The organism is Spirilliplanes yamanashiensis (assembly GCF_016863475.1).
GTDB classification, from domain to species: Bacteria; Actinomycetota; Actinomycetes; order Mycobacteriales; family Micromonosporaceae; genus Spirilliplanes; species Spirilliplanes yamanashiensis.
Genome location: NZ_BOOY01000026.1, coordinates 112,326 through 338,087, shown reverse-complemented (window position 1 = coordinate 338,087; position 225,762 = coordinate 112,326). Strand labels below are relative to the sequence as shown.

216 protein-coding genes, 1 tRNA gene and 2 pseudogenes (2 of these 219 running past the window's edge) are annotated in these 225,762 nt (G+C 73.7%); 75 read left to right on the top strand and 144 right to left on the bottom strand.

Going from position 1 to position 225,762, the window contains the following annotated elements:
- The 4 genes from ilvA to Sya03_RS18445 form a co-directional block, all read right to left on the bottom strand.
- Window positions 1-456 carry the beginning of a threonine ammonia-lyase gene (ilvA, locus tag Sya03_RS18460; RefSeq protein ID WP_203939543.1) on the bottom strand. 783 nt of this gene lie to the left of the window's left edge, so the window shows 456 of its 1,239 coding nt (coding positions 1-456); its start codon is at window positions 454-456; its stop codon lies beyond the left edge, outside the window.
- Window positions 453-1,214 (bottom strand): DUF4328 domain-containing protein, encoded by a 762-nt coding sequence (locus Sya03_RS18455; RefSeq protein WP_203939542.1) that lies wholly within the window; start codon window positions 1,212-1,214, stop codon window positions 453-455. Before Sya03_RS18455 ends, ilvA begins: the two co-directional genes overlap by 4 nt.
- Before the next feature lie 73 nt (window positions 1,215-1,287).
- On the bottom strand, window positions 1,288-2,673 hold the full coding sequence (locus Sya03_RS18450) for an amidase (protein WP_203939541.1): 1,386 nt from the start codon (window positions 2,671-2,673) through the stop codon (window positions 1,288-1,290).
- A 15-nt stretch (window positions 2,674-2,688) separates the two neighbouring features.
- Window positions 2,689-3,831 carry a cystathionine gamma-synthase gene (locus tag Sya03_RS18445; protein ID WP_203939540.1) on the bottom strand — a complete coding sequence of 381 codons (1,143 nt, stop codon included), beginning with the start codon at window positions 3,829-3,831 and terminating at the stop codon, window positions 2,689-2,691.
- 22 nt (window positions 3,832-3,853) lie between these two features.
- Here Sya03_RS18445 and Sya03_RS18440 point away from each other — a divergent pair, with 22 nt between their 5' ends.
- The 3 genes from Sya03_RS18440 (at window position 3,854) to Sya03_RS18430 (ending at window position 7,687) form a co-directional block, all read left to right on the top strand.
- On the top strand, window positions 3,854-4,273 hold the full coding sequence (locus tag Sya03_RS18440; RefSeq protein ID WP_203939539.1) for an HIT family protein: 420 nt from the start codon (window positions 3,854-3,856) through the stop codon (window positions 4,271-4,273).
- A 50-nt stretch (window positions 4,274-4,323) separates the two neighbouring features.
- Window positions 4,324-4,983, top strand: a complete 660-nt coding sequence (gene msrA / locus Sya03_RS18435) for a peptide-methionine (S)-S-oxide reductase MsrA (RefSeq protein WP_203939538.1) — start codon at window positions 4,324-4,326, stop codon at window positions 4,981-4,983.
- Between the two features lie 154 nt (window positions 4,984-5,137).
- Window positions 5,138-7,687 (top strand): chitinase C-terminal domain-containing protein, encoded by a 2,550-nt coding sequence (locus tag Sya03_RS18430; protein WP_239107645.1) that lies wholly within the window; start codon window positions 5,138-5,140, stop codon window positions 7,685-7,687.
- Window positions 7,688-7,766: 79 nt separating this feature from the next.
- Here the strand turns inward: Sya03_RS18430 and Sya03_RS18425 are convergent, their stop codons facing one another.
- The gene (locus Sya03_RS18425) at window positions 7,767-8,432 is read right to left on the bottom strand and encodes a type 1 glutamine amidotransferase domain-containing protein (RefSeq protein ID WP_203939537.1); all 666 of its coding nucleotides are present in this window, start codon (window positions 8,430-8,432) and stop codon (window positions 7,767-7,769) included.
- Between the two features lie 208 nt (window positions 8,433-8,640).
- Here Sya03_RS18425 and Sya03_RS18420 point away from each other — a divergent pair, with 208 nt between their 5' ends.
- The 5 genes from Sya03_RS18420 (at window position 8,641) to Sya03_RS18400 (ending at window position 13,098) form a co-directional block, all read left to right on the top strand.
- Window positions 8,641-8,961: a hypothetical protein gene (locus tag Sya03_RS18420; protein ID WP_203939536.1), complete on the top strand. Its 321-nt coding sequence runs from the start codon at window positions 8,641-8,643 to the stop codon at window positions 8,959-8,961.
- An 83-nt stretch (window positions 8,962-9,044) separates the two neighbouring features.
- Window positions 9,045-10,478: a CYTH and CHAD domain-containing protein gene (locus Sya03_RS18415; RefSeq protein ID WP_203939535.1), complete on the top strand. Its 1,434-nt coding sequence runs from the start codon at window positions 9,045-9,047 to the stop codon at window positions 10,476-10,478.
- A 29-nt stretch (window positions 10,479-10,507) separates the two neighbouring features.
- Entirely contained in the window at window positions 10,508-11,422 is a 915-nt protein-coding gene (gene ppk2 / locus Sya03_RS18410) for a polyphosphate kinase 2 (protein WP_203939534.1), read from the top strand.
- A 261-nt stretch (window positions 11,423-11,683) separates the two neighbouring features.
- A complete protein-coding gene (locus tag Sya03_RS18405) occupies window positions 11,684-12,583 on the top strand; it encodes a ribonuclease Z (protein WP_203939533.1) in 900 nt (299 codons plus the stop codon).
- Entirely contained in the window at window positions 12,580-13,098 is a 519-nt protein-coding gene (locus Sya03_RS18400; protein WP_203939532.1) for a GNAT family N-acetyltransferase, read from the top strand. Before Sya03_RS18405 ends, Sya03_RS18400 begins: the two co-directional genes overlap by 4 nt.
- 209 nt (window positions 13,099-13,307) lie before the next feature.
- On the opposite strand, the gene Sya03_RS18395 is transcribed toward Sya03_RS18400, so the two are convergent.
- A complete protein-coding gene (locus tag Sya03_RS18395; RefSeq protein WP_203939531.1) occupies window positions 13,308-13,508 on the bottom strand; it encodes a hypothetical protein in 201 nt (66 codons plus the stop codon).
- Window positions 13,509-13,705: 197 nt separating this feature from the next.
- Between Sya03_RS18395 and Sya03_RS18390 the strand changes: the two genes are divergently transcribed.
- Window positions 13,706-14,593, top strand: a complete 888-nt coding sequence (locus Sya03_RS18390; protein WP_239107644.1) for a S1C family serine protease — start codon at window positions 13,706-13,708, stop codon at window positions 14,591-14,593.
- 215 nt (window positions 14,594-14,808) lie between these two features.
- Here Sya03_RS18390 and Sya03_RS18385 read toward each other — a convergent pair whose 3' ends face one another.
- Entirely contained in the window at window positions 14,809-16,185 is a 1,377-nt protein-coding gene (locus Sya03_RS18385) for a cystathionine beta-synthase (protein ID WP_203939529.1), read from the bottom strand.
- 20 nt (window positions 16,186-16,205) lie between these two features.
- Window positions 16,206-16,562, bottom strand: coding sequence for a YkvA family protein (locus Sya03_RS18380; protein ID WP_203939528.1), 357 nt, complete (start codon window positions 16,560-16,562; stop codon window positions 16,206-16,208).
- A gap of 52 nt (window positions 16,563-16,614) precedes the next feature.
- On the opposite strand from Sya03_RS18380, the gene Sya03_RS18375 reads away from it, so the two are divergent.
- From Sya03_RS18375 to Sya03_RS18360, 4 genes are all read left to right on the top strand, one after another.
- On the top strand, window positions 16,615-17,025 hold the full coding sequence (locus Sya03_RS18375) for a PPOX class F420-dependent oxidoreductase (protein ID WP_239107643.1): 411 nt from the start codon (window positions 16,615-16,617) through the stop codon (window positions 17,023-17,025).
- A gap of 115 nt (window positions 17,026-17,140) precedes the next feature.
- Window positions 17,141-18,289, top strand: coding sequence for an SGNH/GDSL hydrolase family protein (locus Sya03_RS18370; protein ID WP_203939526.1), 1,149 nt, complete (start codon window positions 17,141-17,143; stop codon window positions 18,287-18,289).
- A gap of 58 nt (window positions 18,290-18,347) precedes the next feature.
- The gene (locus Sya03_RS18365; RefSeq protein ID WP_203939525.1) at window positions 18,348-19,151 is read left to right on the top strand and encodes an SGNH/GDSL hydrolase family protein; all 804 of its coding nucleotides are present in this window, start codon (window positions 18,348-18,350) and stop codon (window positions 19,149-19,151) included.
- A gap of 33 nt (window positions 19,152-19,184) precedes the next feature.
- Complete coding sequence (locus tag Sya03_RS18360; protein WP_203939524.1) at window positions 19,185-20,429, top strand: acetyl-CoA C-acetyltransferase; 1,245 nt, start codon at window positions 19,185-19,187, stop codon at window positions 20,427-20,429.
- On the opposite strand, the gene Sya03_RS18355 is transcribed toward Sya03_RS18360, so the two are convergent.
- The 17 genes from Sya03_RS18355 to eno form a co-directional block, all read right to left on the bottom strand.
- Window positions 20,426-20,737: a hypothetical protein gene (locus Sya03_RS18355; protein ID WP_203939523.1), complete on the bottom strand. Its 312-nt coding sequence runs from the start codon at window positions 20,735-20,737 to the stop codon at window positions 20,426-20,428. The genes Sya03_RS18360 and Sya03_RS18355 overlap by 4 nt on opposite strands.
- A 96-nt stretch (window positions 20,738-20,833) precedes the next feature.
- Window positions 20,834-21,664, bottom strand: coding sequence for a Bax inhibitor-1/YccA family protein (locus Sya03_RS18350; protein ID WP_203939522.1), 831 nt, complete (start codon window positions 21,662-21,664; stop codon window positions 20,834-20,836).
- 108 nt (window positions 21,665-21,772) lie between these two features.
- Window positions 21,773-21,853 (bottom strand) — tRNA-Leu (locus Sya03_RS18345).
- A 74-nt stretch (window positions 21,854-21,927) separates the two neighbouring features.
- Window positions 21,928-23,262, bottom strand: a complete 1,335-nt coding sequence (locus Sya03_RS18340; RefSeq protein ID WP_203939521.1) for an NAD(P)/FAD-dependent oxidoreductase — start codon at window positions 23,260-23,262, stop codon at window positions 21,928-21,930.
- Between the two features lie 130 nt (window positions 23,263-23,392).
- Window positions 23,393-23,947, bottom strand: a complete 555-nt coding sequence (locus Sya03_RS18335; protein ID WP_239107641.1) for a hypothetical protein — start codon at window positions 23,945-23,947, stop codon at window positions 23,393-23,395.
- Complete coding sequence (locus tag Sya03_RS18330) at window positions 23,944-25,302, bottom strand: DUF58 domain-containing protein (RefSeq protein WP_370872144.1); 1,359 nt, start codon at window positions 25,300-25,302, stop codon at window positions 23,944-23,946. Before Sya03_RS18330 ends, Sya03_RS18335 begins: the two co-directional genes overlap by 4 nt.
- A 2-nt stretch (window positions 25,303-25,304) precedes the next feature.
- Window positions 25,305-26,318: an AAA family ATPase gene (locus Sya03_RS18325; RefSeq protein WP_370871959.1), complete on the bottom strand. Its 1,014-nt coding sequence runs from the start codon at window positions 26,316-26,318 to the stop codon at window positions 25,305-25,307.
- Between the two features lie 14 nt (window positions 26,319-26,332).
- Window positions 26,333-26,935, bottom strand: coding sequence for a hypothetical protein (locus Sya03_RS18320; protein WP_203939518.1), 603 nt, complete (start codon window positions 26,933-26,935; stop codon window positions 26,333-26,335).
- Window positions 26,932-27,639: a DUF4129 domain-containing protein gene (locus Sya03_RS18315; RefSeq protein ID WP_203939517.1), complete on the bottom strand. Its 708-nt coding sequence runs from the start codon at window positions 27,637-27,639 to the stop codon at window positions 26,932-26,934. The genes Sya03_RS18320 and Sya03_RS18315 overlap by 4 nt, the downstream gene beginning before the upstream one ends.
- Window positions 27,640-27,647: 8 nt before the next feature.
- Window positions 27,648-28,385: a uracil-DNA glycosylase gene (locus tag Sya03_RS18310; RefSeq protein ID WP_203939516.1), complete on the bottom strand. Its 738-nt coding sequence runs from the start codon at window positions 28,383-28,385 to the stop codon at window positions 27,648-27,650.
- Window positions 28,386-28,448: 63 nt separating this feature from the next.
- Window positions 28,449-28,901 (bottom strand): LppU/SCO3897 family protein, encoded by a 453-nt coding sequence (locus Sya03_RS18305; protein ID WP_203939515.1) that lies wholly within the window; start codon window positions 28,899-28,901, stop codon window positions 28,449-28,451.
- An 89-nt stretch (window positions 28,902-28,990) separates the two neighbouring features.
- Entirely contained in the window at window positions 28,991-29,245 is a 255-nt protein-coding gene (locus Sya03_RS18300) for a hypothetical protein (RefSeq protein ID WP_203939514.1), read from the bottom strand.
- Window positions 29,246-29,290: 45 nt separating this feature from the next.
- The gene (locus Sya03_RS18295; RefSeq protein WP_203939513.1) at window positions 29,291-30,202 is read right to left on the bottom strand and encodes a Ppx/GppA phosphatase family protein; all 912 of its coding nucleotides are present in this window, start codon (window positions 30,200-30,202) and stop codon (window positions 29,291-29,293) included.
- A 10-nt stretch (window positions 30,203-30,212) separates the two neighbouring features.
- Window positions 30,213-30,716: an amino-acid N-acetyltransferase gene (locus Sya03_RS18290; protein ID WP_239107640.1), complete on the bottom strand. Its 504-nt coding sequence runs from the start codon at window positions 30,714-30,716 to the stop codon at window positions 30,213-30,215.
- Window positions 30,701-31,195 carry a DUF501 domain-containing protein gene (locus tag Sya03_RS18285; protein WP_370871957.1) on the bottom strand — a complete coding sequence of 165 codons (495 nt, stop codon included), beginning with the start codon at window positions 31,193-31,195 and terminating at the stop codon, window positions 30,701-30,703. Before Sya03_RS18285 ends, Sya03_RS18290 begins: the two co-directional genes overlap by 16 nt.
- Window positions 31,192-31,821 carry a septum formation initiator family protein gene (locus tag Sya03_RS18280; RefSeq protein ID WP_203939512.1) on the bottom strand — a complete coding sequence of 210 codons (630 nt, stop codon included), beginning with the start codon at window positions 31,819-31,821 and terminating at the stop codon, window positions 31,192-31,194. The genes Sya03_RS18285 and Sya03_RS18280 overlap by 4 nt, the downstream gene beginning before the upstream one ends.
- Before the next feature lie 134 nt (window positions 31,822-31,955).
- Entirely contained in the window at window positions 31,956-33,239 is a 1,284-nt protein-coding gene (gene eno / locus Sya03_RS18275; protein WP_203939511.1) for a phosphopyruvate hydratase, read from the bottom strand.
- A 152-nt stretch (window positions 33,240-33,391) separates the two neighbouring features.
- Here eno and Sya03_RS18270 point away from each other — a divergent pair, with 152 nt between their 5' ends.
- Window positions 33,392-33,994, top strand: a complete 603-nt coding sequence (locus Sya03_RS18270) for a PilZ domain-containing protein (protein WP_203939510.1) — start codon at window positions 33,392-33,394, stop codon at window positions 33,992-33,994.
- On the opposite strand, the gene Sya03_RS18265 is transcribed toward Sya03_RS18270, so the two are convergent.
- From Sya03_RS18265 to mfd, 5 genes are all read right to left on the bottom strand, one after another.
- Window positions 33,988-34,821: an alpha/beta fold hydrolase gene (locus tag Sya03_RS18265; protein WP_203939509.1), complete on the bottom strand. Its 834-nt coding sequence runs from the start codon at window positions 34,819-34,821 to the stop codon at window positions 33,988-33,990. The two genes, Sya03_RS18270 and Sya03_RS18265, sit on opposite strands and share 7 nt — an antisense overlap.
- A 57-nt stretch (window positions 34,822-34,878) precedes the next feature.
- Window positions 34,879-36,495, bottom strand: a complete 1,617-nt coding sequence (locus tag Sya03_RS18260) for a DUF885 domain-containing protein (protein WP_203939508.1) — start codon at window positions 36,493-36,495, stop codon at window positions 34,879-34,881.
- A gap of 123 nt (window positions 36,496-36,618) precedes the next feature.
- Entirely contained in the window at window positions 36,619-37,587 is a 969-nt protein-coding gene (locus tag Sya03_RS18255; RefSeq protein ID WP_203939507.1) for a nucleoside triphosphate pyrophosphohydrolase, read from the bottom strand.
- Window positions 37,584-38,330: a hypothetical protein gene (locus tag Sya03_RS18250; protein ID WP_203939506.1), complete on the bottom strand. Its 747-nt coding sequence runs from the start codon at window positions 38,328-38,330 to the stop codon at window positions 37,584-37,586. The genes Sya03_RS18255 and Sya03_RS18250 overlap by 4 nt, the downstream gene beginning before the upstream one ends.
- A 56-nt stretch (window positions 38,331-38,386) precedes the next feature.
- On the bottom strand, window positions 38,387-41,992 hold the full coding sequence (gene mfd, locus Sya03_RS18245) for a transcription-repair coupling factor (protein ID WP_203939505.1): 3,606 nt from the start codon (window positions 41,990-41,992) through the stop codon (window positions 38,387-38,389).
- A 259-nt stretch (window positions 41,993-42,251) separates the two neighbouring features.
- Between mfd and Sya03_RS18240 the strand changes: the two genes are divergently transcribed.
- The 4 genes from Sya03_RS18240 to Sya03_RS18225 all read left to right on the top strand — a co-directional run bounded on the left by Sya03_RS18240 (window position 42,252) and on the right by Sya03_RS18225 (window position 49,789).
- On the top strand, window positions 42,252-44,861 hold the full coding sequence (locus Sya03_RS18240; protein ID WP_239107639.1) for a glycosyltransferase family 2 protein: 2,610 nt from the start codon (window positions 42,252-42,254) through the stop codon (window positions 44,859-44,861).
- Window positions 44,858-46,810 (top strand): radical copper oxidase GlxA, encoded by a 1,953-nt coding sequence (gene glxA, locus Sya03_RS18235; RefSeq protein ID WP_203939504.1) that lies wholly within the window; start codon window positions 44,858-44,860, stop codon window positions 46,808-46,810. Before Sya03_RS18240 ends, glxA begins: the two co-directional genes overlap by 4 nt.
- Window position 46,811: 1 nt before the next feature.
- Window positions 46,812-47,897: a glycoside hydrolase family 6 protein gene (locus Sya03_RS18230; RefSeq protein WP_239107638.1), complete on the top strand. Its 1,086-nt coding sequence runs from the start codon at window positions 46,812-46,814 to the stop codon at window positions 47,895-47,897.
- 119 nt (window positions 47,898-48,016) lie between these two features.
- A complete protein-coding gene (locus Sya03_RS18225; protein WP_203939503.1) occupies window positions 48,017-49,789 on the top strand; it encodes a hydrogenase maturation protein in 1,773 nt (590 codons plus the stop codon).
- Window positions 49,790-49,794: 5 nt separating this feature from the next.
- Here Sya03_RS18225 and Sya03_RS18220 read toward each other — a convergent pair whose 3' ends face one another.
- The gene (locus tag Sya03_RS18220; RefSeq protein WP_203939502.1) at window positions 49,795-50,952 is read right to left on the bottom strand and encodes a glycoside hydrolase family 6 protein; all 1,158 of its coding nucleotides are present in this window, start codon (window positions 50,950-50,952) and stop codon (window positions 49,795-49,797) included.
- Between the two features lie 185 nt (window positions 50,953-51,137).
- On the bottom strand, window positions 51,138-52,730 hold the full coding sequence (locus Sya03_RS18215) for a lysyl oxidase family protein (RefSeq protein WP_203939501.1): 1,593 nt from the start codon (window positions 52,728-52,730) through the stop codon (window positions 51,138-51,140).
- A 271-nt stretch (window positions 52,731-53,001) separates the two neighbouring features.
- Between Sya03_RS18215 and ppc the strand changes: the two genes are divergently transcribed.
- The 5 genes from ppc to Sya03_RS18190 all read left to right on the top strand — a co-directional run bounded on the left by ppc (window position 53,002) and on the right by Sya03_RS18190 (window position 58,875).
- The gene (ppc, locus tag Sya03_RS18210; protein WP_203939500.1) at window positions 53,002-55,788 is read left to right on the top strand and encodes a phosphoenolpyruvate carboxylase; all 2,787 of its coding nucleotides are present in this window, start codon (window positions 53,002-53,004) and stop codon (window positions 55,786-55,788) included.
- 106 nt (window positions 55,789-55,894) lie between these two features.
- Entirely contained in the window at window positions 55,895-56,191 is a 297-nt protein-coding gene (locus Sya03_RS18205) for a hypothetical protein (protein ID WP_203939499.1), read from the top strand.
- Between the two features lie 21 nt (window positions 56,192-56,212).
- The gene (locus Sya03_RS18200; RefSeq protein ID WP_203939498.1) at window positions 56,213-56,908 is read left to right on the top strand and encodes a hypothetical protein; all 696 of its coding nucleotides are present in this window, start codon (window positions 56,213-56,215) and stop codon (window positions 56,906-56,908) included.
- A gap of 110 nt (window positions 56,909-57,018) precedes the next feature.
- Window positions 57,019-57,867, top strand: coding sequence for a chitosanase (locus Sya03_RS18195; protein WP_275411456.1), 849 nt, complete (start codon window positions 57,019-57,021; stop codon window positions 57,865-57,867).
- A gap of 48 nt (window positions 57,868-57,915) precedes the next feature.
- A complete protein-coding gene (locus tag Sya03_RS18190; protein WP_203939497.1) occupies window positions 57,916-58,875 on the top strand; it encodes a DNA polymerase domain-containing protein in 960 nt (319 codons plus the stop codon).
- Window positions 58,876-58,887: 12 nt separating this feature from the next.
- On the opposite strand, the gene Sya03_RS18185 is transcribed toward Sya03_RS18190, so the two are convergent.
- The 6 genes from Sya03_RS18185 to Sya03_RS18160 form a co-directional block, all read right to left on the bottom strand.
- The gene (locus Sya03_RS18185) at window positions 58,888-59,793 is read right to left on the bottom strand and encodes a hypothetical protein (protein ID WP_203939496.1); all 906 of its coding nucleotides are present in this window, start codon (window positions 59,791-59,793) and stop codon (window positions 58,888-58,890) included.
- Window positions 59,794-59,889: 96 nt separating this feature from the next.
- Window positions 59,890-60,609: an ABC transporter permease gene (locus Sya03_RS18180; RefSeq protein ID WP_203939495.1), complete on the bottom strand. Its 720-nt coding sequence runs from the start codon at window positions 60,607-60,609 to the stop codon at window positions 59,890-59,892.
- 4 nt (window positions 60,610-60,613) lie between these two features.
- Entirely contained in the window at window positions 60,614-61,528 is a 915-nt protein-coding gene (locus Sya03_RS18175) for an ABC transporter ATP-binding protein (RefSeq protein WP_239107637.1), read from the bottom strand.
- Window positions 61,525-62,388 (bottom strand): ABC transporter permease, encoded by an 864-nt coding sequence (locus tag Sya03_RS18170; protein ID WP_203939494.1) that lies wholly within the window; start codon window positions 62,386-62,388, stop codon window positions 61,525-61,527. Before Sya03_RS18170 ends, Sya03_RS18175 begins: the two co-directional genes overlap by 4 nt.
- Window positions 62,381-63,304 (bottom strand): ABC transporter ATP-binding protein, encoded by a 924-nt coding sequence (locus Sya03_RS18165; protein ID WP_203939493.1) that lies wholly within the window; start codon window positions 63,302-63,304, stop codon window positions 62,381-62,383. Before Sya03_RS18165 ends, Sya03_RS18170 begins: the two co-directional genes overlap by 8 nt.
- Before the next feature lie 36 nt (window positions 63,305-63,340).
- Window positions 63,341-64,624, bottom strand: coding sequence for a glycoside hydrolase family 26 protein (locus Sya03_RS18160; RefSeq protein ID WP_239107636.1), 1,284 nt, complete (start codon window positions 64,622-64,624; stop codon window positions 63,341-63,343).
- A 193-nt stretch (window positions 64,625-64,817) separates the two neighbouring features.
- Between Sya03_RS18160 and cysC the strand changes: the two genes are divergently transcribed.
- Window positions 64,818-66,338: an adenylyl-sulfate kinase gene (cysC, locus tag Sya03_RS18155; RefSeq protein ID WP_203939492.1), complete on the top strand. Its 1,521-nt coding sequence runs from the start codon at window positions 64,818-64,820 to the stop codon at window positions 66,336-66,338.
- A 5-nt stretch (window positions 66,339-66,343) separates the two neighbouring features.
- On the opposite strand, the gene Sya03_RS18150 is transcribed toward cysC, so the two are convergent.
- Entirely contained in the window at window positions 66,344-67,768 is a 1,425-nt protein-coding gene (locus tag Sya03_RS18150) for a lactonase family protein (RefSeq protein WP_203939491.1), read from the bottom strand.
- A 192-nt stretch (window positions 67,769-67,960) separates the two neighbouring features.
- Here Sya03_RS18150 and Sya03_RS18145 point away from each other — a divergent pair, with 192 nt between their 5' ends.
- The 7 genes from Sya03_RS18145 (at window position 67,961) to Sya03_RS18115 (ending at window position 76,687) form a co-directional block, all read left to right on the top strand.
- A complete protein-coding gene (locus tag Sya03_RS18145) occupies window positions 67,961-69,733 on the top strand; it encodes a tyrosine-protein kinase domain-containing protein (protein ID WP_239107635.1) in 1,773 nt (590 codons plus the stop codon).
- Window positions 69,730-71,115, top strand: a complete 1,386-nt coding sequence (locus tag Sya03_RS18140; RefSeq protein WP_203939489.1) for an O-antigen ligase family protein — start codon at window positions 69,730-69,732, stop codon at window positions 71,113-71,115. Before Sya03_RS18145 ends, Sya03_RS18140 begins: the two co-directional genes overlap by 4 nt.
- The gene (locus Sya03_RS18135) at window positions 71,112-72,356 is read left to right on the top strand and encodes a hypothetical protein (protein WP_203939488.1); all 1,245 of its coding nucleotides are present in this window, start codon (window positions 71,112-71,114) and stop codon (window positions 72,354-72,356) included. Before Sya03_RS18140 ends, Sya03_RS18135 begins: the two co-directional genes overlap by 4 nt.
- Window positions 72,353-73,231 (top strand): sulfotransferase family protein, encoded by an 879-nt coding sequence (locus tag Sya03_RS18130; protein ID WP_203939487.1) that lies wholly within the window; start codon window positions 72,353-72,355, stop codon window positions 73,229-73,231. Before Sya03_RS18135 ends, Sya03_RS18130 begins: the two co-directional genes overlap by 4 nt.
- Window positions 73,228-74,838 carry a lipopolysaccharide biosynthesis protein gene (locus Sya03_RS18125; RefSeq protein WP_239107634.1) on the top strand — a complete coding sequence of 537 codons (1,611 nt, stop codon included), beginning with the start codon at window positions 73,228-73,230 and terminating at the stop codon, window positions 74,836-74,838. Before Sya03_RS18130 ends, Sya03_RS18125 begins: the two co-directional genes overlap by 4 nt.
- Window positions 74,835-75,575, top strand: coding sequence for a methyltransferase domain-containing protein (locus Sya03_RS18120; RefSeq protein WP_203939486.1), 741 nt, complete (start codon window positions 74,835-74,837; stop codon window positions 75,573-75,575). Before Sya03_RS18125 ends, Sya03_RS18120 begins: the two co-directional genes overlap by 4 nt.
- Before the next feature lie 92 nt (window positions 75,576-75,667).
- Window positions 75,668-76,687 (top strand): glycosyl hydrolase, encoded by a 1,020-nt coding sequence (locus Sya03_RS18115; protein ID WP_203939485.1) that lies wholly within the window; start codon window positions 75,668-75,670, stop codon window positions 76,685-76,687.
- A gap of 6 nt (window positions 76,688-76,693) precedes the next feature.
- Here the strand turns inward: Sya03_RS18115 and Sya03_RS18110 are convergent, their stop codons facing one another.
- Window positions 76,694-77,482: a WecB/TagA/CpsF family glycosyltransferase gene (locus Sya03_RS18110; RefSeq protein ID WP_203939484.1), complete on the bottom strand. Its 789-nt coding sequence runs from the start codon at window positions 77,480-77,482 to the stop codon at window positions 76,694-76,696.
- A gap of 62 nt (window positions 77,483-77,544) precedes the next feature.
- Between Sya03_RS18110 and Sya03_RS18105 the strand changes: the two genes are divergently transcribed.
- From Sya03_RS18105 to galT, 4 genes are read left to right on the top strand one after another with little or no spacing between them, the layout of a single operon-like run.
- Window positions 77,545-78,480 carry a sulfotransferase gene (locus Sya03_RS18105; protein ID WP_203939483.1) on the top strand — a complete coding sequence of 312 codons (936 nt, stop codon included), beginning with the start codon at window positions 77,545-77,547 and terminating at the stop codon, window positions 78,478-78,480.
- 1 nt (window position 78,481) lies between these two features.
- Entirely contained in the window at window positions 78,482-79,402 is a 921-nt protein-coding gene (locus Sya03_RS18100; protein WP_203939482.1) for a glycosyltransferase family 2 protein, read from the top strand.
- Window positions 79,403-79,459: 57 nt separating this feature from the next.
- Window positions 79,460-80,236 (top strand): DeoR/GlpR family DNA-binding transcription regulator, encoded by a 777-nt coding sequence (locus Sya03_RS18095; RefSeq protein ID WP_203939481.1) that lies wholly within the window; start codon window positions 79,460-79,462, stop codon window positions 80,234-80,236.
- Window positions 80,233-81,309 carry a galactose-1-phosphate uridylyltransferase gene (gene galT, locus Sya03_RS18090; protein WP_203939480.1) on the top strand — a complete coding sequence of 359 codons (1,077 nt, stop codon included), beginning with the start codon at window positions 80,233-80,235 and terminating at the stop codon, window positions 81,307-81,309. The genes Sya03_RS18095 and galT overlap by 4 nt, the downstream gene beginning before the upstream one ends.
- A 676-nt stretch (window positions 81,310-81,985) precedes the next feature.
- Here the strand turns inward: galT and Sya03_RS18085 are convergent.
- Window positions 81,986-83,203 carry an NADP-dependent isocitrate dehydrogenase gene (locus Sya03_RS18085; protein WP_203939479.1) on the bottom strand — a complete coding sequence of 406 codons (1,218 nt, stop codon included), beginning with the start codon at window positions 83,201-83,203 and terminating at the stop codon, window positions 81,986-81,988.
- 102 nt (window positions 83,204-83,305) lie between these two features.
- Between Sya03_RS18085 and Sya03_RS18080 the strand changes: the two genes are divergently transcribed.
- Window positions 83,306-83,938 carry an MBL fold metallo-hydrolase gene (locus Sya03_RS18080; RefSeq protein ID WP_203939478.1) on the top strand — a complete coding sequence of 211 codons (633 nt, stop codon included), beginning with the start codon at window positions 83,306-83,308 and terminating at the stop codon, window positions 83,936-83,938.
- A gap of 44 nt (window positions 83,939-83,982) precedes the next feature.
- On the opposite strand, the gene mdh is transcribed toward Sya03_RS18080, so the two are convergent.
- Window positions 83,983-84,933 (bottom strand): malate dehydrogenase, encoded by a 951-nt coding sequence (mdh, locus tag Sya03_RS18075; protein ID WP_203939477.1) that lies wholly within the window; start codon window positions 84,931-84,933, stop codon window positions 83,983-83,985.
- A gap of 142 nt (window positions 84,934-85,075) precedes the next feature.
- On the opposite strand from mdh, the gene Sya03_RS18070 reads away from it, so the two are divergent.
- The gene (locus tag Sya03_RS18070; protein ID WP_203939476.1) at window positions 85,076-86,623 is read left to right on the top strand and encodes a peptide ABC transporter substrate-binding protein; all 1,548 of its coding nucleotides are present in this window, start codon (window positions 85,076-85,078) and stop codon (window positions 86,621-86,623) included.
- Here Sya03_RS18070 and Sya03_RS18065 read toward each other — a convergent pair.
- The 3 genes from Sya03_RS18065 to purN are packed head-to-tail and all read right to left on the bottom strand — an operon-like array spanning window position 86,620 to window position 89,377.
- Entirely contained in the window at window positions 86,620-87,213 is a 594-nt protein-coding gene (locus Sya03_RS18065) for a pentapeptide repeat-containing protein (protein ID WP_203939475.1), read from the bottom strand. The genes Sya03_RS18070 and Sya03_RS18065 overlap by 4 nt on opposite strands.
- Entirely contained in the window at window positions 87,213-88,763 is a 1,551-nt protein-coding gene (gene purH / locus Sya03_RS18060; RefSeq protein ID WP_203939474.1) for a bifunctional phosphoribosylaminoimidazolecarboxamide formyltransferase/IMP cyclohydrolase, read from the bottom strand. Before purH ends, Sya03_RS18065 begins: the two co-directional genes overlap by 1 nt.
- Window positions 88,760-89,377 carry a phosphoribosylglycinamide formyltransferase gene (gene purN / locus Sya03_RS18055; protein WP_203939473.1) on the bottom strand — a complete coding sequence of 206 codons (618 nt, stop codon included), beginning with the start codon at window positions 89,375-89,377 and terminating at the stop codon, window positions 88,760-88,762. Before purN ends, purH begins: the two co-directional genes overlap by 4 nt.
- 164 nt (window positions 89,378-89,541) lie before the next feature.
- Between purN and Sya03_RS18050 the strand changes: the two genes are divergently transcribed.
- The gene (locus Sya03_RS18050) at window positions 89,542-89,820 is read left to right on the top strand and encodes a DUF4190 domain-containing protein (RefSeq protein ID WP_203939472.1); all 279 of its coding nucleotides are present in this window, start codon (window positions 89,542-89,544) and stop codon (window positions 89,818-89,820) included.
- A gap of 63 nt (window positions 89,821-89,883) precedes the next feature.
- Here Sya03_RS18050 and Sya03_RS18045 read toward each other — a convergent pair whose 3' ends face one another.
- The 6 genes from Sya03_RS18045 to icmB all read right to left on the bottom strand — a co-directional run bounded on the left by Sya03_RS18045 (window position 89,884) and on the right by icmB (window position 95,619).
- Entirely contained in the window at window positions 89,884-90,459 is a 576-nt protein-coding gene (locus Sya03_RS18045) for a hypothetical protein (RefSeq protein ID WP_203939471.1), read from the bottom strand.
- Window positions 90,460-90,551: 92 nt separating this feature from the next.
- A complete protein-coding gene (locus Sya03_RS18040) occupies window positions 90,552-91,994 on the bottom strand; it encodes a cell division protein PerM (protein WP_203939470.1) in 1,443 nt (480 codons plus the stop codon).
- 105 nt (window positions 91,995-92,099) lie between these two features.
- Window positions 92,100-92,981, bottom strand: coding sequence for a succinate--CoA ligase subunit alpha (gene sucD / locus Sya03_RS18035; protein ID WP_203939469.1), 882 nt, complete (start codon window positions 92,979-92,981; stop codon window positions 92,100-92,102).
- A gap of 4 nt (window positions 92,982-92,985) precedes the next feature.
- Complete coding sequence (sucC, locus tag Sya03_RS18030) at window positions 92,986-94,164, bottom strand: ADP-forming succinate--CoA ligase subunit beta (protein ID WP_203939468.1); 1,179 nt, start codon at window positions 94,162-94,164, stop codon at window positions 92,986-92,988.
- A 197-nt stretch (window positions 94,165-94,361) separates the two neighbouring features.
- Window positions 94,362-94,943, bottom strand: coding sequence for a hypothetical protein (locus tag Sya03_RS18025; RefSeq protein ID WP_203939467.1), 582 nt, complete (start codon window positions 94,941-94,943; stop codon window positions 94,362-94,364).
- A 271-nt stretch (window positions 94,944-95,214) separates the two neighbouring features.
- Window positions 95,215-95,619: a coenzyme B12-dependent isobutyryl CoA mutase small subunit gene (gene icmB, locus Sya03_RS18020; RefSeq protein WP_203939466.1), complete on the bottom strand. Its 405-nt coding sequence runs from the start codon at window positions 95,617-95,619 to the stop codon at window positions 95,215-95,217.
- Between the two features lie 437 nt (window positions 95,620-96,056).
- Between icmB and Sya03_RS18015 the strand changes: the two genes are divergently transcribed.
- Both Sya03_RS18015 and Sya03_RS18010 read left to right on the top strand, forming a co-directional pair.
- The gene (locus tag Sya03_RS18015) at window positions 96,057-96,773 is read left to right on the top strand and encodes a M23 family metallopeptidase (RefSeq protein ID WP_203939465.1); all 717 of its coding nucleotides are present in this window, start codon (window positions 96,057-96,059) and stop codon (window positions 96,771-96,773) included.
- Between the two features lie 147 nt (window positions 96,774-96,920).
- Entirely contained in the window at window positions 96,921-97,733 is an 813-nt protein-coding gene (locus Sya03_RS18010; RefSeq protein ID WP_203939464.1) for a M23 family metallopeptidase, read from the top strand.
- A 16-nt stretch (window positions 97,734-97,749) separates the two neighbouring features.
- Here the strand turns inward: Sya03_RS18010 and Sya03_RS18005 are convergent, their stop codons facing one another.
- Complete coding sequence (locus tag Sya03_RS18005) at window positions 97,750-98,229, bottom strand: cupin domain-containing protein (protein ID WP_239107633.1); 480 nt, start codon at window positions 98,227-98,229, stop codon at window positions 97,750-97,752.
- A 28-nt stretch (window positions 98,230-98,257) separates the two neighbouring features.
- On the opposite strand from Sya03_RS18005, the gene Sya03_RS18000 reads away from it, so the two are divergent.
- Entirely contained in the window at window positions 98,258-98,722 is a 465-nt protein-coding gene (locus Sya03_RS18000; RefSeq protein ID WP_203939463.1) for a MarR family winged helix-turn-helix transcriptional regulator, read from the top strand.
- On the opposite strand, the gene pcrA is transcribed toward Sya03_RS18000, so the two are convergent.
- The gene (pcrA, locus tag Sya03_RS17995) at window positions 98,719-101,082 is read right to left on the bottom strand and encodes a DNA helicase PcrA (protein ID WP_203939462.1); all 2,364 of its coding nucleotides are present in this window, start codon (window positions 101,080-101,082) and stop codon (window positions 98,719-98,721) included. The two genes, Sya03_RS18000 and pcrA, sit on opposite strands and share 4 nt — an antisense overlap.
- Window positions 101,083-101,228: 146 nt before the next feature.
- On the opposite strand from pcrA, the gene Sya03_RS17990 reads away from it, so the two are divergent.
- Both Sya03_RS17990 and Sya03_RS17985 read left to right on the top strand, forming a co-directional pair.
- Window positions 101,229-103,058 (top strand): bifunctional metallophosphatase/5'-nucleotidase, encoded by a 1,830-nt coding sequence (locus Sya03_RS17990; protein WP_203939461.1) that lies wholly within the window; start codon window positions 101,229-101,231, stop codon window positions 103,056-103,058.
- A 204-nt stretch (window positions 103,059-103,262) separates the two neighbouring features.
- Window positions 103,263-103,553: a chorismate mutase gene (locus Sya03_RS17985; RefSeq protein WP_203939460.1), complete on the top strand. Its 291-nt coding sequence runs from the start codon at window positions 103,263-103,265 to the stop codon at window positions 103,551-103,553.
- Between the two features lie 45 nt (window positions 103,554-103,598).
- Here the strand turns inward: Sya03_RS17985 and Sya03_RS17980 are convergent, their stop codons facing one another.
- The 8 genes from Sya03_RS17980 to Sya03_RS17945 all read right to left on the bottom strand — a co-directional run bounded on the left by Sya03_RS17980 (window position 103,599) and on the right by Sya03_RS17945 (window position 112,974).
- Window positions 103,599-104,609 (bottom strand): ABC transporter ATP-binding protein, encoded by a 1,011-nt coding sequence (locus Sya03_RS17980; RefSeq protein WP_203939459.1) that lies wholly within the window; start codon window positions 104,607-104,609, stop codon window positions 103,599-103,601.
- On the bottom strand, window positions 104,606-105,637 hold the full coding sequence (locus tag Sya03_RS17975) for an ABC transporter ATP-binding protein (RefSeq protein ID WP_203939458.1): 1,032 nt from the start codon (window positions 105,635-105,637) through the stop codon (window positions 104,606-104,608). The genes Sya03_RS17980 and Sya03_RS17975 overlap by 4 nt, the downstream gene beginning before the upstream one ends.
- Before the next feature lie 7 nt (window positions 105,638-105,644).
- Window positions 105,645-106,586: an ABC transporter permease gene (locus tag Sya03_RS17970; RefSeq protein WP_203939457.1), complete on the bottom strand. Its 942-nt coding sequence runs from the start codon at window positions 106,584-106,586 to the stop codon at window positions 105,645-105,647.
- Window positions 106,579-107,505, bottom strand: a complete 927-nt coding sequence (locus tag Sya03_RS17965) for an ABC transporter permease (RefSeq protein WP_203939456.1) — start codon at window positions 107,503-107,505, stop codon at window positions 106,579-106,581. The genes Sya03_RS17970 and Sya03_RS17965 overlap by 8 nt, the downstream gene beginning before the upstream one ends.
- A gap of 128 nt (window positions 107,506-107,633) precedes the next feature.
- Window positions 107,634-109,241, bottom strand: a complete 1,608-nt coding sequence (locus tag Sya03_RS17960) for a peptide ABC transporter substrate-binding protein (RefSeq protein WP_203939455.1) — start codon at window positions 109,239-109,241, stop codon at window positions 107,634-107,636.
- Window positions 109,242-109,587: 346 nt separating this feature from the next.
- Window positions 109,588-110,751 carry a thioester domain-containing protein gene (locus tag Sya03_RS17955; protein ID WP_203939454.1) on the bottom strand — a complete coding sequence of 388 codons (1,164 nt, stop codon included), beginning with the start codon at window positions 110,749-110,751 and terminating at the stop codon, window positions 109,588-109,590.
- Between the two features lie 265 nt (window positions 110,752-111,016).
- The gene (locus Sya03_RS17950) at window positions 111,017-111,685 is read right to left on the bottom strand and encodes a response regulator (protein ID WP_203939453.1); all 669 of its coding nucleotides are present in this window, start codon (window positions 111,683-111,685) and stop codon (window positions 111,017-111,019) included.
- A complete protein-coding gene (locus Sya03_RS17945) occupies window positions 111,682-112,974 on the bottom strand; it encodes an ATP-binding protein (protein ID WP_239107665.1) in 1,293 nt (430 codons plus the stop codon). Before Sya03_RS17945 ends, Sya03_RS17950 begins: the two co-directional genes overlap by 4 nt.
- 125 nt (window positions 112,975-113,099) lie before the next feature.
- On the opposite strand from Sya03_RS17945, the gene Sya03_RS17940 reads away from it, so the two are divergent.
- The 3 genes from Sya03_RS17940 to Sya03_RS17930 all read left to right on the top strand — a co-directional run bounded on the left by Sya03_RS17940 (window position 113,100) and on the right by Sya03_RS17930 (window position 116,564).
- A complete protein-coding gene (locus Sya03_RS17940; protein WP_203939452.1) occupies window positions 113,100-114,866 on the top strand; it encodes a PspC domain-containing protein in 1,767 nt (588 codons plus the stop codon).
- Window positions 114,863-115,231 (top strand): hypothetical protein, encoded by a 369-nt coding sequence (locus Sya03_RS17935; protein WP_239107632.1) that lies wholly within the window; start codon window positions 114,863-114,865, stop codon window positions 115,229-115,231. The genes Sya03_RS17940 and Sya03_RS17935 overlap by 4 nt, the downstream gene beginning before the upstream one ends.
- A 97-nt stretch (window positions 115,232-115,328) precedes the next feature.
- A complete protein-coding gene (locus tag Sya03_RS17930) occupies window positions 115,329-116,564 on the top strand; it encodes a phosphatidylserine decarboxylase (RefSeq protein WP_203939451.1) in 1,236 nt (411 codons plus the stop codon).
- A 124-nt stretch (window positions 116,565-116,688) separates the two neighbouring features.
- On the opposite strand, the gene Sya03_RS17925 is transcribed toward Sya03_RS17930, so the two are convergent.
- From Sya03_RS17925 to Sya03_RS17915, 3 genes are all read right to left on the bottom strand, one after another.
- Window positions 116,689-117,672: a CDP-alcohol phosphatidyltransferase family protein gene (locus Sya03_RS17925; RefSeq protein ID WP_370871953.1), complete on the bottom strand. Its 984-nt coding sequence runs from the start codon at window positions 117,670-117,672 to the stop codon at window positions 116,689-116,691.
- A gap of 225 nt (window positions 117,673-117,897) precedes the next feature.
- Window positions 117,898-118,899: an NUDIX hydrolase gene (locus Sya03_RS17920; RefSeq protein WP_203939450.1), complete on the bottom strand. Its 1,002-nt coding sequence runs from the start codon at window positions 118,897-118,899 to the stop codon at window positions 117,898-117,900.
- Window positions 118,900-119,030: 131 nt separating this feature from the next.
- The gene (locus Sya03_RS17915; RefSeq protein WP_203939449.1) at window positions 119,031-119,975 is read right to left on the bottom strand and encodes an NUDIX domain-containing protein; all 945 of its coding nucleotides are present in this window, start codon (window positions 119,973-119,975) and stop codon (window positions 119,031-119,033) included.
- 204 nt (window positions 119,976-120,179) lie between these two features.
- Here Sya03_RS17915 and Sya03_RS17910 point away from each other — a divergent pair.
- Window positions 120,180-120,440 (top strand): annotated as a pseudogene (locus tag Sya03_RS17910) (PspC domain-containing protein); the annotation flags it as partial.
- A gap of 9 nt (window positions 120,441-120,449) precedes the next feature.
- On the opposite strand, the gene guaA reads toward Sya03_RS17910, so the two are convergent.
- The 3 genes from guaA to Sya03_RS17895 form a co-directional block, all read right to left on the bottom strand.
- Entirely contained in the window at window positions 120,450-121,997 is a 1,548-nt protein-coding gene (gene guaA, locus Sya03_RS17905; protein WP_203939447.1) for a glutamine-hydrolyzing GMP synthase, read from the bottom strand.
- A gap of 30 nt (window positions 121,998-122,027) precedes the next feature.
- Window positions 122,028-124,199, bottom strand: a complete 2,172-nt coding sequence (locus Sya03_RS17900) for a S8 family serine peptidase (RefSeq protein WP_203939446.1) — start codon at window positions 124,197-124,199, stop codon at window positions 122,028-122,030.
- A 165-nt stretch (window positions 124,200-124,364) separates the two neighbouring features.
- Window positions 124,365-126,407: a S8 family serine peptidase gene (locus tag Sya03_RS17895; RefSeq protein ID WP_203939445.1), complete on the bottom strand. Its 2,043-nt coding sequence runs from the start codon at window positions 126,405-126,407 to the stop codon at window positions 124,365-124,367.
- A 180-nt stretch (window positions 126,408-126,587) separates the two neighbouring features.
- Here Sya03_RS17895 and Sya03_RS17890 point away from each other — a divergent pair, with 180 nt between their 5' ends.
- Complete coding sequence (locus tag Sya03_RS17890) at window positions 126,588-127,694, top strand: LCP family protein (RefSeq protein WP_239107631.1); 1,107 nt, start codon at window positions 126,588-126,590, stop codon at window positions 127,692-127,694.
- Here Sya03_RS17890 and Sya03_RS17885 read toward each other — a convergent pair.
- Window positions 127,691-129,115 carry a M1 family metallopeptidase gene (locus tag Sya03_RS17885; protein ID WP_370871952.1) on the bottom strand — a complete coding sequence of 475 codons (1,425 nt, stop codon included), beginning with the start codon at window positions 129,113-129,115 and terminating at the stop codon, window positions 127,691-127,693. The two genes, Sya03_RS17890 and Sya03_RS17885, sit on opposite strands and share 4 nt — an antisense overlap.
- 26 nt (window positions 129,116-129,141) lie before the next feature.
- On the opposite strand from Sya03_RS17885, the gene Sya03_RS31990 reads away from it, so the two are divergent.
- Window positions 129,142-129,360, top strand: a complete 219-nt coding sequence (locus Sya03_RS31990) for a YMGG-like glycine zipper-containing protein (protein WP_503167682.1) — start codon at window positions 129,142-129,144, stop codon at window positions 129,358-129,360.
- A 444-nt stretch (window positions 129,361-129,804) separates the two neighbouring features.
- On the opposite strand, the gene Sya03_RS17875 is transcribed toward Sya03_RS31990, so the two are convergent.
- A complete protein-coding gene (locus Sya03_RS17875; protein ID WP_203939443.1) occupies window positions 129,805-130,923 on the bottom strand; it encodes a GuaB3 family IMP dehydrogenase-related protein in 1,119 nt (372 codons plus the stop codon).
- A 13-nt stretch (window positions 130,924-130,936) separates the two neighbouring features.
- Window positions 130,937-132,466 carry an IMP dehydrogenase gene (guaB, locus tag Sya03_RS17870; protein ID WP_203939442.1) on the bottom strand — a complete coding sequence of 510 codons (1,530 nt, stop codon included), beginning with the start codon at window positions 132,464-132,466 and terminating at the stop codon, window positions 130,937-130,939.
- A gap of 137 nt (window positions 132,467-132,603) precedes the next feature.
- On the opposite strand from guaB, the gene Sya03_RS17865 reads away from it, so the two are divergent.
- Entirely contained in the window at window positions 132,604-133,017 is a 414-nt protein-coding gene (locus tag Sya03_RS17865; protein ID WP_203939441.1) for a DUF5319 domain-containing protein, read from the top strand.
- Window positions 133,018-133,060: 43 nt separating this feature from the next.
- Here Sya03_RS17865 and Sya03_RS17860 read toward each other — a convergent pair whose 3' ends face one another.
- Window positions 133,061-133,867, bottom strand: coding sequence for a response regulator transcription factor (locus Sya03_RS17860; protein WP_203939440.1), 807 nt, complete (start codon window positions 133,865-133,867; stop codon window positions 133,061-133,063).
- Window positions 133,868-134,125: 258 nt separating this feature from the next.
- Between Sya03_RS17860 and Sya03_RS17855 the strand changes: the two genes are divergently transcribed.
- On the top strand, window positions 134,126-134,512 hold the full coding sequence (locus Sya03_RS17855) for a WhiB family transcriptional regulator (RefSeq protein ID WP_203939439.1): 387 nt from the start codon (window positions 134,126-134,128) through the stop codon (window positions 134,510-134,512).
- A gap of 190 nt (window positions 134,513-134,702) precedes the next feature.
- Here the strand turns inward: Sya03_RS17855 and Sya03_RS17850 are convergent, their stop codons facing one another.
- From Sya03_RS17850 to groES, 4 genes are all read right to left on the bottom strand, one after another.
- The gene (locus Sya03_RS17850) at window positions 134,703-136,331 is read right to left on the bottom strand and encodes an FG-GAP and VCBS repeat-containing protein (protein WP_203939438.1); all 1,629 of its coding nucleotides are present in this window, start codon (window positions 136,329-136,331) and stop codon (window positions 134,703-134,705) included.
- Between the two features lie 48 nt (window positions 136,332-136,379).
- Window positions 136,380-137,924 (bottom strand): molybdopterin-dependent oxidoreductase, encoded by a 1,545-nt coding sequence (locus Sya03_RS17845; RefSeq protein WP_203939437.1) that lies wholly within the window; start codon window positions 137,922-137,924, stop codon window positions 136,380-136,382.
- Between the two features lie 258 nt (window positions 137,925-138,182).
- Entirely contained in the window at window positions 138,183-139,838 is a 1,656-nt protein-coding gene (gene groL, locus Sya03_RS17840) for a chaperonin GroEL (protein WP_203939436.1), read from the bottom strand.
- Between the two features lie 70 nt (window positions 139,839-139,908).
- Window positions 139,909-140,217, bottom strand: coding sequence for a co-chaperone GroES (gene groES / locus Sya03_RS17835; RefSeq protein ID WP_503167681.1), 309 nt, complete (start codon window positions 140,215-140,217; stop codon window positions 139,909-139,911).
- 180 nt (window positions 140,218-140,397) lie between these two features.
- On the opposite strand from groES, the gene Sya03_RS17830 reads away from it, so the two are divergent.
- The 7 genes from Sya03_RS17830 (at window position 140,398) to Sya03_RS17800 (ending at window position 147,803) form a co-directional block, all read left to right on the top strand.
- Entirely contained in the window at window positions 140,398-141,561 is a 1,164-nt protein-coding gene (locus Sya03_RS17830; RefSeq protein ID WP_239107630.1) for a THUMP-like domain-containing protein, read from the top strand.
- A gap of 10 nt (window positions 141,562-141,571) precedes the next feature.
- Window positions 141,572-142,060, top strand: a complete 489-nt coding sequence (gene ybaK, locus Sya03_RS17825) for a Cys-tRNA(Pro) deacylase (protein ID WP_203939433.1) — start codon at window positions 141,572-141,574, stop codon at window positions 142,058-142,060.
- Between the two features lie 134 nt (window positions 142,061-142,194).
- Window positions 142,195-143,271, top strand: a complete 1,077-nt coding sequence (locus Sya03_RS17820) for a sugar ABC transporter substrate-binding protein (RefSeq protein WP_203939432.1) — start codon at window positions 142,195-142,197, stop codon at window positions 143,269-143,271.
- 14 nt (window positions 143,272-143,285) lie between these two features.
- Window positions 143,286-144,077 (top strand): ATP-binding cassette domain-containing protein, encoded by a 792-nt coding sequence (locus Sya03_RS17815; protein WP_203939431.1) that lies wholly within the window; start codon window positions 143,286-143,288, stop codon window positions 144,075-144,077.
- Window positions 144,074-145,315, top strand: a complete 1,242-nt coding sequence (locus Sya03_RS17810) for a sugar ABC transporter permease (RefSeq protein WP_203939430.1) — start codon at window positions 144,074-144,076, stop codon at window positions 145,313-145,315. The genes Sya03_RS17815 and Sya03_RS17810 overlap by 4 nt, the downstream gene beginning before the upstream one ends.
- Window positions 145,316-146,521 carry an ROK family protein gene (locus tag Sya03_RS17805; protein ID WP_203939429.1) on the top strand — a complete coding sequence of 402 codons (1,206 nt, stop codon included), beginning with the start codon at window positions 145,316-145,318 and terminating at the stop codon, window positions 146,519-146,521.
- A gap of 196 nt (window positions 146,522-146,717) precedes the next feature.
- A complete protein-coding gene (locus tag Sya03_RS17800) occupies window positions 146,718-147,803 on the top strand; it encodes a sugar ABC transporter substrate-binding protein (protein WP_203939428.1) in 1,086 nt (361 codons plus the stop codon).
- Here Sya03_RS17800 and Sya03_RS17795 read toward each other — a convergent pair.
- Window positions 147,800-148,813: a LacI family DNA-binding transcriptional regulator gene (locus tag Sya03_RS17795; protein ID WP_239107629.1), complete on the bottom strand. Its 1,014-nt coding sequence runs from the start codon at window positions 148,811-148,813 to the stop codon at window positions 147,800-147,802. The genes Sya03_RS17800 and Sya03_RS17795 overlap by 4 nt on opposite strands.
- A 53-nt stretch (window positions 148,814-148,866) precedes the next feature.
- The gene (locus Sya03_RS17790) at window positions 148,867-151,293 is read right to left on the bottom strand and encodes a glycoside hydrolase family 3 N-terminal domain-containing protein (protein WP_306890662.1); all 2,427 of its coding nucleotides are present in this window, start codon (window positions 151,291-151,293) and stop codon (window positions 148,867-148,869) included.
- A gap of 269 nt (window positions 151,294-151,562) precedes the next feature.
- Between Sya03_RS17790 and Sya03_RS17785 the strand changes: the two genes are divergently transcribed.
- The 4 genes from Sya03_RS17785 to xylA are packed head-to-tail and all read left to right on the top strand — an operon-like array spanning window position 151,563 to window position 155,926.
- Window positions 151,563-152,903 (top strand): extracellular solute-binding protein, encoded by a 1,341-nt coding sequence (locus Sya03_RS17785; protein ID WP_203939426.1) that lies wholly within the window; start codon window positions 151,563-151,565, stop codon window positions 152,901-152,903.
- Window positions 152,900-153,826 carry a carbohydrate ABC transporter permease gene (locus Sya03_RS17780; protein ID WP_203939425.1) on the top strand — a complete coding sequence of 309 codons (927 nt, stop codon included), beginning with the start codon at window positions 152,900-152,902 and terminating at the stop codon, window positions 153,824-153,826. The genes Sya03_RS17785 and Sya03_RS17780 overlap by 4 nt, the downstream gene beginning before the upstream one ends.
- Before the next feature lies 1 nt (window position 153,827).
- Window positions 153,828-154,724, top strand: a complete 897-nt coding sequence (locus tag Sya03_RS17775) for a carbohydrate ABC transporter permease (protein ID WP_203939424.1) — start codon at window positions 153,828-153,830, stop codon at window positions 154,722-154,724.
- A gap of 14 nt (window positions 154,725-154,738) precedes the next feature.
- A complete protein-coding gene (gene xylA / locus Sya03_RS17770) occupies window positions 154,739-155,926 on the top strand; it encodes a xylose isomerase (RefSeq protein WP_203939423.1) in 1,188 nt (395 codons plus the stop codon).
- Here the strand turns inward: xylA and Sya03_RS17765 are convergent.
- From Sya03_RS17765 to tsaB, 6 genes are read right to left on the bottom strand one after another with little or no spacing between them, the layout of a single operon-like run.
- Entirely contained in the window at window positions 155,913-157,658 is a 1,746-nt protein-coding gene (locus Sya03_RS17765) for an ABC transporter ATP-binding protein (RefSeq protein ID WP_203939422.1), read from the bottom strand. The two genes, xylA and Sya03_RS17765, sit on opposite strands and share 14 nt — an antisense overlap.
- A gap of 1 nt (window position 157,659) precedes the next feature.
- Window positions 157,660-159,369 (bottom strand): ABC transporter transmembrane domain-containing protein, encoded by a 1,710-nt coding sequence (locus Sya03_RS17760; protein WP_203939421.1) that lies wholly within the window; start codon window positions 159,367-159,369, stop codon window positions 157,660-157,662.
- Between the two features lie 49 nt (window positions 159,370-159,418).
- On the bottom strand, window positions 159,419-159,673 hold the full coding sequence (locus Sya03_RS17755) for a hypothetical protein (RefSeq protein WP_203939420.1): 255 nt from the start codon (window positions 159,671-159,673) through the stop codon (window positions 159,419-159,421).
- Window positions 159,670-160,716 carry a tRNA (adenosine(37)-N6)-threonylcarbamoyltransferase complex transferase subunit TsaD gene (gene tsaD / locus Sya03_RS17750; RefSeq protein ID WP_203939419.1) on the bottom strand — a complete coding sequence of 349 codons (1,047 nt, stop codon included), beginning with the start codon at window positions 160,714-160,716 and terminating at the stop codon, window positions 159,670-159,672. The genes Sya03_RS17755 and tsaD overlap by 4 nt, the downstream gene beginning before the upstream one ends.
- Window positions 160,709-161,137 (bottom strand): ribosomal protein S18-alanine N-acetyltransferase, encoded by a 429-nt coding sequence (gene rimI / locus Sya03_RS17745; RefSeq protein WP_203939418.1) that lies wholly within the window; start codon window positions 161,135-161,137, stop codon window positions 160,709-160,711. Before rimI ends, tsaD begins: the two co-directional genes overlap by 8 nt.
- Entirely contained in the window at window positions 161,137-161,793 is a 657-nt protein-coding gene (gene tsaB, locus Sya03_RS17740; protein WP_203939417.1) for a tRNA (adenosine(37)-N6)-threonylcarbamoyltransferase complex dimerization subunit type 1 TsaB, read from the bottom strand. The genes rimI and tsaB overlap by 1 nt, the downstream gene beginning before the upstream one ends.
- A 239-nt stretch (window positions 161,794-162,032) precedes the next feature.
- On the opposite strand from tsaB, the gene Sya03_RS17735 reads away from it, so the two are divergent.
- Window positions 162,033-162,698: a calcium-binding protein gene (locus Sya03_RS17735; RefSeq protein ID WP_203939416.1), complete on the top strand. Its 666-nt coding sequence runs from the start codon at window positions 162,033-162,035 to the stop codon at window positions 162,696-162,698.
- Here Sya03_RS17735 and ung read toward each other — a convergent pair.
- From ung to Sya03_RS17705, 6 genes are read right to left on the bottom strand one after another with little or no spacing between them, the layout of a single operon-like run.
- Window positions 162,695-163,372: a uracil-DNA glycosylase gene (gene ung / locus Sya03_RS17730; protein ID WP_203939415.1), complete on the bottom strand. Its 678-nt coding sequence runs from the start codon at window positions 163,370-163,372 to the stop codon at window positions 162,695-162,697. The two genes, Sya03_RS17735 and ung, sit on opposite strands and share 4 nt — an antisense overlap.
- Window positions 163,369-163,842, bottom strand: a complete 474-nt coding sequence (tsaE, locus tag Sya03_RS17725) for a tRNA (adenosine(37)-N6)-threonylcarbamoyltransferase complex ATPase subunit type 1 TsaE (protein WP_203939414.1) — start codon at window positions 163,840-163,842, stop codon at window positions 163,369-163,371. Before tsaE ends, ung begins: the two co-directional genes overlap by 4 nt.
- Window positions 163,839-164,900, bottom strand: a complete 1,062-nt coding sequence (locus Sya03_RS17720) for an alpha/beta fold hydrolase (RefSeq protein WP_203939413.1) — start codon at window positions 164,898-164,900, stop codon at window positions 163,839-163,841. The genes tsaE and Sya03_RS17720 overlap by 4 nt, the downstream gene beginning before the upstream one ends.
- Window positions 164,897-166,015 carry an alanine racemase gene (gene alr, locus Sya03_RS17715; RefSeq protein WP_203939412.1) on the bottom strand — a complete coding sequence of 373 codons (1,119 nt, stop codon included), beginning with the start codon at window positions 166,013-166,015 and terminating at the stop codon, window positions 164,897-164,899. Before alr ends, Sya03_RS17720 begins: the two co-directional genes overlap by 4 nt.
- Window positions 166,016-166,057: 42 nt before the next feature.
- The gene (locus tag Sya03_RS17710; protein ID WP_203939411.1) at window positions 166,058-167,503 is read right to left on the bottom strand and encodes an NAD(P)H-hydrate dehydratase; all 1,446 of its coding nucleotides are present in this window, start codon (window positions 167,501-167,503) and stop codon (window positions 166,058-166,060) included.
- Window positions 167,504-167,512: 9 nt separating this feature from the next.
- The gene (locus tag Sya03_RS17705) at window positions 167,513-167,881 is read right to left on the bottom strand and encodes a holo-ACP synthase (protein ID WP_203939410.1); all 369 of its coding nucleotides are present in this window, start codon (window positions 167,879-167,881) and stop codon (window positions 167,513-167,515) included.
- Between the two features lie 157 nt (window positions 167,882-168,038).
- Here Sya03_RS17705 and Sya03_RS17700 point away from each other — a divergent pair, with 157 nt between their 5' ends.
- Window positions 168,039-168,329, top strand: coding sequence for a hypothetical protein (locus tag Sya03_RS17700; protein ID WP_203939409.1), 291 nt, complete (start codon window positions 168,039-168,041; stop codon window positions 168,327-168,329).
- A 169-nt stretch (window positions 168,330-168,498) separates the two neighbouring features.
- Window positions 168,499-170,217, top strand: a complete 1,719-nt coding sequence (locus tag Sya03_RS17695) for an alpha/beta hydrolase (RefSeq protein WP_203939408.1) — start codon at window positions 168,499-168,501, stop codon at window positions 170,215-170,217.
- On the opposite strand, the gene glmS is transcribed toward Sya03_RS17695, so the two are convergent.
- Complete coding sequence (glmS, locus tag Sya03_RS17690; RefSeq protein ID WP_203939407.1) at window positions 170,204-172,090, bottom strand: glutamine--fructose-6-phosphate transaminase (isomerizing); 1,887 nt, start codon at window positions 172,088-172,090, stop codon at window positions 170,204-170,206. The genes Sya03_RS17695 and glmS overlap by 14 nt on opposite strands.
- Window positions 172,091-172,288: 198 nt before the next feature.
- On the opposite strand from glmS, the gene Sya03_RS17685 reads away from it, so the two are divergent.
- Together Sya03_RS17685 and Sya03_RS17680 are read left to right on the top strand one after the other, a co-directional pair.
- Window positions 172,289-173,962: an MmpS family transport accessory protein gene (locus Sya03_RS17685; protein WP_203939406.1), complete on the top strand. Its 1,674-nt coding sequence runs from the start codon at window positions 172,289-172,291 to the stop codon at window positions 173,960-173,962.
- An 11-nt stretch (window positions 173,963-173,973) separates the two neighbouring features.
- Window positions 173,974-175,152 (top strand): pyridoxal phosphate-dependent aminotransferase, encoded by a 1,179-nt coding sequence (locus Sya03_RS17680; protein WP_203939405.1) that lies wholly within the window; start codon window positions 173,974-173,976, stop codon window positions 175,150-175,152.
- A 216-nt stretch (window positions 175,153-175,368) separates the two neighbouring features.
- On the opposite strand, the gene Sya03_RS17675 is transcribed toward Sya03_RS17680, so the two are convergent.
- The 4 genes from Sya03_RS17675 to rplM all read right to left on the bottom strand — a co-directional run bounded on the left by Sya03_RS17675 (window position 175,369) and on the right by rplM (window position 178,976).
- Window positions 175,369-176,340 (bottom strand): methyltransferase, encoded by a 972-nt coding sequence (locus tag Sya03_RS17675; protein ID WP_203939404.1) that lies wholly within the window; start codon window positions 176,338-176,340, stop codon window positions 175,369-175,371.
- Between the two features lie 122 nt (window positions 176,341-176,462).
- Window positions 176,463-177,815: a phosphoglucosamine mutase gene (gene glmM, locus Sya03_RS17670; protein ID WP_203939403.1), complete on the bottom strand. Its 1,353-nt coding sequence runs from the start codon at window positions 177,813-177,815 to the stop codon at window positions 176,463-176,465.
- Between the two features lie 172 nt (window positions 177,816-177,987).
- Window positions 177,988-178,515 (bottom strand): 30S ribosomal protein S9, encoded by a 528-nt coding sequence (rpsI, locus tag Sya03_RS17665; RefSeq protein ID WP_370871950.1) that lies wholly within the window; start codon window positions 178,513-178,515, stop codon window positions 177,988-177,990.
- A 17-nt stretch (window positions 178,516-178,532) separates the two neighbouring features.
- A complete protein-coding gene (rplM, locus tag Sya03_RS17660; protein ID WP_203939402.1) occupies window positions 178,533-178,976 on the bottom strand; it encodes a 50S ribosomal protein L13 in 444 nt (147 codons plus the stop codon).
- Between the two features lie 663 nt (window positions 178,977-179,639).
- Here rplM and Sya03_RS17655 point away from each other — a divergent pair.
- Entirely contained in the window at window positions 179,640-180,764 is a 1,125-nt protein-coding gene (locus Sya03_RS17655) for a uroporphyrinogen-III synthase (protein WP_203939401.1), read from the top strand.
- 4 nt (window positions 180,765-180,768) lie between these two features.
- Here the strand turns inward: Sya03_RS17655 and Sya03_RS17650 are convergent, their stop codons facing one another.
- The 4 genes from Sya03_RS17650 to Sya03_RS17635 are packed head-to-tail and all read right to left on the bottom strand — an operon-like array spanning window position 180,769 to window position 185,473.
- Entirely contained in the window at window positions 180,769-181,389 is a 621-nt protein-coding gene (locus Sya03_RS17650) for a GTP-binding protein (protein WP_203939400.1), read from the bottom strand.
- Window positions 181,370-181,732 carry a DUF742 domain-containing protein gene (locus tag Sya03_RS17645; protein ID WP_203939399.1) on the bottom strand — a complete coding sequence of 121 codons (363 nt, stop codon included), beginning with the start codon at window positions 181,730-181,732 and terminating at the stop codon, window positions 181,370-181,372. The genes Sya03_RS17650 and Sya03_RS17645 overlap by 20 nt, the downstream gene beginning before the upstream one ends.
- 43 nt (window positions 181,733-181,775) lie before the next feature.
- Complete coding sequence (locus tag Sya03_RS17640) at window positions 181,776-182,171, bottom strand: roadblock/LC7 domain-containing protein (RefSeq protein ID WP_203939569.1); 396 nt, start codon at window positions 182,169-182,171, stop codon at window positions 181,776-181,778.
- An 8-nt stretch (window positions 182,172-182,179) separates the two neighbouring features.
- The gene (locus Sya03_RS17635; RefSeq protein WP_239107627.1) at window positions 182,180-185,473 is read right to left on the bottom strand and encodes a sensor histidine kinase; all 3,294 of its coding nucleotides are present in this window, start codon (window positions 185,471-185,473) and stop codon (window positions 182,180-182,182) included.
- A 419-nt stretch (window positions 185,474-185,892) separates the two neighbouring features.
- Here Sya03_RS17635 and Sya03_RS17630 point away from each other — a divergent pair, with 419 nt between their 5' ends.
- Window positions 185,893-187,059, top strand: coding sequence for an ABC transporter substrate-binding protein (locus tag Sya03_RS17630; protein WP_203939397.1), 1,167 nt, complete (start codon window positions 185,893-185,895; stop codon window positions 187,057-187,059).
- A gap of 42 nt (window positions 187,060-187,101) precedes the next feature.
- Here Sya03_RS17630 and Sya03_RS17625 read toward each other — a convergent pair whose 3' ends face one another.
- Both Sya03_RS17625 and Sya03_RS17620 read right to left on the bottom strand, forming a co-directional pair.
- The gene (locus Sya03_RS17625) at window positions 187,102-187,929 is read right to left on the bottom strand and encodes an ABC transporter permease (protein WP_203939396.1); all 828 of its coding nucleotides are present in this window, start codon (window positions 187,927-187,929) and stop codon (window positions 187,102-187,104) included.
- A gap of 66 nt (window positions 187,930-187,995) precedes the next feature.
- Window positions 187,996-189,063 carry an ABC transporter substrate-binding protein gene (locus Sya03_RS17620; RefSeq protein ID WP_203939395.1) on the bottom strand — a complete coding sequence of 356 codons (1,068 nt, stop codon included), beginning with the start codon at window positions 189,061-189,063 and terminating at the stop codon, window positions 187,996-187,998.
- Window positions 189,064-189,249: 186 nt separating this feature from the next.
- Between Sya03_RS17620 and Sya03_RS17615 the strand changes: the two genes are divergently transcribed.
- The 3 genes from Sya03_RS17615 to Sya03_RS17605 are packed head-to-tail and all read left to right on the top strand — an operon-like array spanning window position 189,250 to window position 192,852.
- Window positions 189,250-190,026 carry an ABC transporter ATP-binding protein gene (locus tag Sya03_RS17615; protein ID WP_203939394.1) on the top strand — a complete coding sequence of 259 codons (777 nt, stop codon included), beginning with the start codon at window positions 189,250-189,252 and terminating at the stop codon, window positions 190,024-190,026.
- Window positions 190,027-190,043: 17 nt separating this feature from the next.
- Window positions 190,044-190,988, top strand: coding sequence for an LLM class F420-dependent oxidoreductase (locus Sya03_RS17610; protein ID WP_203939393.1), 945 nt, complete (start codon window positions 190,044-190,046; stop codon window positions 190,986-190,988).
- A 52-nt stretch (window positions 190,989-191,040) separates the two neighbouring features.
- The gene (locus tag Sya03_RS17605) at window positions 191,041-192,852 is read left to right on the top strand and encodes a DMT family transporter (protein WP_203939392.1); all 1,812 of its coding nucleotides are present in this window, start codon (window positions 191,041-191,043) and stop codon (window positions 192,850-192,852) included.
- Here Sya03_RS17605 and thiC read toward each other — a convergent pair.
- The 7 genes from thiC to thiE are packed head-to-tail and all read right to left on the bottom strand — an operon-like array spanning window position 192,830 to window position 198,363.
- Entirely contained in the window at window positions 192,830-194,422 is a 1,593-nt protein-coding gene (gene thiC / locus Sya03_RS17600; RefSeq protein ID WP_203939391.1) for a phosphomethylpyrimidine synthase ThiC, read from the bottom strand. The two genes, Sya03_RS17605 and thiC, sit on opposite strands and share 23 nt — an antisense overlap.
- A complete protein-coding gene (gene thiD / locus Sya03_RS17595) occupies window positions 194,419-195,180 on the bottom strand; it encodes a bifunctional hydroxymethylpyrimidine kinase/phosphomethylpyrimidine kinase (protein WP_203939390.1) in 762 nt (253 codons plus the stop codon). The genes thiC and thiD overlap by 4 nt, the downstream gene beginning before the upstream one ends.
- The gene (locus Sya03_RS17590) at window positions 195,177-195,785 is read right to left on the bottom strand and encodes a thiamine phosphate synthase (RefSeq protein ID WP_203939389.1); all 609 of its coding nucleotides are present in this window, start codon (window positions 195,783-195,785) and stop codon (window positions 195,177-195,179) included. Before Sya03_RS17590 ends, thiD begins: the two co-directional genes overlap by 4 nt.
- A complete protein-coding gene (locus Sya03_RS17585; RefSeq protein ID WP_203939388.1) occupies window positions 195,782-196,534 on the bottom strand; it encodes a thiazole synthase in 753 nt (250 codons plus the stop codon). The genes Sya03_RS17590 and Sya03_RS17585 overlap by 4 nt, the downstream gene beginning before the upstream one ends.
- Entirely contained in the window at window positions 196,527-196,715 is a 189-nt protein-coding gene (gene thiS, locus Sya03_RS17580) for a sulfur carrier protein ThiS (RefSeq protein WP_203939387.1), read from the bottom strand. Before thiS ends, Sya03_RS17585 begins: the two co-directional genes overlap by 8 nt.
- Window positions 196,712-197,728, bottom strand: coding sequence for an FAD-dependent oxidoreductase (locus Sya03_RS17575; RefSeq protein ID WP_239107626.1), 1,017 nt, complete (start codon window positions 197,726-197,728; stop codon window positions 196,712-196,714). The genes thiS and Sya03_RS17575 overlap by 4 nt, the downstream gene beginning before the upstream one ends.
- Entirely contained in the window at window positions 197,725-198,363 is a 639-nt protein-coding gene (gene thiE / locus Sya03_RS17570) for a thiamine phosphate synthase (protein ID WP_203939386.1), read from the bottom strand. The genes Sya03_RS17575 and thiE overlap by 4 nt, the downstream gene beginning before the upstream one ends.
- A 212-nt stretch (window positions 198,364-198,575) precedes the next feature.
- Here thiE and Sya03_RS17565 point away from each other — a divergent pair, with 212 nt between their 5' ends.
- Together Sya03_RS17565 and Sya03_RS17560 are read left to right on the top strand one after the other, a co-directional pair.
- Window positions 198,576-199,328, top strand: coding sequence for an alpha/beta fold hydrolase (locus Sya03_RS17565; protein ID WP_203939385.1), 753 nt, complete (start codon window positions 198,576-198,578; stop codon window positions 199,326-199,328).
- A gap of 63 nt (window positions 199,329-199,391) precedes the next feature.
- A complete protein-coding gene (locus tag Sya03_RS17560) occupies window positions 199,392-199,952 on the top strand; it encodes a dihydrofolate reductase family protein (RefSeq protein ID WP_203939384.1) in 561 nt (186 codons plus the stop codon).
- A 9-nt stretch (window positions 199,953-199,961) separates the two neighbouring features.
- Here Sya03_RS17560 and Sya03_RS17555 read toward each other — a convergent pair whose 3' ends face one another.
- The gene (locus Sya03_RS17555; RefSeq protein WP_203939383.1) at window positions 199,962-201,587 is read right to left on the bottom strand and encodes an ABC-F family ATP-binding cassette domain-containing protein; all 1,626 of its coding nucleotides are present in this window, start codon (window positions 201,585-201,587) and stop codon (window positions 199,962-199,964) included.
- 34 nt (window positions 201,588-201,621) lie between these two features.
- Window positions 201,622-202,227 (bottom strand): class I SAM-dependent methyltransferase, encoded by a 606-nt coding sequence (locus Sya03_RS17550; RefSeq protein ID WP_203939382.1) that lies wholly within the window; start codon window positions 202,225-202,227, stop codon window positions 201,622-201,624.
- 89 nt (window positions 202,228-202,316) lie between these two features.
- Between Sya03_RS17550 and Sya03_RS17545 the strand changes: the two genes are divergently transcribed.
- Window positions 202,317-203,411, top strand: coding sequence for a hypothetical protein (locus tag Sya03_RS17545; RefSeq protein ID WP_203939381.1), 1,095 nt, complete (start codon window positions 202,317-202,319; stop codon window positions 203,409-203,411).
- Between the two features lie 95 nt (window positions 203,412-203,506).
- On the opposite strand, the gene truA is transcribed toward Sya03_RS17545, so the two are convergent.
- The 35 genes and pseudogenes from truA to fusA form a co-directional block, all read right to left on the bottom strand.
- A complete protein-coding gene (gene truA, locus Sya03_RS17540) occupies window positions 203,507-204,334 on the bottom strand; it encodes a tRNA pseudouridine(38-40) synthase TruA (protein ID WP_203939380.1) in 828 nt (275 codons plus the stop codon).
- A gap of 72 nt (window positions 204,335-204,406) precedes the next feature.
- Window positions 204,407-205,021, bottom strand: coding sequence for a 50S ribosomal protein L17 (gene rplQ / locus Sya03_RS17535; protein WP_203939379.1), 615 nt, complete (start codon window positions 205,019-205,021; stop codon window positions 204,407-204,409).
- A gap of 33 nt (window positions 205,022-205,054) precedes the next feature.
- Window positions 205,055-206,077: a DNA-directed RNA polymerase subunit alpha gene (locus tag Sya03_RS17530; RefSeq protein WP_203939378.1), complete on the bottom strand. Its 1,023-nt coding sequence runs from the start codon at window positions 206,075-206,077 to the stop codon at window positions 205,055-205,057.
- Between the two features lie 96 nt (window positions 206,078-206,173).
- Window positions 206,174-206,800 carry a 30S ribosomal protein S4 gene (gene rpsD / locus Sya03_RS17525; protein WP_203939377.1) on the bottom strand — a complete coding sequence of 209 codons (627 nt, stop codon included), beginning with the start codon at window positions 206,798-206,800 and terminating at the stop codon, window positions 206,174-206,176.
- A 13-nt stretch (window positions 206,801-206,813) separates the two neighbouring features.
- Window positions 206,814-207,221, bottom strand: a complete 408-nt coding sequence (rpsK, locus tag Sya03_RS17520; RefSeq protein WP_014440747.1) for a 30S ribosomal protein S11 — start codon at window positions 207,219-207,221, stop codon at window positions 206,814-206,816.
- A 17-nt stretch (window positions 207,222-207,238) separates the two neighbouring features.
- Entirely contained in the window at window positions 207,239-207,619 is a 381-nt protein-coding gene (gene rpsM / locus Sya03_RS17515) for a 30S ribosomal protein S13 (protein ID WP_203939376.1), read from the bottom strand.
- Between the two features lie 175 nt (window positions 207,620-207,794).
- Window positions 207,795-207,908 (bottom strand): 50S ribosomal protein L36, encoded by a 114-nt coding sequence (gene rpmJ, locus Sya03_RS17510; RefSeq protein ID WP_073834917.1) that lies wholly within the window; start codon window positions 207,906-207,908, stop codon window positions 207,795-207,797.
- A 77-nt stretch (window positions 207,909-207,985) separates the two neighbouring features.
- Entirely contained in the window at window positions 207,986-208,207 is a 222-nt protein-coding gene (gene infA, locus Sya03_RS17505; protein ID WP_007073013.1) for a translation initiation factor IF-1, read from the bottom strand.
- A 568-nt stretch (window positions 208,208-208,775) separates the two neighbouring features.
- A pseudogene (locus tag Sya03_RS31725) lies at window positions 208,776-209,279 on the bottom strand (DUF1707 SHOCT-like domain-containing protein); the annotation flags it as partial.
- 57 nt (window positions 209,280-209,336) lie between these two features.
- Window positions 209,337-210,188: a type I methionyl aminopeptidase gene (gene map / locus Sya03_RS17495; RefSeq protein ID WP_203939375.1), complete on the bottom strand. Its 852-nt coding sequence runs from the start codon at window positions 210,186-210,188 to the stop codon at window positions 209,337-209,339.
- A gap of 27 nt (window positions 210,189-210,215) precedes the next feature.
- Window positions 210,216-210,869 (bottom strand): adenylate kinase, encoded by a 654-nt coding sequence (locus Sya03_RS17490; RefSeq protein ID WP_203939374.1) that lies wholly within the window; start codon window positions 210,867-210,869, stop codon window positions 210,216-210,218.
- 62 nt (window positions 210,870-210,931) lie between these two features.
- The gene (gene secY, locus Sya03_RS17485; RefSeq protein WP_203939373.1) at window positions 210,932-212,275 is read right to left on the bottom strand and encodes a preprotein translocase subunit SecY; all 1,344 of its coding nucleotides are present in this window, start codon (window positions 212,273-212,275) and stop codon (window positions 210,932-210,934) included.
- Window positions 212,276-212,526: 251 nt separating this feature from the next.
- Entirely contained in the window at window positions 212,527-212,970 is a 444-nt protein-coding gene (rplO, locus tag Sya03_RS17480; protein ID WP_203939372.1) for a 50S ribosomal protein L15, read from the bottom strand.
- Complete coding sequence (rpmD, locus tag Sya03_RS17475; protein WP_203939371.1) at window positions 212,970-213,152, bottom strand: 50S ribosomal protein L30; 183 nt, start codon at window positions 213,150-213,152, stop codon at window positions 212,970-212,972. Before rpmD ends, rplO begins: the two co-directional genes overlap by 1 nt.
- Window positions 213,152-213,772 (bottom strand): 30S ribosomal protein S5, encoded by a 621-nt coding sequence (gene rpsE, locus Sya03_RS17470; protein ID WP_203939370.1) that lies wholly within the window; start codon window positions 213,770-213,772, stop codon window positions 213,152-213,154. Before rpsE ends, rpmD begins: the two co-directional genes overlap by 1 nt.
- A gap of 12 nt (window positions 213,773-213,784) precedes the next feature.
- Window positions 213,785-214,180: a 50S ribosomal protein L18 gene (gene rplR / locus Sya03_RS17465; protein WP_203939369.1), complete on the bottom strand. Its 396-nt coding sequence runs from the start codon at window positions 214,178-214,180 to the stop codon at window positions 213,785-213,787.
- Window positions 214,177-214,716 carry a 50S ribosomal protein L6 gene (gene rplF / locus Sya03_RS17460; protein WP_203939368.1) on the bottom strand — a complete coding sequence of 180 codons (540 nt, stop codon included), beginning with the start codon at window positions 214,714-214,716 and terminating at the stop codon, window positions 214,177-214,179. Before rplF ends, rplR begins: the two co-directional genes overlap by 4 nt.
- Window positions 214,717-214,733: 17 nt before the next feature.
- Window positions 214,734-215,141 carry a 30S ribosomal protein S8 gene (rpsH, locus tag Sya03_RS17455; protein ID WP_203939367.1) on the bottom strand — a complete coding sequence of 136 codons (408 nt, stop codon included), beginning with the start codon at window positions 215,139-215,141 and terminating at the stop codon, window positions 214,734-214,736.
- A 60-nt stretch (window positions 215,142-215,201) separates the two neighbouring features.
- Window positions 215,202-215,387: a type Z 30S ribosomal protein S14 gene (locus Sya03_RS17450; RefSeq protein WP_007073023.1), complete on the bottom strand. Its 186-nt coding sequence runs from the start codon at window positions 215,385-215,387 to the stop codon at window positions 215,202-215,204.
- 2 nt (window positions 215,388-215,389) lie between these two features.
- Complete coding sequence (gene rplE / locus Sya03_RS17445) at window positions 215,390-215,953, bottom strand: 50S ribosomal protein L5 (protein WP_203939366.1); 564 nt, start codon at window positions 215,951-215,953, stop codon at window positions 215,390-215,392.
- Complete coding sequence (gene rplX, locus Sya03_RS17440; protein ID WP_203939567.1) at window positions 215,953-216,273, bottom strand: 50S ribosomal protein L24; 321 nt, start codon at window positions 216,271-216,273, stop codon at window positions 215,953-215,955. Before rplX ends, rplE begins: the two co-directional genes overlap by 1 nt.
- Window positions 216,270-216,638 (bottom strand): 50S ribosomal protein L14, encoded by a 369-nt coding sequence (gene rplN / locus Sya03_RS17435; protein WP_015619002.1) that lies wholly within the window; start codon window positions 216,636-216,638, stop codon window positions 216,270-216,272. The genes rplX and rplN overlap by 4 nt, the downstream gene beginning before the upstream one ends.
- An 88-nt stretch (window positions 216,639-216,726) precedes the next feature.
- Entirely contained in the window at window positions 216,727-217,002 is a 276-nt protein-coding gene (gene rpsQ / locus Sya03_RS17430) for a 30S ribosomal protein S17 (RefSeq protein ID WP_203939365.1), read from the bottom strand.
- Window positions 217,002-217,235 carry a 50S ribosomal protein L29 gene (gene rpmC, locus Sya03_RS17425; protein ID WP_203939364.1) on the bottom strand — a complete coding sequence of 78 codons (234 nt, stop codon included), beginning with the start codon at window positions 217,233-217,235 and terminating at the stop codon, window positions 217,002-217,004. Before rpmC ends, rpsQ begins: the two co-directional genes overlap by 1 nt.
- Window positions 217,235-217,660 carry a 50S ribosomal protein L16 gene (gene rplP / locus Sya03_RS17420; RefSeq protein WP_203939363.1) on the bottom strand — a complete coding sequence of 142 codons (426 nt, stop codon included), beginning with the start codon at window positions 217,658-217,660 and terminating at the stop codon, window positions 217,235-217,237. The genes rpmC and rplP overlap by 1 nt, the downstream gene beginning before the upstream one ends.
- A gap of 3 nt (window positions 217,661-217,663) precedes the next feature.
- Window positions 217,664-218,524 carry a 30S ribosomal protein S3 gene (gene rpsC / locus Sya03_RS17415; RefSeq protein WP_203939362.1) on the bottom strand — a complete coding sequence of 287 codons (861 nt, stop codon included), beginning with the start codon at window positions 218,522-218,524 and terminating at the stop codon, window positions 217,664-217,666.
- Complete coding sequence (gene rplV, locus Sya03_RS17410) at window positions 218,524-218,982, bottom strand: 50S ribosomal protein L22 (RefSeq protein ID WP_203939361.1); 459 nt, start codon at window positions 218,980-218,982, stop codon at window positions 218,524-218,526. The genes rpsC and rplV overlap by 1 nt, the downstream gene beginning before the upstream one ends.
- 38 nt (window positions 218,983-219,020) lie before the next feature.
- Window positions 219,021-219,302, bottom strand: coding sequence for a 30S ribosomal protein S19 (rpsS, locus tag Sya03_RS17405; protein ID WP_203939360.1), 282 nt, complete (start codon window positions 219,300-219,302; stop codon window positions 219,021-219,023).
- A gap of 15 nt (window positions 219,303-219,317) precedes the next feature.
- A complete protein-coding gene (gene rplB, locus Sya03_RS17400) occupies window positions 219,318-220,157 on the bottom strand; it encodes a 50S ribosomal protein L2 (protein ID WP_203939359.1) in 840 nt (279 codons plus the stop codon).
- 11 nt (window positions 220,158-220,168) lie between these two features.
- Entirely contained in the window at window positions 220,169-220,471 is a 303-nt protein-coding gene (gene rplW, locus Sya03_RS17395; RefSeq protein WP_203939358.1) for a 50S ribosomal protein L23, read from the bottom strand.
- Entirely contained in the window at window positions 220,468-221,094 is a 627-nt protein-coding gene (gene rplD / locus Sya03_RS17390; protein ID WP_203939357.1) for a 50S ribosomal protein L4, read from the bottom strand. The genes rplW and rplD overlap by 4 nt, the downstream gene beginning before the upstream one ends.
- Window positions 221,091-221,753, bottom strand: coding sequence for a 50S ribosomal protein L3 (gene rplC, locus Sya03_RS17385; protein ID WP_203939356.1), 663 nt, complete (start codon window positions 221,751-221,753; stop codon window positions 221,091-221,093). Before rplC ends, rplD begins: the two co-directional genes overlap by 4 nt.
- 11 nt (window positions 221,754-221,764) lie before the next feature.
- Window positions 221,765-222,073 (bottom strand): 30S ribosomal protein S10, encoded by a 309-nt coding sequence (rpsJ, locus tag Sya03_RS17380; protein ID WP_007073037.1) that lies wholly within the window; start codon window positions 222,071-222,073, stop codon window positions 221,765-221,767.
- Window positions 222,074-222,426: 353 nt separating this feature from the next.
- A complete protein-coding gene (gene tuf / locus Sya03_RS17375) occupies window positions 222,427-223,620 on the bottom strand; it encodes an elongation factor Tu (protein WP_203939355.1) in 1,194 nt (397 codons plus the stop codon).
- Window positions 223,621-223,805: 185 nt separating this feature from the next.
- Window positions 223,806-225,762, bottom strand: partial view of an elongation factor G gene (gene fusA, locus Sya03_RS17370; RefSeq protein WP_203939354.1) — the 3' portion only. 140 nt of this gene lie beyond the right edge of the window; the window shows 1,957 of its 2,097 coding nt (coding positions 141-2,097); its start codon lies off the right edge, out of view; the stop codon is at window positions 223,806-223,808.

Below are 225,762 nucleotides of genomic sequence, written 5' to 3'. Positions count from 1 at the left end.
GATCAGCGTCGCGCCGGTGCGCTCGGCGAACGCCTGCGCCGCCACCAGCGCGTCGTCGACGGTGCTGCCCGCGTACTCGATCTCGGCGCCGTAGCCGCGGGTGGCCGCGACCTTCGGCAGCGGCGCCCCCTCCGGCATGAAGACGGTGGCCCGCGCCCCGAGCAGGCCGGCGGCGAGCGCCACCCCCTGGGCGTGGTTGCCGGCGCTGGCGGCGACCACGCCGCGGGCGCGCTCGGCGTCGGTGAGCCGCGAGATGCGCAGGTACGCGCCGCGGACCTTGTACGACCCGGCCCGCTGGAGGTTCTCCAGCTTCAGCCAGGCGGGGACGTCGTCGAGCACGGCGGACAGCGGCCGGGACCGCTCCATCGGCGTGACGCGCACGACCCCGGTGAGGACCTCCCGTGCCGCCTCGATGTCGGCGAGGGTCAGCAGGTCGGCCGGTACGGCTTCAGTCATGCCCCGATCGTCGCACCCGGCGGGGGCGGCGGCGGCACGGTCGTGCCGGGTGTCAGCAGCGGGACCGCCCCGGCGGTGTGGGCGTCCTGCGCGGCGCTGATCCGCCGCACCATGACGGCCAGGCAGGCGCCGGCGGCGGCGTAGAGCCCCAGCGCGACGGCCGCGCCGAGCACGGCGCCGCGGTAGGCGTGCGCGGTGGGCTCGCCGGCCGCCGCGGCGGCCACGGACTCGACGGGCTGGGCAAGCAGCCACGCCGCCCACCACCACTTCAGCAGGGCGGGGGTGGTGGCGCTCTGGAAGGTGGTGCGGGCCGCGCCGGCGACCGCCCGGTACGGCACGAACAGGTTGGCGATCGGCACCAGCCAGCCGGCGATCGCCCAGCCGCCGCCGATCGGGGTGTCGGCGTACCGGTACTGGTGCTCCGCGTTGGTGACCACCCGGTACGTCCACACGATCACGAGGACGCCGGTGACGAGCATGACGACGAGGACCGGCAGGGCCGCCAGCCCCTCGGCGAACAGGAACGTGTCGAGGGTGCCGGGGCCGGCGCCGGACGACGCGGCGATCCACACCGCGAGTGTCCCGGCGAACGACACCGCCTGCAGCGCGACGGCCACCGCCAGGGCGGCGGCGACGACGGTGCCGAGCGTGCGCACCGGGTACGCCGCGCGGGCAGGCGTGTAGGAGACGGGCGCGGCGCAGCGCGGGCACGCCCACGCGCCCACGGGCAGCGTGGAGCCGCAGGACCGGCAGAACATGGTGTGGAACCCCCGTGGTCGTGAATGCTCACGGGAATGTAGGCGATGGGCGCGCCCGCGCGCAGTCCCGTCGTTACAGCGCCGCCGACACCCGCGGCCAGCCGGGGGCGTGCCGCGGCCACGGGTTGGCCATCTCGAACTGGCCGGCGACGCCGAGCAGGGTCAGCTCCGAGCCGGGGGGCCCGGTCAGCTGCACGGCGAGCGGCAGGCCGTCCGGGCGGATGCCGACGGGCACCACGATCGACGGCAGGCCGGCGATGTTCCACGGCGCCGCGTACGGGGCGTAGCGCATCGAGCCGAGCAGGTTGGTCCGCCACGAGCCGCCGGCCCAGCCCTCGGCGCGCGGCGGGGTGGCGGCCAGCGCGGGGGTGAGCAGCAGGTCGACGGCGCGGTCGGTGAAGAACCCGATCGAGCGCTCGCGCCAGCCGGCCCGGTCGCTCTCGCGGACCATGCCGCGGTTCCACGCCCACCGGCCGGCCCGGATGTGCCGGCGGGTGCGGGGCTGCAGGGCGCGGACGTCGAGCTGGGCGGACTCGCGGTAGGCGGCGGCGAACCAGGTGGCGAGCCCGGCGAGGCCGAGCTTCGCCGGGTAGACGGGGTCGGCGGTGATCGCGCTGTGCCCGGCGCCGACGAGCAGCTTGGCCGCGGTGGCGACGGCCTGCCGGTTCGGCTCGTCCGGGCGGATGCCGTTGACCGGCGAGCGCAGCGACACGGCGACCCGCAGCCCCGACGGCGGCACCAGCTTCTCCGGCCGCCGGCCGGCCAGCACGGCGAAGCCGATGGCGGCGTCGGCGACGGTGGTGGCGAGCATGCCGTGCTCGGTCAGGTCGAACCAGTTCTCCACGCCCAGCTTGCACGGCACGACGCCGCGGCCCGGCTTGAGCCCGACGAGCCCGCAGCAGGCGGCCGGGATGCGGATGGAGCCGAGCCCGTCGTTGCCGTGCGCCAGCGGCACCAGCCCGGCGGCGACCGCGGCGGCGGCGCCCCCGGACGAACCGCCGGGCGTGCGGTCGGTGTCCCACGGGTTGCGGGTGGGGCCGTCCGGGTCGTCGGTGACCGCCCACAGGCCCATCTCGGGCATGCGGGTGGTGCCGAGCACGACGGCGCCGGCGCCGCGCAGCCGCCGCACCACCTCGTCGTCCTCCTCGGCGACGGCGGTGGCGGCCGCGGCGGAGCCGTTGAGGATCGGCAGGCCGGCCACGGCGGTGTTCTCCTTGACCGCGACCGGCACCCCGGCGAGCGGCAGGTTCGCCAGGTCGTCCTGCTCGTCGACCTTCTCGGCCTCCACGATGGCCTCGCCGCCGCGCACGGTGCGGAACGCCGCCAGCTCGGCGTCGAAGACCCCGATGTGCTCGAGGTGGTCGGCGACGACGGACGTGGCGGAGACGTCGCCGCGGCGCACCCCGCGGGCGATCTGCTTGGCCGTCGCGCCCACCCAGGTCGACACGAGGTCTGCCACGGTTACCTCCCGAGCTCAGCCCAGCGCCTGCTCCAGGTCGGCGAGCAGGTCGTCCACGGACTCGATGCCGACAGACAGTCGCACGAGATCGGCGGGCACTTCAAGCGGCGAGCCCGCGGCGCTCAGGTGTGTCATCTGCCCGGGGTGCTCGATGAGCGACTCGACCCCGCCGAGCGACTCGGCGAGGGTGAACACCTTGGTGCTGTTGCAGATGCGCACGGCCTGCTCGGGGCCGCCCGCGGCGCGGAACGAGATCATGCCGCCGTACGCCGACATCTGCTTCGCGGCGGTCTCGTGGCCGGGGTGCGACTCCAGGCCCGGGTACAGCACCTGCGCCACGGCCTCGTGCTGCGCCAGGTACTCCACGACCCGCTCGGCATTGCGGCAGTGCCGGTCCATCCGCACGCCGAGGGTGCGGATGCCGCGCAGGGTCAGCCACGCGTCGAACGGGCCGTTGACGGCGCCCATCGCGTTCTGGTGGAAGGCCAGGTCCTCGCCGATGCCGGCGGCCGCGGCGATCAGCGCGCCGCCGACCACGTCGGAGTGCCCGCCCAGGTATTTGGTGGTGGAGTGGACCACCACGTCGGCGCCGTGCGCGATCGGCTGCTGCAGGTACGGCGACGCGAACGTGTTGTCGACGACGAGCATGCCGTCGTACTCGTGCGCGAGGGTGGCCAGCGCGGCGATGTCGGCGATGCCGAGCAGCGGGTTGGTGGGCGTCTCGGCCCAGATCAGCCGGGTGTGGTCGGGGCGGAACGCCGCCCGCACGGCGTCGAGGTCGCCCAGCGGCGCGGCCGTCCAGTCGATGCCCCACTTCTCGGCGACCTTGCTGAACAGCCGGAACGTGCCGCCGTACGCGTCGTCCGGGATGAGGACGTGGTCGCCCGGCCGGCACAGCGCCCGCAGCAGGGTGTCCTCGGCGGCCAGGCCGCTGGCGAACGTGAGGGCCCGCTGCCCGCCCTCCAGCGCCCGCAGGCACTCCTGCAGCGCGTCGCGGGTCGGGTTGCCGGAGCGGCTGTACTCGTAGCCCTCCCGGGGCGCCCCGACGGCGTCCTGCGCGTACGTGCTGGTCTGGTAGATCGGCGGCACGACCGAGCCGGTACGCGCCTCCGGTTCCTGACCGGCGTGGATGGCGAGTGTGTCGAAGCCGTACGTCATGGTTCGAGGCTAGTCTCCCCCGATGGCTGGTTGCTTGTTCTGCGGCGTGGTGGCGGGCGGGGTGCCCGCCTTCCGGGTGGCGGACACCCCGGACGGGGTCGCCTTCCTCGACATCCGCCCGGTCTTCAAGGGCCACGTGCTGGTGGTGCCGCGCCCGCACGTCGACGACCTGCCCGGCCTGCCGGGCGAGCTGCTGCCGGGGTTCTTCGCCCTGGTCCGGCGGCTGGCGGCGGCGGTACCGGACGCCCTGGGCGCCCAGGGCACGTTCGTGGCGATGAACAACGTGGTGTCGCAGTCGGTGCCGCACCTGCACGCCCACGTCGTCCCCCGGACGAAGGGCGACGGGCTGCGCGGGTTCTTCTGGCCGCGCACGCGCTACGCCGACGACGCCGAGGCCACCGGGTACGCGGAACGCATCGCGGCGGTCCTGGCCGGCGGGTAAGACTTGGACCGCGGCCGGTGTTGCAACCAGCGGACGAAGGGAAGAGTCGCATGTTCTTGCGCAACAAGAAGGTCGAGCTGGTCACCGTCGACAACGCGCTGCCCGGCCGCAGCGTCGAGATGCCCGTCGCCGACCGGCACACCGTCCTGGGCACCCCGCTGCGGGGCCCCTGGCCGGCCGGCCACCAGGTCGCCGTGTTCGGGATGGGCTGCTTCTGGGGCGCCGAGCGCATCTTCTGGCGCCTGCCGGGGGTCTACTCGACCTCGGTGGGCTACGCGGGCGGCGTCTCGCCGAACCCGACGTACGAGGAGGTCTGCTCGGGCGGCACCGGCCACGCCGAGGTGGTCCAGGTCGTCCACGACCCGGCGAAGGTCTCCTACGAGCAGCTGCTGAAGGCGTTCTGGGAGAACCACGACCCGACCCAGGGCATGCGCCAGGGCAACGACGTGGGCACTCAGTACCGCTCGGCGATCTACACGACGACCGACGAGCAGCAGCGGGTGGCGCAGCAGAGCCGCGAGCTGTTCCAGCCGGTGGCGACCCAGGCCGGCTACGGCGCGATCACCACCGAGATCGCCAAGCTCGGCACGTACTTCTACGCCGAGGACTACCACCAGCAGTACCTGTCCGACGCGAAGAACCCGGGCGGCTACTGCAACCACGGCCCGAACGGCCTGACCTGCCCGATCGGGGTGGCGCGCACGGCCTGACGGTCCGCTGCCGAGCGCGGCCCGCGTCCCGTCCGGGGTGCGGGCCGCCGACTTTTGGTCGGCAGGGCTCTTTACTGTTAGGAATGTTTACTTCATATTGTTGATCAGGCGCTACCGCAGCACCTTCTGCCCCCTCCGCCACGGGAGCCTCCTGATGAACAAACGCACCACTTTGTCCTTGTCGGCCGCCGCGGTGGTCGCCGCCGCCCTCGTCGCCATACCGTTCACCGCGTCCGCGGAGACCGAGCAGCCCGACTGCCGGCCCGACGGCCTCGCCGCCACCGCCGGGGTCGCCACCCCGTACTGCCTGGCGTACGACACCGACGGCCGCGAGAAGCTGGGCGCCGACCACGGCCGCCGCATCATCGGCTACTTCACCGGCTGGCGCACCGGCGCCAACGGCCAGGCGAAGTACCTCGCCTCGAACATCCCGTGGGACAAGGTCACCCACATCAACTACGCGTTCGCGCACGTCGACGCGCAGAACAAGGTCTCCGTGGGCGCCGACAACGCCACCAACCCGGCGACCGGCATGAGCTTCCCCGGCGTCCCCGGCGCCGAGCTCGACCCGAGCCTGCCGTACAAGGGTCACTTCAACCTGCTGACCAAGTACAAGAAGCAGCACCCCGACGTGAAGACGCTGATCTCCGTCGGCGGCTGGGCCGAGACCGGCGGCTACCTGGACGGCGAGAACCGCGTCGCCAGCGGCGGCTTCTACACGATGACGACCAACTCGGACGGTTCCGTCAACCAGGCCGGCATCGACACGTTCGCCACGTCCGCCGTCGACTTCATCCGCAAGTACGGCTTCAACGGCGTCGACATCGACTACGAGTACCCGACGTCGATGAAGGACGCCGGCCACCCGGACGACTTCGCGATCAGCAACGCCCGCCGCGCCGGCCTCAACCGCAGCTACAACGCGCTGATGAAGACCCTGCGCGACAAGCTGAACGCCGCGTCGGCCCAGGACGGCAAGTACTACATGCTCACCGTGGCGGCGCCCTCCTCGGGCTACCTGCTGCGCGGCATGGAGAACTTCGCCAGCCTGCAGTACCTCGACTACGTCAACATCATGTCGTACGACCTGCACGGCGCCTGGAACGAGTACGTCGGCCCGAACGCGTCGCTGTTCGACGACGGCAAGGACGCCGAGCTCGCCCAGGCCGGCGTCTACACCGCCGCCCAGTTCGGCGGCATCGGCTACCTGAACACCGACTGGGCCGCCAAGTACTTCCGCGGCGCCATGGCCGCGGGCCGCATCAACATCGGCGTGCCGTACTACACCCGCGGCCACCGCAACGTCACCGGCGGCACCAACGGCCTGTGGGGCAAGGCCCGGTCCACCGGCACCTGCCCGAAGGGCACGACGGCCTGCGGCGACGGCGCGGTCGGCATCGACAACATCTGGCACGACGTCGAGAACGGCAAGGAGGTCGGCGCCGGCTCCGGTCCGCTGTGGCACGCCAAGAACCTGGAGAAGGGCATCGCCGGCAGCTACCTCGGCGAGTACAACCTCAGCGCGTCGAACCTCACCGGCACGTACACCCGGCACTACAACTCCACGCTGGTCGCGCCGTGGCTGTGGAACGACTCCAAGAAGGTCTTCCTGTCCACCGAGGACGAGCAGTCGCTCGGCGCCAAGGCCGACTACGTCGTCAACCAGGGCCTCGGCGGCGTCATGATCTGGGAGCTCGCGGGCGACTACGACTTCTACGCCGACCGCAACGGCGGCAAGGGCGAGTACTACATCGGCGACACGCTGACCACGCTGCTCTACGACAAGTTCAAGTCGGCGTCGAAGCCGGGCGCGCTCAAGGCCACCCAGGCCATGCCGGCCGACATCCTGGACGTCAAGGTGGACCTCGTCGAGTACGCGCTGGGCGACAGCAACTACCCGATCAACCCGAAGATGCGGATCACGAACAAGTCGACCACCACGATCCCCGGTGGCGCCGAGTTCCAGTTCGACTACCCGGTCGCCGCGCCCGCCAACATGTCGGACCAGTCCGGCAGCGGCCTGAAGATCATCCGCAGCGACCACACCGGCAACAACGTCGGCGGCCTGAAGGGCACGTTCCACCGGGCGTCGTTCACCATCCCGGGCTGGCAGAGCATCGCGCCGGGCGGCACGATCGACATCACCGTCGTGTACCAGCTGCCCATCGGCGGCCCGTCGAACTACACGGTGACCTTCGGCGGCAAGTCGTACGCGCTCAGCACCGACAACCCGCGCGGCGCCGGCGGCGGGGTCGTCCCGACCAGCCCCACCGCGAGCGTGTCGACCAGCACGTCGGCCAGCGCCTCGGCGTCGCCCAGCCCGTCCACCGGCACCTGCGCGGCGGCGGCGTGGGACCGCACCAAGGTCTACACCGGCACCAACCTGGTGTCGTACGGCGGCCGCACCTGGAAGGCCCAGTGGTGGACGCAGGGCGACCAGCCCGGCACCAACGCCGTCTGGCTCGACCAGGGCGCCTGCGCGGGCGAGCCCAGCCCGAGCGTGAGCGTGAGCGTCTCCCCCAGCGCCAGCGTCACCCCGAGCACCCCCACCACGTGCTCCGGCCCGGCGTGGGACCGCGGCAAGGTCTACACCGGCGCCAGCGGCGAGGTGACCCACAAGGGCCACCGGTGGACCGCCCGCTGGTGGACGCAGGGCGACGAGCCCGGCACCAACGAGGTCTGGCGCGACCTGGGCGCCTGCTGACCCCGTAGCAGTCCGGCGACACACCGCCGGGGCGGACGCACGACGCGGCCGCCCCGGCGGTTGCCGTTCGGGGGCCCGGTCAGGCCAGGGCGCGCAGCATCTCCTCGGCCACGCCCGCCGACGACGCCGGGTTCTGGCCGGTCACCAGGTTGCGGTCGACGACGACGTGCGGCGCCCACGGCTCCGCCACGACCACGTCGGCGCCCAGACCGGCCAGCCGGTCCTGCAGCAGCCACGGCGCCCGGGGCGCGAGCCCGCCCTGGGTCTCCTCCGCGTTGGAGAAGCCGGTCAGCCGGTACCCCGCGAACGGCGACGCGCCGTCCGCACCGGTGGCCAGCAGCGCGGCCGGGCCGTGGCACACCACGCCCAGCGGGCGGCCGGACGCCAGCGCCTCGCCGAGCAGCCGGCCGGACTCCGCGTCGGTGGCGAGGTCCTCCATCGGGCCGTGCCCGCCCGGGTAGTACACGGCCGCGTAGTCGCCGAGCCGGACGTCGGCCAGCGCGATCGGCCGGCGCAGCTCGGTCATCGCCTCGACGGCCGTGGCGACCGTGTCGTCGGTGAGGCTGCCGTCGTCCACGGTCGGCACGACGCCACCGGGGGTGGCGACGACGACCTCGTGCCCGGCGGCGGTGAACGCCTCGTACGGGACGGTCACCTCCTCCGCCCAGAAGCCGGTGGGGTGCCTGGTGCCGTCGGCGAGGGTCCAGTGGTCGGCGCCGGTCAGCACGAAAAGAATTCTCGACATGCCCCGACGGTATGCCGCCGGACGCGCGGTGCCGACCGCCGTCGCCGCGCGGCTCGTGCGAGCAGCCCGGAGCCGGTCCGGCAACCTCTCCGACGGGTGATCCACCTTCAGGGGATTTCGGCTCCCGGAGATCGACAACCGCCGACCCGCCCGCCCAGACTTGACGAAGCGATGGCAGGTGAAAGGGGCGGGAACGGGGAGGTCTGCGATGGCGAGATTCAACAATCCGGACGAGCGTGACGCCTGGGCACTGGCGGAGTCGCTCATCGATCGGGGCCGCGCGATGATGCGCAAGGCCGAGGGCGCGCTCGAGACGTTCATGGTCGGCAAGGAGCTGAACCGGCAGCGGTGCATCCGCCGCGGCATCGGCGACACCGACGCCGAGATCCGCTGGGCGGAGACGGCGAACGCGAAGAAGGCGCTGGCCGACAACAACTTCCACGTGACCCAGGCGATGATGTACTACGGCGCCGCCGCGGCCCACTACTCGCGGGCCCTCTACCTGCGCAGTCACGGCGGGCAGGGCTGACAGCGCGGTCGCGGCCGGTGGCCGCGGCCGCGCGCCCGCCGGTGGGGCGGATAACCGCCGCCGCGCCGGGGAAAGGTCCCGGTATGGAGACCGCCATCGAATCCGAGCGCAAGTACGACGTCCCGGCCGACTTCGCGCTGCCCGCCGTCGACGGCACGGGCGAGCCGGCGACGCACGAGCTGGAGGCCACCTACTTCGACACCCCGGACCTGCGGCTGGCGGCCCACCGCATCACGCTGCGCCGGCGCACCGGCGGCACCGACGCCGGGTGGCACCTCAAGACGCCCGGCGACGGCGCGGCCCGGGTCGAGCACCGGCTGCCGCTCGACCGGTCGGCGGACGGGGTGCCGGCGGAGCTGCTGGCGCCGGTGCGCGCGGTGGTGCGGCGCCAGGAGGTGGCGCCGGTGGCGCGGCTGCGCACCCGGCGCGTCGAGACGCCCGTCCGGGACGCGGCGGGCCGCACGCTGGCGCTGATCGCCGACGACACGGTGGACGCGGAGGCGTACGGCGAGGCCCAGCACTGGCGCGAGGTCGAGGTCGAGCTGGTCGAGGGCGGGCCGGAGGTGCTGGAGGCGGTCGAGCGGGCGCTGCTGGCGGCCGGCGCCACCCCCGCCGCCGGGCCGTCGAAGCTGGGCCGGGTGCTCGGCGGGCGCGTCCCGGCTCCGGACCGCCCCGCGCTGTCCGCGCGCGGCACGGTGGCGCAGGTCCAGCGGTACGCGCGGGAGCAGCGCGCCGCCCTGGTGGCGAACGACCCGGGCGCACGGGCGGGCGACGAGGACGCCGTGCACGACATGCGGGTGGCGATCCGGCGGCTGCGCAGCACCCTGAAGACGTTCCGGTCGGTGTGGCCCGCCGACCGCGCGGGCCGGCTGCGCGACGAGCTGAAGTGGCTCGCCGGGCCCCTGGGCGCGGTGCGCGACGCCCAGGTGATGCGCGGGCGGATGGACCGGCTCACGGGCGACTTCCCGGCCGCGCACGACCGGCTCACCCACGGCCTCGCCGACGACCTCGACCGGGGCCGCCGGGAGCTGACGGAGGCCCTGGAGGGCGACCGCTACCTGACGCTGCTCGACGAGCTGGACGCCGCCGTCGACGGCCCGCCCGCCGTGGGCGCCGGCCGGGTGCGGCGCCGGGCCCGCAAGGCGCTGGTCCGCGCCGACGAGCTGCTCGCCGAGGCCGACGAGCGCACCGGCGACGACCGGGACCCGCACCTGCACGAGGCGCGGAAGGCGTACAAGCGGGCCCGGTACGCGGCCGAGGTGTTCGGCAAGCCGGGCCGGCGGCTGGCCAAGGCGCTCACCGGGCTGCAGGACGTGCTCGGCGAGCACCAGGACGCGGTGATCACCGGCCAGCTGCTGCGCGAGCACGCGGGCCGGGCGCACGAGGCCGGCGAGAACGGCTTCGACTACGGGGTGCTGCACGAGCGGCAGCGGCGGGCCGGCGAGCGGGCGCTGGAGGGACTGGCGGCGGCCCGGCGCGCCGCATCCCGCCGCAGGATCCGGCGTTTCCTCGGATGATGTGCGCGCCGGCCGGGTAGTCCCCTCCCATGACGGACACCCCCACCGCGCTGCCCAACCTCGGCGACTACCGGGTGGAGGCCGACGACGACGACGACCCGGTCCTCTTCAACGCCGACGGCTCGCCCGTGGACACCTGGCGCGAGGACTACCCGTACGACGAGCGGCTCTCCCGCGACGAGTACGACCAGCAGAAGCGGCTGCTCCAGATCGAGCTGCTGAAGCTCCAGAAGCACATCCAGGCGAACGGCCAGCGCCTGATGATCTTCTTCGAGGGGCGGGACGCGGCCGGCAAGGGCGGCACGATCAAGCGGTTCATGGAGCACCTCAACCCGCGCGGCGCGTCGGTGGTGGCGCTGGAGAAGCCCACCGACCGCGAGTCGTGCCAGTGGTACTTCCAGCGCTACATCAAGCACCTGCCCGCGGCCGGCGAGATCGTGCTGTTCGACCGGTCCTGGTACAACCGGGCCGGCGTCGAGCGGGTCATGGGCTTCTGCGACCGGGTCGAGTACCTGGAGTTCATGCGGCAGGCCCCCGACCTGGAGCGGATGCTGGTGCGCTCGCAGATCCGGCTGGTGAAGTTCTGGTTCTCGGTGTCCCGCGCCGAGCAGCGCACCCGGTTCGCGATCCGGCAGGTCGACCCGGTGCGGCAGTGGAAGCTCTCCCCGATGGACCTGGAGTCCCTCGACCGCTGGGACGACTACACCGAGGCCAAGGAGGCGATGTTCTTCTACACCGACACCGCCGACGCCCCGTGGACGGTGGTCAAGAGCAACGACAAGAAGCGGGCCCGGCTGGAGGCCATGCGCCACGTGCTGAACCTGTACGAGTACGACGACAAGGACGAGGACGTGGTCGGCCGACCCGACCCGAAGATCATCGGTCCCGCCTCGGTTGTGGTGGAAGGCACCGAAATGTCCCCCCGGGTGTTTCCGCGCCTCTAATCCCGTTGTCGACGCCCTGTGGCGGAGCTAAATTGGCCGTACACGTGAAGGGAGGTGGTCCGAAGTTGTATAGCAACGGGACTCGTGAGGTGGCTGTCCGCTAGCCGCTGTCCTCGACAGCTTCGTACGCAATAACGTCGAGACCGTGTGGCAGCGGTGCGGCGAATACCAGACATGCCACCCGACCCCCGGGGTTCCGGCCTAGTCCGACCGGACCACGCCGCTCCGCGGCGCGGAAGACCCCGGGGGTCGCTTCATCTCATGCGCGAACTGATCATCCTCGGCACCGCCAGCCAGGTGCCCACGCGCCACCGCCACCAGAACGGCTACGTCCTGCGCTGGGGCCGCGACACCGTCCTGTTCGACCCGGGCGAGGGCGCCCAGCGCCAGATGCTGCTGGCCGGCGTGTCCGCCACCGAACTGACCCGCATCTGCATCACCCACTTCCACGGCGACCACTGCCTCGGCCTGCCCGGCGTGCTCCAGCGCATCTCCCTGGACCGGGTGCCGCACCAGGTCGACATCTCCTACCCGCTGGGCGGGCGCAAGTTCCTCAAGCGGCTGCGCAAGGCCAGCAGCTTCGTCGACCACGCCCGCATCGGCGCCCTGCCGGTCGTCGACCACACCGCCATCGGGCTCGCCGACGGGCAGCTGCGCGCGCGGCGCCTGCGGCACCCGATCGAGACCTACGGCTACCGGTACGACGAGCGCCCCGCCCGCCGCATGCTGCCCGACCGGCTCGCCGCGCACGGCATCGCCGGGCCCGCCGTCGGCGAACTCCAGCGCGCCGGCCGGCTCGGCGACGTCACCCTCGACGACGTCAGCGTCCCCCGGCCCGGCCAGAGCTTCGCGTTCGTCATGGACACCGGCCTGTGCGACGCCGTGTACGACCTCGCCGCCGGCGCCGACATGCTCGTCATCGAGTCGACGTTCCTCGCCGAGGACGCCGCGCTCGCCGAGCAGGTCGGCCACCTCACCGCGGGCCAGGCCGCCCGGGTCGCCGCCGAGTCGGGGGTACGCACCCTCGTGCTCACCCACTTCTCCCAGCGCTACCCCGACCCGGGCCGGTTCGCCGACGAGGCCCGCGAGCACTTCACCGGCGACCTGGTCGTCGCCGAGGACCTGATGCGCGTCCCGGTTCCGCCGAGGGTCCTCGCGTGAGCGTCGTCCTGCGCCCCGTCGCCACTCACGCCGACCTGATGGCGGTCGGCGCGCTGCACCTGGCGTCGCGCGCGTCCGCGTACGCCGGGCTGATCCCCGCCGGCGCGCTCGCCGCCACCCCGGCCGCGGCGATGGGCGAGTGGTGGGCGGAGCGGTGGCGCTGGGAGGCGGACACGCACCGGCTCACCGTCGCCGACGACGGCGGCACGATCGTGGGCTTCACGTACACCGGCCCCAGCGAGACCCCCGGCGCGGCCGAGCTGTACGGCATCCACGTGGCGCCGGACCGGGTGGGCAGCGGCGTCGGCCGGCTGCTGATGATCTCGGCCCTGGAGCAGCTGCGCGCGCACGGCGAACCGCGGGCGGTGCTGTGGGTGCTCGAGGGCAACGCGCGCGCCCGGCGCTTCTATGAGCGGGGCGGCTGGGTGGACGAGGGCGTCGCCCGCACCGGGCACGTGGGCAGCGCCCCGACGGTGCAGCGGCGCTACGGAAAAGAGCTGGGCGGGAGTACGTGACCGGTGTGAATGCGGGGGAACCTGCTGGTCACGTACTCCCGCCCGCCGTACCCGCCCGAACCGGGGGATGACGCCTGGCCGGAGGCGTCGCAGGTCGGCGGAGGCAAGCCGACCTTCCAGTGTGTGGGCGGGTTTGGGGCGCGGGATGCCGGGTGCTGGCGGGGCACCGCGGAATCAACCGCCGGGATCATTCGTCTGTGTGGCGGGGGTCAGACCCCCGCGCGGCGCCCGGTGGGCCGGGTCCGGTCGCCGAACCACCCGCGGTTCGCCGCGGGGCGCCCCCGCCGGTCGCCACCGGCGGTGCGTTCCTCGCGACCCACCACGTGGTGGACGCTGTTCAGGTCGTGCCGGCTGGTGAGCTCCGCCCACCACCGCGAATCCTCGGCGTCGTCGTGGTCTCCGTTGACCATTCCCTCCCCCTCAGCTCGTCTCATGGAAGTCAACCGCGATGTGCAACTTCCCGGTCGGACGGACTGTGCGACTGCGCGCTTTCGCTGTGGGCGGACGTCACCCGGGCATGCCCGGGGCGCGGGCACGCGTTGCGAGCTGCATGGATACCGAACACACGGACGTGGATGCGCAGGCCCTCGACGCGTACAGCCGTGTCGTGACGGGTGTCGCCGCCTCCCTGCTGCCGAGCGTGGCGGCGCTGTCGGTGCGGGGCCCGCGCGGCGCGGGCGCCGGCTCCGCCGTCACGTTCACCGACGACGGCTTCCTCCTCACCAACGCCCACGTCGTCCAGCACGCCTCCGGCGGCGAGGCCACCTTCGCCGACGGCACGGACGCCCGCTTCGACGTGGTCGGCGCCGACCCCCTGTCGGACCTGGCGGTCGTCCGCGTCCACCACGCCGGCGGCCCGGCCGCCCCGCTCGGCGACGCGGACACCCTCGTCATCGGCCAGCTCGTCGTCGCCGTCGGCAACCCGATGGGCCTGGCCGGCTCCGTCACCGCGGGCGTCGTCTCCGGGCTGGGCCGCAGCCTCCCGGCTCGCGACGGCCGCCACGTGCGCGTCATCGACAGCGTCATCCAGACCGACGCCGCCCTGAACCCGGGCAACTCCGGCGGCGCGCTGGCAAACTCGGCCGGCACGGTGGTCGGCATCAACACGGCCGTCGCCGGCTACGGCCTGGGCCTGGCCGTCCCCATCAACACGACCACCCGCCAGATCATCGGCGACCTCGTCGCCACGGGCCGCGTCCGCCGCGCCTGGCTCGGCGTGGCCGGCGTCCCCGTCCCCCTCCCCCCGCCCCTGGCCACCCGCCTCCACCAGAAGATCGGCCTGCGCGTCGTCGAGGTCGTCCCGGACAGCCCCGCCGGCACCGCCGGCATCTACCTGGGCGACATCCTGGTGACGGCGGGCGGCCACCCCACCCAGGACGTCCAGTCCCTGCAACGCCTCATGCTGGGCCAGACCATCGGCACCCGCCTCCCCCTGACAGTCCTCCGCCGCAACGCCCTGGTGGACGTCATAGCCACCCCCACAGAACTGCAATAAAAAGCCGCCCCACCACACCGACGACAGCGACCACAGAAGGTTTGCAAGGAGCGCGGCGACGCAGCCCACGAGCCGCCCCAGAGTCGGTTTTGCCGCGTTCGTGCCGGGAGCCTGAGGAGACGGCGGCGCAGCCGCTCGTCCCCGGAAGGCTCCCGGCACGAACACCAAGGCGGCAAAACCCCGCCGTAGCGAAGCGAAGGCCAGAGACGTGGAGGCTACGGGTGCGCCGCCCCCACGTGCGCCAGCAGATCCTGCCGGGTCAGGACCCCGGCCGGCTTGCCATCGATGAGGACCATCGCCGCGTCGGCGTGCTCCAGCAACGTCACCGCCTCCCCCACCGGCTGCCCGCCGCCGATCATCGGCAGCGGTTCGGCCATGTGGCGTTCGATGGTGTCGTGGAGGTGGGCCTGGCCGGTGAACAGGGCGTCCAGGAGGGCCTTCTCCGCGATGGATCCGGCGACCTCGCCGGTGACGACCGGGGGTTCGGCCTTGAGGACGGGGAGTTGGCTGACGCCGTACTCGCGCATGTAGTCGATGGCGTCGCGGACGGTCTCGGTGGGGTGGACGTGGACCATCGGGGGGATGGTGCCGTCCTTGGCGCCGAGTGCGTCGGCGACGGTGGGGTGGCCGTCGGCGCCGGTGTCGAGGAAGCCGTAGCGGGCCATCCAGGTGTCGTTGAAGATTTTCGACAGGTAGCCGCGGCCGCCGTCGGGGAGCAGGACGACGACGACGTCGTCGGGGGCGGCGCGGCGGGCGGCGTCGAGGGCGGCGACGACGGCCATGCCGCAGGAGCCGCCGACGAGGAGGCCTTCCTCGCGGGCGAGCCGGCGGGTCATCTCGAAGGACGCCTTGTCGGAGACCTCGATGATCTCGTCGCAGATGTCGCGGTCGTAGGTGGTGGGCCAGAAGTCCTCGCCGACGCCTTCGACGAGGTAGGGCCGGCCGGTGCCGCCGCTGTAGACGCTGCCTTCGGGGTCGGCGCCGATGATGCGGACGTCCGGCTTCTGCTCGCGCAGGTAGCGGCCGACGCCGCTGACGGTGCCGCCGGTGCCGACGCCGGTGACGAAGTGGGTGATGCGCCCGGCGGTCTGCTCCCAGAGTTCGGGGCCGGTGTCCTCGTAGTGGGAGCGGGGGTTGGCGGGGTTGGCGTACTGGTCGGGTTTCCAGGCGCCGGGGATCTCGCGGGCGAGGCGGTCGGAGACGTTGTAGTAGGAACGGGGGTCCTCGGGGGCGACGGCGGTGGGGCAGACGACGACTTCGGCGCCGTAGGCCTTGAGGACGTTGCGCTTGTCCTCGCTGACCTTGTCGGGGCACACGAAGACGCACTTGTAGCCGCGGGTCTGGGCGACGAGGGCGAGGCCGACGCCGGTGTTGCCGCTGGTCGGCTCGACGATGGTGCCGCCGGGCGCGAGCAGGCCGGCCTTCTCGGCGTCCTCGACCATCCGCAGGGCGATGCGGTCCTTGACGGAGCCGCCCGGGTTGACGTATTCGACCTTGGCGAGGACGGTGGCGGCGATGCCCTCCGTGACGGAGTGGAGCCGCACGAGCGGGGTGTTGCCGATCATCTCGACGACGTTGTCGTAGTAGCGCACGCCGCCAGCCTAACGACCCCTCAGGTGACGACGTGCCCGGGAATGACCGCGGCGCGCCGCTGCTCCCACTCGATGAAGCGTTCGGTCTCGGACAGGACGCTGCCGGCGAGCCATGCGACCATGAGGGCGTCGTCGGCGAGGCCGAACAGGGCGAGGAACAGTTCGGGGACGACGTCGACGGGTGAGGCGACGTAGGCGGTGGCCGCGACCATGAGGGCGACGCGCATGCCGCCGTCGTACTCGCCCTTGGCGGTGGCCTTGAGCATGCGCGGCAGGGCGGCGAGCCGCTTGCCGAGCGACGGGCCGCCCCGGGCGCCCGCGAACAGTGCCTTGCCGAGCGCGGAGAACGCCGCCGCTCGTCTGAGTGTCTTCGCCATCTGCCCCGCCTCCTTCTCGCCCATGGTGACCGGTTCGCGCCAGGATGGACTGATGGAGATCAGTGAGGCGCTCGAGGTGGTACGTACCCAGAGCAACGCGGTCCTAGCCACGGCGCGGCGGGACGGACGGCCGGCGATGACGCCGGTGAACGTGGCGGTGGACGAGGCGGACCGGCTGGTGGTGAGCAGCCGGGAGGCGGCGTTCAAGGTGCGCAACCTGCGGCGGGACCCGCGGGCGTGGCTGTGCGTGCTGCCGGACGGCTTCTACGGGCGGTGGGTGCAGGTGGAGGGCGAGGCGGAGATCGTGTCGCTGCCGGAGGCGATGGAGCCGCTGGTGGCGTACTACCGGGCGATCTCGGGTGAGCACCCGGACTGGGACGACTACCGGGCGGCGATGGAGCGGGAGCGGCGGGTGCTGATCCGGATCACGCCGACGGCGGCGGGACCGTCCCGGGCGGGGTGATAATCCGGGCAAAACCGAAGCCCTTCGGTGGATCTCCGGGTGTCGCCGGTACGCGCTAGCCTTCTAGTCCGCACCATCACGAGGGAAACGTCCGACGGTTCTCGGGGGCGAAGTCGTGCAGCGAACGCAGGGCCGGGCAGCAACGGCGCGCCGGGTGGCCAGGGCCGCCGCGGGCGCGACCGGCGTGTCCGTCGCGCTCGCGGCAGCCGGCGCCGGGGTGCTGCTCGGCCAGGCCCACCAGGCGCGGCGCATCATCCCGCAGGCCGAGGCGCCGCCGCCGCGCGGTGACGGCGTCTACGGCCCGCGGTTCCCGGGGCGGCCGATCAGCATGGTCATCCTGGGCGACTCGTCGGCGGCCGGCTACGGGGTGCACCGCCCGCGGGAGACGCCGGGGGCGCTGCTCGCCACGGGCGTGTCCCGCCGCCTGCGCCGCCCGGTGCGGCTGCGCCGGCTGGCCGTGGTGGGCGCGACGTCGGCGGGGCTGCCGTACCAGGTGGAGGCCGCGCTGGAGCACCGGCCGGACGTCGCCGTGATCGTGGTGGGCGGCAACGACGTGACGCACGCGTCGGCCCGCGCGGCCGCGGTGCGGCACCTGGCGGACGCGGTGCGCCGGTTGCGCGCGGCGGGCGCCGAGGTGGTGGTGGGCACCTGCCCCGACATCGGGGCGATCCGGCCGATCAAGCCGCCGCTGCGCTGGCTGGCCCGGCACTGGAGCCGCCAGCTGGCCGCCGCGCAGACCGTCGCGGTGGTCGAGGCGGGCGGCTGGACGGTGTCGCTGGGCGAGCTGCTGAGCGCCCGCTTCGTCGCCGACCCGGTGCGCATGTTCAGCGCCGACCAGTTCCACCCGTCCGCCGAGGGGTACGCCCGGGCGGCCGCGGGCCTGCTGCCGACCGTGATGTCGGCGCTGACGGCCGGCGCGGCGGGCCGGGGCGGCGCGGTGCCGTCGGGCGTGGAGGGGGTGCGCAGCCTGCCGCAGGCGGCGAAGGAGGCCGTGAAGACGGCGGGCACCGAGATCCACGCGGCCCGCGTCGACGGGCGCGACCGCGGCCCGGCGGGGCGCTGGGCGATGCTGCGCCGGCACCCGTGGTTCGAGGGGCGGCTGCGCCCGCCCGCCGCCGTGGGAGTCACCGCCGTCGTCGAGGGCAACGACACCGGCGGCGGCGCCCCGGCGACGCCCGGGGAGGCGCCGCCGCTGCCGGCGCCCGCCGACCACCCGGTCCCGGTGTCCACCGATCCGGACGGCGACGGCGGAACGCATGACTGAGCGGACGACCGGGAAGTATCGGCAAGATGAGCTTCGTACCGATGATCGGGGAGGCGGCATGAGCAACGTGGCGGGACGCATCGGCAGGGCGACGCTGACCACCCTCATCGCGGGAACCGTGGGCGGCGCCGCGCTGCTGGCCGGCGAGGCGATCGCCGCCCGCACCCGCCGCTACGCCAAACCGACGATGGGGCTCGCCCTGCGCACCTCGATGGGCCCGTCGTCGGCGCCGCAGCTGCGGCTGGTGCTGCTGGGTGACGCGGCCGCCCTGGGCGTCGGGGTGGAGTGGCTGGCCGACACGATCGGCGGCCAGCTGGCCCGGCTGCTGGCCGAGGGTGAGGGCGGCGCGCAGCGCCACGTGCTGCTGTCCAGCGTCGGCGTGGCCGGCTCCCGCTCGACGGACCTGGCGACGCAGGTGGCGCGGGCGCTGCTCGGCGAGAAGCCCGACGTGGCGGTCATCCTGATCGGCGCCAACGACGCGACCGGCTTCCGCAGCCCGGAGGACGCGGCGGGCCACCTCGGCGCGGCCGTGCGCCGGCTGCGCGGGGCGGGCGTGCAGGTGGTCGTGGGCACCTGCCCGGACCTGGGCGCGGTGCGCTCGATCGCCGTCCCGCTGCGCCAGCTCACCGGCTGGCAGGGCCGCCGGGTGGCGCGGGCGCAGGCGGACGCGGTGCGCGAGGCCGGCGGCACCGTGGTCGACCTGGCCGAGGAGACGGGCGCGGTGTTCCGGGCGGACGCCGGGACCCTCTGCTACGACGGCTTCCACCCGTCGGCGGACGGCTACCGCGTCTGGGCGCACGCCCTGTACCCGGCGGTGTCGGCGGCGGCCGCGGCGGCCGGAAAGCCCTCGAAGCAGGAGTAGCCCGCGGCCTTACCGGTGAGTAACATCGTCGGCATGCCGGAAGCCGTCATCGTCGCCACCGCCCGCTCCCCCATCGGCCGCGCCGGGAAGGGCTCGCTGCGCGAGCTGCGCCCCGACGACCTCGCCGCGACGATCGTCGACGCCGCGCTCGCCAAGGTGCCGCAGCTCGACCGCACCCTCATCGAGGACCTCTACCTGGGCTGCGGCCTGCCCGGCGGCGAGCAGGGCTTCAACATGGCCCGCGTGGTGGCCACCCTGCTCGGCCTCGACGGCCTGCCCGGCGCCACCGTCACCCGCTACTGCGCGTCCTCGCTGCAGACCACCCGCATGGCGTTCCACGCCATCAAGGCGGGCGAGGGCGACGTGTTCGTCTCCGCCGGCGTCGAGACGGTTTCCCGGTACGCGCGCGGCAACAGCGACGGCCTGCCGCCCGAGGCGGCCGCGCTCGTCGGCGGCGGCTGGCAGAACCCGCGCTTCGCCGAGGCCCGCGCCCGCACCGAGCGGCGCGCCCAGGGCGGCACCACCTGGCACGACCCCCGCGCCGACGGCGAGCTGCCCGACATCTACGTGACGATGGGCCAGACCGCCGAGAACCTCGCCCAGGCGTACGACGTCAGCCGCGAGGACATGGACGCGTTCGGCGTGCGCAGCCAGAACCTTGCCGAGAAGGCCATCGCCGACGGCTTCTGGGAGCGCGAGATCACGCCCGTCACCACCCCGTCCGGCGCGGTGGTGTCGGTGGACGACGGCCCCCGCCCCGGCGTCACCCTGGAGGCCGTCGCCGCCCTCAAGCCCGTCTTCCGCCCCGACGGGCGCGTCACCGCCGGCAACTGCTGCCCGCTCAACGACGGCGCCGCCGCGGTCGTGGTCATGAGCGACACGAAGGCCCGCGAGCTGGGCATCACCCCGCTGGCGCGGATCTTGTCCACCGGCGTCACCGCCCTGTCCCCCGAGATCATGGGCCTCGGGCCGGTCGAGGCCACCCGCCAGGCCCTGGCCCGCGCCGGCATGACCGTCGACGACGTCGACCTGGTCGAGATCAACGAGGCGTTCGCCGCCCAGGTGGTCCCGTCGTACCGCGAGCTCGGCCTGCCGCTCGACAAGGTCAACGTGATGGGCGGCGCGATCGCGGTCGGCCACCCGTTCGGCATGACGGGCGCCCGCATCACCGGCACGCTGCTCAACGCCCTCGACTGGCACGACAAGGCCATCGGCCTGGAGACGATGTGCGTCGGCGGCGGCCAGGGCATGGCCATGGTGCTGGAGCGCCTGAGCTAGAGCAGGCGGCGGGTCTCCAGGACGTCCGCCGCGGCGTCGGCGAGCACGGCCGGGTCCGCGCCGGCCAGCACCAGGTCGGCCGCCATCACGCGGACCTGGTCGGCCAGGTTCTGCGGGCCCAGCCGGGGCACCTCCCGGCGCGGCTCGCCCTCGGCGTCGGCGGCCCGGTCGGCGAGGCGCTGCACCAGGCCGAACACGCGCTCGGCCCGGGTCCCGCCCGACGGCAGGGCCGTCGACCAGCGGGGCAGCTCCCAGTGGGCCACCTGCGCCACCAGCCGGTCCACCGCGGTCGTCAGCTCGTCTGCCACGGCCCGCACCCTAGCAACCGCCGCACCCACCGCCCGGGAACGGCGGAGCGCCCGCCCCGGCACAGCCGGAACGGGCGCTCCTCGGACGCGGAACGGTCAGTCGTCGCCCTGGAAGTAGCTGAGCAGGCGCAGGATCTCCAGGTACAGCCAGACGAGGCTGACGAGGATGCCGAACGCGCAGGTCCAGGCGTACTTCGCGGGCAGGCCCATGCGGACGCCCTCTTCGACCTCGTTGAAGCTGAGGATGAAGCTGAGCGAGGCGACCACGATGCAGATGAGGCTGAAGCCGATGCCGAGGACCCCGCCGTCGCGCAGGCCGGTGTTGAAGCCGAACAGCGAGAGCACCAGGTTGATCAGCATGACGGCGAAGAGGCCGCCCATGACCGCGATGAGGCCGCGGGCGAACTTCGGCGTGGCCCGGATGGCGCGGACCTTGTAGAGCACCGCCATCAGGAAGAACACGCCGAACGTGGCGACGACGGCCTGGAGCACGATGCCGTCGTAGAGCGACTCGAAGAACTTGCTCGCCATGCCGACGAAGACGCCCTCGACGACCGCGTAGGTCAGGACGAGCGCCGGGTTGGCGATGCGCATGAACGAGATGACCAGGCCGAGGACCAGACCCAGGATGGCGGCGCCGAAGAAGGCCGGCCCGGCCACGGCGTCGGGGATCAGGTTCCAGGCGGCCACGGCGGAGATGCCGGTGACGCCGAGCAGGGTGACCGTCTTGACCACGACGTCGTCGATCGTCATGGGCTGGACGGTGGGGGGTGCGGCCGGGAAGCCGCCGTCGGCGGTCGGGTACGGCTGACCGTAACCCGGCTGACCGGTGGCCGGCCCGTACGGGCCCGCCGGGGCGTACCCGGCCATCCGCTCCCGCTCGGCCGCCTGGCCGAGTCGCGAGAGCACCGGGTTCGAAGTCTTCACTGCAAGAGCCTCCCTCAGCAGGGTGAACGCACGTGAACGTGCCCTACCAGCGTACGGGAGTCAGCCGAGCCTGTGGATCCCGGAAGCTGTGAACAGCCTGAGAGGGGGTGCCCGGGGCGGGTCTCGAACCCGCACGCCTTGCGGCAGCCGCTTTTAAGGCGGCCGTGTCTGCCGTTCCACCACCCGGGCGACAGGGTGTCCTGACACCGTAGCGGGCACGGCGAAGCCCGGCGACCACCGGCCGCCGGGCTTCGTCGCGGGCGTCAGACGCCGACCTTCTCCGGGATCTCCGGCGTGACGTGGGTGAACTCGTCGCGCGGGGTGTGCAGCTGGCCGAGCGCGACGACCTCGCGGCGCAGCAGGAACGCCAGCGTCCAGTCGGCGACCACGCGCACCTTGCGGTTGAACGAGGGGATGCGGCTCATGTGGTACGTGCGGTGCATGAGCCAGGCGGGGAAGCCCTTGAGCTTGACGCCGTAGACGTTGGCGACGCCCTTGTACAGGCCGAGGCCCGCGACGCTGCCGACGTACTTGTGGCGATACTCCTTGGGCTGGCCGCCGTGCACGACCATCGCGATGTTGTCGGCCAGGACGGCGGCCTGGCGCACCGCGTGCTGGGCGCTCGGCGAGCACCAGGCGCCCGGCGGCTTGGTCAGGTCGGGCACCTGGGCGCAGTCGCCCGCGCTCCACGCCCCGTCGAGGACCCGGTCGCCGTCGGCGACCTGCAGGGTCGGCAGGCACGTGACGTGGCCGCGGGGGCCGAGCGGCAGGTCGGTGCGCTCCAGCATCGGCGACGGCTTGACGCCGGCCGTCCAGACGACCGTCTCGGACCGGAAGGCGTCGCCGTCGCTGAGCTTGACGAGGCCGCCGACGCAGGACTCGAGGCGGACCTCCAGGCGCAGGTCGATGCCGCGGGCGGCGAGCTGGCGGGCCGCGTACGCGCCCATGCTGGCGCCGACCTCGGGCAGGATGCGGCGGGTGGCCTCGACGAGGACGAACCGAACCTCCTCCTGCCGCAGCTCCGGGTAGTAGCGCAGCGCCGAGCGGACCATGTCCTCCATCTCGGCGAGGGCCTCGATGCCCGCGTAGCCGCCGCCGACGAACACGAACGTCAGCGCGGCCCGCCGGAACGCCTCATCGGGCGTCACGGCCGCCACGTCCAGCTGGTCGAGGATGTGGTTGCGCAGGTAGATGGCCTCGCCGATGGTCTTGAAGCCGATGCCGCGCTCGCGCAAGCCGGGGACCGGCAGGGTGCGCGACACGGAGCCCGGGGCCACCACGATGTGGTCGTAGCGCATCTCGGTGGCGGGGCCCTCGATCGGCTGGATCGTCACCGTCTTGCGGGCGTGCTCGATCCGGGTGACCTCGCCGGAGACGATGCGGCACTTCTTCAGCTCGCGGCGCAGCGGCACGACGGAGTGCCGCGGCGAGATGTTGCCGGCCGCCGCCTCGGGCAGGAACGGCTGATAGGTCATGTGGGGTTGAGGGTCGACGACGACGACCTCGGCGCGTCGAGGGCTGAGCTTCTTCGACAGGCGCAGGGCCGCGTACAACCCGACGTGACCGGCACCCACCACAAGGATCCGCTGCGGACTCACGAGAGGAATCCTTCGCCTGTGACGGCGGCCATGTCGCGCTGCGGGCGGGTTTTGTGACGCAGGACAAGCCGTCCTGTCACGGCCGGTGTCGGGCGCGTTGCCGAGCTGTTTCCGAACTCCCAGCCGCCGCTCAGGGGCGCCTGAGCAGCCACGCGAGCAGCGCGGCGGCCGCCACGGCGACCGCGATGCCGGCCAGGGTGGCGGCCAGGTGGACGCCGCCGCCGATGTCGGCGACGGAGAGCACGATCACGGTGAGGACGGCTGAGGCGAGCGCCACACCGGCGGCCCGGCCGGCCCACAGCGTGACGACGTCCAGCTCGACCGTGGCGTCGTACGGCAGGGCGGCGGCCAGCGCGGCGAAGCTGTGCAGCAGGTACGTCAGCGACGCGATCGCCAGCACCCGCCACAGCTCGATGGGCGCGTCGTACCAGGTGGTGTCGAGGATCCAGCCGGCCAGCACGGCCAGCACGGCGGCGGTGGCGCCCCGGCCGCGCGGGGCGACGGCCGGCCACAGCGCCACGACGGCGAGCAGCGCGAGCAGGCGGGAGGAGACGAGCGAGCCTGGGTACGCGACCACGGCCGCGAGCAGCCCGCACAGGAACACGGCGGCGCGCACGAGCAGCGGGATCAGCGCCGCCCGGGTGGCGACGGTGCGGGCCCGGGCGAGCCGGTCGGCGAGGATCACCGGCCCACCGCCCGGGGCGCGGAGGCGAGCCGGGCGACGTCGCGCAGCACCAGGTCGAGGCTGCCCGCGCCGGCCCACGCCACGACGGGCACGCCGTGCTCGCGCAGCTGGCCGACGGTGTTGTCGCGCTCCATCTTCCACAGCCGGTGCGCGAGCGGCGTCCAGGCGCTGCGCTCGGGCGGGGCGGCCGCTGCGGGCAGCGTGTCGACGGCCACCAGGAACCGGCCGGACTGGGTGAGCCGGGCCAGCATCTCGGCCGAGCGCGGGTCGACCAGCGGGGTCAGCACGACGACGAGGGCGTTCGACGAGATCTGCTGCACGCCGAACACCTGCTCGTAGGACGGCTGGTCGGCGCCGTCGGCGCGGACGTCGAGCAGCCACTCCAGGACGGTCAGGTACTGCCGGCGGCCGGTGGCGCCGCGCAGCCGGCGGGCGGCGGCGCCGTACTCCAGCAGCGAGACCCGGTCGCCGCGGTGCAGGTAGTGCTCGGCGATGGCCGCGGCCGCCCGGACGGTGGTGTCGAGCACGGACGCGGTGCCGTTGACGCCGCCGGAGGTGCCGGCCTCGCCCAGCACGTCGAGCAGCAGCACCACCTCGGCGTCGCGGTCGGACAGCGTGGAGGCGACGTGCAGGGAGCGGGTGCGCAGCGACACCCGCCAGTCGATGCGGCGCAGCCGGTCGCCGGGGGCGAACACGCGCACGCCGGCCAGCTCGCCGCCCTCGCCGGGGCGCCGGGAGCGGTGGTTGCCGACCAGGCCGGCGGCGCGCGGCATGGCCTCGTCGGCGCGGAACGGGTCGGTGACCGGGTAGACGCGCACCCCACGCGGCGGCGTGACGACGGGGCGGCAGGCGAGCAGCCCGCCGCACGCGGCGACCCGGGCGGCCGCCGGGCCCACGTTGTGCCGCCCCCAGCGCCGGGCCGTGCCGGGCAGCTCGACGACGTGGTCGAGGCCGGGGGCGACCGTGACGGCGAACGGGCGGTCGCTGCCGGGCAGGTCGAGCCACGGCGCCACGAGGGTGCGCACGACCACCAGGTCGTAGCCCACCTCGTCGGGGTTGACGACGGTGAGCCCGGCGGTGACGTCGCCGCCCTCGACCACGTACGCGTCGTCGGCCTCGATCACCACCTCGGGAGCCGACACCGGCCGGCGGCGCAGGTGCACGGCCGCGCCCAGCGCGAACGGGGCCGCCAGCAGCACCAGGTCGACCCGGCCGAGGGCGACGCCGAGCACCAGCAGCAGCCCGGTGAGCAGCACCGTCCGGCCGAACGCCCGGGTGGGCGCCCAGCGCGGGGTGTCGTCGTCGGCCGCGGGCTGGTCGCTGTGGACCGGGGGGACCGCCGGGCGCAGGTCCAGGGTCACGCCCGGTCGCCGCCCGGGAAGCCGCCCGCGTACGTCGGCAGCGCCCCGCTGGCGGGGGCCGGCACCGAGCCGAGGACCTCGTTGACCACGAAGGACGGGTCGACGCGGCGCAGCCACATCTCCGGCCGCAGCGTGATGCGGTGGGCGAGCGCGGGCACGGCCACCTCCTTGATGTCCTCGGGCACCACGAAGTCGCGGCCCGCCATGGCGGCGCGGGCGCGGCCGAGCAGCAGCAGCGCCAGCGAGCCGCGCGGCGACGCCCCGACCAGCACCGACGCGTGCTCGCGGGTGGCGGCGGTGAGCTGCACGATGTACCGGCCGATGGAGTCCTCGACGGCGACGGCCTCCAGGGCGGTCTGCATGGCGACCAGCGTGGGCGCGTCGACGACCGGGCTGAGGTGGGCGTCCTCCTGGCGGCGGGCCATCCGGCGGCGCAGCACCTCCCACTCCTCCTCCTGCTCGGGGTAGCCGAACGACACCCGGATCAGGAACCGGTCGAGCTGCGCCTCGGGCAGCGGGTACGTGCCCTCGTACTCGATCGGGTTGGCGGTGGCGAGCACGTGGAACGGCGGGTCCAGCCGGTAGGTGACGCCCTCGACGGAGACTTGCTTCTCCTGCATGGCCTCCAGCAGCGCCGACTGGGTCTTCGGCGGGGTGCGGTTGATCTCGTCGGCGAGCAGCAGGTTCGTGAACACCGGGCCGGCCCGGAACGCGAAGTCGCCCTTGCTCTGGTCGTACAGGAAGGAGCCGGTGACGTCCGCGGGCAGCAGGTCGGGGGTGAACTGGAGGCGCCGGAAGTCCAGGCCGAGGGCCTGGGCGAAGGTGCGGGCCGTCAGCGTCTTGCCGAGGCCGGGCAGGTCCTCCAGCAGCACGTGGCCGCCCGCGAGGATGCCGGCGAGCACCAGCTCGAGCGCGTCGCGCTTGCCGACGACGACGCTGCCGACGCTCTCCAGCACGGCGCGCGCCAGCCGTCCCACCTCGTGCGGGGCGATCGCGTGCTGCTCAGCCACGGACATTCCTCTCGTCACAGCTTCTCCAGGGCCTGCACGTGGGCGGCCCACTCCTTGGCCTTCGGGGGCTTGCGGTGCGGGTCGTCGAGCAGCCGCCACAGTGGCTCGCCGAGCAGCGCGCGGGCGCGCTGCGGGTCGGACGCGCGGGTGAGCCCGTGCCGCTGCCGGAGGCGCTCGTCGGCCAGTTCGGCGAGCACCGGCAGCACGTTACGCGAGAACCGCGCCGCGTCGGCGGGACCCTGCAGGCGGTTCTCCCAGCGGCGTACGGCGGTGCGCAGCGCGTCGCCTGAGGAGAACCGGTAGTGGCCCTCGTTGTCGGCGGGGCTGGTGCGGGCGGCGGCGCGCGGGGCGGGCGGCGGGGCGACGGCGGCGACGATCAGCCACAGCGCGCGCAGCGCCACGAACCCGGCGGCGAGCAGCACCACGGGCAGCCGCACGCCGACCAGCCGCATGCCGCCGACGGCCGCAGCGGTGAGCAGGGCGATGGCCAGGGCGTTCTTGACCCACCAGCCGACGCCGCCGGCGCGCCGCGGCGCGTCCTCCTCGGCCGGCGCCTCCTCGGCCTCGGGCGCGGCGCCGAACAGCAGGTCGAGCCCGCGGTCCTCGTCCGCGCTCATGCCCGGGGGCCCGTCGACAGGTCGGCGCGCAGCCGCTGGAGGGCGTCGCGGGCGTCGGCGCGCATCCGCTCGTCGACCAGGTGGGTGGCGTACCGGGCCTGGCGGTACACCCCGGCCAGGTCGGCGAGCACGCCGGCGGCGACCCGCTGCTCGGCGAGCAGCCGGCCGACGAGGTCGGCGGGCGTGTCGCCGGGGCGGCGCGGGGTGCCGGCCGCGGCGGCGGCCTGTTCGAGGCGGACCCAGCAGGCGATGACGGCGCGGCGCGGGTCGCGGTCGGTGTCGGACAGGTCCTGCAGGCCGGCGTCGAGCGCGGCGACGACGTCGTCGGCGGGCTGGGCGGCGGGCTCCTCGGCGGCCCGGGGGCCGGGCCGGCGGGCGCGGCGGCGCAGCTGGTCGCGCACGAGCGCGGCGACGACGAGCAGCACGACGCCGGCGGCCAGGACGCCGACCACGATCAGGGCGGCGCGGGTGACCCACTCGGGCAGGCCGGCGCCCGGGTCCTCGGGGACCCCGGCCGGGGCCTCCTGGGGCGGCCGGGCGACGTCTTCGAAGCGGTCGCTCTGGTCGGGGCCGATGGTGATCTGCAGGCCGGGCTCGATGCGCTCCAGCTGCGGCGACGAGTGCCCGGCGGCGAACGCGGCGACGCCGAGCAGCACGGCGACGGCGGCCAGCGGCCACCAGCGGCGCAGCGCGGCGAGGTCCATCCGCTGAATCATGCCAGCCCCGCGAGCTCCTTCGCGCGCGCCATGATGTCGTCCAGCATCCCAGGGGTCAGCCGGCCGGTGAACGTGTTCTGCTGGCTGACGTGGTAGCAGCCGAGCAGGTGCGGCAGGCCCGGCGCGCTCCAGAGTGCCCCGTGCCCGAACGCCGGCCGCGGCGACGGCGGGCGCACCCCGTAGACGGCGCGCAGGACGGGCCACCAGGCCGCCCAGGCGAAGCCGCCGAGCGCCACGACCACCTTGAGCGTGGGCGCGATGAGCTGGACCTCGCGGTGCACCCAGGGCGCGCAGGTGTCGCGCTCGGCCGGGGTGGGCTTGTTGTCGGGCGGGGCACAACGCACGGCCGGGAAGATCCGGGTGTGCCGCACCTCGAGGCCGTCGTCGCGGGAGACGCTGGTGGCCTGGTTGGCGAGGCCGGCCCGGTGCAGGGCGGCGAACAGCACGTCGCCGGAGCGGTCGCCGGTGAAGATGCGGCCGGTGCGGTTGCCGCCGTGCGCGGCGGGCGCGAGGCCGAGGATGCCGACGGCGGCGTCGGCGGGGCCCATGCCGGGGATGGGCCGGCCCCAGTACAGCTGGTCGCGGAAGGCGGCGCGGCGCACCGCGGCGACCTCCTCGCGCCACGCGACGAGGCGCGGGCAGGCGAAGCAGTCGGTGATCCGCGCGTCGAGCGCGGCCAGATCCGCGGCGCCGGCCGCGTGCGCCACCACCTCGGCCGGGGTACGCGTCGTCACGCGCCTCAGCACATCACGGGCGGCGGCCCGCCGGCCCCGCGGGGGTGCCGGCGGGCCGGGCCGTCACTTCTTGTTGGGCGCGAGGCAGAGCAGGTACTCCTCCGACGACCAGAGCGTGTACTCCGCCGTCGGGTAGGCGGCGCACAGCTCGCCGTTCGGGTTGGCGTCGATCTTGGCCTTCGACACGTCGTCGACGCGGCCGGCGACCGTGAAGGCGGCCTTGGCGTCGCCGCACGGCACGATCTCCGTGTCCTCGGCCTTCGGCGTGTCGGTCACGCAGGTGCCGGCGGCCGCGTCCTTCAGCGGGTCGGAGTCGAACACGCTGCGCAGGCCGGTCTTGAGGCCGATGACGACGAGCACGACGAGGATCGTGCCGACGATGCCGAGGATGCGGGCCTTGCCGGACTTCTTCTGCTCGCCCGGGTGGCCGGGGATCGGCGGGGGCGGCGGGACCGCACCCTCGGGGCTCGGGCCCTGCTGGGACTCCGCGGGCGGCGGCGCTACCGGGTGCGTCACGGGACTACCTCTCCAGGAAACTCACAGCGAAACGAACGCCGGAACGGTAGCGATCACACCCGTCGCTCCGCTGCCCCGTTACGCAGGTGTTATGTGGACGGCGACGGAGTCGGGTTCGGTGGACGCGTGCAGCGCGCGCCCCGGCCACCCGGCGAGCCCGGTGGAGCGGCGCCCGTCCACACGGAGACGACCACGCCGGCGGCGACGAGGATGACGGCGACCGCCTCGCTGCCGCCGATGCGGGGCGGCAGGCCCTGCGGCTGGCCGCTGTCGTCGAGCAGGTGGGCCGGCGCCGGCGCGGTGAGCGCGTGGCACTTGCGGTGCGGTCCGGCGGCGCTGGGCACCACGGAGGTGGTCAGGTGGCCGGTGGCGCCCAGCCCCGCTGTGCTTTACGAAGTGCCGTCAATCATGGAGTAGGCGATGCCGTCCAGGATGTCGTGCTCGCTGGCCACCACCGCGTCGTGGCCCGAGCGCTCCATGACGACCCGCAGCACCAGGGCGCCCGCCCCGATCACGTCCGCCCGGCCCGGGTGCATGACCGGCAGCGCCAGCCGGTCCGCCACCGGGGCGGCCAGCAGCTCCGCTGTCACCCGGGCCACGTCGGCGTACGAGATGCGGGCGTGGTGGATGCGCACCGGGTCGTACCCGGGCAGGCCCTGAGCCAGTGCCGCCACGGTCGTGACCGACCCGGCGAGGCCGACCAGCGTGGCGGCCGCGCGGCCGTCCACGGCCGCGAGCGCCCGGTCGACGGCCGCCGTGATGTCGGCCTCCGCCGCGGCCACCTCCGCCGCCGTCGGCGGGTCGCCGTGCAGGTGCCGCTCGGTCATCCGCACGCAGCCGACGTCCACGCTCAGCGCCGCGGCGACCGAGTCGGTGCCGGTGACGAACTCGGTCGAGCCGCCGCCGATGTCCACCACCAGGTACGGCGCCGCCGCGGTCAGGCCGCGCACCGCGCCCGCGAACGACAGCCGGGCCTCCTCGTCGCCCGAGATGACCTCCGGGTCCACGCCGAGGATGCCGCGCACCATCGCCCGGAAGTCCGCCGCGTTGGAGGCGTCCCGCGAGGCCGACGTGGCGCACATCCGCACCTTCGTCGCGCCCAGCTCCTCGATCGCCGCCGCGTACGAGCGCAGCGCGCGCTCCGTGCGCTCCAGCGCCGCGTCCGACAGCCGGCCCGTGCGGTCGACGCCCTCGCCGAGCCGGACGATCTCCATCCGCCGGGTCAGGTCCGCCGTGCCGTCGTCGGTCACCAGCAGCCGGATGGAGTTCGTGCCGCAGTCGATCGCCGCCACTCGCGTCATGGCGCGAAAGTTACAGGTGCAGCAGCATGCGGGTGTTGCCGAGGGTGTTGGGCTTGACCCGTTCGAGGTCGAGGAACTCGGCCACACCCTCGTCGTACGAGACGAGCAGCTGCTCGAACACCGCGGGCGGCACCGGCGCCCCGTCGATCTCCGTGAACCCGAACGAGCCGAAGAACCGGGTCTCGAACGTCAGGCAGAACACCCGCTGCACGCCCAGCTCGCGGGCCGTGTCCAGCAGCGCCTCGACGATCCGGTGGCCGATCTTCCGCCCGCGCAGCTCCGGGTCGACGGCCACCGTGCGGATCTCCGCCAGGTCCTCCCACATCACGTGCAGGGCGCCGCAGCCGGCCAGGCGGCCGTCCGGCGTCTCGGCCACCCAGAACTCCTGCACGTCCTCGTACAGGGTCACGGTGGCCTTGGTCAGCATCCGGCGGCCCCCGGTGTACGTGTCGACCAGGCGCCGGATGCCGCGCACGTCGCCGGTGCGGGCACGCCGGATCAGGACGTCACGCACGGCCCGCCGCTCCACCACGCGCCGATCAGCTCGCGCACCTCGTCGCCGAACGGGTTGACGCCGGGCCCCGCCGCCAGCGCGTGCCCGAGGTGCACGTGCAGGCACTTCACCCGGTCGGGCATGCCGCCGGCGGAGATGCCGGCGATCTCCGGCACGTCGCCCAGCCCGGCGCGGCGGGCCAGGTAGTCCTCGTGCGCGGCCGCGTACCGCTTCGCCAGGTCGGGGTCGGTGTCGAGCCGGGCCGCCATCTCGCGCATCAGCCCCTCCGACTCCAGCCGGCTGCACGCGGCGGTCGCCTTCGGGCAGGTCAGGTAGTACGTCGTCGGGAACGGGGTGCCGTTGGGCAGCCGCGGTTCGGTCTCGACCACGTCGGGGTTGCCGCACGGGCAGCGGTGCACGGCACGGGTGCCGCGGGAGGGCCGGCCCAGCTGGGCCTCGACCGCGGCCAGATCGCGGTCGGCGGGTGGTTCCAACGTCACGGAGCTTCCTTGTCGGCGGCCTCGATGCTCGACCACAGCGAGTCGTACCAGCGGTCCGGGGCGGGTGGCACGGGCGGCACCCCCGCGTCGCGGGCGGCGCCTGCCTCGTCGTGCAGCACGATCAGCGGCGTCACGCCCGGCGGCACGTAGTAGAAACGCTTGCGGGCCTGCGAGATGACGTACTCGTCGTCCTGCCACTTGGCGACCTGGGCCGTCTTGTCCGCGATGGCCTTCTGCTGCGCCGCGATCGCCGCCTTGGTCTCGGCGATCTGCGACTCCTGGTCGAGGTAGACCCGGATCGGGTACGTGTAGCCCAGCGCCAGCACCGCCAGCACGACCAGCAGCACAGTGGCCCGGCCGGTGAACCGGCGCGGCTGCGGGGCGGCCGTGCGCTTCGCGGCGCCGCCGACGGCGGCCCGGCGGGCGGCCGCGGGGCGGCTGCCGGAGCGGGCGGCGGGCGCGGCCCGGCCGGTGCCGCGCGCGGGGGTGCGGGCGGGGGTGCGCGGCTCGGCGCGCAGGCCGGCCGGCTCGCGGGTGGTGCTGCGGCCGGTGACCCGGCTGCCCGCCCGGGACTGCCCGGGGCGGCGGGCCGGACCCTGACCGCTGGGTGTGCGGCGCTGCGTCATGCGGCTCCCCCTCCCCCACGCGTCGTCACCGGGCGTGCGTCCCCGTACCGGACACTATGCCCGGTCACGGCGCGTCACAACACACTGAACGCAACGGGCGGACCCGACCGGGTCCGCCCGTTCGTACGCCTGTGTCAGGCCTTGCGGTAGCGCGGGAACGCGCCGGCGCCCGCGTAACGCGCGGCGTCGGCCAGCTCCTCCTCGATGCGCAGCAGCTGGTTGTACTTGGCGACGCGGTCCGAGCGGGCCGGGGCGCCGGTCTTGATCTGGCCGCTGCCGACGGCGACGGCCAGGTCGGCGATGGTGGTGTCCTCGGTCTCGCCGGACCGGTGGCTCATCATCGTCTTGAAGCCGGCCCGGTGCGCCATCTCGACGGCGTCCAGGGTCTCGGTCAGCGAGCCGATCTGGTTCACCTTCACCAGCACCGCGTTGGCGGCGCCCTCGGCGATGCCGCGGGCGATGCGCTGCGGGTTGGTGACGAACAGGTCGTCACCGACGATCTGCAGCTTGCCGCCGAGCTGCGCGCTCATCGCCGACCAGCCGGCCCAGTCGTCCTCGGCCAGCGGGTCCTCGATCGAGACGATCGGGTACGTCTCGGCGAGCTTGGCGTAGTAGTTGATCATCTCCTCGGTCGACTTCGGGGTGCCCTCGAAGACGTACGCGCCGTCCTTGTAGAACTCGGTCGCCGCCACGTCCATCGCCAGCACGATGTCGGTGCCCAGGGTGTAGCCCGTGGTCTCGATCGCCTCGGCGATCAGGTCGAGCGCGGCCGCGTTGGTCGGCAGGCTCGGCGCGAAGCCGCCCTCGTCGCCCAGGCCGGTCGACAGGCCCTTCTTCTTCAGCACCGACTTCAGCGCGTGGTAGACCTCCGCGCCCGAGCGCAGCGCCTCCTTGAAGGTCGGCGCGCCGATCGGGGCGATCATGAACTCCTGCACGTCGACGTTCGAGTCGGCGTGGGCGCCACCGTTGAGGATGTTCATCATCGGCACCGGCAGCAGGTGCGCGTTCGGGCCGCCGACGTAGCGGAACAGGTCCAGCCCGGCGGAGGCGGCGGCGGCCTTGGCGACCGCGAGCGAGACGCCCAGGATGGCGTTCGCGCCCAGCTCCGACTTCTCGGCGGTGCCGTCGATGTCGAGCATGCGCTGGTCGATGAGGCGCTGTTCGCTGGCCTCCCAGCCGATCAGCTCGTCGACGATCTTGTCCTCGATGTTGGCGACGGCCTTCTCGACGCCCTTGCCCAGGTAGCGGCCCTTGTCGCCGTCACGCAGCTCGAGCGCCTCGAAAGCGCCGGTGGAGGCGCCGGACGGCACCGCGGCGCGCGCGATCGTGCCGTCGTCCAGGCCGACCTCGACCTCGACCGTGGGGTTGCCCCGCGAGTCGAGGATCTCCCGGGCGACGATTCCCTCGATGGTGGCCATGCTGGTCTCGCTCCTCTGGTTCGTGGTCCGGCCGCCCTGCGGCGAGCCGACCCCGAGCGTATCGAGCAGGCCCCGCCGGGTCGTGGCCGCCCGGTGAACTTCCCGCCTGCCGAACTCAGACGCCCGCCGCGGCCGCCGATCGGGGGTACGAGATGACCGCACCCGCCCTGCACTCCACCGTCACGCTGAGCACGGCCGACGGCACGACCGTCCGTGCCCGGGTCGAGCTCGTCCAGGACGCCGTGCTGACGCTGCGGGTGTCGGCCGCGCACACCGAGCCGGTCGTCGAGCCCGGCGCGGCCGTGACGCTGCGCTGGTCGGCGGGGCCGCGCGGGCGCTGGACGGCCGACGCCCGGGTCGGCGAGGCCGCCGGGCACCGGCTCACCGTGACCCGGTCCGCCGAGCCCGTGCTGGAACAGGTGCGCCGGTTCGTGCGCGGCGGCGGCGGCGAGAAGGTCTGGGTGCGCCCGGCAGACTCGCCCGAGGCGGTGCCCGGCCACGTGCAGGACCTCGGCGAGCAGGGCCTGCGCGCCCGGTTCGACGGCCGCCAAGCCCAGCCCGGCCAGCAGGTGGTGCTGCTCGTCGAGCTGGACGACGACAGCGTCGAGGTCGCCGCCACCGTGCTCGACAGCCGGGTCGACGAGCAGGTCGAGGTCGTCTTCGGGTTCCAGCCGGACGAGCCCGCCGCCCAGGCGATCCGCCGGCACGTGCTGCGCCGGCAGATGCAGGAACGCGCCCGCACCGCCGGTCACTGAAAGCGGCGCACCAGGTCCCACACCGCGCGCGGGTTCTCCGTCGGCGCGAAGTGCCCCGCGCCCGGCACCACCGCGCACTCGACGTCGGTGACGCCCGCGTCCGCCAGGCCCTTCACGTACGCGTCCGGGTCGCCCGGCTCGTGCTCGCCGCGCACGTACAGCACCGGCGTCGGGGCCGGGCCGTCCTGCGCGCACAGCTCGTTGTCGGCGGCGTCCCAGGTCAGCGCCCGGTACAGGTCGAAGCCGGCGCGCAGGGCCGGGCCCCGGTACGCGGCCACCGCCGCCGCCCGCTCCGCCTCGCCGATCGCCGCCGGGTCCGGCGACAGCACGTCGAAGAAGTGGTCGAAGTACGGCCGTTCGCGCCCCGTCACCAGCTGCTCCGGCAGGTCCGGCACCGCGTGCAGGGCGAAGTGCCACAGGTACGGGTTGCGCAGCACCTCGTCCCACGGGGCGACGCCCGGCAGCACGGTGTTCATGATCACCGCCCGGCCGAGGTCGTGGTAGCGGCGCAGGTAGGCGTACACCACCATGCCGCCGAGGTCGTGCCCGGCCAGCAGCGGCCGGCGCAGCCCCAGCCGCTCGATCAGCAGGCGCACCACCTCGGCGACGGCCCGCTTCGAGCCGTCCGTGGCGCCCGTCGAGCCGCCGATGCCGGGCAGGTCGACCGCCAGCGCGTGGTGGGTCTCCGCGGCCAGCTCCAGCACCGGCGCCCAGCTCTGTGCCGACTGCGGCCAGCCGTGCAGGAACAGCACCGGCGGCGCGGCCGGGTCGCCGGCCTCGATCACGTGCAGCGAGGCATCACCGACGGTGACCTGACGATGCTTCATCCGTGCATCCTGACACCGGCGGCCCGGACCCGCGCGTGAGTGAATGCCGCCCGCGGCTCACACGTCCAGCAGCGCGCGCAGGTGCCGCGGCGCCGGCGAGCCGTGCGCCAGCATCGCGTCGTGCCACGCCCGCGGCGTCGCCCCGAACGGCCGGGACGCCGCGATGGCCGACATCTCCGTCCAGCCCACGAAGTACGTCGACAGCTGCGTCGACGTGAGCAGCGCCCGCCGCCACTTGCCGGCCGCCTCGCCCTCCTCCTGGAAGCCCGGCCCGGTCAGCATCGCCATCGCCTCCGCCTCGGGCAGGTCCGCGCAGTGCACCAGCTGGTCGACGATCGCGTTCAGGCTCATCCGCAGCTGCATCTTCAGCTGGTGCAGCCGGATCGCCGGGCCGCCGAAGCCCAGGTCGGCCATCAGCTCCTCGGCGTACACCGCCCAGCCCTCCACCATCGGGCCCGAGAAGCCCAGCGCCCGCACCCGGGTGCTGCCCCGGAACCGCCGCGAGTGCGCCAGCTGCAGGAAGTGCCCCGGCATCGCCTCGTGCACCGTCAGGTTCCGGATCATGTGGTTGTTGTACTCGCGGTAGAACGACTCCACCCGCTGCGCCGGCCAGTCCGCCGGGGTCGGCGAGATGCAGTAGAACGTCGGCACCGTCGCCGTCTCCAGCGGCCCCGGCGCGTCGCAGTACGCCACCGCCACGCCCCGCGCGAACTCCGGCATCTCCTCGATCACGCACGGGTCGTCCAGCAGCGTCACCACGTCGTGGTCCCGGACGAACGCCGTCGCCTCCGCCATCGTCTCCCGCGCCAGACCCACGATCGACGCGTTGTCCGGGTGGTCGGCCGCCAGCCGCCCCAGCGCCTCACGCACCGTCTCGTCCGTCGCCGGGCCGCCGACCAGCTCCGCCGACACCTCCCGCAGCCGCTCCCCCACCGCCGCCAGGTTCCGCTGCGCCCGCGCCAGCACCTCCGCCGCGGGCAGCTCCGTGTCCAGCGTGTGCCACAGCCGCGCCTCCCACAGCCGCCGCCCCAGCCGCGGGTCCCGCCCCGGATCACCCGCCGACAGCCCGTCGCGCAACCACCCGCCGAACTCGTCCAGCGCCGCCAGCGCCCCCGCCGCCGCCGGCTCCACCTCGCCCTTCAGCGCGGGCGCCTGCGCCACCAGCGCCGGCAACTCGTCCCGGATCAGCGACGCCGTGCCCGCGAACTGCCCCACCGCCGTCTCCGCGTGGATCGTCGGCACGTCCCGCAGCACCGCCCGCGCCGTGGCGAGCGCGTCCGGGATCGCCGCCAGCCGCCCGGCGATGTTCGCCAGCCGCTCCTCCGCGGGCGCGAAGTCGCGGCTCAGCAACGCGTGCAGCAGCGGCCCCGGGTTGTGCTCCAGCGGGTTCCACTCGTGCTCGCGCACCTGGGTGGCCTCGAAGATGCCCCGGTCCACGATCGACGACAGGATGGCGTGGTCCACCCGCTCCTGTGGCCCCAGATCGTCGGTGTCCAGCCCGGCGAGCACGTCGGCGGCGTCGCGCAGCATGGCCACCTGCCCGGCCACGGCGTCCGCGGACAGGTCGGTCAGCTTGTCGTCGTGACGGTGATCGCCCGCGTACGTGGCGACCCCGGGATTGGCGGCGAGAACGGCGTCGACGATGCGCTCCGCGAGCGGCACGAACTCCGGCATGCGATGACGTTACTCCGCCTGTCGAGACGCACCCGCCACGCCGCGCATCAACGGACGGGCCGTCCCGGCCGCGCGGGGCAGCGCGGATGACCGCTTTCGAACAGTCTGGCCTGCCGCACCGGCTCAGCGGTCGCCGGCGCCCTCAGCCTCGCGCACCGCTTCGGCGTACGCCAGGGCGGTGCGGCGCAGGGACTCCTCGGCGTCCTCGCCCACGGCGCGGGCCGCCGCCACCGCGGCCAGCAGCCGGGCGCCCAGGTCGTCGCCGGTGGGCAGGGGGACGGTCAGGCCGGCGCGGTCGGCGCGTTGCAGGATCTTCGCGGCCAGGGCCAGGGCGGGCTGGGACAGGGCGATGCCGTCCATGGCGGAGCCGCGGGCCTTCTCCGCCTTCTTGATGCGTTCCCAGTTCTCGATGATCTCGTCGACGTCGGCGACCTCTTCGCCCGCGAAGACGTGCGGGTTGCGCCGGACCATCTTCTCGACGAGCGTGCCGGCCACGTCGTCGACGTTCCACCGGTGCTCGTCGGGCAGTTCCTCGGCGAGGCGGCTGTGCAGCACCACCTGGAGCAGCACGTCGCCCAGTTCCTCGCGCAGCGCGTCGAGGTCGCCGGAGTCGATGGCGTCGTAGGCCTCGTACGCCTCCTCCAGCAGGTACGTGGCGAGGCTGGCGTGGGTCTGCTGGCGCTTCCACGGGTCGCCGCCGGGCGAGGCTAGCCGGTCGATGACGGCGACCGCGTCGAGCAGGCGGGCGCCGGGCGGGTCCCACGAGCCGTACATGAGTTCCAGTTCGGCCAGGGCGGGTTCGCGGGCGAGCCGCAGGCCGAGGCGGCGGGCCAGGTCCTCGTCGCCGGTCGGGCCGGCCAGCCACACCACGGTGCCGTGGGCGGCGACCGCGTCGAGCAGGGTCTGCTCGTCGGCCGCGCCGACGGTGACGGTGGCGCCGGCGGCGCGCAGCGCGGTGACCGTCTCGCCGTCCGCGGCGGTCAGCACCGGGTGGGCGCGCACCAGGTCCCACGCGGCGGCCGACAGCAGGCCTGCGGGCAGCCGCGGCGAGGTGACCAGCAGGACGATCCGGCCGGCGCCGGGCGGGGTCACGGCAGGTCGACGACGGCCGGTTCGCCGGTCTCGGCGTTGAAGGACAGCACCACCAGCGGGCGGGTCTGGCCCTGCTCGTTGCGGAACGTCACGAGCTGCATCTCGGCGTCGCCGTAGCGCGGGTTGACCCGGGCGTTCGCGGCGGCGGCCGCCTCGCCGAGGGCGTTGCGCAGGCCGATGTTCTCGGCGAGGACCTGCTGGTCCTGCTCGCCGATCGAGCCCTTGAACGCCGCGAAGTCGCCGCCGGTCTGGGCGCCGCCGGCCTTCAGCCGCTCGTACACGTCCATCAGGTCGGCGTCGCTCGGCGCGGCCGGGGTGACGGTGCGGGCGAACGCGTCGAGGTAGCCGCGGTACTCCGCGAACGTGCGCACGTACTCGGTGTCGGCGGGCAGGCCGACGCCCTGCGCGACCTGCTCGACCGGGATCTGCGCCGGCTGCAGGTTGCGCTGCTCGGCGATGCCGCGCAGCACGTCGAGCCCGACGAGGTTGGTGACGATGTCGCGGCGGGTCACCGGCATCTCGACCGGGCCGGGCGCCTGGCCGCCCTGCTCCTGGCCGGTGCGCTCGACCGACGCGGTGAGCTTGTCGCGCGCCTCGGTGTAGATGGCGTCGACACGGTCCTCGGTGATCCGGGTGTCCCCCACGTACGCCGCGACGCCGGGCTCGTTCTGGCAGGCGGCCAGGCCGGTGACGGCGAGGGCGGCGGCGACGGCGGTGACGGCTACTCGGCGGGCACGCTGCATGGTCGTCACTCTCTCACGGGTGCTGTGACGTACGTCGCCGACCCCCGGAAATCCGATCATGCGCTCACCGGTGCGGGGACCTCACCCAGCACGTCCTTCAGCAACTGGGCGCACCACTGCAGCAGGGCGTCGTCGCGCAGCGGTTCGCCGCCGATCCGGCGGGTGCTGGGGCGCGGCACGCTGACCTGGTCGGTCGCCGCCTTGTAGACGCTGTCCGGGTGGTAGCGCTTGAGCCGCATCTGCTTGGAGTCGGGCAGCGGCAGCGGCGCGAACCGGATGTGCTTGCCCTGCATGGACACGTCGGTGAGCCCGTACGCGCGGGCCACCAGCCGGAACCGGGCCACCGCGACCAGGTTCCTCACCGGCTGCGGCGGCTCGCCGTAGCGGTCGGTCATCTCGGCGACGACCTCGTCGAGGCGGGCGGCGTCGCGCGCCTCGGCGAGCTTGCGGTACATCTCCAGGCGCAGCCGCTCGACCGAGATGTACTCGGTGGGCAGGTGCGCGTCGACCGGCAGGTCGATCTTGACCTCGGGCTCCTCCTCGGGGCGCTGGCCCTTGAACTGCTGCACGGCCTCGCCGACCATGCGCACGTACAGGTCGAAGCCGACGCCCTCGATGTGGCCGGACTGCTCGCCGCCGAGCAGGTTGCCGGCGCCGCGGATCTCCAGGTCCTTCATGGCCACGTACATGCCGGCGCCGAGCTCGGTGTGCTGGGCGATGGTGGCGAGCCGCTCGTGGGCCTGCTCGGTGAGCGGCTTCTCGCGCGGGTAGAGGAAGTAGGCGTACGCGCGCTCGCGGCCGCGGCCGACCCGGCCGCGGATCTGGTGCAGCTGGGACAGGCCGAGCAGGTCGGCGCGCTCGACGATGAGGGTGTTGGCGTTCGGGATGTCGATGCCGGACTCGACGATGGTGGTGGAGACCAGCACGTCGAACTCCTTCTCCCAGAAGCCGACCATGACCTTCTCCAGGGCGTCCTCGCCCATCTGGCCGTGGGCGACGGCGACGCGGGCCTCGGGCACCAGCTCGCGCAGCTTGCGGGCGGCCCGGTCGATCGACTCGACCCGGTTGTGCAGGAAGAAGACCTGGCCGTCGCGCAGCAGCTCGCGGTGGATGGCGGCGGCGACCTGCTTGTCGTCGTAGCCGCCGACGAACGTCAGCACCGGGTGCCGCTCCTCGGGCGGGGTGGCGATGGTGGACATCTCGCGGATGCCGGTGATCGCCATCTCCAGGGTGCGCGGGATCGGCGTGGCCGACATGGTCAGCACGTCGACGCTGGCCCGCAGCTGCTTGAGGTGCTCCTTGTGCTCGACGCCGAAGCGCTGCTCCTCGTCGACGATGATCAGCCCGAGGTTCTTGAACCGGGTGGCCTGCGACAGCAGCCGGTGGGTGCCGATGACGATGTCGGCGCTGCCGTCGCCCGCGGCCTCCATGGTGGCGGCCGCCTCCTTCGGCGTCTGGAACCGCGACAGCTGGCGCAGCTGCACCGGGAACTGGCCCATCCGCTCGGTGAACGTGTTGAAGTGCTGCTGGGCGAGCAGCGTGGTGGGCACGAGGATGGCGACCTGCTTGCCGTCCTGCACCGCCTTGAACGCCGCCCGCACCGCGATCTCGGTCTTGCCGTAGCCGACATCGCCGCAGATCAGCCTGTCCATCGGGACGGACTGCTCCATGTCGCGCTTGACCTCCTCGATGGCGGCGAGCTGGTCGGGCGTCTCCGTGTACGGGAAGGCGTCCTCCAGCTCGCGCTGCCACGGGGTGTCGGGGCCGAACGCGTGACCCTGCGACGACTGCCGCGCCGCGTACAGCTGGATGAGGGAGGCGGCGATCTCCTTGACCGCCTTGCGGGCGCGCGACTTGGCCTTCTGCCACTCGGCGCCGCCCATCTTGTGCAGGGTGGGCGCCTCGCCGCCGACGTAGCGGGACAGCTGGTCGAGCTGGTCGGTGGGCACGAACAGCCGGTCGCCCGGCTGGCCGCGCTTGCTCGCCGCGTACTCGATCACCAGGTACTCGCGCTCGGCGCCGTTGACGGTGCGCTGCACCAGCTCGACGTAGCGGCCGATGCCGTGCTGCTCGTGCACGACGTGGTCGCCGGTCTTCAGCTCCAGCGGGTCGATCATGTTGCGCCGCCGGGACGGCATCTTGCGCATGTCCTTCGTGGACGCCCCGCGGCCGCCGCTGATGTCGTTGCCGGTGATGACGGCGACCTTGGCGAGCTCGTCGACGAAGCCGTGGTTGAGCCCGCCGCAGGTGACCACCAGGCGGCCGGGCTCGGGCGGGGTCTCGATGCCGTCGACCAGCGCGGCGCCCAGCCCGGCGTCGCGTAGCAGCTCGACGGAGCGCTGCGCGGTGCCGTGGCCCTCGAACACCAGCGCGACGGACCAGCCGTCGGCGACCCAGCGGCCGAGGTCGTCGACGAGCCGGGCGGTCTCGCCGTGGTAGAGCGGGACGGGCTGCGCCTTGAGCGCGACGGCGTCGCCGAGGTCGGGGCTGACCTCGACCGACGGCTGCTCCAGCCAGGGCTGGTCCGGCTCCTGCGCCGCGGCCTCGGCCAGGCCGAACGGCGACACCGACCACCACGGCTGCCGCAGCTTCGCGGCCTCGGCCCGCACGTCGGCCAGCGAGCGGAACGCGGCGGCGCCCAGGTCGACCGGGGCCTGCCCGCCGACGGCCGCGGCCGCCCAGGACGCCTCGAGGAACTCCTGCGAGGTGCGCAGCAGGTCGTGCGCGCGGGTGCGGATGCGCTCGGGGTCGCACAGCAGCACGTGCGTGCCGGCGGGCATGCAGTCGAGCAGCAGCTCCATCGAGTCGGTGCCGTCGAGCAGGGCGGGCGCCAGCGACTCCATGCCCTCGACGGGGATGCCGCCGGCCAGCTTGTCGAGGATCTCGGCCAGCTCGGGGTGCTCGACGCTGAGGTCGAAGGCGCGGCGCCGGACGTCGTCGGTGAGCAGCAGCTCGCGGCACGGCGGCGCCCAGAGCCGGTCGACGGGGTCGATGGTGCGCTGGTCGGCGACGGCGAAGGTGCGGATCTCCTCGACCTCGTCGCCCCAGAACTCGACCCGGGACGGGTGCTCGTCGGTGGGCGGGAACACGTCGAGGATGCCGCCGCGCACGGCGAACTCGCCGCGCTTGGTCACCAGGTCGACCCGCGCGTACGCCATGCCGGACAGCCGCCGGGCGACGTCCTCCAGCTCGGCGGCGCCGCCGGTGCGCAGCTCGACGGGTTCGAGGTCGCCCAGGCCCTTGAGCTGCGGCTGGAGCACCGACCGCACGGGCGCGACGACGACCTGCAGGGCGCCGCCGGGCGCGTCGTCCGGGTGCGCGAGGCGGCGCAGCACGGCGAGCCGGCGGCCGACGGTGTCGGAGCGGGGCGACAGCCGCTCGTGCGGCAGCGTCTCCCACGACGGGTAGACGGCGACCCGGCCGGGCTCGACCAGGCAGCCCAGCGCGTCGGCCAGGTCGTCGGCCTCGCGCGAGGTGGCCGTGACGGCGAGCACGGGCCGGCCGGCGTCGGCGGCGACCGCGGCCACCACGAACGGGCGCAGCGCCGCCGGGGCGGTCAGGTCGAGCGCGTCGGCGTCGGGGAAGCCGGCCCGCGCCAGATCGCGGGCCCGGGCCAGCCCGCGATCGCGCAGGGCGGCGCTGAGCAGACCGGACAACTGCATGACAAACCCCCACCGGGCACGCGACGAGACCCCCGAAACGCCGGAGGCGGGGGGTGCGGTTCCCAGAGTAGTCCGCGGGTCCGACACCGTTGCCGGATCGGCCCGCGCGCGTTGAGCAGGCGAGATCATCCATCGACATCCGTCCAAATCATAACTTTCCCGGACGAACGCACCGATTGTGCGACGGACGCATCGATACATCGAGAACACTCCACCGTTCCGAGGTGAGAGGACGTCGATGCGCTTCAGGTCTGCGCCCGTGCCCGTCAAACCCGTGCCCGCCCGGCCGTCGCCCGTCGACGGCCCCGCACGGGCCAGAGCCGTGCCGCTGCAACGGCGGCCCGCCACCGGCGGCGGCCGCGTGTACGCCGCCGCGTACGCGCTGGACGGCTACGACTACGACGGCTTCAGCGTGCTCGCCGGCCCCCTGGACCCGGTGCCGACCGGCCCCTACCGGGTCCGCATGCGCCCGCTGGCCCGGCGCCGGCCGTTCCTCACCGCCCTCATCACCCTGTTCGCGTTCGCGTTCGAGGCGACGTTCTTCGCCTGGCTCGTCTCGTCCATCGAGGTCCCCGACCGCGGCATGCAGCCCGCCCTGCACGCCGCCACTCTGACGATGATCGGCGCCACCGCTCTCATCGAGCTGTTCCGGCTCGTCAACGTCGTCACCCTGTGCCTGGCCACCCTGTGGGCGCGCGACCCGGTGCCGGTCAGCCCGCAGGCCGACCTGCGCGTCGCGTTCCTCACCACCATCGTGCCCGGCAAGGAACCCGTCGAGATGGTCGAGCGCACCCTGCGCGCCGCCAAGGAGATCCGGCACACCGGCCCGTACGACGTGTGGCTGCTCGACGAGGGCGACGACACCACCGTCAAGGCCATGTGCGCCCGGGTCGGCGCCCGCCACTTCAGCCGCAAGGGCCGCGAGGAGTACAACACCGCCGGCGGCGCGTACAAGGCCAAGACCAAGCACGGCAACTACAACGCGTGGGTCGCCGAACACGGCGAGGCGTACGACGTCTTCATCTCCGTCGACCCGGACCACGTGCCCGCGCCCAACTTCGGCGAACGCATGCTCGGCTACTTCCGCGACCCCGACGTGGCGTTCGTCGTCGGCCCCCAGATCTACGGCAACTACGACAACGTCGTCACCCGCTGGGCCGAGTCGCAGCAGTACCTGTTCCACTCCCTGCTCCAGCGCGCCGGCAACCGGCACGGCATCGCCATGCTCGTCGGCACCAACAACGCCGTGCGCCTCGACGCGCTGCGCGCCATCGGCGGCCTCCAGGACTCCATCACCGAGGACATGGCGACCAGCCTCGTGGTGCACGGCAACAAGAACCCGGCCACCGGCAAACGCTGGCGCTCGGTGTACACACCGGACGTCCTCGCCGTCGGCGAGGGCCCCTCGTCGTGGACCGACTACTTCAGCCAGCAGCACCGCTGGTCGCGCGGCACCGACGAGGTCGCCGTCACCTCCTTCCACAAGCTCGGCTGGCGGCTCGGCCTGCGCCGCTCCCTGCACTACGCGCTGCTCATGTCGTACTACCCGCTGACCGCGCTGGCCTGGCTGCTCGGCGCCCTCAACGCCGCCTGCTACCTGCTGCTCGGCGCCCAGGGCGTGCAGGTGCCGCTGGAGGTGTGGCTGATGCTCTACGTCGACGCCGCCCTGTTCCAGATCGGCCTGTACGTGTGGAACCGCCGGCACAACACCAGCCCACACGAGGAGGCCGGCTCGTCCGGGCTCACCGGGATGCTGGTGTCCACGCTGTCCACCCCGGTGTACGTGTCATCGTTCGTGCAGGCGGTGCTGCGCAGGACGAGCGGCTTCGTGGTGACGCCGAAGGGCGACTCGACCAGCCCCGACCGGCTGCTTACCTTCCACCGCAGCCTGCGCTGGGCGGGCTTCTACGCCCTGCTGCTCGCGGTGGCCCCGTTCGCCGGCCACGTCAACGGCCCGATGTGGGTGTGGCCGTCGCTCAACCTCGCCATCTGCCTGCTGCCGCCCGCGATCTTCCTGGCCCAGCGGCACCGGCGGCGGCGCGCACCCGCCGCCCTGGCGGAACACACCCGCCTGCTGCCGATCGTGCCGGCCGCCGAGACCCGGGAGATCCCGATCTTCCGCGACCCGGCCCCCGAAACGAACGCGGACCCGGCGGCCGACCCGGCCTCCGACCCGGTGGCCGCGTCGTCGGCCGGGCAGGCGACCGAGCCGGCGACCGGGCCGGTCGTCGTCCGGGCCTTCGAGCCAGGGAGTGAGCCGTGGTCCCCGCCGGTGGTGGATTTCGACCCGGCACCCGCGGCCGAGCCGAAGGCCGAGGCCGAGGTAGAGGCCGAGAAGAAGGCCGAGGCCGAGGCCGTGGCTGAGAAGAAGGCCGAGGCCGAGGCCGTGGCTGAGGAAGAGGTCGAGGCCGAGGAGAAAGCCCAGGTGGAGACGGAGGCCGAAGCCGAGACGCAAGCCGAGGCCGAAGCCGAAGGCAGGGCGAAGCTTGAGGTCCAGGCCGGGCCCGAGGTCCAGGCCCAGCCGGAGGTCCAGGCCGAGGTCCAGGTCGAGGTCGAGGCCGACGTCGAGGCCGAGGTGGAGGTCGAGGCCAAGCCCGAGGTCGAGGCCAAGCCCGAGCCGAACGCCGAGGCCGCCCCGGCGCCACCCCCCGACCCGCAGCCGGAGCCCGAGCCCGGGCCGGAGCGCGAGCCGGAGCCGGAGCCGGAACCCGAGCCCGGACCGGCCCTCAAGGCCGCGCCCACCCCCCGGAGCCCCGAGCCCGGCCCCCCAACCAAGACAGCGCCCGAACCCGAGGCGCAGCCCCAGGCCGAGGCCGAGATCCCCGCCCAGAAGAAGTCCGCGAACGAGCCCGTGGAGTCGCCCGCATGAGGACCCCCCGCCCCCGCCCGACCGTCGCCCGCCGGCTGCTGAGTGCCCTGGCCACGCTGGCCGTGCTCGCGGTGCTCGGTGTCGTGAACCGGCCCATCGTGGCCTACGGCGCCGGCGTCTATCACGAGTTCTCGATCAACCGGCAGTCCTACAAGGAGCGGCACGGCCACTGGGCGATGCTGCCGGTGCCCAAGGGCTTCCAGGTGAACGCTATCCACGCCGCCCTGCTCAGCACGGGCAAGGTGCTCATCATCGCGGGCAGCGGCAACAACCGGGAGGACTTCGAGGCGGGCACGTTCCGCACGGTGCTGTACGACCCGAAGGACGACTCGTTCCGGGAGGTGCCGACGCCGACGGACGTGTTCTGCGCCGGTCACACGTTCCTGCCCAACGGCAATCTGCTGGTGGCGGGCGGCACGAAGTCGTACGAGGTGCTGGAGAAGGACATCACGCACGCCGCCGGCGTCATGAAGATCAAGAACGAGTCGGCGGTCGGGGGGCCGCGCACGTTCCCGAAGGGGACGCGGCTGACGGGCCGGGACGGCCGGGTGTACGCGACCCGCGACGATCTGACCGTGCCCGCCGCGAAGGTGATGAAGCACGGCGCGAAGGTGATGCAGCACGCCGGCGAGGCCGAGGTGTGGGTGGACGCCGTCGAGCCGGGGGACGCGGCGATCGTCCTGCAGCCGGCGCAGTACCGGATCGAGGGGTTGAGGGGCGCCGACGCCCGCAACCTGTACGGGCTGTCCGACAAGATCACCCGCGAGAAGCAGGAGTACGGCGGCGACCGCACGTCGTACGAGTTCGACCCGGTGGCCGAGCGGTACGTGAAGACGGGGCCGATGGTGAAGCACCGCTGGTACCCGACGCTGGCCGAGCTGCCGAGCGGCGACATCCTGGCGGTGTCCGGGCTGGACGAGTTCGGCCGGATGATCCCGGGTGACAACGAGCGCTACCTGAAGGACCAGAAGCGCTGGGTGGACGCCCCGAACCTGACGCGCGTGTTCCCCACGTACCCGGCGCTGCACCTGACCGCCGACGACCGGCTGTTCTTCTCCGGCGCCAACTCCGGGTACGGCTCCGACACCGAGGGGCGTACGCCGGGGCTGTGGGATCTGAAGACGAACCGGTTCCGGGAGGTGCCGGGGCTGCGTGACCCGCGGATGACGGAGACCGCGTCGTCGGTGCTGCTGCCGCCGGCGCAGGACCAGAGGGTGATGATCTTCGGCGGCGGCGAGGTCGGCGAGTCGCCGGTGTCGACGGCGCGCACCGACATCGTGGACCTGACCGAGCGCAACCCGCGGTACGTGCCGGGGCCGGACCTGCCGCACCCGACCCGCTACCTGAGCACCGTGCTGCTGCCGGACGACACCGTGTTCACCACGGGCGGCTCGTCGGGGTACCGCGGCGGGGAGTACCGGGGCAAGCCGCGCAGCGACCTGTTCAACGCGCAGCTGTACCGCCCGGCCCGCAACCGGTTCGAGCCGATGGCCGACTCGACGGTGGGCCGCAACTACCACGCCGAGGCGCTGCTGCTGGCCGACGGCCGGGTCATCACGCTCGGCGGCGACCCGCTCTACGACGAGACCGGCAAGAACCCGGGCACGTTCGAGAAGCGCATCGAGATCTGGAGCCCGCCGTACCTGTTCAAGGGCGACCGCCCGGTGATCACCGGGGGGCCGGAGGCGGTCAAGCGCGGCACCACGGTCACCTTCGCCACGCCGGCGCCCGGCCGGATCCGCGCCGCGCGGCTCATGCGCCCCGGCGCCGTCACCCACGTGACCGATGTGGACCAGCGGTCGGTGGCCCTGGACGTCACGCCCGGGCCCGGCTCGGTCGGCCTGTCCATCCCGAAGAAGAAGGGGCTGGTCCCGTCCGGCTACTACATGCTGTTCCTCGTCGACCACGACGGCGTGCCGTCGGTCGGCCGCTGGGTGCGGGTGCGCTGAGGTGTCCCGTCACGCCGTGCCCGCGCACCGCCGCCGGCGCTCGCCGGTCGCGCTGACCGCCGCCGTCGCGGCGGCGGTCACGGTCGCGCTGATCTACCTCGGGTTCGCCGACGGGGGCACCGGGCCCCCGCCGGTGGCCGCGCCCGACGCCGCCCCGTCGTCCGCCGCGCCCGCGTCGGGCGGGGCGGGGGGCGGCGGGCAGCTGAGCGGGTTCTCGCTGTACACGGAACCGTCCGGGTTCGCCGCCGACCAGGCCCGCGTCTGGGCGGCGCAGGGCCGCGCCGCCGAGGCGGCCGCCGTGCGCCGGATCGCCGAGCAGCCCACCGCCGTGTGGTTCGCCGACGCCGCGCCGGGCTACGCCGAGCGCGCCGCGAAGCTGGCCGCCGACGCCCGCGCGGCGGGCACGGTGCCGGTGCTGACCGCCTACTACATCCCCGGGCGGGACTGCTCCGGGCAGTCGGCGGGCGGCGCGCCGGACGCGGCCGCGTACCGGCAGTGGGTGGCCGGGCTGGCCGGGGCGCTCGCCGGGCACCGGGCGGTGGTGGTGCTGGAGCCCGACGCCGTCGCGCAGACCCTGAAGGGCTGCCTGGACGGCACGGCGGCGGCCGCCCGCTACGCGCTGCTCGCCGAGGCGGTGGCGGCGTTCCGGGCGGCCGGCGAGGTGTACGTCTACCTCGACGCCGGCAACCCGAGCTGGGTGCGCAACCCGGCCCGGATGGCGGCGGCGCTGCGCTCGGCGGGTGTCGCGTCGGCGCACGGGTTCGCGCTGAACGTGGCGAACTTCGAGACGACCGCCGCGAACGTCGCGTACGGCAACCGGCTGTCCACTCTGCTCGGTGGGGCGCCGTTCGTCATCGACACCAGCCGCAACGGCAACGGCCCGGCGGTCATCGGCGCCGACGACGGGCACTGGTGCAACCCGCCGGGGCGGGCGCTGGGCGAGCCGCCCACCACGCGGACGGGGCAGCCGCGCGTCGACGCGTACCTGTGGATCAAGCGGCCGGGCGAGTCCGACGGCGCCTGCGGCGGCGGGGCTCCCCCGGCGGGGCAGTGGTTCCCGTCGTACGCGCTCGACCTGGCGGACTGATGTCCCTCGATCGGCTGCAACTTGCAGGTCAGACGCGTCGCACCGGATGTGCGACCCCCGCACATCGAGATATTGCAGAGTTTGCCGGTCCGACCCATAGAGGGTTTTCAGGAGGAAGTGTGCGCATCCTGCTGCTCGTGTCGGCCTTCAACGGCCTCACCCAGCGCGTCTGGTGCCACCTGCGTGACAGCGGCCACCAGGTCGGCGTCCTGCTGGCGACGGACGAACGCGGCATCGCCGAGGGCGTCCGCGCCGCCGACCCGGAACTGATCATCTGCCCGTACCTGACCCACCGGGTGCCGGCCGAGGTGTGGCAGCGGCACCGCACGATCATCCTGCACCCGGGGCCGGTCGGCGACCGCGGACCGTCCTCGCTGGACTGGGCGATCTCGGAGGGCCTGCCGCAGTGGGGGGTCACCGCGCTGCAGGCCGCCGAGGAGCTGGACGCGGGCCCGGTCTGGGCCACCCGCACCTTCCCGATGCCGGCCGCCCCGCCGCGCAAGTCCGCCCTCTACGGCGGGCCGGTGGCCGACGCGGCGCTGGAGTGCGTCACCGAGGTCGTCGCGAAGGCCGCCGACCCGGCGTTCCGGCCGACGCCGCTGGAGCGGATGCGCACGGCGGTGCTGGGCGCCCGGCTGCGGCCGGCGATGAAGCAGACGGACCGCATGTTCGACTGGTCGGACGACACCGACCGGATCGTCCGCCGGGTCCGCGCCGCCGACGGCGCCCCGGGCGTGCGCACGGAGGTGGCCGGGCTGCCGGTGTTCGCCTACGACGCGCACCCGGGCGCCGTGCACGGCGCGCGGCCCGGCGCGGTGCTGGCCCGCCGGCAGGGCGCCGTGCTGGTCGGCACCGGCGACGGGAGCGTCTGGCTCGGCCACCTGCGCGACGCGGCCGACGGCGGCGTGAAGCTGCCCGCCACCACGCTCCTCGGCCGCCGCCTGGCCGGGGTGCCGAACCTGACCCTGCCGCCCGGCGCGGAGCCGGAGGTGCCGTCGTACCGGCAGATCCGCTACCGGCGCTCCGGCGCGGTCGGTTGGCTCGCGTTCGACTTCTACAACGGCGCCATGTCCACCGCGCACTGCCGGCGGCTGCTGACCGCCCTGCGCCACGCGGCCGCCCAGGACACCCGGGTGCTCGTGCTGCGCGGCGGCACCGACGCGTTCGGCAACGGCATCCACCTGAACGCCATCGACGCCGCGCCGGACCCCGCCGCCGCGGGCTGGGAGAACATCCGGGCCATCAACGAGGTGTGCCGCGAGCTCATCACCTGCCGGCAGGTGCTCATCGCCGGGTACGCGGGCAACGCGGGCGCCGGCGGCGTCATGCTGGGCCTGGGCGCGGACGTCGTCGCCGCCCGCGACGGCATCGTGCTCAACCCGTACTACGACATGGGGCTGTCGGGCTCCGAGCTGCACACGTACACGCTGCCGCAGCGGGTGGGCGCCGAGCGCGCGGCCCGGCTGCTGTCGCGGCGGCTGCCGCTCGGCGTGCAGGGCGCCCGGTCCATCGGGCTGGTCGACGAGGTCGGCCCGCGGCACCCCGACGCGTACGCGGCGTGGCTGGCCGACCTGGCCGACCGCTGGACCGACCCGCCCCGCGCGAAGCGCCAGCGGCTCGCCAAGCAGCGCCGGCTCGCGGGCGAGCGGCTGCCCCTGGACGTCTACGAGCAGCGCGAGCTGGCCGAGATGAGCCGCGACCTGTTCGACGACCGGCAGGGGTTCGCCGCCGCCCGGCAGGCGTTCGTGCACAAGACCCGGGCCACCACCACCCCGGCGAAGCTCGCGTTCGCGGCGCCGGTCGCGGTGGGGAACACCCGGCACGTCGCCCGGCCGCGGCAGGCGCCGGGCGCCGAGGTGCCGCACCTGGTGCGCCCCGCCGTGCCCGCCTGACGGGCCTAGTTGGTCGCCAGGTCCAGGGCGTACTCGGCCCAGAACAGGCCCGCCCGGGGGGCGCCGCCGCAGGCGCCGTCCGACTCGCCCGGCCGCTTCACCCACAGGTACGCGTCCACCCGCGGCTGGCCCGTCCAGGTCGAGGGGGCGTCGCCGAGGGCGCGACCGGGCGGGTTGCACGCGCTGCGGCCGCGGGCGCTGGGGCCGTTGCCGTTGCGGCTGGTGTCGACGACGAAGTGGGCGTCGTCCAGCCGCTTCGACAGCTTGAGCCCGTACGCGATGTTGTCGGCGGTGGTCTCGAAGCCGCCCACGTTGAGGGCGAAGCCGTCGGCGCGTTCCACGCCGGCCGTCCGCAGCGCGTCGGCGAGCACGTCGAGGTCCTGCACCCAGGACGGGTTGCCGGCGTCGATGTAGACCCGGACCCCGGAGTTGACCTTCAGCTGGTCGACGGCGGCGCCGAGCAGCCGGAAGCGTTCCGAGACGGCCCGCTTGGCCGCCGCGTCGTCGGCGGGATCGCCCAGGCAGCCGTCGACGGCCTGCGCCACGGCACCGGGCTCCAGGACGACGACGGCCTCGCGGCCCTCCAGCGCCTCGGCCAGCGCGCCCAGCCAGGCGCTGTACGCGTCGGCGGTGGCGGCGCCGCCGGCGGGCCCGGGGACCTCGTCGCGGCAGTCGCGGCCGGGCAGGTAGTAGGCGACCAGCACCGGCAGCCGGCCGGCCCGCTCGGCGGCGGCGGCCAGGGCGGCGGCGCGGGCCGCGAAGCCGCCGGCGCCGTCGGCGAACCAGACGGCCTGCGGCTGGGCGGCGATCCGGCGCATCGCGGCCGCGTCGGCGATGCGGCCCTCGCGGGTCCACTCGGCGGCCTGCCACGCGGCCCCGGTCTCGGGTTCCAGCCACAGCTGCCGGCCGGCCAGCGGGCTGGCGTCCGGGTCGGCGACGGTCGCGCTCGCCGACGGCCCGGCCGCCGGCGGCGGCACGACGGTGACGGCGGGCGACGGGACGGGCGCCGGGCCGGCCGTGCGGGCGATCAGCTCGGTGACCGGGCGGCCCAGCGCGCCGGTGATCGTCCAGCCCAGCAGCGCCACGGCCACGGCCGTCGCCAGCGCCCCGGTCAGGTAGGGCCAGACGCGGCGGCGCGGCGTCCGGCGCGAGTGCTTGGCCATGCGCTCTCCCGTCACCCAGCGTGGTCATCAACGTGACGATCTTACGCTCAGTATCCGGGATGTCGAGTGCCGCGTGACTCTAATCGCAGGCCGGGCGGGGGTTGACGGACGGTGAGTGATCCTCTACCGGTTACCCAAAGTGGCCCCGGTCGTCGCCGACCGGGGCCACCTCAGCGTTCAGCCGCTCAGCCGGTGATGCCCTCGTGCGGGGGCACCGTCAGCGTGCGGTTCGCCTTCGTGCCGCCGAGCACGACCTTGCGCAGCGACGAGTTGTTCGCCGTGCTCACCTCGGCGAGCTTCTTCTCCGGGTTCGCCAGCACCTCGATGTAGTAGGTGCCGTTCGGCAGGTCCGTCACGTCGAACGACTGGCCCGGCAGGGACTGGCCGTACGTGTCGCCGCCACCCACGTCGAGCACCTGGCGCACCGCCACCGAGGTGTTCTGGCCGCAGGACGTCGACAGGTCGGTGTTGCTCGGGCGCCACTTGGCGTTCGGGATCGTGTAGTCGACCGCGTCGGTGTTGGCCAGGCAGAAGGCCTCCTTGCCGCTGATCACGGCGACCTTCTTGTCGGCCTTGAGCAGCCGGTACTGCGCGAAGTCGGTGAAGTGCCAGTGCATGTGGCCCTCACGCTTGTCCCACTCCATCGTGCCGGCGGCCGTCGAGCCGACCTGCTTGCCGTTGGCGTCGAAGAAGTACTGGTACGCGTCCATCAGCTCGGTGCCGGTGCGCCGGAAACCGTCGACGACCAGCGGCGACGTGCCGCCGTTCCACACCGTGGCGCCGAAGTTGACGTACGTCTTGCCCGCCTCGCTCTCCTTGTCGAGCTCGATGCCCCAGGCCGGCAGCGACTTCAGGTCCGGCTTCGGGCCCTTCGACGGCGCCGCCGCGAAGGTCGTGGGACGCCGCGCCGGCGGGCGCAGGTCGGCGGAGAACGCCGACACCTGACGCTTCGGGTCGCCCTCGGCGGCGTGCTCGTCGTGCTCGCTGGCGACCGCCGGCGGGGCGCCGTCCTTCGCGCGCAGCTTCGCCTGCGTCTCGGCGAGCCCCTCCTCGCCCTCCTCGGCCTCCTCCTGGGTGACCGTCAGGGACATCGACGCCTTCGACGACTTCGCCGGGATCTTGAAGAAGTCGACGTAGTTCTTGTTCACGGCCACGTCGACCGTGTACTCGCCGGCCGGCACGTCGACGTTGGCGCCCCCGCCCCAGCGGCCGACGTTGTCCGTCGGCGAGCTCCAGCCCGCCTGCACGCCCCAGACCGCGCCCAGCCAGAACGGGTTGCCGCCCGCGTCGGCGCAGCCCACCGGGTACGGGTTGTCCGACGGCGCGTCCGGCCGGGTGCGGCCCGTGTCGTACGCGTTCGGGCAGTAGTCCTGGTCGTAGCTCTGCACGACGGCGCCGGCCTTGTTCTTGATCGTCACCTTCGTGAACGACTTCAGGCCGGTGAAATCGGTGACCATGCCGGCGGGCAGCGTCTGCCAAGTCTTCTTGCCGCCCGTCCAGACGGCCCGCTTCGCCACCAGCGGCTTGGAGTACGCGGTGCGGTTGACCCGGATCTCCAGCGGGTCCTTGCCCGCGATGACGTGCGTGCCGAGCTGGAGGTAGAGCCAGGCCTCACCCGACTCGTCGACGTACCGCTCGGCCGTCAGCGCGTTGGTCGCGGCGACGAACGCCAGCGGGGGCGGTGCGGCGGCCGCGTTCGCCACGGTCACGCCGGCGGCGACCAGCCCGGTGGCCGTCACGACGGCGCCCACGGCCAGCAGCCGGGATCGCTTGCTCATGTGTATCTCCCCAGTCGTGTCCCGGCGCCGTGCGGAGCCGGGTCGCGTGGCGACGCGCGGTGGCGCATCGACCGGTGGTGATACAACCCGATCGGCTGTGAGGCGCAGGTAAAGATCAAGCGGCAGAAATTCCGGCAGGGCTGCGTGAGACTTGACTCACCGGGTTCACCCGCCCGCAGCGCCGCACCGATACGATCTGCGGAGTCGGGACAGTGCCGTCCTCCGCCCGCCACTGGTCGCGCCCCGCGGGGCGTGACGCGAAGGAGCGATGGTGACCGACCAGCTCGACACCGACGGCCCCGACGCCGCCCTGCGTGCCGACATCCGGCGCATCGGCACCCTGCTCGGCCAGACCCTGGCCCGGCAGGAGGGCCGGCCCCTGCTCGACCTCGTCGAGGAGATCCGCGCCCTGGTGCGTTCCGACGCCGAGGCCGCCGCCGGCCGCCTCGCCGCGATGGACGTCACCACCGGCACCAAGCTGGCGCGCGCGTTCTCCACGTACTTCCACCTGGCGAACATGACGGAGCAGGCGCACCGCGCGCGCGAGCTGCGCCGCCGCCGCGCCCAGCACGGCGGCTGGCTCGACCAGGCCGCCAAGCTGATCGCCGAGCGCGGGGTGCCCGCCGACGAGATCGCCGACGCCGCCCGCCGGCTCGCCATCCGGCCCGTCTTCACCGCGCACCCCACCGAGGCGTCGCGCCGCTCCATCCTCAGCAAGCTGCGGTCCATCGCCGACGAGCTGGACGCCGAGGCCGCCGCCGCGGTGCTCTACGGCGCCACCGACTCCGGCCCCGCGACGCGCCGCCTGGCCGAGCTGATCGACCTGCTGTGGCAGACCGACGAGCTGCGCCTCGACCGGCCCGACCCCACCGACGAGGCCCGCAACGCCATCTACTACCTGCGCGAGCTGTACGCCGACGCCGCCCCGCAGGTGCTCGACGACCTCGCCGAGACGCTGCGCAGCCTCGGCGTCGAGACCGCCCCCACGACCCGGCCGCTCACGTTCGGCACCTGGATCGGCGGCGACCGCGACGGCAACCCGTTCGTCACCCCCGCCGTCACCCGCGACGTGCTGATCATCCAGCACGAGCACGGCATCCAGGCCACCGAGGCCGCCATGGACGCCCTCATCAACGAGGTGTCCGTGTCCCGCCGGCTGCGCGGCGTGTCCCTCGACCTGTCCGCCAGCCTCGCCAAGGACCTCGACGCCCTGCCCGAGGTGGCGCCCCGGTTCCGGCGCACCAACGCCGAGGAGCCGTACCGGCTCAAGGCCCGCTGCGTGAAGGCGAAGCTCGCCAACACCCGCGCCCGGCTGCGCCACGGCACCGCCCACGTGCCCGGCCGCGACTACCGCGGCACCGACGACCTCATCGCCGACCTGGAGCTGATGCGCGCCTCGCTGGCCCGCAACTCCGGCCAGCTCACGGCCGTCGGCAAGGTGGCGTCGGCGCTGCGCACCATCAGCGCGTTCGGCCTGCACCTCGCCACCATGGACGTGCGCGAGCACGCCGAGGCCCACCACGCCGTCCTGGCCCAGCTGTACGACCGCGTCGGCGAGACGGACGACTACGCCGCGCTCGACCGCCCGGCGCGCACCAAGCTGCTCGCCGACGAGCTGACCGGCCGCCGGCCGCTGGCCGCGCTCGGCACCGAGCTCACCGACGGCAACCGCAAGACGTTCGACGTCTTCCACACCATCCGCGACGCCCAGGACCGGTTCGGCCACGAGGTCATCGAGTCGTACATCATCTCGATGACCCTCGGCGTCGACGACGTCCTCGCCGCCGCCATCCTGGCCCGCGAGGCCGGCCTCATCGACCTGCACGGCGGCAAGGCGCGCATCGGCATCGTCCCGCTGCTGGAGACCCCGGCCGAGCTCGACGCCGGCGGCGAGCTGCTCGACGAGATGCTGTCGCTGCCCGCGTACCGCGCCATCGTGCGCGCCCGCGGCGACGTGCAGGAGGTCATGCTCGGCTACTCCGACTCCAACAAGATGGCCGGCATCACCACCAGCCAGTGGTCCATCCACCGCGCCCAGCGCGCCCTGCGCGACGTCGCCGCCCGCCACGGCGTGCGGCTGCGCCTGTTCCACGGCCGCGGCGGCACCGTCGGCCGCGGCGGCGGCCCCACCCACGAGGCGATCCTGGCCCAGCCGTACGGCACGCTCGACGGCGCCATCAAGGTCACCGAGCAGGGCGAGGTCATCAGCGACAAGTACACGCTGCCGGCGCTGGCCCGGGAGAACCTGGAGCTGACCGTCGCCGCGGTGCTGCAGGCCACCCTCCTGCACACCGAGCCCCGCGTCGACGAGGACTCGCTGGCCCGCTGGGACGCCGCCATGGACACCGCCTCCGACGCGGCGTACCGGGCGTACCGGGGCCTGGTGGAGAACCCGGACCTGCCCGCGTACTTCTGGGCCTCCACCCCGACGGAGCTGCTCGGCGCCCTCAACATCGGCTCCCGCCCGGCCAAGCGCCCCAACGCCGACGCCGGCCTCGACGGCCTGCGCGCCATCCCGTGGGTGTTCGGCTGGACCCAGTCCCGCCAGATCGTCCCCGGCTGGTTCGGCGTCGGCTCCGGCCTGGCAGCGGCCCGCGAGGCCGGCCTGTCGCCCGTGCTCGCCGAGATGCACGGCAACTGGCACTTCTTCCGCACGTTCATCTCGAACGTGGAGATGATGCTGGCCAAGACCGACCTGTCGATCGCCCGCCGCTACGTCGACACCCTGGTCCCCTCCGACCTCCAGCCGATCTTCACCACGATCGAGCAGGAGTACGAGCGCACCGTCGCCGAGGTCCTGGCCGTCACCGAGTCGTCGGCGCTGCTCGCCGGCAACGCGGTGCTGGGCCGCACCCTCGGCGTCCGCGACACCTACCTGGAGCCGCTGCACCACCTCCAGGTCGCCCTGCTGCGCCAGTACCGCGACTCGGCCTCCAGCAACCAGGTCATCGCGACCGCCCCGGGCGCCCGCCGGCCCCCGTCGGACTCCACCGCCCTGGAACGCGCCCTGCTGACCACCGTCAACGGCATCGCGGCCGGCATGCGCAACACGGGCTGACGCCCGCACCCGCACCACCGGGGCCCGCGCCGATCCGGCGCGGGCCCCGCGTGTTCTCCGGCGCGGCCCGGCGGCGCGGGCGGAGTGCGGCGGTTACGGTCGACGGATGTCCGCCTGGGTCGTCGCCGCCGGGGTCGCCGGGGCGCTGGCGGGCGCGCTGATCACCTACGCCGCCTGCCGGTGGGCGTGGCACCGGCCGCTGGCCGAGGCCCGGGCCGATGCGCGCCGGGGCGGGCAGGAGCTGCACGACGAACGCCTGGAGCGGGAGACCGTCGAGGTGCAGTGGCGCGACTTCGCGGACAAGGCGTTCCGGCTGGACGACCTGGCCCGCGACCGGGACTGGCGGGACGTGCTGTGGGGCGCGCTCCCGGCCCACGAGGCCCGGCGCCGCTCCCGCCGTTGACGACGGGCTTACCGTCGGAAGATGACGCATGACGGTCCACTGTCCTGGCTGGTGCCTCAGCTGGCGGCGATCGAGGACTGGTCGGCGGTGCTCGCCGACCGGTCCCGGCGGGACGAGCATCTCGACGCCGCACTCAGCGTGCTGGACGCCCTGCACCGCGGCGCGGCGGCGTTTCTGCCGATGGTGCGGAGCCTGCCGCTGCCCGCGGGGCGGCCGGACGACGGGATGGAGTTGCGGCTGCGGCTGCTCGGCGAGACGGTCGACGAGGCGTTGCGACGGAACGGGTTGTCGTGGCCGCCGCCGTTCGACGTGCCGCCGCCGGCGGTGACGCGGGACCTGCTGTGGTTCCTGCGGTTGGCGGACGAGCGGCCGGCGTCCCACCTGCTGTTCCACCAGCGGGTGGAGGTCGGGTTGCAGACGATCGTGACGCGGACCGCGAACCTGCGCGACGACGTGGCGCTGGGCCTGGCCGACGTGGTGACGGCGCCGGTGGCAGGCGGGGCCGGCAGGAGCCGGGTCTCCGGGCTGCTCACCGGGCTGACCCTGCTGATCACGCTGCTGCAGGGGCCGGGTGCCGTGCTGGACTTCCCCGCGGACGCGGCCGAGCTGGGCCGGGCCGTGGCCGTGGTCGGCGGGGGCGTCGCGGAGATCACCGGCGAGACGTTCGAGGCGGTCGAGCGGTGGTACGACCGGTGGGACGACGCCGACACCCTGTGATTGTTTCGCCGGTTCTCGCGAATGGCGCACGGCTGACACATTGACTCTCATCGCTCCGTAGGGCTTTATCTGTTAGATAAATTAACTAACAGACTTACGGAGGAGCTCGCGTGAGAAGACCGCGTACCTGGGCCGGCGTCGCCATCGCGGCGGCCGCCGTCGCCGTCCCCCTGGTCCTGCACGGCAGCGCCGACGCCGCCCCCACTCCCGCCCCGGCCCCCGCGGCGCAGCGGGCCGTCGCCGTGGCCGCCGTGGACCTGTACGACGCGCGCAAGAAGGACATCGCCATGCGGCTGGTGTCCAGCGCCGAGAACTCGTCCACCGACTGGAAGGCCCAGTACTCCTACATCGAGGACATCGGCGACGGCCGCGGCTACACCGCCGGCATCATCGGGTTCTGCTCCGGCACCGGCGACATGCTCGACCTGGTCGAGTTGTACACGGCCCGCAAGCCCGGCAACGTCCTCGCCCGGTTCCTGCCCGCCCTGCGCCGCGTCGACGGCACCGACTCGCACGCCGGGCTCGGCGGTTACCCCGCCGCGTGGCGGACCGCCGCCCGCGACACCGTCTTCCAGCAGGCGCAGAACGACGAGCGGGACCGGGTGTACTTCAACCCGTCGGTGAACCGGGCGAAGTCGGACGGGCTGCGCGCGCTCGGGCAGTTCATCTACTACGACGCCATCGTCATGCACGGGTCGGGGTCGTGGACGCCGAGCTTCGACAGCATCCGCCGCGAGGCGATGCGCAAGGCGAAGACGCCGGCGCAGGGCGGCAACGAGACGACGTACCTGCACGCGTTCCTCGACGCCCGGGTGCGGGCGATGAAGATGGAGGACGCGCACGACAACACGACCCGGGTCGACACCGCGCAGCGGGTCTTCCTGAACGCCGGCAACCTAGACCTGAACACCCCGCTGAAGTGGAAGGTGTACGGCCAGACGTTCGAGATCAAGGGCTGAGCCTTCTCGCGGCGCATGGGCGCGGGCACCGCCGGGTACGCCCGGAGGGTGCCCGCGCCGACGCTGACCGAGGACGAGGCCGCCGAGCTCGACGACCTGCCCGGCGGCGGCGTCTGGACGGTCTTCGGCCGCCGGGTGCGGGTCACGAACCTCGACAAGGTGCTGTTCCCGGCGCGGCCCGGCGAGCCGCCGGTCACCAAGCGGGACCTGCTGCGCTACACCGCGCAGATCGCGCCGGTGTCGGTGCCGTACCTGGCCGGGCGGGCACTGAACCTGCACCGCTACCCGGACGGCGTGGCCGCCGGCGGCTTCTGGCACAAGGAGCTGCCCGGGCACGCCCCGGACTGGCTGGCCCGGTGGCGCAACCCCGAGGCGGACCCCGGGGAGACGCAGACGTACCTGGTCGCCGACGAGCCGGCCGCGCTCGTGTGGGCGGCGAACTTCGGCGCCCTGGAGTGGCACCCGTGGACGTCGCGCACCGATCACCCGCACCGGCCCACGTACGCGCTCATCGACCTCGACCCGGGCGCCAGCACCACGTGGGACGACCTGCTGGTGCTCGCCCGGCTGCACCGCACCGCCCTGGAGCACCTCGGCGTCACCGCCCGGGCCAAGGTGACCGGCCGGCGCGGCATCCAGATCTGGGTGCCGGTGGTGCCCGGGCCGGCCTTCGCCGCCACCCGCGCATGGGTGGAGCGGCTGTCGCGGGCGGTGGGCGCGGTGGTGCCCGAGCTGGTCAGCTGGAAGTGGCAGAAGCGCGACCGCGGCGGCCTGGCCCGCCTGGACTACACGCAGAACGCGATCAACCGCACCCTCGTCGCCCCGTACAGCCCGCGGCCCGCGCCCGGGGCGCCGGTGTCCGCCCCGATCGACTGGGACGAACTCGACGACCCGGGCCTGCGCCCAGACGGCTTCACCGTCCGTGACCTGCCGCGCCGCCTCGCCGAACGGGGCGACCTGTTCCGCGACGTGCTCGACCACCCGCAGCGGCTGCCGGCGCTGACCTGACGGCCCGCGGCTCTACACCCCCGCGGCGGACGTGGGCTCGCCGTCGGACCCCCGCTGATCGGCCAGTTCCCGGTACGCGCGCAGCACCGCCTCGAGGTGACCGGCGAGTTCCGCGCCGGAGTCCTGCGAGCCGGGTGAATCCACAGATGCCAGTCTGCCGATCGCCTCGTCCACCCGTCGGGTCAGGTCGCGGACCTCCTCGTCCCGCACGAACTCCTCGCCCGCCACCGCCACCGCCCGCAGCCCGCCCACCCGGCGCTCGATGTCGTCGTCCAGACCCGCCAGCGCCACGTCGGCCGCGGCCAGGCGAGCGGACAGGTCCCGCACCTGCGGGTCCGCCGGCGACCGGCGCCCGACGTGCCCGGCCACGTCGCCGCGGAGCTCCCGCAGTTCCTGCCGTTGTTCCAGCGCCCCGGCCAGATCCAGCAGTGCGTGCGTCAGCAGCCACTCGGCGGCCGCGACGTCGATCAGATCGCCGAGCAGCGGCCACGTCGCCGACGCGCGCTGGCCGAGTTCGACGGCGTCGCTGAACACCTCGCGGTCGGCGTCGTGGACGAGAACATGATGCTGCTCTGGGCGGGCCTGCAACTGCGGAGCGGCGATGACGCCCGGGCGCACCGCCACCCCGCGCGCGAAGCCGACCAGCACCAGGACGAGGCCCAGCAGGCCGACGAGGAGCCCCTGCTGGAAGCCGGCACAATTCAACCCGAAGCCGCCCACGATGACGACGACACCGAGGCCCCGCACCTGCCTGGCCGTGGCGGGAACGGCCGGCGCGTCCGCCGGAGAGATCTCGACGACCTTGCCCCAGACGAAGGTCTCGGCTCGCCCGCCCGCCACGGTCAGCGGGAGGGCGGACACGATGACCGTGTCGTCATCGTGGGCGATGTACAACGCCGGTGCATCCGTTGCTGCCACGTCTCCCCCGTCCACGGCGGCCCCCATGATGCGGCGGATGGCACGTCGGTCCCTCGCCACCACGCCGGGAAGCCACCCCATCGAGGGGCCGCGCCGTCAGCTGGTCTCCCCCGCCACCGACAGGCTGCGCAGCCGGTTGACCGCCAGCACCCCCGCGCCGGCCGTGATGATCGCCGCCATGATCAGCGACGAGGTCAGCGAGACGTTCGGGGTGAGCAGGTCGGTGGGGGCCAGCCGGTCGGTCACCGTGATGACGTACTGCTCGACGGAGAACACCCGGGTGCCGCTGACCCACGTGCCGAGCAGGCCCTCCCAGACCAGCACGTACACCAGGCCGAGCAGGACCGGCCGGCTGGTCAGCAGGCTGAGCAGCAGGAACAGCGCCGAGTACGCGAGCGCGCCGAGCGCCGCCCCGGCCACCAGGCCGAGCCCCAGGCGGACGCCGGAGGCGAGGTAGCCGGCCACGAACAGCGGGACGGCCGCGGTGACCACGGTGACGCCGACCGCCACGACGTACTTCGACAGCAGGATCTCGGCGCGCGACAGCGGCTTGGTGAGGATGTGCACGACGGTGCCGTCGTCGATCTCGGAGCCGAGGACGCCGGTGCCGACGATGAGGGCGGTGATGGGCAGCAGGACGGCCAGGCCGAGGCCGACGAGCAGGGGCTGGCCCCAGTCGCGGGCGGGCACGTCGTTGGCGCGCATGAGCAGGGCGAGGCCGACCAGCAGCAGTGGCAGCGGCAGCAGGACGAGCACGCGCCGGCGGCCGAACAGGCCCCGGGCGGTGATCGACGCGATCGTCGGGTTGTAGACCATCTTCTCAGGCCTCCAGCAGGTATTCGAAGACGCTCTCGAGGGACTCGTCCGACGGGATGAGGCGGCGCAGGCGGATGCCCTCGCCGAGCGCGATGCGGGGCAGCGCGCGGGTGAAGCTGCCGTAGTCGCCGGCGCGGACGGTGAGGCCGGTGCCGGGGTCGATCTCGACGCCGGTGACGGACGCCTGGCCCATGAGGGCGACGGCGAGGCGGCGGTCGTCGGAGGACTGCACGGCGAAGACGTGCGGGCGGTTCGTCATGAGCCGCCGGATGCTGCGGTAGTCGCCGGAGGCGGCGAGGCGGCCGGCGACGATGACCTGGACGGTGCCGCTGACCTGCTCTACCTCCTCCAGGATGTGCGAGCTGAACAGGATCGTCCGGCCGGCGGCGCCGAGGTCGTGCAGCAGCGTCATCATGTGCATGCGCTGGCGCGGGTCGAGGCCGTTGAACGGCTCGTCGAGCAGCAGCACCTGCGGGTCGTGCACGAGGGCGGCGGCGACGCGGGTGCGCTGGCGCATGCCCTTGGAGTAGGTGCCGATGCGGCGGTCCTGGGCGTCGGTCATCTCGACCAGTTCCAGGGCGCGGCGGGCCGCGGACGCCGGGTCGGGCAGCCGGTGCAGCTTGGCGCTGGCGAGCACGAACTCCCACGCGGTGAGGAACGTGTGCACGGCCTCCCGCTCGCTGACCAGCCCGAGGTGGCGGTACAGGGACGGGTTGCGCCAGGCGGGGGCGCCGTCGACGGTGACGGTGCCCTTCGACGGGGCGAGGAAGCCGGCCATCATGTGCAGCACGGTGGTCTTGCCGGCGCCGTTGGGGCCGAGCAGGCCGGTGACGCCCGGGGCGAGCGTCATGCTGACGTCGTTGACGGCCACCACGTTGCCGTACCAGCGGGACACGCTGGTGAGGTCCACTGTGGTCACAGCGAGGCCACCTTCCGGTACCGGGTGAGCAGGAGCAGCAGGCAGGTGGCGACGACGGTGACCAGCTCGATCAGGTACACCGGGCCGAAGCGGCCCACGTCGATGCCGGTGCCGGGGCCGGGCAGCAGCCACGAGCCGACGCCGCTGACCAGCGTCATGGGGCTGGCCAGGCCGGCCAGCTCCTGCGAGTTGTTGGTGTCGAGGAAGGCGAGCACGCCGACGACCGGCGTGGTCATGAGGAACACGGCGACGATGCCGCCGGCGGCGAACGCCCGCTTGCCGGTCAGCGACGCGACGAGCAGCGCGATCGCGGCGAACAGCACGGCCCAGATGAGGCTGTAGCCCCAGCCGGGCAGCAGGTCGCCGAGCTCGTCGAGGACGCCGCGGAAGCCGGTCTTGGTGGTGAACGCGCCGCCCAGGAAGATGATGAACTGCGGCCCGGCGAGCAGCAGCCACGCCGCGGTGACCAGCGCGGCCACCTTGGCGGCCACGTAGTCGAAGGCCCGCAGCGGGCGGCTGAAGTACAGCGGCAGCACCCCGGCGCGCAGGTCGCGGGAGACCAGCTCGGGCGCGACGATCGCGACGAAGAAGATGATCAGCCAGCTGAGCGTGTCGGCGAACTGCTGGTAGTCCAGCGGCAGCACGCCGATCTGGGAGCGCACCGCGGCGATGATGACCGCGACGAGCGAGACGATGCCGACGGCGAGCCAGGGGAAGATCTTCGCCTTGGCGCTGCGGCCGAGGCCGAACGCGGCGCGCAGGCCGTGCACGTACAGGGCGCCGAACACGGCCCCGCGGCCGAGCCGGGGGCCCGCGTACCGCTGGTAGCCGATGTCGTGGATGACCGACGGATCAGACATCTGCGGCCTCCAGTGCCGGGGCGGTGGCGAACAGCTCGGCCACCCGGTGGCGGCGCTGCTCGAGGCGGTGCAGGGGCAGGTCGAGCTCGGCCACCGCGCGCAGGATGCGGTCGTACGCGGCGTCGTCGGCCAGCGGCACGAGCAGCAGCCGGCCGTCGCGCGACGCCTCGAGGCCCAGGCCGGCCAGGTGCGCGGCGAGGGCGTCCGTCCCCTCGGAGACCTCGACGGCGAGCACGTCGGAGGCGGTCGTCATGGACGAGATGCGGTCGGCGCGCAGCAGCCGGCCGCCGTCGATGGCGATGAGCTGGTCGCAGATGCGCTCGACCTCGCCGAGCAGGTGGGAGCAGACGACGACGCTGATGCCGAACTCGGTGCCGATGCGGTGCACCAGGGCCAGCATGGCGTCCCGGCCGGCCGGGTCGAGGCCGTTGGTGGGCTCGTCGAGCAGCAGCAGGTCGGGGTCGTGCACCAGCGCCTGGGCGAGCTTGACCCGCTGCTTCATGCCGGTGGAGTAGCCGCCGATCTGCCGGTAGCGCTCCTCGTAGAGGCCGACGTGGCGCAGGGCCTCCGAGGCGCGCTCGCGGGCGGCGGTGCGCGGCAGCCCGCTCATCCGGCCGAGGTGGGTGACGAACTCGGCCGCGGACACGTCCGGCGGCAGGCTGTCGTGCTCCGGCATGTACCCCACCCGGGCGCGCACTGCGTCAGTGTCGCGGGTGGGGTCGATGCCGAGCACGGACACGGTGCCGGCGGTGGGCGCCAGCAGGCCGAGGAGGATCTTCAGGAGCGTGGACTTGCCGGCGCCGTTGGCGCCGACGAGCCCGATCACACCCGGTTCGACGTCGACGGTGAGGTCGGCCAGGGCCGTGACCTTCCCCCCGTACGTCTTGGTCAGCGACTCTGTCGCGATGAGGCTCACGGGGCCTACCGTATGGCCCCGGCGCACCTCAGTTCATCAGGGGAAAACCCCGGGCGTGCCTGATCCGTGCTCCACCTGGAAGACGGGCAGGTCCCCCAACCTCCGGTAGGCCTCCAGGGCGTCGGGCGTGCTGTCGACGCGGGAGTCCATGCCCTTCTGGTTGTGCGGGGTGTCGAAGCCGACGAGCGCCTTGATCCGGGGGAACTCGGTGATCTGCCGGCCGACGTTGCGGTAGAACTCGGCCTTGTGCCGGGGGTTCTTCGGCGAGTACCAGACGCCCCACTCGGCCACCATCAGGGGCTTGTCGGGGTGCCGCTCGACGGCCCAGTCGTAGAAGCCGGGCCAGTCGGGCTTGCTGGAGGCGCGCCGGTTCATCAGCTCGGTGAAGTCGCCGTGGCCGTAGCCGGGGTCGCTGTAGGCGTAGGTGTCCCAGCCGATCCAGTCGACGACGTCGTCGCCGGGGTACATGTCGTCGAACCACTCCTGGGTGGTGTGCGGCACGTACGCCATGTGCACGACGACGCTGACGATGTTGCTCGCGCCGCCGGCCCGCAGCCGCTGCACGACGTGGCGGTACATGGCGGCGAAGTCGCGGGCGGTCCAGCCGGAGCCGGCCCGCTCGTTGACGTTGTCCTCGGCCTCGTGGTGCACGGTGAAGAAGAACGGCTCGGGGAAGTTCTTCCGGATGTGCGCGGCGAGCCGGTCGAGGTAGGCGTCGGTGGCCCGGTCGCCGGCGGCGATCTCGGCCCAGGTGGCGCCGGCGGGCTTCCAGTTGAGGAACAGGATGCGCTCGCGGCCGGGCTCCCGGGCGATGCGGATCTCCTCGGGCGTGGGGAAGACCCGGCCGCGCCCGCGGTGATACGCGTGGTAGATGTCCTGGTGGCGGCCGGTCTTGCGCTCGAATTCGGCGAGCGCGGGCGCGCCGCGCTTCTCGGTGAACGCGCCCGGCGCGACGCCCCACAGCACGCCGCACGTCGGCACCAGCTTGGCGCCGGTGCGGCAGCGGCCGCCGGGCTCGGGGCCGGGGTCGGCGTCGGGCCGGGCGCCGGGCCGCTGGTCCGCGCCGGGGGCGGCGCCGGGGGTGACGCCGGCCGGTGTGGACGGTGCGGGCAGCGGCGCCCTGCTCGCGGTGGCGGCGGGCGGGCTGCCGGGGATCGGCCGGCCCCAGCCGACCGTGGGGCCGTCGGGGCCGCGGCGGGCCTCGGTGGCCGCGCGGTCCTGGGCGAACGAGGCGAACACCAGGACCGAGCCGGACACCAGCAGCGTCACGGCGAGGGTGATGACGGCGACGGGGTGCGGTTGGGGGGCGCGGCGTCTCATGCTTCCTTCCCTGGCCGGCGGAACAGCATACAATCGTCCAGTATTGGGATGGAAAGCCCGATTGTCACCTTCGGTCCGTTCCCGCCGCACATCCTGTCCGTCTCGGAGAGATCGCCCGAGCCGCGCTCGACCCGGAGTGGGCGGGCTGCGAAACTGTGTCTCTGGTCCGGGTGTGTGGGGGTTGGTTGCTGTCATGAGTGGGTCGCTGTTGCCCGAGGACGTGCTGCGCGACGCGCCGTCGTACACCCCGCGCGCGCATGAGCTGACCGACCTCGAGTTGATCCTCTCCGGCGCGTACGCCCCCCTCACCGGCTTCCTCGGCCGGGCCGACCTCACCGAGCTGCGCCGCCGCGGCCGGCTCGCGGACGGCACGTCGTGGCCCGCGCCGGTGACCCTCGAGGTGCCCGCCGAGCTCGCGGCCGGCCTCGACCCGCAGGACGCCGCCCGGCGCACGGTCGTGCTCGCCGACCCCGAGGGCGCCCCGATCGCGGCCCTCGACGTCACCGACGTCTGGCCCACCCGCGACGGCGTGGCGGGCGTCGCCGGGCCGGTGCGCCGCATCGGCGACGGCGGCCACGGCCCCTTCATGCGGCTGCGGCGCACGCCGGAGGAGGTCCGCGCGCTGCTGCCCCCGGGCCGGGTGCTCGGCGTGGTCGCCGACCGGCCGCTGCACCGCCCGCAGCTCGCCCAGATCGCGCACGCCGCCCGCACGCTGGCCGCGCACCTGCTCATCCTCGTGCCGGTCAGCGAGCCCGGCCCCGACGGCCTGCCGCCCGAGGCCCTGGTGCGCGCCGTGTTCGCCGCCCGCGACCGGATGCCCCCGGCCACCATCGTCGCCGTGCCGCTCACCGCGCGCGGCGACGAGATCCGCGACGCCCTGCTGCGCGCCCGGGTGGCCGGCGCGTACGGCGTCACCCACCTGCTGTCCACCGGCGACGCGCTGTCCGGCGCCGGGGTCAAGCTGCTGGTCCCCCGCGAGCTGGCCTACGACAACCGCGACGGCCAGTGGCGCTGGCGCGACGACATCCCGGAGCGCTCCCGCCGGGTCGCGCTCACCACCGCCGAGATCGACGACCTGCTCGACCGCGGCTTCCCGCTGCCCGAGTGGCACACCCCGCCCGCCGTGGCCAAGGAGCTGGTCCGGGTCCGCCCGCCGCGCCGGCACCGCGGCCTGGTCGTGTTCTTCACCGGCCTGTCCGGCTCCGGCAAGTCGACCATCGCCCGCAACCTCGCCGACATGCTGCGCGAGACCGGCGACCGCACCATCACGCTGCTCGACGGCGACGTGGTGCGCCGCGAGCTGTCCGCCGGGCTCGGCTTCAGCCGCGCCGACCGCGACCGCAACGTGCGCCGGATCGGCTGGGTGGCCGCGGAGGTCGGCCGGCACCGGGGCATGGCGGTGGCCTGCCCGATCGCCCCGTACGCGGCGGCGCGCAAGGCCGCCCGCCGGATGGCCGCCACCGCCGGGGCCGGGTTCGTGCTGGTCCACGTCGCCACCCCGATCGAGGTGTGCGAGCAGCGCGACCGCAAGGGTTTGTACGCCAAGGCGCGCGCCGGGCAGCTGCGCGGCATGACCGGCGTCGACGACCCCTACGAGGCGCCCACCGACGCCGAGCTGGTGGTGGACACCTCCACGATGGCCGTCGACGAGGCCGTGGACGCGGTGTACCAGTACCTGATCGAGTCCGGCTGGGTGGAGCCCCGGCTGGCCTGACGGGCTCAGTGGTTGACGTTCAGCGCGGTGACCCAGCCCGCGCCCTGGCCGCTGTAGTTGCCGCCGACGACGTACACGTCGCGCCCGTCGTGGCTCGCGGTCAGGCCCAGCGGCTGTGACAGCCCCGAGCCGGTCGTGCAGCCGGCGACGGCGGCCGCGATGCAGCCGTCCGTTCCGGGCCGCTGGGTGAGCAGCCCCGTGCCGGGGTCGCGCCGGAACATGGCGACGGCGCCGCTGGTGAACGCCGACACGAACACCGACCGCCCGTCCGGGCTGACGGCCACGCCGGTGGGCGCCGCCAGCGCCAGGGTGCTCGTGCACCCGGCCACCGCGGTGCTGCCGCTGTTGTAGTGGCAGCCGATGGCGGTGAGCACGCCGGTCGCGGGGTCGCGGCCGAACGCGGCCAGGGTGTTGCCGTCGTAGCCGGCCGCGTAGACCGTCGTGCCGTCGGCGGCGACCTGCACGTGGTACGTCCCCAGCAGGCCGGTCGCGGCGGTGCACCCGGCGATCGCCGTGCTGGCGCTGTTGTACACGCAGGCGTTCGGCGCGGCGGGCTGGGTCACGGCGCCGGTGCCCGGGTTGCGGACGAAGGCGCTGATCGCGTTGCTGCCGTACCCGGCGACGTACACGCCGGTGCCGTCGAGGGTGGCGTGCAGGAAGTAGGGGTTGCGCAGCCCCCGGGCGGTGGCGCAGCCGGAAATCGGGGCGGAGGTGTCGGTGACACAGCCGGCGGTGCCCGCGAGCTGGGTGAGGGCGCCGGTGGTGGCGTCGCGGGCGAACACCGCGAGCGAGCTGGCGTCGTACGAGGCCACGTAGACGTGCGCGCCGTCCGGGCTGATCGTGATGCCGTTCGCCCCGTTGAGGCCGACGGCGGCGCTGCACCCGGTGATCGACCCGCTGGTGACGCACCGGTTCGGGGCCGCCAGCTGGGTCAGCACGCCGGTGGTGGGGTGGCGGCTGAACGCCGCCACGGCGTCGCTGGTGTAGCCGGTGGCGTACACGTGCTTGCCGTCCGGGCTGACGGCGAGGTCGAAGACGCCGCCGCCGAGGCCGACGACGGTGGTGCAGCCGGTGATGGATCCGTTGGTGACGCAGGCGTTCGGTGAGGCGAGCTGGGTGAGTGCGCCCCCGGCGGGCTCCCGGGTGAACGCGGCGACGGCCGACAGGGCCTTCGACGCCGTGTAGACGTGGGCGCCGTCGGGGCTGACGGCGACGTGTTCGCCCTGGGTGACGCCGATGGCGGCGGTGCAGCCGCCGGAGCCGTCGCGGCTGAAGCACGGGGCGGTCTGCATCAGCCCGAACGACGCCCGGGCGGCGAAGGCGGCGGACGTCGCCGCCCCGGTCGACCGGAACGCCGCGCCGCTGGTGGGGGCGGTAGCGACCAGCGCGACGAGGGCGGCCGCCAGCGCGGTGACGACCGTCGTCGTCAACCGTCGCCGATGGCTCTCCCGCCTGTCCACCTACACCTCCGGTCGTGCCGTATCGGCGACCGAAGCGCCGACATGAGGCGTCCGGGCAGTTACGAACCGGCGCACGAGGCGTTGACATCCCCGGAGGGCGATCCGCCCATTCCGCCAGTCTTCGCCGAAAGGGCATGTCTCACCATGGATGCGACTCGTCCGGTGTCCACCGACCTGTCCCAGTACCTGGGGATGCTCCGCCGGCACTGGTGGATCCTCGTCCTCGCCGTCGGCATCGGCGCCGCCGGCGCCGTCGCCTTCACCGGCACGCAGCCGAAGGTGTACCGCTCGGCGGCGTCGGTGCTGGTGTCCCCCGCGGGCACCGACACCAACGCCTCCGGCGGGCGCACCAAGGGCGACATCAACCTCGACACCGAGGCGCAGCTGGTGCGCTCGACGGCGGTCGCCAACGGCGCCAAGCAGCTGCTGCGCTCCCCGCTCACCGCGGACGAGCTGGCCAAGCCCGTGTCCGTCGAGGTGCCCGCGAACACGACCGTGCTGGTCATCGCGTACACCGGCGACTCCCCGCAGGGCGCCCAGGCCGCGGCGCACGCGTTCGCCGAGGCGTACCTGCGCAACCGCGAGTCCAGCGCCCGGGCCATCCTCGACCGGGACGCGGCCGCCCTGCAGGCGAAGATCAAGCAGCTCAACGCCCTGCTGACGAACATCAACGCGCAGATCGCCCGCACCGACGGCGACAGCCCGCTGCGGCCGAACCTGGAGAGCCAGCGGCGCACCGCGCAGAACCAGCTGGACTCCAACTACGCCAAGCTGAACGAGCTGACCACGGCCACCATCACGCCCGGCCAGATCATCAGCGACGCCCGGATGCCCGACAAGCCGAGCAGCCCGAACCCGACGCTGAACCTGGCCACCGGCGTGATGGCCGGCCTGCTGCTGGGGCTGGCGCTGGCGCTGCTGCGCGAGCGGCTCGACCGGCGCATCCGCACCGTCGCCGACGTGCGCCAGCGCGGCCGGGTGCCCGTGCTGGCCGCCCTCGACGAGCGCACCGCGCCGCGCTTCGACGACGTGCTCCAGCCGTACGGGCCGGGCGGGCGCATCTTCAACCGCCTGCGCAACGAGGTGCTCGCCAGCCTCGGCCACGGCGACCAGATCATCGTGGTGACCGGCGCGAGCCGCGGCACCGCCACCACCCTCGTCGCCGCGAACCTCGCCACCGCCCTGGCCCGCACCGGCAGCGACGTCGTGCTGATCGGCGCGCACCTGCCGGACAGCATGATCGACGCGGCGCCGCTGGCCCGGATGCTCGGCGTCAGCGCCACCCCCGGCCTGTCCGACCTGCTCGCGGGGCGGGTCAGCCTGGGCGAGGCCGTGCAGCAGGCGCCGCGGGTGCCGTCGCTGCGGGTCATCACCACGGGTGGCGCCGCCACCGCGGCCGGGCTCATGCAGTCGCAGCGGCTGCGCGACACCCTGGGCACGCTGCGCCGGCAGTGCAACTTCATCGTCATCGAGGCCCCGTCGACCAGCTCCGGCGCCGACGCGCAGAGCCTCGCCAGCCTGGCCGACGCCGCCATCCTCGCCGTCGAGCTGCGCCGCGCCCGCCGCCCGTTCCTGCTGGACGCGGCGGAGCAGCTGCGCCGGGTCGGCACCCCGCTGCTGGGCGCGGTCGTGCTGCCGCGGCTGGGCGCCGGGCGCACCGAGGAGCCCGCGCCCGCCCCGGCGGTCGAGCTGACCGCCGACGACGCGGACCCGAAGCCGCTGCACGAGCCGCTGGACGACGCCGAGCGCACCCAGCCGCTGCGGCTGCCCTCCTCGGCCGACGCCGCGAAGGCGAACGGCTCGAAGAAGGGCACCGTCACGCCGCCGCGCCCGCCGGGCCAGAAGGGCGGCAGCGAGGACGCGACCGCCGTGATGAACCTGAGCGACCTGGCCGCGGCCGCGAACGACCGCAAGAAGCAGCGCGACAAGCGATGACCCTCGTCGCCTCCGCCGGGCGGCGACGCGCACGGGCCGGCCTGCACAGCGAGCAGCCGGCCGCGCCGCCGGCCCTGCCCGCCTGGCCGCTCGTCTGGCTGCTCGCCGCGTACCCGGCGTGGTGGCTGCTCGGCCTCGGCGTGCTGATCTTCCCGATCGCCGCCGTGCCCATGATCGTGCTGCTCGTCCGGGTGCGGGCGGGCGGCCGGCGGGTCACGCTGCCGCCCGGCTTCGGGTGGTGGGCGCTGTTCCTGCTCGCCGTCGTCGTCAGCATCGGCGCGCTCGGCGCCGACCCCGCCGGCACGGTGCCCGGCACGGCGGCCAGCCGCATCGTCGCGGTGGCCTACCGGCTGGGGATGTACCTGGCGCTGACCGTGCTGCTCGTCTACGCCGGCAACCTGCGGCGCGCCGAGCTGCCGGTGGCGAAGCTGACCCGGCTGCTCGGCTGGCTGTTCGTCGTCACCGTGGCGGGCGGCGTGCTCGGCATGGTCGCCGGCCGGTTCGAGATCACCTCGCCGGTGGAGCTGCTGCTGCCGCAGGGCGTCCGGACCAAGGGCTTCGTGCAGTCGCTGGTGCACCCGTACGCGGCGCAGATCATGGACGTGGGCGGCGGCCCGGCGCCCCGCCCGGCCGCGCCGTGGGGCTACACCAACACCTGGGGCAACAACTTCTGCCTGCTCGTCGGCTTCCTGATCGCGGCGGTGTGGGGGCAGCTGACCCGCACCCGCACGAAGCTGCTCGGCCTGGCCGTGCTCGTCGTGTCGGTCGCGCCGATGATCTACTCGCTGAACCGCGGCCTGTGGATCGGCCTCGCCGTGGCGGCCTGCTTCGTGGCCGTCCGGTACGCGGTGATGGGCCGGCTGTGGATGATCGCCGGCCTGGTCGTCGCCGGCCTGGCGATGGGCACGGCGCTGCTGGTCACGCCGCTCGGCGGGGTCGTGTCGGACCGGATGGCCAACGGCAAGTCCAACGGCGTGCGCTCGTTCCTCATCGAGCGGGCACTCGACGGCATCGGCGAGTCGCCGGTGATCGGGTTCGGCTCCACCCGGGCCACGATCGGCGGCCGGCAGTCGATCACCGTCGGCGAGAGCGCGGACTGCGAGCGCTGCGGCAACTTCACCGTCGGCGGCAACGGCCAGTTCTGGCAGGTGCTGTACGCGCACGGGATCGTCGGCACCGTCGGCTACCTCGGCTTCTTCCTGTCCGCGCTGTGGCGGTTCCGGCGTGACCGATCTCCGGCCGGCATCGCCGCGTCCGCGGCGATCGTCACGTCGTTCTCCTCGATGTTCGTCTACAACTCCCTGGTCACCCCGCTGGCCTTCATGTTCCTGGCGTACGCGCTCCTCTGGCGCAACGCGACCCAACCGGAGGAGGACGCATGAGTCCGGTCAGAACTGCCCCCGCGGCACTGACCACGTCGGACGCCGCCCTGCGCGCGCAGTACCTGCGCGAGGTGCTCGACCTGCTGTACCCGCCGCCGTGCGCCACCGACGGCACGGCGGGCGAGATGGTCACCGAGTACCTGGTGGTGCCCGACACGCACCGGCCGCGGCTGCTGGTGCCGACCCGGTCGAAGCGGATCTCCGCGGCGGCCGTGCGCCGGTACGCCGAGCCGCAGTCCCGGGTGGCCCGGTTCAAGCGCGACGCCGTCGTGGCGGCGCTGCGCACCGGCGCGTCGTCCGTGCTGATGCGCGACCGGATCCGGATCACCGGCCCGGCCGGCGGGACGATCGACGGCTACCTGCGCGAGCAGCTCGGCCGGGACCTGGCGGTCAGCGTCCACATCGGGCCCGCCCGGGCCAACCGCAAGCCGGTGCTGCAGCTCATCTCCCCCGACGGCGACACGTTCGGCTTCGCCAAGCTCGGCACCGGCCCGCTCACCCACGAGCTGGTCCGCGCGGAGACGGCGGCGCTGACCGCGCTCGGCCACGTCGACCTGCGCCGGGTCACCACGCCGGGGGTGCTGCACGCCGGGCAGTGGCGCGGCCTGCAGGTGCTGGTGCAATCGGCGCTGCCGGTGTGGCGGCCGCGCGCCGTGCTGCACCCGGAGCGCCTGGCCGCCGCGATGCTGGAGGTCGCCGGGGCGTGCGGCTGGTCCCGCGGCCGGCTCGCCACCAGCCCGTACTGGGCGCAGCTGCGCTCGCGGCTGGCCGCCGTCGCCGACCGGTCGGAGGGCGCGGAGCTGGCCCGGGCCGCCGCACAGCTCGTCGAGCGGGCCGGCGACGTCGAGCTGCGGTACGGCGCCTGGCACGGCGACTGGGCCCCGTGGAACATGGCGAACCTCGTCGACACCGTGCTCGTCTGGGACTGGGAGCGCTTCACCCGCGGCGTGCCGGCCGGCTTCGACGCCGTGCACTACGAGCTGCAGAAGCGCATCCAGACCACCGCCGACGCGGGCGAGGCCGTCGCCGCCACCCTGCGCCGCGCGCCCGAGCTGCTCAAGCCGTTCGACGTGCCGCGGGCCGGGTACCGGCTCACCGCGCTGCTCTACCTCGTCGACCTGGCCACCCGCTACCTCGCGGACCGGCAGGCGGAGGCGGGCGCCCGGCTGGGCGTGCTGGGCACCTGGCTGCTGCCCGTACTCATCAACGAAGTCGCGTCGCTCGAGGGGGAGGCCGCATGAAGGTCGACGTCCGCAAGGTCCCCGGCCCGGTCAAGCGGGTCGTCCACCTGGGGTCCCGGTCGTACGGGCGGCTGACCGCCCCGGCCCGGATGACCCCGTCGTTCCTCATCTGCGGCGGCCAGCGCTGCGGCACCACGTCGCTGTACCGGGCGCTCGCCCAGCACCCGGTGGTGCTCAAGGCGGTGCTGCACAAGGGCGTGCACTACTTCGACACGTCGTACGACCGCGGCATGGGGTGGTACAGGGCGCACTTCCCGCTGCAGCGCACGGCCACGAAGGTGGGCCAGCGCTACGGGGTGCCGGCGCAGACGTTCGAGTCGAGCCCGTACTACATGTACCACCCGCAGGCGTCCGGCCGGATCGCCCGCGACCTGCCGGACGCCAAGGTGCTCGTGCTGGTGCGCGACCCGGTGGAGCGGGCGTACTCGCAGCACCACCACGAGGTGGCGCGCGGGTTCGAGCGGGAGACGTCGTTCCGGGCCGCGCTGGCGCTGGAGGCGGCCCGGCTGCACAAGCAGGAGGAGCGGCTGGCCGCGGACCCGCGGCACTACAGCTTCGCCCACCAGCACCACGCCTACCGCGGCCGCGGCGAGTACGCCCGCTACCTGTCCGCGATGGCCGGGCACCTGGGCCGCGAGCGCATCCACGTGGTGGAGAGCGAGCGGTTCTTCGCCGAGCCGGAGGCCGTGTACGACGAGGTGTGCGCGTTCCTGGGGCTGCCGGTGCTGGAGCGGCCGGCGTTCGAGCGGCACAACGCCCGCCCGCGCCAGGCCGACATGGACGACGACCTGCGCCGGGAGCTGACGGAGCACTTCGCGCCGCACGACGAGCGGCTGGCCACCTGGCTGGGACACCCCCCGATCTGGCGCCGGTGACGCGGGCGATCGGCCGCGCCACCGTTCCGCCGGTCCCGGCCGCGTCCCCGGCCGATCCTCCGGCGCCCGCGGCGGACCGCGGCGTCGCGCGCGGCGGCCTCGCCAACCTGGTCGGCGCGGGTTTCGCCGGGGCGACCGGGGTGGTCGTCACCTGGCTGGTGGCGCGCGGGCTGGGCGCCGAGCACGCCGGGGCGTTCTTCGCATCGACCGCCGCGTTCGTGCTGGTAGGCGGGGTCGCCAAGCTGGGCACGCAGACCGGGCTGGTCTACTGGCCGGCCCGGCTGCGCGCCACCGGCCGCTCCGCCCTGCTCGGCGCCGCGCTGCGCACCGGGCTGGTGCCGGTCGCGGTGGCGGCCACGGTGCTGGGCGCTGCGATGTTCGCCGCGGCCGAGCCGCTGGCCCGGCTGACCGCGGGCGGGGCGTCGGCCGCGGTGCTCGGTGAGCACACGGCGGGCCTGCGCGCGCTGGCCGTGTTCCTGCCGGTCGCCGCGCTGGCGGACGCGCTGCTCACGGCGACCCGCGGCTACCGGGCCATGCGCCCGACCGTGGCGTACGAGCGGTTCCTGCGCTCGGCGCTGCAGCTGGCCGCCGTCGGCGCGCTGGCGGCGATGGCACTGTGGACCCCGACCGTGGTCGATTTGTCCGCGTTCGCGTTCGCCTGGGCCGCCCCGTACGTGCCCGTCGCCGCGCTCGCCGCGGTCGCCCTGCGCCGCATCCACCGGGTGGGCAGCGCCGGCGCCGGGCGCAGCCGCCGCGTCGAGCGCGACGCGCTGCGCCGCGAGTTCTGGCGCTTCACCGGCCCGCGCGCCGTCGCCAGCGTCGCCCAGCTCGCCCTGCAGCGCATCGACGTGCTGCTCGTCGCCGCGCTCGGCGGGCTCGCCGCGGCCGCCGTGTACGCCGTCGCCGGCCGGTTCGTCGTGCTCGTCCAGTTCGCCAACCAGGGCATCTCGCAGTCCGTGCAGCCCCGCCTCGCCGAGGCGCTCGCCGTCGGCGACACCGCCGCGGCGAACCGGCTCTACCGCACCGCCACCGGCTGGCTGGTGCTCGCCACCTGGCCCGTGCTGCTGCTGGTGCTCACGTTCGCCCCGGTCTACCTGGCCGTGTTCGGCGACGCCTACGTGGCCGGCGCGCCCGTGGTGGCCGTGCTCGCCTGCGCGATGCTCGTCGCCACCGGCTGCGGCATGGTCGACATGGTCCTCGCCATGGGCGGGCGCACCAGCTGGAACCTGTGGAACGTGCTGCTCGCGCTGGCCGTCACGGTCGTCCTCGACGTGCTGCTCATCCCCCGGCACGGCGCGCTCGGCGCCGCGATCGGCCTGGCCGTCGCCATGACCGTCAACAACCTCGTGCCGCTGGCCCAGGTGCACCGCGCGATCGGGCTGCACCCGTTCGGCCGCGGCACCCTGACCGCCGCCGGCCTCGCCCTGGCCTGCTTCGGCGCGCTGCCCGCCGCCGCCGTCGCCGTGGCCGGGGTGGGCGCCGGCCCGCTCGCCGTCTCCCTCGCCCTGGGCGCGCCGCTGTACGCCGCCGCCGCCTGGTGGCTGCGCGGGCCGCTCGCCCTCGCCGACTTCACCCGACGAAACCACAACCCGAGGAGAACAACGTGACGACGGAGTACACCGAGGTGTTCCAGGACGTCGACGCGGTCGAGAAGTACGAGACGATCACGTACGCGCCGGGCAGCTACGCCTCCGACATCAACCGCCGCCAGAAGGCGTGGCTGCGGGCCCTGGTGCAGCGCCGGTTCGGCGACCGCAAGCCCGTCCAGCACGACTTCGCGTGCGGCACCGGCCGGGCGATCCGCGCCCTGCACGGCGCCGTCCGCGACGCGCACGGCTACGACACCTCCGCCGAGATGATGGCGAAGGCCGACGAGGTGGGCTCCCGGGCCCACTGGCACCAGGTCGACCCGGACGGCCCCGTGCCGGCCCCGGTCGACGCGGGCCACCCCGCGGTGGTGACGATGTTCCGGCTGCTGCTCAACGTGGACGACGCCGTCCGCGACCGGGCCATCGCGTTCGCCGCCAAGGCCCTGCCGGACGCCCGGGCCGGCCTGCTCGTCGTGGAGAACCACGGCAACGCGGGCAGCCTGCGCCACCTGCGGGCCCGCAAGCACGACAGCAACCGCTGGTTCGCCGAGCTGTCGCACGCCGACGTCGAGGCCCTGCTGCACCGGCACGGCTTCGAGGTCATCGAGCGCCGCGGCTTCTCGATGGTCACCCAGAGCTGGTACGACCGCCGCTGGCTCAAGCCGCTCGCCAAGGCGTTCGACACCGTCGGCGTGCACCTGTTCGGCCGCTGGGCCGTCGACGTGGTCTACGTGGCCCGCCGCGTCGCCCACTGACCCGGACCGCTCCCGGGTGCGCCCCGTGCGCGCCCGGGAGCGTGGCGGACGTCCCCCGAGCCCGAGGCGCGGGGGACGTCGTTGTACCGGGCGTGAAGCCGATCGTCCGCATTGCTCTCGCCGCCCTCGCCACCACCGCGCTCACGCTCGCCGGGTGCAGCAGCTCGCCCGAGCCGCGGCCGGAGCCGTCGCCCAGCCCGTCGCCCGACCTCACCTCCAGCCCCGACGGCATCGCCGTGAACCCGGGGCCGTTCCGGGCCGGGCCGGTGGCCGCGCCGGCGCGGGGCGCGTACTTCGGGGCGTGGGTGAAGCCGGTGGAGCTGACGCAGCCGGGGCGGCTCGAGGCGATCGACGCCGTCGAGGCCAACCTGGGGCGGCGGCTGGCGATCCTGAACACGTACAAGCGGTTCGAGCAGCCCGTCGGCACCGAGTCGGACATGGAGTTCCTGCGCCGCGGCACGACGCTGATGGTGAGCTGGGCGACCGGCGACACCCGGTCCATCGTGGACGGTCAGCACGACGACAAGATCCGGGCCCAGGCGCGGGCGATCCGCGCGGCCGGCAACCCGATGATGGTGCGCATCCGGTGGGAGATGGACCGGCCGAACCTGCGGGCGGAGATGTGGTCGGGGCCGGACTACATCGCGTCGTGGAAGTACATCCGGCGGATCTTCGCCGAGGAGCGGGTCACGAACGTGAGCTGGGTGTGGTGCCCGACCGCCGAGGGCTTCATGCGCGGCGACGCGCCCGCCTTCTACCCGGGCGACGACCAGGTCGACTGGACGTGCGTCGACGTGTACGCCGGCAACTCGTTCAAGCCGATCGGCGAGCTGATGAAGCCGTTCCTGGAGTTCGCCGCGCAGCACCCGAAGCCGATCGTGGTCGGCGAGTTCGGGGTCGCGAAGGCGTGGGGCTCGGCGGGCCGGGCGCAGTGGATCACCGACGCGGTGCGCACGTTCAAGGCGAACCCGCAGATCAAGGCCGTCGTGTACTTCGAGTCGAACCCGGACGGGAACGGGCCGAAGCAGCAGTTCCGGCTGGTCGACGACCCGCCCGCGTGGCAGGCGTTCGAGGCGCTGACCCGCGACCCGTACTTCGCGGTCACCCCCTAGCCGGCGTCAGCGGCGCGCCGTCGCCTGTGCCAGGAGGCGCAGCGCGTACGGCGCGTCGTGGCGCAGGTAGCGCTTGGCGAGGCGGCCGGGCTCGGTGCCGAGCCGGTGCGCCCACTCCAGGCCGCTGCGCTGCATCCACGCGGGGGCCCGGTCGCAGTCGCCGGCGACGAAGTTGACGGCCGCCCCGCACCCGATGAACCAGCTGCGCGGCAGCAGTTCGCGCAGCCGGGTGACGACCCACTCCTGCTTGGGGAAGCCGAGCCCGACGTAGACCATGTCGGGGCGCGCCTTGACGACCTTGGCGCAGACGGCGGCGAAGGTGGCGGGGTCGCGCTCGAAGCCGTGCTCGGGGCTGAGGCAGCCGGCGATGCGCAGGCCGGGGCTGGCGGCGGCGAGGCGCCCGGCGGCGCGGGTGGCGCCGTCGAGCTCGCCGGTGACCGGGTCGGGCAGGTTGCCGCCGAGCACGAAGACGGACCGGCCGTCGCGGCCGAGGCCCTCGGACAGCGACCAGATGAGGCTGGAGCCGGCGACCCGCTCGGGCAGCGGGGTGCCGGACAGCTTGCTGGCCCACACGAGCGGCATGCCGTCGGCGACGACGAGGTCGGCTTCGGCCAGGTAGGCGCGAACCTGCTCGTCGTGCCGGGCCTGGCGCAGGATGTCGACGTTCGGGGTGATGATCCGGCCGCCGTCGCCGCGCTCGATGGCGCGCCGGACGATGGCCACCACCTCGTCCTCCGTCACCCGGTCGAAGCCCGTCCCGTCCAGTTCGATCCGGCTGAAAGCGTCGATCGTCACCACAGCACCTCCCGCGCCCGTTGCCTCGTTATACGTCCGAAAACGAGCGAAGGGTGGAGAAAGTGGCACGTGTGCTCTTTCTGGGCGGATTGGGACGAAGTGGTACCACCCTCGTGGAGCGGCTCCTCGGCGAGCTGCCCGGCGTCCGCGCCCTCGGCGAGGTCGTCCACCTGTGGCAACGCGACATCGTCGACGACGAGCGGTGCGGCTGCGGCGAGCGCTTCTCGGCCTGCTCGTTCTGGGCCGCGGTGGGCGACCGCGCCTTCGGCGGCTGGGCCAACGTCGACGTCGAGCGGGTGCACGCGCTGCAGGCCGCCGTCGAGCGCACCCGGCACATCCCCCGGCTCGCCGGGGGCCGGCCGCCCGCCGACGTGGCCCGCTACGCCGAGTTCTACACCCGGGTGTACGACGCCGCGGCCGCCGTGTCCGGCTGCGAGGTGCTCGTCGACTCGTCGAAGCACAGCGCGCTCGCGCACTGCCTGCGCTGGGCGTCCGACCTGGACCTGCGGGTGGTGCACGTGGTGCGCGACGCCCGCGGGGTGGCGTACTCGTGGACCAAGACCGTCGCCCGGCCCGAGGCCGACAACGCCGACGAGATGACCCGCTACACGCCCGGGCACTCGGCGCTGCTGTGGACCGCGCACAACGCCGCGTTCGGCCTGCTCGCCCGCCGCGGCGTGCCCGTGCAGCGGCTGCGCTACGAGCAGTTCCTGGCCGAGCCCCGGCAGGCGCTGACCGAGCTGGCGGCGTTCGCCGGGCTCCGGGTCACCGAGCCGGACCTGGCCTTCCTCGGCGACGGGCACGCCGACCTGACCCCCGGGCACAGCGCGGCCGGCAACCCGATGCGGTTCACCGTCGGCCGCATCCGGCTGCGCCGCGACGACGCCTGGGTGTCGGCCCTCCCGCCCCGCCAGCGTGCCCTCGTCGGCACGGTCTGCGCGCCGATGCTGCGCGCCTACGGCTACCCCCTCACGCAGCGCACGACCCAGGAGGCATGAGATGAACTGGCCGACCGTCGGCGTGGTGATCCCCACGCGCAACCGTCCCGAGCTGGTCCGGCGCGCGATCGCCGGGGTGCGGGCCTCGAAGTACCCGGGCGAGGTCCGCGTCGTGGTCGTCTACGACCAGGCCGAGCCCGACTACGCCCTGGCCACCAGCGACGACCCGCCGGTGCTGGTGCTCAGCAACTGGCGCGCGCCGGGGCTGGCGGGCGCCCGCAACTCCGGCATCCTGTCGCTGGACACAGAGCTGGTCGCGTTCTGCGACGACGACGACGTGTGGGCGCCGGACAAGCTGCGCCGGCAGGTCGCCGCGCTGCTCGCCGAGCCGGACGCCGAGTTCGTCACCTGCGCGATCGAGGTCGAGTTCGAGGGGCAGACCACCCCGCGGCTGGCCGGGGCCGCCCGGGTCACCGTGGACGAGCTGGCCCGCTCGCGGATGGCGATGCTGCACTCGTCGACGTTCCTGATCCGCCGCGAGGCGCTGCTGCCCACCGGCGACGGGATCGGGCTGGTCGCCGAGGACGCCCCGGGCAGCCAGAACGAGGACTGGGACCTGCTGCTGCGCGCCGCCCGCCGGCACGACATCGTGCACGTCGACGAGCCGCTGGTGCGGGTGCTGTGGGGCCGGACCTCGCATTACGCCTACGAGTACGCGACCAAGATCTCGTCGCTGCGCTGGATGATGGCCCGGCACCCCGAGATCAGCGGCTGCCGCCCGGGCGCCGCGCGGGTGTACGGCCAGCTCGCCTGCTGGTCGGCGGCCAGCGGCAACCGCAACCAGGCCTGGTCGTACACGAAGGAGGCGGTGCGGGCGAACTGGAAGGAGCCCCGGGCCGCCATCGCCATCGCCGCGATGACCGGCGCGGTCAAGGTCGAGAATGTGCTGACCGCCCTGCACAAGCGGGGACGAGGCATTTAAGTTCGGGCCTGCGGTCCGCTAGTGTTCAACTGTGTTCATCTACGTGCGGACCGCCTGATGCTCGCCCCCCAGCGTCAGGCTGCCATTCTGGACCGGGTCCGGGCCTCCGGGGGCGTCCGGGTCAGTGAACTCGCCACCGAGTACGGCGTCTCGGACATGACCATCCGCCGCGACCTCGAGACGCTCGCCGAGCGCGGGCTGCTCGCCAAGGTGCACGGCGGCGCCACGACGGTCAGCCCCGGTTCGGCGCACGAGCCCGGCTTCGCCGCCAAGAGCGTGCAGCAGCGGGCGGAGAAGTCCGCCATCGCCGCCCGCGCGGCGGGCCTGGTCTCCCCCGGCGACGCGATCGCCCTGTCGGCCGGCACCACCACCGCCGAGCTGGCCCAGCGGCTCGTCGACGTGCCGTCGCTGACCGTCGTCACCAACTCCATCCCGGTCGCCGACGTGTTCTACCGGGCCGGGCGCCCGGACCAGACGGTCGTGCTCACCGGCGGCACGCGCACCCCGTCCGACGCCCTCGTCGGGCCCGTCGCCGTGGCCGCGATCGGTTCCCTGCACCTCGACGTGCTGTTCCTCGGTGTGCACGGGATGAGCGAACGGGCGGGATACACCACCCCGAACCTGATGGAGTCGGACACCAACCGGGCGCTGCTGGGCGCCTGCGAACGACTCGTCGTCCTCGCCGACCACACGAAGTGGGGAACCGTGGGTATCTCCTCGATCGCCGCTCTCGGCGAGGCGGACGTCGTCATCACGGACACGGGACTCGACGCGACGGCGCTGGCACTGCTCTCCGAGGAGGTCGACGAGGTCATGGTGGTGGAGCCCGCATGATCCGCACGCCCATCCGGCTGGCCGACGGCCGGGAGCTCATCTACTTCGACGAGCACGAGGCCGACCGCTCGGCCGCCGACAAGCGCGAGCTGCCCCCTCCCCCGCCGGCGTCGCAGCTGCGCCACGACCCGCTGGTGGACGAGTGGGTGGCCATCGCGGCGCACCGCCAGACCCGCACGTTCCTGCCGCCGTCGGACCGGTGCCCGCTGTGCCCGTCCACGCCCGGCTTCGCCAGCGAGATCCCGTCGAGCGACTACGACGTGGTGGTGTTCGAGAACCAGTTCCCGTCGTTCAGCGACCGGGTGGTGCCCGACGAGGTCGACCACATCACCGAGCTGGTCCGCGTCGAGCCGGCCGTCGGGCGGTGTGAGGTCGTGTGCTTCACGGCCGACCACGACAGCTCGTTCGCGGCGCTCACCCCCGCCCGGGTGCGCACGGTGGTGGACGTCCTCGCCGACCGCACGGCCGAGATGTCGGGCCTGCCCGGCGTCGCGCAGGTGTTCCCGTTCGAGAACCGCGGCGTCGAGATCGGCGTGACCCTGCACCACCCGCACGGCCAGATCTACGCGTACCCGGAGGTGCCGCCGCGCACCCGCACGATGCTGCAGGCGGCCCGCCGCCACCACGAGCGCACCGGCGGCCGCAACCTCTACGCCGACGTGCTGGCGGCCGAGCGCGCCGACGGCGCCCGGGTCGTCGCGGCCAACGAGCACTGGACGGCGTACGTGCCGGCCGCCGCGCGGTGGCCGTTCGAGGTGCACCTGGCCCCGCACCGGCAGGTGGCCGACATCCCGGCCCTGCACGACGCGGAGCGCGACGCGTTCGGCCCGCTCTACCTCGACGTGCTGCGCCGCTTCGACGCGCTGTTCGGCAAGCCGATGCCGTACATCTCGGCGTGGCACCAGGCCGTGGTCGGCGCCGGGCGCGAGCTGGGCTACCTGCACCTGCAGCTGTTCAGCATCCGGCGCGCCGCCGACAAGCTGAAGTACCTGGCGGGCTCCGAGTCGGCGATGCAGTTCTTCATCAACGACATCGTGCCGGAGAAGGCGGCGGAGAAGCTGCGCGCGGCCTGACCTCACCCACCCCCGGGGAAAGGGGTGTGGGGGGCCCGGGACAGGGCCCCCCACAGGGAAGGGACGGCAGGCTGTGCTGCGACAGCCACGGGAGGCACCGACGGGCGCCCGGGACAAGGCGGCCACGACCGGTGGATCTCCACCGTGTGCGCGGCCTTGCGGCCGCGTACAGACAGCTCAACGATATGCCGCAGCGCCGGTTACGGTCCCTAAACATGCGGTTCGGTGCATACATCCGGTTCGCCGGTCAGCCGAGCGGCGCCCCGGCGTGGCACCGCGACGACGTGCGTGACACAGTCCGGACCGTCCACGATGTGCAGCAGCATCCCCGTCGGCTCCGCCAGGTAGCCCGGCGGCGCCGCGTCGTGCATCCGCAGCTGGCTCTGCCGCCACGTGCTCGGCGCCACCGTCAGCAGCGTCGACCACGCCGGCCTCGCCGGGCACCGCCGAGTCCAGCGCCACGATCGTGGCCTCCGGGTACTCCACGGCGTACCGGGTCGCGTGCCCGCCGCCCAGCCGCCCGGTGCCGCCGAACGCCGCCACCAGCGCCGCCGCGTCGTCGTGGTTGCCCGGGGTGACGTGCGGGTCGCTGAGGTGGGCGATCAAGATGGCCCGACCGTAGACGCACGGCGGCCCGCCGGCACGGTCGCCGGCGGGCCTCGCGGGTGCTACGGGATCAGGCGCCGAGCTTGCGCGCCAGGTTCTCGTCGAGGGCGTTCATGAACTCGTCCGTGGTCAGCCACGGGGCGTCACGCGAGATGAGCAGCGCCAGGTCCTTCGTCATCTGGCCACCCTGGACGGTGTCGATGATGACCTGCTCCAGCGTGTCCGCGAACTCGCCGACGGCCGGGGTGCCGTCCAGCTTGCCGCGGTGCGCCAGGCCGCGCGTCCAGGCGAAGATCGACGCGATCGGGTTCGTCGACGTCTTCTCGCCCTTCTGCCACTGCCGGTAGTGCCGGGTGACGGTGCCGTGCGCGGCCTCCGCCTCGACGGTCTTGCCGTCCGGCGTCATGAGCACCGAGGTCATCAGGCCCAGCGAGCCGAAGCCCTGCGCGACCGTGTCGGACTGCACGTCACCGTCGTAGTTCTTGCACGCCCAGACGAAGCCGCCCTCCCACTTCAGCGCGGCGGCGACCATGTCGTCGATGAGGCGGTGCTCGTAGGTGATGCCGGCGGCCTTGAACTCCTCGGCGAACTCCGCCTCGAACACCTCGGCGAACAGGTCCTTGAACCGGCCGTCGTACGCCTTGAGGATGGTGTTCTTCGTGGACAGGTACACCGGGAACTTGCGGGCCAGGCCGTACCGGAACGACGCCCGCGCGAAGTCGCGGATCGAGTCGTCGTAGTTGTACATCGCCATCGCGACCCCGCCCCCGGGGTACTCGGTGACGACGTGCTCGATCGGCTGGGAGCCGTCGGCGGGGGTGAACGTGACCGTCAGCGTGCCCGGGCCGGGCACCACGAAGTCGGTCGCCTTGTACTGGTCGCCGTGGGCGTGGCGGCCGATCACGATCGGCTTGGTCCAGCCCGGCACCAGCCGCGGCACGTTCTCCATGATGATCGGCTCACGGAAGACGACGCCGCCGAGGATGTTGCGGATCGTGCCGTTCGGCGACCGCCACATCTTCTTCAGGCCGAACTCCTCGACCCGCGCCTCGTCCGGCGTGATCGTGGCGCACTTGACGCCCACGCCGTGCCGCTTGATGGCGTTCGCCGCGTCGATGGTCACCTGGTCGTCGGTCTCGTCCCGGTACTGGACCGAGAGGTCGTAGTACTCCAGCTCGACGTCGAGGTACGGCAGGATCAGCTGCTCGCGGATCTGCTTCCAGATGATCCGCGTCATCTCGTCGCCGTCGAGCTCCACGACCGGATTGTTGACCTTGATCTTCGCCATCGGCCGGCGCTCCTCTCACAGGATTCATGCTCAAGCAGTACGAGCGTACTGCAAGACGGGGCGCGACCACGATGCGGGTCGCCTCCCTGGCATCATCGGCCGATGCCGGTGAGCCGCAACTTCGGACCCCTCAGTGTCACCGCTCTGCAGGACGCCGAGGGCCCGTTCTTCGAGCCCCGCGAAACCGCGATCCCGGCGGCGTCGCCCGCCCAGTGGGCCGCGGCCGACGCGTTCGACCCCGGCTCGGTGGACGAGCACGGGCGATGGCGGCTGCACTTCCGCTGCTTCGCCGTCCGGCACGGCGACGGCCCGGTCACCCTGGTCGACGCGGGCATCGGGCCGGCGGACGCCCCCGCGAGCGCCTGGGCGCCCACCCCGGGGCGGCTGCCCGCCGAACTGGCCGCCGCCGGCATCACACCCGGTGACGTGACCACCGTGCTCCTCACCCACCTGCACACCGACCACGGCGACACCACGATCGCCCCCGGCGTCCGGGTGCTCGCCACGCCGGGCCACACGCCCGGCCACCAGTCCGTGCTCGTCGGCGACGGCCTGCTCGTCACCGGCGACCTGTTCGTGCACGCCGTGCAGCTGCTGCACCCCGAGCTGACGTACGGCCACGACATGGACCCGGCGACGGCGGCGGCCACCCGCCGGGACCGGCTCGCCGCCGCCCGTGACGCCGGACTGACCCTCGCCACGCCGCACCTCGGGGCGCCGTTCGTGCGCGCATGAGAAAGGGCCCGGCGGTGCCGGGCCCTTTCTCACGGTTCCGCGACTCAGAGGTCGGCGACGTCCGCCTGCTTGGCGCGCACCGCCTCGGCGGCCTCCTTGAGGCCCGCCAGCTCGGACTCGGTCAGGTCGGTCTCGACGACCCGGCGCACGCCGCCCGCGCCGATCTCCGCCTCGACGCCCAGGTAGACGCCCGAGATGCCGTACTCGCCGTCGACCCAGGCGCACACCGGCATGACCGCGCCGGAGTCCTCGGCGACCGCGCGGGCCATCCGGGCCGCCGCGGCGGACGGGGCGTAGTAGGCCGAGCCGGTCTTCAGCAGCGCCACGACCTCGGCGCCGCCGTTGCGCGTGCGCACGACCAGCTCCTCGATCTTCTCGGCCGGCAGCAGCTCGGCGAGCGGCTTGCCGTTGACGGTGCAGCGCGACGGCACCGGCACCATCGTGTCGCCGTGCGAGCCCAGCGTCAGGGTCTGCACCGACGCGACCGGCACGGCCAGCGTCTCGGCGACGAAGTGGGTGAAGCGGGCGGTGTCCAGCATGCCCGCCTGGCCGAGGACCCGGTTCCTCGGGAACTGCGTGGCGATCTGGGCCAGCGCGGTCATCTCGTCGAGCGGGTTCGACACGACGATGACGACGGCGTTCGGGGCGTACTTCGCGACGTTCTCCGACACCTGACGGACGATCTTCGCGTTGACGCCGAGCAGGTCCATCCGGCTCATGCCGGGCTTGCGGGGCAGGCCCGCCGTGATGACGACGATGTCCGAGCCCTCGATGGCCTCGTAGCCCTCGCCGTTCGGGCCGGTCGTGGCGCCCACGACCTTGGTCTCGAAGCCCTCGACGGGGCGGGACTGGTTGAGGTCGAGAGCGAGGCCCTCGGGCTTGCCCTCGACGATGTCGGTGAGCACGACGGTCTCGAAGATGTCGTACTCGGCCAGGCGCTGCGCGGTCGTGGAGCCGTAGAAACCGGCACCGACGACGGTGACCTTCTTGCCCATAGTCGTCTCACTCCGTAGGCGGGGCTGCTTTGTCCGGACCGTATCAGCCAGGTTACGGCTGTCCGGCCGAAGGTCGGCCCGGGGTGTGCGAGCCCACCCGCATCCCCTACGGTGGGCCGGATCACGTCAGGGGGTTGGGCCAGTGAGAGTCGTGCACGCCGTCGTCGCGGTGCTGGCCCTCGGCGGCTGCGCCCTCACCGGCCCGGGCGGCGACCCGGCCGACGTCTCGGTGGCGATCGGCGGGCCCGCCGAGCTGCTGCCGTCGGCCGCCGGCGACCGCGACTCCGCGCAGGTGCTGGCCGCGCTGTTCACGCCGCTGGTGCGCTACGACGACCAGCGCCGGCCGGTGCCCGCCGCCGCGTCCGCCGTCACCTCGAAGGACAACCGCACCTGGCGCATCACCCTCGCGGACGGCTACACGTTCCACGACGGCAGCCCGGTCACCGCCGCCGACTACGTGACCGCCTGGAACTACGCCGCGTACGGCCCGAACCGGCAGCGCAACGCCTACCTGCTCGACCGCGTCCAGGGCTTCGCCGACATGCAGGGCGACGCCCCGCCCGCCACCACCCTGTACGGGCTCAAGGCCGCCGACGAGCGCACCGTGGAGGTGCGGCTCGCGCTGCCGTTCCCCGACTTCCCGGCGATGCTCGGCCACCCGGCGTTCCTGCCGCTGCCCGCCGCCGCCTGGGAGTCGCCGGGCCGGCTGCGTCCCGGCTTCGCCGGCGCCGTCGTCGGCCAGGGCCCGTACCGGCTGGCCGGCGGCGACGGCGACGACGGGCTCCGCGTCGAGCGCTACGACGCGCACCCGGCGCCCGGCCGGGTCGGCAGCATCGAGTTCCGGGTGTACCCGTCCAGCGGCCGCGCCTACCGCGACCTGCTCGACGGCGACCTCGACGTCGACGCCGCCCTGCCGCCCGGCGAGCTGGCCGGCGCCGCCGAGCGCCTCGGCGACCGGTACGCGGTCGTCCCGACGTCCACGATGACGTTCCTGGCCGCGCCCGGCCTGGCCGACCCGCGCGCCCGCCAGGCCGTCTCGATGGCCCTCGACCGCGACGCCCTCGTCGCCGCCCACGCCCCCGGCAGCGAGCAGCCGGCCCGCTCGTTCGTGCCGCCGCTGGTGCCCGGCCACCGCGCCGACGCGTGCGGCGCGCCCTGCCGGCACGACCCGGGCGCCGCCCGCGCCCTCTACGCCGCGGCGAACGGCCCCGCCGAGCTCACCGTCGCCCACACCGCCGACGGCGGGCACGCGGACTGGGTGACGGCGGCGTGCGCCCAGCTCACCGCCGCGCTGGCGGTCACCTGCACCCCGGCGCCGTACGACACGCTCGACGCCCTGCTCGACGAGGTGCGCCGCGGCGCCCCGGTGAGCCTGTTCCGCATGTCGTGGTCGATGGACTACCCGTCGATGGAGAGCTACCTGACGCCGCTGTTCACCGCGGCCGGGTCCTCCAACTACGGCGGCTACCAGAGCGGCGACGTCGACACCCTCGCCCAGAAGGCCACCACCGCGAGGAACGCGGCCACCGCCACGGCGCTGCACCAGCAGATCGAGGACGTGCTGGTGCGCGACATGCCGGCGATCCCGCTGCGCTGGGGGCAGCGCGCCGTCGGCCACTCCGAGCGGGTCACCGGCGTGACCCTGGACGTGTACGAGGTCGTCGACGTGACCCGGCTCGAGCTGCGCTAGGCCTCGACGACCGCGCCGTACGCCGTCGCCACCTGCGCCGCCTGGGCCAGGTCGATGCGCACCCCGGCGAGGTTGGCCTCGCGCAGGTTCACCCCGTCCAGGTCGGCGCCCCGCAGGTCCGCCCCGGCGAGCAGGGCGTCGCGCAGCCGGGCCTCCGACAGGTCCGCCCCGCGCAGGTCCGCCTTGGTCAGGTCGGCGGCGAACAGGTCGGCGTGGGCGAGCCGCAGCGGCCCGAACCGCACGCCGCTCAGGTTCGCGCCGCGCAGCAGCACCCACGACCAGTCGCCGCCGTCGACCCGCAGCGGGCGCAGCTCGCAGTCGACGAACTCGGTGCCGGTCAGCTTGCAGTCGGTCAGCGCCGCGTCGAAGAACGAGCAGCGGCGCAGCGTCGACTGGACGATCGCGCACCGGACGAGCTCGGCGGCGTTGAACCGCACGTTGCCGAACTCGCAGCCGGAGAACGTGCACCCCGTCAGGCGGGACTCCGTCCAGTCGACGTCGGTGAAGACGCACTGCTCGTAGTGCGTGCGCTCCACCTCGTCGAGGGCCCAGTCCTCCCCCGAGAAGAGCTGGCCCTCGACGGTGCGCATCAGTGGAAGAAGTGCCGGGTGCCGGTGAAGTACATCGTCACGCCGGCCTCCTGGGCGGCGGCGATGACCTCGTCGTCGCGGATGGACCCGCCGGGCTGCACGATCGCGGCGACGCCGGCCGCCATCAGCACCTGGGCGCCGTCGGCGAACGGGAAGAACGCGTCCGACGCGGCCACCGAGCCGGCGACGCGGTCGGCGCCCGCGCGGGTGACGGCGAGGTGGGCGGAGTCGACCCGGTTGACCTGGCCCATGCCGACGCCGACGGTGGCGCCGTCGCTGGCCAGCAGGATCGCGTTGCTCTTCACCGAGCGGATCGCCCGCCAGGCGAACGCCAGGTCCTCCATGATGTCGGCCTCGGCGGGCTCGCCCGCGACCAGGCGCCACGTCTTCGGGTCGTCGCCGTCGGCGTCCACCCGGTCGGCGTGCTGGGCGAGCATGCCGCCGCTGACCTGCCGGTACTCGATCTCCGCGGGCTGCCACGGCGGGGCGATCAGCAGCCGGATGTTCTTCTTCTGCTGCAGGATCTCCAGCGCCTCCTCCTCGAACCCCGGCGCCACCAGGACCTCGGTGAAGACCTCCGCGACCTGCTTGGCCATGGCCGCGCTCACGATGCGGTTGACGGCGATGACGCCGCCGTACGCCGACACGGGGTCGCAGGCGTGCGCCTTGCGGTGCGCGTCCGCCACGTCCAGGCCGACGGCGATGCCGCACGGGTTGGCGTGCTTGATGATCGCCACGCACGGCTCGGTGAAGTCGTTGGCCGAGCGCCACGCCGCGTCCGCGTCGACGTAGTTGTTGTACGACATCTCCTTGCCGTGCAGCTGCTCCGCCTGGGCGAGCCCGGGGTGCGCCGCCGCGTCCGTGTACAGGGCCGCGGCCTGGTGCGGGTTCTCGCCGTAGCGCAGCACCGCGGCGCGGCGCAGCGCGAACCCGGCGAACGCGTCGTCGCCGGCCAGCTCGCGGGCCGTCCACGCGGCGACCGCCACGTCGTACTCGGCGATGTCGCCGAAGGCGCGGGCCGCGAGGGCCATGCGCTGCGCCAGCGTGAAACCGCCGCCGGCGAGGGCCTCCACCACCAGGGGGTACGCCTCCGGGTCGGTCACGACCGCCACGGAGGGGTGGTTCTTGGCCGCGGCGCGGACCATGGCGGGGCCGCCGATGTCGATCTGCTCGACGCACTCGTCGGCGGTCGCGCCGGACGCCACCGTCTCCGTGAACGGGTACAGGTTGGACACCAGCAGGTCGAACGGCTCGACGCCCAGGTCGGCGAGCTGCTCGGCGTGCGCCGGCAGCCGCAGGTCGGCCAGCAGGCCCGCGTGCACCTTGGGGTGCAGCGTCTTCACCCGGCCGTCGAGGCACTCGGGGAACCCGGTCAGCTGCTCGACGCGGGTCACCGGCACACCGGCCGCCTCGATCGCCGACGCCGTGGAACCGGTCGACACGACCTGGACGCCCGCCGCGTGCAGCGCCTGCGCCAGCTCGGCCAGGCCCGTCTTGTCGTACACGCTGACCAGGGCCCGCTTGACCGGGCGCCGCCCCTCGTCGCTCATGGAATGGTGACCTTTCTGTCCGTGATGGTCCAGCCCTCGCGGACCAGCCGGCCGACCTGCTCCACGAGCTGGCGGCGCTCGGCGTCCTTGATCCGCTCGGTCAGCGTCTCCTCGGTGTCGTCGTCGAGCACCGGGACGCTGCACTGCGCGATGATCGGGCCCGTGTCGACACCCGCGTCGACGAAGAAGAGGGTCGCGCCGGCGATCTTCACCCCGTACGCGAGCGCGTCGCGCGGCCCGTGGATGCCGGGGAAGGCCGGCAGCAGCGCGTTGTGCGTGTTGATGTAGCGGTCGCCGAAGGCGGTCAGGAAGTGCTTGCCGACCAGCTTGAGGAACCCGGCCGAGATGACCAGGTCGGGCTGGTGCTGGGCGACGTGCGCGGTCAGCGCCGCGTCCCACTCGTCGCGGGTCGGGTAGTCCTTGACCACGTCCACGAACGTGGGGACCCCGGCGCGCGCGGCCCGCTCGGCCCCGAGCGTGCCCTCCCGGTCGGCCCCGACGGCCACCACGCGGGCGCCGTACGCCGGGTCGGCGGTCGCGTCGAGCAGGGCCTGCAGGTTGCTCCCGGAGCCGGAGACGAGCACGACGAGCCGGGCTGGGGCGGGGGCAATCACCCGTGCACCCTATCGGGCGGCGCGTTCGGGCCAGGTTCCGGCCCGTGACCGGCCCGTACGGCGCGTACGGGCTGATCAAACCCGCCTCGGCACGGTACGCTGCCGGTCGCTGCGCGCGCCGGAGTACCCCGGCCGCCCATCAACCGACCGAGGATTGTGACTCTATGACGCCACCCCCTTACGGCCAGCAGCCCTACGGCCAGCCGGCCCCTGCCGCCAACGACAAGACCACGCTGTGGGGCGTGCTCGGCATCGTGTTCGCCCTGTGCTGCACGCCGCTGGGCATCGTGTTCGCGATCCTGTCGCTGCTCGAGGCCAAGAAGGCGGGCAAGCAGCCCACCCTCGCCTACGTGGCGTTCGGCCTGGTCGCCGTCGGCATCGTGCTGAACATCATCGGCTTCGCCAGCGGCTGGTACGACTTCTCGGCGTCGACCGCCCCGTAAGTCACCCCGCACGGCACCGGAGGGCGTCCCGCAGCACGCGGGGCGCCCTTCGCGCGTCCACGGCTAGTCCAGCGAGTCCCCGCACAGCTCGCCGAGGTCGAGCAGCCAGCCGGAGTTCTCGGGGGTCAGCCCGGCCAGGTCGGGGCTGTCGACGACGTGCCGCTGCACCTTGGCGGCGTAGGCGTTCAGCGCGCGGCGGACCCTGGTGTCCCGGGCGTCGGCCGCGGTGGCCCGCAGCGTCCGGACGAACCTCGGCGCCACCCGGTGCACCCGGTCGAGGTACTCCCGCGGCAGCGGCTCGCCCTCGGGTCGCGCCGTGCCCTCGTCGAACAGGACGTCGAAGAACGGTCCGCCCGCGGCGGCGACCCGGCGGCAGGCGGCCGCCGTCGACAGCCCGCGCGGCCGCGGGGCGGCCATGGTCGCGGTCGGCCTCACGCGCGCGGGCGGCGCAGTGACCGCCGCGGCCGACGGGACCGCCGACGGAGCCGCCGTGGCCGGGGTGGGGTCCGCGGCGGTCGTCACCGGCGCCGCCGACGGCGCCGACGGCGCGCCGGGCGGCGGGCCGGCGGCCGGGCCGCAGGCCGCGAGCAGCGCGGCGCACGCGGAGACGACGAGCGCGGGGGTGACCGGCCTTCGCATGCGGGGACCGTACTGACGGCGACCGGCCGGCGGGGCGCGGCGCCGCCGCCGATGGCCGGACGACCGGCCCGGGGTGCCCGAAGGCACGCGGCTCAGGTGCGCGGGGCGCCGAAGGTGCGGGCCGCGGCGGCGCCGAGCAGCGCGCCGAGCGCGATGACCACCGCCGCGAACGCGGCCGTCTGCCACGGCACCGGGCCCATCTCGCTGAGCCGGCCACCGGCGAGCGGCCCCGACGACAGCCACGCGGCCACGCCGAGGATCGCGCCGCCGGAGACGCCCGCGACGGCGGCGGCGCCGAGCAGCAGCGACCAGCGGGCCGGTTCGGGCGTCACCCGGCCGTTCGGGGTGGTGCGGGGGCGCTGGAGGCGGCGGCCGAGCAGCCAGCCGGCGACGGCGGCCGCGAGCACCGGGACGGCCAGCAGGGCGGCGCCCGGGCCGCCGACGGGGCCGTCGGGCAGGCCGGCGACGAGTGGCACGGCGGGCAGCGGCCCGACCGCGACGTCGGTCAGGGAGATCTCGGTGCCGGCGCCGACGGCGAAGCCGGGGCCGAGCAGGTACGCCGTGGCCCACACCGCCGCGTTGGGCGCGAACGCGAGGCTGACCAGGGTGATGCCGGCCTGCCCGGCGACGCCGGTGCGGTACGCGCCGATGAGGTCGGCGGCCTGCCCGCCGCCCAGGGCGGTGGACAGGCCGAGCGTGGCGGCGCCGGCGGCGACGAGCAGCAGGGCGGCGACGGTGCCGGTGCGCAGGCCGTGGCGCAGCACGGGGCGGGTGCGGCGGGCGACGGCGCGCACGGCGTGGGTGCCGCGCATGGCACCGGCGAAGCCGAACACGGCCCCGAACCCGGCCAGGGTGACGGCGGCTCGGCCCGCGCCGGCGTTGCCGACCAGCACGGCGGCGAGCGCGCCGAGCGCGGCGTACGCGGCGCCGACGGCGGCGGCGACGAGCGCGGCGTCGCGGACCCGGCCGCTGCGCCGGGCGCCGACGGCCCGGGTGACGTGGATGCCGGCGCGCACGAGCCGCCAGGCGATGAGGGCGGTGAGCAGCAGCGGGGCGATGCCGAGCGGGCCGAGCGGGGTGGTCAGCGGCACGCCGTGGCCGAGCAGCCACCCGGCCAGCCCGGCGCGGGCGGCGCCCAGCGGCGAGCCGGTGTCCTCGGCGAGCTGGGCCAGGCCCATGACGACGGTGACGGGCAGCCAGGACAGCACGGCGGCCCAGAGGGTGGCGAACGCGGCGGCCACGACGACGGGCGCCCGCCCGCCGGCCCGGCCGCCCTGCTCGCGCTGGCGGGGCACGACGACGGTCTCGCGGTCGTCACCGGCGTCGTGGTCGTCACCGGCGGCGGGGCGCTCGCCGGGGCGGCCGAGCTGGACGGTCTCCCGGCTCAGCGACACGGTCTCCCGCTCGGGCGCGGCGGGCCGCACCCCGACCCGGACGGTGGGCCGTTGGCCGGGGTCGAGGGGGACCGTCTCGCGCGCCTCGTCGGCGGAGGACGGTCGGTCCTCCGCGTCGGGTCGGTCAGGCGTGACAGGCATCGCGACCTACTTTGGCACGGACGGCCGCCCCGGGCGACGGCGAATCGCGCAACGACAGCGCCCCGCCGGCCAACGGGGACCGGCGGGGCGCTGATGAAACCATGGTCAGCTCATGACCTCGCGCATGAGGCGCGCGGTCTCGCTGGGGGTCTTGCCGACCTTGACGCCGGCGGCCTCCAGGGCCTCCTTCTTGGCGTCGGCGGTGCCGGCCGAGCCGGAGATGATGGCGCCGGCGTGGCCCATCGTCTTGCCGGGCGGCGCGGTGAAGCCGGCGATGTAGCCGACGACCGGCTTGGTGACGTTCGCCTTGATGAACTCGGCGGCCCGCTCCTCGGCGTCGCCGCCGATCTCACCGATCATGACGATGGCGTCGGTGTCGGGGTCGTCCTGGAACGCCTTGAGGGCGTCGATGTGGGTGGTGCCGATGACCGGGTCGCCGCCGATGCCCACGCAGGTGGAGAAGCCGAAGTCGCGCAGCTCATACATGAGCTGGTAGGTCAGCGTGCCGCTCTTGCTGACCAGGCCGATGCGGCCCTGCGGGGTGATGTCGGCCGGGATGATGCCGGCGTTGGACGCCCCGGGCGAGGCGATGCCGGGGCAGTTCGGCCCGATGATCCGGGTCTTGTTGCCGGCCGCCAGGTTGTGCGCCCAGAACGCGGCGGTGTCGTGCACCGGCACGCCCTCGGTGATGACGACCGCCAGGTCGATGCCGGCGTCGATCGCCTCGACGACCGCGCTCCTGGTGAACTGCGGCGGCACGAAGATGACCGTCACGTCGGCGCCGGTCTCCTTCATGGCGTCCGCGACGGACGCGAAGACCGGCAGCGAGGTGCCGTCGAAGTCGACGGTGGTGCCCGCCTTGCGCGGGTTGACGCCGCCCACGACGTTGGTGCCGGCCGCCAGCATGCGGCGGGTGTGCTTGGAACCCTCCGAGCCGGTCATGCCCTGCACGATGACCTTGGAGTCCTTGGTCAGCCAGATCGCCATGTCGTCACTTCCCCGCAGCCGCGAGCTCCGCGGCGCGCTCGGCCGCACCGTCCATCGTGTCCACCCGCTCGACGAGCGGGTTGTTCGCGCCGTCCAGGATGGCGCGGCCGGCCTCGGCGTTGTTGCCGTCGAGGCGGACGACGAGCGGCTTGGTGACCTGCTCGCCGCGCTCGCCCAGCAGGGCGAGGGCCTGGATGATGCCGTTGGCGACCTCGTCGCAGGCGGTGATGCCGCCGAAGACGTTCACGAAGACCGACTTGACCGACGGGTCCGACAGCACGATCTCGAGTCCGTTGGCCATGACGGCCGCGCTGGCGCCGCCGCCGATGTCGAGGAAGTTGGCCGGCTTGACGCCGCCGTGGCCCTCGCCGGCGTACGCGACGACGTCGAGCGTCGACATGACCAGGCCCGCGCCGTTGCCGATGATGCCGACCTCGCCGTCGAGCTTGACGTAGTTGAGGTCCTTCTCCTTGGCGGCCTGCTCCAGCGGGTCCACCGCCGACTGGTCGACGAGGGCCTCGTGGTCGGGGTGCCGGAACCCGGCGTTCTCGTCGAGGGTGACCTTGGCGTCCAGGCAGAGCACCTGGCCGCTGCCGACCTTGGCGAGCGGGTTGACCTCGACGAGCGTGGCGTCCTCGGCGACGAACGCCTGCCACAGCTGCTTGGCGATGTCGGCGACCTGGCCCGCGACCTCGGCCGGGAACTGCCCGCCGGTCACGATCTCCTGCGCCTTGGCGTCGTCGACGCCGACGTTCGGGTCGATGGCGACCTTGGCCACCTTCTCCGGCGTCTCGACGGCGACGGCCTCGATGTCCATGCCGCCGGCCACCGACGCGATGCACAGGAAGGTGCGGTTCGCGCGGTCCAGCAGGAAGGAGAGGTAGTACTCCTCGGTGATGTCGGCCGTCTCGGCGAGCATCACCTTGTGCACGGTGTGGCCCTTGATGTCCATCCCGAGGATGTCCGCGGCGCGGGCCTCGGCCTCGTCGGGCCCGTCGGCCAGCTTGACGCCGCCGGCCTTGCCGCGGCCGCCGACCTTCACCTGCGCCTTGACGACGACCCGCCCACCGAGCCGGTCGGCGATCGCGCGCGCTTCCGCAGGGGTCTCGGCGACGCCGCCGCCCAGCACGGGAAGCCCGTGCCGTTCGAAGAGGTCGCGCCCCTGGTACTCGTACAGGTCCACGTAAGCCCTTCCGCTCGCGACTGCGGGGGCCGCACGGCGCCCGGGGTCGACGATCTTCGTCGCGGCGGGGCTGCCTGGCCTCGCCGCCAGTGGTGAGAAAAGAGGTTGCCCGCCGCCGTACAGACGGCTTTCCGCGAGCGTAGCGAGCCGGGCGCCGCGACACGCGGGGCGGGTGGACGGTGTGCAGCACGCCACCGTCAGCGCACGGGCACCCGGCCGGCGGCGAACCAGGCGACGGCCCGCATGATCTCGTCCTCGGAGCGGTCGGCGGTGCGCAGGCTGACGAGCAGCCCGGTGCCGAACACGCCCTTGCTCATGGCGGCGTCCAGCCCGCCGAACCCGCCCAGGTGCTGGCCGGCGCGCGGGTCGTGGGGGCGCACGCACAGGTAGCGCTCGGGCAGCCAGGTGCGCCGGTACACCTCGGCGACGGCGGCCCAGGGCAGCCAGATGCCGCCGCTGCGGAACGGCCGGGTGCGGATCCACAGGCCGTCGGGCCCGACGGCGAGCGCGGGACCGGCCCGGTGCTGCACCGCGAACTGCAGCCCGGTGAAGAACAGGCCGGACAGCAGCAGGCAGCCGACGATCCCCATGACGCCGGCGAAGCCCGGGTCGAACAGCACGGTCAGGAACACCGCCAGCAGCGAGCCCACGACCAGGAACGTGCCGAGGGTGAGCCCGCCGAGCAGCAGCGCCCGCTTGGTGGCGCTGGGCTGGACGACGAACGGCTGGTCCGCGGGGATCCGCGGGACCACCGCGTAGGGCGGGGGGATGACCGTCACGGGCCGACAGGGTACGGATCACGGGGCGGGCGCGCAGCCCCTCGGCGATCCCGCCGGGTTCTTCCGCGAAACTTCCGCCGGACCGGCGTAACCGCCCGCGCGGGCCGTCGTTGAGTCAGGTGTCGGAGCGCTGAGCGCACCGGCGGGAAACGGCCGATGCCCTGTCGGTCGAGGGGTGGCGGCGGGGCATCGTGCATGAGAGGCCGGACGTGTGAGGGGTGCGTCCGGCCTCTCCCCTTTTCCTTTTCCGGGGAATGCGCATTGACGTCGGTCAGCTGACCGACGTCGCCACATTCGCGCGCACCCAGTCGACGATCGACGCGGTGGTGGCGCCGGGCGTGAAGATGTGCGCGACACCCAGCTCGCGCAGTTCCGCGATGTCGGATTCGGGGATGATGCCGCCGCCGAACAGCACGATGTCGTCGGCGCCGCGTTCGGCGAGCAGTTCGGACACGCGCTTGAACAGCGTCATGTGGGCGCCGGACAGCACGGACAGCCCCACGGCGTCGGCGTCCTCCTGGATGGCGGTCGCCACGATCTGCTCCGGCGTCTGGTGCAGGCCGGTGTAGACGACCTCCATGCCGGCGTCGCGCAGCGCGCGGGCCACCACCTTCGCGCCCCGGTCGTGCCCGTCGAGGCCCGGTTTGGCCACCACGACCCGGATCCGCTCCGCCATGTCCGCTCCTTTGCGGGTGCCGGGGGTCACCCGGTCGGGTGCGCCCACCTGAACGAACACTAACCCCCACCGGAGTCCGGGGGTAGCCGGACGGCCGGAGCGGCGCGCCAGCAGGCGGAACACCCCTTCCGATCATGGCAAGCACCGAATAGCGTCATTCCCGTCACATGACTTTCCGTTGTGGCCTCGGTAACAGAGCGCCACCAACGAGCGTCTCGGCAATTGGTTACGAATTCGGGCATAGGCCTTCGTAACGCCGAGACTAACTGTCATGGAATTGGCTCGGCGACTTGTGACGCGCCTGACGGTTGGTTACCGTGGCCCACGGCTGTCAACCGGCTTCACACCCGTTTGACATCCCGGCAGCCCTGAATTCACCCCCGGTCCCACCGGTGGCCAGGGCGGCCGACGGCCTTGTCAACGACGGAGGGTTGTGCGTGCGTCAGCGCTTGTCGTCTGAGCCCGACCGGTACCGCGGTCGGCGCCGCGTCCCCACCCCTCCTCGCGGCCGCTACGCGGTCGTCGTCACCTCCGCCTTCGTCGGCGCGGGTGTGGTCGCCCTCGGCGCCGCCAGCGGCATGCCGGACACCAAGGCCGTCGACGCCACCGTCCTCGCCGAGCTGCAGGACTCCTCCGTCAGCGCCGACGCCTTCGCGCAGCGCGCCGAGGACACCGCCGACCGGGCCGCCCGCGGCGCCGAGTCCGCCCCGCAGATCTCCGAGAACGACGTCTGGCTCCTGCCGCTCGACGACTACGTCTTCACCAACCCGTACGGCATGCGGTGGAACAAGCTGCACGGCGGCATCGACCTGAAGGCCCCCGAGGGCACCCCCTTCAAGGCGATCCACGCCGGCAAGGTGGTCTGGGCGGCCTACGACGGCGGCTACGGCAACAAGGTGATCGTCGAGCAGCCCGACGGCACGCAGACGCTCTACGCCCACGCGGGCAGCCTGCGCGTCACGCAGGACCAGCAGGTCAACGCCGGCGACGTGCTCGGCACCGTCGGCAGCACCGGCCACTCGACCGGGCCCCACCTGCACCTCGAGACCCACGTCCAGGGCAAGCCGACCGACCCGGTGCGCCTCCTGCGCCAGCGCGGCGTCGACGTCAAGCTGAAGGTCGAAGCGGTCTACGGCGGCCTCGCCGCCGGCTGATCCACCCGCCCGCACCGGATCGCACCCGGCGCTGCAACCACCCTGCACCGAACCGGGCGAACGCACCCTTTCTGCACCTCAGGGCTCCGCCCTCGGCCGCCGACACGACTCTTGTCGGATCGCCGAGACCCTCAGGAGTTCCCCGCCGTGCGCCACCGCCGAGACACCCACGCACGCGGCCGCCACCGCGCCGAAGGGCTGCCCCGCCACCGCGCCCCGCGGACTCCGATCGTCACCGACCGCGGCCGGTCCACCGCCGTCGCCGCCGCCCTCGTCGCCGGCGTCGGCATCGCCGGCATCTCCGCCGCCGTCGCGGGCGCCTCCCCCTCCGTCGACGCCGCGGACGCCGCCCTGAACACCCAGGCCGCCCTGCCCGCCGGCCTGCCCGCCCCCGCCCTGACCGCCGCGCCTCAGCCGTCGGTCGAGATCGTCGCCGCCACGCCGACCGCCACGCCCACCCCGAGCGCGACCACCGCCCGCGACCGGTTCGCCGGCGCGGCCGCCAAGGTCCGCACCACCGCCAGCCCGACCCCGCCGCCCGTCTGGGTCAACCCGATGGCGCAGGGCTCCGTGACCTCCTGCTACGGCCCGCGCTGGGGCCGGCTGCACGCGGGCGTCGACCTGGCCGCCCCGAGCGGCACGCCGATCGTCGCCGCAGGCGCCGGCACCGTCGTGCAGGCGGGCGCGTGGGCGGGCGGCTACGGCATCTCCGTGCTGATCGACCACGGCAACGGCTACCTCACCCACTACGGCCACATGTCCGTCACCGTGGTCGAGCCGGGCCAGGTCGTGCACGCCGGTCAGCAGATCGGCCTCGAGGGCTCCACCGGTCACTCGACCGGCCCGCACCTGCACTTCGAGGTGCACCAGGGCGTCTGGAAGAACCAGATCGAGCCGACCGCGTGGCTGCTCGCGCACGGCGTCGACGTCGGCGGCTGCGCCACGGCGCCGGCCGCCTGACGCCACCCGCCGCCCGTCAGGCCGGGATCGGGCCCAGCATCTCCACGCCGTTGGCCGCCGCGACCGCCAGCACGGTGGCCATGTCGGCGCTCTCGGCCTCGGTCAGCGCCGCCACCGCCCGGATGAAGCCCTCCATGACCGGGCCCGGGGTGTGCACCACGAACGCGACCGCCTCGGCCGCCGACTCGTTGCGCACGGAGTGCGGTGTGCCGCCGGCGAGCGGCACGACGGCGCCCGGCCCGGCCGCCACCCGGCGCACCGGACCGCCGGGCTCGTCCTCGACGTAGAAGGTGAACTCGCCGCGCAGCACGCGGTAGACCTCGCTCGGCGCGTGCCGGTGCAGCAGCGGCGGCCCTCCGCCGGGCGGCATCCGCACCTCCACGGCGAACAGGTCGTCGTTGGTCTGCGCGCAGGTGGCGACGATGGTGACCTCGTCGCCGCCCAGGTTCAGGACCTCGGGCGTGGAATCGATCGAATCGACAGGTAGCATGTCCATGTCCCGAAAGTAGACAGGAAGCCTGACGATGTCAACGCGGATACCGGCCCTCGGCGGCCAGGCGCGCCCGGAGAACCTGGCCGTGCTGCTGCGCGAGGCGTTCGTCGCGCTCAACGACCTCGTGCTCACCCGGCTCGCCCAGCGCGGCCACGAGCAGGTACGCCCCGCCCACGCCGCCGTCTTCCAGTACCTCGACGACACCGGCACCACCGTGAGCCTGCTCGCCGAGCGGGCCCAGATGACCAAGCAGGCGATGGCCGAACTCGTGCAGCACCTGGAGACCCACGGCTACGTCACCCGGGTGCCCGACCCGGCCGACCGGCGGGCCAAGCTCGTGCTGCCGACGGACCGCGGGCACGACGTCATCGCCGTCGCGCAGGGCTACGCCCCGGACATCGAGCACCGGATCGCCGGGGCCCTCGGCGACGAGCGGGTGGCCGCCCTGCGCGCCGACCTGGCGACGATCCGCCGCCTGGCCGCCGAGGCCGGCTAGAGCTTCTCGATCGGGGCGTGCCGCAGCACCAGCCACATGGTCTGGTCGCCGAAGTCGATCTGGGCGCGCGCGCCCGGCCCGGCCCCCTCGACCGCCAGCACCCGGCCCAGGCCGTAGCGCTGGTGGTTGACCCGGTCGCCCGCCGCGACCTTCGGCACCTGCTTCAGGTCGCTCGCCGTGGCCAGCCGGGACGCGTCCACGCCGATGCGCTCGGCCAGGCGCTGCGCCCGCGGCGTGTTGCCCGCGAACGACGACGACGGGCCGCCCGCCCGGCCGCCCACGCCGCCGCGGCCCGACCAGGACGTGTACGAGCCCTCGGTGCGCTCCCAGCGCACCAGCTCGCCCGGCAGCTCGTCGGTGAAGCGCGACGGCGGGTTGTACTGCGGGGCGCCCCACGCCGACCGGGTGACCGCCCGGGACAGGTAGAGCCGCTGCCGCGCCCGGGTGATGCCCACGTACGCGAGCCGCCGCTCCTCCTCCAGCTCCTTGTTGTCGCCCAGCGCCCGCATGTGCGGGAAGACGCCGTCCTCCAGGCCGGTCAGGAAGACGACCGGGAACTCCAGGCCCTTCGCCGTGTGCAGGGTCATCAGCGTGACCACGCCGGAGTGCTCCGGGTCGTCGGACGGGATCTGGTCGGCGTCGGCGACCAGCGCCACCTGCTCCAGGAACCCGGCCAGGGTGGCGGTCTCGTCGCCGCCCTCGATGCGCTCCGTGTACTCGCGGGCGACGCTCACCAGCTCCTGCAGGTTCTCGACCCGGCCGGCGTCCTGCGGGTCGATGCTCTCCTCCAGCTCGGCCAGGTAGCCCGAGCGCTGCAGCGCCGCCTCCAGGACGGCCTCCGGCGGCGACGTGCGGGCCACCTCGCGCAGGTCCTCCAGCAGCGCCACGAAGTCGCCGATGGCGTTCACGGCGCGGGTGGAGATGCCCGGGGCGTCGGCGGCCCGGCGCAGCGCGGCGCCGAAGCTGATGCGCTCGCGCGACGACAGCGCCTCGACGCACGCCTCCGCGCGGTCGCCGATGCCGCGCCGCGGCGTGTTGAGCACCCGGCGGATGCTGACCGTGTCGTCGTCGTTGACCACCGCGCGCAGGTAGGCGAGCAGGTCGCGGACCTCCTTGCGCTCGTAGAAGCGCACCCCGCCGACCACCTTGTACGGCAGCCCGACCCGGATGAACACCTCCTCGAACACGCGGGACTGGTTGTTCGTGCGGTAGAACACCGCCACGTCGCCGTAGCGCACGTCGTGGTTGTCGTGCAGCCGGTCGATCTCGCGGGCCACCCAGTCGGCCTCGGCGTGCTCGGTGTCGGCCACGTAGCCGACGATCTGCTCGCCGGCGCCCTGGTCGCTCCACAGCCGCTTGGGCTTGCGCGACGAGTTGCGGTCGATGACGGCGTTCGCCGCGGTGAGGATGGTCTGGGTGGAGCGGTAGTTCTGCTCCAGCAGGATCGTGCGGGCGCTCGGGTAGTCGCGCTCGAACTCGAGGATGTTGCGGATCGTGGCGCCGCGGAACGCGTAGATCGACTGGTCGGCGTCGCCGACGACGCACAGCTCGCCGGGCGGCACCTCGGCCGAGGTGTCGGTGCCGACCAGCTCGCGGATCAGCACGTACTGCGCGTGGTTGGTGTCCTGGTACTCGTCGACCAGCACGTGCCGGAACCGCCGCCGGTAGGACTCCGCGACGTGCGGGTGCGACTGGAACAGGTGGACGGTCGCCATGATGATGTCGTCGAAGTCGAGCGCGTGCGCCTCCTTGAGGCGGCGCTGGTAGAGCGTGTACGCCTCGGCGATGGCGCGCTCGTTCGGCCCGGACGCCCGCCCGGCGAACTCGTCGGGGTCGACCAGCTCGTTCTTCAGGTTCGACACCTGGGCGGCCAGGCCGCGCGCCGTGTAGCGCTTCGGGTCGAGGTCGAGCTCGCGGGCCACCAGCTGCATCAGCCGGCGCGAGTCGTCGGCGTCGTAGATGGAGAACGTGGACTTCAGCCCGGCGTGCTCGTGCTCGGCGCGCAGGATGCGCACGCACGCCGAGTGGAACGTGGACACCCACATCAGCCGGGCGCGCGGGCCGACCAGGTGGGCGACGCGCTCCTTCATCTCGCCCGCGGCCTTGTTGGTGAACGTGATCGCGATGATCTCGCCCGGGTGCACGTCGCGCGCGGCCAGCAGGTAGGCGATGCGGTGGGTCAGCACCCGCGTCTTGCCGGAGCCGGCGCCCGCCACGATGAGCAGCGGCGAACCGGCGTGCTCGACCGCGTCGCGCTGCGGGCCGTTGAGGCCCTCGACGAGGGACCGGGGGTCGAGCCGGGGACGCTGCGGGCGCGCGGGGGCCGGCTCGGGCGCTGGGGATTCGAAGAGTGACTGCATCGCGGGTGCGAGTCTATGCCGGGGGTCCGACATCGTCCCGCGACGCCCGTTCGCAATCAATCTGTCACCCCGGTCCGGTGGCGGTCTTCGTGGGCGAGGCGGAAACATGAGGTCGACTCCACCCTCGTCACCTCGGGAGACCGACCATGGACCACAGCCGCCGCCGAACCGGCTGGGCAGTGCTGCGCCATTCCGCCGTACCCGCTCTCGCGCTCGCCGTCGTCGCCACCCTGCCGGCGGCCGCGCCCCGCGAGGATCCGGCCGCACCGGCCGCCGCCGACCCGCTGGCGCCCGTGAGCGTCAGCTACGGCGAGCCGACCGGCCCGGTCGCCACGGGCACGTTCTTCAGCTACAACGACTTCCACGGCGCGATCGACCCGCCCGCCGGCAGCGGCGCGGTCGTCAACGGCGTCCCCGCGGGCGGCGTGGAATACCTCGCCACCTGGCTCAAGCGCCTGCGCGCCGAGGCGGCGACCGCCGGCCGCGACACGATGACCGTCGGCGCCGGCGACCTCATCGGCGCGTCGCCGCTGGTCAGCGCCGCCTTCCACGACGAGCCCACGATCGAGCTGATGGACGAGATCGGGCTGGAGGTCAGCTCGGTCGGCAACCACGAGTTCGACGAGGGCGTCGACGAGCTGATCCGCCTCACCCGCGGCGGCTGCCACCCGACCGACGGCTGCCAGGACGGCGACGGCTTCGGCGGCGCCGACTTCACCTACCTCGCCGCCAACACCATCTCCAAGAAGACGAAGCTGCCGATCCTGCCCCCGATCGACATCCGCTTCCTCGACGGCGAGCCCGTCGGCTTCGTCGGCCTCACCCTGGAGGGCACGCCCGCCATCGTGAACCCGGCCGGCATCCGCGACGTCACGTTCACCGACGAGGTGCAGACGGCGAACCGGTGGAGCAACCTGCTCAAGCTCCTCGGCGTCAAGGCGCAGGTGCTGCTCATCCACGAGGGCGGCCAGCAGTCGCCGCCGCCCGTCACCCCCGGCGTCAGCGACTGCGCCAACTTCTCCGGCCCGATCGTGCCGATCGTCCAGGGCATCAACCCCGAGTTCGGTCTCGTCGTCACCGGCCACACGCACCGCTTCTACTCGTGCGAGCTGCCCAACCGCTCCGGCGTCTCCGCCGTCACCAGCGCCGGCAACAACGGCCAGCTCATCACCCGCTCCGAGGTGAGCATCGACCGGCGCACCAACCGGTTCGTCGACATCGACGCCACCAACGTCGTCGTCGAGAACGGCGTGCCGGACGGCAACGGCGGCTGGGTCCGCGAGGGCAACGGCTGGGCGAAGAACCCCGCCCTGGTCGACGCGAACGCCAAGGCGGTCGCCGACAAGTACCGCGCGGCCGTCGCCCCGATCGCCAACCGGGTCGTCGGCTCGATCAGCGCCAGCATCACCCGGGCCGCGAACGCCGCGGGCGAGTCCGCCCTCGGCGACGTCATCGCCGACGCCCAGCTGGCCTACACCGCCGGCGCCGGCGCCCAGATCGCCCTCATGAACCCGGGCGGCATCCGCGCCGACCTGACCGCCACCGGCAGCCCCGACGACGTCACCTACGGCGAGGCGTTCACCGTGCAGCCGTTCAACAACCTGGTGGTGACGCAGACGTTCACCGGGGAGCAGCTGAAGGACGTGCTGGAGCAGCAGTTCGTCGGCTTCGACGGCCAGGGCCGGCAGGCCATCCTGCAGGTGTCGGGCGGCTTCGCGTACACGTACAGCGCGTCGGCGGCGCCCGGCGCCAAGGTGTCCGCGATGACCCTGAACGGCGCGCCGATCGACCCGGCCGCCACCTACCGGGTCACCACCAACGACTTCCTGGCCAACGGCGGCGACGGCTTCACCAACCTCACCGAGGGCGCCGACCGGGCCACGGCGCCCGGCTTCGACATCGACGCGCTCACCGCGTACCTCGCCGACGGCCCGGTGGAGCCCGGCCCGCAGAACCGCATCACGCTCGCCCCCTGACCGGATTTCCTTGCGCCGCACCTGCGGCGGGGGCATACTCACCTGCGTGACTGGCCAGACGCACCGATTTTTCTACGGCACCGGGAGTCCGGCTGCCGTAGGCGTCTGAACTACAGACCTACCGATGCCCCGGGCTCCTCGAGCCCGGGGCATCGCGCTGTCCGGGCCGGGGCGTCCGGGCCACCTGCACCCGAGGAGCAGACCATGGCCACCGACGTGGCGGAACAGCCCACCGGCGCGGAGAACGCCGACGCCGTCGACGCGATCCGCGGCATCCGCGAACGCATCGACGAGATCGACCGCACGATCATCGACCTGTGGCTGGAGCGTTCCCGCCTGTCGCAGGAGGTGGGCCGCACCCGGATGGCGTCCGGCGGCACCCGGCTCGTGCTGAGCCGCGAGCGGGAGATCGTCGAGCGGTTCCGCGAGGCCCTCGGCGCCGACGGCACCCAGCTCGCGCTGCTCATCCTCCGGGCAGGCCGCGGGCCGCTGTAGGGGGCTCGCGCCCCGCCACAGCGGCCCGTGGGTGGAACGGATCGCCTACTCGACGGCCGAGATCACGTCGCGGACCTCCGCGAAGTGACAGGCGCTCGGGTGCGGCGAGTTCGGCCGCGGCTCCAGCAGCGGCTCCTGCTCGGCGCAGATCGACTGCGCCTTCCAGCACCGCGTGCGGAACCGGCAGCCCGACGGCGGGTTCGCCGGCGACGGCACGTCGCCCTCCAGCACGATCTGGTCGCGCAGCCCGCGCAGCGTCGGGTCCGGCACCGGCACGGCCGAGAGCAGGGCCTGCGTATACGGGTGCGTCGGCTTCTCGTAGATCTCCTCGTCGTTGCCGATCTCCACAATTTTGCCGAGGTACATCACGGCGACCCGGTCGGAGATGTGCCGCACCACCGACAGGTCGTGCGCGATGAAGATGTACGACAGCCCCAGCTCGTCCTGCAGCGCCCCGAGCAGGTTGATGACCTGCGCCTGGATCGACACGTCCAGCGCCGACACCGGCTCGTCGCAGACGATGATCTCCGGCCGCAGCGCCAGCGCCCGGGCGATGCCGATGCGCTGCCGCTGACCGCCCGAGAACTGGTGCGGGTACCGGTTGATGTGCTCCGGGTTGAGGCCCACCGTGTCCAGCAGGTCCTGCACCTTGCGCTGCCGGTCGCCCTTCGGCGCGACGTCCGGGTGGATCTCGAACGGCTCGCCGATGATGTCGCCGACCGTCATGCGCGGGTTCAGCGACGTGTACGGGTCCTGCAGCACCATCTGGATGTTGCGCCGGGCCCGGCGCAGCTCGCCGCCCTTGAGCGTCACCATGTTCTGGTTGCGCACGTTGATCGCGCCGGACGTCGGCTTCTCCAGGCCCACCAGCAGCTTGGCGAGGGTCGACTTGCCGCAGCCGGACTCGCCGACCACGCCGAGCGTCTCGCCGCGGCGCAGCTCGATGTTCACCCCGTCGACGGCGCGCACGGCGCCGACCTGGGTCTGGAAGACGATGCCCTGGGTGATCGGGAAGTGCTTCACCAGGTCCTTGGTCTCGAGCACGATGTCGCTCACGAGCTCACGACCTCCTCCCAGAAGTGGCACCGGGCGGTGCGGTCGGCGGCGACGGTGTACGGCGGCGGGGGCGGATCCTGCCGGCAGACGTCCCGGGCGTAGCCGCACCGGGGGTTGAAGGGGCAGCCCGGCGGGATGTTCGTCAGCGCGGGCGGCAGGCCCTTGATGACGCTGAGCTGCTGGCCCTTCATGTCGAGCCGCGGGATGCTCTCGAGCAGCGCCTTGGCGTACGGGTGCGCCGGCCGGCTGTAGATGTCGTAGACCGGCGCCTCCTCCACCACCTTGCCCGCGTACATGACCGAGATGCGGTCCGCCACGTCGGCGACCACGCCCATGTCGTGGGTGATGAGGATGAGGCCCATGTTGCGCTGCTGCTGCAGCTCCGCCAGCAGGCCCATGATCTGCGCCTGGACGGTGACGTCCAGGGCGGTCGTGGGCTCGTCGGCGATGAGCACCTCCGGGTCGAGCGCCAGCGCCATGGCGATCATGACGCGCTGGCGCATGCCGCCGGAGAACTGGTGCGGGAAGTCGTTCACCCGCGACGCCGCCGCCGGGATCTTCACCTGGTCGAGCAGCTCGATCGACCGCTTCTTCGCGTCCGCGCGGGACATGCCGCGGTGCATCCGGAACAGCTCGCCGAGCTGGAACCCGACCGTGAAGACCGGGTTCAGCGCCGACAGGGCGTCCTGGAAGATCATCGCGATCTGGTTGGCGCGCACCCGCCGGCGCTCGTTCTCCGGCAGTTTGAGCACGTCGACGCCGCGGTAGCGGACCTCGCCCCGGGTGATGAACCCGGGCGGGCTGTCGAGGATGCCCATGATGGCCTGCGCCGTCACCGACTTGCCGCAGCCGGACTCGCCCAGGATCGCGAGGGTCTCGCGGGGGGCCAGCCGGAAGTTCGCCCCGTTGACGGCCTTGGCGACGCCGTACTGGGTGCGGAACTCGACGTGCAGGTCGGTGACCTCGAGCAGGGGGGCGTTGGGGTCGACGCCGGGTACGGCCTCGAACTCAGCCTTGATGTCGGTCATGACGGGGTCACCGCAGCTTCGGGTCGAAGGCGTCGCGAATCGCGTCGCCGAGCATGATGAACGCGAGCACGGTCACGGCCAGGAAGACGGACGGCCAGACCAGCGGGGCGGCGGCGGTGCGCACGTACGGCGACGCCTCCGCGATGGAGATGCCCCACGAGATGGCGTTGCCCTTCAGCCCGACGCCGAGGAACGACAGCGTCGCCTCGCTGGCGATGTTGATGCCGAGCAGGATCGTCAGCACCACCACGAACGGCGCCGCCGAGTTCGGCAGGATGTGCCGCAGCATCAGCCGGCCGGGGCCCGCGCCGAGCATCCGCGCCGCCGCCACGTAGTCCTGGTTCTTCGCCGAGATCACCGACGAGCGCATGATGCGCGCCGCGGTGGTCCAGCCCAGCACGCCGAGCGTCACGGTGACCGCCCAGACCCCGTTGTTCTGCGGGTCGGCCGACAGGCGCTTCGCCAGCACGATCGCGGCCAGCAGGAACGGGATGCCGAGCACGACGTCGATGAACCGGGACAGGATCGCGTCGACCCAGCGGCCGAAGTAGCCGGACGACATGCCGATGACCAGGGCGATCAGCCCCGACAGCAGCGTCGCGACCACGGCGATCTGGATCGAGGCGCGCGCCCCGTGGATCGTCCGGGCGAACGTGTCGCAACCCTGGAAGTTGTACCCGAAGTACGCGCTGCCGCTCGGCCCGTCGTACTGCCGCGACAGCGCGCAGGACCGCGGGTCCGCCGAGGTGAACAGCGTCGGCCAGATCGCCATCAGCAGGATGATCAGCACCAGGACGGACGCCGCCCAGAAGATCCAGTTGCGCCGCAGGTCGCGCCACGCGTCGCCGGCGAGACTGCGGGGCTTGTCGGTCTTGAGCGGACCGCCCGGATCGGTCGGGACGTCGGTGTTCGGCGCCTCGCTGGAGGTGATGACGGAGGGGTCACTCATAGCGGATCCTCGGGTCCAGGGCGGCGTACAGGAGGTCGACGATCAGGTTCGACACCAGGAAGACGATCGTCAGGATGCTGACGAAGCCCACGACGAGCGGGCCGTCCTCCGTGCGGATCCCCCGGAACAGGTTGAACCCGACCCCCGGGATGTTGAACACGCCCTCGGTGACGATCGCGCCCGACATCAGGCCGCCGAGATCGACGCCGATGAGGGTGACCACCGGGATGAGCGAGTTGCGCAACACGTGGACGCCGATGACGCGCCGACGGGACAGGCCCTTGGCGCGGGCGGTGCGCACGTAGTCGGACCGCAGGTTCTCCGCGACCGACGCCCGGGTGACCCGGAGTTCGGTGGCGACCACCAGGCTGCCCAGCACGATCGCCGGTAGCAGCAGTTGGAAGAAGGTCGCGTCGCGTCCGGCCGTGGCCGGGAACCACTGGAACTTGATGCCGAAGATCAGCTGCGCGAGCGGTGCGAGCACCACGATCGGCAGCGCCAGCAGGACCAGCGTGAAGACCAGCGTGCTGGTGTCGAACGGGCCGCCCCGGCGGATGCCGGAGATGACGCCGGTCGTGACGGCGAACGTCGCGCCGATCACGATCGCCATGAGGGCCAGCTTGATCGTGACGGGCCAGGCGTCGGCCATCATGTCGCCGATCTGCCGGCCGGTCAGCGACCGGCCGAAGTCGCCCGTCAGCAGGCCCTGCATGTAGTAGCCGTACTGGACGATGAAGGGTTCGTTGAGGTGGTAGAGCTCGGTCAGTGCCTGCCGCTGGTTCTCGGGCAGGGGTCGCTCGCCGGCCAGGGCCTGAAGGGGGTCGTCCTGGTTGGCGAACATCAGCGCGTACACGATGAAGGTGGCCCCGAAGAACGTCAGGACCATCTGGAGTAGGCGCCGCACGAAATAGCGGAACATTCGGTTCGGCCTCATCCGCGGAAGAAGCGTCGCACGCCTTGTGGGCCTGCGACTACGTCGGGGGAAACGGCAGTGGCGTCACGGTTTCACAAAACCCGTGACGCCACCACCGCTCAAGCGGGTCTAGCTCAGGACGCGACTTCGATCTTGAAGATGTCCACGCGGGCCTGCGCGTCGACCACGACGTTCGTGACCTTCTGCGAGTGGCCGAACACGTTCTGACCGTGCCGCAGCGGGATGACCGGCATCTCCGCGGCGAGGATGTCCTCGGCCTGCTGCCACTTCTGGATGGCCTCCTCCGGCGTACCGGCGGCCGAACCCTCGGCGACGAGCTTGTCGAACTCCTTGTTGCTGTAGCCGTAGTAGTTCGACGAGCCGTTGGTGCCGTACAGCGGGCCCAGGTAGTTCTCCATGAGCGGGTAGTCCATGATCCAGCCGAGGCGGATCAGACCCACCGGCTCCTTCTTCTCGACCTTGGTGAGCAGGTCGGCGAACTTGGGCTCGCCCACGCCGGTGCACTTGATGCCGAGGTTGGCGATCAGCTGGTTGCACATCGCGTCGACCCAGGCCTTGTGGCCACCGTCGGCGTTGTACGTGATCTTGATCTCGGCGGGACCGCCGGCCTTGGTGTACATGTCCTTCGCCGCCGCGGCGTTGAAGGTGCACGCCTCACCGCACGAGTTGTCGCGGTAGCCCGCCACCACCGGGGAGACGAACGACGTCGCCGGGGTCTGCGAACCGAGGAAGATCTGGTCGGTCATCTCCTGGCGGTTCGTCGCCATGGAGATGGCCTTGCGCACCTCGACCTTGGAGAACTCGGGCTGGAACGTCGGGAAGCCCACGAAGGCGAACGACGAGCTCGGGCTCTTCTTGAAGCGGTCACCCAGGTCGGCCGGGGCGGTGCCCAGGCTCTCGATCGGGATCTGCGTCTGGACGTCGACGTTGCCCGCCACCAGGTCGGCGTACTCAGCCTTCTGGTCCTGGTAGATCTTGTAGGTGATGCCGTCGACCTTGACCGGGTCGCCCTTGAACTCGGCGAACTTCTCGACCACGATCTGCGAGTCGTGCTCCCACTTGCCCTTCATCTTGAAGGGGCCGTTGCCGATGGGGGCCTCCTCGAAGCCCTCGGCGAGGACGCCGGGCGAGGAGAACGCCGCGTTGGGCAGCGGGTAGAAGGTGGTGTAGCCCATGACGGACTCCCAGCCGGAGAACGGCGCCGAGAGGGTCACGGTGAAGGTCGTGTCGTCGACCTTCTTCAGACCGCTGAGGGTCTTGGCCTTGGGCTCCGGGGCCTCCTGCGGACCGTCCTCGTCCGGGTCGGTCGACTGCAGGTCGGCGTAGCCCTCGATGCGCTCGAAGAAGTACGCGCCGCCGTTGCCGTTCGGGCCGTACGCGCCGTGGTTCCACGCGTTGATGTAGCTGTCGGCGGTGACCGGCTCGCCGTTGTGGAACGTGAAGCCCGGCTTGAGCTTGACGGTCCACACCTTGTTGTCCGGGGACTCGATGGACTCCGCCGCCACCAGGAACGGGTTGTTCTGCGCGTCGAAGTTCACCAGCGGGTAGTACAGGGCGGCCAGCACCTGCGCACCGCTGGACTCCGTCGTGTTCGACGGCAGCAGGTGCTGCGGCTCGCCGATACCGATGATGACGGTGTTCGACGTGGCTTCGGGCTCATCGGAGCCTCCGCCGCTGCAGCCTGCGACAAACAAAGCGATGGCGGTCGCACCGACCGCCATCTTCAATGGGCTTTTCCCAAGCACGGGAGTGCCTCCTCAAGACGCTCACGAGGGGGTGTGTGAGTGAATGTCACTGTGACACCGCCGAGCCGGTGGCGTACAGGTGCCGTTATCAAGCCGATACTAGCCCGGGATCTGCCCGCCGCAGACCGAAGATCCTTTTTTCGGTGTCCGACCGCCCCCTTGACCTGCCACTCCTTGGTGATCTTCGCGCCCGGAACCGGCGTTCAAGGTCACTTCTGCCGGATGTGATCCGTCCGTTCGGCCAGCCGTGGGTGACGAAGCGGCCCCGGTGCGTGTACGCACCGGGGCCGGATCGTTGCCGGGCGGGCCGGCGTCAGGTCGGTCAGGCGGTGAAGCGGACCTTCCGGCGCCGCACCACGATCAGCGCCGCGACACCCGCGGCGAGCAGCAGCACGCCGCCGATGATGGCGCCGTACAGCGAGGCGCCGGTCTGCGGCAGCTCGCCGCCGTCGCCGCCGCCCTCACCCGGCACGCTGGGCGACGGGGCGGGGGTGGACGGGGCCGGCGAGGTCACCGACGGGCTCGGCGACGGGCTGGTCACCGACGGGGTCGGGCTGGGGGTGGTCTCCGGCTTCGGGGTGAACGCGGCCTTGGCGCCCGCGGTCAGCTCCTCGCCGATCTGGCCGGCCAGGATGAGCTTCTGCCGCTTGGCCTGCTTGCCGCCCTTGAACAGGAAGACCCGGCCGGTCGAGTGGGACGCCTGGGCCTTGGCCGCCACGGTGACCTCGCCGGGCGTGTCCCGGGTCAGCCAGAACTGGCCGCCGTTGGTCACCGAGGTGACCGGGTCGCCCGCGGCGTCGACGGCGGTGCCGCCGGTGACGGTCAGCGGGATGTCACCGCTGGGGCCGGTGACGGTGAACGGGCCGGCCTTCTGTCCCGCCTCGACCGACGCGGCGGACGCCGGGTCGATCTTCAGCTCGGTCTTCGGCTCGGGCTGGTCGGTGGCGTTGGTCTTCAGGAAGCCGTAGACCTTGGCGACGAGCCGGTACTCGTTCTGCCGCAGCCGCCCTTCGCCCTCCCGGCCGTTGCCCGCGAGGTTCGCGTCGTCGCTGAAGTGCCACACCGTGACCTGGGTGGCGAGGTACAGCAGCTCCTTGACGCGCTTCGCGCCCAGCTGCTCGCCCTCGGTCGTCGCGCCGGCGTCCGCGAGGAGCTTGGCGTTGTCGTCGGCCCCCTGGTAGCCGTGCAGCAGCACCCACTGGACCTTGGCGAGGTTCTTGACCTCGGCCTCCGACCAGGTGCCCTCCTCGTAGTCCTTGCCGAGGGCGACCGGGTGGTGCAGGTCGATGCAGTAGGTGACCGCCCGCTCGTTGCCGAGCTTGAGCCACATCGGGTGGATCTGGGTGTAGCCGATCCGGTTGTCGCCGGCCTTCTCCAGCCGGACCTGCCCGTAGGACTTGCCGCCCTCCGGAACCGCGACGACCGGGTCCGCGAGGGCCGGCGTGGCGCCGACCAGACCGATCACGACGCCGGCCAGGACCGCCATCCCGGCACGCCGCAGACCGGCGGACTTTCCTCCCCTGAACACGCTTGTCTTTCCCTCTCCCCAGAGACGCATCGCGCACAGCGAAGCGCGCGATGACATGGACGTGCGTCATCGCGGGGCAGAGGAATGAAGGGTAGAGAGCCCGCTCGCGATCGACGCGACCGGGCATTTTTAGCAGCACAGGTGAGCGCTTGTCACGCCCCAGAAACCACAGGAGTCACACGGGCCCCAGCCCGAATCGCATCGAGCTGCGTGAAAGGGCAGGTCAGACGAGTCGCCGATCCGCGGCCCACCGGGACAATTCGTACCGATTAGACATCTGAAGTTTCCGGAGGACATTCGACACATGGGTCTCGACCGTCTTGATCGAGATGAACAGTTCCCGGGCGATCTCCTTGTACGCGTATCCGCGCGCCAGCAGCCGCAGCACCTCGCGCTCCCGGTTGGTGAGCTGGTCCAGCTCCGGGTCGGCCACCGGCACGTCCGGGCGGGCGGCGAACGCGTCCAGCACGAACCCGGCCAGCCGGGGGCTGAACACCGCGTCGCCGTCGGCCACCCGGCGGATCGCCGCGGCCAGCTCGTCCGGCGAGATGGTCTTCGTGACGTAGCCGCGCGCGCCGGCCCGGATCAGCCCGATCACGTCCTCGGCGGCGTCCGACACCGACAGCGCCAGGAACTTCACGTCGGGGTGGGTGCGCCGCATCGACTCCAGCACGGCCCGGCCGCCGCCGTCGGGCATGTGCACGTCCAGCAGGACGACGTCGGGCAGGGCGGCGGCGATCCGGCTCACCGCCTCGGCGACGGTGCTGGCCTCGCCGACCACGTCGACGTGCCGGCCCAGCTCGGCGCGGACCCCCGCGCGGAACATGGCGTGGTCGTCCACCAGGAACACCCGCAGGGTGCGGGGGGCTTCGCCGGTCGTGGAGTCGGTCATCGCGCGCCGTCCTTCCCGGCCCCGACGCTCTCGCGCGCGACCGCCATCATGAGCCGGACCTCGGTGCCCTCGCCCGGGGTGCTGCGGATCTCGGCGCGACCGCCGTGCCGCTGCATCCGGCCGATGATCGAGCCGCGTACACCGTGCCGGTGGTCGTCGATCGTGTCCGGGTCGAACCCGGCGCCGCGGTCGCGGACGAAGACGCTCAGCTGCTCGTCCTCCACCTCAGCGTAGAGGGACACCGTCTGCACCCCGGCGTGGCGGGCGGCGTTCACCAGCGCCTCGCGGGCCGCGGCGACGAGCGCGACGACCTTGTCGCCGGTCTCCGCGTCGCCCACGACGACCGTCTCGACGGTGATGCCGTACATGTCCTCCACCTCGGCGGCCACGTGCTCCAGCGCGGCGCCGAAGCGCTCCGTGGGCGACGCGGTCGGCCGGTACAGCCAGTTGCGCAGGGTGCGCTCCTGGCCGCGGGCGAGCCGCTGCACCGTCTTGACGTCGGCGGCGTTGCGCTGGATGAGGGCCAGGGTGTGCAGCACCTCGTCGTGCACCATCGCGGCGATCTCGGCGCGCTCCTGCTCGCGGATGCGGCCCTCGCGCTCGGTGCGCAGCTGGCTGAACATGCGCCACAGCACCGGGGCGGCCACCACGGCGACGCCGACCAGGCCGATGAGCGCGAAGATGACGCCGTTGAGGACGGCGGCCGAGTCGCCGCTCGGGGCGTACACGGCCACGACGCCGATGATGCCGACGCTGACCAGGATGCCGCCGCCGATGAAGCGCAGCAGGAACGTGCGCCGGTCGTTCTCCGCCACCACCGCGCCCAGCCACGGCACCTGCGGGACGGTCTCGCTCCACTGCTGGCGGCGGGCCGGGTCGGACTGGTGCCAGATGACGCCCGCGCCGACCGCGATCACCGCGACGAGCCAGCCGGCGGTGCCGGCCACCGAGCCGGAGCCCAGCAGCACCTGCACCAGGATCGCGCCGAGGCCGATCGCCACGAACGGCAGCAGCTCGGCGAGGTCGCGGCGGCGCGGCGGGCCGGCGGCCGGGCCGGCGCCGGGGTGCTGGGCGGGCAGCACCGCCCAGAACGCGGAGTAGAGGAGCAGCCCGAGGCCGTTGAAGCCGAGCAGCACCACGAACGCCACCCGGATCGCGACCACCGGCACGCCCAGGTGGAGCGCGAGCCCGGACGCGACGCCGGCGACGTACCGGTGGTCGCGCACCCGGTGCAGGCGGCGGGGCTGGGTGTCGATGCTGATGGCGGGCTCCTTCCGTGACCGTTCGATCGTCACACGCCGGGGGGCCCGCGGACCACGGGGACGTCCCCGATCGGCGCGGACCGCCGATATCAGGGTTGCGTCAGGGTCGCCGCCTGAGGTCCGTCGGGTCGCCCGGCGGTCAGGATCGAGGCATGACGGACAACCCTGCCGAGTCCCGCGGACCGGCCGCCGCTCCCCCGCCGGCTGACGACCCGGCGGACTCGTCCGGCTTCCCGCCGCCCCCGCCCCCGCCGCCGCAGCCCGGCCCGCCGCCCCCGCCGCCCCCGCCGGGACCGGCCGGCCCGCTCGGCCCGCCGCCGGGCCCGCCCCCCGGCCCGGCCGGTCCGCCGCCGCCGGGCGCCGGCCCCACCTTCGACAGCGGGTACGCGCACAAGGGCGGCCCCACCGGCGGCCCCACCGGCGGCCCGTTCGGCCCCGGCGGACCGTTCGCGGGCTGGGGCGGCGCCACCGGCTTCGCCCGCGAGCAGCTGATCCGCCCGAACCAGGGCCGCTACGTCGCCGGCGTCTGCGCCGCGATCGGCCGCGCCACCAACACCGACCCGGTGCTGTGGCGGGTCATCCTGGCCGTCCTCGGCTTCTTCGGCGGCACCGGCGTCCTGCTCTACCTGGTCGGCTGGCTGTTCATCCCGGCCGAGGGCGACAGCGCGTCGCCGGCCGAGTCGCTGCTCGGCAAGGGCCGCTCCCGGATGCAGCCGGTCGTGGTGGTGCTGCTCGGCGTGCTGACCGCGATGACGTTCGCGTTCATCGTCCGCGACGGCTTCCGGGCCGCGCTGCTCGCCGGGGCGATCCTGGTGGGCGCCGCGTTCCTGCTGCGCCGCAACGCCAACGCGCAGGCGGGCGTCCCCGCCGGCACGGCCGCCGGGTTCGGCCCGCCGCCGCCCGCCGCGCCGCCGGTCGCGGACCCGGCCGCCCCCGCCGCCCCCGGCGCTTTCCCGGCCGGCGACCCGGGCGCACCGCCGCCCCCGCCGCCGGCGTTCACCGCGGCCACGGCCGCCGCGGCCGCCGGGCACCGGCCCGGGGTGACCGAGCCCGTGGACCCGTACCGCGACGCCGCCGAGCCGCCGACGGCCCCGCTGCCGCCCGTGCCGCCCGTGCCGCCCGTGCCGCCCATGCCGCCCGCGCCGCCCACGGGCCCGCTGCCGCCCGGGCCGCCGCCGCCCGGGGCCACCGGGTACCGGCCCCCGTTCGCCCCGCACGGCCCGTACGCGGGGGCGCAGGGGGGCTACCCGCCCGGGCCCGCCGCGCCGCCCCCGCCGCTGCGGCCCACCAGGCCGCCGAAGCCGCCGAAGGAGCGCTCGGTGCTGGGCCGGCTCACGTTCTTCGTGGCCGTCATGGCGATCGGCGCGCTCGTCGCCGTCGACGTCAGCGGCGCGGCCGCCGTGCCGGTCGCCGGCTACCTCGCGGCGGTGCTGTTCGTGGTCGGCGCCGGGCTGCTGGTGGGCGCCTGGTTCGGCCGGGCCCGCGGGCTCATCGCGCTCGGCATCGTCCTGTCCGTGCTGATGATCCCGGCGACGCTCGCCGAGTCGTGGCGCGGCCTGCGCGGCGGCACCATCACCTGGACCCCGCAGGACCAGGCCAGCGTGGCCGACCGGTACTCGTACCCGTTCGGGACGGCGACCCTCGACCTGCGCTCCGTGCCGTTCGCGACGGGCCAGCAGTTGGAGATCGCCGCGGAGATGCACCTCGGCAAGCTGATCGTGCGGGTGCCGCCGAACGTCGACGTCACCGCGAGCGTCGACATGGACGCCGGCGACGCGCAGGTGTTCGGCCAGCGGTGGAAGTTCGGCGACACCCGCAGCGTCAGCGAGATCATCGACAACGGCGGGGACGGTCCGGGCGGCGGCGCCCTGCGCCTCAACCTGTCCCTGAACGCCGGCAACGTGGAGGTGACCCGATGAGGCCGCACCGCACCGACGGGGTGTCCCTGAGCTTCGGCCTGATCTTCCTGGCCGTGGTGGCCTTCTGGGCCGTGACGCGGTTCGTGACGATCGACCTGCCCGCCGTGGGCTGGCTGGTCGCGGGCGGCCTGCTGCTGTTCGGCCTGGTCGGCCTGCTGAGCGCGCTGCGGTCCAGCCGGCGCGACGCGGTGCAGCCGCCCGTGCGGGCCGAGGCGGCGGTGGAGCCCGACCTGGGGCTGCCGCCGGAGATGCACGCCGACATCGTCCGCGAGCTGATGACGGACCCGCGGTCGCGGGTCGACGACGAGCCGGTGCCCGCCGATCGGGCCGCCGACCGGCGAGCCGACGGCGACGCGCGTCCCTGACCGCACGCACCGGGCCTTAAGCTGGCCGGTGGCGGACTCCCGCCACCGGCCGGCGCCGTTTCCTGGCCCGCACATTCTCCCGAGGAGCCCGGACGAGATGACACAGTTCCCGACGGACGGTTCCGTCCCGCTCGGCCCGCGCGCCGCGCGCACGCTCACCACCGAGCTGGCCCGGCACAACGACGCCCGCAACGCGCTGCTCGTCGGCGCCACGCCGGGCTCGGCGGTGCTGGCCGCCGCGGTCGAGGCGCTGCTGCCGGGCGACCGGCTCACCCTCGTGCCGGACGCCGGCACTGGCGTCGGTGACCTGCGCCGGCACGTCGCCGCCCAGGGCAGCTGGGTGGCCGAGCGGGTGCGCGTCGTCGAGTCGCTCGGCGAGGCCGACCCGGCCGACATCGTCGTGCTGGGCGAGGCCCTGGCCGGCACCGCCGACGAGGCGCGCGCCACGCTCGACGGCCTCACCAAGTACCTGACCGAGGGCGCCGTGCTGTCGGTCGCCACCGCCGCGGTGCCCGGGCTGGGCTCCGGCGCGGCCACCGAGCTGTTCCGGCAGGGCGCCATGTTCGGCGTCGGCACCGACCTGGTCGTGCGCAACGCCCCGCCCGTGCGGGTGCACCACCTGCGGTTCACGGCAGCCCCGGCCGCGGCGGCGGAGAACCTGTCCCCCGCCCACCGGCCGTCGAGCGTGCGGCTGACCCCCGCCATGCACATCGACTCCAACGGCGTGGCCGCCGCCGGCATCACGCTCGGCCTGGCCGCGCTGGCCAAGGCGGTGCGCCCGAAGTCCCGGCTGTGGCTGGTCCCGGCCCTGCTGACCGCCCCGGTGGCCGCGTTCTTCCGCGACCCCGAGCGGGACGTCCCGATGGAGCCCGACGCGGTCGTGGCCGCCAGCGACGGCAAGGTGCTGTCCGTCGAGCGGCTGCGCGACGAGCGCTTCGGCGACGGCGAGTTCCTGCGGATCGCCGTGTTCCTGTCCGTGTTCGACGTGCACGTCAACCGCACCCCGGTCGCGGGCCGGGTCGCCGACCACTTCGTCGTCGACGGCGGCTACGTCAACGCCATGAAGCCGGGCGCGGAGCACAACGTCGCCGCGTACACCGTGCTGGACACCGCGCACGGCACCGTCGTCGTCGCCCAGCGCACCGGCCTGATCGCCCGCCGGATCGTGCAGCGCGCCCCCGTCGGCGCCCTGCTGGCCCGCGGTGAGCGCTTCGGGCTGATCCGGTTCGGCAGCCGCACCGACGTCTACCTGCCGGCCGACCGGGCCGAGGCGCTCGTCGCCCCCGGCGACAAGGTGGTCGGCGGCGCGTCGGTCATCGCCCGCTGGCTCTGACCCACCGGTTCCGCCGAGGCCGCGTCCCCAGCCGAGGGCGCGGCCTCGGCCGTTCCGCCCCCGCAAACGGGCGAGGCCGCGGCCCCCTGGTGACGGGGAACGCGGCCTCGGGCCGGACGACGGATCAGGCGGTGCGGCGGCTGCGCAGCCAGAGCACCGGGCCGCTGGCCAGGTACGCCGCGACGAGCAGCACGAAGGTCAGGCGCCAGTCGGCGAACGCGCCCACCAGCGGCACCAGCCACAGCCACGGCGGCATCTTCACCAGCCGGGCGAGCTTGGCGTACGGGAAGCTCGACACCATGGCGACGGCCAGCAGGGCGACCCCGCCGAGCAGCACCAGGCCGGGCACCGGCAGGCCGATGACGACCGACAGCGCGAGCACGGCGGCGGCCATGGTGGTGGGCACGCCGCAGAAGAAGCGGCCGTCCTTCGGCGAGACGTTGAAGCGGGCCAGGCGGATCATCGCGCAGGCGGCGACGAGGCCGCAGGCGACGGCGGCGGCGCCGGTGGGCACCGTGCCGGCCACCGACGCGTACACGACGACCGGCGCGGCCAGGCCGAACGAGCACATGTCGGCCAGCGAGTCCATCTGGGCGCCGAACGGGCTGGACACGCCCAGCTTGCGGGCGAGCGCGCCGTCGAGCCCGTCGAAGATCACGCAGGCGACGAGGAACGCGGCCGCGAGCCGGACGTCGCCGCGCATGGCCAGGAAGATGGCGAGCATGCCGAGGCCGAGGCTGGCCAGCGTGCACCCGTTGACGACGGCGAAGCTGACCCGCCGCGCCACGGTGTGCTCACCGGGCAGCAGGGACGGGCCCGACTCCTCGACGACGGCGCCAGGGGCGCGCAGCGCGGGCGGCGGCTCGATCGCGGGACCGACCAGGCGGCCCTCGATCGCCGGGCGCGGCGCGAGCAGTTCGGAACCCGTGTACAGCACCTCCGAGCGCACCGCCGTGGCGGCGCGGCCGGACTCGGTGCGGCGGCGGCCGACACGGACCGTGAGCGCCTGCCGGGCGATCGAGCCGGAGCGGCGCAGTCGGCCGGCCCAGCGACGACCACCGGGGCGGCTGTCCGTCGATCGCTGCCTGCGCCAAGGGGCTCTCGGCACTGCTCCTCCATCGCTGTCGCGCGGTACTGGCTGGATGTCGGCTGTCACGGATTGTGACGTCCGAGTTTGGGCGGGATATACCTTCGCACAGCGGGACGCTCTTGGCGAGACCCGGCGTGGTGGACCTTCAGATGTAGTGAACCGCGGGCGGGCCCGCTTTAATCCGGCGTTCGCGTCGGCGCCGGCGGCCTTCGACCTCAGCGTACCCGCGCCGATCCATGCGAATCACTGAACCGATGATCCGGCATGCCACCAGGGCACCGCCCAGTGCGCCGCGTCCGTCAGCGGGGTCTCCGCCAGCTCGTCCGCGGTGAACCAGCGCGCGTCCCGGGTCGATCCGCCGGCCGCTTCCGTCACCACTGGTTCTGTCGGCACGTCGACGACAACTCTGAACAGAACGCGGACCACGTGCCAATCGATCGGGTGACCCTCGGGGCCCACCGCGGCCGGGTCGTGGCGGTGCGCGGCGGCCAGCAGGCCGGTGACCCGGCCGAGCTGGCCGGCCTCCTCGTGCAGCTCGCGCAGCAGCCCGACCTCGGGGCGTTCGCCGTGGTCGGTGCCGCCGCCGGGCAGGTGCCACCGGCCGGCGCCGGGGTAGCCGGGCGCGATGAGGGTGAGCAGGATCCGGCCGGCCGGGTCGGTGACCAGCCCGTACGCCCCGAAGCGCTGGCCCCGGGCGACCGGGGGGACGGCGTGCGGCGTGGCGGCGGAGCCGGCGGCGCGCGGCCCGGGCTCGGCGGCACCGGGTTCGGCGGCCAGCTCGGCCGAGCTCGGCCAGGCGCCGGGCGGCCCGGCGACACCGGCGCCGATGACGTCGGCCGTGAACGGCAGCATCGGCAGGTCGGCCAGCTCGTCCGGCGCGAACCAGGCGGCCCGGTCGGTGGTGCCGTCCGGTTCGTCGGTGAGCGCGCCGCCCGTCACGGTCACCTCGTAGACCAGGCGGTCGGCGTGCTCGAGGGCCCCGGGCAGCCGGCACACGTCGGCGAGCGCCGCCATCAGCTGGCCGACCCCGACGGCCAGGCCGGTCTCCTCGCGGAACTCGCGCATGACGCCGTCGGCGGGCGCCTCGCCCTGGTCGAGGCCGCCGCCGGGCAGCGACCACCAGCCGGGGAACGCCGACCGCGCCGACCCGCGGGCGAGCAGCACCCGGCCGCCCGCGTCGCGGCAGACGCCGTAGACGCCGATCCGGCGGGTGCGCCGCAGGGTGGTCTCCGTGGTGTCAGCCATCGCGGCCGACCTTACGGCAGCCACCGGGACGCCCGATCATGCCGCGCCCGGCCGCGCGGCCGCGGTCGGCCTGGCCGCGGTCGCCCGAGGCGGCGCGGGCCGGGTCGGCGCGGCGGGCCGTGCCGGGGCGGTCAGAGCTTGGCCGCGTGCAGGGCCTCGGCCGTGACCTCGGTCAGCTCGTCGGGCTTGAGGGTGGCGAGGTCCTCGTGGGAGAACCAGCGGGCCTCCGACGTCGAGCCGCCCACGTCGCCGACGACGACCGGGGCCGGGTGGTCGACGGCCACCCGGTAGAAGGCGCGCACGCCGTGCCAGTCGATCGGGTAGCCCTCGGGGCCCAGCGAGGCCGCGTCCCGGTGGCTGGCGACGCCCAGCAGGTCGAGCAGGCGCCCGTGCTGGCCGGTCTCCTCGACCAGCTCGCGGATGAGCGCGGTGCCGGGCTGCTCGCCGTAGTCGGTGCCGCCGCCGGGCAGGTGCCAGCACCCGGCGCCGGGGTAGCCGGCCGCGACGCGGGTGAGCAGGACGCGCCCGGCCGGGTCGGTGGCGATGGCGTACGCGGCGAAGCGCTGGGCGCGGTGCAGGCCGTCCGGGCCCTCGTAGGCGTAGAAGGACGGGAAGTCGGGGACCTCCTCCGGCCGCAGGTCGGCGGAGGCGGCGGGGAGCCCGAGCGCGGCCGCGGTGAACGGCCGCAGGCGCAGCGTCTCCGCCTCGGCCAGGGTGTGCCAGCGGGCCAGGTCGGTGGGCTGACCGATGCGGTCGCACAGGGTGCCGCCGCGGACGGTCACCTCGTACACCAGGCGGTCGGTGTGGATGGTGACGCCGCGCTGCGGCAGCGAGCGCATGTCGGCGAGGACGTCGCGCAGCCCGGAGACGGCCACGGACAGGCCGGTCTCGGCGGCGGTCTCGCGGACCACGGTGTGGTTCGGGTCCTCGCCGTGGTCGACCGCGCCGCCCGGCAGGGACCAGACACCGGGGGTGCCGGACCGCGGGGAGGCGCGGACCAGAAGGACGCGGCCTTCGTCGTCGGTCGTCACGGCGTACGCCGCGATCCTGCGGAGGGGTTCCAGCGCGGGGGTCACAGGGCGGAAGTATGACCGGATTATGTTACCTCCAAGAATCGTCTGTCGGATTCCTGACAGGACGATGACGCCAAGTAACCGCTGTTCAGGGAGCATTTCCGCACTCAGGGCAGACGGTCAGTGACGGGGCGTGAGCGGAAGAGTCAGACGTTTGGGACACCCCCTGCGGGCCCCGATTCAGGGTCACGATCGGGGCGGCCACCGATGCCGGCCGGGGTCGCGACGGCGCACCGTGGAGGCATGACACAGCCCACCGCCCCGTACCGCCAGCTCCGCCGCCCCACCACCGACCGCATGATCGGCGGGGTGTGCAGCGGGCTGGGTCGCTACTTCACCGTGGACCCGACCCTCGTGCGCGTGCTGTTCGCCGTCGCCGCCGTGCTCACCGGCGGGCTGGCGCTGCTCGCGTACCCGGTGATGTGGTTCCTGATGCCCGAGGAGCCGGCCGACGCCCCCGCGTGGCCTACGGCCTGATCACTCCCACTCGATCGTGCCCGGGGGCTTGCTCGTCACGTCGAGCACCACGCGGTTGACCTCGGGCACCTCGTTGGTGATGCGCGTCGAGATCTTCGCGACCACGTCGTACGGCAGGCGCGACCAGTCGGCCGTCATGGCGTCCTCGCTGGAGACCGGGCGCAGCACCACGGGGTGCCCGTAGGTGCGGCCGTCGCCCTGCACGCCGACGCTGCGCACGTCCGCGAGCAGCACCACCGGGAACTGCCACACGTCGCCGTCCAGGCCGGCCGCCGTCAGCTCCTCGCGGGCGATCAGGTCGGCCGCGCGCAGCACGTCCAGGCGGTGCCGGTCGACCGCGCCGATGATGCGGATCGCCAGGCCCGGACCGGGGAACGGGTGCCGCTGGACGATCTCCGCCGGCAGGCCCAGCTCGGCGCCCAGCGCGCGCACCTCGTCCTTGAACAGCGTGCGCAGCGGCTCGACCAGCGAGAACTGCAGGTCGTCGGGGAGCCCGCCCACGTTGTGGTGGCTCTTGATGTTCGCGGTGCCGGTGCCGCCGCCGGACTCGACCACGTCCGGGTACAGCGTGCCCTGCACGAGGAACTCGACGTTGCGCTCGGCGTCGACCTCGCGGGCCGCCGCCTCGAAGACCCGGATGAACTCCCGGCCGATGATCTTGCGCTTCTGCTCCGGGTCCTCGACGCCCTTCAGCGCCCCCAGGAACCGCTCCTCCGCCTCTACCACCTTGAGCCGGATGCCCGTCGACGCCACGTAGTCCTTCTCGACCTGCTCGGCCTCGCCCGCGCGCAGCAGGCCGTGGTCGACGAAGACGCAGGTCAGCTGGTCGCCCACCGCCTTGTGCACCAGCGCCGCCGCCACCGCCGAGTCGACGCCGCCGGACAGCCCGCAGATCACCTGCTTGTCGCCGACCTGGGCGCGGATCGTCGCCACCTGGTCGTCGATGATGTTCGTCGGGGTCCAGGTCGGCTCGATGCCCGCGATGTCGTACAGGAACCGCTCCAGCATCGCCTGGCCCTGCGTCGTGTGCGCCACCTCGGGGTGGAACTGCACGCCCGCCCGGCGCGTGGCCGCGCTCTCGAACGCCGCCACCGGCGCGCCCGGCGACGCCGCCGTCACCGCGAAGCCCTCCGGGGCCGCCACCACGCTGTCGCCGTGCGACATCCACACCGGCAGGTCCGCGGGCAGGTCACGCAGCAGGGTGCCGCCGGCCGGGGTCAGCGGGGTACGCCCGTACTCCCGCGCGCCGGTGTGCGCCACCGTGCCGCCGAGCGCCTGGGCCATCGCCTGGAAGCCGTAGCAGATGCCGAAGACCGGGACGTCGCTGTCGAACAGGCCCGCGTCGAGCACCGGGGCGCCCGGCTCGTACACACTCGACGGGCCGCCGCTCAGGATCACCGCGGCCGGGTTCTTCGCCAGCATCTCGGCGACCGGCATCGAGTGCGGCACGATCTCCGAGTACACCCGCGCCTCGCGGACGCGCCGCGCGATCAGCTGGGCGTACTGGGCCCCGAAGTCGACAACCAGGACGGGACGCGGAGTGCTCATGGGCCGCCAGCCTACCGGCGGCCCCCGCGGTCACCGCCTCCAGGTGCGGGTCGCCGAGGAGCGCACGTTGCCGAGCCGGTCGTACGCCCGGACCTTCACCTTCAGGGTCCGCCCGTACTGTGCCGTCTTCACGGTGAACGCGCCCTTCGCACCCGTCGCCGTGCCCGCCACCCGGCCGTTGACGAGCAGCTGCACCCGCGCCACGCCCGCCGGGTCGCCGGCGGCCACGCGCACCCGCACCGACGACTTCACCCGCGAGTTCGACCGCGGTCCCGACACGAACGACGCCGCCGGGCCCGCGTTGTCGAGCGTCACCCGCCGGTACGCGGCCGCGGCGTTGCCCGCACTGTCCACCACCCGCAGCGCCAGCGTCGTCACACCCGACCCGGACGACGCCCAGCGCAGCACGTACGGGGCCGCGTAGTCGCGCGCCACCACCCGGCCGCCCGCCACCAGCTCCACCCGCGCCACCCGCACCGAGTCCGCCGCGTGCGCCGCCACCGACACCGTGCGGCCCACCCGCACGCCCGTCGCCGGCGACGCGAACGCCACCGTCGGGATGCTGTTGTCCACCACGATCGCCGTGCTGATCGGCTGCCCCACCGGGGTGGTGCCGTTGTACGCGGTCAGCGTCAGCGTCGCCGGCCCCTCGTACCCCTGCGTGTCGACCGCCAGCGACCACGGCGCCACCGTGTCCACCGACCGGTCCGTGCCGTCGATCGCCGCGACCACCTTCGTCACGGCCAGGCCGTCGGCGTACCAGGGCTGCACGGTGAACGTGCCGCGCACCGACTGCCCCGCCGCCACGCCGTTGGTCCACGCCGACAGCGTCAGCGCCTCGCGGGCGTCCACCCGGCCCTGCCCCACCCAGCCGCCCGCCACCGGGACCGCCGTCGCGGTCAGCAGGTTGCGGATCTGCGTCGCCGTCGGCTCCGGGTCCAGCGACCGGGCCAGCGCCGCCAGCCCCGCCACGAACGGCGTCGCCGACGACGTCCCGCAGAACCACGCCACCTTCGACTGGTGCGTCTGCGCCAGGTTGCAGCCGGGCGCGGCCACGTCGACCCAGGAGGCGCCGTAGTTCGACCACGGGTACCGCCGGTCGTCGCTCATCGAGGCGCCCACCGACAGCGTCCCCGCCGTGGCGGCCGGGTAGTGCAGCGCCGAGCTGCCGTCGTTGCCGGCGGCGGCGACGACCAGCGAGCCGCGCGCGTTCGCGTACGCCACCGCCTCCGTCAGCGCCTGGCTCGCCATGTCGCCGCCCAGCGACAGGTTGATGATGTCGGCGCGGCGGTCCGCCGCCCACGTGATCGACTTCGCGATCGCGCTGTACGACCCGGACCCGTTCGCGCCGAGCGCCTTCACCGGCAGGATGCGGCAGTACCAGCACACGCCCGCCGACCCGGCGCCGTTGTTCGGGGCGCCGGTGATGACCGTGGCGACCTGCGTGCCGTGGCCGTTGTCGTCGGCCGGGTTGCTGTCGTTGTTGACGAAGTCGTAGCCCGCGAGCACCCGCCCGCTCAGCTCGGACACCTTCGACACGCCGGTGTCCACGACGGCCACCACCACCTCACCGGAGCCCCGCGTCACCGACCACGCCGCCGGCACCCGGGTGCGGTCGAGCCCCCACTGGCTGTTGCGGTACGGGTCGTTGACGGACACGTCGTCGGTGCCCGCCACGTGGTCCGGCTCGACGTAGGCGACGGCGGGGTCGGCGCGCAGCGCGGCGGCGGCCTCGACCGCCCCGGCGGCGGGCACGTCGACGGTGACGGCGCCGATGCCGGCGACCGGCTCGGGGACGGACACGGCGACACCGGTCTCGTCCTCGGCCCGCTCGACGGGCGCGGCGGCGGAGTCGGCCACCTGGGCCCGGTCGGCCCGGTCGCTCGCGCCGGCCTGGTCGGTGGCGTCGTCGGTGAGGCCGACGATCAGCGACACGGGGGCGCCGTCGGCCTGGTCGGCGGCCGTGGCGACGGCCGCGGCAGCCTGCGCCTCGGTCAGCCCGCCCTCGTCGGCGTCGAGGCCCGTGGAGTCCGGGGTGTACGTCGCGTCACCGTAGGCCGGCTGGGCCGCGGCGAAACCGCCGGGCGCGGGAACGGGCACCGGCTCGGCGGCCCGGGCCGGGACGCCCACGCCGGTCACCAGCAGCCCCACCACGAGCGGGACGACCGCACCCCAACCGTGCCGCCGCGTCGCGCCGCCCATCGCCGTCTCCCCCCGGTTCCGGCTGCCCGGGACTCGGGCGCCGGATTACAGGGTCGGCACGGCGCGGTGCACGGACGGATCCCTTCGGGTGCGATCCGGTTTCACGCCGGACGCCGCCCGGCGGGCACGCGTCACCACGCGCCGCCGGACGGGTTTCCGGACGGGTCAGCGCTTCCAGGTGCGGGTGGTCGCGTACCGGACGTTGCCGGCGGCGTCGTACGCCCGGACCTGGACCTTGATCTTCTTGCCGTACTTCTTCGTGTTGATCGAGAACGTGTGCGGCGCTGCCTTGTCGGTGGCCACCTTCTTGCCGTTGATCACCAGCTCGACCCGGTCGACGCCGTACTTGTCGCTCGCCGTCGCCACCACCTTGACGGTGCCCTTGACCTTCGCGCCGTTCTTCGGCCCGCTCTTGATCGCCACGGACGGCCCGACGTTGTCGGCGTAGAACGCGCGGTTGAAGGTGGTGGAGTTGCCGGCCCGGTCGAACACCCGCCACTGCAGGGCGACGGTCTTGTTGAGCTTGCCGGTGTTGTACTTCACCGAGTAGGGCGCGGTGGTGTCCTTGCCGACGTACTTGCCGTCGGCGTAGAGCGCGAGCTCGCGGATGCCGGCGCCGCCGGAGTCGGCGACGCCCGACGCGGTGACGGTGACGACGCCGCGCCGCTTCGACTTGGCCGCCGGGCTGGTGCCGGTGATCACCGGGACGACGTTGTCGATCGTGAGCGGCACGTCGACGGTGGCCGTGGCGCCCGCGTCGTCGGTGGCCAGCAGCTTGACGGTGACCTTGCCGCTGAACGACCCGCTCGGGTACGTGAGCACGAACGGCGCCGCGGTGTCGGCGGCGACGGACTCGAAGCCCGGCGCGCCCGCGAGGGAGCGGATGCGGCTGTCGGCGACGACGCGGATGCCGACGTTGCCGCGGACGGGCGTCGACCCGGCGGGCGACTGCACCCGCGCCGAGAGGGTGGAGGACACCGTCTCGGGCAGGGCGGTCACCGCGGCCGCCGCGTCGACGCGGCCGGTGGCGACGTAGCGGCCGGGCACCGCGACGGTCGTGCTCGTGAGGGCCTGGGTGAGCTGGGCGGGCGTCGCCTCGGGGCTGCGCGACCGGCCGAGGGCCACCACGCCGGCCACCAGGGGCGACGCGAACGACGTGCCGTAGATGGCCGTCCAGGCCTTGTCGGAACGCTGCACCTGGACGGAGCCGGGCGCGGCGACCGTGACCCAGGAGCCGTAGGTCGAGAAGGCGAACCGGCGCTCGTTCTCGTCCGACGCCGCCACCGAGATCACGCCGGGGTAGGCGGCCGGGTACTGGCGCTGGGTGGTGCCCTCGTTGCCGGCGGCCGCGACGACCGGGATGCCGCGATCGATCGCGTAGGCGATCTGCTCCTGCAGGTAGTCCGTGTGCTCGGGACCGCCGAGGGACAGGTTGATGACGTCTGCGCCGTGGTCGACGGCCCAGCGGATGCCCTCGGCGACCGTGAAGTTGCTGCCGCGGCCGCCGGGGCCCAGCACCTTGACCGGCATGATCCGGCAGGTCCAGCAGCCGCCCGCGCCGCCGATGCCCTCGTTGCCGCCCGCGCCGATCTGGTGGGCGACGGTCGTGCCGTGGCTGATGCCGCCCTCCATGAGGTGGGTGTCGGCGGGGTTGCTGTCGTTGCTGTAGGTGTCGTAGCCCGGCACCATCGCGCCGGCGAGCTCCGGCCCGGCGTTGACGCCCGTGTCGATGACGGCGACCGTCACCGAGGAGGAGCCGCTGGTGGCCTCCCAGGCGGCCGGGTACCGCATCGTGCGCGCGCCCCACTGGCGGTAGAACTCGGGGTCGTTGGGGTAGACGTCGGAGGCCCACAGGGGGTGGTCGAGCTCGACGTACGCGACCGCCGGGTCGCGGCGCAGCGCGGCGGCCGTGGCGTCGATCTCCCCCGCCGGCACCTCGACGGTGAACGCGTCCAGGGCGTCCGACCGCTCGGCGACGTCGGCGTCGGCGACCCGCTCCAGGCGCTGCAGCGACGCCGTGCTCGCCACCCCGTCCTTGAGCCGGACGATCAGCGACGCGGGACCGTCGGGCGCCTCCGTGGCCCAGCCGGTGGCGCGGATCGGCTCGGGCGCCTGCTCGGCGGACGCGCTGCGGGCGAACGCCACGCCGCCGCCCGTGACGATGAGACCGAGTGCGGCGGCCAGCGAACGCCGCGTGATGGAACGCATGTGGGCAGTGCCTCCCCGTTGCGCGACGGACCCCCCATGGCCCGCTCGCGGCGCTCACCCTATCGGTGCATCGCCATGCCTCGCTGCCCGGTTCTGGCATCGCCCCGGTCACAGATTCCGGGCCGGGGGCATTGCCGTGCCCCGATGTCCGGGGTGACGATGGGCGATCACGATCGAGGGGTGGCGCGACTGATGCGGGTGAGCCGGCGGGCGGTTCTCGTCGCCGCCGTGGTGGCGGTGGTGGCGCTGGTCGCCGGGGTGGCCGTCGCGCTGCTCGTGCCGGATCGGGCCGGGGCGCCCGCCGGGGCGCCGCCGGACGTGTCCGCCGCGCCGACCGAGGCGGCCGCCACGCCGAGCCCGTCGCCCGGGGCGAACGTCGCCGGGCCGCTCGACATCCTCATCGTGGGGCTGGACACGCGGGTCAGCGTGCCGGACTGGCAGCCGCACGCCGACGCCGTCATGGTGCTGCACGTCGACGAGGGGCTGACGTCGGGCTACCTGTACTCGTTGCCGCGGGACCTGCTCGTGGACGTGCCGGCGTTCCCGGCGGCGGGGTTCGGCGGCGGGCGGCTGAAGCTGACGGAGGCGATGAGCCGGGGCAGCCGGCGGCCGGGCGGCAACCGGCCCGACGCGGCGCAGGGGTTCGAGCTGCTGGAGAAGGCGGTGCTGCGCTACACCGGGCTGCGGCGGTTCGACGCCGGGGCGGCGCTGACGTTCGCCGGGCTGAGCCGGCTGACGGACGCCGTCGGCGGGATCGAGGTGACCGTCGACCAGCGGGTGGTGTCGCAGCACCGGCGGCCGGACGGCAAGATGCGCACGCTGCGGGCCGGCGGGGGCGGCTACCTGGGGCCGCAGATGGTGTACGAGCCGGGGCGGCGGCGCATGGTGGGGTGGCAGGCCATCGACTACGCGCGGCAGCGGTACACGGCCGGCGGCGACTACACCCGGCAGCGGCACCAGCGGCAGATCATCGCGGCGCTGCTGGCGAAGGCGGCCGCCGACGGCATCCCGGCCAGCCCGGAGCGGCTCGCGGACGTGCTGGCGGCCCTGCGGGAGACGGTGCTGTTCGAGGGCGGGCGCAACACGGCGGTGGACTACGCGTACGCCCTGCGCAACCTCACGCCGCAGGCGCTGACGCTGGTGTCGTTGCCGGGCGCGTCCGTGATCCGCAACGGCGGCTACCGCGGCGAGCAGCTGAAACCGGCCGGGACGGCGTTCCTGAAGGCGGCGGCCGCGGGCGACGGGGCGGCGCACCTGCGCGCCAACCCCGGCCTGCGGCACGGCTAGCGCGGGACGGGCGGCGCCGTGGTGCCGAACAGCCACGCGTCGAACATCGTGCGCAGCGACTCCCCGGACACCCGCTCGGCGAGCGTCACGAACTCGGCGGTGGCGGCGTTGCCGTTGCGCTTCTCCGCCGTCCACGCCTTGAGGATCGCGAAGAAGTCCTCGTCGCCGACGGTGCGCCGCAGCGCGTGCACCGTCATGCCGCCACGCTGGTAGACGGCCGGGCCGAACAGGTTGGCCTGGCCCGGGTCGCCGGTCGGCACCGACCAGTCGAAGCCGGCGTAGGTGTCGGTGAACCGCTGCTGCGCCGTCGCCTCGCCCTCGTGCTCGGACCACAGCCACTCCGCGTACGTGGCGAAGCCCTCGTTGAGCCAGATGTCCTTCCACTGCCGCACGGAGACGCTGTCGCCGAACCACTGGTGCGCCAGCTCGTGCGCCACCACGGACAGGTTTTCGCCGCCGCGGAAGAACGTGTTGCCGTACACGGGCCGCGACTGGGTCTCCAGCGCGTACGAGATGCGCTGGTCGGTGACGACGACGCCGCCGTACGCGTCGACGGGGTACGGCCCGAACACCGTCTCCAGGTGGTCGGCGATGCGGGTGGTCTCGGCCATCGACCGCGCGGCGGGGCCGTCGGCGGGCAGCGACTCGGGGATCGCCGTGACCACGGGCCGGCCCTTGTGGGTGCCGGTCTCCACCCGGTACTGGCCGATGACCAGGGTCGCCAGGTACGGGGCCATGGGGGTCTTCTCCTCCCACCGCCACGTCGTGGAGCCGCCGGCGGTGCTGCGCTCGCCGGGCACGCCGTTGCTGAGCGCCTCCAGCCCCTCCGGCACGGTGATCTCCAGCCGGAACGCCGCCTTGTCGGACGGGTGGTCGTTCACCGGGAACCACGTGCTGGCCGACTCGGGTTCGCCGAGCGCGATGGCCCCGTCGCCGGTGTGCAGCCAGCCGCCCTGCCCGAGGGCCGCGGTGCCGAGCTGGCCGGGCTTGCCCGCGTACGTGATCTCCGCGACGAACTCGCGGTCCTTCGGCAGCCCGGTCGGCGGGGTCACGATCAGCTCGTTGCCCTCGGCGCGGGTGCGCGAGCCGGCCACCCCGTTGATGGTGACGCGGGAGACGTCGAGGCCGGCCAGGTCGAGGTTGAACTGCGACAGGTCGGCCAGGGCGGTCGCGGTGACCGTGGCCGTGCCCGACAGCTCGTCGGTGGCCGGGTCGTAGCCGAGCTTCAGGTCGTACGAGGCGACGTCGTAGCCGCCGTTGCCGTACCCGGGGAAGTAGGGGTCGCCGGCCCCGGCGGCGCCGGGCGCGAACGACCGGGCGGGCTCGGGCGGGGCCTCGCCGTCGCCGGAGGTGCAGCCCCCGGCGAGGACGACGGCGGCGGCGGCCACACCGGCCACCGCCCCCCGTCTCGTCAACCGCACCGCTCGACAGTACGCGGCGGGCGGCGGTGGATCACACCTCGGAGGTCGGCTCCTCGGTCGGGGTCTCGGTCGGCTCCTCGGTGGGGGCCTCGGTCGGCTCGTCGGTCGGCTCCGGGGCCGGGGCCGTGGTGGGCGGCGTGGTCGGCGGCGTGGTGGGCGGCGTCGTCGGTGCCAGGTTGCGGGCCTTGAACTGCTTCACCGAGTACGTGGTGCCGAGGCGGGTGCCGTTCAGCTGGACCCGCTGACCGGCCTTGACGGCGCCCAGCGACGCGGCGACACCGTCGAGGGTGACCCGGGTCGCGGACGTCACGGGGAACGCCACGGCGGCCCGGCGGACGTCCTTGGTGCCGCCCTTGACCTGCACGGTGACGACACCGCGGGCGGCGTCGACGGCGGTGACGACACCGTCGGCCGAGAACGGGACCGGCTTCGGGGCCTTGGTCGGCTTGGCCGGCTTCACGGCCTTGACGCTCTTGGGGGCGGACACGGAGGGCTTGGCGGACGGCTTGGCGGCGAACGCGGCCGTGGCGGAGGCGACCGGGACGGCCACGGACACGGCGAGGGCGACGGCGACGGCGGTGCGACGGACATTCACGACGGGGGAACTCCTTCTGGTGGGGTTCCTCCATCGTTCGAACGCCCGGGTGCGGCCGGGGCGGCGCCCGGGTGCAATCCGGTTGCGTTGCGCGTCAGTGGTCGAGGACCAGGCCGACCTTCTGGAACTCCTTGACGTCGCGGTAGCCGCACTTCGCCATCGCGCGCCGCAGGCCGCCGAACAGGTTGAGCTGGCCGTCGGGCTCGTCGGCGGGGCCGAACAGCAGCGTCTCGAGCGAGCCGATGGGGTCGCCGGCGACGCCGAAGCCGCCGCGGGGCAGCTTCGGGTGGGAGGCGGCGGAGTGCCACCACGCGCCGCCGCCCGGGGCGCCCTCGGCGGCCGACAGGGGCTCGCCGAGCATGACGGCGTCGGCGCCGCAGGCGATGGACTTGGCGATGTCGCCGGAGGTGCTGACGCCGCCGTCGGCGATGAGGTGCACGTAGCGGCCGCCGGTCTCGTCGAGGTAGTCGCGGCGGGCCGCGGCGGCGTCCGCGATGGCGGTGGCCATGGGGACGCGGATGCCGAGGACGGTGTCGGTGGTGGACCACTCGTCGGCGCCGATGCCCACGATGACGCCGGCGGCGCCGGTGCGCATGAGGTGCAGGGCCGTCTTGTAGTCGGTGCAGCCGCCGACGATGACCGGCAGGTCGAGGTCGGCGATGAACTCCTTGAGGTTCAGCGGCTCGTCCGTGGTGGACACGTGCTCGGCGGAGACCAGGGTGCCCTGGATGACGAGCAGGTCGACGCCCGCGTCGAGCACGACCGGAGCGAGCGCCAGGGTGTGCTGCGGGGAGACGCGCACCGCGACGGTGACGCCGCCGGCGCGCATGACCCGCACCCGGTCGGCGATCAGCTCGGGCTTGATGGGCTCGGAGTAGATCTCCTGGAGGCGGCGGGTGGCCGCGGCCTCCTCGTCGAGGGAGGCGAGCTCCTCGAGGACCTTCGTCGGGTCCTCGTAGCGGGTCCACAGGCCCTCGGCGTTGAGCACGCCGAGGCCGCCGAGCTTGCCGAGGGCGACGGCCGAGTCGGGGCTCATCGTCGCGTCGGACGGGTGCGCGATGCACGGGATGGTGAACGGGTACGCGTCGAGCTGCCAGGCCGTCGAGACGTCGTCCACGTCGCGGGTGCGCCGGCTGGGCACGATCGCGACGTCGTCCAGGTGGTAGCCGCGCTGGGCGGTCTTACCGAGGCCGATCTCCACCACGTCACGCATGCTGTTCTGTCCTTTACCGGGAGTGGTAGTTGGGGGCCTCGACGGTCATCTGGATGTCGTGCGGGTGGCTCTCCTTGAGCCCCGCCGCCGTGATCCGGATGAGCTGGCCGCGCCGCTGCAGCTCGGGGATGCTCTCCGCGCCCGCGTAGCCCATCGCCGCGCGCAGGCCGCCGACCAGCTGGTGCGCGACCCGCGACAGCGGGCCACGGTACGGCACCTGGCCCTCGACGCCCTCGGGGACCAGCTTGTCCTCGGTGACGTCCTGCTGGAAGTAGCGGTCCTTCGAGTACGACTTGGCCTGGCCGCGGGACTGCATCGCGCCGAGGGAGCCCATGCCGCGGTACTGCTTGAACTGCTTGCCGTTGATGAAGATCAGGTCGCCGGGGCTCTCCTCGCAGCCGGCGAGCAGGCTGCCGAGCATGACGGTGTCGGCGCCGGCGACGATGGCCTTGGCGATGTCGCCCGAGTACTGCACGCCGCCGTCGGCGATGACCGGCACGCCGGCCGGGGCGCACGCGCGCGCGGCCTCCATGATGGCGGTGATCTGCGGGACGCCGACGCCGGCGACGACGCGGGTGGTGCAGATGGCGCCGGGGCCCACGCCGACCTTGACGGCGTCGGCGCCGGCGTCCACGAGGGCCTTGGCGCCGGCGTACGTGGCGATGTTGCCGCCGATGACGTCGACCGGGGTGTCCTTCTTGATGCGGGCGACCATCTCCAGCACGGCGCGCTGGTGGCCGTGGGCGGTGTCGACGATGACGACGTCGACGCCGGCGTCCACGAGGGCGCGGGCCCGCTTGTAGGAGTCGTCGCCGACGCCGACCGCGGCGGCGACGCGCAGCCGGCCCTGGTCGTCCTTGGCGGCCTGCGGGAACTGCTGGATCTTCGTGAAGTCCTTGACGGTGATGAGGCCGCGCAGCCGGCCGGCGTCGTCGACCAGCGGCAGCTTCTCGACCTTGTGCCGCTGCAGCAGCGCGAGGGCGTCCTCCTTGCCGACGCCGACGGGGGCGGTGATGAGCGGCGAGCGGGTCATGACCTCGGCGACGCGGACGGTGTCGTCGGTGACGAAGCGCATGTCGCGGTTGGTGACGATGCCGACGAGGGTGCCGTCGCCGTCGACGACGGGCACGCCGCTGATGCGGTAGCGGCCGCAGAGGGCGTCGACGTCGCGCAGGGTGTCGTCGGGGCTGCACGTGACCGGGTTGGTGATCATGCCGGACTCGCTGCGCTTGACCAGGTCGACCTGCATGGCCTGGTCTTCGAGGGAGAGGTTGCGGTGCAGCACGCCGATGCCGCCCTGGCGCGCCATCGCGATGGCCATGCGGGCCTCGGTGACGGTGTCCATCGCGCTGGACAGCAGGGGGATGGTGAGGCTGACGTTGCGGGTCAGGCGGGTGGCGGTCGTGACCCGGCTGGGCACCACGTCCGACTCGGCGGGCTGCAGCAGCACGTCGTCGAAGGTGAGGCCGAGCGGCACGAGCCGGGCGGAGCCGCCGCGCTCGCCGTCGTCGGCAGGCCGGTTGTCTGCTCCCGCGAATTCCACGTCTGATACTCCCCTGAGCTGGCGTCGGCGGAAGCCGCAAGCTTACTCGGCGGCCGTCGGGCCCCGTGCACCGGAAGGAGACCGGAAGGACGCGGTCTCACGAGCACATACGCGGGCCGTGACGGTACGGTATGCGGGTGCAGGACGAACCCATCGACCCGTTCAACGGGGACCCGGCCGACCCGGCCGCCGGCCTCGAGGACGACACCGGCGACGACGAGCTCGACCCGTTGACGGAGTCGGAGCGGCAGGACGTCCTGGAGGACCTCTCCGACCTGGAGATCTACCAGGCCCTGCTCTCGCCCACGGGGGTGCGCGGGCTGGTCATCGAGTGCGAGGACTGCCACGAGCCGCACTTCTTCGACTGGGACCTGCTGCGCGGCAACCTGCGGCACCTGCTGACGTCGGGCAAGCCGCGGGTGCACGAGCCCGCCTACGACCCCGACCCGGACCACTACGTCACCTGGGAGTACGCCCGCGGGTACGCCGACGGGGTCCACGACACCCTGGCGGAGGGCACCGAGGACCCCAAGGACGGTCCGGCCGCCTGAGGGGTGCCGGGCGGCGGACCGCCCGGCACACCGGTCAGGCGGTCTAGGCGACGAGGCCGGCGCGGAACCCGGCGGCCACGGCGTGCGCCCGGTCGCGGGCGCCGAGCTTGCGGAACAGCCGCCGGGCGTGGGTCTTGACCGTGTCCTCCGACACGAACAGCTCCCGCCCGATCTCGGCGTTGCTCTTGCCGTCGGCCATCCCGCGCAGCACCTGCAGCTCCCGCTCGGTGAGGGCGAGCCGCCGCCCGGCGGGGGCGGGCGCCTCGTCGTCGCGGCGGGCGGGGTCGGCCACGTCGACGCCGACGGCGTCGCCGCGCTGCGACGGCACCATCGGGGAGCCGAGCACGCCGGGCAGGCCGGCCTGGTTGACGGCCATGCCGTGCTCGCGGCCGATGCCGTGCCGGGCGCCGTTGACGCCGTTGCGGGGCATGGCCCCGGCCACGGCGGCGGGCTGGGCGTTGGCCGGCAGCTGCGACGGCCGGGCCGGCAGCAGGAGCAGCAGCAGCGCCTTGGCGACGACGCTGACGAGGTCGTGCTCGACGCCGCGGATGACGCCGCGGGCGCCGGCGGCGATCGTGGCGGCGGCGACGCGCGGGTCTTCGGCGCCGAACAGCACGACCTGCGCCCCGGGCGAGCGGGCCAGCACCCGGCGGGTGAAGCCGACGCTGTCGGGCCTGGTCAGGGCGGTGTCGGCGAGCACGACCTCGGCCGGCCGCTCGGCAAGGCGGATCATGGCTTCGGGTTCACTGACCGCGGTACGGACGACGCCGGTCATCCCGAGACGGGCCGCCGTGGAGGCGACGGTCTGGGCGGCGAGGGGCGTCCGGACGCAAACGAGGACGGTACGCACAGTGATCCTCCTTCTCTCTCAGAGGAGACCACGCGGTGCCGTCGGCATTACGCGCTTTAGATGGAAAAAACGGGAAACATCGGGACGCATCGACGACTCGGTGCGTGAGCCATCGACAACAGATCGATGCGGGTGGTGTGAGGCCCCGTACCCATGGGTAGAGGGGCGGCAGGTCGGAACGGGCAGGGCATCAACCCTCATCGGCGTCCGGCTCCTCGCGTACGAGTCTCCGCGGTTGCGCGCGGAAGGAGGGTTGCGATGTCCAACGTTCGCAGACTGCCGGGTCCCATCTCCGACCTGTGGGACTGGCAGCGGCTCGGATCTTGCCGGGGCCGCGACAGCGCTCAGTTCTTCCACCCGGACGGCGAGCGCGGGTCGTCCCGCAACCGCCGCGAGGCCAAGGCCAAGTCCGTCTGCGGCGCGTGCCCGGTCCGCGCCCAGTGCGCCGCCCACGCGCTCAGCGTCAAGGAGCCGTACGGCGTGTGGGGCGGCTTCAGTGAGGCCGAACGGCTGCGACTGCTCGCCGTCGGCTGGGAGGATCTCGCGGACCGCCGTCACGGGCGCGTCGACCTGGAACGGCTGGAGGCCCGCCTGGGCCGCCCGCACAAGTCGGCGGTGCCGGCGCAGCGGCGCCCGGCCGCCTGACGCTCCCGTCGCGGCACCACACAGCTTCCGGCGCGGTCCCCTCCGGGGGGCCGCGCCGCCTGTCGTCCGAGCGGGTCAACCGCTTCGTTCCACCACATGGGTACGAAACTAATTCCGCCCGACCGGGTGATGTCGGACAGCGTGTGCGCAGCTCAGGGCTGCCCGGGCAGAGCGCGGCGGCGGGCGCGGATCAGTTCTCCGCCTGCGGGCGGTTGACATACGCGCCGTACCCGGTGACCAGCAGCCCCTCGTGCGCCACGTCGCTGCCGTACCGGACGTAGCCGGTGCCGAAGCCGCGCGGCCCCGCGCCGAACGTCGTCACACTGCCCGTGCCGGGCCCCCGGCCGCCCGCGTCGCGGGTCTCGCCGGACGCGCCCACCACCGCGTCGAACCCGCCCGTGCCGTTGAGGTTGAGCAGGCTGACGGCGATGCCGAACACGTCGCCCCGCTCGGCGGCGTCCGGCGCCCCGGCGGTGTTCTGGCCGACGGTCTGCGAGCCGGCCCCGACCACGCCGTCCTTCGAGCCCTTGAGCAGCACGACCGCCCCGGCGTCGGCGACGCCCGCGACGTCCTCGAACGGCACGCCGACCAGGATGTCGCCGTAGCGGTCGCCGGTGACCTCGCCGGCCGCGACCGAGGTGCCGAAGCCGTCGCCCTGCTCGGCGGTGTCCGCGACGCCGAGGGTGTCCTGTGAGACGACCCGCAGGCCCTTGACGGTCAGCCCGGTGGCGTTGCCCTTGAGGGTGACCACCGCGCCGGTGACGTCGAACCGGCTGTTGGCCTGGGCCGAGGGCAGGCCGGTCACGACCTCGCCGTAGCCGTCGCCGTCGGTGTCCGTGACGGCCAGGCTGCGCCCGAGGTCCCAGAGGTAGGTGCCGCGGCGGTCGAACGCCGCGGTGGCGGCCGCGCCGGTCGCCTGGGTCACCCTCGTGGTGGCGATGCCGCCGGCCGCGCCCCAGAACTGGACGATCGCGCCGCTGGTCGCCTCGCCGGGCACGCCGACCAGCAGCTCGGCGTGCCGGTTCCGGTCGATCGCCCCGACGGCCAGGCCCGCCCCGAACCGGTCACCGGCGCCGGCCGCGCCCGGCACGCCGGCGGAGTCCTGCGAGGTCCACTGCGCGCCCGCGGTGACGATGCCGGACGGGCTGCCCTTGAGCACGACGACCGCCCCGGCCTCCCGGGCCGCGCCGATCGTCTTGCCCGGGACGCCGACGGCCAGCTCGTCGCGGCCGTCGCCGGTGATGTCACCGGTGGCCAGCGCGTAGCCGAACGCGTCGTAGCGCGCCGAGGCGCCCGGCACGCCCGGGGTGCTGAGGTTCAGGTGCAGCACCCGGCCGGGCTCCAGCCCCCGCGGGCCGCCGGGCAGCACCCACACGCCGCCCGCGTCCTCGACGCCCGCCGGCACGTCGAGCTCCTGCACGTCGGCGACGGCCAGGTCGTCGTACCGGTCGCCGTCGAAGTCGCCGGTCGCCAGCTGACGGCCGAAGCACAGGCAGCCGCCGCGGGGCATCTCGGTGGCCAGGTAGTCGCGGTGCGGCGCGGACGAGTACCGGACGATCACCGTGCCCTCGGCGAGCGCCGCGATGTCGTCGAGCCCGTCGCCGTCGAAATCGGACCGGGTCACGCCGGCGCCGGTCTTCGGCGTGGCGGCCGCCGGCTCGCGCCGGTGCAGCAGCGGGATGCCGTCGCGGACGATCGCGGTGTAGCCGGCCGCGGCGGACGCGGCGGCCGCGGCGGGCGCCGCCGGGCTCGTCGCCGGCGCGGCGGTCAGCGCAGCGCCGGCGGCCAGGACCGCGACCAGGGACGTCCGGATGCGCATCAGTCGATCTCCCCGTGGTGGTGTGCCGCCGCAGAGTAGAGCAGCGGCTCAGCGCACGTCCACGCGGATGCGGTGGTGCCCGGTGGCGCCGTCGGGCACCACGTCGGCCTCCGCCGCGGTCTGGGTGGCGCCCGTGCGGTCGGTGGCCCGCACGGTCACGGTGTGCGAGCCGGGCGTGGCGGTCCACCGCAGCGACCACTGCCGCCAGGTGTCCGGCGTCGGCTCCACGGCCAGCGCCGCGTCCTGCCACGGGCCGTCGTCCACCCGCACCTCGACCCGGTCGATGCCGCGGTGCTGCGCCCACGCGACGCCCGCGATCACCGCCTCCCCCGGCGGCACCCGGGCGCCGTCGCGCGGCACGTCGATCCGCGACTGCGTCTTGATCGGGCCCAGCGCCGACCAGCCGCGCGGCACCCAGTACGCGTCGAACGCCGCGAACGTGGTCAGCTCCAGCTCGGTGATCCACTTGCACGCCGACACGTAGCCGTACAGGCCGGGCACCACCATGCGCACCGGGAAGCCGTGCTCCACGGGCAGCGGCTCGCCGTTCATGCCGACCGCGAGCAGCGCGTCGCGGCCGTCGCGCAGCACCGCCGTCGGCGTGCCGCAGGTCCAGCCGTCGACGGCCCGCGCCACGGTCTGGTCCGCGGCCGGGTCCACACCGGCCTCGGCGAGCAGGTCGGCCACCCGCACGCCCAGCCAGCGGGCGGTGCCGATCAGGTCGCCGCCGACCTCGTTGCTCACGCAGGCGAGCGTGATGTCGCGTTCGATCATCGGCCGCTCGAGCAGCTGCGCGAACGTCAGCTCGAACTCCTTCGCCACCCGGCCGTGCACCCGCAGCCGCCACTCCCCGGGGTCCACCTGCGGCACGACGAGCGCGGTGTCGATGCGGTAGAAGTCGCGGTTGGCCGTGGTGAACGACGACAGGCCCGGCACGGCGAGCTGCGCCCCGGCGGGCAGCGGGGCGGCGGGCGCGGCCGGCCGGGGCAGCCGCACCAGGGCCCGGGCCGCCTCGACGGCGCGCTGGGAGCCGAGCCAGCGCCCGGCCGCGCCGGCCAGCGCCGCCACCGCCACCGCTCCCCCGGCCAGCCCGAGGAAGCGCCGCCGGTCGAACGCGGCGGGCGGCGCCAGGTCGACGTCCCAACCCGGGTCGGGTCCGGCCGGGACGGCCACCCGCGCCGGCCGCAGGAGCAGCACCGCGACGCCGACCGCCGCGAGCGCGCCGACCAGGGTGGGCAGGGCGTACAGCACGGTCGCGCCGGGCCGGGTGAGCGCCGCGGCCACCCCGGCCGCGGCGAAGCCGGCGACACCCGCGAGGGCGTACCGCAGCGACCGCAGCGCGAGCACGCCGATGCCGGCGGCCGCCAGCACGAGCAGGACCAGGGTGCCCACCAGCAGCGCGGTCTTGTCGTGCACGCCGAAGGCGGCGATGGCGGCGGCCTTGACCGGCTCGGGCACCGCGTCGACGACGACGCCGCCGACCGCGATCAGCGGCGCGGACCGCGGGCCGACCGGCACGGCGACCACCTCGGCCACGCCCAGCGCGGCCCCGGCGGCCACGACTCCCGCCACCGCGCCACGCCACCGTCCCATGCGACCATCCTGCACCCCCGCGCCCGGGACGCGAGAGGATCGACGCGTGGACACCGTCGCGGCCATCGCCGCCGAACGGCGCCGGCTCGCCGGGCTGCGCCTGGCCGCGACGGACGTGGACTGGGCGCCCGGGAAGGGCGACCCGGTCGAGGGGCCGGCGCGTCGCCCTGCCCGAGCTGACCGGCCCGGGGGCCGCGAGACTGTGAAAAGGGCGCCGCGGCCGGAGCCGCGACGCCCTTTCCGGTGCTGCGTGCCGGACTAGAAGCCCGGGCCGTGCTGGTGGCCGTGGCCGTGGCCGCCGTGGCTGTGCCCGTGGCCGCCGCCGGCGGGCGCCACCGGCGCCTCCGGCTTCTCGACCACGAGGCTCTCCGTGGTGAGCAGCAGGCCGGCGATCGAGACGGCGTTGCTGACCGCGTTGCGGGTCACCTTCACCGGGTCGATGATGCCGGCCGCGACCAGGTCGACGTACTCGCCGGTGGCCGCGTTGAGGCCGGTGCCCCACTGCGACTCGCGCACCTTGCCGACGACGACGTAGCCGTCGTGGCCGGCGTTCTGCGCGATCCAGCGCAGCGGCTCGTCGAGCGCCTTGCGGACGATCGTCACGCCGACCGCCTCCTCGCCCGTCAGGCCGAGGTTGCCGTCGAGCACCGAGGTGATCTGCGCGAGGGCGGCGCCGCCGCCGGGGACGGTGCCCTCCTCCACCGCGGCCTTGGTCGCCGCGATGGCGTCCTCGATGCGGTGCTTGCGCTCCTTCATCTCGACCTCGGTCGCCGCGCCCGCCTTGATGACGGCGATGCCGCCGGAGAGCTTGGCGAGCCGCTCGTTGAGCTTCTCGCGGTCCCAGTCGGAGTCCGACGCCTCGATCTCCTTGCGGATCTGCGCGACCCGGTCGGCGACCTCCTCGGCGCGGCCGTTGCCGTCGACGATGGTGGTGTTGTCCTTGTCGACGACGACGCGGCGGGCCGAGCCGAGCTGCTCCAGGGTGACCTGGTCCAGCTTGTAGCCCAGCTCCGGCGCGATGAGCTCGGCGCCGGTCTGGATCGCCATGTCCTGCAGCATCGCCTTGCGGCGGTCGCCGAACCCGGGGGCCTTCACCGCGGCGACCTTGAAGGTCTTGCGCAGCGCGTTGACCACCAGGGTGGACAGGGCCTGGCCCTCGACGTCCTCGGCGACGATGAGCAGCGGCTTGCCGGCCTGCAGGACCTTCTCCAGCAGCGGCAGCAGCTCCTCGACCGAGGAGATCTTCTGCGTGGTCAGCAGGATGAACGGGTCGTCGAGGACGGCCTCCTGCGACTCTGCGTCGGTGACGAAGTTGGGCGAGATGAAGCCCTTGTCGAACTGCAGGCCCTCGGTGACCTCGAGCTCCGTCGCGAGGGTGGAGCCCTCCTCGACGGTGATGACGCCGTCGCGGCCGACCTTCTCCATCGCCTCGGCGATCAGCTCACCGATGGTGGCGTCCTGCGCGGAGATCGTGGCGACGCTGGCGATCGACTTCTTGTCGGCGACCTCGACGGCCTTGCCGAGCAGGGCCTCGGAGATCGCGGCGCCCGCCAGGTCCATGCCGCGCTTGAGACCGGCCGGGTTGGCGCCGGCGGTCACGTTGCGCAGACCCTCCTTGACCAGGGCCTGGGCCAGCACGGTGGCGGTGGTGGTGCCGTCGCCGGCGACGTCGTTGGTCTTCGTCGCCACCTCCTTCACCAGCTGCGCGCCGAGGTTCTGGTACGGGTCGGTGAGCTCGATCTCCTTGGCGATGGTCACGCCGTCGTTGGTGATCGTGGGGGCGCCGAACTTCTTGTCGAGGACGACGTTGCGGCCCTTCGGGCCGAGGGTGACCTTGACGGTGTCGGCGAGGGTGTTGACGCCGTGCTCGAGCAGGTGCCGGGCGTCGTCGGAGAAGCTGAGAATCTTCGCCATCTATGTCCCTTTCAAGGACGACCGCCCTGGCCCGAGGTTCCGAGCCAGGGCGGTGCGCACTGTCAGTTGGTCACTTCTCGATGACCGCGAGGACGTCGCGGGCGGAGAGCACCAGGTACTCCTCGCCGGCGTACTTGACCTCGGTGCCGCCGTACTTCGAGTAGATGACCGTGTCGCCGACCTGCACGTCAACCGGGATGCGGTTGCCGGAGTCGTCGATGCGGCCCGGGCCGACAGCGAGGACGGTGCCCTCCTGCGGCTTCTCCTTGGCGGTGTCCGGGATCACGATGCCGGAGGCCGTGGTGGTCTCGGCCTCGTTCGCCTGGACGAGGATGCGGTCCTCGAGCGGCTTGATCGCAACCTTGGTCGCGGTAGTCACGGGCATACCCTCCTGGGGTATCAGTAGCTTTGCCGGTGCCACCGGGCGGGGCCGTCGTCGCGGGTGCCGGTCCGCCTGGCGTTCAACCCGGTATCGGGCTGGCACCCTCCGGGTGAGAGTGCTAACCGCGAGGTTATGCCGCGGCTGGCACTCCGTCAACCAGAGTGCCAGCATGAGCCCGTGCTCCGTACTCCTTCCGGCGACGCGGCCCTCGCGGCGGCCGCCCTCCTCGGCGGCGACGACCCACTCGCCGCCGCGGCCGCGCTGCGCAAGCAGGGCTTCGCGCCCGAGCTGGCCGCCGCCGCCCTCACCCAGGTCGCGCTGCGCCGCAAGGCCGCCGGCAAGTTCGGCCCGGACGCGGCGCGCATGTTCTTCACCCGCGCCGGGCTGGAGCAGGCCACCCGGCGCGTCGTCGCCGACCGGCGGGCCGCCCGGCTGGCCGCGGCCGGTGTGACGAGCCTCGCCGACCTGGGCTGCGGGCTCGGCGCCGACGCGCTCGCCGCCGCCCGGGCCGGCATCGCCGTGCACGCCGTGGACGCCGACCCCGGGACCGCCGCCCTGGCCGCCGCCAACGCGGAGGCGCTCGGCCTGGCCGGCCTGGTCACCGTCAGCTGCGCCGACGCCACCACCGTGGACGTCGGCGGCCACGACGCCGTCTTCTGCGACCCGGCGCGCCGGGTGGCCGGCGGGCGGCGGGTGTTCGACCCGGCCGCGTTCTCGCCGCCGTGGGACTTCGTCGCGGGCCTCGCCGGCCGGGTGCCGCGCACGGTGCTCAAGCTCGCCCCCGGCATCGGCCACGAACTGCTGCCGCCCGGCGCCGAGGGCGAGTGGGTCAGCGTCGACGGCGACCTCGTCGAGGCGGCGTTCTGGTGCGGGCCGCTGGCCGCCGCGCCCCGGCGGGCCACCGTGCTGCGCGGCGGGGCGGCCGCCGAGCTGACCGGCAGCGGCACCGCCGCCGCGGACGCCGGGCCGGTCGGGGCGTACGTCTGGGACCCGGACCCCGCCGTCGTGCGGTCGCACCTGGTGGCCGAGTTCGCCGCCGCCGTGGGCGGCCGGCTCGCCGACCCGACCATCGCGTACGTGCACGCGGACACCCACGTGCCGTCGCCGTTCGGGCGGTGCATCGCCGTCACCGACGTGCTGCCGTTCTCGCTCAAGCGGCTGCGCGCGCTGCTGCGCGAGCGCGGCGTCGGCCGCGCCGAGATCCTCAAGCGCGGCTCGGCGCTCGACCCGGCGGCGCTGCGCCGGGACCTGCGGCTGGCCGGGCCGCACGGGGTCAGCCTGGTGCTCACCCGGGTCGGCGGTGCGCCGACGGTGCTGGTCGGCCACCCGGTGGGCCCGTAACGTGCGAGCCGTGGCGAAGGCGAAGAGTGCGGGCACCCCGGCGACCGTCCTGCTGACCCGGGAGCAGGTGGCGCACACGCTGCACCCGTACGACGTCTCCCCCGACCTGCCGAACTACGGCGCCCTGGTCGCGGCGGCGCTCGGCGTCGACCCGGCGGCGCTGCTCAAGACGCTGGTCACCGAGGTCGACGGCGCGCTGACCGTCGCCGTCGTGCCGGTCACCGGCGAGCTGGACCTCAAGGCCCTCGCCGCCGCGGCGGGCGGCAAGCGCGCGGTGCTGGCCGACCGGGCCGCCGCCGAGCGGGCCACCGGCTACGTGCGCGGCGGCATCAGCCCGCTCGGCCAGCGCAAGGCCCTGCCGACGGTGGTCGACGCGTCGGCGCTCGCCCGGCCGCTGGTCTACGTGTCCGCCGGGCGGCGCGGCCTGCAGGTCTCGCTCGCGCCCGCCGACCTCGTCCGGCTGACGGGGGCGACCACGGCGCCGATCGCGGGCGGGTGACTTTCCCGGTTCGGTGGGCGCACGGCGAAACGTGACCTAGCGTCGCATTGTGGGCCGAAGTGATCTCCGGACTTGTGCGACAAGCGGCGCCCGCCATACGTTGCCGGGCGCAATCCGTCGAAGGGACCGAGGCGATGGGTAAGGGGCTACGGGCGCTGGCCGCCGCGCTGCTGGCCGCCACCGGCCTCGCCGCGTGCTCGGACGGCGCGGGCGGCGAGCGGACACCCAAGATCGGCGTCATCCTGCCGGACAGCGCCACCTCGAACCGGTGGGAGCAGGCGGACCGCAAGTTCCTCAAGGAGGCGTTCGACGCCGCCGGGGTGCAGTCCGACATCCAGAACGCCCAGGGCGACAAGAGCCAGTTCCAGACGATCGCCGACCAGATGATCACCAACGGCGCCACGGTGCTGATGATCGTGAACCTCGACTCGGGCACCGGCCGGGCCGTGCTGCGCAACGCCCGCGCCAAGGGCGTCGCCACCATCGACTACGACCGGCTCACCCTCGACGGCGGCGCGCAGTACTACGTCAGCTTCGACAACGTCGGCGTCGGCCGGCTGATGGGCCAGGGCCTGATCCGCTGCCTCACCGACATGGGCACGACGCGCCCGGTCGTCGCCACGCTCAACGGCTCCGAGACCGACAACAACTCGACGCTGTTCAAGGCCGGCTACGACGGCGAACTACAGAAGAAGTACGACACCCGTGAGTACGTCAAGGGCCCCGACCAGTGGGTGCCCGACTGGGTCAACGCGCAGGCCGGCACGATGTTCGAGCAGATGATGACCGAGACCGGCGGCAAGATCGACGGCGTGCTCGCCGCCAACGACGGCCTGGCCAACGCGGTCATCCAGGTGCTGCGCCGCCAGGGCCTCAACGGCAAGGTGCCGGTCACCGGCCAGGACGCCGACGTGGAGGGCCTGCAGAACATCCTCTCCGGCGACCAGTGCATGACGGTGTACAAGGACATCAAGCAGGAGGCGTCCGCGGCGGCCGACCTGGCCATCGCGCTGGCCCGGGGCGAGACGCGCCCCGCCCCCGCCACCGTGCGCGACACCGTGTCGGGCCGCGAGGTGCCGTCGGTGCTGCTCCAGCCGCGCGCGATCTACCGGGACAACGTCGACGACGTCGTGACCGCCGGCTACGTCACCGCCGAGGAGCTCTGCACCGGCAACTTCGCCAAGCTCTGCGCCGACAACGGCGTCGGCTGAAGGGACGCTGATCGGTGGCGGTGAGACCCCTGCTGGAGGTGCGTGGCGTCGACAAGAGCTTCGGCGCCGTGCAGGTCCTGCGCGACGTGGCGATGAACGTCTTCCCCGGCGAGGTGACCGCGCTCGTCGGCGACAACGGCGCCGGCAAGTCGACCCTGGTCAAGTGCATCTCGGGCATCTACCCGATCGACGCCGGGCAGGTCGTGTTCGACGGCCGGCCGGTGACCGTCAGCAGCCCCAAGGACGCGGCGGCGCTCGGCATCGAGGTCGTCTACCAGGACCTCGCGCTGTGCGACAACCTGGACATCGTCTCGAACATGTTCCTCGGCCGGGAGAAGCGCTCGGGCATCGCGCTGGACGAGGCGACGATGGAGCAGATGGCGCACCGCACGCTGGCCAGCCTGTCGGTGCGCTCGGTGTCGCTGCGCCAGCCCGCGGCCAGCCTGTCCGGCGGCGAGCGGCAGACCATCGCCATCGCCAAGGCGGTGCTGTGGAACAGCCGGGTCGTGATCCTCGACGAGCCGACCGCCGCGCTCGGCGTGGCCCAGACCGCCCAGGTGCTCGAGCTGGTGCGCCGGCTCGCCGACAACGGCCTGGGGGTCGTGCTGATCTCGCACAACATGAACGACGTGTTCGCGGTCTCCGACCGGATCACCGCGCTGTACCTGGGCCGCACCGCCGCGCAGGTGCGCACGAGCGAGGTCACCCACTCGCAGGTGGTCGAGCTGATCACGGTGGGGTACACGGGCTCGATCGGGCTGCTGCCGGACCCGGGGTCGTACGAGGGCATGGGCGGGCGTTCGTGAGCACCCCGCTGGCGCCGCCCGGCACGGACGACTCGGTGGCGGCGCACCTGCGCGACTACGTCACCAAGGTGCGCGGCGGCGAGATCGGCAGCCTGGCGGCCGTGCTGGGCCTGGTCGTGCTGTGCGTGGGCTTCTCGGTGGCGCGCCCGTCGTTCTTCACCGCGGGCAACTTCGCGAACCTGTTCACCCAGGGCGCGCCCGTCATGATCATCGCGATGGGGCTGGTCTTCGTCCTGCTGCTGGGCGAGATCGACCTGTCGGCCGGCTTCGCCAGCGGCGTGTGCGCGGCGATCCTGGCGGTGTTCCTCACCGAGTGGGGGCTGCCCTGGTACCTGGGCGTCGGGGCCGCGTTGCTGACCGGCGTGGTGATCGGCCTGGTGCTGGGCACGCTGGTCGCCTACGTGGGCATCCCGTCGTTCGTCGTCACGCTCGCCGCGTTCCTCGGCTTCCAGGGCCTGCTGCTCCTGCTGCTCAAGGGCGGGCGCAACACCCCGGTCGAGGACGACGTCATCTACGCCATCGAGAACCGCAACCTGCCGGTCTGGCTGGGCTGGGTGCTCGCGGTGGTGGCGATCGCGGGGTACGCGGCGGTGCAGTTCGCCCGCCACCGCACCCGCACCGCCCGCGGCCTGGCCACCGAGCCGCTCGGCATCGTCGCCGCCCGCATCGCCGGCCTGGCCGTGATCCTGCTGCTGGCCACGGCGGTGCTGAGCCGCGAGCGCAGCATCAACATCGCGGTCACCTCGGTGAAGGGCGTGCCGGTCATCGCCCCGATCATCGGGGTGCTGCTGGTGGTGTTCACGTTCGTGCTCCAGCGCACCCCGTACGGCCGGCACGTGTACGCGGTCGGCGGCAACAAGGAGGCGGCCCGCCGCGCCGGCATCAACGTCAACCGCATCCGCGTCTCGGTGTTCATGGTGGGCTCGTTCATGGCGGCCATCGGCGGCATCGCGGCGGCCAGCCGGGCGTCGTCGGTCGACCCGAACACGGGCGGCAGCAACGTGCTGCTGTACGCGGTGGGCGCGGCCGTCATCGGCGGCACGAGCCTGTTCGGCGGCAAGGGCCGCGTGCTGGACGCGGTCATCGGCGGCGCGGTCATCGCCGTCATCGACAACGGCATGGGCCTGATGGACTTCAGCGGCGGCGCGAAGTTCGCCACGACGGGCCTGATCCTGCTGCTCGCGGCCACGGTCGACGCGCTGTCCCGGCGCCGCGCGACGGCGACCGGCAACAGGTAGATGCGCGCCGCGCCCACCCAGGACGAGGTCCGCCGGCAGAACCTCGGCGCGCTGCTGCGGTGGGTGCACCTGCACGGCGCCACGTCGCGGGCGGAGCTGACCAGCCTGCTCGGCCTCAACCGCAGCACGATCGGCGCGCTGACGGCCGACCTGGCGGCGGCGCGCCTGGTCGCCGAGGACACCCCGAAGGGGCTGCGCCGGGCGGGCCGGCCGTCGCTGGTGGTGCGGCCGCAGTCGGCGTCGGTGTACGCGTACGCGGTCAGCATCGAGGTGGACCGGCTGCGCGCGGCGCGGGTCGGCCTGGGCGGGGTGGTGCTGGACCGCCGCGAGCTGCCGCGGCCGCGCGGCGTGCAGATCCTGGAGACGGTGGCGCCGCTGGCGGGGTTCGTCCGCGAGATGCACCGGCGGGTGCCGGCCGGCGCGATCTACGTCGGCGGCGGGGTCTCGGTGGCGGGCATGGTGCGCCGCGAGGACGGCCTGGTCCGGCTGAGCCCGCACATCGGGTGGGTGGACGAGCCGATCGGCATCGCGCTGGCCGCGGAGCTGGGCGGTGACCAGCCGATGACGGTGGGCAATCACGCAGACGTGGCGGCGCTGGCCGAACACGCCCGGGGGGCCGCGGCCGGGTGCGACAACGTGCTCTATCTGTACGGCGACGTGGGCATCGGCGGCGGCATCATCGCCGGCGGGCGCCGGGTGACGGGCCACGGCGGCTACGGCGGCGAGGTGGGCCACATGGTGGTGAACCCGCACGGCAAGCCGTGCGGGTGCGGCTCGCGCGGCTGCTGGGAGACCGAGATCGGCGAGGCGGCACTGCTGACGGCGGCGGGCCGCGCGGGGGCGACGGGCCGCGACGCGATCCTCGCCGTGGTGGACGCGGCGGAGCGCGGCGACACGACGGCGCGCAACGCGTTGCGGCAGGTCGGCGACTGGCTGGGCTTCGGCGTCGCGAACCTGGTGAACATCTTCAACCCGGAGGCGGTGCTGTTCGGCGGCACGCTGCGCGACGTCTACCTGGCCGCCGCCGCGCACGTGCGCAGCCGCCTGAACGAGATGGCGCTGCCGGCCACCCGGGAGCACGTCCGGCTGCGCACGCCGGCGCTGGGCGACGACGCGACCCTGATCGGCGCGGCGGAGCTGGCGTTCGAGCGGCTGCTCGCCGACCCGCTGGACGCGGCGGGCTCGCCGGTTCCGCCCCCTCGTTGATCATGCGTCCGGCCCGGGGGCTGGGCTAGCATGGCCGCCGCGCCCTTCTCCGACAGGGCGTCGTCGATTTCCGGCGCGTTACGCGATCGTGATGCGGCCTCCGTGGACTCGGACTTCCGGCGCCCTTGTGCCCCATGCCGGAAGAGACTTACGTTGCCGGGCGCCGGGGATGACACGCGCGACGAAGGGACAGCGGATGCGCAGCGGTATAGCACTGGCGACCACGGGCCTCCTCCTCATGGGCAGCCTCGCCGCCTGCAGCGACGACGCGGACAGCAGCGCACCGAAGACCCCGAAGATCGGCGTCATCCTTCCCGACAAGACCACCTCGATCCGGTGGGAGACCGCCGACCGCAAGTACCTCCAGCAGGCGTTCGACGAAGCCGGGATCGCGCACGACATCCAGAACGCGGAGGCCGACAAGAAGCGCTTCCAGCAGATCGCCGACAGCATGATCAAGGGCGGCGTCACCGTCCTGATGATCGTCAACCTCGACTCGATCACCGGCAAGGTCGTGCTCAACCAGGCCGCCGCGGCCGGCGTCGCGACCGTCGACTACGACCGGCTGACCCTCAACGGCGGCGCCTCGTACTACGTCAGCTTCGACAACCGCGGCGTCGGCACCCTGCAGGGCGAGGGCCTGGTCAAGTGCCTGGAGGCGCAGACGCCGAAGAAGGCCAAGCCGGTCATCGCCACCCTCAACGGCTCCCCCAGCGACAACAACGCCACGCACTACAAGAACGGCTACAACGCCGTCCTGGAGGACCGCTACTTCAACGGCGACTACACCAAGGGCCCGGACCAGGACGTCCAGGACTGGGACAACAACCTCGCCGGCACGATCTTCGAGCAGATGCTCAACCAGACCAAGAACAAGATCGACGGCGTGCTGGCGGCCAACGACGGACTCGCCGGCGCCGTCATCAAGGAGCTGGAGCAGCGCAACCTCAACGGCCAGGTCCCGGTCACCGGCCAGGACGCCGACGTGGCGGCGCTGCAGCGCATCCTCAAGGGTGACCAGTGCATGACGGTCTTCAAGGACACCAAGAAGGAGGCGCAGGCCGCCGCCGAGCTGGCGATCTCGCTGGCGAAGAAGCAGCCGAAGCCCGCGCCGACGACCGTGAAGGACACCGAGTCCGGCCTGGACGTGCAGTCGGTGCTGCTCAAGCCGGAGGCCATCTTCAAGGAGAACGTCAAGACGGTCGTCGAGGCGGGCTACGTGACCCGCGAGGCGCTGTGCAAGGGCGCTGTCGACGAACTCTGCCGCCAGCAGGGCATCTAGCGCCCGGGCGGCGGCGCGGTGGAGCGGCGCACGACCAGTTCGGTGGCGAGCTCGACGTGGTGCGAGTCGAGCTTCTCGCCGGCGGCCAGCCGCAGCGCGGTGCGCAGCGCGACGCCGCCCATCTCCTGCAGGGGCTGGCGCACGGTCGTCAGCGGCGGCGCCGCGAACCAGGCGACCTGGGTGTCGTCGAACCCGACGATGCTGACGTCCTCGGGGATCCGCAGCCCCCGCGCCCGGGCGGCCTCGATCACCCCGGCCGCCGTCTCGTCGCTGCCCGCGAACACCGCCGTCGGCGGCTCGGGCAGGTCGAACAGGGCCGCCCCGCCGACCACGCCGTCGTCGTAGCGGAACCGGCCCGTGCGGACGTAGCCGTCCGGCACGGGCGCGCCGGCGGCGTCCATGGCGGCGCGGTAGCCCTGCAGCCGGGCCTGGTTGCAGGCGGCGGCCGCCGGGCCGCCCAGGTAGCCGATGCGCCGGTGCCCGAGGTTCAGCAGGTGCTCGGTCGCGGCCAGGCCGCCGGCGAAGTTCGTCGACCCGACGCTGGTCACCCGGGCGCGCGGCAGGTGCAGCGGGTCGATGACGACGAGCGGCAGGTTCGCCCGCGACAGCACCTGCAGGTCGTGCACCGTCAGATCCTTGACCACGGAGATGACCGCCCGGCGCCCGGCGGCGACCAGGTCGCGCGCCCAGCTGCCGGCCGCCCGGCGGCGGCCCTCCGCGGACGGCGGGTCCTGGGTGCGCAGGCTGACGGCCACGGTGACGCCGGCCGCCGCGCCGGCGCTGACGACGCCCTGGACGATCGCCGTGGAGTAGGCGTTCAGGTCGTCGCCGAACATCAGCTCGACCGGCGCCGCGGCCGCGCCGCGGCGCGCCGCCCGCACCCGGCGCCCGGTGTAGTCGTGCTGCTGCAGCAGGGTCTGGATGAGCGCCCGGGTCGCGGGCGCCACGTCGTCGTGACCGTTGAGCACCTTGGAGACGGTCGCCACCGACACTCCCGCGGACGCTGCCACGGTGGCCAGGGTGGCTCGCGGCCTGTCGGCTGACACGACGACGTCCTCCGCTTCTACCCGCCGACGGCGCCGGCCACCGGGATGTGCTCCACCGGGGTCACGAGCCACCGGTCGTGTCCCACCACCCGGGTGGCTCCGGTCAGCCGCACGACGGCGCTGCAGGGCAGGTCGGCCGACGACGTGCCGACGAGCACCTCGACGTCGCCGGGCTCGACGATGCGCCGGAACTCGCGGCCCGTGAAGGCCGTCCGGTCGGCGTGCACGCGGAACTGTACCTGGACGGCGGCGCCCGGTTCGAGCCGGACACGCGTGAACCCGGCGAGCTGCCGCACGGGCCGGGTCACCTGGGCGAGGACGTCGCGCAGGTAGAGCTGGACCACCTGGTCGCCGGCCCGGGCGCCGGTGTTGCGCAGCCGCACGGAGACGGTGAACTCGCCGTCGGTGGGCACCTCGGTGTCGCTGACGCGCAGGTCGTCCACCGCGAAGCTGGTGTACGAGGCGCCGTGGCCGAACGGGAACAGCGGCGTCGCGTCCAGGCTGCTGATGTTGTTGTGCTCGACGCCGAGCGGCGGCGCCAGGTAGGTGCCGGGCTGGCCGCCTGGGTCGCGCGGGATCTGCACGGGCAGCTTGCCGCCGGGCACGACGCGGCCGCTGAGCACGCCGGCGATCGCCGCCCCGCCCTCCTCGCCGGGCATGAACGCCTGCACCAGCGCGGCGGCCCGGCCGTGCACGTCGCCGAGCGCGTACGGGCGGCCGGAGACGACGACCACCACGACGGGCGTTCCGGTGGCCAGCAGCTCGGCGAGCAGGTCGGCCTGCACGCCGGGCAGCCGCAGGTCGGCGGCGTCGCAGCCCTCGCCGGACGAGCCGTGCCCGAACAGGCCGGCGAGGTCGCCGACGACGGCCACGCACACGTCGGCGTCCCGGGCGGCGGCGACGGCGGCCGCGAAACCGGACCGGTCGTCGCCCTGCACGGCGCAGCCGGGGGCGTGCGTCACGTCGGCGCCGGGCAGCTCGGCGCGCAGCGCGTCGACGAGCGTAGGCACCGCGACGCCGAGGCCGGAACCCGGGTAGCGGGGCAGCACGTGGTTGGGGAAGGCGTAGCAGCCCATGAACGTGCGCGGGTCGGCGGCGCACGGCCCGACGACGGCCACCCGGCCGGGCCCGGGGCGGCCCTCGTCGCGCAGCGGCAGCGCCGTCCCGGCGTCGAGCAGCACGACGGACCGCTCGGCCAGCTCGCGGGCCAGCGCGCGGTTGTCCGGCGAGTCGAGGTCGGTGGCGTCGGCGCCGGCCACCGACCGTTCGGGGGTCCACCCGGCGTCGAGCAGGCCGAGGCGCGCCTTCTGGGTGAGCAGGCGCCGGGCGGCCCGGTCGACCAGCTCCTCGGGCACGTCGCCGCGCCGCACCCGCTCGACCAGGCCGGGGCCGAAGCCGAGGGTGTCGGGCAGCTCGACGTCGACGCCGGCGGCCAGGGCCTGCGCCCCGGCGTCGTCGGTGCCGTCGGCGACCCCGTGCATGGTGGCGAGGAACGGCACGGCCCAGTAGTCGGACACGACGGTGCCGGTGAAGCCCCAGTCGCCGCGCAGCAGGTCGGTGAGCAGCCACGAGTCGGCCACCGCCGGCACGCCGTCCACATCGGAGTACGAGTTCATCACCGAGCCGGCCCCGGCTACCGCGACGGCCGTCTCGAACGGCGGCAGGATGACGTCGAGCAGCTCGCGCCGGCCCATCGGCACCGGCCCGTGGTTGCGCGCCCCGCGGGCGGCGGAGTAGCCGGCGAAGTGCTTCAGCGTGGCGATGACGCCGGCGCTCTGCAGGCCGCGGACGTAGGCGGCGCCGAGCATCGAGACGAGGTACGGGTCCTCACCCATCGTCTCCTCGACGCGCCCCCAGCGGTAGTCGCGCACGACGTCCAGCACCGGCGACAGTCCCTGGTGGACGCCCACGGCGGCCATGTCGCGCCCGATGGCGGCGCTCATCCGCTCGACGAGGCCGGGGTCGAACGTGGCGCCCCAGGCGATCGCCGCCGGGTACACGGTCGCGCCGAACGTGGTGAACCCGGTGAGGCACTCCTCGTGCACGAGCGCGGGGATGCCGAGCCGGGAGGCGTCCATGACGATCCGCTGCTGGCGGACGAGTTCGGCGGCGCCCTCGGCGGCGGTCAGCGGGACGCTGCCGTACACCCGGGTGAGGTGGCCGAGCCCGTGCCGGGCGGCCTCGGCCAGCGGCACCGTGCCGGAGGCGGCGAACACGTCCTGCATGGGCGCGACGTTGATGGCGGCCTCGGGGTCGGGGGCCGGGGCCTCGCCGGGGGCCGGCTGCATGTCGTTGCCCACCCACCGGCTGCCGAGCTGGGCGACCTTCTCCTCGAGCGTCAGCTCGCCGAGCAGCAGCTCGACCCGTTCGGCGACGGGCAGCGCCGGGTCGCGCCACGAGGGCGCCGCCGGGTGGTTGCCGGCCGCCGGTTCCGGTGTCGTCACGGTGCTCTCCTTCGGCCGGGATCCCGCTTCGAAAGTTTCGGAAATCCTGTGGATCAGCCGTGCCCGCGGCGCCGCCGTTACGGCAGCGTCGGTGCGTGGGCAGGGCTCGTCGTCGACCTCGACTTTCGCCTATCGACAGCGAAGGTTCAAGCCCTTGACACGCCAGAAACGGAATCCTACGTTGACGAAACACTCCGATAATTTTCGTGATCTCGCTCTCCCCATCCCCCGTCGCGTCACCTCGAGTACGGAGAAGCAGCGTGGAACGCATGCCGATATCCCGTCGGAACTTCCTCAACCTCGCCATCGGCGCCGGCGCCGCCGCCGGGCTCGCCGCGTGCGGCAGCTCGGGTCCCGGCTCGGGCTCCGGCGGCAGCGGCAGCGGCAACGCGGCCGGCGCCGCCACCTACTGGTCGCTCAGCGGCCCGCCCGGCGAGCCGATCCGCAAGGCCGCCATCGATCGCTTCAACGCGGCCAACCCGGACAGCAAGATCACCCCGACGTTCTTCCAGAACGACGCCTACAAGCAGAAGATCAAGACGTCGATCGGCGCGGGCGAGGGCCCGACCATGATCTGGGGCTGGGGCGGCGGCGGCCTGAAGACCTACGTCGAGGCCAACCAGGTCGAGGACCTGACCGGCTGGCTCAACGAGAACGCCGCGCTCAAGGACAAGATCTTCCCGTCGTCGTTCGGCGCCGCCACGGTCAACGACAAGATCTACGCGATGCCCATCGAGACGGTCCAGCCGATCGTCCTGTTCTACAACAAGCAGGTCTTCGAGAAGGCCGGCCTGCAGCCCCCGCAGTCCTGGGGCGACATCGTCGACAACCTGGTGCCGAAGTTCAACGCGGCCGGCATCGCGCCGTTCTCGCTCGGCGGGCAGTCCCGCTGGACCAACATGATGTGGCTGGAGTTCCTGCTCGACCGCACCGCCGGCTCCGAGGTCTTCGACAAGGTCTTCGCCGGCGAGGCCAACGCCTGGTCCGACCCCGCCGTGCTGGACATGCTCACCAAGGTGCAGAACCTGGTGAAGGCGAACGGCTTCATCAAGGGCTTCTCGTCGATCACCGCCGACTCCAACGCCGACCAGGCCCTGCTCTACACCGGCCGGGCCGCGATGATGCTGCACGGCTCCTGGTCGTACGGCATCCAGCAGTCCGAGGGCGGCGACTTCGTGAAGAGCGGCGGCCTGGGCTGGATGAACTTCCCACCGGTCGAGGGCGGCAAGGGCGACCCGTCGAACACCGTCGGCAACCCCGGCCAGTACCTGTCGATCTCCTCCAAGGCGACGCCCGAGGCGAAGGAGGTCGCGAAAAAGTTCTTCTCGACCACGCTGGTCGACGACGCCGAGATCGACGGCTGGATCAAGTCCGGCGGCGTCCCGATCATCAAGGGCAGCGACGCCAAGCTCGGCGCGTCCCCCGACGCCGAGTTCCTCAAGTTCGTCTACGACACCTCGGCCAACGCGAAGGTCTTCGCCCAGTCGTGGGACCAGGCGCTGAGCCCGACCGCCGCCGAGACCCTGCTCGACAACATCGCCAAGCTGTTCCAGTTGCAGATCACCCCGCAGCAGTGGGTGGACAGCATGAACGGGGTCATCGGGAAATGACGACGCTCGCTCCGCCCGTCGCCCAGGTGAAGGAGTCCGCCGGCCAGGCCGGCGGGCGGAGCGGCGCGGTCGCCTGGATGGCGCTGCCCGCGCTGCTGATGTTCGTCGCGTTCGGCGTCGTCCCGCTGCTGGGCGTCCTCGCGCTGAGCTTCACCACCTGGGACGGCATCGGCGACATCCAGCCGTCCGGCCTGACCAGCTGGCGGGCCACGCTCAGCGACCCCGGCCTGCCGCACGCGCTGTGGGTCACGTTCCTGGTGATGGCCCTGTCCTGGGTGGCGCAGACGCCGCTGTCCATCCTCATCGGGGTGTTCCTCGCCGCGCACAAGCGCTACCGCGGGTTCCTGGCGGTGCTCTACTTCATCCCGCTGCTGCTCAGCTCCGCGGCCATCTCCATCACCTACAAGGCGCTACTCGACCCCAACTTCGGCCTCGGCGCCGGCCTGGGCATCCCGCTGCTCGCCCAGGACTGGCTCGGCCGCGGCAACCTCGCCCTCGGCGTCGTCGTCTTCGTCGTGTCGTGGCAGTTCATCCCGTTCCACTCGCTCATCTACCAGGGCGCGGTGCGGCAGATCCCCACCTCCATGTACGAGGCGGCGCAGATCGACGGCGCCGGGCGGGTCCGGCAGTTCCTCAGCATCACGCTGCCGCAGCTCAAGTACACGATCATCACGTCGTCGACGCTGATGGTGGTCGGCTCGCTGACCTTCTTCGACCTGATCTTCGTGCTCACCGCGGGCGGCCCCGGCGACGCCACCCGGGTGCTCGCGCTCAGCATGTACCAGCAGGGCTTCCAGGCGAACCTGATGGGACCGGCCAGCGCCATCGCGGTCATCCTGGTCCTCGTCGGCCTCGCCCTGGCGCTGCTGCTGAACCGCATCGGCGGCGGCAGCTCGTCGCAGAGCCAGCTCGAGGGGGCCTGACATGGCCACCACCCTGGCAAGCGGCACCGGCAGCAAGGCCGAGCCCGGCCCCGCCGAGCCCCGCGGTCGCCGGCGCCTCGGCCAGCTCAACTGGTTCGGCGGCACGTTCGGCTGGCTGTGGCTGCTCGTCGTGATGCTGCCGATCTACTGGATCGTCATCACCAGCTTCAAGGAGCAGAGCAGCTACTTCGCCTCCAACCCGCTGGCCCCGCCGACCGAGGTCACCCTCGACAACTACCGGCTGGTCATCGAGAGCCAGTTCGCCCGCTACTTCATGAACAGCGTCATCGTCACGCTCGGCGCCGTCCTGCCGGCCGTGCTCATCTCGTTCATGGCCTCGTACGCGATCGTCCGGGCCGGGGCGCGCAGCCGGTTCCTGCGGGCCACCAACAGCCTGTTCCTCATGGGCCTGGCCATCCCGCTGCAGGCCACGATCATCCCCGTCTACCTGATCATCATCCGGCTGCAGATGTACGACACCCTGGCGGCGATCATCCTGCCGTCCATCGCGTTCGCCATCCCGCTGTCGGTGCTGGTGCTGTCCAACTTCGTCCGCGACGTGCCGAAGGAACTCTTCGAGTCGATGCGGATGGACGGCGCCACCGAGTGGAGCACCCTGTGGCGGCTGGTGTTCCCGCTGACCCGGCCCGCCCTGGTCACCGTGACCATCTACAACGGCCTCGGCATCTGGAACGGCTTCCTGCTGCCCCTGATCCTCACCCAGAGCCCCGAACAGCGGACCCTGCCGCTGGCCCTGTGGACCTTCCAGGGGCAGTACAGCGTCAACGTGCCCGCCGTCCTGGCGTCGGTGGTGCTGACCACCCTGCCGATCCTCATCCTGTACGCGATCGGCCGCCGCCAGCTCCTGTCCGGCCTGACCGCCGGCTTCGGCAAGTGACCCCGGAGGTAACCATGGCACCGCAGCCGACCCGCGAGGACAAGTTCAGCTTCGGCCTGTGGACGGTGGGCTGGCAGGCCCGTGACCTGTTCGGCGAGGCCACCCGCCCCGTCCTGGCCGCCGTCGAGGCGGTGCACAAGCTGGCGGAGCTGGGCGCGTACGGCATCACCTTCCACGACGACGACCTCGTCCCGCCCGGCAGCAGCCCCGCCGAGCGGCAACGCATCATCGACGAGTTCAAGGCGGCGCTCGACGAGACCGGCCTGGTCGTGCCCATGGTCACCACCAACCTGTTCGCCGACCCGGTGTTCAAGGACGGCGGGTTCACCAGCAACGACCGGTCGGTGCGCCGGTACGCCCTGCGCAAGGTCATGCGCAACATGGACCTGGCCGCCGAGCTGGGCGCCCAGATCTACGTGTTCTGGGGCGGCCGGGAGGGCTCCGAGGTCGACTTCGCCAAGGACGTCCGGGCCGCCCTCGACCGCTACCGGGAGGGCATCGACCTGCTGGCGCAGTACTCCATCGACAAGGGCTACGGCATGCGCTTCGCGATCGAGCCGAAGCCGAACGAGCCGCGCGGCGACATCCTGCTGCCGTCGATCGGGCACGCGCTGGCGTTCATCTCCGAGCTGGAGCACCACGAGATGGTCGGCATCAACCCCGAGACCGGCCACGAGCAGATGGCCTCGCTGAACTACACCCACGGCATCGCCCAGGCGCTCTGGCAGGGCAAGCTGTTCCACATCGACCTCAACGGCCAGAAGGGCCCGCGGTACGACCAGGACCTCGTCTTCGGCTACGGCGACCTGCTCCAGGCATTCTCGACGGTCGACCTGCTGGAGAACGGCGCGCCCGGCGGCGGGCCCACCTACGACGGCGACCGGCACTTCGACTACAAGCCGCTGCGCACCGAGGACATGTCCGGCGTGTGGGAGTCCGCCCTCGCCAACATGGAGCTCTACCTGGCGCTGCGCGAGCGGGCGCGGGCGTTCCGCGCCGACCCGGAGGTGCAGGAGGCGCTGGCCGCCGCGCGGGTGGCCGAGCTGTCGGAGCCGACGCTGGAGCCGGGCGAGGGCCACGAGCAGCTGGCCGCCGACAAGACCGCGTTCGAGGACTACGACCTGGAGGCGGCCCGCACCCAGGGCTACGGGTACGCCCGGATCCAGCGGCTGGCCCTGGAGCACCTGGTCAGGATGCGCTGACCCCGGCGCCGTGCCACGAGCGCCACAGCGACGCGTACGACCCGCCGGCCGCGACCAGCTCGTCGTGGGTGCCCAGCTCGATCACGCGGCCGTCCTCGACCACGGCCACCCGGTCGGCGTCGTGCGCGCTGAACAGCCGGTGGGCGATCGCGACGACCGTGCGGCCGCGCAGCACCGCCGCCAGTGAGCGCTCCAGGTCGCGGGCGGCGCGCGGGTCGATGAGCGACGTCGCCTCGTCCAGCACCAGCGTGTGCGGGTCGGCGAGCACGAGCCGGGCGAGCGCGAGCTGCTGCGCCTGGGCCGCCGTCAGGTCCACGCCGCGCGCGCCGACCTCGGTGTCCAGCCCGTCCGGCAGGTCCGCCGACCAGCCCACCGCGGCGAGCGCTGCCGTGACGTCGGCGTCGGACGCGCCGGGGCGCACCATGGCCACGTTGTCGCGCAGCGTGCCGAGGAACACGTGGTGCTCCTGGCTGACCAGCGCCACCTCCCGGCGCAGCCGGTCGAGCGGCAGGCCGGCCAGCGGCACCCCGCCGACCGTCACCGCCCCGGCCGTCGGCGCGTGCACGCCCGCGAGCAGCCGGCCCAGCGTCGACTTGCCCGCCCCGGACGGCCCGACGATCGCGAGCCGCTCCCCCGGCCGGATCGTCAGGTCGATGCCGCGCAGCACGTCCCGGCCGGGCTGGTAGGCGAACCGCACGCCCGCCGCGACCAGCTCCCGGCCCGCGGGCTCGGCGGTCGCGGCGCGCTCCGGCTCGCCGGTGCGGCCGATGCCGAGCAGCCGGGCCAGCGACGCGGCGCCGACCTGCAGCTCGTCGAGCCAGTTGAGCAGCCGGTCGACGGGGTCGATGAGCTGCTGCACGTACAGCGTCGCCGCGGTCACCGCGCCCAGGGTCACCATGCCGTTCAGGTGGAACCAGCCGCCGACGAGCAGCGTCGCCGCGACCGGCACCACGTAGCCGATCTCCACGATCGGGAACCAGACGGTGCGCAGGCGCAGCGTGTACTTCTCGGCGGCCGCCGCGCCGGTCAGGTCGGCGTCGGAACGGGTCACCCGGTGCCGGGCGCGGCGCAGCACGTCGACCGTGCGGGCGCCGTCGACCGTCTCCTGCAGGCCGTCGGTGACCTTCGCCCAGGCCGCGTTCTCACGCAGGTAGCCGGCGGGCGCCCGGCGCAGGTACCACCGGGTGCCACCCCACAGCAGCGGCACGGCGACCAGGCACGGCAGCGCCAGCAGCGGGTCCACCAGCAGCAGCGCGCCGACCACGAAGCCGCCGGTCACGATCGCGATGAGCGTCTCCGGCACCGCCCGCCGGACGCTGTGCGACAGCGCGTCGACGTCGCGGCTGGTGCGGGTGACCAGGTCGCCGGTGCCGGCGCGTTCCACGGTGGACAGCGGGATGGCCAGCACCCGGTCGACGAAGTCCTCGCGCAGCTCGGCCAGCACCCGCTCGCCGAGGGTCGCCGACGCCAGCCGGGCGAACCGCGTCAGCACCGACTGCACCAGCACGAACCCGACGATGAGCAGCGCGACCCGGTCGATCGTGGCGCCGGCGCGCCCGCGCTCGATCGACTCGACCAGGCCGCCGAGCAGCCGCGGCGCGACCAGGCCGGTGGCCGCGGCGACGGCGTGCAGCGCCAGCGCCCCGCCGAGCGCGCGCGGGTGGCGGCGCAGCAGCGTGCGGGCGTACCGGCGCACCATCGCGGCGTCGGCCACCGGCAGCGGGGTGCTCACGTCAGTCCTCCTCGCGCGTGACGGTGCGGGCGTAGCCGGGACAGGAGTCGAGCAGGTCGCGGTGGGTGCCGGCGGCCACGGCCCTGCCGCCCTCGACGTAGACCACCCGGTCGGCCCGGTCGAGCACCAGCGGGCTGGTCGAGCAGACCACCGTGGTGCGCCCGGCGCGGGCCGCGCCCAGCCGGGCGGCGATCCGCGCCTCCGTGTGCGCGTCGACGGCGCTGGTCGGCTCCACCAGCACCAGCACCTCCGGGTCGGCGAGCAGCGCCCGGACCAGCCACAGCCGCTGCTGCTGGCCGCCGGAGAACGACCGGCCGCGCTCGGCCACGTCGCTGTCCAGGCCGTCCGGCAGGGCGTCGAGGACGTCGTGGGCCGCGGCCGCCGCCACGGCCGCCGCCATCCGCTCCCCGCCGGCCGCGCCGTCCGGGTCGAGGTCGGCGCGCAGCGGGCCGGTGAACAGCCGGGCGTCGTTGTCGGCCACCAGGATCCGCCGCCGCACCGCGTCCAGCGCCAGCGCGTCCAGCGGGACGCCGCCCAGCGTCACGGCGCCCGGCGCGCCCGGCGCGTGCCGGCCCAGCCGGTCGGCGATCGCCGCGGCGTCGGCCGGCACGGCCGCGGCCACCGCGGTCAGCTCGCCCGGCCGCACCTGCAGGCCGCTGGGCGCGTCGACCAGCTCGGCCGGTCCGCCGGGCGCCGCGGCCGGCGCGGCGGGCTCGGGCAGGTCGCCGGTCGTGCCGAGCATGCGCACCACCCGGCGGGCGGCCACGTGGCCGCGGGTGAACTTGTCCAGGGCCTCGGTGAGCGTGCGCAGCGGGGCCACCAGGAACGCCGCGTAGCCGTAGAAGCTGACCAGCTGGCCCACGGTGATGCTGCCGTCGATCGCGAACCGGGCGCCCAGCCACGTCACCACGGCCAGCAGCAGCCCCGGCAGCAGCACCTGCGCCGCCTCCAGCACCGACTCGGTGCGCGCCACCCGCACCCCGGCCCCGCGCAGCGCCTGCGACTCGGCCCGGTACGCCGCCGCCATCGCGTCCTCGCCGCCGACGCCGCGCAGCACCCGCAGCCCGGCGACCACGTCGGCGGCCCGGCCGGTGAGCCGGCCCTGCGCGTCCCGGTACGCCTGCTGGCGCCGGTGCAGCGGCCGGATCAGCAGGCTCGCCACCGCCATCAGCAGCGGCACGCCGAGCACCACGACCAGGCCCAGCGGCACCGACGTGCTCAGCATGATCACGGCGACGACCACGATCGCGACGACCGCGCCGGTGCCGCGCGCGCTGATGTCGACGGCGTCGCCGACGTGCACGATGTCGGAGGTGCTGATCGCCACCACCTCGCCCGCGTCGAGCCGGCGCGGCAGCGCGCCGCCGAGCCGGGCGGCCTGCCGGACCGTCAGCTGCACGGTGCGCATCGCGGCGGCCAGCCAGTTGTAGACGGCCAGCCGGTGCCGGGTGATGCCGGTGAGCGCCTGCACCACGCCCAGCCCGAGCCCGGCGAGGGTCCACGCCGTCAGGGCGGGCGCGTCGCGCGCGGCGAGGGCGTCGATCGCCCGGCCGACGACCGCGGGGATCAGCGCCTGCCCGACGAACCAGATCACCGCGAGCGCCATCGCGCCGGTCACGGACCGCCAGGTGCGCCGGGCCGTCCAGACGAGGAATCGGGCGGGTCCGCGATGATCGGGGGTGCCGGGGTCCTCCGGCGGCAGCGGGCGCATGGCAGGGTCCGACGTTACGGACCGCGCCCGCGCCGGGGCGAGCGGTTTTCTACCGGTCGACCGGGCTGAAGTCCCACACGTGCGGGGCGCGCGCGACCAGCTTCTCCGGCGGGTCGGCGAACGGCACCGGGCTGCTGCGCCACTTCGAGATGACCACGATCCGGTTGTCGGGCGACGTGAACACCTCGCTCGACACGTGCAGCGGCTCCACCTCGACGGCCGGCACCGCCCGGTCGCACACCCAGGTGAGCAGCTCGGCGAACCCGCGGGGGTGCGCGCGCACCTCCCACATCCGGACGATCACACCGTCACCGTCGTCAGCGCCATGGCCGAGTCGGCGGGCAGGTCGAGGCGGCTCGGCGCCACCCCGGCCGCGACCAGCCGCGAGCCCAGCGCGGCCACCATCGCGCCGTTGTCCGTGCACAGCTTCGGCCGCGGCACCCGCACCGTGATGCCGTGCTTCGCCGCGCGCTCCTCGGCCATCGCCCGCAGCCGCGAGTTCGCCGCCACCCCGCCGCCGATCACCAGCGTGTCCACGCCGTGCGTGCGGCACGCGTCGATCGCCTTGGCGGTGAGCACGTCGCAGACCGCGTCCTGGAAGCTGGCCGCCACGTCGTTGACCGGCACCGGCTCGCCGGAGCGCTCCTTCGCCTCGACCCAGCGCGCCACCGCCGTCTTCAGGCCCGAGAACGAGAAGTCGAACCGGTGGTTCGCCAGGTCCTTCGGGGCGGTCAGGCCGCGCGGGAACTGGATCGTCGCCTGCCCCTCGCGGGCGGCGCGGTCGATCGGCGGGCCGCCCGGGAACGGCATGCCGAGCAGCCGGGCCACCTTGTCGAACGCCTCGCCCGCCGCGTCGTCGATCGTCGCGCCCAGCGGGGTCACGCCCGCCGTCAGGTCGTCCACCAGCAGCAGCGACGAGTGGCCGCCGCTGACCAGCAGGCCGATCGCCGGCTCGGGCAGCGGGCCGTGCTCCAGGGTGTCTACGGCCACGTGCGCGGCCAGGTGGTTCACCCCGTACACCGGCTTGTCCGCGGCCAGGGCGTACCCCTTGGCGGCGGCGACGCCGACGAGCAGCGCCCCCGCGAGGCCCGGGCCCGCCGTCACGGCGATCGCGTCGACGTCGGCCAGGGTGACCCCCGCCTCGTCGAGCGCGCGCTGCATCGTCGGGACCATCGCCTCCAGGTGGGCGCGGCTGGCCACCTCGGGCACCACCCCGCCGAACCGGGCGTGCTGGTCCACACTGGACGCCAGCGCGTCGGCCAGCAGGGTGTGCCCGCGCACGATGCCGACGCCGGTCTCGTCGCAGGAGGTCTCGATCCCGAGGACCAATGGCTCGTTGTCAGGCACGTCGCATCATCACCAGGGCGTCTGTGTTGCTGGGCTGGTAGTAGCCGCGGCGGACGCCGACGGCCTCGAACTCGTGGCGGGCGTACAGGTGCTGGGCCGGCGCGTTGTCCACGGCCACCTCCAGCAGCACGGTCGCCCGGCCCGCCCGGTCGAGCAGGGCCTCGAGAAGGGTACGTCCCAGGCCGCGGCGCTGGGCGTCGCGGCGGACGGCGATGTTCTGCACCCACGCCTCACCCGGCTCGGTGACGGCCAGGCCGGCGTAGCCGAGCACCGCGCCGTCCTCCACCGCGACCACGTAGTGGTGCCCGCCGGCCAGCTCGTTCCAGAACATGCCGGCCGACCACTGCTCGGACCCGAACAGGTCCGCCTCGATCTCCAGCACGGGCTCGATGTGCCACCAGCGGAACCGCGTGAGTTCCATCAGCGCAGAGCGGGCTTGCGGGCGCCCGGCTCGACGGCGTCGGGCCGGCGCAGGTACAGCGGGGTGAGCGGCTCGGTGGGCGCCTTGTCGCGCACCCGCCCGGCGGCCAGCTCGGCGAGGTGCAGCGCCGGCGGGTACAGCAGCTCGCCGTCGACCGGCAGCCCCAGCACGTCGGCGTACTTCTGCGCGCCCTCACCCACGGCCCGCTCGGCGGTCACGCCGACGTCCGCGGGCCGCGCCACCTCGGGGCCGCGCTCGCGCACGCCGTCGGCGTACGTCGCCCAGTAGACCTCCTTGCGGCGGGCGTCGGTGGCGGCGAGCACCCGGCCCGCGCCGGCCGCCCGGCCGAGGGCGTCCAGCGAGCACACCCCGTACACCGGGACGCCCAGCACCTGGGCCATGCTCGCGGCGGTGACCAGGCCGACGCGCAGGCTGGTGAACGGGCCCGGCCCGAGCCCCGCCACGATCGCGGTCAGCTCACCCGGCCGCACCCCGGCCTCGGCGAGCACCTCGGCGACGTGCGGCGCGAGCAACTCGCCGTGGGCGCGGGCGTCGACGGTGCGGCGCTGGGCGACGATCGCCACCCCGCCGTCGGTCACCTCCGCCACCGCGGCCGTCACCGCGGGCGTCGAGGAATCCAGCACCAGTACAAGCACGATTGGCACCCTAGCCGGTCGGCGGCGGCGCCCCCACGGCCGCCCGGCGTCCTGGCTCCCGGGTGCGTTTCCCGGTGGCACCGGAGATCCGCCGTTCGACGTCAGGCGCGCACAATCCCCGCCTCGGCCCGCGCTCGCGCCCTCCCGCGCCGCGGCCCCGAGAACCGCCCGATCGTGCGTGCCCGCGCGATGGGCTCCGTGGTGGCATGGTGCTCCGCATCCCGCGAAGGAGATCGACCGTGCCCTCCACCCTCCACCGGCTCGCCGGTCCGGCCGTGGCCGCCGCGGCGCTGGTCGTCGCCGGCATCGTCGTCCTGCCCGCCGGCGCGGCCGAACGGGCCCCGGCTGCGGCCGCCCCGTCGCCGCTGCCGACGCCCCCGCCCGCCGGATCCGTCACGCTGATCGGCTCCACGCTCACCTACACGGCCGGCGCCTCCACGCGCAACCGCATCACCGCCGACGGCACCGCGGACTTCTACGCCGCGGTCGTCGACGAGGCGACGGCCATCACCATCGCCTCCGCCCCGGCGGGCCGGTGTTTCAAGAACCACTCCCGGCACGTGCGCTGCACCGGCGTCAAGAAGATCCGCGTCTTCCTGGGCGACGGCGACGACACCCTGTGGACCGGCAACGCCGTCCCGGTGGAGGCCTCCGGCGGGCCCGGCCACGACAGGCTCGACGGCGAGCACAGCCACGCGGCGGTGCACCTACGCGGCGACACCGGCGACGACGTGCTGCTGGGCGGCCGGGCCACCGACCAGCTGTCGGGCGGCGCCGGTGACGACATGCTCCGGGCGGGCGGCGCCACCGTCCCCAACGTGACGCCGCAGCGGATCGACGGTGGGCCGGGCGCCGACCGGTGCAGCGGGGAGTTCAGCATCCGCGTGGACTGCGAGCAGTTCTAGGCGCGCGGGTCCCAGTCGACGGGCGGGCGGCCCGCGTCGGCCAGGGCCTTGTTCGCCGCCGAGAACGGGCGGGCGCCCCGGAAGCCGGCCCGGTTCAGCGGGCTCGGGTGGCCCGCCTCCAGCACCACGTGCTGCGGCCCGGTCACCAGGGCGGCCTTCTTGCGGGCGTAGCCGCCCCACAGCAGGAACACCACCCGCTCGGCGCGGGCGTCCAGGGCCCGGATGGTGGCGTCGGTGAACGCCTCCCAGCCCCGGCCGGCGTGCGACGCCGCCGCGCCCGCCCGCACCGTCAGCACCGCGTTGAGCAGCAGCACGCCCTGCCGGGCCCAGCCGGTCAGGTCGCCGTCGGCGGGCGGGGTGACGCCCGCGTCCTCGGCCAGCTCCTTGAACACGTTGCGCAGCGACGGCGGCACCCGCACCCCGGCGCGCACGCTGAAGCTGAGCCCGTGCGCCTGGCCCGGCCCGTGGTACGGGTCCTGGCCCAGGATCAGCACCCGGGTGTCCGCGGGCGGGCACAGCCGGTACGCGGCGAACAGGTCCTCCACCGGCGGGTACACCGTGTGCCGGGCGTACTCGGCGGCGACGAACGCGCCGAGCGCGGCCGTCGCGGCCGGGTCGAGGAACGGCGCCAGGGCGTCCCGCCAGTCCGGCGGCAGCAGCTCGGGCAGGTTCACAGGGCGGCCAGCCGGTCCGCCCAGTCGCCGCCGGACGGCTCCAGCTCCACCACGCGGGTGTCGTCGTCGCGCCGGTCGATGCGCACCCGCAGGTGGGCGTCGCTGAGCTGCTCGACCATGCCCTCGCCCCACTCGACCACGGTGACGGCGTCCTCCGCGGACGCATCCAGGTCGAGGTCGTCGATCTCGGCGCGCGGGTCGGCGGCGGCGCCCAGCCGGTACGCGTCCGCGTGCACCAGCGGCACCCGGCCGCCGAGCGCCACGTCGGGCTTGTGCACCCGGGCGATCACGAACGTCGGGGACGTGATGTCGCCGCGCACCTTCAGGCCCGCGCCGAGCCCCTGGGTGAGGGCCGTCTTGCCGGCGCCGAGCGGGCCGGTCAGCACGAGCAGGTCGCCCGGGCGCAGCACCGCCGCCAGTCGCGCGCCGAACGCGCGGGTGTCGTCCACCGTGGCGAGCTGGGTCGTCATCGCACTTTCTCCAGGAAGTTGAGCAGGATGTCGTTGACCTGGTCCGCGTGTTCGAGCATCACGACGTGACCGCTGTTCTCGATCTTCGCGAACTCCGCGTCGGGCACGTGCCGGAGGATCTCCTCCGAGTGCGTCTGCGGGGTGATGTAGTCCTTCGTGCCCACCAGCACCAGGGTGGGGGTCTCGCGCAGCGCGGCCAGCGCCGGCCAGCGCGCGTGCGTGTAGAGGGTGCGCAGGTACTTCGCCACCGTGTCCGCCGACGTCTTGGAGTTCATCGCCTCCACGAACGACACCAGCCGCGGGCTGGGCTTGGGCTCGCCGAAGCCGTACCGGCGGGTCAGCAGCCAGGCCAGGTCGCTGGACGCGGCGCGAGCCTTGTCGATCGTGCCGCCGGACAGCCGCGCCGCCCCGTTCACCAGCGGCAGCAGCGGCGCGCTGGCCCGGGCCACCAGCGACGGCAGGCCGATCTTCGTCTTCTCGACCAGGCCGCCCGACGTCGCCATGAGCACGACGCCGTGCACGCGGTCGCCGAACCAGGTGGCGTACTTCTCCGCGAACGCCATGATCGTCATGCCGCCCATCGAGTGCCCGACCAGCACCACCGGGCCGTCCGGCACGGTGGCGTCGAGCACCGCCCGCAGCGATTCGCCCAGCGCCGCGATGTCGTACTCGCCCGACTCCAGGCGGCTGGAGCGGCCGTGCCCCGGCTGGTCGTAGAAGATCAGCCGGCGGTCGCCGCGCTCGGCGAGCATCTTGCGCTGGAAGTAGAACGTGCCCATGTCGAGGCAGAACCCGTGCACGAACACGACCGGCGGCAGGCCCTTGTCCTCGCGCGGCTCGATGATCTCGACGTGCAGGTCGGTGCCGTCGTGCGCGGTCACGGTCAGCGACGCGTCGTGCGGCTGGTCGCCGAACGGCTCGTCCTTCCACGGGTCGCCGCCGGCCTTCTGCGAGCGGCGCACCAGCGTGCGCTCCACCGCGAACGCGGTGGCCAGCCCGGCGGCGGCCAGGCCGACGGCGGCGCCGACGATCCCGGCGTTGCGCTTGCGCCGGCTCATGCGCCGTCCCCCCGGTAGACGCGCGGCACCCGGGCGGACCCGAACCGCGTCACGATCTCGTAGTTGATGGTGCCGATCGCCTCGGCCCAGTCGTCGGCCGTCGGCTCGCCGTCGTCGCCCGGGCCGAACAGGGTCGCCACGTCGCCCGCCCGCACCTCGTCGTCGCCGCAGTCCAGCACGATCTGGTCCATGCACACCCGGCCCGCCACTCGCCGGCGCCGCCCGCCGAGCTGGACCGGGCCCACCCCGGACGCGTGCCGGGGCACCCCGTCGGCGTAGCCGAGCGGCACCAGGGCCAGGTTCGCCGGGGCCTGCGTGTGGTACGCGTGCCCGTACGACACGCCCTCGCCCGCGGCCACCCGCTTCGCCAGCGCCACCCGGGCGCGGGCCGTCATCGCCGGGCGCAGCCCGAACCGCTCCCCCGGGATCGGCGACAGCCCGTACACGGCGATGCCCGCCCGGACCAGGTCGAAGTGGGTGTCGGGGCGGGTCAGCGTGGCCGCCGAGTTCGCCAGGTGCCGGATGCGCGGCGTCACGCCCAGCCCGGCCGCGACGCCGAGGGCGTCGTGGAACGCGGCCAACTGCCGATCGATCGTCTCGTGGCCGGGCACGTCCGCGGCCGCCAGGTGACTCCACACCCCGACCACCTCGACCGTGCCGTCGGCGGCGGCCTTCGCGGTGGCCTCCACCAGCGCCGGCCAGTCGGCGGCCGTCGCGCCGTTGCGGCTCAGCCCCGTGTCGACCTTCAGGTGCAGCCGGGCCGGCCGGCCCGCCGCGCGCGCCGCCGCGACCACCTCGGCCAGCAGGTCCAGGCTGGCCGCGCTCAGGTCCACGTCGGCCGCCACGCCCTCGTGCAGCGGCTGGCCCGGCGCGAACAGCCACGCCAGCACCGGCGCGGTGATGCCCGCCCGGCGCAGCGTCAGCGCCTCGCCCAGCGTGCACGCACCCAGCCACGTGGCGCCCCCGGCCAGCGCGGCGCGCGCCGCCGGCAGCACCCCGTGGCCGTACCCGTCGGCCTTCACCACGGCCATCACGTCCGCGCGGGTCGTGCCGCGCAGGCGCGCGACGTTGCCGCGGATCGCGTCCAGGTCGATCCCGACCTCGGCCTGCCACATGCCGACCAGCCTACTGACCGTCGGACGGCCGCCCGGTGCGGATCACCCGAGCAGGCCGGCCAGGACCGGCCGCAGCGCCGCCGCCACGTCCGGCGCCGTCACCGGCCCGTCGCGCTCCGCGCGCCGCCCGGCCAGCCCGTGCACGTACGCCGCCGCCACCGCCGCCCGCTCCGGCGCCAGGCCCGCCGCCAGCAACGACCCGAGCAGCCCGCCCAGCACGTCGCCGGTGCCGCCCGTGGCCAGCGCGGCGCTGCCCGTCGGGTTCACCCACGCCTGCCCGGCCGGGGTCGCCACCACCGTACGGTCACCCTTCAGGAGGACCACCGCGTTCAGCCACGCCGCCAGCCTGCACGCCGACGCCACCCGGTCCGGCCCCGGCTCCTCGCCCGCCAGCCGCGCGAACTCCCGGTCGTGCGGCGTCACCACCAGCGGCGCGTCCCGGCGCAGGTCCCGCGCGTGCGACCCGTCGACCAGCAGCGTCAGCGCGTCCGCGTCCAGCACCGCCGGCACCGGCGCCGCCAGCACGCTGCGCAGCTCCGTGCGCGCCTCGTCGCCCGTGCCCAGCCCCGACCCGCACAGCCACGCCTGCACCCGGCCGGCCTCCGTCACCGACCGGGTGGCGATCACCGACGGGTGCTGGCGCAGCACCTCCCGGTCCGCGCTGCCCGCGTACCGGACCATGCCCGTCGGCCCGGCCAGCGCGCCGCCCACCGACAGCACCGCCGCCCCCGGGTACGTGGCCGACCCGGCCGCGATGCCCACCACGCCCCGCGTGTACTTCTCCGACGCCGGCCCCAGCCGCGGCCACCACGCCGCCACGTCCTCGGCGTCCGGCACCCGCAGCACCGGGTCGCCGCGCAGCGCCAGTCCGATGTCGAGCAGCTCCACCTGCCCGCACAGCGCCGCCGCCGGCCCCACCACGTGCGCCGGCTTCAGGCACCCGAACGTCACCGTCACGTCGGCCCGCACCGCCGCGCCCGGGACCGCGCCGGTGTCCACGTCCACGCCGCTCGGCACGTCCACCGCCACCACCGGCGACCGTCCCCCGGCGCGCGTGCGCAGCTCACCCAGCCGCGCGGCCAGGCTCTCCCCCGGCGCCCGCAGCCCGCCGGACGCCCCGATGCCGACGATGCCGTCCACCACCAGGTCCACGACCCGCGGCAGCGCCGTCACCACCGTGCCGCCCGCCGCCCGCAGCGCCGCCAGCCCCGCCTCGTGCGCCTTCGCGGGCCACAGCAGCAGCGCGCTCACCGCGGCCCCGCGCCGCGCCAGCCGGGCGCCGGCCAGCAGCGCGTCCCCGCCGTTGTCGCCGCTGCCCACCAGCAGCAGCACCCGGGCGCCGTACACCCCGCCGGCGTCGGCCAGCAGCAGCGCGCACCGCCGCGCCAGCCCCGCGGCGGCCCGCTGCATCAGCGTGCCCTCGGGCAGCGTCGCCATCAGCGCCTTCTCGGCGGCCCGCACGTCCGCCACCCGCCACGCCTGCCGCATGCAGCCTCCCTAGGACTCCGCGATGACCACCGCGGAGGCGATCCCGCCGTCGTGCGACAACGACAGGTGCCACCGGTTCACGCCCCGCTCGCCCGCGGCAGCGGCCACCGTACCGGACACCGTCAGCCACGGCCGCCCGTCCGGATCCGCCACGATCTCGCAGTCGTGCCACCGCAAACCGGCCGGCGCCCCGAGCGCCTTCGCCACCGCCTCCTTCGCCGCGAACCGCGCCGCGAGCGACTCCGGCGACCGCGGATTCCCCGACCCGGTGACCAGCTCACCGGCCGTGAACAGCCGGTCGGCGAGCAACGGCGTGCGCTCCAGCGCCCGCGCGAACCGCTCCACCAGGACGACGTCGATACCGACAGCCACGATCACGCAGTCACCCTATCGCCGCTACCGGTGGGGCCGCGCCGGTCGCAAGGCCTGTGGAAGAGGCGGGGGTACGCCTCCGGGGGGCTGTCCACAGGCAGGGCGGGGGCTGGTGGAGGGCCCTAGCGTTCGGGCGTCGAGTGATGTGGAGGAGATGCTTTCGATGAACGGGGACCTGGCGGTCGACCTCGACGCCCTCGGGCGCACGAGCCCCCGCCTCACCACCATCGCGGCCCACCTGGCCGACGACCCACCGGCGGGCCCGCCCCTGGCCGGCACCGCGCCGGGCTGGTCCACGACGGCGGCGCTCGACCGCCTGCGCCTGGCGGCGGAGGCCCACGCCCGCGACCTGGCGACCACGGTGGAGTCGCTGGCGTCCGCGCTGGCCACGACAGCGGAGCGGTACGCGGACGCCGACGACCGCGCCGCCCACCGCCTCCGGACCGGCCGATGACACCACCTACTGCCGGCCGCGGCTCTCCGGGCCGCCCTCCAAACTCATCCTCCGTCCGGGCCGGCGTCGGCTGCCTTCCCAGTAGGTGGGGGCGGGCGAGGGTGTTCCGGCCGTGGTCGGGCGACTGCGCCGTCGCCCTCCGGCTCCCCCTGCCCGCGGGCTGGTTCCGATGACCGCCGCGGTGTCCTACGCCCGGCTGGCCGCGGCCGACGTCGGCCGCTGGGAGTCGGCCGCCGCGGCGTGGCGGGCCCTCGCCGCCGTGGGCGGCGTCCGCTCCCGCGAGCTGGCCGCCGAGACCACCGGCCTGCGCCCCGCCTGGTCCGGGTCCGCCGCCGACGCGGCGGCCGGCCGGCTCCGCACCGCCGGCCACCTCGTGGACGCGGCCCGGGTGGCATGGTGGGAGGCCGACCAGGCGGTGTCGGTCTTCGCGGCGGAGCTGTCCCGCGCCCGCCGCCTGCTCGACGCGGCCCTCGCGGCCGCGGCCCGGGCCGGCCTCACGGTCGGCCCGAACGGGGAGGTCTCCGCCGCCGCCCGCACCATCCCGGGCCTCAGCGGCATCGCCCCGTCCCGCAACCACGCCCCACCGGGCCCGGCGGGTGCGGGCGGGCGCGCGGGTGGGTCCGGCACGGCCGCCCACGTCGGTTCGGGCGGCTCGGGCGGCTCGGGCGGCTCGGGCGGGTCCGGCGGGTCCGGAGGCTCGGCCGCGTCCGGCGGTCCCGGTGGCGTCGGGGCTGCGGTCGCCGTCGACGGTGTCGTGGTAGCCATCGAGGCGGCGCTCGCCGTCGCCGCGCGCGCCGACGCCGACGCCGCCGCCCGCCTCGCCGCCCTGGCCGACACCCTCGTGCACGCCGCACCCGGCACCCACCTCACCCCGCCGTGCAACGCCACACCCGCCGAGATCCGCGCCTGGTGGGCCGGGCTGTCGCCCGTCGAGCGGCGGTGGCTCACCGCCACCCATCCCGCGACCGTCGGCGCGCTCGACGGGGTCCCGGCCGCCGCGCGTGACCAGGCGAACCGGCTGCTGCTCGACCGGCACCGCGCCGAGGCGCCGGCCGGCGGTGACCGGTGGGAGGCGCTCGACGCGCTGGCGGACCGGCTGGCGGGCGACGCGCCGCGGGCGTACCTGCTGGGGGTGGATCCGGCCGGGGACGGCCGGGCGGTGGTCGCGGTGGGTGATCCGGACTCGGCCGACCACGTGCTGACCCACGTGCCGGGCATGACGGCGGACCTGGCCGGTCTCGGGCCCGAGCTGGGGCGGGCCGAGCGGGTCGCGGTGCGGGCCGGTGAGCTGGCGCCGGGCGCGCGGACCGCCGCCGTGTTGTGGCTGGGGTACGACGCGCCGGACTTCGTGTTCGAGGCGTCGTCGGCGCGGCAGGCGGAGGCGGGGGCCGAGGGGTTGCGGCGGTTCCAGGACGGGTTGCGCGCGACGCACGAGGGGCCGCCCGCGCACCACACGCTGCTCGGGCACAGCTACGGGTCGCTGGTGGTGGGCACGGCGGCGGCCCGGCCGGGGCTGGCGGCGGACGACATCGTGCTGGTCGGATCGCCGGGGGCGGGGGTGCAGACCGCGGGCGAGCTGCACGGCCAGGTGTGGGCGACGAGTTCGCGCAGCGACGCGATCCAGTACGCGGCCCCGGCGCCCCGGTCGCTGCCGGCGGACCTGCTCGTGGCCGCGAACGTGCCGGTGGTGGGCCAGATGCTCGCGTTCGGGCGGCCGGAGGACGACCTGTGGCACGGGCGCAACCCGGCCGGTGAGGAGTTCGGGGCGCGGCGGTTCGCCAGTCAGGCGAGCGCCGGGCACGTCGGTTACTGGGCGACCGACGGCCCGGCGCTGGACAACCTGGCCCGCATCACCGTGGGTGACGCGGCGGGGGTCACTCGACCGTGACGGACTTCGCGAGGTTACGGGGCTGGTCGACGTCGTGGCCGCGGGCGGCGGCGATCTCGCAGGCGAGGATCTGCAGCGGCACGGTGGTCACGAGCGGGGCGAGCAGCGTCGGCGTGCGGGGCACGGTGATGAGGTCGTCGGCGTACGGCTTGACGGCCTCGTCGCCCTCCTCGGCGATGACGATGGTGCGGGCGCCGCGGGCGCGGACCTCCTGGATGTTCGACACGATCTTGTCGTGCAGGACGCCGCGGCCGGCGGGCGACGGCACCACGCACACGACCGGGGTGCCCTGGTCGATGAGCGCGATGGGCCCGTGCTTGAGCTCGCCGGCGCCGAAGCCCTCGGCGTGCATGTACGCGAGCTCCTTGAGCTTCAGCGCACCCTCGAGGGCGACGGGGTAGCCGACGTGCCGGCCGATGAACAGGATGGTGTTGGCGTCCTTCAGGTCGCGGGCCAGCGCCCGCACCGGCTCCATGACGCCGAGCAGGTCGCGCAGCTTCTCCGGGGTGCGGCGCAGCCGGGAGACAACGGCGGCGACCTCGTCGGCGTACATGACGCCGCGCACCTGGGCCAGGTGCAGGCCGATCAGGTAGCAGGCGGCGAGCTGGGTGAGGAACGCCTTCGTCGACGCGACGGCGATCTCGGGGCCGCCGTGGGTGTAGAGGACGGCGTCGGACTCGCGCGGAATCGTCGAGCCGTTGGTGTTGCAGATGGCCAGCACGCGGGCCTTCTGCTCCTTGGCGTGCCGCAGCGCCATCAGCGTGTCCATGGTCTCGCCCGACTGCGAGATGGCGATCACGAGCGTCGACCGGTCCAGCACGGGGCTGCGGTACCGGAACTCGCTGGCGAACTCGACCTCGCACGGGATGCGCGTCCAGTGCTCGATGGCGTACTTGGCGACCAGGCCCGAGTGGTACGCGGTGCCGCAGGCGACGATGAACACCTTGTCGACGTCGCGCAGGTCCTGGTCGGTCAGGCGCACCTCGTCGAGGACGATCTCGCCGTTGGCGCTGAGCCGGCCGAGCAGGGTGTCGGCGATGGCCTGCGGCTGCTCGGCGATCTCCTTGAGCATGAAGTAGTCGTAGCCGCCCTTCTCGGCGGCGGAGGCGTCCCAGTCGATGTGGAAGTCCTTACCCATCGCGGTCTGCCCGGTGAAGTCGGTGATCTCGATGCCCTCGGGCGTGATCAGCACGACCTGGTCCTGGCCCAGCTCGACGGCCTCGCGGGTGTGCTCGATGAACGCGGACACGTCGCTGGCCAGGTAGTTCTCGCCCTCGCCGCGGCCGACGACGAGCGGCGAGTTGCGGCGCGCGCCGACGACGGCGTCCGGCACCTGCACGTCGACGGCGAGCAGCGTGAACGCGCCCTCCAGCCGCGCGCACACCCGGCGCATGCCCTCGGCGAGCAGCTGCGGCCCGTCCTTCTCGGCGCTGTCGGCGCGCAGCTTCGCCATCTCGGCGGCGAGCAGGTGCGCGGCGCACTCGGTGTCGGTGTCGCTGACGAACTCGACGCCGGTCGCCTCCAGCTCGGCGCGCAGCCGGGCGAAGTTCTCGATGATGCCGTTGTGGATGACGGCGACCCGCCCGTCGGCGGACAGGTGCGGGTGGGCGTTGCGGTCGGTCGGGCCGCCGTGGGTCGCCCATCGGGTGTGGCCGATGGCGGTCGACCCGCTGGCGATGCCGTCGTCGGCGCGCTCACCGAGCGCCTTCTCCAGGTTCGCGAGCTTGCCGGCCTTCTTCTCGGTACGCACCGAGCCGTCACTGACCACGGCGATGCCGGCGGAGTCGTAGCCGCGGTACTCCAGACGGCGCAGACCGTCGAGCACGATGCTGAGCGCCGGACGCTGGCCGACGTACCCCACAATTCCACACATGCGGGGCAGCGTAGCAAGCATCGCGCAGCCTGTGTGATTGATAGAGACCGTTATACGCATTCGTTCTGCTCGAAGTGTCCGTTCGGCGGGGGTGCGGCACACCCGGGGTCCGTCGGTCGGTCACCCTCCGCCTGTCTGATCGTTCACTCGCGTCACAGGCGTACCGTCACAGACCGGCCGCCCGACCCTGGAGAGACGATGACGTACCCGCCCCCACCGTCGCCCGATCCGTCCCGGGAGCCGTCCGGCACCGACCCCGACGCCCCCTCCCGCGACACCGACGAGGACGCCGCCACCACCCCGGCCCCCGGCTCACCGCACCGGCAGTACTCGATGCCGCCGGGTTCGGGCGCCGAGTCGTGGCCGCGCCCACCCGGCGCGCCGGGCTCCGCGCCGGCCACCCCCGCCTCGCCCGCCGCCGCCTCGCCCTCCGCCTTCGCCTCCCCGGCGGCCGGCAGCGGCGACCCGAGCGGACCGGACCCGTCGGACCGCACGGCCGCCGCGCCGCCCACCGAGCCGATGACCGCGGGCGCCCACGCGGAGCAGCCGACCGCCCCGCACCCAGGCCCGGCCACGGAGCCCCTCACCGCCCCCCACTCCGGCCCGGCCACCGAACCACCCACCGCTCAGCACCCCGGCCCGGCCACCGGCCCGACCACCGCTCAGCACCCCGGCCCGGCCACCGGCCCGGCCACCGGCCCGGCCACCGAGCCGGTCACCGAGCCGGTCACCGCCGCTCACCCTGCCCCGGCAGCCGATGAGCCCCCGGCCCCGGTCCCGGCCTCGGCCTCGGCCCCCGAACATCACCCGGCGCCGCCCACGGAGGCCCTGGCCTCCACCACGCCGCCCACGGAGGCCCTGCCCTCCACCACGCCGCCCACGGAAGCCCTGGCCTCCACCACGCCGCCCACGCGCCAGATGCCCCAGCCGTCAGCCCCGTCGGCGCCACCGGCCCCGCCAGCTCCGCCAACCCCGCCGGCCCCGTCGTTCAAGCCGGGCCAGGCCGCCGTCGGCGGCCGCCCCGACCTCACCCCGGTCCCGCCGCCGCCCCCGCTGAACCCGACCCGCCCGTTCACCGCCACCCCGCCCGGCGGCAACACCCCCGTCTCGGGCGGCCCGCCGGTGTCGGGCGCCGGCCCGGTCTCCGGCGCCGCGCCAAGCCAGAGCAGCCACGGCTGGGCCCCGCCGACCACCGCCGAGCCCGGGCCGGGCTGGGCGCCGCCGACGACGGCCGAGCCGTCGTACCCCCCGACCTCGTACGCCGCCCCCGACTACCCGCAGCCGGTGTACGCGGCCGGCGCGTACGTGCCGCCCCAGCCGCCACCCGGCGGCCCGGGCGGGCCCGGCGGCTATCCGCCGGGTGGTTACCTGCCGCCGGGGGCGTACCCGCCGCCCGGCAAGCCGCCGCGGCGCCGGAACGGTCCGCTCGTGGCGCTCGTCATCGTGATCGCGCTGCTGCTGTGCGGCGGCACGGCCACCGCGGGCGTGCTGCTGGTCAACGCGGCCAAGAACAAGGCTGAGGACCTCGTGGAGCCGTTGCCGACGTTCCCGACGGCGCTGCCGACATTCGGCGGCGAGCCGACCGGGGCGCCGGTGACCGTGGTGTACGAGGTGACGGGCGACGGGCCGGTGGACCTGACGTACTCGCAGGCGGACGGGCCGTCGGTGCGGGAGAAGGCCGTCGAGTTGCCGTGGCGCAAGGAGTTCACGGCGACGGGGTCGATGATGCTGTCGGTGATGGCGTTCCGGACGGGCACGTCGGGGCAGCAGGGTGAGCTGAGCTGTCGCACGACGGTGGACGGCGTGGCGGTCGCCCAGCGCAGCGTCGAGGGCTCGTTCCTGCTGGTGAGCTGCATCAAGTTCCAGTACTGAGGGGGCCTGCGATGAGCACCGACCGGCTGGTGGCGCGGATGCGCCCGTTCGGCACGACCGTGTTCGCGGAGATGTCGGCGCTGGCGGTGCGCACGGGCGCCGTCAACCTGGGGCAGGGGTTCCCGGACACGGACGGGCCGCGGGAAATGCTGGGCGCGGCGGTGACGGCGTTGCGCGGCGGCGCGAACCAGTACCCGCCGGGGCCGGGCATCCCGGCGTTGCGGGCGGCGATCGCGGAGCACCAGAAGCGGTTCTGGGGGCTGGACAGCGACCCGGACGGCGAGGTGCTGGTGACGGCGGGCGCCACGGAGGCGGTGGCGGCGACGATCCTGGCGCTGTGCGAGCCGGGCGACGAGGTGATCTGCTTCGAGCCGTACTACGACTCGTACGCGGCGTCGATCGCGCTGGCGGGTGCGGTGCGCCGGCCGGTGACGCTGCGGCCGGGCGGACCGGGCGGCCGGTACTCGTTCGACCCGGAGGAACTGCGCGCGGCGGCCGGGCCGCGGACCCGGCTGGTGCTGCTGAACTCGCCGCACAACCCCACGGGCAAGGTCTTCACGCCCGAGGAGCTGGGCTGGGTCGCGGACCTGTGCCGGGAGCGGGACCTGGTCGCGGTCACCGACGAGGTGTACGAGCACCTGGTGTTCACGGACGCGTCGGGGCCGCACGTGCCGCTCGCCACCCTGCCGGGGATGCGGGAGCGCACGATCCGGATCTCGTCGGCGGGCAAGACGTTCTCGTGCACGGGCTGGAAGGTGGGCTGGGCGACCGGCCCGGCGCCGCTGCTGTCGGCGGTGCTGCGGGTGAAGCAGTTCCTGACCTTCGTGAACGCGGCGCCGCTGCAGCCGGCGGTCGCGGTGGCGCTGGGCCTGCCGGACGGCTACTTCGACGTGTTCACGTCGACCATGCAGGCGCGGCGCGACCAGCTGGTGGCCGGGCTGACCGATGCCGGGTTCGGGGTGCTGCCGTCCGAGGGCACGTACTTCGTGACGGCGGACATCCGGCCGCTGGGCGGGTCCGACGGCCTCGACTTCTGCCGGGAGCTGCCCGGGCGCGCGGGCGTGGTGGCGGTGCCGACGCAGGTGTTCTACGACCACCAGGACGCGGGGCGGCACCTGGTGCGGTTCGCGTTCTGCAAGCGCGAGGAGGTCATCGCGGAGGCGGTGACCCGCCTGCGCAAGCTCGGCTGACCGCGGCAGCGGCAGCGATCCCGGCCCGCCGACCAGGTGGAGCCGGCGCGAGCCCGGCGCCCCGGTCCACGCGACCCGCCGGCCAGGCAGGGCCGGCCGGCGAGCCCGAAGGCCCGGTTCACGCGACCCGCCGGCCAGGCAGGGCCGGCCGCGAGCCCGAAGGCCCGGTTCACGCGGCTTGCGGCCAGGTGCGGGCCGGCCGGCGGGCCCCGGGTTTCACCCCTCCCGGGTCGCGGTGAGGACGACGACGGCGATGCGCTCCGCGTGCGCGTACGCCCGCCCGTCGAGTTCCTCGTCGTACACGTCGGGGTCGACCTCGCGGTAGGTCCAGGTGAGGCCGGTGCCGGCGAGGTGGTCGGCGGCGGCTGCCCGGAACGGGTCCTCGCCGTCGATGATGCCGGCGCCGCTGAACAGCACCAGGGTGCCGCCCGGGTTCAGGCGTTCCGCCGCCGCGTCGACGATCGCCAGGGACAGCCCGTGGCCGTGCTCGCCGCCGCCGTCGCGGTACGTGCGGCCCGCCGGGTCGATCATGAACGGCGGGTTGGAGATGATCAGGTCGAAGGTGCCGTCGACGTCGCCGAGCAGGTTGCTGCGGCAGGGGCGCACGCCGGGGACGTCGGCGAGGGCGGTGTTGACGCGGGCGTAGCGCAGGGCGGTGTCGTTGATGTCGACGGCGAGCACCTCGGCGCCGGGCGCCCGCTTCGCCACGGTGATCGCGCCGGCGCCGGTGCCGCAGCCGATGTCGACGGCCCGGCGGACCGGGAGCTGCCGGGCCGCGACGTGGGCGGCGGCCGCGTCGGCCATCCGGTACGTGTCGGGGCCGAGGAAGACGGAGTCCGCGGCGGCCGTCGGGAACGCGGAGTGCACGAACAGCTCGGAGTCGTACGAGGAGAAGCGCACCAGGCTGCGGTACAGCTCGCCGTCGCGGGCCAGTACGCCCGCCGCGTCCATCAGCTCCAGGTACCCGTCGGGCAGCACCCCCGGCGCGAACGGCCGGCTCCAGCCGAAGACGCCGCGCAGGTCGTGTGCCTGGGCGTTCTCGGGGCGGCGGTTCACGCGCTCGTGCGTGGCCGGGGTGACGGTGACGAAGGCGTAGCCAGCGTCCTTCAGGGTGGCGCCGAGGGTCCGCAGCGCCGCGTCGGCGGCGCCCAGCCCGGGCGCTGGCAGCACGGTGTCGGTAAGCGTCATGCCCGCTCGTTCCCCAGTCCCGCGGAGATCATTCCTGCGAAACCGGCGGCCGGGCGGCCGCGCCCGGGCACGTCGGACGCACCCCGCGCGGGCGCGTGCAACGCGCCCGCGCGGGCAGGGTGTCAGGCGGCCGGGCTGGCCGCGCGGACCTCGGCGGCGATCTTCTCGGCGACCGTGCGGGCCTGCTCCTCGGTGCCGGCCTCGACCATCACGCGCACCAGCGGCTCGGTGCCGGACGGGCGCAGCAGCACCCGGCCGGTCTCGCCCAGCTCGGCCTCGGCGGCGGAGACGGCGGCGGTCACGGTGCCGGCGGAGGCGGCGGCGGTGCGGTCGCCGACCTTCACGTTGATGAGGACCTGGGGCAGGGTGTGCACGACGGAGGCGAGGTCGGCCAGGGACTTGCCCGTGGCGGCCATCTGGGCCATCAGGTGCAGGCCGGTCAGGACGCCGTCGCCGGTGGTGGCGAACGCCGGCATGACGACGTGGCCGCTCTGCTCGCCGCCGAGGGCGAAGCCGCGTGCGGCCAGCTCCTCGAGGACGTACCGGTCGCCGACCTTGGTCTCGATCATCGTGATGCCCTCGCGCTGCATGGCCAGGCGCAGGCCCAGGTTGCTCATGACGGTCGCGACGAGGGTGTTGTCGGTGAGGGTGCCGGCGTCGCGCATGGCGAGCGCGAGGATGGCCATGATCTGGTCGCCGTCGACGACGTCGCCGCTGGCGGTGACGGCCAGGCAGCGGTCGGCGTCGCCGTCGTGGGCGATGCCCAGGTCGGCGCCGTGCTGCAGGACGGCCTCGCGGACCGCGTCGAGGTGGGTGGAGCCGCAGTTGTCGTTGATGTTGAGGCCGTCGGGTTCGCCGTGGATGGCGATGACCTCGGCGCCGGCCTCCTCGTAGGCGGCGGGGCCGACGTCGCTGGCGGCGCCGTTGGCGCAGTCGATGACGACGCGCAGGCCCTCGAGGCGGTGCGGGACGCTGCCGACGAGGTGCTTCACGTAGTGCTCGGCGCCGTCCAGCAGGTCGTGGACGCGGCCGATGCCGGCGCCGGTGGGGCGCCCGACGAGGCCGTGGCCGTCGGCGACGGCGGCCTCGATCTTCGCCTCGAGGTCGTCGGGGAGCTTCTGGCCGCCCGCGGCGAACAGCTTGATGCCGTTGTCGGGCATCGGGTTGTGCGAGGCGGACAGCATGACGCCGAGGTCGGCGTTGGCCTGGCTGACCAGGTACGCGACGGCGGGCGTCGGCAGCACGCCGACCCGGACGACGTTCGCGCCGGCGCTGGTCAGGCCCGCCACCACGGCGGCCTCGAGCATCTCGCCGCTGGCGCGCGGGTCGCGCCCCACGATGGCGAGGGGCTGGTGGCTGCTGTCGGTCTCGACGAGCGTGCGCGCCGCGGCGACCGCCACGGACATGGCCAGCTCGGGGGTCAGGTCTGCGTTCGCGAGCCCGCGTACGCCGTCGGTGCCGAAGAGTCGCGCCATAGCGGCCTTCCTTTCGCCGGTCTGCACTGACCGTAACCGCACGCGAGGCGTGGTCCGGGCCGGTTCCGGCGGACGGTGGGGAGGGGAAACGCGAACGGCCGGGCCGCGACCCCATTCGAGCGGGGTGCGGACCCGGCCGTCCGTCACACGTGCACGGTGCGGAGAGCTGAGATCAGCGCTTCGAGTACTGCGGCGCCTTGCGGGCCTTCTTGAGGCCGTACTTCTTGCTCTCCTTGACCCGGGCGTCACGGGTGAGGAAGCCGGCCTTCTTGAGGGCCGGGCGGTCGTCGGGCTCGCTCACGATGAGCGCGCGCGCGATGGCGAGGCGCAGCGCGCCGGCCTGACCGGTGATGCCGCCGCCGCGCAGGTTGGCGATGACGTCGAAGGCCTCGGCCTTCTCGGCGGTGACCAGGGGCTCCTTGATCAGGTTCTGGTGCACCTTGCTGGGGAAGTAGTTCTCCAGCTCGCGGCCGTTGCAGGTGATCGTGCCGTTGCCCGGGACGATGCGGACCCGGACGATGGCCTCCTTGCGGCGGCCGACGGTCTGGATCGGGCGGTCGCCGCGGACGGTGCGCACCGTCACGGTGGCCGGGGCGGCCTCGGCGACAGCGGTGGTCGTCTCGGCGGGGGCCGAGGTCTCGGCGGGCGACGACTCTTCGGTCGCCGGCTCGACGGGCGTCGACTCGGTGGTGTCGGTCATGGTTTCCTCGCCCGCGCTCACTGCGCGATCTGCTTGATCTCGAACGGCACCGGCTGCTGAGCCGCGTGCGGGTGCTCGGCGCCGGCGTAGACCTTCAGCTTCTTGATGAGCTGCCGGCCCAGCTTGTTGTGCGGCAGCATGCCCTTGACGGCGAGCTCGATCGCCTTGTCGGGGCGGCTGTTGAGCAGGTCCTCGTAGCGGACCTGCTTGAGGCCACCCGGGTAGCCGGAGTGGCGGTACGCGATCTTGGTCTGGCGCTTGTTGCCGGTCAGCGCGACCTTGCCGGCGTTGATGATCACAACGAAGTCGCCGGTGTCGACGTGCGGGGCGAACGTCGGCTTGTGCTTCCCACGCAGGAGGGTGGCGGCGTGGGTGGCCAGACGGCCCAGAACGACGTCAGAAGCGTCGATAACGTGCCACTGACGCTCGATCTCACCCGGCTTCGGGCTGTACGTACGCACAGGTCTACCTTGTCTCGTCGTCGGTCTGGGGTCGCGCGCTGGTCGCTGGTCGTCACCTCACAGCGAGCACGAACGACAAGCGTACCCGAACAGGGGACGCTCGCTGCCATCGCACAACAGCAGGCAACGATACCCGGCGTCGCGGCGCGCGGTCAAAACGGGCGGCGGTTCCGCCTGCCCGACGGGACCCCCAAACGTATCGACCCCAACAATAGAAGGTGGCCTCCGGCACGCCGACGGCGGGGCCTCCCGCTCTTAGCAGGCTCGAAACACTCGGGACCCGCCACCGAAATCGCCCACCGGCACGCTCACCGACATGACGGGGAGCACAGCGGCGCAGGCGCGGCCCGGGCGACGGCCCGACGCCGCCGTGCGGCGCACCCCTTCCGGGCACCACAATGGGAGCGACCGGCGGGCCACCGCCGGCCACAGACGGCCACCGGGTGTGAGGACGGCCCCGGTGGCGTCCGCCGGGCTTCGGCCCGGCGGAGGAGAGCCGCGGCGCGCGTCGGCCGTGGGTACGGCGCACCGCGTTGGCGTGACATGGGAGCGGGTCGACGCTGAGGACGGCGCGTGGCGCCCGTACCCCTCGGTGGACCGGCCGGACGCGCCGCGGCTCTCCGCACACCCGCCCGCCGGCGGGTCCGGCGCCCGGGCCCGCTGATGGCGGCCCCGACCGGGCCGGCGCGGGCGACGTCCGACGAGCCGGTCCTGGCCGGCTACACCGTCGGCGTCACCTCCGACCGCCGCCGCGACGAGCTGTCGGGCCTGCTGGAGGGCCGCGGCGCCCGGGTGGTGCTCGCCCCCGCCCTGCGCATCGTGCCGATCGCCGACGACACCGATCTGCGGGCCGCCACCCGCGCCTGCCTGGACAGCCCGCCCGACGTGGTGGTCGCCAACACCGGCATCGGCATGCGCGGCTGGCTGGAGGCCGCCGAGGGCTGGGGCCTGGGCGACCCGCTGCGCGGCGTGCTGGGCCGCGCGCACCTCGTCGCCCGCGGCGTCAAGGCGGGCAGCGCGTTGCGCGCCGCCGGCCTGCGCGCCGGGTTCGCCGCCGAGGGCGAGTCCTACGACGAGGTCGTCGAGCACCTGCGCGGCCGCGGCCTGGCTGGGCTCACCGTCGCCCTGCAGCTGCACGGCGAGCGGCAGCCCGAGTTCACCGAGGCCCTGACCGCCGCGGGCGCCCGGGTGGTGGAGGTGCCGGTGTACCGCTGGGCGCCGCCCACGGACCCGGCCCCGCTGCACCGCCTCGTCGACCTGATCGCCGGCCGGCTGGTCGACGCGGTCACCTTCACCAGCGCACCGGCCGTGGCCGCACTGCTGCGCGCCGCCGGACCGGCAGTGGACCCGCTGCTCGACGCGCTGCGCGGCGACGTGGTGGCCGCGTGCGTCGGCCCGGTCACCGCCGCCCCGCTGCGGCGCCGCGGCGTGCCGGTGGTGGCGCCCGCGAAGGCCCGGCTCGGAGCCCTGGTGCGCCTGCTGGTCGACGAGCTGCCGCGCCGCGCGGTCAACCTCACCGTCTCCGGCCACGACCTGACGCTGCGCGGGCACGCCGCCGTCGTCGACGGGCAGCTGCGGCCGCTGGCGCCCGCGCCGATGGCGGTGCTGCGCGCGCTGGCCGCCACGCCCGGGAGGGTGCTGTCCCGGGCGGCGCTGCTGCGCACGCTGCCGCGCGGCGCCGACGAGCACGCCGTGGAGATGGCGGTGGCCCGGCTGCGCGCCGGGCTGGGCACGCCGGGCGTGGTGCAGACGGTCGTGAAGCGCGGCTACCGGCTCCCGGCCGCCTGACGCCTCACCCGACCGGCGCCGGGTACCCGCCCTGGTGCTCCGCGACCAGCGTGGCCATCGCGTGCTCCACCACGTGCACCAGCACGCCCTTGACGGAGTCGCGCGAGCGCGCGTCGCACAGCAGCAGCGGCACGTGCGGGGCGATCGCGAGCGCCTCGCGCACCTCCTCCGGCTCGTAGCGGGGGGCGCCGTCGAAGCAGTTCAGGGCCACCAGGTACGGCAGGTGCCGGTTCTCGAAGTAGTCCAGCGGCGCGAACGCGTCCGAGATGCGGCGGGTGTCGACGAGCACGGCCGCGCCGACGGCACCCCGGATCAGCTCGTCCCACATGAACCAGAAGCGGGTCTGCCCGGGCGTGCCGAACAGGTACAGGATCAGGTCGTCCGCCATCGTGATGCGGCCGAAGTCCATCGCGACGGTCGTGGTGCCCTTGCCCGGCACCTTCGACGCGTCGTCGATGCCGACACCCGCCGAGGTCATGACGGCCTCGGTGGTCAGCGGCTCGATCTCGGAGACGGCGCCCACCAGGGTCGTCTTGCCGACGCCGAAGCCGCCGGCGACGACGATCTTCGCGGACGTGATCTCCCGCACCGGGGGGTTGCCCCGGTCAGAGCTTCCGAAGTCCACTCAGCACCCTCTCCAGCAGATCCATGCGCTCCGTGAAGGCTTCCTTCGGAGCGGCACTGTGCAACGACAGCAAGCCGTCGGCGACCATGTCGGCCACCAGCACCCGCGCCACCCCGAGGGGCAGGCGGCTGCGGGCGGCGATCTCCGCGAGCGACTGCGCCCGCGTCTCGCACAGCAGCGCTATGCGGTGTTTGTCGTGCCCGGCGAACCGGGACTCGGCGATCGCGCTCGCGCTCGCGACCAGGACCGCCTCGATCGGGATGTCGCGGCGCGGTTCGGTCCGGCCGCGGGTGACCGCGTACGGCCGGACGAGCGCCCCTCGTGGGTCGTTTGAGTCCGTCACGCGATCACCTCCTCCGTCGGGGCCCGGCGCACCGGGCCGGGGCTCAGACCGGGTTGCCCACGGCCTCGCGCGGCAGCGGCACCAGGGCCGCGCCGACGCGCTCCACGAGCAGCGCCATCTCGTAGCCCACCTGGCCCACGTCGCAGCTGCGGGCGGCGAGGACCGCCATCGACGATCCGTCGCTGATGGACATGAGGAACAGGTACCCGCTGTCCATCTCGATGATCGTCTGCTGCACCGCGCCCGCGTGGAACAGCCGCGACGCGCCGTCGGTGAGGCTGACGACGCCCGACGCGATGGCGGCGAGCTGGTCGGCTCTGTCGCCGGGCAGGTCTCTGGAGGACGCCAGCAGCAGCCCGTCAGCGGACACCGCCACGACGTGCGCGATGCCGGCGACGCTGTCAGCGAAGTTGCTGAGCAGCCAGCCCATGTCCTGCATGGTGGGGGTCACTGTTCGTTCTCCTTCGAAGATCCTCCGGCCGCTTCCGCGGCCTCGGCCTCGGCGCTGCCGGCGGACCGGCCGCGCTGCACACCGCGGTGGTACGCGGACAGGAGCCCGCGCACCTCGTCGGGACTGCGGCGGGATTCCTCGCGGCTACGCGACTTCACCCCGCCCGGGACGAGCTGAGCCTGCGGCACGCGCTTGGGCAGCCCGGACCGCGTGGTGCCGGCCGTGGCGGGCGCGGCGGCGGCGACGGCGCGCTGCCAGCCCTCGTCCGCGGCGGTCTGCCAGGTCTGCTCGGGCTTGCGCTGCCGCGGGACGGTGCGCCCCGGCCCGGAGACGGGCGACGCGGGCCCGCCGCCGCCGGTGGGGGCCGGCGCGGCCGGCTTCGCCTCCGCGGGTGCGGGAGCCGGGGCGGGCGCGGGCGCCGGTGCCGGGGCGGGCGCCGCAGCCGGCGGGGCCGCGGCCGGCGGGGCGGGCGGTGCGGGGCGGCCGGCGGCGGGCACGAAGCCCGACCCGGACGAGCGCCCGCCGTCGAGGCCGACCGCGCTGGCGCCCGGGGTGCGGGTCGCGAGCCGCGGCTTCTCGGGTTCCGCGGCGCGGCCCGGCGCCACCGGCACGGTCGGCACCGTGGGCGCGGCCGCGGCGGCGGCCGGCGAGGACGGGCCCGGGTTCGGCGGTGGGGCGTAGCCAGCCGTCGGCATGCTCCACTCCTCGTCTGAGAACCAGAGGGGTGTCTTGCGTTCCAGGTCGACGAAGATCGGCGGCTCGAAGCGCTCCTCGGCGGCCGGGGCGGGGGGCGGCGGCGGGGGCGGCAGGTCGCGCAGGGCCGCGCCCCAGCCGCCCGGGTGCGGGCTGACGGGCCGGGAGGCGCCCGCGCCGTCGCGGCCGAACTGCGGGATCACCGTCGGGTACGCCACGGTGGGCGCGGAGAAGTCGGGCTTCACGCCGCCGGTGCGCGGGCTGAGGTCGAGCAGCGCGGTGTCGGCGGCGGACGCGTCGACCGGCTGCACGGCCGGCTGGGCGGGGGCGGCGGGGGCGGCGGCGGGCGCGGGAGCGGGCCGGGCGGACGCGGGGGCCGGGGCAGCCTCCAGCGCGGCCGGGACCGGGGCCTCCAGCGCGGGCCGCTCGCCGGCCTCGGCGCGCACCAGCCGGTCGGCCTGCCGCTCGCGCCAGTCGGCGGCGGTGGCGCGGGTGGGCTCCTGCCAGCTCGGCGCGGTGAGGGTGGCGGTGCCACCCCGGCCGGCGGGCTCCGCGGCGGCCGGGCCGCCCTCGACGGCGAGCGGCGTGCGCGCCGGGCGGGCCGGCGGCGGCTCGGGCATCCGGTTCGGCAGGGTCACGATGGCGTTGGGCAGGGTGACCTGGGCGACGGTGCCGCCGTCCAGGTTGGCCCGCAGCTCGACGCGGATGCCGTACCGGCTGGCCAGGCGGCCGACGACGGCCAGGCCCATCAGGCGGAACGCGGCCACGTCGACGCCCGGCGGCTGCGCCAGCCGCGCGTTGAGCTGCGCCATCTGCTCCTCGCTCATGCCGAGGCCGCGGTCCTCGACCTGCACCACGACGTAGTCGCGGACCCGGCGGGCGTCGGCGACGACGACCGTGTTCGGCGGGGAGAAGCGGGTGGCGTTGTCGAGCAGCTCGGCGACGAGCCGCACCACGTCGTTGACGGCGTGGGCGCTGACGGAGACGTCGGTGTCGACGGTGCCGAACTCGACCCGGTTGTACAGCTCCACCTCGGACTGGGCGGCGCGCAGCGCGTCGACCAGCAGGGCGTCCTCGCGGCGCGGGGAGCTGGAGTCGGCGCCGGCGAGCACGAGCAGGTTCTCGTCGTTGCGGCGCATCCGGGTGGCGAGGTGGTCGAGCTCGAACAGCTGGGCGAGGCGCTTGGGGTCCTCCTCGCCGCGCTCGATCTGGTCGAGCTCGCCGATCATGCGGTCGACCAGCGCCTGGGAGCGGCGGGCCAGGTTGAGGAACATGGCGGAGACGCTGGTGCGCAGGGCGGCCTGCTCGGCGGCGATGCGCACGGCCTCCTTGTGCACGACGTTGAACGCCTGGGCGACCTGGCCGACCTCGTCGCGGGTGGTGAGCTGGATCGGGTCGCGCACCTGCTTGACGATGTCGTCGGCGGCCCCGTCGCCGAGGTTGCGCACGTCGCGCAGCCGGGCGACGGCGTCGGGCAGGTCGCGGTTGGCGACGGCGAGGGCGCCCTCGCGCAGGCGGCGCAGCGAGCGGTTGAGCGACCGGGCCAGCACGACGGCCAGCACGACGGCGGCGATGAGCGTGAGCAGGACGAGGATGGCCTCGACGGTGGCCCGGCGGGACACGGTGGCGCTGGCGTCGGCGGCCTCGTCGGCGAGCCGGGTCTCCAGCTGCTGCTCGGCCCAGCGCATCAGCTCGGTCACGGCGCCGAACGCCAGCGACGCGTCCTCTGCGCGGATCTGCGGCGCCCGCCCGACGGAGCGGCCGACGGCCGTGGCGGCCTGGTCGGCGAGCACGACGGCGTCGCCGGCGACGGTGCTGTCGACCAGGTTGCGCTGGGCGGTGTCGGCGGCGAGCGAGAAGTTGAGCAGTGCCTCCTGCTGGCTGGTCTGGGTCGCGATGAACGAGGTGTACTGCTCCTCGCTGATCTGCTGGCCGACCAGCGCGGCGTACGCGACGGCCTGCTGCTCGGCGGTGCCCGCCTTGGCCTTGCCGAACGCGGCGAGCGCGCGGACCTGGTCGGCGACCGGGCCCTCGCCGGCCACCTGGCCGAGGACCTCGCCGTAGCCGACGAGGTCGGTGAGGATGACGCCGTAGCGCAGCACGATCTCGGCGACGGCGAGCTGGTCGCCGGCGAGGACGGCCGACCGGGTGGCGTCGAGGGTGCGCAGGTGGTCGTCGATGCGGCGCAGGCGGGTCTCGGCGGCGGCCGGCGTCTCGTCGAGGCCGCGCCGGGTCGCCTGGTAGGCCGCGACCCGCTCGTCGGTCTGGGCGACGGTGCCGTTGTAGCTGTCCGGCCCGGTGCCGGGGCGGGCGGCCAGCTCGGCGGCGGCCATCCGCTCGCGGTGCAGGTAGTGGGTGAGGTCGGAGACCTCGGCGGACAGGCCGGTGAGGTCGCGGATCAGGTCGGCGTCGTACGCCTCGCGGCCGACGTCGACGAGGCGGACGCCGGCGAGGGCGAGCACGGCGGCGATCGGGATGACGAGGATGAGCGCGAGCTTGGTCCGGATGCTGGCGTCCCGCAGTCGCGGCAGGGACCGGCCCGGAGCGGAGGCGGCCTCCCGCGCCTGTGCGGTCCGGGTCGTCGATCCGGTGCTCACGCGATCTCCTCCGTGCTCATCCATGCAGCCATCGCCCGCCCGTTGCGCGACGCGCCGGTCGGCGGCGCGTGCGACACGGCCACGGTCCCGTGGGAAGCACGCGGCACGGCCGCGATTTCATCACGGACGGGGGGCGGCGCAAAAGCCTCGGACCACCGCCGGATCGGGCACTCCCGGGCCCGGCGAGCCACCGGGAGGGTCGACAATCGACAGTCGCGACGCGTTGAACAGCATGAATGTCGGGTCCGCGACAGTGCGTGCCGGTGGCGTGACAAAACGGTGATGTCATATTAACCACTATGTGGGACAGGTCCGATCGCTCACGATCGGGCCTCGCTTGACCGCCGACCGTGGCATTGGCAAGGTTTGGCGCGGTCGGACGCCGTGCCAGTCCACCGAGGACCACGAGAGGACGCACGTTGAGGCCCACCCGTTCCCTTTCCGCCGCCCTGGCCGTGCCGGCCCTGCTGGTGGGCCTGCTGACCGGCTGCTCCTCGGACGACGAGGGCGGGAACGCCGACGTCTACATCGGAGCCGACCTCGAGCTGTCCGGGGCCGCCGCGCCCATCGGGGCGGCGTACGAGCGGGCCATCCAGCTCAAGGTCGAGCAGGTCAACGCGTCCGGCGTGCTCGGTGGCCGCACCCTGAAGGTCCGGGTCACGGACAACCGCTCCGACCCGACCTCGGCGCTGCGCAACATCGGCTCGTTCACCGAGGACCCGAACGTCGCCGCCGTCATCACCGGCGTGTGCAGCGAGTGCGCCATCGGGGCCGCGAAGACGGTCAACGACCGGCGGGTGCCGACGATCGCCCTCGCCCCCGCCACCGCGGTCGCCACCCCCGTCGCCGAGCGCCGGTTCATGTTCAAGCTCGCCCCGAACGCCGCCGACAGCGCCGCCGCCCTGGTCACCGAGCTGCGGGCCGCCGGCGCGAAGAAGGTGGCGGTGCTGCACACCGGCGACCTGTACGGCCGCGGCGGCCTGGACGCCATGGGCGCCGAGCTGAGCAAGGCCGGCATCGAGATGCCGTGGAAGGCCACGGTCAAGCCGACCGACAACGAGATCGCCGACACCGTCGCCGGGCTGGTCGCGAACAACCCGGACTCGCTGGTCGTGTGGACGTTCGCCGACCAGGCGGCGCAGGTGGCCGCGGCGGCCCGGGCGGCCGGCTTCACCGGCGGCATCTACCTGGACGCCGCCGCGGCGGGCGACCTGTTCCTGCCCCGGTCGGCCACCAAGGGCACCGACGACACCACCATGGTGTTCACCCAGACCCTGGTGATCGACGACGTGGTCGCCACGACGCCGGCCAAGGCGGCCCGCAAGCAGTGGTTCCGCGACTACACGTCCCGCTACGGCGACTACTCCGGCTCGGCCTCGTTCGCCGCCGACGCCGTGCAGCTCATCGCGAACGCGGTGGCCAACGTGGGCGGCGACCGGGAGCGCATCCGCGAGGTGCTGGAGACGTCGCAGACCGACGGGCTGTCCGGGCCGATCCGGATGACGCCCGACAACCACTCCGGGCTGATGCCGCAGGCGTACTCGCTGCTGGTGGTGCGCGGCGGCCGCTGGCGCCTGGCGGGCTGACCGGCCCGGGCCGCCGGCGCGGGTGCGCGCCGGCGGCCCGGCTCAGCGCGCGGCGGCCGTGGCCCGCACCCAGGGCAGCAGCAGCCGCTCGACGCCCACCAGGGCGTAGTAGAGCAGGATGCTGACCAGCGAGAGCAGCACGATCGCGGCGAACGCGGTGGCGCTGTCGCCCTGGCCGCTGGTCTGCACGATCACCGTGCCGAGGCCCATCTCGCCGCCCTGCATCTCGCCGACCACGGCGCCGATGACGGCGAGCGGCATCGCCACCTTGAGCCCGACGAAGATCTGCGGCAGCGCGGCGGGCAGCCGCACCTTGACGAACGCCTGCCACCGCGACGCGTCGAGCGAGCGGGCCAGCTCGACCAGGTCGGCCGGGGTGCTCAGCAGGCCGGCGGCGGTGGACAGGACGATCGGGAAGAAGCAGATGAGGAACGTCATCGCGATGATCGGCCGCTCCCCCAGCTCCAACCAGACGAACAGCAGCGGCGCCAAGGCGATCTTGGGCACCGCGTTGAACGCCACCAGCAGCGGCGACACCATCCGCTCCACCCAGCGCGACCCGGCGATGGCCACGCCGATGAACACGCCGCCGACGACGGCGAGCGCGAAGCCGACCAGGGTGAGCCGGGCGGTCACCCAGGTCTGCTCCACCAGGTAGGCGGGCAGCACCAGGAACGCCGACAGCACGCTCTGCGGCGGCGGCAGGACGACCTCGGGCAGCCCGGCCAGCCGGGCCGCCAGCCACCAGGCGAACACCGCCAGCGCCAGGCCGAGCACCGGCCACGCCACCGCGGGCACGGCGCCGCGGGCGGGCCGCCGCCGGGGGGCCGGCGCCTCGGCCGGGGCCTGCGCCGTTGCCAACTCGCTCATGGGAAACCTCTCTGGACGCGGCGCGGCGGGTGCGGGACGAGCCCGCACCCGCCGCGGCCGCCCGGGTCAGGCCGTCGGCACCAGGTCGAAGGAGACGATCTTCTCCGGCGTCAGCTCGGTGTCCTTGATGGCGCCCGCGCCGCGCAGCAGCGCGATGCTGCGCACGACCCGCTGGTTGTCCAGCGCGCCGACCGGCACGCCCGAGCCGTCCGAGCGCACGTACGACGCCATGGCGGTCAGCTCCGCGGCGGCCGCCGCCGGGATCGCCGTCGGCACCGCCTTCTTCAGGATCTCGCCGGCCTCGGTCGGGTTGGTGATCGAGTCCTGGAGGCCCTTGAGCAGCGCCGCGGTGAACTTCTTGACCTTCTCCGGGTTCGCCTTGGCGTACTCGGACGAGGTGATCAGCGCGTTGCCGTACAGGTCGGCGAGCACGTCGCCGTACGGCAGCACGACCGCCTTCTTGCCCTTGGCGACGGTCTCGACGGTGGGCTTGCCGACCACGAACTGGCCGATGCCGTCGACGGAACCGCTGGCCAGGGTGCCCATCAGCGTCTGCGGGGTGCCGTTGACCCACTGCACCTTGCTGGCGTCGACGTTGGCGAGCTTGGCGTACGTCGGGAAGAGGTTGCGCACCACCGAGCCGGGCAGGTCGGCGAGCTTCTTGCCCTCCAGGTCCTTCGGGGCGCTGATGTTGTTGCCCTCGAGCGCGATGATGGCCGCCATCGTGCGCTGCTGGATGCCGGCGACCGCGGTGAAGCCGGTGGCCTGGCCGTTGCCCATCTGCAGCAGGCCGCCGGTCATGTCGATCGGCGTGAACTGGGCCTGGCCGCTCACGATCATCTTGATGTTGTCACCGGTGCCGGCGCCGGGCTTGATGTCGACGTCGAACCCGGCGTCTTTGAAGTAGCCCTTCTCCTTGGCCACGTACGCGTAGGCGTCGCGGCCGAACGTGCCGAACGAGGTCAGGTAGGTGACCTTCTCCAGGGCCTGCCCGCCACCGGCGGCCGCCGGCTCCGCGTCGTCACCGCTGCATCCGGCGGTCACCGCGAGCAGCGCGGCGAGCGAGGCGACGGCGGCCGTGCGCGTGAAACTTCTCCTGTGCACCGTGTTCCTTCCCGACTGAGGGGGGTCCATGAGGGACGGTCGGTGTCGTTGCGAGGGGCGCGCGGACACCGCGTGGTGATATGAGCATTGTTCGCCGATAGCGTAGGGGAACCCGCCGGGCATCACGAGGGTGCGGTCCTGTGCGGACGGCCACGATGGACAGCGGTTAACCTGTTCACGCCCGTCGATCCGCCCCCCGCCCCGAGGAGCCCCGCGATGATCCGCCTCACCGGAGTCAGCCGGACCTTCGACGGGCGCGCCGGCACCGTCGAGGCGCTGCGCGGCATCGACCTCGACGTGGCCGAGGGCGAGTTCGTCGCGGTGGTGGGCCGCTCCGGCTGCGGCAAGTCCACGCTGCTGCGCCTGGTCGCGGGCCTGCTGCCGGTCACCGGCGGCACCGTCACGGTCGCGGGCTCGCCGGTCACCAAGCCGCGCCGCGACATCGCCATGCAGTTCCAGCGCCCGGCCCTGCTGCCCTGGCGCTCGGTGCTCGACAACGTGCTGCTGCCCGTCGAGGTGTACGGCTGGAAGAAGGCGGCGCACCGCGCCCGCGCCCTCGACCTGCTGGCCATGGCCGGGCTGGAGGGCTTCGAGAAGCGGCTCCCGCACGAGCTGTCCGGCGGCATGCAGCAGCGGGTGGCGCTGTGCCGCTCGCTCATCGGCCGGCCCGCCGTGATGCTCATGGACGAGCCGTTCTCCGCGCTCGACGCGCTGACCCGCGAGGACCTGTCGGTCGAGCTGCAGCGCGTGCACATGGACACCGGCGCCACGATCGTCTTCGTCACCCACTCCATCGACGAGGCGGTGCTGCTCGCCGACCGCGTGGTCGTGCTGAGCCCGCGCCCCGGCCGCATCAAGCGGATCGTCGAGATCACCGTGCCCCGGCCGCGCACCCTCGGCCGCACGGACCACCTCGAGGAGGTGGCCCGGTGCAGCGCCGAGCTGCACGAACTGCTCATGGAACGCGACACCCCCGTCGCGGCCCGCGCGTAGCCCGCCGGAGGAGCCCGATGCGCGTCAGCATCTTCACCGAGCCGCACCGCGGCGCCACCTACGACGACCAGCTGCGGCTGGCCCGGCACGCCGAGGACGCCGGCTTCGACGGCTTCCTGCGCGCCGACCACTACCAGTCGATGAGCGCCGACGCCGGCCTGCCCGGCCCGACGGACGCCTGGATCACGCTGGCCGGCCTGGCCCGCGAGACCAGCCGCATCCGGCTCGGCACCCTGGTCAACTCGGCCACGTTCCGGCTGCCCGGGCCGCTGGCGGTCATGGTCGCCCAGGTCGACCTGATGAGCGGCGGGCGCGTCGAGCTGGGCATGGGCGCCGGGTGGTACGAGCGGGAGCACACCTCGTACGGCATCCCGTTCCCGCCCCTGGGCGAGCGGTTCGATCGGATGGAGGAGCAGCTCGCGATCGTCACCGGGCTGTGGGGCACGCCGGACGGCGAGCGGTTCTCGTTCGAGGGCAAGCACTACCACCTGCTCGACGCGCCGGCCCTGCCGAAGCCGGCGCAGCGCCCGGGCCCGCCGGTCATCGTGGGCGGCCGCGGCCCGAAGCGCACCCCGGAGATCGCCGCCCGGTACGCCGACGAGTTCAACATGCCGTTCAAGTCGGTCGCCGAGACGGCCGTGGCGTTCGACCGGGTACGCGGCATGTGCGAGCGGATCGGCCGGCAGCGCCCGCTGACGCTGTCCGCCGGCATCGTCGTGGCGATCGGCCGCACCGACGCCGAGGCCGCCCGCCGGGCCGCCCCGCTGCACGTCAAGAGCGCGCTGCCGCCGGAGGACCCGGTGGTGGGCTCGCCCGCGCAGCTCGTCCAGCGCATCGGCGAGCTGGCCGCGGTCGGCGCCACCCGGGTACACCTGCGGATCATCGAGATGGACGACCTCGACCACCTCGATCTGGTCGCCGGTGAGGTGTTGCCCCAGATCGCTGCTTTTGGGGCCGCTTAAGAAGCGTCGCCGGATCTACCGGCCGGTGGTCACGGCCCGTAACGTGCCCCGCATGGCACTTCGGACCTGGGGCAGGATGCTGCTCGTCGCCGCCGGCGCCGCCGCGCTGGTCGCCACGAGCCAGCTGGGCCTCGCGTACGGGCTCGGCATCGTCCGGCTGACCCGCGTCTTCGGCGACGAGATGCGCGACCACTGGCCGGCGCAGCTCGCGTGGGTCACCTGGTTCGCGATGGTGGCCGCGACCGCCGGGGCCTGGCTGGCCGGCTGGTCGGCCCGCCGCCGCGGCGAGCCGCCCCGGCCTGGCCTGCACGCCGCCCTGGCGGCCGCCGCCGGTCTGGGCGCGCTCACCGTCGTGCCCCTGGTCATGCAGCCCGCCCGCACCGCGCAGGTGCTCGGCGTCGACCCAGTGATCGTCATCGGCATCTCCGCCGGGCTCGGCGCCGTGGCGGGCGCGTTCGCCGGGTACGCGGCCCTGGCCGGCTGGACCGCCCGGGTGAGCCTGCTCGCCGTGGGCGGCGCCGTCTGGCTGGTGGCGCTCGTGTCGGTCGTGCCGTCCCTGGGCGTCACGGACCCGCTGCCCGCGGCCCGCCTCGGCGTGCTGGACGCCGCGTTCCTGTCCACCGCGACGACGCAGCGGTTCGCCCTGTTCACGATGCCCGCGATCGCCCTGGTGGCCGGGGCGGCCCTGGGCTGGACGGCCCGCCGCCGCGACATGCCGACGCTGACGATCGCCACGGCCGGGCTGGCGGGCCCGGCCCTGCTGACGGTGTCGTACCTGATCGCCGGGCCCGGCTCGGGCGGCGAGCACTACCAGTCGGTGCCGTACTGGGCGGCGGTGGTCGCCACGGCGACGGGCGTGCTCGGCTCGGTGCTGGCCGCCGTCATCCGCCGCACCGAGGACGACGACGCGGTGACCGAGGGTGACCGTCCGGGGGTCGACGAGCCGACGGCGGCGTTCCCCGCGCCGGGCGGCGGCTCAGGCCCCGACGCCACCCCGGCCTTCGGCATCCCGGGCGCACCCCCGGCGACCGGCCCGCGCCAGGACCCCCGCCACGACCCCCGCCCCGGACCCGGCCGCCCCGGCGGCGAGACGCAGGGCGACCCCGACCTGTCCGAGCTGTACACCCGGCACCGCGCCACCCCGCCACCCGCCGCCCCGGCGCCCGCCGGTCCGCCGCCCGCCGGGCCGGTCGTGCCGCAGTCCGGCAATCCCCCGCACCCGCCGGCCGCCGAGCCGCCGCCGGAGCCGCGCGGGCTGTCCAAGCTGCGCCGCCGCCGCGCCACCGGCACCGAACTGGGCCAGGACCGCCCCGAACAAGGCCACGAGCGCCCCGGCCCGGCCCCGGACCACACGCCCGGCTTCCTCGCCCCGCCCGGCGGCCCGGGCGGCCCGCCGCGCGTCCCGGACGACCCGTTCCACCCCGGCCAGCCCGTCGGCGGCGGCGTGGGCCGGCGGCTGCCGCAGCCGCGCCAGGCGACCGGCCCGCGCACCCCGCAGCCGATGCAGGCGCCCCCGGCGGCCCCGGCCCCCGCCGCCCCGCCGCCGGCGGTGCCGCCGGGACCGGCGGGACCGGCGGGCCCGGCGTTCAGCGACGCCCGCCCGCCGCTGGACCAGCGTCCTCCGGCCCAGCGGCCGCCCGCCCCGCGGGAGAGCTTGCCGCCGCGCGGCAACCAGCCGCCGCCCTTCGCCGCCCGCCCGATCGGCGAGCAGCCGTACGGCACGCCGCCGTTCGCCGCGTTCGGCCCGCCGCCCGAGGACGACGAGCCGCGGGACCGGCGCCCCGGCCCGGACGCCGCCCGCCCGGCCGTGCCGAAGAAGGACGCCGACTACGTCGACTGGGTCAGCGGCCTGGGAGACCGCTGACCGGCAGGTACACCCGGCCGCCGGCGGACACGAACTCCTCGCTCTTGTCCTGCATCCCGCGGGCCGCGTACTCCTTGAGCTCCTGGCTGATCTTCATCGAGCAGAACTTCGGCCCGCACATCGAGCAGAAGTGCGCCGTCTTCGCGGGCGACGCCGGCAGGGTCTCGTCGTGGTACGAGCGCGCCGTCTCCGGGTCGACCGACAGGTTGAACTGGTCCTCCCAGCGGAACTCGAACCGCGCCTTGGACAGCGCGTCGTCCCAGGCCCGCGCGCCGGGGTGGCCCTTGGCGAGGTCGGCGGCGTGCGCGGCGATCTTGTACGCGATGACGCCCGCCTTGACGTCGTCGCGGTTCGGCAGCCCGAGGTGCTCCTTGGGCGTGACGTAGCAGAGCATCGCCGTGCCGAACATGCCGATCATGGCGGCGCCGATGGCAGAGGTGATGTGGTCGTAGGCGGGCGCCACGTCCGTCGTCAGTGGACCGAGGGTGTAGAACGGCGCGCCGCCGCACAGCTCCTGCTGGAGGTCGACGTTCTCCTTGATCTTGTGCATGGGCACGTGGCCCGGCCCCTCGATCATCACCTGCACGTCGTGCTCCCACGCGACGCGCGTCAGCTCGCCGAGGGTGCGCAGCTCCGCGAACTGCGCCTCGTCGTTGGCGTCGGCGATGGAGCCGGGGCGCAGCCCGTCGCCGAGCGAGAACGTGATGTCGTACCGCGCGAACAGCGAGCACAGCTCGGCGAAGTTCGTGTAGAGGAAGTTCTCCTCGTGGTGCGCCAGGCACCAGGCGGCCATGATCGAGCCGCCGCGCGACACGATGCCGGTGACCCGGTCGGCGGCCAGCGGCACGTACGGCAGCAGCACCCCGGCGTGCACGGTCATGTAGTCGACGCCCTGCTCGGCCTGCTCGACGATCGTGTCGCGGTAGACCTCCCAGGACAGCTTCACCGGGTCGCCGCCGACCTTCTCCAGGGCCTGGTAGAGCGGCACGGTGCCGATCGGCACGGCCGAGTTGCGCACGATCGCCTCGCGGGTCTCGTGGATGCGCGCGCCGGTGGACAGGTCCATGACGGTGTCGGCGCCCCACCGGGTGGCCCAGGTGAGCTTGTCGACCTCCTCGGCCACCGACGACGTGACGGCGGACGTGCCGATGTTCGCGTTGATCTTCACGAGGAACCGCGACCCGATGACCATCGGCTCGCTCTCCGGGTGGTTGACGTTGGCGGGCAGCACGGCCCGCCCGGCCGCGATCTCGTCGCGCACGACCGCCGGGTCGACGCCCTCGCGGATGGCCGCGAACTCCATCTCCGGCGTGATCGTGCCGGCCCGCGCGTACGCGAGCTGGGTGGGCCGCGTCCCGGCCAGCGGGGTGCCGCCGCCGCGCACGGGGGCGACGTCGCCCCGCTCGGCGATCCACGGCCCGCGCAGCGGCGGCAGCCCCACCTCGGGGTCGCTGCCGGGGCCGGACGTGTCGTACAGCCGGACGGGGGCGTTGTCGCCGGTCAGCGGCACCTCCGCGAACGGCACCCGGATGTCGGGTCGGGAGCCCTGCTGGTAGACCTTGTTCCTCACGCGTACCTCCGGAAGTGGTGCAGCGGCCCCGGGCCGCCGCCGAGCTGCCAGTCGCGCGCACCGTCGAGCGCGTGGGTCACGTACTCCTTGGCGCGGCGCACCGCGTCGGGCACCGCGTCGCCGTGGGCGAGCCGGGTCGCGACGGCCGCCGCGAACGTGCACCCCGACCCGTGGTTGTTGCGGGTGGCGACGGGCTCGCCGCGCAGGAACGTCACGGCGCCGTCGTGGCACAGCACGTCGGTCGCGGCCTCGCTGCCGGTGACGACCACGGACCCCGGCCCGGCCAGGTCCGCGGCGGCCCGCGCCATCTCCTCGGCCGTCGTGACCCGCCGTCCGAGCAGGGCGCCGGCCTCGTCGCGGTTGGGCGTCAGGACCATGGCGTACGCCAGCAGGGGCCGCACGGAAGCCACCCCGGAGAGCCTGCTGCCACTGGTGGCCACGAGCACCGGATCGACCACCAGCCCCGGCAGCCGGTGGGCCCGCGCGGCGATCACCTCGGCGACGGCGGGGCTGCCGACCATGCCGACCTTCACCCCGGCGACGGGCAGGTCGTCGAGCACGGCGTCGAGCTGGGCGGCGACGACGTCCGGCGGCACGTGGTGCACGGCGGTGACGCCGCGGGTGTTCTGGGCGGTGACCGCCGTGATCACCGACGCCCCGTAGACGCCGAGCGCCGCGAACGTCTTCAGGTCGGCCTGGATGCCCGCTCCCCCGCCGGAGTCGCTCCCGGCGATGGTGAGCAGCACGGGCGGCGTCACGCGCGCACCCCCGGGGCGGGCCGCGGCCGCACGCCCCCGTCGCCGCGCGGCCGCGCCGCCTCGAACCCCGCCGCCAGCTCGGCGACCACGGCGGCCGGGTCGGCGGCCGTCATGACCGCGCCCAGCACCGCGACGCCGGCCGCGCCGGCCGCCGCGCAGTGCGCCGCGCGGGCGGGGGTGTCCACGCCGCCGAGGGCGAACCACGGCACCGGCGAGCAGAGCGCCGCCGCCCCGGCCGGGCCGAGCGGCGGGCCGTACCCGGGCTTGGAGGCGGTGGGGAACACCGGCGACAGGAACGCGTAGTCCTCGCCCGCCAGGCGCGCCACCTCGGCGGCGTCGTGGCACGAGCGCCCGACCAGCCCCGCCTCGACGAGGGGGTCGGCGGCGGACAGGTGCACGGCGTCGCCGCCGAGCGGGTCCGGGCCCGCCACGACGAGCCGGTCGCCGGCGACGGCGCGCAGCTCGGCCGCCAGCGCGCGCCGCCCGGCGTACCCCAGGTCGCGCTCGCGCAGCACGACCCGCGCGGCCCCGGCGCGGACCGCGGCGGCGACCACCTCGGCGAGCGGCCGCCGCGCCCGGCGGCGGTCGGTGAGCACGACGATCACAGCTCCGGCCTGCCCTCGTCGGAGGTGGAGGCCAGCGCGTGGTGCCGCCGCTCGATGCGCCCCGCCCCGTACGCGAGCCGCCCGGCCTCGACGGCGTGCCGCATGGCGGCGGCCATCCGGGCGGGGTCGGCGGCCCGGGTGACGGCGCTGGCCAGCAGCACCGCGTCGCAGCCCAGCTCCATCGCCAGGGCGGCGTCGGAGGCGGTGCCGATGCCCGCGTCGAGGATCACCGGCACGTCGACGGACTGCCGGATGAGCCGGATGTGGTGCGGGTTGCCGATGCCCAGCCCGGAGCCGATCGGCGACCCCGCCGGCATGACGGCGGCGCACCCGGCGTCGGCGAGGCGCCGGGCGAGGATCGGGTCGTCGCTGGTGTACGGCAGCACCGTGAACCCGTCGCCGGCGAGCCGCTCGGCGGCGCGCAGCAGCTCGACGCCGTCGGGCAGCAGCGTCCGCTCGTCGCCGATGACCTCCAGCTTGACGAGGTCGGTCTCGAACGCGTCCCGGGCCAGGTGGGCGACCTTGACCGCGTCGGCGGCGGTGTAGCAGCCGGCGGTGTTGGGCAGCAGCCGCACGCCCAGCCGGTCCAGCATGGGCAGCAGTCCCGGCCCGGCCGCGTCGACCCGGCGCAGCGCGACGGTGACCATCTCGGTGCCCGACGCGACGATCGCGGCCTCCAGCGCGGCCAGGCTGGACGCCCCGCCGGTGCCCAGGATCAGCCGGCTGTCGCCGAGCAGCGGCTCACCCACCCTGGGCCGCCGTGAGGATCTCGACCCGGTCGCCGTCGCGCAGCGCCGTGTCGGCCCAGGTGCGCCGCGGCACCACCTCGCCGTTGACGGCGACGGCCACCCCGCGGCGCGGCTCGCCGACCAGGTCGGCGACGGTGCGGGCGGCCGACTGGCGCGGTTCTCCGTTGACGGTGAGGGTCATGCGAACCTCCTCGGGCTCCACGCCTCGGGCGCGGGCGTTCCGGTGATCTCGTCGGCGACGATGTCGGCGGTGATGGGGGCGAGCAGCACGCCGTGCCGGTGGTGCCCGGACGCCACGACGACGTCGGCGCGCCCGGGCAGCCGGCCGATGACCGGGGCGTTGTCGGGGGTGCCGGGGCGGTGCCCGACGGCGGCCTCGGCCAGCTCGCACTCGGCCAGCTCGGGCACCAGGTCGAGGGCGGCGCGCAGCAGCTCGGCGACGCCGCCGGCGGTGACGGCCGCGTCGGCGCGCTCCTCCTCGGTGGCGCCGACGACGATCTCGCCGTCGGCGCGGGGCACCAGGTAGACGTGCCGGCCGTCGGCGTAGCCGCGGATCACGTGCCGCAGCGTCCCGGCGTCGCCGCGCAGCCGCAACACCTGGCCCTTCACCGGCCGGATGGGCAGCCCGGTCAGCGCCGCGGTGCCGCACCCGGCGGCGACGACGGTGGTGCGGGCGTCCGGCGGCGCCTCGGTGACGGGAACGAGCGTGCGCAGCGCGGCCACCACCCGGCGCGGGTCGACCTGCCGGTCGTCCGGGGCGTGCGCGCCGCGGCGCACCCGCGGCGACAGGGCGGGCTCCCAGTCGCGCAGCTCGCTGGGCGCGAGCCGGGTCAGCCGCAGCCCGGCAGCCTCCTGGTGGTCCCACAGCCGGTCGGCCCCGGCGACGTCGTCGGCGGTCAGCGCCACGGTGAGCGTGCCCTCGTCGCGGTAGCCGACGTCCACGCCGGTCAGCGCCGCCAGCTCGGCGGCGAACGCCGGCCAGCGCCGCGAACCCTCCACCAGCAGCCCGGTGAGGTGCTCGTGGCCGAACGTGGACTCCCCCACCGGCGCGAGCATCCCGGCCGCGACGCCCCACGCGTTGCCCGCGCCGGTGTCGTGCACGCTGACGCTCAGCCCCCGCTGCGCGCACCGCCACGCGATCGACAGCCCGATGATCCCGGCGCCGACGACGGCCACGTCGACCCGCCCGGTCACGCGAGGGCCGCGAGCAGCTCGACGACGGCCCGGCCCGGGTCCGCCGCGTTCGCCACCGCCCCGACGACGGCCACCCCGGCGGCGCCCGCGGCCCGCAGCCCGGCCACGTCGTCGCAGGCCACCCCGCCGATCGCCACGACCGGCGTGGCCGGCTCGGCGGCGGCCACGGCCGCCACCCCGGCCGCCCCGATCGGCGCGGGCAGCCCGCGCTTGGTCGTGGTGGCCCGGAACGGCCCCACCCCCAGGTACGTGGCCCCGCCGGCGACCGCCGCGGTCGCGTCCTGCGGGGTGCGGCAGGTGGCGCCGAGCACCGCCCCGGGGCCGAGCACCCGGCGGGCGGCCGCCACGGGCAGGTCGTCGGCGCCGACGTGCGCCCCGTCCGCGCCGGCGGCGAGCGCGACGTGCAGCCGGTCGTTGACCAGCACCGGCACCGCGGCCGGGCGGCACACCGCCAGCACGTCGCAGGTCAGCTCGTACGCGGCCCGGTCGGTGGTGTCGTCCTCGACGCGCACCTGGACGAGCAGTCCACGGTGGACGCCCCACCCGGCGGCGACGGCGGCCTGCACGACGGCGAGCGCGTCGCGCCCGGCGCGGCAGTCGGTGACCAGGTGCAGGCGTGGCACGGCACAGCCCATGCGGCAGCTCCTCTTCCTGCGCCGGCATGACCCGGATCAGGTTCGACGGTCGGGGGCTGCAGCCCCCCTCTCAGCCCGGTGCACCGGACTCCCGCGGGTTACGTGCCTCGGACACTAACCCCGCCGTGCGCGTCCCGTAAACCCCTCCGCGACGATCGACTGTGTACGGTGAGTCCTCGACCGGTCACGCAAACCTGTAACTGGAGGCGACCATGGTGGACACCGTCGGCGACGGACCGGACCGCGTCCTGGCCCTGCACGGGTGGTTCGGATCCGCCCGCGACGGCTGGGGCGCTCTGCCCGGCCTCATCGACCGCGACCGGTTCACCTGGGCTTTCCTCGACTACCGCGGCTACGGCGAGCGGCGCGGCGAGGCCGGCGAGCACACCATCGCCGAGGCGGCCGCCGACGCCCTCGCCCTCGCCGGGAAGCTGGGCTGGGACCGGTTCAGTGTGGTCGGTCACTCCATGGGCGGCATGGTGGCCCAGCGGGTGCTGGCCGACGCGCCGGACCGGGTGGTCCGGCTCGCCGGCATCAGCCCCGTCCCCGCGGGCGGGGTGCCGTTCGACGAGCAGGGCCGGGCGCTGTTCGACGGCGCCGCCGCCGACCCGGCGAACCGGCGGGCCATCATCGACCTGACCACCGGCAACCGCCTCTCCGGGTGGTGGCTGGACCGGATGGTGCGCGCCTCGCTCGACGGCTCCGACCCGGCCGCGTTCGGCGCCTACCTGTCCGCCTGGGCCGACACGGACATCAGCGCGGCCGTCGCCGGCAACCCCGTGCCCGCCCTGGCCGTCGTGGGCGCGCACGACCCGGCGCTCGGCGCCGACACCATGCGCGCGACCTGGCTGACGCACTACCCGAACGCCCGGCTGGAGATCCTGCCGGACGCGGGCCACTACGCGATGGAGGAGGCGCCGGTGCGGCTCGCCACCGTGCTGGAGGAGTTCCTCGCCGACCGATGAGCTTTCGTCGCCGGTGCCGTCTCATGGTGGGTAGGGCCGAATCAGCGCACCGGGAGGAACGGCATGGACGACTTCGCACCGCAGACCGCGAGCGGCAAGGTCCTGTGGCACTTCACCATGTCACTCGACGGGTTCGTGGCGGGACCGGACCACGACATGGAGTGGATGAGCACCGGCATCTCCGAACGGCCCGGCTTCACCGACCAGTACGTCGAGACGACCGGCGCCGTCCTCGGCGGCCGGCGGGGCTGGGACCGGTTCCCCGCCGCCGGCACCGTCTACGGCGGCTCCTGGACCGGGCAGGTGTTCGTGCTCACCCACCACCCCGAGGACGCCGAGCCCGCCGAGCGGGTCACCTTCCTCGACTGCGACGTGGCGGAGGCGGTGCGGATCGCGCTGGCGGCAGCCGGCGGCAAGAACGTGGAGGTGCTGTCGCCGGACATCGGCCGCCAGCTGCTCGAGCGCGGCCTGATCGACGAGATCGACCTGCACATCGCGCCGGTGCTGCTGGGCGACGGCATCCGGCTCTACGACCACGCCGGCGGCCGCCCGATCTACCTGCACCGCGTCGGCGCCGACGACCCGACGGCCGAGGTGGACGTGCGGTACCGGCCGGCGCGCTGAGGGCGGCGCTCAGACGTCCCAGACCGGTTCCGGCGTCTCGACGACGTCGCCGTCGCGGTTGAACAGCAGGAACCGGTCGAACGAGCGGGTGAACCAGCGGTCGTGGGTGACCGCGACCACCGTCCCGTCGAAGCCCTTCAGCCCCTCCTCCAGCGCCTCCGCCGACGCCAGGTCGAGGTTGTCGGTGGGCTCGTCGAGCAACAGCAGCGTGGCGCCGGACAGCTCCATGAGCAGCACCAGGAACCGCGCCTGCTGCCCGCCGGACAGGGTGCCGAACCGCTGGTCGCCCTGCCCGGCCAGCTCGTAGCGGTTCAGCGCCTTGATCGCGCCGGCCCGGTCGAGGCCGCGGCGGTGCTCGTCGCCGCGCCACAGGGCGTCCACCAGCGTGACCCCGGTCAGCTCCGGGCGGTCGTGGGTCTGCGAGAAGTGGCCGGGCCGCACCCGCGCGCCCAGCCGCGCCGAGCCCGCGAACGCCACCGGCGCCACCCCGCCCAGGGACGGGTCGAGGTTGGCGAGCAGGCGCAGGAAGTGCGACTTGCCGGTGCCGTTGGCGCCCAGCACGGCCACCCGGTCGCCGTACCAGATCTCCACGTCGAACGGGTAGGTCAGCCCCTCCAGCTCCAGCTGCTCGCACATGACGGCGCGCTTGGCGGTGCGGCCGCCGCGCAGGTCCATCTTCACCGCCTGGTCCTTCGGCGGCAGCGGCGGCGGCCCGGCCTCCTCGAACTTGCGCAGCCGGGTCTGCGCGGCCTGGTACCGCGACGCCAGCCCGTCGTTGAACGCCGCCTTGTTGCGCAGCGTCAACACCAGCTCGCGCAGCTTGACGTGCTCCTCGTCCCAGCGGCGGCGGGTCTCCTCCAGCCGCTCGTGGCGGCTGGCGCGGGCCTCGTGCCACGACGCGAAGCCGCCGGGGTGCGTCCAGGCGCTGCCGCCCTCGACGGCGACGACCCGGTCGGCGGTGTTGGCGAGCAGCTCCCGGTCGTGCGACACGAACAGCACCGACTTGGCGGACTCCCGCAGCCGGGATTCCAGCCAGCGCTTGCCGGGCACGTCGAGGAAGTTGTCGGGCTCGTCGAGCAGCAGCACCTCGTCGGAGCCGCGCAGCAGCAGCTCCAGCGCGAAGCGTTTCTGCTGGCCGCCGGACAGGGTGCGCACCGGCCGCTGCCGGCACTGCTCCCACGGCAGGCGCAGCACCAGCGTCGACACCGTGTCGAACAGCACCTCGGCCTCGTAGCCGCCGGCCTCGCCCCAGTGCGCCAGCGCGTTGGCGTACGCCAGCTGTGCCTTCTCCGCCTCCGGGTCCGCGGTCAGCGCGGCCTCGGCGCGGGCCAGTCGCTCGCCGGCCGCCGTCAGCGGCGGCGCCACCAGCGACAGCGCCAGGTCGGCGAGGGTACGGTCGTCGCCGATCATGCCGATGAACTGGCGCATGACGCCCAGGCCGCCCGAGCGCGCCACCGCGCCGGTCTGCGCCGGGATGTCGCCCGCGACCATCTTCAGCAGGGTCGTCTTGCCCGCGCCGTTCGGCCCGACGAGCGCGACCTTGGCGCCCTCGCCCACCCGGAACGACACGTCGGCGAACAGCTCCCGGCCGTCCGGCAGTGTGTGCCCCGCACCCGCGACATCGACATATCCCACGGGCGACCATCCTGCCCGACCGGCGGCGCCGCGGTCAGTCGGTTTTCCGGGTCACCCGCAGCACCCGGAAGCCCTTCTGGCTGGCGTGCCGCTCGACGACCCACCCGAGGCCCTGCAGCCACGCCTGCACCGAGTCGCCGCCGAGGTGCCGGGCGATCACCAGCCACGCCTCACCGTCCTCGGCGAGCCTCGGCAGCCACCGTTCGAGCAGCACGTGCAGCTCCGCCTTGCCGACCCGGATCGGCGGGTTGCTCCAGATCTGGGCGAACCGCACGTCGCCGGGCACCTCGTCGGGGGCGGCGACGGTGACGGCCAGGCCCAGCGCGGCGGCGTTGCGGGCGGTGAGCTCGCGGGCCCGGGCGTTGACGTCGACCGCGTACACGGCGGCGTCCGGCGCGACCGTGCCCAGCACGCAGGCGATCGGCCCGTACCCGCAGCCCAGGTCGAGCAGCGGCCCCGCGCTGCCGGCCGGCAGGGGCGCCTTGCGCAGCAGCACCGCCGTGCCCGGGTCGAGCCGCGCCGCCGAGAACACCCCGGACGCCGCGGCGAGCGTGAAGTCGCGCCCGGCGGCGCTGAACGACACCTCGCGGCCCTGCGCGGGCGTCGACGGGGAGGCGCTGAAGTAGTGGTCGGCGGTCACCGGGCCATTGTGCAGCAACGCGCGAGGCCGCCGACGAGGGCGCACACGCTGTGCGTCACGGAACGCATCGACGTTCGTACCGTGTGGTTATGCGTCACCGTCCTTCCTTCCGAGCCGGCCACCGGCAACCGTGGGCCGGCGGCGCCACGGGAAGGCACGCGGACACGACGACCGCACCGGCCCGGCGCGCCGGCGTGCTGACGGCGGAGCCGCCGCCGCCCGCCGCCCCGGCTGACCCGGCGGCGGCCCTCGCGGCGCCCTTCACGGCGCCCTCCGCGACGGTCCCCGGCCTCGCAGCGCCGGACCGCACCGCGCCCGCCCAGCGCCGGCGCCGGTCGGCCGGCCCACCGAACCCGACGGTGGGCCGGCCCCGCGGACACGCCCTGCCGGCCGCGGACCGCGCCACGACGACCCGCCCCCGCCGCGGCGGCGCCCGCCGCCGGTCCGACTCGGCGGCGCAGCGGCGCGCCCCGCACGACTCGCTGCGCACCATGCAGCTCGTGATGGTCGGCATCGCCGCCGCGATCATGCTGGGCGTGTGCGGCCTGAGCGCGTTCATCATCGTGGCCGACGAGCGCCGGGGCCGCGAGATCAGCACCGCCGCGGTGGCCCCGCCGAAGCTCACCGACCGGGTGGACATCAGCTCCCGCACCGTCGACCCGGCCCCGCTCACCGTCGACGAGGTCTTCCCCCGCTCGTCGCTGGTCGTCGCCGACCGCACCTACCGGGTGGAGATGACCCACTCCGACAAGGACTGCCACATCGCCGCCAGCGGCGCCGCCGCCACCCTGCTCGACAGCCTGGGCTGCTCCCAGGTCATCCGGTCCACGCTGCGCGCCCCCGAGGACGGCTACCTGCTCACCACCGGCGTGTTCAACCTCGCCGACGAACCCGGCGCCACCCTGGCCCACGACCAGATCAAGGCCATCCTGGACAGCGGCCGCGGCCGGCTCACCGGCATGACGGCGGGCAGCGGCACGGAGGCCCTCGGCGTCGCGCCGGCCCAGTTCGGCTGGCACACCCGCGGCCACTTCCTGGTCTACTGCGTCCTGGTCCGCGCCGACGCCCAGCCCATCGTCGACGGCGACCCGGCCGCCCGCCGCATCCTCTACGACGCGGTCGAGCTGCACCTGCGCGAGGGCGTCCTGGGCAAACGCGCCGGCGCGATTCCCACGGGCGCCTGACCAACGCGCCGGGCCGCGGGCCTCGCCCGTCCACCCGCCGGCGCCATCCCGACGGGCGCCTGCCCAGCCGCGGCCTCGCCACCCGCAGGCGCGGGCTACGACGCCGGTAGTGGGCCGCGCAGGCGGCGGGTCGCGTCCGCGCGGCGGGCGTACTCCGCCGGGTCCTCCGGGTAGCCGACCTCGACCAGGGTGAGCCCGTGCGCGGGCGCCACCGTGATCTCGCCGGCCCGCTCGCGCCGGCTCAGCAGCCCCGCCGGCCAGTCCGCCGGGCGCCGGCCGTCGCCCGCGACCAGCATCGCGCCGACCAGGCTGCGGACCATCGCCTGACAGAACGCGTCGGCCTGCACGGTCGCCACCAGCACCCCGTCGGGGTCGCGGCGCCACTCGAGGCGGTTGATCGCGCGGACCGTCGTCGCGTGGTCCTTGCGCTTGCAGAACGCGGCGAAGTCGTGCTCCCCCACCAGCCCGGCCGCGGCGGCGTTCAGCAGGCCGAGGTCGAGGGGGCGCGGGTGGGCGATCGTGTCGTGCCGGCGCAGCGGCTCCACCCCCCACGGGGCGTCGGACACCCGGTACTCGTACCGGCGGAACGTCGCGGAGAACCGGGCGTCGAAGTCGGCGGGCACCGCGTACGCGGCCCGCACCCGGGCGTCCGGCGGCACCAGCGCGCCCAGGCGCCGCACCAGCGAACCCGCCAGCTGCTCCCACGCGGCGGCCGGCAGGTCGACGTGCGCCACCTGGCCGGTGGCGTGCACCCCGGCGTCGGTGCGGCCCGCCACGGTGATCGCCACCGGCGCCCCGACCAGCACGGCCAGCGCGTCCACGATCACCCCGGCGACGGTGCGCCGGCCGGGCTGCACCGCCCAGCCCGAGAACTGCGCCCCGTCGTACGAGACGTCCAGCCTGACCCGGGTCAGCTGCTCCACGCGTACCCCTCGAAATGCCGTTCGGGCCCGGCACCCCGTGGAGGGTGCCGGGCCCGATCAGCGTGCGGAAACTCAGGCCTTGTCGTCGGCCTTGGTGCCGGTGCCGGTGTCGGTGCCGGTGTCGTCGCCCTCGGCCTGGTCGCCCGGGCCCTCGGCGCCCTTGTCGCCGGACGCGCTCTGCGGCGGCTCCGAGTCCTGGTCGTCGGCGGTCTCGGGCGTGGTCTGCGACGAGGGGGTCTCCTCCTCGGGGGCCAGCGCCTCCACCTTGTCCTGGCGGGCGGTCGCCTTCTTGGCGGCCTTCTTCGCCGGGGCGGTGGTCGCGGCGACCTCCAGCTCCTCGACCAGCTCGATGATCGCCATGGGAGCGGCGTCACCCTTGCGCGGGCCCGTCTTCACGATCCGGGTGTAGCCACCCGGACGGTTCGCGAACCGCGGCGCGATCTGGTCGAACAGCACGTAGACCACGTCCTTGTCCCGGACCGTGCCCGCCACCCGGCGGCGCGAGGCGAGGTCGCCGCGCTTCGCCTTGGTGATGAGCTGCTCGGCCAGGGGCCGGAGGCGCTTGGCCTTCGTCTCGGTGGTCTTGATCTTCCCGTGCTTGAAGAGCTCGGTGGCCAGGTTGGCCAGGATGAGCTTCTCGTGCGCCGGGCTGCCGCCGAGGCGGGGACCCTTGGTGGGCGTGGGCATTTCCGTGCTCCTTGTAAGAGGCGGCTGCCGAGCTTAGAGCTGCTCGGTCTCGCGGTAGTCGTCGGTGTCGTAGTCCACGTCGCCGAACGAGTCCACGACGTGCGCGGGGTCGAACGACGGGGCGGAGTCCTTCAGACCCAGACCCATGCCGGCGAGCTTCATCTTGACCTCGTCGATGGACTTCTGACCGAAATTCCTTATATCCAGAAGGTCGGCCTCCGTCCGCCCGATGAGTTCACCGACGGAGTTGATGCCCTCGCGCTTGAGGCAGTTGTACGACCGGACCGTCAGGTCCAGCTCCTCGATCGGCAGCGCCAGGTCGGCAGCGAGCTGCGCGTCCTGCGGCGACGGGCCGATGTCGATGCCCTCGGCGGTCTCGTCCAGCTCCCGGCACAGGCCGAACAGCTCGACGAGGGTGGAACCGGCCGACGCGAGCGCGGTGCGCGGCGAGATGGACGGCTTCGCCTCGACATCGATGATCAGCCGGTCGAAGTCGGTGCGCTGCTCGACACGGGTCGCCTCGACGCGGTACGTGACCTTCATGACCGGCGAGTAGATCGAGTCGACCGGGATGCGGCCGATCTCGGCGCCGGCGTTCTTGTTCTGCGCCGCCGTGACGTAGCCGCGGCCCCGCTCGACGGTCAGCTCCATGTCGAGCCGGCCCTTGCTGTTCAGGGTGGCGAGCTTCAGGTCGGCGTTGTGCACGCTGACCCCGGCCGGGGGCTGGATGTCACCGGCGGTGACGTCGCCCGGGCCCTGCTTGCGCAGGTACATGCTGACCGGCTCGTCGTGCTCGGAGCTGACGCACAGCTCCTTGACGTTCATGACGAGCTCGACCACGTCCTCCTTGACACCGGGGATGGTGGTGAACTCGTGCAGCACGCCGTCGATCTTGATGCTCGTGACCGCCGCGCCCGGGATGGACGACAGCAGGGTCCGGCGCAGCGAGTTGCCGAGCGTGTAGCCGAAGCCGGGCTCGAGCGGCTCGATGGTGAACCGGGAGCGGGTCTCGCTGAGCGACTCCTCCGAGAGGGTCGGCCGCTGAGAGATGAGCACTGTGGTGTTCTCCTTGTGTCGGGGCGCCCGCTATTTGACGCCCGTCCGAGGTGGTGCGACCCCGCGCCTCCGGTGCGGAGACGCGGGGCCTGAGCGCTACTTGGAGTAGAGCTCGACGATCAGCTGCTCCTGCACCTGGGTGTCGATCACCTGACGCGCCGGGAGCGAGTGGACCAGGAACTTGAGCTGCGCCGGGATCGGCTCGACCCACGCCGGGATCGGCTTGGAGCCGGCCTGCGCCTGGGCGATCACGAACGGCGTGAGCTCCTTGGACTTCTCCCGGACCTCGACGATGTCGTGCTCCTTGAGCCGGTACGACGGGATGTCGACCTTCTTGCCGTTCACCAGGAAGTGCCCGTGCTTGACCAGCTGGCGGGCCATGTCCCGCGAGTGGGCGTAGCCGGCCCGGTAGACGGCGTTGTCGAGCCGCGACTCGAGGATCTGCAGCAGCACCTCACCGGTCTTGCCCGGCTTGGCGACAGCCTCCTCGTAGTACCCGCGGAACTGCTTCTCGAGAATGCCGTAGACGCGGCGCGCCTTCTGCTTCTCACGCAGCTGCAGCAGGTACTCGGTCTCCTTCGTGCGACCGCGGCCGTGCTGTCCGGGCGGGAACGGCCGGGACTCGAACGGGCACTTCGGACCATCGCACTTGCTGCCCTTGAGGAACAGCTTCATCTTCTCCCGACGGCAGCGACGGCAGTCGGGTCCAGCGTAACGAGCCATTGTCCTCTACCTCTCAGACCCGACGACGCTTCGGCGGGCGACATCCGTTGTGCGGCTGGGGCGTGACGTCCGAGATCTGACCGACCTCGAGGCCTGCGGCCTGCAGCGAACGGATGGCGGTCTCCCGGCCGGAGCCGGGACCCTTCACGAACACGTCGACCTTGCGCATGCCGTGCTCCATCGCCCGGCGCGCGGCGGCCTCGGCGGCCAGCTGCGCGGCGAACGGGGTCGACTTGCGCGAGCCCTTGAAGCCCACCTGGCCCGACGAGGCCCAGGAGATGACAGCACCGGTCGGGTCGGTGATCGACACGATGGTGTTGTTGAAGGTGCTCTTGATGTGCGCCTGCCCGTGGGCGACGTTCTTGCGTTCCTTGCGACGGACCTTCTTGACGGCGGCCCCGGCGCGTGCCTTCGGTGGCATAAGTCAGTGCGCTCCTATTACTTCCGACCGGGCTTCTTCTTACCGGCGACCGTGCGCTTCGGACCCTTGCGGGTACGAGCGTTGGTCCGGGTCCGCTGACCGCGGACCGGAAGGCCACGCCGGTGGCGAATGCCCTCGTAGCTGCCGATCTCCACCTTGCGGCGGATGTCGGCGGCGACCTCGCGGCGCAGGTCGCCCTCAACCTTGAAATTGGCCTCGATGTAGTCGCGGAGCTGGACCAGCTCCTCTTCCGTGAGGTCCTTGGCGCGCTTGTTCACGTCGATGCCGGTCGAGGTGAGCGCCTCCACGGCGCGGGTCCGACCGACCCCGAAGATGTAGGTGAGCGCGATCTCCATCCGCTTCTCGCGGGGAAGATCGACGCCGACGAGACGAGCCATGTGCGGGCGTACTCCTCGATGTCTCACGGAGGTCTGTGCCCGTGCCCACCCCGCCTGCCCAGGCGGGCCCCGGCCTCCGACCGGGGGTGGAACCGCGCGTCGACGAGCGACCGCCGCGGCTGGGACGAGCTTGTTCAGTGGTGCGGATCGGCGCCGGGGCGCCGACGCCGGGGACTCAGCCCTGGCGCTGCTTGTGGCGCGGGTCCTGGCAGATGACCATGACCCGGCCGTGGCGCCGGATGACCCGGCACTTGTTGCAGATCCGCTTGACGCTCGGCTTGACCTTCACGGTGTGCCTTAACTGTGCTTGCCGGCGGGCACGACGACCCCCCGGAAGACGGACACGGGACTCTCCCCGAGGCCGACTTACTTGTACCGGTAGACGATCCGCCCGCGGGTGAGGTCGTACGGCGAGAGCTCGACGACGACTCGGTCCTCGGGCAGGATGCGGATGTAGTGCTGCCGCATCTTGCCGCTGATGTGGGCCAGGACCTTGTGACCGTTGGCCAGTTCCACCCTGAACATCGCGTTCGGCAGTGGCTCGATGACCCGGCCTTCGATCTCGATGGCTCCGTCTTTCTTCGGCATGTCCTCCGCTACCTGACGTCGGCTTCTGAGACTGGCTCGCAGCTTCCATCCCGCCCCGTGTCGGGGGCCGGACCAGCCGCGGCTCCGGGCACCATCGAAGCGCTGATGGACATGCCGGAGAGGACGCTGCGCGCCAGCTAGTCAGTCTACGCGCGCCGGATCGGCCACACCAAATCCGGGGTCCCGTAACCCGCGGTCGGGTGTGTCACCCGAGCCACAATCCGCGCGATCGGGCACGAACCGGTCAGTCGGCGCTGCGCGGCTGCCGCTCGGCCTGCCGCGGCCCCGGCTCCCGCAGCCGGTCGGGCTTCCGGGCGGGCTCGGCCACGAGCGTGGGGTCGCCGACCGCGGGATCGGCGACGAGCGTGGGATCGGCGAACAGCGAGTCGGCGGTCACGGCGGGCTGCGCCGGCTCCCGCGGCAGCGCGACCCGCGGCCCCCCACCCACCTCGGCGGCAGCCGCAGAGCCGGCCGAGCCGGCCGCCCCCCGCGCGGTGCCCGCACCCGCGTTGCCGGCACCGAACGCGGCGTCCGCGGCACCGGCGGCCTCAGCCGCACCCGCACCGCCCGCGGCCCCGGCGGCCTCCTTGCGGGCCTTCTGCTCCGCCTTGCGCTCCTTCTTCGCGGCCTTGTCCTGCCGCTTGCGCTCCTCGCGGTCGACCCACCGGCGCGGCTCCCCCTTGCCCAGCCCGGAGATCGTCTGCCCGATCAGCACCACGCCCCACGGCCCGGCCACCCAGATGGGCCAGAAGTAGACCAGCTCCTGCGCGGCGACGCTGATCACCGCCCAGATGCCGATCACCAGCCCGACGACGCCGAGGTACTCCTCCCACGTGTTCCACAGCCAGCGGCGGGTCGCGTGGTGGTACGGGTCGGCCGCCGGCTGCGGCACCGCCAGAGCGGGCGTCGCGGCGGGCAGGTCGTCGAGCAGGCCGTCGAGGTCGCCGTAGGTCTTGGCGGCGTAGGCGCGCTGGAGGCGTTCGTCGTACTCGTGGAGGTCGAGGCGGCCCTCGTCGAGCGCCAGGCGCAGCCGGTCGGCGACCTGCTGCCGGTCGGCGTCGCCGGCCCGCATCTCCTCACGCCCCATGCCTCCCAGCATGCCAGGCGGCATCGAGGCGGACCAGCCGCGTCAGTGGGCGGCGGCGGGCTCGCGCGAGGTCACCAGGTCGCCCAGGCGGGCGCGGCCGCCGTCCTGCGCGGTCAGCACCCACACGCCGTCGTCGAGCAGGGCCATCGAGTGCTCGACGTGCGCGGCGACGGAGCGGTCGCGGGTGATGACGGTCCACTCGTCGGACAGCACGACGGTGCGGGGCGAGCCCATGGTGATCATCGGCTCGATCGCCAGCGCCATGCCCGGCACGAGGCGCGGGCCGCGGCCGGGGCGGCCGTAGTTCAGGACGTGCGGCTCCTGGTGCATCTCGGTGCCGATGCCGTGGCCGCCGTACCCGTCGACGATGCCGTAGCGGCGGCCGCCGGCCTTGCGGATCGAGGTCTCGATCGCGGACGAGATGTCGGACAGCCGGCCCTTGCCGGCGGCGGTGCGCCGGGCCGCGGCGGCGATGCCCGCCCACATGGCGTCCTCGGCGACCTCGGCCATGCGCAGCAGCTCGGGGTCGGTCTCGCCCACGCCGACGGTGATGGCGGCGTCGCCGTGCCAGCCGTCGAGGATGGCGCCGCAGTCGAGCGAGATCAGGTCGCCCTCCTTGAGCACCGCGTCGGCGGCCGGGATGGCGTGCACGACCTGCTCGTTCACCGACGAGCAGATCGACGCCGGGAAGCCCTGGTAGCCCTTGAACGACGGGATGGCGCCGGCGTCGCGGATGACCGATTCGGCGACCGCGTCGAGGTCGGCGGTGGAGACGCCCGGCGCGACGGCCTGGCGCATGGCCTCCAGGGCGGCCGCGACGACGAGGCCGGCGGCGCGCATCTTGACGATCTGCTCGGGCGTCTTGAGCTGGATCTCAGGCTCGTGACGGGCCATGGTGCATGCCTTCCTGTGGCCGGGGGGTCAGCCCCCGAACGACCGTAGCGCGTCGATGGCGCGGACGGTCACGTCCTCCACGGGGCCGGTGGCGTCGATGCCGACCAGCTTGCCCTGGGCGCCGTAGTAGTCGACCAGCGGAGCGGTCTTCTGCGCGTACTCGACGAGGCGGTTGGCGATGGTCTCGGCCTTGTCGTCGTCGCGCTGGAACAGCTCGCTGCCGCAGCGGTCGCAGACGCCCTCGGTGCTGGGGGCGTCGAACTCGACGTGCCAGATCTTGCCGCAGCCGCGGCAGGTGCGCCGGCCGGACAGCCGCCGGATGACCTCGTCGTCGTCGACGACGAGCTCCATCACCAGGTCGAGCGCGGTGCCCAGGTCGGCGAGCAGCTTGTCGAGCGCGGCCGCCTGCGGGACGGTGCGCGGGAACCCGTCCAGCAGGAAGCCGTCGGCGGCGTCCGGCTCGGCCAGCCGGTCGCGGACCATGTTGATCGTGACCTCGTCGGGCACGAGCTGGCCCGCGTCCATGTAGCGCTTGGCCTCGACGCCGAGCGGGGTCCCCTGCGACACGTTGGCGCGGAAGATGTCTCCGGTGGAGATCTTCGGAGCGGCCAGATGGGCGGCGATGAACTCGGCCTGGGTGCCCTTGCCCGCACCCGGCGGGCCTACCAGAACAAGTCGCACCTACATCGCCTCGTTTCGTGCCGCGGAGATCCTGCCCGTCGTCGGTGAGTCCGGCCTTGCCACTACCGCAGGAAGCCTTCGTAGTTGCGCTGCATGAGCTGCGACTCGATCTGCTTCACCGTCTCCAGGCCGACGCCCACCATGATGAGCACCGCCACGCCGCCGAACGGGAAGTTGACGTACTGCTCGTTCGCCAGCCAGATGAAGAAGAAGTTCGGCAGGACGGACACCAGGCCCAGGTAGAACGAGCCCGGCAGGGTGATGCGGCTGAGGATGAAGTCCAGGTAGTCGGCGGTGGGCTTGCCGGGGCGGATGCCCGGCACGAAGCCGCCGTACTTCTTCATGTTGTCCGCGACCTCGGTCGGGTTGAACGTGATCGAGACGTAGAAGTAGGTGAAGAAGATGATGAGCAGGAAGTACGTCAGGATGTAGATCCAGCTGCTCGGCTTCGCCAGGTTGTTCTGGATCCACTGCTGGTAGCCGTTGAGCTCGTTCGGGTTGAAGAACTGCAGGTACAGCTGCGGCAGGTAGAGCAGCGACGACGCGAAGATGACCGGGACGACACCGGACTGGTTGACCTTCAGCGGGATGTACGTCGAGGTGCCGCCGTACGTGCGCCGGCCGATCATGCGCTTCGCGTACTGCACCGGGATGCGGCGCTGCGCCTGCTCGATGAAGACGACCAGCGTGATGATCACCAGGACCAGCACCAGGATGGCCGAGAAGACGCCCCAGCCGCGCGACTGCTTGATCGACCAGCCCTCGCTGGGCAGGCGGGCGGCGATCGAGGTGAAGATCAGGACGGACATGCCGTTGCCGACGCCGCGGTCGGTGATGAGCTCGCCGAGCCACATGACCACGCCGGTGCCGGCGGTCATCGTGAGGACCAGGACGGTCAGCGTCAGCCAGTACGGCAGCCCGGTGTTCTCCGGGATGATCGTGAACTGCGGGTTGTCCTGCGGGCAGAGGCCGCTGAACAGCTGGCCGGAGCGGGCGAGCGCCACGAACGCCGAGGACTGCAGGACCGCGAGGCCGAGCGTCAGGTAGCGCGTGTACTGCGTGATCTTGGCCTGGCCGGACTGGCCCTCCTTGCGGAGCTGCTCCAGGCGCGGGATGACCACGGTGAGCAGCTGCAGGATGATCGACGCCGTGATGTACGGCATGATGCCCAGCGCGAAGACCGACAGCGAGAGCAGCGCGCCACCGGAGAAGAGGTTGAGCAGCGTGACCACGCCGCCGACGTCGCCGGTCTCGGTGGCCTTGATGCAGTTCTGCACGTTGGTGTACGAGACACCGGGGCTGGGCAGTGTAGCGCCGAGCCGGTAGACGCCGATGATGAAGACCGTGAACAAAATCTTCTTGCGCAGGTCAGGCGTCTTGAACGCACTCGTGAATGCGGAGAGCAACTTCATCCTCCTGCGCGGGGGCGGCCGCACGGCCTCGGGGTGGACTTCGGCGGTGCCGGCCGGACAGCCGACATCCCTAGCTGGGAACGGACTCTAACAGTCAAGTGCTGGCGCGGTGAGCCGCGGTCGTGACACGGGCCCGGCCACCGCTGATGCCCGTGGCGCCCGGCCGGCGGATGGCCTGGCCGGACGCCACGGAGGGGATGCCGTCCCCGGCCTCGCGGGCCGGGGCCGACACCCCCTTGGAGCTGCTACAGCTCGGTGGTGGAACCACCGGCGGCCGCGATCTTCTCCTTGGCCGAGCCGCTGAACGCGTGCGCCGAGACCTGCAGCGCGACGGCGCCCAGCTCGCCCGAGCCGAGGACCTTGACCGGCTGGCCGCTGCGGACCGCGCCGGCCTGGGCCAGCTCGAGCGGGCCGACCTCGCCGCCCTGCGGGAAGAGCTCCGCGAGGCGGTCCAGGTTGACGACCTGGAAGACGACCTTGTTGCGGTTGCGGAAGCCCTTCATCTTCGGCAGGCGCATGTGAAGGGGCATCTGGCCACCCTCGAACGCCGCCGAGATGTTCTTGCGGGCCTTCGAACCCTTGGTACCGCGACCGGCGGTCTTGCCCTTGGAGCCCTCACCGCGACCCACCCGGGTCTTCGCGGTCTTGGACCCCGGCGCCGGGCGCAGGTGGTGCAGCTTGATCGCCATTACTCGACCTCCTCAACCTTCACGAGGTGGTTGACGGCGAAGATCATGCCCCGGATCTCGGGCCGGTCCTCCTTGACCACCACGTCGTTGATCCGCTTCAGCCCGAGCGAACGCAGCGAGTCCCGCTGGTTCTGCTTGGTGCCGATCTCCGAACGGAGCTGGGTCACCTTGAGACGTGCCATCAGTGCGCCACCGCCGCTTCGGCACGCGAGGCCAGCATCGCTGCGGGCGCCACGTCCTCGACCGGCAGACCACGACGGGCCGCGACCGCCTCCGGGGACTCGAGCCCCTTCAGCGCGGCCACCGTGGCGTGCACGATGTTGATCGGGTTCGAGGAGCCGAGGCTCTTCGACAGGATGTCGTGGATGCCGGCGCACTCCAGGACGGCGCGCACCGGGCCACCGGCGATGACGCCGGTACCGGCGGAGGCCGGCTTGAGCAGCACGACACCGGCGGCGTCCTCACCCGTGACCGGGTGCGGGATCGTCGCGGCGATGCGCGGCACCTTGAAGAAGTGCTTCTTGGCCTCCTCGACGCCCTTGGCGATCGCCGCGGGCACCTCCTTGGCCTTGCCGTAGCCGACACCCACGGTGCCGTCGCCGTCGCCGACGATCACGAGGGCGGTGAAGCTGAAGCGACGACCACCCTTCACGACCTTGGCGACACGGTTGATCGCTACCACCCGCTCGAGGTGCGGGGTCTTCTCGACGGGCGCGTTGCCGCGGCCGCCCTCACGGCGGTTGTCGCGGCGACCACCTTCGTTGCCACCGGACCCGCCGCCACGGCGCTGTTGACCAGGCATTGGTCTTCCTTCCTAGAACTCGAGTCCGGCTTCGCGGGCGGCATCGGCCAGCGCGGCGAGACGCCCCGCGTACCGGTTGCCGCCGCGGTCGAAGACGACCTTGGACACACCCGCGGCCTTGGCGCGCTCCGCGAGGAGCTTGCCGACCTTGCCGGCCTGGGCGCTCTTGTCGCCCTCGGTGCCACGGATGGAGGCGTCGAGCGTCGAGGCCGACGCCAGCGTGTGGCCCTTGAGGTCGTCGACGATCTGCGCGGTGATGTTCCGCGTGGACCGGGTGACGACCAGGCGCGGACGCTCGGACGTCCCGCGCAGGTTGCGCCGGACCCGGAAGTGCCGACGCGCCCGCCCGACGGCCCGCTTGGCGGAGACACCGCCGCCATTGCGGCGCTTGAGCAGCGTGGCGGTCACTTCTTACCTGCCTTTCCAGCCTTGCGGCGGATGATCTCGTCGGAGTACTTGACGCCCTTGCCCTTGTACGGCTCCGGCGGACGGATCTTCCGGATGTTCGCGGCGACCTCACCGACGAGCTGCTTGTCGATGCCCGACACGTGGAACAGGGTCGGCTTCTCGACCGTGAACGTGATGCCCGCGGGCGCCGGCACGGTCACCGGGTGCGAGAACCCGAGAGCGAACTCCAGGTCCTTGCCCTTGGCGGTGACGCGGTAGCCGGTGCCGTTGATCTCGAGGGTCTTCTTGTAGCCCTCGGTCACGCCGACGATCATGTTGTTCACGAGCGTGCGCGACAGGCCGTGGAGCTCCTTGGCCTTGCGCTCGTCGTTCGGCCGGTTCACGACCAGCTCGCCGTTCTCCTGCTCGACCGTGATCGGCGCGGCAACGGTGTGCGACAGCTCGCCGAGCTTGCCCTTGACCTTGACGGTCTGGCCCTCGATCTTGACGTCGACGCCGGCGGGAACCGGAATCGACTTACGTCCGATTCGCGACATTATCGATCATTCCTCCGTTACCACACGAAGGCGAGGACTTCCCCGCCAACGCTCCGCTTGCGGGCCTGACGGTCGGTCAGGAGGCCCTGGGACGTCGAAATGATCGCCACGCCGAGGCCGCCCAGCACGCGCGGGAGCTCGTCGGACTTGGCGTACACGCGCAGGCCGGGCTTCGAGACGCGCTTGATGCCCGCCAGGCTGCGCTCCCGGTTCTGGCCGTACTTCAGCTCTACCACCAGGCGCTTGCCGACCTCGCCCTCAGCGGGCTCCTCGGAGTCCCAGGCGGCGATGTAACCCTCGGCCTTGAGGACCTCGGCGATGTTCGCCTTGATCTTCGAGTAGGGCATCGTCACCTTGTCGTGGTACGCCTGGTTGGCGTTGCGCAGACGGGTCAGCATGTCTGCGATCGGGTCCGTCATCGTCATGGGTTCGTTTACCTTTCTCGCCGGGGTTCCCGAACGAACGGGCCTACGGCGAAGAGAGTGTTACCAGGAAGCCTTCGACACGCCGGGCAGCTCACCGCGGTGAGCCATCTCCCGGATGCAGACGCGGCAGAGACCGAACTTGCGGTACACAGCCTTCGGCCGGCCGCACCGCTGGCAGCGGGTGTACGCGCGCACCGAGAACTTCGGCTTCGCGGCAGCCTTGAGGATCAGCGCCTTCTTGGCCATTCTCAGTTCTCCTTGAACGGGAAGCCCAGGAGCTTGAGCAGCGCCCGGCCCTCGTCGTCGGTCTTGGCGGTCGTGACCACCGTGATGTCCATGCCCCGCGGACGGTCGATCTTGTCCTGATCGATCTCGTGGAAGACCGACTGCTCGGTGAGGCCGAACGTGTAGTTGCCGTGGCCGTCGAGCTTGCGCCCGTCCAGGCCGCGGAAGTCACGGATACGGGGCAGCGAGATCGACAGCAGCCGGTCCAGGAACTCCCACATCCGGTCGTTGCGCAGGGTGACCTTCGCGCCGATCGGCATGCCCTCACGCAGCTTGAACTGCGCGATGGACTTGGTCGCCTTCCGCACCTGCGGCTTCTGGCCGGTGATCGTCGCGAGGTCGCGAACCGCGCCGTCGATCAGCTTGGCGTCGCGAGCGGCCTCGCCGACACCCATGTTGACGACGATCTTCACCAGGCCGGGAACCTGCATGGGGTTGCCGTACTGGAACTGCTCCTTGAGCTGCCCGACGACCTCGTCGCGGTAGCGCTGCTTGAGACGGGGCAGGGTCTTGGTGGGCGCGGTCATCACAGGTCCTTACCGGAACGACGCGAGATGCGGACCTTCTGGCCGTCGTCACCGACGCGGTACCCGACGCGGGTCGGGTTGCCGTCGGAGTCCACGACCATCACGTTCGAGACGTGGATCATGGCTTCCTGCGTGACGATGCCACCGGTCTTCGCACCGCGCTGGGTGGTGCGGATGCGTTCGTGCTTCTTGACGCGGTTCACGCCCTCGACGAGGACCTTGTCCAGGCGCGGGAAGGCAGCGATGACCTTGCCCTTGGCGCCCTTGTCCTTGCCGGCGATGACGACGACCGTGTCGCCCTTCTTCACCTTCATGGTCAGAGCACCTCCGGCGCCAGGCTGATGATCTTCATGAACCGCTTGTCGCGCAGCTCGCGGCCCACCGGGCCGAAGATGCGCGTACCGCGGGGGTCCCCGCCGTCCTTGATGATGACGGCGGCGTTCTCGTCGAACCGGATGTACGAACCGTCCGGGCGGCGCTTCTCCTTGGCGGTCCGGACGATGACCGCCTTGACGACGTCGCCCTTCTTGACGCCGGCGCCCGGGATGGCGTCCTTGACCGTCGCGACGATGACGTCGCCGATGCTCGCGTAGCGCCGACCGGAGCCACCGAGCACCCGGATGCACAGGATCTCCCGGGCACCCGTGTTGTCGGCGACGCGAAGTCGCGACTCCTGCTGGATCACGTCTGTCTCCTATGTCTGCCAGTTCTCCGGTCAGCACACCGAAGCTTGGCGGAACTGCGGTGCGCCGGGCCCTGCGGCCCGGCGTACCTCACTTGGCCTTTTCGAGGATCTCCACGACCCGCCACCGCTTGGTGGCGGAGAGCGGACGGGTCTCCATCAGCAGCACCCGGTCGCCGATCCCGCACGCGTTCTGCTCGTCGTGCGCCTTCAGCTTGCTGGTACGGCGGATGACCTTGCCGTACAGCGCGTGCTTGACGCGGTCCTCGACCTCGACGACGACGGTCTTCTCCATCTTGTCGCTGACGACCAGACCCTCGCGCGTCTTGCGCTGGGCACGTGCCTCAGCAGTCGTGTTCTCGCTCATCACGCAGTCACCTCAGTCGGCGCGGCCGAGAGCCCCAGCTCGCGCTCGCGCATGATCGTGTAGATCCGGGCGATCTCCCGGCGCACGACCTGCAGTCGCCGGTTGTTGTCCAGCTGCCCGGTCGCGCCCTGCACGCGGAGGTTGAACAGCTCCGCCTTGGCCTCCCGAAGCCGCGAGACCAGCTCCTCCTCGGAGAGCTCGCGCAGCTCGGCGGCCTTAACGCCCGCTGCCATCAGTTGTCACCTTCTCCGCGTGTCACGATGCGGCACTTCATCGGGAGCTTGTGGATCGCGCGGCGCATCGCCTCACGCGCGGTCGCCTCGTTCGGGAACGACATCTCGAAGAGGATCCGGCCCGGCTTCACGTTCGCGACCCACCACTCGGGCGAGCCCTTGCCGGAACCCATGCGGGTCTCGGCCGGCTTCTTCGTCAGGGCCTGGTCCGGGAAGACCGAGATCCAGACCTTGCCGCCACGCTTGATGTGACGGGTCATCGCGATACGCGCCGACTCGATCTGCCGGTTGGTCACATAGGCCGGCTCCAGCGCCTGGATACCGAACTCACCGAAGACCACCCGGGTGCCGCCCTTGGACGCGCCGTGACGGTCCGGGTGGTGCGGCTTGCGGAAGCCCTTCGGGGGCTTACGCGGCATCAGCATGTGTCAGCCCTCCTGCTGCGTCTCGGCGGCGGCCGGCGCCGCGGCGACAGCCGCGTCGTTGACCGACTCGCCGGTCGGGGTGTCGCCGGCCGCCTGGGCGGCGGCGGCCGCGCGGCCGGCCTCGGTGCCACCCGCGGTCGTGCCGGACGAACCGGAACGGCCACGGCGCGGACGCTCGGGACGGTCACCGCGGTCGCGGCGCGGACGCGCGGCGGCCTCGGGGGCCACCTCGCGGCCGGGGACGGCGTCACCCTTGTAGATCCAGACCTTCACGCCGATGCGGCCGAAGGTGGTACGGGCCTCGAAGAAGCCGTACTCGATGTTGGCCCGCAGCGTGTGCAGCGGAACCCGGCCCTCGCGGTAGAACTCGGTCCGGCTCATCTCGGCGCCGCCGAGGCGGCCCGACACCTGCACGCGGATGCCCTTGCAGATCGGGTTCTTCATGGCCGACTGCATGGCCTTGCGCATGGCGCGGCGGAAGCTGACCCGGCTGGACAGCTGCTCGGCCACGCCCTGCGCGACCAGCTGGGCGTCCGACTCGGGGCTCTTGACCTCGATGATGTTCAGCTGCACCTGCTTGCCGGTGAGCTTCTCCAGCTTGCCGCGGATCTTGTCGGCCTCCGCGCCCTTACGGCCGATGACGATGCCCGGCCGGGCGGTGTGGATGTCGACGCGGACCCGGTCGCGGGTGCGCTCGATGTCGACCTTGGAGATGCCGGCACGCTCCAGGCCGGACGACATCATGCGACGGATCTTGACGTCCTCGCCGATGTAGTCCTTGTAGAGCTTGTCCGCGAACCAGCGCGACTTCCAGTCGGTGGAGATGCCGAGCCGGAATCCGGTGGGGTGAACTTTCTGACCCATTACTCGGCACCTTCCGTGCTGCTCTGGGACTCGGCCGCGGGCTGGGCGGGCTTGGCCGCCTTCTTCGCCGCTGCCTTCTTCGCGGGACGCGCGACCTGGACGGCCTCGACCGCGATGGTGATGTGGCTGGTGCGCTTGCGGATCCGGTACGCCCGGCCCTGCGCCCGCGGCCGGAACCGCTTGAGCGTGGGGCCCTCGTCGACGAACGCCTCGCTGACGAGCAGCGCGTCAGGGTCGAGCCGCTCGTTGTTCTCCGCGTTCGCGATCGCGCTGGCGAGCACCTTGTAGACCTGCTCGCTCGCCGCCTGCGGCGCGAACTGGAGCACCGTGAGGGCCTCCTTCGCGGGCAGACCGCGGACGAGGTTGACCACACGGCGCGCCTTGTTCGGCGAGATGCGCACGTGGCGCGCAACCGCCCGCGCGCCCGGAAGCGCCGGAGCGTCGCCCTTGACTGGCATCGCTGTAACCCCTTGATCCTCTAATCCGTGGCCGGCACTCAGCGCCGACGGCTCTTGCGGTCGTCCTTCTCGTGACCCTTGAACGTCCGGGTCAGCGCGAACTCGCCGAGCTTGTGCCCGACCATGGCCTCGGTGATGAACACCGGGACGTGCTTGCGCCCGTCGTGGACGGCGATCGTGTGTCCCAGCATGTCCGGGATGATCATCGAACGCCGCGACCAGGTCTTGATGACGTTCTTGGAGCCCTTCTCGTTCTGCACTTCCACCTTCTTGATCAGGTGGTCGTCGACGAACGGGCCCTTCTTCAGGCTGCGAGGCATCTCTGCTTACCTTCCTCAGCCGCGCTTACGCGTGGCGTAACGACGGCGGACGATCAGCTTGTCGCTCGCCTGTCCCTTGCGACGGGTACGGCCCTCGGGCTTACCGGCCGGGTTCACCGGGTGGCGACCACCGGACGTCTTGCCCTCACCACCGCCGTGCGGGTGGTCGACCGGGTTCATGGCGACACCGCGGACGGTGGGCTTGCGGCCCTTCCAGCGCATGCGGCCGGCCTTGCCCCAGTTGATGTTCGACTGGTCGGCGTTGCCGATCTCGCCGACGGTGGCGCGGCAGCGCACGTCGACGCGCCGGATCTCACCGGACGGCATGCGCAGCGTCGCGTAGACGCCCTCGCGGCCGAGCAGCTGGATGCCGACGCCGGCCGAGCGGGCCAGCTTGGCGCCGCCGCCCGGACGCAGCTCGACACCGTGCACGGTCGTACCCACCGGGATGTTGCGCAGCGGCAGGTTGTTGCCCGGCTTGATGTCGGCGCCCGGACCGGACTCGACGCGGTCGCCCTGCTTCAGGTCCTTCGGCGCGAGGATGTAGCGCTTCTCGCCGTCGGCGTAGTGCAGCAGCGCGATGCGCGACGTGCGGTTGGGGTCGTACTCGATGTGCGCGACCTTGGCCGGCACGCCGTCCTTGTCGACCCGCTTGAAGTCGATCAGCCGGTACTGCCGCTTGTGGCCACCGCCGTGGTGCCGGGTGGTGATCCGGCCGTGGACGTTGCGGCCGCCCTTCTTGGGCAGCGGGACCAGCAGAGACTTCTCCGGCGTGGACCGGGTGATCTCGGCGAAGTCAGCGACGCTGGAGCCACGGCGGCCCGGCGTCGTCGGCTTGTACTTACGGATAGGCATGTCTACAACCCCTAGCTGACCGGGCCGCCGAAGGCCTCGATGCGGTCACCGTCGGCCAGCTTCACCAGCGCGCGCTTGGTCGCCTTGCGCTGACCGAAGCCGGTCTTGGTGCGCTTGCGCTTGCCCTCGCGGTTGATGGTGTTCACCGTCAGGACCCGGACGTCGAAGATCTGCTGGATCGCGATCTTGATCTGGGTCTTGTTCGCGTCCGGGTGGACGAGGAACGTGTACCAGTTCTGATCGAGAACGCTGTAGCTCTTCTCCGAGATGACCGGCGCCACGATGATGTCGCGCGGGTCGGAAATGGTGCTCACTTGGACTCCCCCAGGAACTCGTCGAGGGCCGCCTTGGTGAAGACCACGTCGTCGGCGTTCAGCACGTCGTACGTGTTGAGCTGCCCGACCATGATCCAGTGCACGCTCGGCTCGTTGCGCAGCGACTTCCAGCTCAGCTCGTCGGTGTTGGTCAGCACGACCAGCACCTTGCGAGCCTCGGTCACCTTGCGCAGCACGCTGACCGCGGCCTTCGTGGACGGCTTGTCGCCGGTCACGAACGCCTCGACGACGTGGAGCCGGCCGTCGCGCGTCCGGTCCGACAGGGCGCCACGCAGGGCGGCGGCCTTCATCTTCTTCGGGGTCCGCTGGCTGTAGTCGCGCGGCACGGGGCCGTGCACGACGCCGCCGCCGGCGAACTGCGGGGCGCGGATCGAGCCCTGGCGGGCGCGACCGGTGCCCTTCTGCTTGTACGGCTTCTTGCCGCCACCGGCGACCTCAGCGCGCGTCTTCGTCTTGTGCGTGCCCTGGCGGGCGGCCGCGAGCTGGGCGACGACGACCTGGTGCATGAGGGCGATGTTCGCCTGCACGTCGAAGACGTCGCCCGGCAGCTCGACGGAGCCGGCCTTGGCCCCCTCGGCGTTCAGAACGTCAACGGAGGTCACTTGGCACCGCCCTTCTTCACCGGGACCTTGGCCGCGGAGCGGACCAGGATCAGCGCGCCCTTGGGGCCGGGAATGGCGCCACGGACGAGGAGGAGGTTGTTCTCCAGGTCGACCGCCTGGATCGTCAGGTTCTGCACGGTGAACCGGCGGCTGCCCATACGACCCGCCATGCGCTGGCCCTTGAACACGCGGCCCGGGGTGGCGCAGGCGCCGATGGAGCCCGGCGAGCGGTGCTTGCGCTGGACACCGTGGCTGGCGCGCAGGCCGTGGAAGCCGTGGCGCTTGATGACGCCGGCGTAGCCCTTGCCCTTGGTCTTGCCCGTCACGTCGACCGTGGAGCCCGCGGCGAACGCGTCGACCAGGACCTCCTGGCCGAGCGTGTACTCGCCGGCGTCCGACGTGCGCAGCTCGACGAGGTGCCGGCGCGGTGCGACGTCCGCCTTCGCGTAGTGGCCGCTCTTCGGCTTGTTCACCTTGCGCGGGTCGATCGCGCCGAACGCGAGCTGGACCGCCTGGTAGCCGTCCTGCTCAGCGGTTCGGACCTGCGTCACGACGCACGGGCCGGCCTGCACGACGGTCACCGGGACGACCTTGTTGTTGTCCCAGACCTGGGTCATGCCGAGCTTGGCGCCCAGGATCCCCTTCACTTGCCTGTCCATTGATCGGATCCCTACAGCTTGATCTCGATGTCGACGCCAGCGGGAAGGTCGAGTCGCATGAGCGAGTCGACCGTCTTCGGGGTCGGGTCGATGATGTCGATCAGTCGCTTGTGCGTGCGCATCTCGAAGTGCTCGCGCGAGTCCTTGTACTTGTGCGGCGAGCGGATGACGCAGAAGCGGTTGATCTCCGTGGGCAGCGGCACCGGGCCAGCGACCTGCGCCCCGGTACGCGTCACCGTCTCGACGATCTTTCGCGCCGAGGAGTCGACGACCTCGTGGTCATAGGCCTTGAGCCGGATGCGGATCTTCTGTCCCGCCATGGTGGCTTCTGTTTCCTTCTCTCGATGCCGCTACCTGCGAGGGTCCGCCCCCGCATGCCCCCGGGCACCGCCCAGCACCGGAGAGATCCGGCGTCGAGCGATTCCGGGCCGCAGGGCCCTCGGCCCTGCGATGTCCGACCCCCGCGGTCGGGCGTGTCGCGCTGTGGAACCAGGCTCCGCCCCGGGACGAATGTCTCGGAGCTCCCCTGTCCGTCGGGAGTTCGGGGCGCCGGGCCTGAGCCCGAACGCCGGGCGAGGGTGGTTGGCAGACGATGCCGCCAACCACCCTGCGCGGACGCAACCTGACTAGTATGCCGTACTACCGTGCGGCAACGCCAATCGGGTCACCCAGCTCACTTGTTGATCTTCGTGACCGTTCCGGCGCCGACCGTGCGGCCACCCTCGCGGATCGCGAACTTCAGGCCCTGCTCCATGGCGATGGGCTGGATCAGCTTCACCGACATGGTGGTGGAGTCGCCCGGCATGACCATCTCGGTGCCCTCGGGCAGCGTGACGACGCCGGTGACGTCCGTGGTGCGGAAGTAGAACTGAGGGCGGTAGTTCTGGAAGAACGGCGTGTGACGGCCGCCCTCCTCCTTCGACAGGATGTAGACCTGGCCCTCGAACTCGGTGTGCGGGGTGCTGCTGCCGGGCTTCACGACGACCATGCCGCGCTCGACGTCCTCGCGCTTGATACCGCGCAGGAGCAGACCCACGTTCTCGCCGGCCCGCGCCTCGTCGAGCAGCTTGCGGAACATCTCGATGCCGGTGCAGGTGGTCTTCGTCGACTTCTCGCGGATGCCGACGATCTCGACCTCCTCGTTCGGCTTGAGGATGCCACGCTCGGCGCGACCCGTGACCACGGTGCCGCGACCGGTGATCGTGAAGACGTCCTCGATGGGCATGAGGAACGGCTTCTCGATGTCACGCTCGGGCTGCGGGATCGCGGTGTCGACCGCGTTCATCAGCTCCATGAGCTTCTCGGTCCACTCGGCGTCGCCCTCGAGCGCCTTCAGCGCCGAGACGCGCACGACCGGAACGTCGTCGCCCGGGAACTCGTAGGTGCTGAGCAGCTCGCGGACCTCGAGCTCGACGAGCTCCAGGAGCTCCTCGTCCTCGACCATGTCGCTCTTGTTCAGCGCCACGACGATGTACGGAACGCCGACCTGGCGGGCCAGGAGCACGTGCTCCTTGGTCTGCGGCATCGGGCCGTCGGTCGCCGCGACCACCAGGATCGCGCCGTCCATCTGCGCGGCACCGGTGATCATGTTCTTGATGTAGTCCGCGTGGCCGGGGCAGTCGACGTGCGCGTAGTGCCGCGACGCGGTCTGGTACTCGACGTGCGCGATGGAGATCGTGATGCCACGAGCCTTCTCCTCCGGCGCCTTGTCGATCTCGTCGAACGGCGTGTACGGGTTGAGGTCCGGGTACTGGTCGTGCAGGACCTTCGTGATGGCCGCAGTCAGCGTCGTCTTACCGTGGTCGATGTGACCAATGGTGCCGATGTTGACGTGCGGCTTAGTCCGCTCGAACTTCGCCTTCGCCACTGGTGTCCTCCTGTGGACTGTGTGTTTCTGTCGACTGTTTCCCCGGCCCCAACCTGTCGGGCCGGGGATCGGCTGGGTCTTGCGGCCGGATGGCCTTCAGGCCCGGTCCCACACAATTCGCCGCCGGGACGAACTGGCGAGATCCCCGCCGGCCACCCGGTCTCCCGGGCGGCCGGCGGGGTACGTCACTCGCCCGTCGCCTTGGCGATGATCTCCTTCGCCACGCCCTGGGGCACCTCGGCGTAGGAGTCGAACTGCATGCTGTAGCTCGCCCGGCCCTGCGTCTTCGACCGCAGGTCGCCGACGTAGCCGAACATCTCGGACAGCGGCACCAGCGCCTTGACGAGGCGGGCGCCGGAGCGCTCCTCCATCGACTGGATGATGCCACGGCGGGAGTTGAGGTCGCCGATCACGTCGCCCATGTTGTCCTCGGGCGTGGTGACCTCGACGGACATCATCGGCTCGAGCAGCGCGGGGTCGGCCTTGCGGGCCGCCTCCTTCATCGCGATCGAGCCGGCGATCTTGAACGCCATCTCGGACGAGTCGACCTCGTGGTACTGGCCGTCCAGCAGCGTCAGCTTCACGCCGACGAGCGGGTAGCCGGCGAGGACGCCGTACTGCAGCGAGTCCTGCGCGCCCGCGTCCACCGAGGGGATGAACTCCTTGGGGATGCGACCACCGGACACCGCGTTGACGAACTCGTACGTCGGGCCGTCGGCCTCGAGCGGCAGCGGCTCGACCTTGATGATGACCTTCGCGTACTGACCCGAGCCACCGGTCTGCTTCTTGTGGACGTAGTCGAGCTTGTCCACCGTGCGGCGGATCGTCTCGCGGTACGCCACCTGCGGCTTGCCGATGTTCGCCTCGACGTTGAACTCGCGCCGCATGCGGTCGACGAGGATGTCGAGGTGCAGCTCGCCCATGCCGGCGATGACCGTCTGCCCGGTCTCCTCGTCGTTGCGGACGCGGAAGGTCGGGTCCTCCTCGGCCAGACGCTGGATGGCGACACCCAGCTTCTCCTGGTCCGACTTGGTCTTCGGCTCGATGGCCACCTGGATGACCGGCTCCGGGAACGTCATCGACTCGAGGATGACCGGGTTGGCCGGGTCGCAGAGCGTGTCGCCGGTGGTGGTCTGCTTGAGACCCTGCACGGCGATGATGTCGCCGGCCTGCGCCGACGGGCGCTCCTCACGCTTGTTGGCGTGCATCTGGTAGATCTTGCCGATCCGCTCCTTGCGGTCCTTGGTGGAGTTGATCACCTGGGACCCCGTCTCCACCGTGCCGGAGTAGACGCGGAAGTAGGTCAGCTTGCCGAGGTGCTTGTCGGTCTGGATCTTGAACGCCAGGCCCGAGAACGGCTCCGAGTTCGACGGCTTGCGCAGCAGCGGCGTCTCGCCGTCCGTCGCGGTGCCCTCGATCGCGGGGATGTCGAGCGGCGACGGCAGGAAGTCGACCACGGCGTCGAGCATGGGCTGCACGCCCTTGTTCTTGAACGCCGAACCGCAGAGCACCGGGTTGGCCTTGCCGGCGATCGTGGAGCGCCGGATGGCGTCCTTGATCTCCGTCTCGGACAGCTCCTCGCCCTCGAGGTACTTCTCCATCACCGCGTCGTCGACGTCGGCGAGGGTCTCGATGAGCTTCTCGCGCCAGAGGGTCGCGTCGTCGGAGAGATCCGCGGGGATCTCCTCGATCGCGTAGTCCTCACCCTTCTGCGTCTCGCCGCGCCAGGTCAGCGCGCGCATGCCGATCAGGTCGACGACGCCGATGTGGTCGCCCTCGAGGCCGATCGGGATCTGCAGCACGAGCGGGGTCGCGTTGAGCCGGTCGATCATCATCTGCACGCAGCGGAAGAAGTCGGCACCGGTGCGGTCGAGCTTGTTGACGAAGCACATGCGCGGGACGTTGTACTTGTCCGCCTGCCGCCACACGTTCTCGGTCTGCGGCTCGACGCCGGCGACACCGTCGTACACGGCGACGGCGCCGTCCAGGACCCGCAGCGACCGCTCGACCTCGACCGTGAAGTCGACGTGGCCGGGCGTGTCGATGATCTGGATCGTGTGGCCCTTCCACTCGCACTTCGTGGCGGCGGAGGTGATGGTGATGCCCCGCTCCTGCTCCTGCTCCATCCAGTCCATGACGGCG

Coding starts and splice junctions, on each gene's coding strand:
- Sya03_RS17875 (WP_203939443.1), bottom strand. CDS start 130,923: ATGCGTGACGTGGTGGAGATCGGCCTCGGTAAGACCGCCCAGCGCGGC.
- rplB (WP_203939359.1), bottom strand. CDS start 220,157: ATGCCTATCCGTAAGTACAAGCCGACGACGCCGGGCCGCCGTGGCTCC.
- Sya03_RS17615 (WP_203939394.1), top strand. CDS start 189,250: ATGATCCGCCTCACCGGAGTCAGCCGGACCTTCGACGGGCGCGCCGGC.
- galT (WP_203939480.1), top strand. CDS start 80,233: ATGATCCGCACGCCCATCCGGCTGGCCGACGGCCGGGAGCTCATCTAC.
- Sya03_RS17960 (WP_203939455.1), bottom strand. CDS start 109,241: ATGGCGGTCGGTGCGACCGCCATCGCTTTGTTTGTCGCAGGCTGCAGC.
- Sya03_RS17545 (WP_203939381.1), top strand. CDS start 202,317: ATGCGTCACCGTCCTTCCTTCCGAGCCGGCCACCGGCAACCGTGGGCC.
- Sya03_RS17855 (WP_203939439.1), top strand. CDS start 134,126: ATGTCCAACGTTCGCAGACTGCCGGGTCCCATCTCCGACCTGTGGGAC.
- Sya03_RS18380 (WP_203939528.1), bottom strand. CDS start 16,562: ATGGCGAAGACACTCAGACGAGCGGCGGCGTTCTCCGCGCTCGGCAAG.
- Sya03_RS18440 (WP_203939539.1), top strand. CDS start 3,854: ATGGCTGGTTGCTTGTTCTGCGGCGTGGTGGCGGGCGGGGTGCCCGCC.
- Sya03_RS17780 (WP_203939425.1), top strand. CDS start 152,900: ATGACGACGCTCGCTCCGCCCGTCGCCCAGGTGAAGGAGTCCGCCGGC.
- Sya03_RS17970 (WP_203939457.1), bottom strand. CDS start 106,586: ATGAGTGACCCCTCCGTCATCACCTCCAGCGAGGCGCCGAACACCGAC.
- Sya03_RS18250 (WP_203939506.1), bottom strand. CDS start 38,330: ATGCAGCGTGCCCGCCGAGTAGCCGTCACCGCCGTCGCCGCCGCCCTC.
- Sya03_RS17565 (WP_203939385.1), top strand. CDS start 198,576: ATGGTGGACACCGTCGGCGACGGACCGGACCGCGTCCTGGCCCTGCAC.
- Sya03_RS18215 (WP_203939501.1), bottom strand. CDS start 52,730: ATGAGCAAGCGATCCCGGCTGCTGGCCGTGGGCGCCGTCGTGACGGCC.
- rpsC (WP_203939362.1), bottom strand. CDS start 218,524: ATGGGTCAGAAAGTTCACCCCACCGGATTCCGGCTCGGCATCTCCACC.
- rpsQ (WP_203939365.1), bottom strand. CDS start 217,002: ATGAGCGAGAACACGACTGCTGAGGCACGTGCCCAGCGCAAGACGCGC.
- eno (WP_203939511.1), bottom strand. CDS start 33,239: ATGGCCACCATCGAGGGAATCGTCGCCCGGGAGATCCTCGACTCGCGG.
- groL (WP_203939436.1), bottom strand. CDS start 139,838: ATGGCGAAGATTCTCAGCTTCTCCGACGACGCCCGGCACCTGCTCGAG.
- cysC (WP_203939492.1), top strand. CDS start 64,818: ATGAGTGGGTCGCTGTTGCCCGAGGACGTGCTGCGCGACGCGCCGTCG.
- Sya03_RS17610 (WP_203939393.1), top strand. CDS start 190,044: ATGCGCGTCAGCATCTTCACCGAGCCGCACCGCGGCGCCACCTACGAC.
- Sya03_RS18100 (WP_203939482.1), top strand. CDS start 78,482: ATGAACTGGCCGACCGTCGGCGTGGTGATCCCCACGCGCAACCGTCCC.
- Sya03_RS18375 (WP_239107643.1), top strand. CDS start 16,615: ATGGAGATCAGTGAGGCGCTCGAGGTGGTACGTACCCAGAGCAACGCG.
- Sya03_RS18000 (WP_203939463.1), top strand. CDS start 98,258: ATGTCAACGCGGATACCGGCCCTCGGCGGCCAGGCGCGCCCGGAGAAC.
- Sya03_RS17620 (WP_203939395.1), bottom strand. CDS start 189,063: ATGGACCCCCCTCAGTCGGGAAGGAACACGGTGCACAGGAGAAGTTTC.
- Sya03_RS18170 (WP_203939494.1), bottom strand. CDS start 62,388: ATGTCTGATCCGTCGGTCATCCACGACATCGGCTACCAGCGGTACGCG.
- map (WP_203939375.1), bottom strand. CDS start 210,188: ATGGCCCGTCACGAGCCTGAGATCCAGCTCAAGACGCCCGAGCAGATC.
- mdh (WP_203939477.1), bottom strand. CDS start 84,933: ATGGGCAAGAAGGTCACCGTCGTCGGTGCCGGTTTCTACGGCTCCACG.
- thiS (WP_203939387.1), bottom strand. CDS start 196,715: ATGACCCTCACCGTCAACGGAGAACCGCGCCAGTCGGCCGCCCGCACC.
- Sya03_RS17950 (WP_203939453.1), bottom strand. CDS start 111,685: ATGACCGACTCCACGACCGGCGAAGCCCCCCGCACCCTGCGGGTGTTC.
- Sya03_RS17785 (WP_203939426.1), top strand. CDS start 151,563: ATGCCGATATCCCGTCGGAACTTCCTCAACCTCGCCATCGGCGCCGGC.
- Sya03_RS18130 (WP_203939487.1), top strand. CDS start 72,353: ATGAAGGTCGACGTCCGCAAGGTCCCCGGCCCGGTCAAGCGGGTCGTC.
- Sya03_RS17805 (WP_203939429.1), top strand. CDS start 145,316: ATGCGCGCCGCGCCCACCCAGGACGAGGTCCGCCGGCAGAACCTCGGC.
- Sya03_RS18135 (WP_203939488.1), top strand. CDS start 71,112: ATGAGTCCGGTCAGAACTGCCCCCGCGGCACTGACCACGTCGGACGCC.
- Sya03_RS17920 (WP_203939450.1), bottom strand. CDS start 118,899: ATGGCTGACACCACGGAGACCACCCTGCGGCGCACCCGCCGGATCGGC.
- Sya03_RS18045 (WP_203939471.1), bottom strand. CDS start 90,459: ATGCGAAGGCCGGTCACCCCCGCGCTCGTCGTCTCCGCGTGCGCCGCG.
- Sya03_RS17710 (WP_203939411.1), bottom strand. CDS start 167,503: ATGCGGCAGGCGTGGCGGGTGGCGGACGTGCGGGCCGCCGAGAAGGCG.
- purH (WP_203939474.1), bottom strand. CDS start 88,763: ATGAGCGACGAGGGGCGGCGCCCGGTCAAGCGGGCCCTGGTCAGCGTG.
- Sya03_RS18095 (WP_203939481.1), top strand. CDS start 79,460: ATGCTCGCCCCCCAGCGTCAGGCTGCCATTCTGGACCGGGTCCGGGCC.
- Sya03_RS18050 (WP_203939472.1), top strand. CDS start 89,542: ATGACGCCACCCCCTTACGGCCAGCAGCCCTACGGCCAGCCGGCCCCT.
- ppk2 (WP_203939534.1), top strand. CDS start 10,508: ATGACGGACACCCCCACCGCGCTGCCCAACCTCGGCGACTACCGGGTG.
- guaA (WP_203939447.1), bottom strand. CDS start 121,997: ATGAGCACTCCGCGTCCCGTCCTGGTTGTCGACTTCGGGGCCCAGTAC.
- Sya03_RS18365 (WP_203939525.1), top strand. CDS start 18,348: ATGAGCAACGTGGCGGGACGCATCGGCAGGGCGACGCTGACCACCCTC.
- Sya03_RS17680 (WP_203939405.1), top strand. CDS start 173,974: ATGAGCACCGACCGGCTGGTGGCGCGGATGCGCCCGTTCGGCACGACC.
- rplE (WP_203939366.1), bottom strand. CDS start 215,953: ATGACCGCGCCCACCAAGACCCTGCCCCGTCTCAAGCAGCGCTACCGC.
- Sya03_RS17975 (WP_203939458.1), bottom strand. CDS start 105,637: ATGACCGACATCAAGGCTGAGTTCGAGGCCGTACCCGGCGTCGACCCC.
- Sya03_RS18430 (WP_239107645.1), top strand. CDS start 5,138: ATGAACAAACGCACCACTTTGTCCTTGTCGGCCGCCGCGGTGGTCGCC.
- alr (WP_203939412.1), bottom strand. CDS start 166,015: ATGTGGCAGGCCGAGGTCGGGATCGACCTGGACGCGATCCGCGGCAAC.
- Sya03_RS17450 (WP_007073023.1), bottom strand. CDS start 215,387: ATGGCCAAGAAGGCGCTGATCCTCAAGGCTGCCGCGAAGCCGAAGTTC.
- thiE (WP_203939386.1), bottom strand. CDS start 198,363: ATGGGCTGTGCCGTGCCACGCCTGCACCTGGTCACCGACTGCCGCGCC.
- Sya03_RS18425 (WP_203939537.1), bottom strand. CDS start 8,432: ATGTCGAGAATTCTTTTCGTGCTGACCGGCGCCGACCACTGGACCCTC.
- rpsI (WP_370871950.1), bottom strand. CDS start 178,515: ATGACCGACACCACCGAGTCGACGCCCGTCGAGCCGGCGACCGAAGAG.
- rplF (WP_203939368.1), bottom strand. CDS start 214,716: ATGTCGCGAATCGGACGTAAGTCGATTCCGGTTCCCGCCGGCGTCGAC.
- msrA (WP_203939538.1), top strand. CDS start 4,324: ATGTTCTTGCGCAACAAGAAGGTCGAGCTGGTCACCGTCGACAACGCG.
- rpsD (WP_203939377.1), bottom strand. CDS start 206,800: ATGGCTCGTTACGCTGGACCCGACTGCCGTCGCTGCCGTCGGGAGAAG.
- Sya03_RS17720 (WP_203939413.1), bottom strand. CDS start 164,900: ATGAGCCGGCGCAAGCGCAACGCCGGGATCGTCGGCGCCGCCGTCGGC.
- Sya03_RS18205 (WP_203939499.1), top strand. CDS start 55,895: ATGTCCGCCTGGGTCGTCGCCGCCGGGGTCGCCGGGGCGCTGGCGGGC.
- Sya03_RS17700 (WP_203939409.1), top strand. CDS start 168,039: ATGAACGGGGACCTGGCGGTCGACCTCGACGCCCTCGGGCGCACGAGC.
- Sya03_RS17940 (WP_203939452.1), top strand. CDS start 113,100: ATGACGGACAACCCTGCCGAGTCCCGCGGACCGGCCGCCGCTCCCCCG.
- Sya03_RS18180 (WP_203939495.1), bottom strand. CDS start 60,609: ATGGTCTACAACCCGACGATCGCGTCGATCACCGCCCGGGGCCTGTTC.
- Sya03_RS18280 (WP_203939512.1), bottom strand. CDS start 31,821: ATGACGCAGCGCCGCACACCCAGCGGTCAGGGTCCGGCCCGCCGCCCC.
- Sya03_RS18220 (WP_203939502.1), bottom strand. CDS start 50,952: ATGGCCAAGCACTCGCGCCGGACGCCGCGCCGCCGCGTCTGGCCCTAC.
- Sya03_RS18395 (WP_203939531.1), bottom strand. CDS start 13,508: ATGGTCAACGGAGACCACGACGACGCCGAGGATTCGCGGTGGTGGGCG.
- Sya03_RS18360 (WP_203939524.1), top strand. CDS start 19,185: ATGCCGGAAGCCGTCATCGTCGCCACCGCCCGCTCCCCCATCGGCCGC.
- Sya03_RS17955 (WP_203939454.1), bottom strand. CDS start 110,751: ATGGCGGTCCTGGCCGGCGTCGTGATCGGTCTGGTCGGCGCCACGCCG.
- pcrA (WP_203939462.1), bottom strand. CDS start 101,082: ATGCAGTCACTCTTCGAATCCCCAGCGCCCGAGCCGGCCCCCGCGCGC.
- rpsS (WP_203939360.1), bottom strand. CDS start 219,302: ATGCCTCGCAGCCTGAAGAAGGGCCCGTTCGTCGACGACCACCTGATC.
- Sya03_RS18080 (WP_203939478.1), top strand. CDS start 83,306: ATGCCGGTGAGCCGCAACTTCGGACCCCTCAGTGTCACCGCTCTGCAG.
- Sya03_RS18065 (WP_203939475.1), bottom strand. CDS start 87,213: ATGCGCACCGTCGAGGGCCAGCTCTTCTCGGGGGAGGACTGGGCCCTC.
- rimI (WP_203939418.1), bottom strand. CDS start 161,137: ATGGAACTCACGCGGTTCCGCTGGTGGCACATCGAGCCCGTGCTGGAG.
- rplO (WP_203939372.1), bottom strand. CDS start 212,970: ATGGCGATCAAGCTGCACCACCTGCGCCCGGCGCCGGGGTCCAAGACC.
- glmM (WP_203939403.1), bottom strand. CDS start 177,815: ATGGCGCGACTCTTCGGCACCGACGGCGTACGCGGGCTCGCGAACGCA.
- mfd (WP_203939505.1), bottom strand. CDS start 41,992: ATGCAGTTGTCCGGTCTGCTCAGCGCCGCCCTGCGCGATCGCGGGCTG.
- Sya03_RS18405 (WP_203939533.1), top strand. CDS start 11,684: ATGCGCGAACTGATCATCCTCGGCACCGCCAGCCAGGTGCCCACGCGC.
- Sya03_RS17605 (WP_203939392.1), top strand. CDS start 191,041: ATGGCACTTCGGACCTGGGGCAGGATGCTGCTCGTCGCCGCCGGCGCC.
- glmS (WP_203939407.1), bottom strand. CDS start 172,090: ATGTGTGGAATTGTGGGGTACGTCGGCCAGCGTCCGGCGCTCAGCATC.
- Sya03_RS17655 (WP_203939401.1), top strand. CDS start 179,640: ATGGCGGCCCCGACCGGGCCGGCGCGGGCGACGTCCGACGAGCCGGTC.
- Sya03_RS17695 (WP_203939408.1), top strand. CDS start 168,499: ATGACCGCCGCGGTGTCCTACGCCCGGCTGGCCGCGGCCGACGTCGGC.
- Sya03_RS18445 (WP_203939540.1), bottom strand. CDS start 3,831: ATGACGTACGGCTTCGACACACTCGCCATCCACGCCGGTCAGGAACCG.
- Sya03_RS17850 (WP_203939438.1), bottom strand. CDS start 136,331: ATGCGCATCCGGACGTCCCTGGTCGCGGTCCTGGCCGCCGGCGCTGCG.
- Sya03_RS17845 (WP_203939437.1), bottom strand. CDS start 137,924: ATGGGACGGTGGCGTGGCGCGGTGGCGGGAGTCGTGGCCGCCGGGGCC.
- rplP (WP_203939363.1), bottom strand. CDS start 217,660: ATGCTGATGCCGCGTAAGCCCCCGAAGGGCTTCCGCAAGCCGCACCAC.
- Sya03_RS17760 (WP_203939421.1), bottom strand. CDS start 159,369: ATGCGCCCGCTGCCGCCGGAGGACCCCGGCACCCCCGATCATCGCGGA.
- Sya03_RS18295 (WP_203939513.1), bottom strand. CDS start 30,202: ATGACGCGAGTGGCGGCGATCGACTGCGGCACGAACTCCATCCGGCTG.
- Sya03_RS17990 (WP_203939461.1), top strand. CDS start 101,229: ATGGACCACAGCCGCCGCCGAACCGGCTGGGCAGTGCTGCGCCATTCC.
- Sya03_RS18085 (WP_203939479.1), bottom strand. CDS start 83,203: ATGGCGAAGATCAAGGTCAACAATCCGGTCGTGGAGCTCGACGGCGAC.
- glxA (WP_203939504.1), top strand. CDS start 44,858: ATGAGGACCCCCCGCCCCCGCCCGACCGTCGCCCGCCGGCTGCTGAGT.
- rpsK (WP_014440747.1), bottom strand. CDS start 207,221: ATGCCACCGAAGGCACGCGCCGGGGCCGCCGTCAAGAAGGTCCGTCGC.
- Sya03_RS17675 (WP_203939404.1), bottom strand. CDS start 176,340: ATGACGCTTACCGACACCGTGCTGCCAGCGCCCGGGCTGGGCGCCGCC.
- Sya03_RS18265 (WP_203939509.1), bottom strand. CDS start 34,821: ATGAAGCATCGTCAGGTCACCGTCGGTGATGCCTCGCTGCACGTGATC.
- sucD (WP_203939469.1), bottom strand. CDS start 92,981: ATGGCGATCTGGCTGACCAAGGACTCCAAGGTCATCGTGCAGGGCATG.
- Sya03_RS17965 (WP_203939456.1), bottom strand. CDS start 107,505: ATGTTCCGCTATTTCGTGCGGCGCCTACTCCAGATGGTCCTGACGTTC.
- tsaE (WP_203939414.1), bottom strand. CDS start 163,842: ATGACGACCCAGCTCGCCACGGTGGACGACACCCGCGCGTTCGGCGCG.
- rplV (WP_203939361.1), bottom strand. CDS start 218,982: ATGCCAGTCAAGGGCGACGCTCCGGCGCTTCCGGGCGCGCGGGCGGTT.
- Sya03_RS17820 (WP_203939432.1), top strand. CDS start 142,195: ATGGGTAAGGGGCTACGGGCGCTGGCCGCCGCGCTGCTGGCCGCCACC.
- Sya03_RS18315 (WP_203939517.1), bottom strand. CDS start 27,639: ATGGACCTCGCCGCGCTGCGCCGCTGGTGGCCGCTGGCCGCCGTCGCC.
- Sya03_RS17560 (WP_203939384.1), top strand. CDS start 199,392: ATGGACGACTTCGCACCGCAGACCGCGAGCGGCAAGGTCCTGTGGCAC.
- Sya03_RS17775 (WP_203939424.1), top strand. CDS start 153,828: ATGGCCACCACCCTGGCAAGCGGCACCGGCAGCAAGGCCGAGCCCGGC.
- rpsE (WP_203939370.1), bottom strand. CDS start 213,772: ATGCCTGGTCAACAGCGCCGTGGCGGCGGGTCCGGTGGCAACGAAGGT.
- Sya03_RS18320 (WP_203939518.1), bottom strand. CDS start 26,935: ATGAGCGCGGACGAGGACCGCGGGCTCGACCTGCTGTTCGGCGCCGCG.
- xylA (WP_203939423.1), top strand. CDS start 154,739: ATGGCACCGCAGCCGACCCGCGAGGACAAGTTCAGCTTCGGCCTGTGG.
- rpsM (WP_203939376.1), bottom strand. CDS start 207,619: ATGGCTCGTCTCGTCGGCGTCGATCTTCCCCGCGAGAAGCGGATGGAG.
- Sya03_RS17900 (WP_203939446.1), bottom strand. CDS start 124,199: ATGGGCGGCGCGACGCGGCGGCACGGTTGGGGTGCGGTCGTCCCGCTC.
- Sya03_RS17685 (WP_203939406.1), top strand. CDS start 172,289: ATGACGTACCCGCCCCCACCGTCGCCCGATCCGTCCCGGGAGCCGTCC.
- Sya03_RS17625 (WP_203939396.1), bottom strand. CDS start 187,929: ATGAGCGAGTTGGCAACGGCGCAGGCCCCGGCCGAGGCGCCGGCCCCC.
- Sya03_RS17800 (WP_203939428.1), top strand. CDS start 146,718: ATGCGCAGCGGTATAGCACTGGCGACCACGGGCCTCCTCCTCATGGGC.
- Sya03_RS18270 (WP_203939510.1), top strand. CDS start 33,392: ATGACCGCACCCGCCCTGCACTCCACCGTCACGCTGAGCACGGCCGAC.
- Sya03_RS17930 (WP_203939451.1), top strand. CDS start 115,329: ATGACACAGTTCCCGACGGACGGTTCCGTCCCGCTCGGCCCGCGCGCC.
- Sya03_RS18160 (WP_239107636.1), bottom strand. CDS start 64,624: ATGAGACGCCGCGCCCCCCAACCGCACCCCGTCGCCGTCATCACCCTC.
- rpsH (WP_203939367.1), bottom strand. CDS start 215,141: ATGACGATGACGGACCCGATCGCAGACATGCTGACCCGTCTGCGCAAC.
- rpmD (WP_203939371.1), bottom strand. CDS start 213,152: ATGGCACGTCTCAAGGTGACCCAGCTCCGTTCGGAGATCGGCACCAAG.
- icmB (WP_203939466.1), bottom strand. CDS start 95,619: ATGGCGGAGCGGATCCGGGTCGTGGTGGCCAAACCGGGCCTCGACGGG.
- Sya03_RS18005 (WP_239107633.1), bottom strand. CDS start 98,229: ATGGACATGCTACCTGTCGATTCGATCGATTCCACGCCCGAGGTCCTG.
- Sya03_RS18200 (WP_203939498.1), top strand. CDS start 56,213: ATGACGCATGACGGTCCACTGTCCTGGCTGGTGCCTCAGCTGGCGGCG.
- Sya03_RS18420 (WP_203939536.1), top strand. CDS start 8,641: ATGGCGAGATTCAACAATCCGGACGAGCGTGACGCCTGGGCACTGGCG.
- Sya03_RS18260 (WP_203939508.1), bottom strand. CDS start 36,495: ATGCCGGAGTTCGTGCCGCTCGCGGAGCGCATCGTCGACGCCGTTCTC.
- rplQ (WP_203939379.1), bottom strand. CDS start 205,021: ATGCCCACGCCCACCAAGGGTCCCCGCCTCGGCGGCAGCCCGGCGCAC.
- rpsJ (WP_007073037.1), bottom strand. CDS start 222,073: ATGGCGGGACAGAAGATCCGCATCCGGCTCAAGGCCTATGACCACGAG.
- Sya03_RS17935 (WP_239107632.1), top strand. CDS start 114,863: ATGAGGCCGCACCGCACCGACGGGGTGTCCCTGAGCTTCGGCCTGATC.
- Sya03_RS18455 (WP_203939542.1), bottom strand. CDS start 1,214: ATGTTCTGCCGGTCCTGCGGCTCCACGCTGCCCGTGGGCGCGTGGGCG.
- infA (WP_007073013.1), bottom strand. CDS start 208,207: ATGCCGAAGAAAGACGGAGCCATCGAGATCGAAGGCCGGGTCATCGAG.
- Sya03_RS18040 (WP_203939470.1), bottom strand. CDS start 91,994: ATGCCTGTCACGCCTGACCGACCCGACGCGGAGGACCGACCGTCCTCC.
- Sya03_RS17985 (WP_203939460.1), top strand. CDS start 103,263: ATGGCCACCGACGTGGCGGAACAGCCCACCGGCGCGGAGAACGCCGAC.
- rpmC (WP_203939364.1), bottom strand. CDS start 217,235: ATGGCAGCGGGCGTTAAGGCCGCCGAGCTGCGCGAGCTCTCCGAGGAG.
- Sya03_RS18140 (WP_203939489.1), top strand. CDS start 69,730: ATGACCCTCGTCGCCTCCGCCGGGCGGCGACGCGCACGGGCCGGCCTG.
- Sya03_RS18415 (WP_203939535.1), top strand. CDS start 9,045: ATGGAGACCGCCATCGAATCCGAGCGCAAGTACGACGTCCCGGCCGAC.
- Sya03_RS17640 (WP_203939569.1), bottom strand. CDS start 182,171: ATGCAGGACATGGGCTGGCTGCTCAGCAACTTCGCTGACAGCGTCGCC.
- rplC (WP_203939356.1), bottom strand. CDS start 221,753: ATGGACAGGCAAGTGAAGGGGATCCTGGGCGCCAAGCTCGGCATGACC.
- Sya03_RS17895 (WP_203939445.1), bottom strand. CDS start 126,407: ATGCGTTCCATCACGCGGCGTTCGCTGGCCGCCGCACTCGGTCTCATC.